The sequence below is a fragment of the Massilia cellulosiltytica genome (assembly GCF_047325105.1).
GTDB classification, from domain to species: Bacteria; Pseudomonadota; Gammaproteobacteria; order Burkholderiales; family Burkholderiaceae_D; genus Telluria; species Telluria orientalis.
In genome coordinates this window covers 854633-1081883 of the sequence record NZ_CP168562.1, presented here as the reverse complement: position 1 = coordinate 1081883, position 227251 = coordinate 854633, and the positions used below count along the sequence as shown (strand labels likewise).

The 227251-nt window shown below is 64.1% G+C and carries 217 protein-coding genes and 4 tRNA genes (2 of these 221 cut by a window edge); 118 read left to right on the top strand and 103 right to left on the bottom strand.

Annotation, left to right across the window (positions count from 1 at the left end; genetic code table 11):
- Together ACEN9H_RS04820 and ACEN9H_RS04815 are read left to right on the top strand one after the other, a co-directional pair.
- Window positions 1–489 carry the 3' portion of a TauD/TfdA family dioxygenase gene (locus ACEN9H_RS04820; protein ID WP_400189794.1) on the top strand. The gene continues 378 nt to the left of window position 1, outside the view, so 489 of the gene's 867 nt are visible here — the last part of the coding sequence; its start codon lies off the left edge, out of view; its stop codon occupies window positions 487–489.
- A gap of 1 nt (window position 490) precedes the next feature.
- Window positions 491–1897 (top strand): MFS transporter, encoded by a 1407-nt coding sequence (locus tag ACEN9H_RS04815; protein WP_413673941.1) that lies wholly within the window; start codon window positions 491–493, stop codon window positions 1895–1897.
- A 13-nt stretch (window positions 1898–1910) separates the two neighbouring features.
- Here ACEN9H_RS04815 and tssK read toward each other — a convergent pair whose 3' ends face one another.
- Window positions 1911–3245, bottom strand: coding sequence for a type VI secretion system baseplate subunit TssK (gene tssK / locus ACEN9H_RS04810; RefSeq protein ID WP_413673940.1), 1335 nt, complete (start codon window positions 3243–3245; stop codon window positions 1911–1913).
- A 123-nt stretch (window positions 3246–3368) separates the two neighbouring features.
- On the opposite strand from tssK, the gene tssE reads away from it, so the two are divergent.
- The 7 genes from tssE (at window position 3369) to ACEN9H_RS04775 (ending at window position 11133) form a co-directional block, all read left to right on the top strand.
- The gene (gene tssE, locus ACEN9H_RS04805) at window positions 3369–3815 is read left to right on the top strand and encodes a type VI secretion system baseplate subunit TssE (protein WP_371767729.1); all 447 of its coding nucleotides are present in this window, start codon (window positions 3369–3371) and stop codon (window positions 3813–3815) included.
- Between the two features lie 11 nt (window positions 3816–3826).
- Complete coding sequence (gene tssF, locus ACEN9H_RS04800) at window positions 3827–5644, top strand: type VI secretion system baseplate subunit TssF (protein ID WP_413673939.1); 1818 nt, start codon at window positions 3827–3829, stop codon at window positions 5642–5644.
- A complete protein-coding gene (gene tssG, locus ACEN9H_RS04795; protein ID WP_413673938.1) occupies window positions 5608–6654 on the top strand; it encodes a type VI secretion system baseplate subunit TssG in 1047 nt (348 codons plus the stop codon). Before tssF ends, tssG begins: the two co-directional genes overlap by 37 nt.
- 66 nt (window positions 6655–6720) lie before the next feature.
- Window positions 6721–9420: a type VI secretion system Vgr family protein gene (locus ACEN9H_RS04790; RefSeq protein ID WP_413673937.1), complete on the top strand. Its 2700-nt coding sequence runs from the start codon at window positions 6721–6723 to the stop codon at window positions 9418–9420.
- A 54-nt stretch (window positions 9421–9474) separates the two neighbouring features.
- Complete coding sequence (locus ACEN9H_RS04785) at window positions 9475–10158, top strand: hypothetical protein (protein ID WP_413673936.1); 684 nt, start codon at window positions 9475–9477, stop codon at window positions 10156–10158.
- Complete coding sequence (locus ACEN9H_RS04780; RefSeq protein WP_413673935.1) at window positions 10155–10589, top strand: hypothetical protein; 435 nt, start codon at window positions 10155–10157, stop codon at window positions 10587–10589. Before ACEN9H_RS04785 ends, ACEN9H_RS04780 begins: the two co-directional genes overlap by 4 nt.
- 265 nt (window positions 10590–10854) lie before the next feature.
- Complete coding sequence (locus tag ACEN9H_RS04775) at window positions 10855–11133, top strand: PAAR domain-containing protein (RefSeq protein WP_413673934.1); 279 nt, start codon at window positions 10855–10857, stop codon at window positions 11131–11133.
- An 11-nt stretch (window positions 11134–11144) separates the two neighbouring features.
- On the opposite strand, the gene ACEN9H_RS04770 is transcribed toward ACEN9H_RS04775, so the two are convergent.
- A complete protein-coding gene (locus tag ACEN9H_RS04770) occupies window positions 11145–11768 on the bottom strand; it encodes a TetR family transcriptional regulator (RefSeq protein ID WP_371759958.1) in 624 nt (207 codons plus the stop codon).
- A 157-nt stretch (window positions 11769–11925) separates the two neighbouring features.
- Here ACEN9H_RS04770 and ACEN9H_RS04765 point away from each other — a divergent pair, with 157 nt between their 5' ends.
- The 4 genes from ACEN9H_RS04765 (at window position 11926) to ACEN9H_RS04750 (ending at window position 18941) form a co-directional block, all read left to right on the top strand.
- On the top strand, window positions 11926–13155 hold the full coding sequence (locus tag ACEN9H_RS04765; protein WP_413673933.1) for an efflux RND transporter periplasmic adaptor subunit: 1230 nt from the start codon (window positions 11926–11928) through the stop codon (window positions 13153–13155).
- 30 nt (window positions 13156–13185) lie between these two features.
- Window positions 13186–16341: an efflux RND transporter permease subunit gene (locus tag ACEN9H_RS04760; RefSeq protein WP_413673932.1), complete on the top strand. Its 3156-nt coding sequence runs from the start codon at window positions 13186–13188 to the stop codon at window positions 16339–16341.
- Window positions 16342–16349: 8 nt separating this feature from the next.
- On the top strand, window positions 16350–17765 hold the full coding sequence (locus tag ACEN9H_RS04755) for an efflux transporter outer membrane subunit (RefSeq protein WP_413673931.1): 1416 nt from the start codon (window positions 16350–16352) through the stop codon (window positions 17763–17765).
- A 348-nt stretch (window positions 17766–18113) separates the two neighbouring features.
- Entirely contained in the window at window positions 18114–18941 is an 828-nt protein-coding gene (locus ACEN9H_RS04750) for a M28 family peptidase (RefSeq protein WP_413673930.1), read from the top strand.
- On the opposite strand, the gene ACEN9H_RS04745 is transcribed toward ACEN9H_RS04750, so the two are convergent.
- The 9 genes from ACEN9H_RS04745 to ACEN9H_RS04705 all read right to left on the bottom strand — a co-directional run bounded on the left by ACEN9H_RS04745 (window position 18910) and on the right by ACEN9H_RS04705 (window position 25392).
- Window positions 18910–19653 carry an aquaporin gene (locus ACEN9H_RS04745; protein ID WP_413673929.1) on the bottom strand — a complete coding sequence of 248 codons (744 nt, stop codon included), beginning with the start codon at window positions 19651–19653 and terminating at the stop codon, window positions 18910–18912. The genes ACEN9H_RS04750 and ACEN9H_RS04745 overlap by 32 nt on opposite strands.
- A gap of 81 nt (window positions 19654–19734) precedes the next feature.
- Complete coding sequence (locus ACEN9H_RS04740) at window positions 19735–20100, bottom strand: response regulator (RefSeq protein ID WP_413673928.1); 366 nt, start codon at window positions 20098–20100, stop codon at window positions 19735–19737.
- A gap of 93 nt (window positions 20101–20193) precedes the next feature.
- Complete coding sequence (locus ACEN9H_RS04735) at window positions 20194–20586, bottom strand: VOC family protein (RefSeq protein ID WP_056136360.1); 393 nt, start codon at window positions 20584–20586, stop codon at window positions 20194–20196.
- 11 nt (window positions 20587–20597) lie between these two features.
- A complete protein-coding gene (locus ACEN9H_RS04730; RefSeq protein ID WP_056136892.1) occupies window positions 20598–21173 on the bottom strand; it encodes a transglutaminase-like domain-containing protein in 576 nt (191 codons plus the stop codon).
- A gap of 14 nt (window positions 21174–21187) precedes the next feature.
- A complete protein-coding gene (locus ACEN9H_RS04725; protein ID WP_156403716.1) occupies window positions 21188–21334 on the bottom strand; it encodes a hypothetical protein in 147 nt (48 codons plus the stop codon).
- Between the two features lie 65 nt (window positions 21335–21399).
- The gene (hemW, locus tag ACEN9H_RS04720) at window positions 21400–22632 is read right to left on the bottom strand and encodes a radical SAM family heme chaperone HemW (RefSeq protein WP_413673927.1); all 1233 of its coding nucleotides are present in this window, start codon (window positions 22630–22632) and stop codon (window positions 21400–21402) included.
- A complete protein-coding gene (gene rdgB / locus ACEN9H_RS04715) occupies window positions 22629–23222 on the bottom strand; it encodes an RdgB/HAM1 family non-canonical purine NTP pyrophosphatase (RefSeq protein ID WP_413673926.1) in 594 nt (197 codons plus the stop codon). Before rdgB ends, hemW begins: the two co-directional genes overlap by 4 nt.
- Window positions 23223–23330: 108 nt before the next feature.
- Entirely contained in the window at window positions 23331–24707 is a 1377-nt protein-coding gene (locus ACEN9H_RS04710) for an ATP-binding protein (RefSeq protein ID WP_413673925.1), read from the bottom strand.
- Entirely contained in the window at window positions 24688–25392 is a 705-nt protein-coding gene (locus tag ACEN9H_RS04705; RefSeq protein WP_056136349.1) for a response regulator transcription factor, read from the bottom strand. The genes ACEN9H_RS04710 and ACEN9H_RS04705 overlap by 20 nt, the downstream gene beginning before the upstream one ends.
- Before the next feature lie 352 nt (window positions 25393–25744).
- Here ACEN9H_RS04705 and ACEN9H_RS04700 point away from each other — a divergent pair, with 352 nt between their 5' ends.
- Genes ACEN9H_RS04700 through ACEN9H_RS04685 form a run of 4 tightly spaced genes read left to right on the top strand, consistent with a single transcriptional unit; the run spans window position 25745 to window position 30626 of the window.
- A complete protein-coding gene (locus ACEN9H_RS04700; protein ID WP_413673924.1) occupies window positions 25745–27025 on the top strand; it encodes a carbohydrate porin in 1281 nt (426 codons plus the stop codon).
- 10 nt (window positions 27026–27035) lie between these two features.
- Complete coding sequence (locus ACEN9H_RS04695) at window positions 27036–28763, top strand: ABC transporter permease (protein ID WP_413673923.1); 1728 nt, start codon at window positions 27036–27038, stop codon at window positions 28761–28763.
- Between the two features lie 14 nt (window positions 28764–28777).
- Window positions 28778–30076, top strand: a complete 1299-nt coding sequence (locus ACEN9H_RS04690) for a nitrate/sulfonate/bicarbonate ABC transporter ATP-binding protein (RefSeq protein WP_413673922.1) — start codon at window positions 28778–28780, stop codon at window positions 30074–30076.
- A gap of 1 nt (window position 30077) precedes the next feature.
- Window positions 30078–30626: a DUF4337 domain-containing protein gene (locus ACEN9H_RS04685; RefSeq protein ID WP_056136343.1), complete on the top strand. Its 549-nt coding sequence runs from the start codon at window positions 30078–30080 to the stop codon at window positions 30624–30626.
- Window positions 30627–30731: 105 nt separating this feature from the next.
- Here the strand turns inward: ACEN9H_RS04685 and rph are convergent, their stop codons facing one another.
- The 3 genes from rph to ACEN9H_RS04670 are packed head-to-tail and all read right to left on the bottom strand — an operon-like array spanning window position 30732 to window position 33421.
- A complete protein-coding gene (gene rph / locus ACEN9H_RS04680; RefSeq protein WP_160410201.1) occupies window positions 30732–31466 on the bottom strand; it encodes a ribonuclease PH in 735 nt (244 codons plus the stop codon).
- 29 nt (window positions 31467–31495) lie between these two features.
- Window positions 31496–32425 carry a PP2C family protein-serine/threonine phosphatase gene (locus tag ACEN9H_RS04675; protein WP_413673921.1) on the bottom strand — a complete coding sequence of 310 codons (930 nt, stop codon included), beginning with the start codon at window positions 32423–32425 and terminating at the stop codon, window positions 31496–31498.
- 9 nt (window positions 32426–32434) lie between these two features.
- A complete protein-coding gene (locus ACEN9H_RS04670; RefSeq protein ID WP_413673920.1) occupies window positions 32435–33421 on the bottom strand; it encodes a serine/threonine protein kinase in 987 nt (328 codons plus the stop codon).
- A gap of 164 nt (window positions 33422–33585) precedes the next feature.
- Here ACEN9H_RS04670 and ACEN9H_RS04665 point away from each other — a divergent pair, with 164 nt between their 5' ends.
- The 4 genes from ACEN9H_RS04665 (at window position 33586) to ACEN9H_RS04650 (ending at window position 37909) form a co-directional block, all read left to right on the top strand.
- A complete protein-coding gene (locus ACEN9H_RS04665; RefSeq protein WP_413383363.1) occupies window positions 33586–34473 on the top strand; it encodes a YicC/YloC family endoribonuclease in 888 nt (295 codons plus the stop codon).
- Between the two features lie 97 nt (window positions 34474–34570).
- Window positions 34571–35206, top strand: a complete 636-nt coding sequence (gene gmk, locus ACEN9H_RS04660) for a guanylate kinase (RefSeq protein WP_413673919.1) — start codon at window positions 34571–34573, stop codon at window positions 35204–35206.
- A 164-nt stretch (window positions 35207–35370) separates the two neighbouring features.
- Complete coding sequence (rpoZ, locus tag ACEN9H_RS04655; protein WP_005665923.1) at window positions 35371–35574, top strand: DNA-directed RNA polymerase subunit omega; 204 nt, start codon at window positions 35371–35373, stop codon at window positions 35572–35574.
- 88 nt (window positions 35575–35662) lie between these two features.
- Window positions 35663–37909 (top strand): RelA/SpoT family protein, encoded by a 2247-nt coding sequence (locus ACEN9H_RS04650; protein ID WP_056136332.1) that lies wholly within the window; start codon window positions 35663–35665, stop codon window positions 37907–37909.
- A gap of 29 nt (window positions 37910–37938) precedes the next feature.
- Here ACEN9H_RS04650 and ACEN9H_RS04645 read toward each other — a convergent pair whose 3' ends face one another.
- The 4 genes from ACEN9H_RS04645 to ACEN9H_RS04630 are packed head-to-tail and all read right to left on the bottom strand — an operon-like array spanning window position 37939 to window position 41936.
- On the bottom strand, window positions 37939–38688 hold the full coding sequence (locus ACEN9H_RS04645) for a hypothetical protein (RefSeq protein ID WP_413673918.1): 750 nt from the start codon (window positions 38686–38688) through the stop codon (window positions 37939–37941).
- Between the two features lie 10 nt (window positions 38689–38698).
- The gene (locus ACEN9H_RS04640; protein ID WP_156403715.1) at window positions 38699–39067 is read right to left on the bottom strand and encodes a hypothetical protein; all 369 of its coding nucleotides are present in this window, start codon (window positions 39065–39067) and stop codon (window positions 38699–38701) included.
- Complete coding sequence (locus ACEN9H_RS04635) at window positions 39054–40910, bottom strand: carbamoyltransferase (protein ID WP_413673917.1); 1857 nt, start codon at window positions 40908–40910, stop codon at window positions 39054–39056. Before ACEN9H_RS04635 ends, ACEN9H_RS04640 begins: the two co-directional genes overlap by 14 nt.
- Window positions 40911–40919: 9 nt before the next feature.
- Window positions 40920–41936, bottom strand: coding sequence for an SGNH/GDSL hydrolase family protein (locus ACEN9H_RS04630; protein WP_413673916.1), 1017 nt, complete (start codon window positions 41934–41936; stop codon window positions 40920–40922).
- 273 nt (window positions 41937–42209) lie between these two features.
- On the opposite strand from ACEN9H_RS04630, the gene ACEN9H_RS04625 reads away from it, so the two are divergent.
- Window positions 42210–42959, top strand: a complete 750-nt coding sequence (locus ACEN9H_RS04625; protein WP_413673915.1) for a hypothetical protein — start codon at window positions 42210–42212, stop codon at window positions 42957–42959.
- Window positions 42960–42972: 13 nt separating this feature from the next.
- On the opposite strand, the gene ACEN9H_RS04620 is transcribed toward ACEN9H_RS04625, so the two are convergent.
- Entirely contained in the window at window positions 42973–43578 is a 606-nt protein-coding gene (locus tag ACEN9H_RS04620; protein WP_413673914.1) for a biliverdin-producing heme oxygenase, read from the bottom strand.
- Window positions 43579–43654: 76 nt separating this feature from the next.
- Window positions 43655–44221: a transcription elongation factor GreB gene (greB, locus tag ACEN9H_RS04615; protein WP_056136321.1), complete on the bottom strand. Its 567-nt coding sequence runs from the start codon at window positions 44219–44221 to the stop codon at window positions 43655–43657.
- Between the two features lie 72 nt (window positions 44222–44293).
- Here greB and ACEN9H_RS04610 point away from each other — a divergent pair, with 72 nt between their 5' ends.
- The 15 genes from ACEN9H_RS04610 (at window position 44294) to ACEN9H_RS04540 (ending at window position 58632) form a co-directional block, all read left to right on the top strand.
- Entirely contained in the window at window positions 44294–44905 is a 612-nt protein-coding gene (locus tag ACEN9H_RS04610; protein WP_413673913.1) for a hypothetical protein, read from the top strand.
- A gap of 7 nt (window positions 44906–44912) precedes the next feature.
- On the top strand, window positions 44913–46391 hold the full coding sequence (locus ACEN9H_RS04605) for a histidine kinase (RefSeq protein ID WP_413673912.1): 1479 nt from the start codon (window positions 44913–44915) through the stop codon (window positions 46389–46391).
- Window positions 46388–47035, top strand: coding sequence for a response regulator (locus ACEN9H_RS04600; RefSeq protein ID WP_371767761.1), 648 nt, complete (start codon window positions 46388–46390; stop codon window positions 47033–47035). The genes ACEN9H_RS04605 and ACEN9H_RS04600 overlap by 4 nt, the downstream gene beginning before the upstream one ends.
- Window positions 47036–47156: 121 nt before the next feature.
- Complete coding sequence (locus tag ACEN9H_RS04595; RefSeq protein ID WP_413673911.1) at window positions 47157–48734, top strand: GGDEF domain-containing protein; 1578 nt, start codon at window positions 47157–47159, stop codon at window positions 48732–48734.
- A 250-nt stretch (window positions 48735–48984) separates the two neighbouring features.
- Entirely contained in the window at window positions 48985–50430 is a 1446-nt protein-coding gene (locus ACEN9H_RS04590; RefSeq protein WP_413673910.1) for a flagellin, read from the top strand.
- Window positions 50431–50517: 87 nt separating this feature from the next.
- Window positions 50518–50871: a flagellar protein FlaG gene (locus ACEN9H_RS04585; protein ID WP_413673909.1), complete on the top strand. Its 354-nt coding sequence runs from the start codon at window positions 50518–50520 to the stop codon at window positions 50869–50871.
- Window positions 50872–51057: 186 nt separating this feature from the next.
- A complete protein-coding gene (fliD, locus tag ACEN9H_RS04580; protein ID WP_056136308.1) occupies window positions 51058–53700 on the top strand; it encodes a flagellar filament capping protein FliD in 2643 nt (880 codons plus the stop codon).
- A gap of 21 nt (window positions 53701–53721) precedes the next feature.
- A complete protein-coding gene (gene fliS, locus ACEN9H_RS04575) occupies window positions 53722–54180 on the top strand; it encodes a flagellar export chaperone FliS (RefSeq protein WP_056136306.1) in 459 nt (152 codons plus the stop codon).
- A 14-nt stretch (window positions 54181–54194) separates the two neighbouring features.
- On the top strand, window positions 54195–54518 hold the full coding sequence (locus ACEN9H_RS04570; protein WP_056136887.1) for a flagellar protein FliT: 324 nt from the start codon (window positions 54195–54197) through the stop codon (window positions 54516–54518).
- An 8-nt stretch (window positions 54519–54526) separates the two neighbouring features.
- The gene (locus tag ACEN9H_RS04565; RefSeq protein ID WP_160410190.1) at window positions 54527–55636 is read left to right on the top strand and encodes a flagellar hook-length control protein FliK; all 1110 of its coding nucleotides are present in this window, start codon (window positions 54527–54529) and stop codon (window positions 55634–55636) included.
- Window positions 55623–55988, top strand: coding sequence for an EscU/YscU/HrcU family type III secretion system export apparatus switch protein (locus ACEN9H_RS04560; protein ID WP_160410326.1), 366 nt, complete (start codon window positions 55623–55625; stop codon window positions 55986–55988). The genes ACEN9H_RS04565 and ACEN9H_RS04560 overlap by 14 nt, the downstream gene beginning before the upstream one ends.
- Window positions 55972–56730, top strand: coding sequence for a flagellar brake protein (locus tag ACEN9H_RS04555; RefSeq protein ID WP_413673908.1), 759 nt, complete (start codon window positions 55972–55974; stop codon window positions 56728–56730). The genes ACEN9H_RS04560 and ACEN9H_RS04555 overlap by 17 nt, the downstream gene beginning before the upstream one ends.
- A gap of 313 nt (window positions 56731–57043) precedes the next feature.
- Complete coding sequence (locus tag ACEN9H_RS04550; RefSeq protein ID WP_413673907.1) at window positions 57044–57736, top strand: RNA polymerase sigma factor; 693 nt, start codon at window positions 57044–57046, stop codon at window positions 57734–57736.
- A 78-nt stretch (window positions 57737–57814) separates the two neighbouring features.
- Window positions 57815–58330, top strand: coding sequence for a DUF4142 domain-containing protein (locus ACEN9H_RS04545; protein WP_056136297.1), 516 nt, complete (start codon window positions 57815–57817; stop codon window positions 58328–58330).
- A complete protein-coding gene (locus ACEN9H_RS04540) occupies window positions 58327–58632 on the top strand; it encodes a plastocyanin/azurin family copper-binding protein (protein ID WP_413673906.1) in 306 nt (101 codons plus the stop codon). Before ACEN9H_RS04545 ends, ACEN9H_RS04540 begins: the two co-directional genes overlap by 4 nt.
- 3 nt (window positions 58633–58635) lie before the next feature.
- Here ACEN9H_RS04540 and fliE read toward each other — a convergent pair whose 3' ends face one another.
- Entirely contained in the window at window positions 58636–59022 is a 387-nt protein-coding gene (gene fliE, locus ACEN9H_RS04535; RefSeq protein WP_413673905.1) for a flagellar hook-basal body complex protein FliE, read from the bottom strand.
- Window positions 59023–59188: 166 nt separating this feature from the next.
- Here fliE and fliF point away from each other — a divergent pair, with 166 nt between their 5' ends.
- The 13 genes from fliF to fliR all read left to right on the top strand — a co-directional run bounded on the left by fliF (window position 59189) and on the right by fliR (window position 70753).
- Window positions 59189–60874, top strand: coding sequence for a flagellar basal-body MS-ring/collar protein FliF (gene fliF / locus ACEN9H_RS04530; protein ID WP_371770169.1), 1686 nt, complete (start codon window positions 59189–59191; stop codon window positions 60872–60874).
- Window positions 60874–61884 (top strand): flagellar motor switch protein FliG, encoded by a 1011-nt coding sequence (gene fliG / locus ACEN9H_RS04525; protein ID WP_056136288.1) that lies wholly within the window; start codon window positions 60874–60876, stop codon window positions 61882–61884. The genes fliF and fliG overlap by 1 nt, the downstream gene beginning before the upstream one ends.
- Window positions 61885–61928: 44 nt before the next feature.
- Entirely contained in the window at window positions 61929–62609 is a 681-nt protein-coding gene (locus ACEN9H_RS04520; protein WP_413673904.1) for a flagellar assembly protein FliH, read from the top strand.
- Window positions 62606–63994, top strand: a complete 1389-nt coding sequence (gene fliI, locus ACEN9H_RS04515) for a flagellar protein export ATPase FliI (protein WP_056136284.1) — start codon at window positions 62606–62608, stop codon at window positions 63992–63994. The genes ACEN9H_RS04520 and fliI overlap by 4 nt, the downstream gene beginning before the upstream one ends.
- A 36-nt stretch (window positions 63995–64030) precedes the next feature.
- Window positions 64031–64471, top strand: coding sequence for a flagellar export protein FliJ (gene fliJ, locus ACEN9H_RS04510; RefSeq protein WP_413673903.1), 441 nt, complete (start codon window positions 64031–64033; stop codon window positions 64469–64471).
- A 30-nt stretch (window positions 64472–64501) separates the two neighbouring features.
- On the top strand, window positions 64502–65794 hold the full coding sequence (locus tag ACEN9H_RS04505) for a flagellar hook-length control protein FliK (protein ID WP_413673902.1): 1293 nt from the start codon (window positions 64502–64504) through the stop codon (window positions 65792–65794).
- 210 nt (window positions 65795–66004) lie between these two features.
- The gene (gene fliL, locus ACEN9H_RS04500) at window positions 66005–66544 is read left to right on the top strand and encodes a flagellar basal body-associated protein FliL (RefSeq protein WP_413673901.1); all 540 of its coding nucleotides are present in this window, start codon (window positions 66005–66007) and stop codon (window positions 66542–66544) included.
- A gap of 150 nt (window positions 66545–66694) precedes the next feature.
- The gene (gene fliM / locus ACEN9H_RS04495; protein WP_056136276.1) at window positions 66695–67678 is read left to right on the top strand and encodes a flagellar motor switch protein FliM; all 984 of its coding nucleotides are present in this window, start codon (window positions 66695–66697) and stop codon (window positions 67676–67678) included.
- An 18-nt stretch (window positions 67679–67696) separates the two neighbouring features.
- A complete protein-coding gene (gene fliN, locus ACEN9H_RS04490; RefSeq protein ID WP_056443540.1) occupies window positions 67697–68122 on the top strand; it encodes a flagellar motor switch protein FliN in 426 nt (141 codons plus the stop codon).
- Window positions 68119–68895 (top strand): flagellar biosynthetic protein FliO, encoded by a 777-nt coding sequence (gene fliO, locus ACEN9H_RS04485; protein ID WP_413673900.1) that lies wholly within the window; start codon window positions 68119–68121, stop codon window positions 68893–68895. The genes fliN and fliO overlap by 4 nt, the downstream gene beginning before the upstream one ends.
- Complete coding sequence (gene fliP / locus ACEN9H_RS04480; RefSeq protein ID WP_056136272.1) at window positions 68895–69638, top strand: flagellar type III secretion system pore protein FliP; 744 nt, start codon at window positions 68895–68897, stop codon at window positions 69636–69638. The genes fliO and fliP overlap by 1 nt, the downstream gene beginning before the upstream one ends.
- A gap of 10 nt (window positions 69639–69648) precedes the next feature.
- On the top strand, window positions 69649–69918 hold the full coding sequence (gene fliQ, locus ACEN9H_RS04475) for a flagellar biosynthesis protein FliQ (RefSeq protein WP_056136270.1): 270 nt from the start codon (window positions 69649–69651) through the stop codon (window positions 69916–69918).
- 13 nt (window positions 69919–69931) lie between these two features.
- Window positions 69932–70753 (top strand): flagellar biosynthetic protein FliR, encoded by an 822-nt coding sequence (gene fliR, locus ACEN9H_RS04470; RefSeq protein WP_160410182.1) that lies wholly within the window; start codon window positions 69932–69934, stop codon window positions 70751–70753.
- A 249-nt stretch (window positions 70754–71002) separates the two neighbouring features.
- On the opposite strand, the gene flgL is transcribed toward fliR, so the two are convergent.
- From flgL to flgB, 11 genes are all read right to left on the bottom strand, one after another.
- Complete coding sequence (flgL, locus tag ACEN9H_RS04465) at window positions 71003–72232, bottom strand: flagellar hook-associated protein FlgL (protein WP_413673899.1); 1230 nt, start codon at window positions 72230–72232, stop codon at window positions 71003–71005.
- Between the two features lie 16 nt (window positions 72233–72248).
- Entirely contained in the window at window positions 72249–74198 is a 1950-nt protein-coding gene (gene flgK, locus ACEN9H_RS04460) for a flagellar hook-associated protein FlgK (protein WP_413673898.1), read from the bottom strand.
- A 76-nt stretch (window positions 74199–74274) separates the two neighbouring features.
- Window positions 74275–75234: a flagellar assembly peptidoglycan hydrolase FlgJ gene (gene flgJ / locus ACEN9H_RS04455; RefSeq protein ID WP_056136262.1), complete on the bottom strand. Its 960-nt coding sequence runs from the start codon at window positions 75232–75234 to the stop codon at window positions 74275–74277.
- A 14-nt stretch (window positions 75235–75248) separates the two neighbouring features.
- Entirely contained in the window at window positions 75249–76355 is a 1107-nt protein-coding gene (locus ACEN9H_RS04450) for a flagellar basal body P-ring protein FlgI (protein WP_413673897.1), read from the bottom strand.
- Window positions 76356–76412: 57 nt separating this feature from the next.
- Window positions 76413–77030: a flagellar basal body L-ring protein FlgH gene (locus ACEN9H_RS04445; protein WP_056136882.1), complete on the bottom strand. Its 618-nt coding sequence runs from the start codon at window positions 77028–77030 to the stop codon at window positions 76413–76415.
- 128 nt (window positions 77031–77158) lie between these two features.
- Window positions 77159–77941 carry a flagellar basal-body rod protein FlgG gene (flgG, locus tag ACEN9H_RS04440; RefSeq protein WP_413673896.1) on the bottom strand — a complete coding sequence of 261 codons (783 nt, stop codon included), beginning with the start codon at window positions 77939–77941 and terminating at the stop codon, window positions 77159–77161.
- Between the two features lie 61 nt (window positions 77942–78002).
- Complete coding sequence (gene flgF, locus ACEN9H_RS04435) at window positions 78003–78743, bottom strand: flagellar basal-body rod protein FlgF (RefSeq protein WP_371770177.1); 741 nt, start codon at window positions 78741–78743, stop codon at window positions 78003–78005.
- 111 nt (window positions 78744–78854) lie between these two features.
- A complete protein-coding gene (locus tag ACEN9H_RS04430; RefSeq protein WP_413673895.1) occupies window positions 78855–80381 on the bottom strand; it encodes a flagellar hook protein FlgE in 1527 nt (508 codons plus the stop codon).
- Between the two features lie 43 nt (window positions 80382–80424).
- On the bottom strand, window positions 80425–81132 hold the full coding sequence (locus ACEN9H_RS04425; RefSeq protein WP_413673894.1) for a flagellar hook assembly protein FlgD: 708 nt from the start codon (window positions 81130–81132) through the stop codon (window positions 80425–80427).
- A gap of 28 nt (window positions 81133–81160) precedes the next feature.
- Window positions 81161–81559 carry a flagellar basal body rod protein FlgC gene (flgC, locus tag ACEN9H_RS04420; protein ID WP_036233823.1) on the bottom strand — a complete coding sequence of 133 codons (399 nt, stop codon included), beginning with the start codon at window positions 81557–81559 and terminating at the stop codon, window positions 81161–81163.
- 2 nt (window positions 81560–81561) lie between these two features.
- Window positions 81562–81990: a flagellar basal body rod protein FlgB gene (gene flgB, locus ACEN9H_RS04415; protein WP_413673893.1), complete on the bottom strand. Its 429-nt coding sequence runs from the start codon at window positions 81988–81990 to the stop codon at window positions 81562–81564.
- A gap of 164 nt (window positions 81991–82154) precedes the next feature.
- Here flgB and flgA point away from each other — a divergent pair, with 164 nt between their 5' ends.
- The 3 genes from flgA (at window position 82155) to ACEN9H_RS04400 (ending at window position 83778) form a co-directional block, all read left to right on the top strand.
- Window positions 82155–82856, top strand: a complete 702-nt coding sequence (gene flgA / locus ACEN9H_RS04410) for a flagellar basal body P-ring formation chaperone FlgA (RefSeq protein WP_413673892.1) — start codon at window positions 82155–82157, stop codon at window positions 82854–82856.
- A gap of 138 nt (window positions 82857–82994) precedes the next feature.
- Window positions 82995–83300 (top strand): flagellar biosynthesis anti-sigma factor FlgM, encoded by a 306-nt coding sequence (gene flgM, locus ACEN9H_RS04405; protein ID WP_413673891.1) that lies wholly within the window; start codon window positions 82995–82997, stop codon window positions 83298–83300.
- Between the two features lie 7 nt (window positions 83301–83307).
- Window positions 83308–83778, top strand: coding sequence for a flagella synthesis protein FlgN (locus tag ACEN9H_RS04400; RefSeq protein ID WP_056136242.1), 471 nt, complete (start codon window positions 83308–83310; stop codon window positions 83776–83778).
- Here ACEN9H_RS04400 and ACEN9H_RS04395 read toward each other — a convergent pair.
- The 7 genes from ACEN9H_RS04395 to flhF form a co-directional block, all read right to left on the bottom strand.
- Window positions 83775–86234 carry a putative bifunctional diguanylate cyclase/phosphodiesterase gene (locus tag ACEN9H_RS04395; RefSeq protein WP_413673890.1) on the bottom strand — a complete coding sequence of 820 codons (2460 nt, stop codon included), beginning with the start codon at window positions 86232–86234 and terminating at the stop codon, window positions 83775–83777. The genes ACEN9H_RS04400 and ACEN9H_RS04395 overlap by 4 nt on opposite strands.
- Window positions 86235–86555: 321 nt before the next feature.
- On the bottom strand, window positions 86556–86957 hold the full coding sequence (locus ACEN9H_RS04390) for a hypothetical protein (protein WP_371767791.1): 402 nt from the start codon (window positions 86955–86957) through the stop codon (window positions 86556–86558).
- 59 nt (window positions 86958–87016) lie between these two features.
- Window positions 87017–87751, bottom strand: coding sequence for a flagellar motor protein MotD (gene motD / locus ACEN9H_RS04385; RefSeq protein WP_413673889.1), 735 nt, complete (start codon window positions 87749–87751; stop codon window positions 87017–87019).
- A 9-nt stretch (window positions 87752–87760) separates the two neighbouring features.
- Complete coding sequence (locus tag ACEN9H_RS04380; RefSeq protein ID WP_413673888.1) at window positions 87761–88504, bottom strand: flagellar motor protein; 744 nt, start codon at window positions 88502–88504, stop codon at window positions 87761–87763.
- Window positions 88495–89214 carry an RNA polymerase sigma factor FliA gene (locus ACEN9H_RS04375; RefSeq protein WP_160410172.1) on the bottom strand — a complete coding sequence of 240 codons (720 nt, stop codon included), beginning with the start codon at window positions 89212–89214 and terminating at the stop codon, window positions 88495–88497. The genes ACEN9H_RS04380 and ACEN9H_RS04375 overlap by 10 nt, the downstream gene beginning before the upstream one ends.
- Before the next feature lie 30 nt (window positions 89215–89244).
- On the bottom strand, window positions 89245–90060 hold the full coding sequence (locus tag ACEN9H_RS04370) for a MinD/ParA family protein (protein WP_056328492.1): 816 nt from the start codon (window positions 90058–90060) through the stop codon (window positions 89245–89247).
- Window positions 90053–91504, bottom strand: coding sequence for a flagellar biosynthesis protein FlhF (gene flhF / locus ACEN9H_RS04365; RefSeq protein ID WP_413673887.1), 1452 nt, complete (start codon window positions 91502–91504; stop codon window positions 90053–90055). The genes ACEN9H_RS04370 and flhF overlap by 8 nt, the downstream gene beginning before the upstream one ends.
- Before the next feature lie 446 nt (window positions 91505–91950).
- Here flhF and ACEN9H_RS04360 point away from each other — a divergent pair, with 446 nt between their 5' ends.
- On the top strand, window positions 91951–92190 hold the full coding sequence (locus ACEN9H_RS04360; protein ID WP_056136227.1) for a hypothetical protein: 240 nt from the start codon (window positions 91951–91953) through the stop codon (window positions 92188–92190).
- A 74-nt stretch (window positions 92191–92264) separates the two neighbouring features.
- Here the strand turns inward: ACEN9H_RS04360 and ACEN9H_RS04355 are convergent, their stop codons facing one another.
- From ACEN9H_RS04355 to flhB, 3 genes are all read right to left on the bottom strand, one after another.
- Window positions 92265–93419: an MraY family glycosyltransferase gene (locus ACEN9H_RS04355; RefSeq protein ID WP_413673886.1), complete on the bottom strand. Its 1155-nt coding sequence runs from the start codon at window positions 93417–93419 to the stop codon at window positions 92265–92267.
- Between the two features lie 243 nt (window positions 93420–93662).
- Complete coding sequence (flhA, locus tag ACEN9H_RS04350) at window positions 93663–95795, bottom strand: flagellar biosynthesis protein FlhA (RefSeq protein ID WP_056328481.1); 2133 nt, start codon at window positions 95793–95795, stop codon at window positions 93663–93665.
- 140 nt (window positions 95796–95935) lie between these two features.
- Window positions 95936–97120, bottom strand: coding sequence for a flagellar biosynthesis protein FlhB (gene flhB / locus ACEN9H_RS04345; protein ID WP_413673885.1), 1185 nt, complete (start codon window positions 97118–97120; stop codon window positions 95936–95938).
- Window positions 97121–97462: 342 nt separating this feature from the next.
- Here flhB and ACEN9H_RS04340 point away from each other — a divergent pair, with 342 nt between their 5' ends.
- Window positions 97463–97783 (top strand): hypothetical protein, encoded by a 321-nt coding sequence (locus tag ACEN9H_RS04340; protein ID WP_056328475.1) that lies wholly within the window; start codon window positions 97463–97465, stop codon window positions 97781–97783.
- Between the two features lie 93 nt (window positions 97784–97876).
- Here ACEN9H_RS04340 and rfbC read toward each other — a convergent pair whose 3' ends face one another.
- The 18 genes from rfbC to ACEN9H_RS04250 form a co-directional block, all read right to left on the bottom strand.
- Entirely contained in the window at window positions 97877–98428 is a 552-nt protein-coding gene (gene rfbC / locus ACEN9H_RS04335) for a dTDP-4-dehydrorhamnose 3,5-epimerase (RefSeq protein WP_413673884.1), read from the bottom strand.
- A gap of 7 nt (window positions 98429–98435) precedes the next feature.
- Window positions 98436–99305 carry a glucose-1-phosphate thymidylyltransferase RfbA gene (rfbA, locus tag ACEN9H_RS04330; protein WP_413675551.1) on the bottom strand — a complete coding sequence of 290 codons (870 nt, stop codon included), beginning with the start codon at window positions 99303–99305 and terminating at the stop codon, window positions 98436–98438.
- 18 nt (window positions 99306–99323) lie between these two features.
- Entirely contained in the window at window positions 99324–100211 is an 888-nt protein-coding gene (rfbD, locus tag ACEN9H_RS04325; RefSeq protein ID WP_413673883.1) for a dTDP-4-dehydrorhamnose reductase, read from the bottom strand.
- A complete protein-coding gene (gene rfbB, locus ACEN9H_RS04320) occupies window positions 100208–101269 on the bottom strand; it encodes a dTDP-glucose 4,6-dehydratase (RefSeq protein ID WP_413673882.1) in 1062 nt (353 codons plus the stop codon). Before rfbB ends, rfbD begins: the two co-directional genes overlap by 4 nt.
- Before the next feature lie 100 nt (window positions 101270–101369).
- Window positions 101370–104144 (bottom strand): YjbH domain-containing protein, encoded by a 2775-nt coding sequence (locus tag ACEN9H_RS04315; protein WP_413673881.1) that lies wholly within the window; start codon window positions 104142–104144, stop codon window positions 101370–101372.
- A gap of 343 nt (window positions 104145–104487) precedes the next feature.
- The gene (locus ACEN9H_RS04310; RefSeq protein ID WP_156403713.1) at window positions 104488–106269 is read right to left on the bottom strand and encodes a hypothetical protein; all 1782 of its coding nucleotides are present in this window, start codon (window positions 106267–106269) and stop codon (window positions 104488–104490) included.
- 281 nt (window positions 106270–106550) lie between these two features.
- The gene (locus ACEN9H_RS04305; RefSeq protein ID WP_162254541.1) at window positions 106551–107357 is read right to left on the bottom strand and encodes a WecB/TagA/CpsF family glycosyltransferase; all 807 of its coding nucleotides are present in this window, start codon (window positions 107355–107357) and stop codon (window positions 106551–106553) included.
- On the bottom strand, window positions 107341–108558 hold the full coding sequence (locus ACEN9H_RS04300) for a glycosyltransferase family 4 protein (RefSeq protein ID WP_082577158.1): 1218 nt from the start codon (window positions 108556–108558) through the stop codon (window positions 107341–107343). The genes ACEN9H_RS04305 and ACEN9H_RS04300 overlap by 17 nt, the downstream gene beginning before the upstream one ends.
- The gene (locus tag ACEN9H_RS04295) at window positions 108555–109670 is read right to left on the bottom strand and encodes a hypothetical protein (RefSeq protein WP_156403712.1); all 1116 of its coding nucleotides are present in this window, start codon (window positions 109668–109670) and stop codon (window positions 108555–108557) included. Before ACEN9H_RS04295 ends, ACEN9H_RS04300 begins: the two co-directional genes overlap by 4 nt.
- Entirely contained in the window at window positions 109670–110851 is a 1182-nt protein-coding gene (locus ACEN9H_RS04290; protein WP_082577157.1) for a glycosyltransferase, read from the bottom strand. Before ACEN9H_RS04290 ends, ACEN9H_RS04295 begins: the two co-directional genes overlap by 1 nt.
- Window positions 110852–110894: 43 nt before the next feature.
- Window positions 110895–111980, bottom strand: a complete 1086-nt coding sequence (locus ACEN9H_RS04285; RefSeq protein WP_082577156.1) for a glycosyltransferase family 4 protein — start codon at window positions 111978–111980, stop codon at window positions 110895–110897.
- A complete protein-coding gene (locus tag ACEN9H_RS04280; protein WP_082577155.1) occupies window positions 111973–113058 on the bottom strand; it encodes a polysaccharide pyruvyl transferase family protein in 1086 nt (361 codons plus the stop codon). The genes ACEN9H_RS04285 and ACEN9H_RS04280 overlap by 8 nt, the downstream gene beginning before the upstream one ends.
- A gap of 42 nt (window positions 113059–113100) precedes the next feature.
- On the bottom strand, window positions 113101–113688 hold the full coding sequence (locus ACEN9H_RS04275; protein WP_162254540.1) for an acyltransferase: 588 nt from the start codon (window positions 113686–113688) through the stop codon (window positions 113101–113103).
- Window positions 113685–114965, bottom strand: a complete 1281-nt coding sequence (locus tag ACEN9H_RS04270) for a lipopolysaccharide biosynthesis protein (protein WP_082577153.1) — start codon at window positions 114963–114965, stop codon at window positions 113685–113687. The genes ACEN9H_RS04275 and ACEN9H_RS04270 overlap by 4 nt, the downstream gene beginning before the upstream one ends.
- Before the next feature lie 219 nt (window positions 114966–115184).
- On the bottom strand, window positions 115185–116363 hold the full coding sequence (locus ACEN9H_RS04265) for a GumC family protein (RefSeq protein ID WP_082577152.1): 1179 nt from the start codon (window positions 116361–116363) through the stop codon (window positions 115185–115187).
- Between the two features lie 65 nt (window positions 116364–116428).
- Entirely contained in the window at window positions 116429–118858 is a 2430-nt protein-coding gene (locus ACEN9H_RS04260) for an SLBB domain-containing protein (protein ID WP_229412045.1), read from the bottom strand.
- Between the two features lie 846 nt (window positions 118859–119704).
- Window positions 119705–120703: a phospholipase A gene (locus ACEN9H_RS04255; protein WP_413673880.1), complete on the bottom strand. Its 999-nt coding sequence runs from the start codon at window positions 120701–120703 to the stop codon at window positions 119705–119707.
- A 169-nt stretch (window positions 120704–120872) separates the two neighbouring features.
- Complete coding sequence (locus ACEN9H_RS04250; protein ID WP_413673879.1) at window positions 120873–121589, bottom strand: pseudouridine synthase; 717 nt, start codon at window positions 121587–121589, stop codon at window positions 120873–120875.
- 167 nt (window positions 121590–121756) lie between these two features.
- On the opposite strand from ACEN9H_RS04250, the gene ACEN9H_RS04245 reads away from it, so the two are divergent.
- Entirely contained in the window at window positions 121757–122236 is a 480-nt protein-coding gene (locus ACEN9H_RS04245) for a hypothetical protein (RefSeq protein ID WP_413673878.1), read from the top strand.
- A gap of 225 nt (window positions 122237–122461) precedes the next feature.
- On the opposite strand, the gene ACEN9H_RS04240 is transcribed toward ACEN9H_RS04245, so the two are convergent.
- Genes ACEN9H_RS04240 through ACEN9H_RS04225 form a run of 4 tightly spaced genes read right to left on the bottom strand, consistent with a single transcriptional unit; the run spans window position 122462 to window position 125594 of the window.
- Entirely contained in the window at window positions 122462–123463 is a 1002-nt protein-coding gene (locus tag ACEN9H_RS04240; RefSeq protein ID WP_056136192.1) for a S49 family peptidase, read from the bottom strand.
- A 15-nt stretch (window positions 123464–123478) separates the two neighbouring features.
- Window positions 123479–123877 (bottom strand): Rieske (2Fe-2S) protein, encoded by a 399-nt coding sequence (locus tag ACEN9H_RS04235; protein ID WP_056136190.1) that lies wholly within the window; start codon window positions 123875–123877, stop codon window positions 123479–123481.
- A complete protein-coding gene (locus ACEN9H_RS04230; RefSeq protein WP_056136188.1) occupies window positions 123874–124533 on the bottom strand; it encodes an HAD-IIIA family hydrolase in 660 nt (219 codons plus the stop codon). Before ACEN9H_RS04230 ends, ACEN9H_RS04235 begins: the two co-directional genes overlap by 4 nt.
- A gap of 38 nt (window positions 124534–124571) precedes the next feature.
- On the bottom strand, window positions 124572–125594 hold the full coding sequence (locus ACEN9H_RS04225; RefSeq protein WP_413673877.1) for an RluA family pseudouridine synthase: 1023 nt from the start codon (window positions 125592–125594) through the stop codon (window positions 124572–124574).
- Window positions 125595–126418: 824 nt separating this feature from the next.
- Between ACEN9H_RS04225 and ACEN9H_RS04220 the strand changes: the two genes are divergently transcribed.
- The 5 genes from ACEN9H_RS04220 (at window position 126419) to glp (ending at window position 134608) form a co-directional block, all read left to right on the top strand.
- Complete coding sequence (locus tag ACEN9H_RS04220) at window positions 126419–129622, top strand: Rne/Rng family ribonuclease (protein ID WP_413673876.1); 3204 nt, start codon at window positions 126419–126421, stop codon at window positions 129620–129622.
- 254 nt (window positions 129623–129876) lie between these two features.
- Window positions 129877–130245 carry a VOC family protein gene (locus ACEN9H_RS04215; RefSeq protein WP_413673875.1) on the top strand — a complete coding sequence of 123 codons (369 nt, stop codon included), beginning with the start codon at window positions 129877–129879 and terminating at the stop codon, window positions 130243–130245.
- A 42-nt stretch (window positions 130246–130287) separates the two neighbouring features.
- Window positions 130288–131616, top strand: coding sequence for a chromate efflux transporter (gene chrA, locus ACEN9H_RS04210; RefSeq protein ID WP_413673874.1), 1329 nt, complete (start codon window positions 130288–130290; stop codon window positions 131614–131616).
- Window positions 131609–132727 carry a GTP 3',8-cyclase MoaA gene (gene moaA, locus ACEN9H_RS04205; RefSeq protein WP_056136177.1) on the top strand — a complete coding sequence of 373 codons (1119 nt, stop codon included), beginning with the start codon at window positions 131609–131611 and terminating at the stop codon, window positions 132725–132727. The genes chrA and moaA overlap by 8 nt, the downstream gene beginning before the upstream one ends.
- A gap of 6 nt (window positions 132728–132733) precedes the next feature.
- Window positions 132734–134608 (top strand): gephyrin-like molybdotransferase Glp, encoded by a 1875-nt coding sequence (gene glp, locus ACEN9H_RS04200; protein WP_413673873.1) that lies wholly within the window; start codon window positions 132734–132736, stop codon window positions 134606–134608.
- A 3-nt stretch (window positions 134609–134611) separates the two neighbouring features.
- On the opposite strand, the gene ACEN9H_RS04195 is transcribed toward glp, so the two are convergent.
- From ACEN9H_RS04195 to ACEN9H_RS04165, 7 genes are all read right to left on the bottom strand, one after another.
- Window positions 134612–135505 carry a LysR family transcriptional regulator gene (locus tag ACEN9H_RS04195; protein ID WP_056136173.1) on the bottom strand — a complete coding sequence of 298 codons (894 nt, stop codon included), beginning with the start codon at window positions 135503–135505 and terminating at the stop codon, window positions 134612–134614.
- An 8-nt stretch (window positions 135506–135513) separates the two neighbouring features.
- Window positions 135514–136671 (bottom strand): HPP family protein, encoded by a 1158-nt coding sequence (locus tag ACEN9H_RS04190; RefSeq protein ID WP_160410144.1) that lies wholly within the window; start codon window positions 136669–136671, stop codon window positions 135514–135516.
- Window positions 136672–136710: 39 nt separating this feature from the next.
- On the bottom strand, window positions 136711–137874 hold the full coding sequence (gene cfa / locus ACEN9H_RS04185) for a cyclopropane fatty acyl phospholipid synthase (protein WP_160410143.1): 1164 nt from the start codon (window positions 137872–137874) through the stop codon (window positions 136711–136713).
- A 277-nt stretch (window positions 137875–138151) separates the two neighbouring features.
- Window positions 138152–139477, bottom strand: a complete 1326-nt coding sequence (locus ACEN9H_RS04180) for a DNA recombination protein RmuC (protein ID WP_413673872.1) — start codon at window positions 139475–139477, stop codon at window positions 138152–138154.
- Between the two features lies 1 nt (window position 139478).
- Window positions 139479–139907: a group II truncated hemoglobin gene (locus tag ACEN9H_RS04175; RefSeq protein WP_056136165.1), complete on the bottom strand. Its 429-nt coding sequence runs from the start codon at window positions 139905–139907 to the stop codon at window positions 139479–139481.
- A gap of 37 nt (window positions 139908–139944) precedes the next feature.
- Window positions 139945–142476 carry an ABC transporter permease gene (locus ACEN9H_RS04170; RefSeq protein ID WP_413673871.1) on the bottom strand — a complete coding sequence of 844 codons (2532 nt, stop codon included), beginning with the start codon at window positions 142474–142476 and terminating at the stop codon, window positions 139945–139947.
- Between the two features lie 5 nt (window positions 142477–142481).
- Window positions 142482–143498, bottom strand: a complete 1017-nt coding sequence (locus tag ACEN9H_RS04165) for an adenosine deaminase (RefSeq protein ID WP_413673870.1) — start codon at window positions 143496–143498, stop codon at window positions 142482–142484.
- A 619-nt stretch (window positions 143499–144117) separates the two neighbouring features.
- On the opposite strand from ACEN9H_RS04165, the gene ACEN9H_RS04160 reads away from it, so the two are divergent.
- From ACEN9H_RS04160 to ACEN9H_RS04080, 17 genes are all read left to right on the top strand, one after another.
- Entirely contained in the window at window positions 144118–146040 is a 1923-nt protein-coding gene (locus ACEN9H_RS04160) for a PrkA family serine protein kinase (protein WP_056136158.1), read from the top strand.
- A 183-nt stretch (window positions 146041–146223) separates the two neighbouring features.
- Window positions 146224–147495 (top strand): YeaH/YhbH family protein, encoded by a 1272-nt coding sequence (locus tag ACEN9H_RS04155; protein WP_056136156.1) that lies wholly within the window; start codon window positions 146224–146226, stop codon window positions 147493–147495.
- 11 nt (window positions 147496–147506) lie between these two features.
- Entirely contained in the window at window positions 147507–149033 is a 1527-nt protein-coding gene (locus ACEN9H_RS04150; RefSeq protein ID WP_025511494.1) for a SpoVR family protein, read from the top strand.
- Window positions 149034–149602: 569 nt separating this feature from the next.
- Complete coding sequence (locus ACEN9H_RS04145) at window positions 149603–150265, top strand: energy transducer TonB (protein ID WP_056136155.1); 663 nt, start codon at window positions 149603–149605, stop codon at window positions 150263–150265.
- Window positions 150266–150349: 84 nt separating this feature from the next.
- Window positions 150350–151282 (top strand): MotA/TolQ/ExbB proton channel family protein, encoded by a 933-nt coding sequence (locus tag ACEN9H_RS04140; protein WP_200948780.1) that lies wholly within the window; start codon window positions 150350–150352, stop codon window positions 151280–151282.
- A gap of 3 nt (window positions 151283–151285) precedes the next feature.
- The gene (locus tag ACEN9H_RS04135; RefSeq protein WP_056136151.1) at window positions 151286–151714 is read left to right on the top strand and encodes an ExbD/TolR family protein; all 429 of its coding nucleotides are present in this window, start codon (window positions 151286–151288) and stop codon (window positions 151712–151714) included.
- A gap of 81 nt (window positions 151715–151795) precedes the next feature.
- Window positions 151796–152227, top strand: coding sequence for an ExbD/TolR family protein (locus ACEN9H_RS04130; RefSeq protein WP_200948779.1), 432 nt, complete (start codon window positions 151796–151798; stop codon window positions 152225–152227).
- 69 nt (window positions 152228–152296) lie between these two features.
- On the top strand, window positions 152297–153529 hold the full coding sequence (locus ACEN9H_RS04125) for a tetratricopeptide repeat protein (RefSeq protein WP_413673869.1): 1233 nt from the start codon (window positions 152297–152299) through the stop codon (window positions 153527–153529).
- A 165-nt stretch (window positions 153530–153694) separates the two neighbouring features.
- Window positions 153695–154666, top strand: a complete 972-nt coding sequence (locus ACEN9H_RS04120) for a bifunctional riboflavin kinase/FAD synthetase (protein WP_056136147.1) — start codon at window positions 153695–153697, stop codon at window positions 154664–154666.
- Window positions 154667–154758: 92 nt separating this feature from the next.
- Window positions 154759–157647, top strand: coding sequence for an isoleucine--tRNA ligase (ileS, locus tag ACEN9H_RS04115; protein ID WP_413673868.1), 2889 nt, complete (start codon window positions 154759–154761; stop codon window positions 157645–157647).
- Window positions 157648–157700: 53 nt separating this feature from the next.
- The gene (gene lspA, locus ACEN9H_RS04110; protein WP_056136144.1) at window positions 157701–158222 is read left to right on the top strand and encodes a signal peptidase II; all 522 of its coding nucleotides are present in this window, start codon (window positions 157701–157703) and stop codon (window positions 158220–158222) included.
- Window positions 158223–158241: 19 nt separating this feature from the next.
- Complete coding sequence (gene coaBC / locus ACEN9H_RS04105) at window positions 158242–159462, top strand: bifunctional phosphopantothenoylcysteine decarboxylase/phosphopantothenate--cysteine ligase CoaBC (RefSeq protein ID WP_413675550.1); 1221 nt, start codon at window positions 158242–158244, stop codon at window positions 159460–159462.
- 25 nt (window positions 159463–159487) lie between these two features.
- Complete coding sequence (gene dut, locus ACEN9H_RS04100) at window positions 159488–159937, top strand: dUTP diphosphatase (RefSeq protein ID WP_056136142.1); 450 nt, start codon at window positions 159488–159490, stop codon at window positions 159935–159937.
- A gap of 14 nt (window positions 159938–159951) precedes the next feature.
- The gene (locus ACEN9H_RS04095) at window positions 159952–161049 is read left to right on the top strand and encodes a M48 family metalloprotease (protein WP_371770222.1); all 1098 of its coding nucleotides are present in this window, start codon (window positions 159952–159954) and stop codon (window positions 161047–161049) included.
- Window positions 161050–161223: 174 nt separating this feature from the next.
- Window positions 161224–162132 (top strand): DMT family transporter, encoded by a 909-nt coding sequence (locus ACEN9H_RS04090; RefSeq protein WP_056136139.1) that lies wholly within the window; start codon window positions 161224–161226, stop codon window positions 162130–162132.
- Entirely contained in the window at window positions 162129–163007 is an 879-nt protein-coding gene (locus ACEN9H_RS04085) for a DNA-3-methyladenine glycosylase family protein (RefSeq protein WP_056136137.1), read from the top strand. The genes ACEN9H_RS04090 and ACEN9H_RS04085 overlap by 4 nt, the downstream gene beginning before the upstream one ends.
- 78 nt (window positions 163008–163085) lie before the next feature.
- Complete coding sequence (locus tag ACEN9H_RS04080) at window positions 163086–164063, top strand: hypothetical protein (RefSeq protein WP_371770225.1); 978 nt, start codon at window positions 163086–163088, stop codon at window positions 164061–164063.
- Window positions 164064–164066: 3 nt separating this feature from the next.
- On the opposite strand, the gene ACEN9H_RS04075 is transcribed toward ACEN9H_RS04080, so the two are convergent.
- Together ACEN9H_RS04075 and ACEN9H_RS04070 are read right to left on the bottom strand one after the other, a co-directional pair.
- On the bottom strand, window positions 164067–164489 hold the full coding sequence (locus tag ACEN9H_RS04075) for a T6SS immunity protein Tdi1 domain-containing protein (RefSeq protein WP_371770226.1): 423 nt from the start codon (window positions 164487–164489) through the stop codon (window positions 164067–164069).
- Window positions 164490–164639: 150 nt separating this feature from the next.
- Window positions 164640–164716 (bottom strand) — tRNA-Met (locus tag ACEN9H_RS04070).
- 172 nt (window positions 164717–164888) lie between these two features.
- On the opposite strand from ACEN9H_RS04070, the gene ACEN9H_RS04065 reads away from it, so the two are divergent.
- The 4 genes from ACEN9H_RS04065 (at window position 164889) to ACEN9H_RS04050 (ending at window position 168111) form a co-directional block, all read left to right on the top strand.
- Window positions 164889–165473 carry an NUDIX hydrolase gene (locus ACEN9H_RS04065; RefSeq protein ID WP_056136131.1) on the top strand — a complete coding sequence of 195 codons (585 nt, stop codon included), beginning with the start codon at window positions 164889–164891 and terminating at the stop codon, window positions 165471–165473.
- Between the two features lie 14 nt (window positions 165474–165487).
- Window positions 165488–166210, top strand: a complete 723-nt coding sequence (gene aat / locus ACEN9H_RS04060; RefSeq protein WP_056136129.1) for a leucyl/phenylalanyl-tRNA--protein transferase — start codon at window positions 165488–165490, stop codon at window positions 166208–166210.
- A 61-nt stretch (window positions 166211–166271) separates the two neighbouring features.
- On the top strand, window positions 166272–167000 hold the full coding sequence (locus ACEN9H_RS04055; RefSeq protein WP_056136127.1) for an arginyltransferase: 729 nt from the start codon (window positions 166272–166274) through the stop codon (window positions 166998–167000).
- A gap of 67 nt (window positions 167001–167067) precedes the next feature.
- Window positions 167068–168111, top strand: a complete 1044-nt coding sequence (locus tag ACEN9H_RS04050; protein WP_413673867.1) for a quinone-dependent dihydroorotate dehydrogenase — start codon at window positions 167068–167070, stop codon at window positions 168109–168111.
- Window positions 168112–168488: 377 nt separating this feature from the next.
- On the opposite strand, the gene ACEN9H_RS04045 is transcribed toward ACEN9H_RS04050, so the two are convergent.
- The 7 genes from ACEN9H_RS04045 to ACEN9H_RS04015 all read right to left on the bottom strand — a co-directional run bounded on the left by ACEN9H_RS04045 (window position 168489) and on the right by ACEN9H_RS04015 (window position 174324).
- Window positions 168489–169421, bottom strand: coding sequence for a CysB family HTH-type transcriptional regulator (locus ACEN9H_RS04045; protein WP_056136123.1), 933 nt, complete (start codon window positions 169419–169421; stop codon window positions 168489–168491).
- Complete coding sequence (locus ACEN9H_RS04040; RefSeq protein WP_056136122.1) at window positions 169418–170491, bottom strand: sulfate/molybdate ABC transporter ATP-binding protein; 1074 nt, start codon at window positions 170489–170491, stop codon at window positions 169418–169420. The genes ACEN9H_RS04045 and ACEN9H_RS04040 overlap by 4 nt, the downstream gene beginning before the upstream one ends.
- Window positions 170492–170495: 4 nt before the next feature.
- Window positions 170496–171410, bottom strand: coding sequence for a sulfate ABC transporter permease subunit CysW (cysW, locus tag ACEN9H_RS04035; protein WP_056328433.1), 915 nt, complete (start codon window positions 171408–171410; stop codon window positions 170496–170498).
- Between the two features lies 1 nt (window position 171411).
- Entirely contained in the window at window positions 171412–172254 is an 843-nt protein-coding gene (gene cysT / locus ACEN9H_RS04030) for a sulfate ABC transporter permease subunit CysT (protein WP_056328430.1), read from the bottom strand.
- A 147-nt stretch (window positions 172255–172401) separates the two neighbouring features.
- Complete coding sequence (locus ACEN9H_RS04025; RefSeq protein WP_056136116.1) at window positions 172402–173175, bottom strand: sulfite exporter TauE/SafE family protein; 774 nt, start codon at window positions 173173–173175, stop codon at window positions 172402–172404.
- A gap of 95 nt (window positions 173176–173270) precedes the next feature.
- Window positions 173271–173909: a peroxiredoxin gene (locus tag ACEN9H_RS04020; RefSeq protein WP_056136114.1), complete on the bottom strand. Its 639-nt coding sequence runs from the start codon at window positions 173907–173909 to the stop codon at window positions 173271–173273.
- Window positions 173910–173937: 28 nt separating this feature from the next.
- A complete protein-coding gene (locus tag ACEN9H_RS04015; protein WP_056328425.1) occupies window positions 173938–174324 on the bottom strand; it encodes a diacylglycerol kinase in 387 nt (128 codons plus the stop codon).
- Between the two features lie 129 nt (window positions 174325–174453).
- Between ACEN9H_RS04015 and ACEN9H_RS04010 the strand changes: the two genes are divergently transcribed.
- Window positions 174454–175239, top strand: a complete 786-nt coding sequence (locus ACEN9H_RS04010) for an IclR family transcriptional regulator (RefSeq protein WP_056328423.1) — start codon at window positions 174454–174456, stop codon at window positions 175237–175239.
- 3 nt (window positions 175240–175242) lie between these two features.
- On the opposite strand, the gene pbpG is transcribed toward ACEN9H_RS04010, so the two are convergent.
- The 3 genes from pbpG to ACEN9H_RS03995 all read right to left on the bottom strand — a co-directional run bounded on the left by pbpG (window position 175243) and on the right by ACEN9H_RS03995 (window position 178112).
- The gene (pbpG, locus tag ACEN9H_RS04005; protein ID WP_413673866.1) at window positions 175243–176379 is read right to left on the bottom strand and encodes a D-alanyl-D-alanine endopeptidase; all 1137 of its coding nucleotides are present in this window, start codon (window positions 176377–176379) and stop codon (window positions 175243–175245) included.
- A gap of 180 nt (window positions 176380–176559) precedes the next feature.
- Window positions 176560–177255, bottom strand: a complete 696-nt coding sequence (locus ACEN9H_RS04000; protein WP_371767865.1) for a nitroreductase — start codon at window positions 177253–177255, stop codon at window positions 176560–176562.
- A gap of 11 nt (window positions 177256–177266) precedes the next feature.
- Complete coding sequence (locus ACEN9H_RS03995; RefSeq protein WP_413673865.1) at window positions 177267–178112, bottom strand: DMT family transporter; 846 nt, start codon at window positions 178110–178112, stop codon at window positions 177267–177269.
- 338 nt (window positions 178113–178450) lie between these two features.
- Between ACEN9H_RS03995 and phaP the strand changes: the two genes are divergently transcribed.
- Window positions 178451–179026 carry a TIGR01841 family phasin gene (phaP, locus tag ACEN9H_RS03990; RefSeq protein WP_025511745.1) on the top strand — a complete coding sequence of 192 codons (576 nt, stop codon included), beginning with the start codon at window positions 178451–178453 and terminating at the stop codon, window positions 179024–179026.
- Window positions 179027–179204: 178 nt separating this feature from the next.
- Here the strand turns inward: phaP and ACEN9H_RS03985 are convergent, their stop codons facing one another.
- The 7 genes from ACEN9H_RS03985 to ACEN9H_RS03955 all read right to left on the bottom strand — a co-directional run bounded on the left by ACEN9H_RS03985 (window position 179205) and on the right by ACEN9H_RS03955 (window position 185022).
- Window positions 179205–179942 (bottom strand): ABC transporter ATP-binding protein, encoded by a 738-nt coding sequence (locus ACEN9H_RS03985; protein WP_413673864.1) that lies wholly within the window; start codon window positions 179940–179942, stop codon window positions 179205–179207.
- Window positions 179939–180706, bottom strand: a complete 768-nt coding sequence (locus tag ACEN9H_RS03980) for an ABC transporter ATP-binding protein (protein ID WP_056136101.1) — start codon at window positions 180704–180706, stop codon at window positions 179939–179941. Before ACEN9H_RS03980 ends, ACEN9H_RS03985 begins: the two co-directional genes overlap by 4 nt.
- Window positions 180703–181908 carry an ABC transporter permease subunit gene (locus ACEN9H_RS03975; RefSeq protein ID WP_160409123.1) on the bottom strand — a complete coding sequence of 402 codons (1206 nt, stop codon included), beginning with the start codon at window positions 181906–181908 and terminating at the stop codon, window positions 180703–180705. The genes ACEN9H_RS03980 and ACEN9H_RS03975 overlap by 4 nt, the downstream gene beginning before the upstream one ends.
- Before the next feature lie 11 nt (window positions 181909–181919).
- The gene (locus tag ACEN9H_RS03970; RefSeq protein ID WP_056136098.1) at window positions 181920–182849 is read right to left on the bottom strand and encodes a branched-chain amino acid ABC transporter permease; all 930 of its coding nucleotides are present in this window, start codon (window positions 182847–182849) and stop codon (window positions 181920–181922) included.
- 191 nt (window positions 182850–183040) lie between these two features.
- Window positions 183041–183583, bottom strand: a complete 543-nt coding sequence (locus ACEN9H_RS03965; RefSeq protein WP_413673863.1) for an adenine phosphoribosyltransferase — start codon at window positions 183581–183583, stop codon at window positions 183041–183043.
- A gap of 19 nt (window positions 183584–183602) precedes the next feature.
- On the bottom strand, window positions 183603–184547 hold the full coding sequence (gene ispH / locus ACEN9H_RS03960; RefSeq protein ID WP_056136093.1) for a 4-hydroxy-3-methylbut-2-enyl diphosphate reductase: 945 nt from the start codon (window positions 184545–184547) through the stop codon (window positions 183603–183605).
- Between the two features lie 19 nt (window positions 184548–184566).
- The gene (locus ACEN9H_RS03955; RefSeq protein WP_056136090.1) at window positions 184567–185022 is read right to left on the bottom strand and encodes an FKBP-type peptidyl-prolyl cis-trans isomerase; all 456 of its coding nucleotides are present in this window, start codon (window positions 185020–185022) and stop codon (window positions 184567–184569) included.
- Window positions 185023–185207: 185 nt separating this feature from the next.
- Here ACEN9H_RS03955 and radC point away from each other — a divergent pair, with 185 nt between their 5' ends.
- The 6 genes from radC (at window position 185208) to ACEN9H_RS03925 (ending at window position 188679) form a co-directional block, all read left to right on the top strand.
- Window positions 185208–185882, top strand: coding sequence for a RadC family protein (radC, locus tag ACEN9H_RS03950; protein ID WP_413673862.1), 675 nt, complete (start codon window positions 185208–185210; stop codon window positions 185880–185882).
- A gap of 14 nt (window positions 185883–185896) precedes the next feature.
- On the top strand, window positions 185897–186436 hold the full coding sequence (locus ACEN9H_RS03945; RefSeq protein ID WP_413673861.1) for an NADPH-dependent FMN reductase: 540 nt from the start codon (window positions 185897–185899) through the stop codon (window positions 186434–186436).
- A gap of 158 nt (window positions 186437–186594) precedes the next feature.
- Window positions 186595–186831, top strand: coding sequence for a 50S ribosomal protein L28 (gene rpmB / locus ACEN9H_RS03940; RefSeq protein WP_025511730.1), 237 nt, complete (start codon window positions 186595–186597; stop codon window positions 186829–186831).
- Between the two features lie 13 nt (window positions 186832–186844).
- Window positions 186845–187012 carry a 50S ribosomal protein L33 gene (gene rpmG, locus ACEN9H_RS03935; protein WP_029755886.1) on the top strand — a complete coding sequence of 56 codons (168 nt, stop codon included), beginning with the start codon at window positions 186845–186847 and terminating at the stop codon, window positions 187010–187012.
- A gap of 136 nt (window positions 187013–187148) precedes the next feature.
- Window positions 187149–188258, top strand: a complete 1110-nt coding sequence (locus tag ACEN9H_RS03930; protein WP_413673860.1) for a hypothetical protein — start codon at window positions 187149–187151, stop codon at window positions 188256–188258.
- A 142-nt stretch (window positions 188259–188400) separates the two neighbouring features.
- The gene (locus ACEN9H_RS03925) at window positions 188401–188679 is read left to right on the top strand and encodes a hypothetical protein (RefSeq protein ID WP_056136080.1); all 279 of its coding nucleotides are present in this window, start codon (window positions 188401–188403) and stop codon (window positions 188677–188679) included.
- Window positions 188680–188691: 12 nt separating this feature from the next.
- Here ACEN9H_RS03925 and ACEN9H_RS03920 read toward each other — a convergent pair whose 3' ends face one another.
- From ACEN9H_RS03920 to ACEN9H_RS03895, 6 genes are all read right to left on the bottom strand, one after another.
- Window positions 188692–188928 carry a hypothetical protein gene (locus ACEN9H_RS03920; protein ID WP_082577219.1) on the bottom strand — a complete coding sequence of 79 codons (237 nt, stop codon included), beginning with the start codon at window positions 188926–188928 and terminating at the stop codon, window positions 188692–188694.
- A gap of 191 nt (window positions 188929–189119) precedes the next feature.
- A complete protein-coding gene (locus ACEN9H_RS03915; protein WP_413673859.1) occupies window positions 189120–190331 on the bottom strand; it encodes a fatty acid desaturase in 1212 nt (403 codons plus the stop codon).
- A 151-nt stretch (window positions 190332–190482) separates the two neighbouring features.
- Window positions 190483–191820 (bottom strand): mechanosensitive ion channel family protein, encoded by a 1338-nt coding sequence (locus tag ACEN9H_RS03910; RefSeq protein ID WP_056136071.1) that lies wholly within the window; start codon window positions 191818–191820, stop codon window positions 190483–190485.
- Between the two features lie 9 nt (window positions 191821–191829).
- Window positions 191830–193131, bottom strand: a complete 1302-nt coding sequence (locus ACEN9H_RS03905; RefSeq protein WP_371769165.1) for an RsmB/NOP family class I SAM-dependent RNA methyltransferase — start codon at window positions 193129–193131, stop codon at window positions 191830–191832.
- An 18-nt stretch (window positions 193132–193149) separates the two neighbouring features.
- Window positions 193150–193761: a phosphoribosylglycinamide formyltransferase gene (purN, locus tag ACEN9H_RS03900; RefSeq protein WP_413673858.1), complete on the bottom strand. Its 612-nt coding sequence runs from the start codon at window positions 193759–193761 to the stop codon at window positions 193150–193152.
- A 64-nt stretch (window positions 193762–193825) separates the two neighbouring features.
- Complete coding sequence (locus ACEN9H_RS03895) at window positions 193826–194275, bottom strand: barstar family protein (protein WP_371767878.1); 450 nt, start codon at window positions 194273–194275, stop codon at window positions 193826–193828.
- A gap of 387 nt (window positions 194276–194662) precedes the next feature.
- Between ACEN9H_RS03895 and ACEN9H_RS03890 the strand changes: the two genes are divergently transcribed.
- From ACEN9H_RS03890 to ACEN9H_RS03835, 12 genes are all read left to right on the top strand, one after another.
- On the top strand, window positions 194663–195184 hold the full coding sequence (locus ACEN9H_RS03890) for a glycine zipper 2TM domain-containing protein (protein WP_056136062.1): 522 nt from the start codon (window positions 194663–194665) through the stop codon (window positions 195182–195184).
- A 132-nt stretch (window positions 195185–195316) separates the two neighbouring features.
- Complete coding sequence (locus ACEN9H_RS03885; RefSeq protein WP_413673857.1) at window positions 195317–196117, top strand: spermidine synthase; 801 nt, start codon at window positions 195317–195319, stop codon at window positions 196115–196117.
- A 1-nt stretch (window position 196118) separates the two neighbouring features.
- The gene (locus ACEN9H_RS03880; protein ID WP_413673856.1) at window positions 196119–197891 is read left to right on the top strand and encodes a GspE/PulE family protein; all 1773 of its coding nucleotides are present in this window, start codon (window positions 196119–196121) and stop codon (window positions 197889–197891) included.
- Window positions 197892–197946: 55 nt separating this feature from the next.
- Window positions 197947–198022 (top strand) — tRNA-Lys (locus ACEN9H_RS03875).
- 348 nt (window positions 198023–198370) lie between these two features.
- Window positions 198371–198898, top strand: coding sequence for a contractile injection system protein, VgrG/Pvc8 family (locus ACEN9H_RS03870; protein WP_413673855.1), 528 nt, complete (start codon window positions 198371–198373; stop codon window positions 198896–198898).
- Window positions 198899–199028: 130 nt separating this feature from the next.
- Complete coding sequence (locus tag ACEN9H_RS03865) at window positions 199029–199889, top strand: glycoside hydrolase family 19 protein (protein ID WP_413673854.1); 861 nt, start codon at window positions 199029–199031, stop codon at window positions 199887–199889.
- A complete protein-coding gene (locus ACEN9H_RS03860; protein ID WP_413673853.1) occupies window positions 199886–200563 on the top strand; it encodes a hypothetical protein in 678 nt (225 codons plus the stop codon). The genes ACEN9H_RS03865 and ACEN9H_RS03860 overlap by 4 nt, the downstream gene beginning before the upstream one ends.
- Before the next feature lie 5 nt (window positions 200564–200568).
- A complete protein-coding gene (locus ACEN9H_RS03855) occupies window positions 200569–200847 on the top strand; it encodes a PAAR domain-containing protein (protein WP_413673852.1) in 279 nt (92 codons plus the stop codon).
- 420 nt (window positions 200848–201267) lie between these two features.
- A tRNA-Lys gene (locus tag ACEN9H_RS03850) sits at window positions 201268–201343 on the top strand.
- 162 nt (window positions 201344–201505) lie between these two features.
- The gene (locus ACEN9H_RS03845; RefSeq protein ID WP_413673851.1) at window positions 201506–202198 is read left to right on the top strand and encodes an energy transducer TonB; all 693 of its coding nucleotides are present in this window, start codon (window positions 201506–201508) and stop codon (window positions 202196–202198) included.
- A 46-nt stretch (window positions 202199–202244) separates the two neighbouring features.
- Entirely contained in the window at window positions 202245–202817 is a 573-nt protein-coding gene (locus tag ACEN9H_RS03840) for a TetR/AcrR family transcriptional regulator (RefSeq protein WP_371764017.1), read from the top strand.
- A complete protein-coding gene (locus ACEN9H_RS03835) occupies window positions 202814–204199 on the top strand; it encodes a hypothetical protein (protein ID WP_413673850.1) in 1386 nt (461 codons plus the stop codon). The genes ACEN9H_RS03840 and ACEN9H_RS03835 overlap by 4 nt, the downstream gene beginning before the upstream one ends.
- Here ACEN9H_RS03835 and ACEN9H_RS03830 read toward each other — a convergent pair.
- On the bottom strand, window positions 204172–205668 hold the full coding sequence (locus ACEN9H_RS03830) for an FAD-dependent oxidoreductase (protein ID WP_413673849.1): 1497 nt from the start codon (window positions 205666–205668) through the stop codon (window positions 204172–204174). The genes ACEN9H_RS03835 and ACEN9H_RS03830 overlap by 28 nt on opposite strands.
- Before the next feature lie 70 nt (window positions 205669–205738).
- Here ACEN9H_RS03830 and ACEN9H_RS03825 point away from each other — a divergent pair, with 70 nt between their 5' ends.
- Window positions 205739–206218: a MarR family winged helix-turn-helix transcriptional regulator gene (locus ACEN9H_RS03825; RefSeq protein WP_413673848.1), complete on the top strand. Its 480-nt coding sequence runs from the start codon at window positions 205739–205741 to the stop codon at window positions 206216–206218.
- Window positions 206219–206230: 12 nt separating this feature from the next.
- Here ACEN9H_RS03825 and ACEN9H_RS03820 read toward each other — a convergent pair whose 3' ends face one another.
- Window positions 206231–206668 (bottom strand): hypothetical protein, encoded by a 438-nt coding sequence (locus ACEN9H_RS03820; protein WP_371769153.1) that lies wholly within the window; start codon window positions 206666–206668, stop codon window positions 206231–206233.
- A gap of 248 nt (window positions 206669–206916) precedes the next feature.
- Entirely contained in the window at window positions 206917–207891 is a 975-nt protein-coding gene (locus ACEN9H_RS03815; protein ID WP_413673847.1) for a diguanylate cyclase, read from the bottom strand.
- Between the two features lie 160 nt (window positions 207892–208051).
- Between ACEN9H_RS03815 and ACEN9H_RS03810 the strand changes: the two genes are divergently transcribed.
- The 7 genes from ACEN9H_RS03810 to ACEN9H_RS03780 all read left to right on the top strand — a co-directional run bounded on the left by ACEN9H_RS03810 (window position 208052) and on the right by ACEN9H_RS03780 (window position 215128).
- Window positions 208052–208127 (top strand) — tRNA-Lys (locus ACEN9H_RS03810).
- Between the two features lie 195 nt (window positions 208128–208322).
- Window positions 208323–210347 carry a TonB-dependent receptor plug domain-containing protein gene (locus ACEN9H_RS03805; RefSeq protein ID WP_413673846.1) on the top strand — a complete coding sequence of 675 codons (2025 nt, stop codon included), beginning with the start codon at window positions 208323–208325 and terminating at the stop codon, window positions 210345–210347.
- 2 nt (window positions 210348–210349) lie between these two features.
- Window positions 210350–210865: a YfiR family protein gene (locus ACEN9H_RS03800; protein WP_371769150.1), complete on the top strand. Its 516-nt coding sequence runs from the start codon at window positions 210350–210352 to the stop codon at window positions 210863–210865.
- A 15-nt stretch (window positions 210866–210880) separates the two neighbouring features.
- Entirely contained in the window at window positions 210881–212962 is a 2082-nt protein-coding gene (locus ACEN9H_RS03795; protein ID WP_413673845.1) for a putative bifunctional diguanylate cyclase/phosphodiesterase, read from the top strand.
- A 33-nt stretch (window positions 212963–212995) separates the two neighbouring features.
- Entirely contained in the window at window positions 212996–213907 is a 912-nt protein-coding gene (locus ACEN9H_RS03790) for a LysR family transcriptional regulator (protein WP_413673844.1), read from the top strand.
- A gap of 115 nt (window positions 213908–214022) precedes the next feature.
- Complete coding sequence (locus ACEN9H_RS03785) at window positions 214023–214349, top strand: nuclear transport factor 2 family protein (RefSeq protein WP_056130815.1); 327 nt, start codon at window positions 214023–214025, stop codon at window positions 214347–214349.
- Window positions 214346–215128, top strand: a complete 783-nt coding sequence (locus ACEN9H_RS03780; protein ID WP_413673843.1) for an SDR family oxidoreductase — start codon at window positions 214346–214348, stop codon at window positions 215126–215128. The genes ACEN9H_RS03785 and ACEN9H_RS03780 overlap by 4 nt, the downstream gene beginning before the upstream one ends.
- A gap of 11 nt (window positions 215129–215139) precedes the next feature.
- Here the strand turns inward: ACEN9H_RS03780 and ACEN9H_RS03775 are convergent, their stop codons facing one another.
- Window positions 215140–216981: a glycoside hydrolase family 13 protein gene (locus tag ACEN9H_RS03775; protein ID WP_413673842.1), complete on the bottom strand. Its 1842-nt coding sequence runs from the start codon at window positions 216979–216981 to the stop codon at window positions 215140–215142.
- Between the two features lie 127 nt (window positions 216982–217108).
- Here ACEN9H_RS03775 and ACEN9H_RS03770 point away from each other — a divergent pair, with 127 nt between their 5' ends.
- Window positions 217109–217723, top strand: coding sequence for an IMPACT family protein (locus tag ACEN9H_RS03770; protein ID WP_413673841.1), 615 nt, complete (start codon window positions 217109–217111; stop codon window positions 217721–217723).
- Between the two features lie 103 nt (window positions 217724–217826).
- Window positions 217827–218996, top strand: coding sequence for an MFS transporter (locus ACEN9H_RS03765; RefSeq protein WP_056328378.1), 1170 nt, complete (start codon window positions 217827–217829; stop codon window positions 218994–218996).
- A 91-nt stretch (window positions 218997–219087) separates the two neighbouring features.
- Here ACEN9H_RS03765 and ACEN9H_RS03760 read toward each other — a convergent pair whose 3' ends face one another.
- Together ACEN9H_RS03760 and ACEN9H_RS03755 are read right to left on the bottom strand one after the other, a co-directional pair.
- Window positions 219088–220035 carry a choice-of-anchor A family protein gene (locus ACEN9H_RS03760; protein WP_413673840.1) on the bottom strand — a complete coding sequence of 316 codons (948 nt, stop codon included), beginning with the start codon at window positions 220033–220035 and terminating at the stop codon, window positions 219088–219090.
- Between the two features lie 73 nt (window positions 220036–220108).
- Entirely contained in the window at window positions 220109–220663 is a 555-nt protein-coding gene (locus ACEN9H_RS03755) for a cysteine hydrolase family protein (protein ID WP_413673839.1), read from the bottom strand.
- 103 nt (window positions 220664–220766) lie between these two features.
- Between ACEN9H_RS03755 and ACEN9H_RS03750 the strand changes: the two genes are divergently transcribed.
- A complete protein-coding gene (locus tag ACEN9H_RS03750; RefSeq protein ID WP_413673838.1) occupies window positions 220767–221675 on the top strand; it encodes a LysR family transcriptional regulator in 909 nt (302 codons plus the stop codon).
- A 21-nt stretch (window positions 221676–221696) separates the two neighbouring features.
- On the opposite strand, the gene ACEN9H_RS03745 is transcribed toward ACEN9H_RS03750, so the two are convergent.
- Complete coding sequence (locus ACEN9H_RS03745; RefSeq protein WP_413673837.1) at window positions 221697–222536, bottom strand: DUF2306 domain-containing protein; 840 nt, start codon at window positions 222534–222536, stop codon at window positions 221697–221699.
- A gap of 133 nt (window positions 222537–222669) precedes the next feature.
- On the opposite strand from ACEN9H_RS03745, the gene ACEN9H_RS03740 reads away from it, so the two are divergent.
- From ACEN9H_RS03740 to ACEN9H_RS03720, 5 genes are all read left to right on the top strand, one after another.
- Window positions 222670–223740: a sensor histidine kinase gene (locus ACEN9H_RS03740; RefSeq protein ID WP_413673836.1), complete on the top strand. Its 1071-nt coding sequence runs from the start codon at window positions 222670–222672 to the stop codon at window positions 223738–223740.
- A complete protein-coding gene (locus ACEN9H_RS03735) occupies window positions 223737–224510 on the top strand; it encodes a LytR/AlgR family response regulator transcription factor (protein ID WP_413673835.1) in 774 nt (257 codons plus the stop codon). The genes ACEN9H_RS03740 and ACEN9H_RS03735 overlap by 4 nt, the downstream gene beginning before the upstream one ends.
- Before the next feature lie 111 nt (window positions 224511–224621).
- The gene (locus ACEN9H_RS03730; RefSeq protein ID WP_413673834.1) at window positions 224622–225392 is read left to right on the top strand and encodes an isocitrate lyase/PEP mutase family protein; all 771 of its coding nucleotides are present in this window, start codon (window positions 224622–224624) and stop codon (window positions 225390–225392) included.
- Window positions 225389–226534: a hypothetical protein gene (locus ACEN9H_RS03725; RefSeq protein WP_413673833.1), complete on the top strand. Its 1146-nt coding sequence runs from the start codon at window positions 225389–225391 to the stop codon at window positions 226532–226534. Before ACEN9H_RS03730 ends, ACEN9H_RS03725 begins: the two co-directional genes overlap by 4 nt.
- Window positions 226531–227251, top strand: the 5' portion of a protein-coding gene (locus ACEN9H_RS03720) for a DUF4198 domain-containing protein (RefSeq protein ID WP_413673832.1). 47 nt of this gene lie beyond the right edge of the window; the window shows 721 of its 768 coding nt (coding positions 1–721); the start codon lies at window positions 226531–226533; the stop codon falls past the right edge of the window. Before ACEN9H_RS03725 ends, ACEN9H_RS03720 begins: the two co-directional genes overlap by 4 nt.

The window sequence follows — 227251 nt, the reverse complement described above, 5'->3', positions numbered from 1 at the left end:
GGCGACGACATTTACGACGCGCTGCAGCGCACGGACGAAGGCCGCGCCGCGTTCGACCTGCTGTGCACCACGCCGGTGCCGTTCCGCGTCCCGGCCGTGTACGCGGCCGGCGAGGAGACCGTCGAAGTCCACGTGGCCCCGGTGTTCGGACCGGTCACGCGTGCCGCGTCCCGCTACAGCGTGAAGCCGGCGCCGCGCTTCGCGATGCGCTGGCGCTACGACTCGATCCTGAAGGGGCTCGACGCCCGCCCCGACCTGGCCACGCCCGCGCTGTGCGACGCGCTGGCGCTGATGAACGAGGTGGTCGAAAAAGGCGCCGTGCGCTTCGAGGAACAGCTGCCGGACGACACGCTGATGCTGGTCGATAACCACCACATGCTGCACGGCCGCACGACGTACACGGACGAGCGCCGCCACCTGATCCGCATCCGCATCTCGGATGTGCCGAACGCCGAACGCATCGGTCCATCGGGAGTGGCAAGGGACTGATATGACAGAAACTGTTCTGACCCGCGGCGGCATCGCCAATGCCGCGGCCCAGGCGCCCGCCGACGGCCTGCCCGCGGCGCGCCGCCGCTGGGCGATGCTGGCCCTGATGACGGGCGTCTCGATGGCGTCGCTCGACACGGCGATCGCCAACACGGCCCTGCCCGAGCTGGCCCGGCAACTGCACGCCGGCGCCGCCGCCTCCGTCTGGATCGTCAACATCTACCAGTTGGCGATGGTCGCCACGCTGCTGCCATTCGCGGCGCTGGGCGAGCGCGTCGGCTACCGGAGAGTCGCCACGGCCGGCCTGGCGCTGTTCACGGTGGCATCCTTATTATGTGCGCTGGCGTGGAACCTGCCCCTGCTCGTGGGCGCGCGCCTGCTGCAGGGCCTCGGCGCCGCCGCCCTGATGGGCGTGACGACGGCGATGATGCGCGCCATCTATCCGGCGCACCTGCAGGGCCAGGGCTTCGGCCTGAATGCCCTCGTCGTGGCGGTGGCGTTCGCCGTCGGTCCCACGCTCGCATCGCCGATCCTGGCGCTGGCCTCGTGGCCGTGGCTGTTCGCCATCAACGTGCCGATCGGCGCCGCGGCGTTCGTGCTCGCCCGCCGCGTCCTGCCCGACAACGCGCGCGGCAAGCACGGCTTCGATGCCGGCGCGGCGCTGTGCAACGTGGGGGCGTTCGGCTTCCTGATCCTGTTGCTGGGCGATGCGGCGCATGGCGTGCCGCCCGCGCGCCTGGGTCTGGAGGCCGTGGCGACGGCCGCGTTCTTCGCGCTGCTGCTGCGGCGCCAGCGCGGCCATGCGGCGCCGATCCTGCCGACGGATCTGCTGGCGCGGCCGCTGTTCGCGCTGTCGGCGCTGACGGCCGTGTGCACGTTCGCCGTCCAGAGCCTTGCGTTCGTCGCCCTGCCCTTCCACTTCGAGCAGGTGCTCGGCCGTTCGCCCGTCGAGACGGGCTTCCTGCTGACGCCCTGGCCCGTGCTGGTCGGGATCATGGGCCCGATCTCCGGCCGTTTGTCCGACCGCCATGAATCCGGGCTGCTGGCGGGGATCGGCCTGCTGGTGCTGTGCGCCGGCATGGCGGCGCTGCTGTGGATGCCGGAGGCGCCGTCCACGTTCGCCATCGCATGGCGCATGGCGGTGTGCGGCATCGGGTTCGGCCTGTTCCAGGCGCCGAACATGAAGGCGATCATGGGCAGCGCGCCGCGCGAACGGGCCGGCGGCGCGAGCGGCATCGTCGCGACGGCGCGCCTGACGGGCCAGGCCTGCGGCGCCGCGCTGGTGGCGGGCTGCCTCGTGCTGTCGGAGCGCCATGGCACCACGTATGCCCTCGCCGCCGCGGCGGGCATCGCGTTGCTGGGCGCCTGCATCAGCTTTGCGCGGCTGCACCCGCGCACGAAAGGCTGAAGAGTAGCCGGGATCACTGCGTGAACGCGATCAGTTCGATGTTCAGTTCACGCATCCCGGCTGGCGCATAGATCGCGATCGCTTCCGCTTTCAGCGCATTTTCGTAGAGCCCGTTCCTGGTCGACACCGAGAAATAATAGGTGTCGGGCCGGACCGGGACCGCGGCCGGCACCTGCGGCATGTGGGTCAACGCGATGCCGGGAAGGGCCGACGCCACGATGCGTTCGATGTCGTCGGGCGATCCGATCTTGAACCGGATCGGCACGGCGGACACCAGTTCGAGCGCCGGCATGTCCGCACTCACGGCCAGGCAAAGCTGCGTGTCCTGGGCCAGCTTCGCCGGATCGAGCGCGCCTCTGAAATGCGTGCGGCGATTATCCTCGGCCACGAGCGGAATCGTGAAATACCTGGCCGAGATGACGGTATCGACGAGGTCGCGGATCAACGCATCGAGCTGTGCGAACGTGACGCCGGGATCCGCGTGGTCGTAGGCCGGCAAGTCCGGCGTCGCGTACCGGTCCGAAAATGTCATCAGGCCGCCCGCAAGCGCGAGCAGCTTCTCGTACAGCGCTTCCGGGTGCTGTACGCGGGAACGCGCGCAGTGCTGCAGGGATGCGTTCGCGGTGCTGATGACGTTCAGCATCCACCAGGACGTGATGTCGCTGGCGTGGACCTCGTAGGTGGACGCGTTCGTCTTCCGGTGCGCGGCATGAAGGGACACGATCTTCGCGGTCAATGCGCTCATCAGGCCGTCGAGCAGTTGCTGGAGCGGACGGGCAGCACTGATCGCCACGCACGGCGGGACAAACGTCGGATCGACCTCGAAACCGCCACGCGGATCGCGATGGAGGCGCAACACGGGGAAACTGACGTGGCCATCGCGCGGCTCGGCATGCGAAACGAGCCGGGCCCGCTTCTTCAGGAACGGCACGTCGATCGGCACCGCGTCGCTGAACAGGTCGGATGTCTCCGACTCGGCCAACGCGTAACGACCGCCCTCCTCCGCATTCGCGCCATGCGGCCGAATGGTCGGAAGCGCGGCATACATCGTGAACGTATTGATCTCCGGGGGCAGTCGGGCCAGGTCGACCGGGACCGGCAACAAGTCCGTCGCGGGGGCCTCGTAGACCGCCCCGTCCGGGAAGATCAGCGACATGGCCTGCGCTTCGAGCAGATTATGGCCCAACGCATCCATATTCCACTCCAGTAGACGTGCGCCCCAGAAATTCGGATTGAGCGCCGACACCATCCTGAGCAGCCGCGTCTCGTGGTACAGGTCCTGCCGCTGGAAATGCTGGGGTCCAAGCGTCAACCCCTCGGACCACAAGATCTTCGCGCCCAAGCTCATCGTTGCCTCCTCGTTCAAAATTCGCTCAGGAAAGCATGGCGGGCATTGCGCATCGGTCCGTTGAGAGGGCGCAACTTTATTCTCGGCAAGAGGGGAATAATGGCGGCTTTAAAGGAAACCAGCATGCAGAGTTTCACGCCAGGTCTGTTCGACCGTCTGGATGCCGATGACGATACCTCGCACGCGTGGAAGGAGAGTATTACACGCGACCTGGAAGCGCTCCTCAACACCCGTTCTGCCTTGCTGCCCGATACGCTGGCCGGCTATCCCGAAGTCAGCGGATCCATCGTGAACTACGGCCTGATCGACTTCGCCGGCATGTGCATGACGAGCGACACGGACCAGAAACGCATCTGCACCGCGGTCCGGCTGGCGATCGAACGGCACGAACCGAGGCTGCACAAGGTGACGGCGACGCTGCAGCCGAGGAAAGGCGCCATCAACCGGGTCGACTTCGTGATCACCGCCCAACTGAAAAACGCGCCGGCGGCCGATCCGATGCACTTCAACGCCGTGTTCCAGCCATCGCTCCAACGCTATTCGATCCAGAGCGTGCGTAACGCTCCATAGGCACACACATCATGGACGAACTGTTTGCGCAATACGAACGCGAGCTCGTCACCATGCGGCAGCTGTGCCGCGAATACGCCGAGCGCTATCCGAAAGTCGCGGCCAAGCTGCAACTCGGTGGCGAGGCGTGCGACGATCCGCATGTCGAACGCCTGATCCAGTCCGTCGCCCTGCTGTGCGCCAGGGTGTCGAAACGTCTGGATGACGCCTATTCGCAATTTACGGAAGCGCTGCTCAATCTCCTGTTTCCGCATTATCTGAGGCCGTTTCCGTCGTGCGCGATCGTGCGCTTCCTCCCGGCCGCCGGCGGCGGCACCGGAGCCGTGCCGCGCGGGACACTGCTCGAATCGGCACCGGTCCGCGGCGTGCATTGCAAGTTCCAGACCGCATACGATGTCGCGCCATCCGCGGCCGCCATCACGTCCGCCCGCTTCGATGCGGTGATCCGCGCGCCGTCGTCGACCCGGGTCGCGCCGGGCGCGACGGCGGCGATCGGCATCGAGTTCGCGGCCCCGGTTCAAGCCGGCGCGCCTGGGCCCATGCGGATTTATCTCGACGGTGACGCTTCATTCTGCGCAGCGCTGCGCGATGCGCTGTTCATGCGCACGGCGTCGGCTTACGTCCAGGCGGGCGCGGACGGCGCCTGGATGCCGCTCGCCGCGATACCGGTTTCGGCGGTCGGGTTTGACGACGACGACGCCCTGATCCCGTTCGACGCGCGCTCGCACCGTGCCTACCGGCTCTTCGCGGAGTATTTCGCCTTCCCGGAAAAATTCAACTTCTTCGACATCGACCTCGCCGCGCTCCGCGCGCGGCTGCCGTCGGACTGCACCGGCTTCACGCTGCACCTGGCGCTGGCGGGCATCACGCCGGGGTCGGACCAGGCCAGGATGCTCGCGGGCCTGTCGGCACATAGCCTGCTCACCGGCTGCACCCCGGTCGTCAATCTGTTCAGGCAGCCGGGGGTCCCTGTCGGATACACGCAGCGCACCGCGGAATACTCGGTCCTTGCCCATCCTGCGCATGCATCCGGGTACGAAGTGTATTCGGTCGACAGGGTCCACATGGTGCGGCAGCGCGGCAAGGACATCGCGCCCATCGAATTCCGCCCCTTCTATGCGCTGCGCCATGGCGAGAGCGATGCGCACAAGGGCCGCTACTGGATACTGCGCCATGACGACACGCTGGCGGTCACCAGTCCGGGCCATGAAAAAGTCATCGCGCTCGTCGATACCTGCGGCGAGCCGCTCGAGGTCGAGCAGACGACGCTGTCGATCGACCTCACCTGCACCAACCGCGACCTGCCCTGCCTGTTGAAATGCGGGTCGACCGACGGCGACCTGACGATACCCGGCGCGGCGCAGGGTGGGAGGATACGTTTCCTGCGCAGGCCCACGCGTCCCCATCGCCTGGCAAACGGCCAGGGCGCACATTGGCGCCTCATCTCGCACCTGACGCTGAACCACCGCGCCCTGGCGCTGGAAGGAGCCGACGGCCTGCGCGAGATGCTCGCGCTGTACGACTTCACGGGATCCGCTGTATCGCGGCGCCAGATCGCCGGCGTCGTCGCCCTGGAACATGTCGAGACGACAGCGTGGCTCAGGCACAAGCGCGGAGCCTCACTGGCACACGGGACCGAAGTGCGCCTGACGATCGACGAGGAGGCCTTCGTCGGCGCCGGCCTCCACCTGTTCGTGCAGGTCATCGACCAGTTCTTCGCGCTGTACGTCCAGATGAACGGTTTTATCGAGCTGGTGATCCTGTCACACCAAACCGGAGAGGAGCTGTTCCGATGCAAACCACGAAGTGGGAGCACGCCGCTGTCATGATCGAACGCCTGCTCGCGGCACCGTACCGGTACAGCTTCGCACAACTGCTGAACATCCTCGTACGCATGCTGCGCCGACAGGGTATTCCGTACTCCCAGGCGTTCAACCAGGTGCTGCGCTTTCAAAACAGCGTGTCGCTGGCTTTTCCGGCAAGCGAGATCGAAAGCATGCAGGTCGAATCAAGCGCCACTGCCGCGCTCCCTCGTATTCACATCACCGCCGCATTCATCGGATTACTGGGCGCGAACGGCACGTTGCCGCTGCATGACACCGAACGGGCAGCCGCCAGGACGGGCGCGGCCGCCGACGAAAGCTGGAAGCCGTTCATCGACCTGTTTTCGAACCGGGCCATCGGCCTGTTCTACGAGGCGTGGGGAAAATACCGCGTCGAGCACGGCCTGGACACGCGCGCCCGGGACGATCTGCTTCCGCTCCTGGCCGCATTGGGTGGTCTTCGGCCCACGAGTTTCGGACCGGCCCGCCCCTTCGAATCGATCCCGGCGGAAGTCGCCGCCTTCTACGCCGGCTTGCTCAGGACACGCCCGATTGCCGCTTCGACCGTGGAACGTGTTCTCGGCGAGTACTTCGGCATTCCCGTGCGTATCGAAGAATTCGTCGGCGCCTGGGATCCGATACCGGCCAGGATCCGCAGCACGCTCGGCGTCACCGATCCGACCCTCGGCCATGGCGCCGCGCTGGGTGGGCGCATGTGGCGGAACGACTTGCGTGTCCGCCTGCATATCGGCCCTCTGGATGAGGAACAGGCGAACGCGTTCCTGCCACATGGGCGGGCTCACGCGGCATTGAAAGAGATGGTCAGCCTGTTTGCCGTGCCCGCCGTCCAATATGAAGTCAGGCTTTTGCTGAGCAAGCCGTGTCTCAAGCCGCTGACCTTGAGGACCCAAGGGCAAGATCGGCGACGTCTTGGATGGAACTCATTCCTGACCGGTACGGAAGGCAAGGCGAGCCGGCCGGAGATTCGAGCGGTCCTTGCTGCCAATCAAAGTTAGCCGCCATCCGGCTGAGTACCTTAACCGGCGGAAATCAAAAACCTGACAAACCATTGGAGGCGTTCCATGGATGGGAGTCAAGCGATCGCGGCAGGCGCCGCGCTGTCGGTGTTCAGTCTCGATGCGCAGCACGACCGCTTGATGCGCCTGGAATTCCCCCGGGGCGACGGGCCTGATCCCATCCTCCTGCCGAATCGATTGAGCGCGCACGAAGAAATCTGCCGCTGCTTCCGCTATGAGGTCGAACTCTTGTCGGACGACGCACGGATTCCCCTGAAGGCGATGATGGGCAGGATGGTGACGATTTCCATCGTGCGCGAAGACGGCTCGTTGCGCTACTTCAACGGCTACGTCACGGAATTCCGTTTCCTGCGCGCCGACGGCGGTTTCGCGTTTTATCGCATGGTGCTCGAGCCCTGGCTGGCCTTTGCCAGGCTGCGCAAGGACAACGTGTCGTTCCACGGCAAGAGCGTCATCGAACTGACGGAACTCACCTTTGCCCATTACCGCCAGGCCGACTGGCATGCGGCCATCGTCGGCGACTATCCGCGCATGACCTGCGCCAACCAGTACGACGAGACCGACTACAACCACCTGCACCGCCGCTGGGAAGATCTCGGGCTGCACTACTGGTACGAACATCGGGCAGATGGCCACACGCTCTGGCTCAGCGACAAGAGCACGCTCGCGCAGCCCATCGATCCGTCCGGGATCGACGATTCGGGAGAGATCCCGTTCCGCGACAAGGCCGGTTCGGTCGAAGACGACGGCATTCGGGAATGGAGTCCAGTGCGGCGGATCGGTTCCGGCCAGACGACCCTGGCCAGCTTCGATTACAAGAATCCGGTGGCGCAGCGGTCGACCGCCGAATCACTGAATGACCAGGGCGACGTCTTTCCATACGAGATCTACGAAAACACGGGTTCCTACGGTTTCCGCACCAACGACGACGGCGAGAAACTTGCGCAGCAGCGCATGGGCGAGCGCGATGCGAACACCCAGTATTTCGAAGCCCGCGGCAACGACCGTACTGCCCAGCCGGGGCGGTGCTTCAAGCTCGGCGGCCATTTCAGCGCCGAGCTGCGCGTTCCCAAGCGCGGCGAGCCGGCCCAGCCCAGCATACGCGACCGCGACTACCTGATCCTGAGCGTCGACCACGAAGCCAGCAACAACTACCAGGCCGGTCCGGGCGCGCCATCGCATTACGAGAACACGTTCCGGTGTGCGCGCAAGGATATCCAGTGGCGTCCGGGCCGGTACTACAACAGCAAGCCTTGCACCTATCCCGGCGTCCAGACCGCCATCGTCGTCGGGCCTGATGGCTCGGAGATCCACACCGATGGCTACGGGCGGGTCAAGGTCCAGTTTCATTGGGACAGGCTAGGTAACTATGACGAGAACAGTTCGCCCTGGCTTCGAGTCATGTCGCCGGGGGCCGGCAGCGAGTTTGGGAATATTCGCTTGCCGCGGGTTGGTGAGGAAGTGGCGGTGGTTTATCTCGATGGGAATATCGACCATCCGGTGATTCTTGGGGCGTTGTACAACTTCACGCACATGCCGCCGTGGCAGTTGCCGGAGCAGCAGGCTTTAAGCGGGTTGCGGAGCCGGGAGCTGCAATCAGGCGAAGGCAGTGGGCGAGGTAATCACCTGATACTCGACGATACCGCCGGCAAGATCCAGGCGCAGCTGAAAAGCGATTATCAGTGTAGTCAGTTGTCGCTCGGCCATATCGCCCGTATTGAGGACGCTAAAGGCCGCAAGGATTTGCGGGGCGAAGGGTGGGAACTGCGGACCGACGGGCACGGAGTTGCTCGTGCCGCGAAAGGCATGCTGATTACCACCGAAGCGCGACAGGCCGCGAAAGGGCCGATAAAAGACTTAAATGAAACGGCAGCGCGACTTGCTGCTGCTGCGAAACAGCATCAAAGCATGGCGGAGACGGCGAAGGAAAACGGCGCCCAGGACCCCACCGAGAGCCAAGTCGACGTGGCTCACCAGTTACAGATCCAGTACGGAGCGATACACGGTAGCGCTGATGACGACCGCTTTCCTGAGTTGTCCAAGCCCCACCTAGTGCTAGCTAGCCCTACGGGTATCGCTACGGCAACGGGCGGCGACACTCACATAACCAGCGACCAGCATACGAGTCTCACAACCGGGAAAAATCTTGCGTTCGCCGCCGGGACAAATTTCTTTGCCAGCGTTCGCCAAGCGTTCCGACTGTTCGTTCAGAAGGCCGGCATCAAGTTGATTGCCGCTTCGGGGAATATCGACGTCAAAGCTCTTTCAAACTCAATTAACGTGCTGGCAAAACTCGAAATAACACAATGTGCTAATCGCATCATGGTTACTGCCAGAGAGGAGATTGTGATCAACGGAGGGGGAAGCTATGCCAGGTTCTCCAGCGGCTCTCTTGAGCTCGGCACGACTGGAGCTTTTACCGTACATGCAGCGTCACACAGCCTGCCCGGTCCACAAAACATGAGTGTCGACGCTGTACTGGCTGCCGCGCGGTTCGGATCATCCATCGCAAGCGAACATATCTGCAACGAACTTTTGGCAACCACAGCATGGGCCGAATTCAAGCTGATTGATCAAGAAGGTCCAATACCCAATGAACGCTTTGTGCTCACTGACCCGAACGGCAAAAAACATACCGGCAAGGTTGACGACGAAGGCAACGCCCGTGTTGAACAGATTCCAATGGGGCGCTGCAAAGTCGAGTTTCCAGACTTGGGCTATTCAGTTGAGGTCGCGACGACCTGATCTATAACCCTATCGCGACCACGTGCCCAAATAATTTCCCAAAGACGATACATTGTGCCGACCGTCAACGCTACCGCTAAAATCGCAAAGGATGGCGTCAACATTATAACCAACCAGGCCACCAAAATTCTGGTTCAAGCACCGGCAATCGAGATCCTGATCGGAGGTCCCTATATTAGCGAAGGTGAAGAGCACACATACGGTCACGTTGCATTACGTGTAGTTACCGCAAGCGATGAGCACGTGTACGACTTCGGGCGTTACGCAGGGGAAAGAGGGCCTTTCGGTCAAGGCAGATTGCGCGTCTGGACGGATTTTTCAAAATATATCGCCTCAGAGAATGCAACAGGAAGAACCACTACCGGCTTCCTTTACCGAGTAACATCTGAAGCGGCCAAGCAGGTTAACGCTCATTTCGACGGTCTTATCGGGGATCGCCCAGTACTGAGAGCATACGCCAACTATCGAAAGGAATACCGCCTCGCTGTGGACTATCATGCCCTAACAAACAACTGCACAACAACATCCATGGGCGGCGCACGTATCGCAATAAAGGATCTTGATTATAACGGTATCAAATACAATCAAGGAAGGGGCATGAGCACGGCTGAGCAATATGCAGCGAAAATCGCAGGCTGGCCGACAGCGATCTTTATGCCTGCCGACCTAAAACAAATGCTCGAAGAAAACCCGGCTCATCGTCCCGACAAGGTTGAGAAATTTGGCGGTAGCAAATGAAGAAAAAAACAACATTTTTAACGACGGCAGCCATTCTGATTGCCATTGGCAGTTCCATTCCTTTTATCTTGAATAAAATCATGACCAGCAAATCCATCTACCGTCTGACTGAACCGATGCTGATAGCAACCCCAAAAGGGGCCCCATACTATATGATCCCGGCAGGCACGGCGCTCCATTTTCAACGAGGCTTTGACGAAGGTCATCAACTCTACACGATTGAAGTCCTCGCAAAGGGAAAGCTCCCGGCTGATCGAATCACCGAAAAGGATGTTGAAGCAACTTGGCTGGACCCTATTGCTGCGGACGATGTGTCCAGAATTCTCCAGCAATATCCTTTGTCGAAAGAGGAACTTATTCGGATTCTGAAAGCCAAAAAGTTGACGCGCGATGACTTGGCCCAGATCGTTCGTGAGTGGACGGACGACTGAAGGTTACAGCCGCTTCAGGCAGATCCAATCGATATTTCGAAGTCAATCTTGAGGCTACCGCCAGTGCGATCATGATTTACCCTCTTTAGCTGCTCCGAATTGTCGAACCGAATGAACTGCCGAAGTTACTGGAAGAATACCGTTACAAAGAGCGCGATAATGGAAATTCCCAAGACTCGAAAGACCACGAAGACAGAGCCGGTTCAAATTGCGCAAGAGAGCCGGACGAGTAAGCTCTATTGTCACGATATCGACGCGAGCAAATATGCCATTAAAGATAATCACAGTCGGCGACAAAACCGACCATGGCGGCACAGTGATCAGTGGTTCTCCAACCCACGACATCCGGGGACGCGCTATCGCCAGGCTTGGCGATCAGGTCGACTGCCCACAGTCGTATCCCGGCGGTAAACCGCATGGCGTGAACAAGATCATCACCGCACACAGCACATTCACCGTCAACGGCACGCCAGTGGCGGTCGAGGGCTGTGCAACGGAATGCGGGTGCAAACTGCTCGGGAGCTTGCCGGCAACGGTCGGCTAAAGCTCCTGTCGCTAGCTGCGTCCGCTCCGCAACCCCTCCAGATACGGATCAATCACACACTTCCCCAACGCCAGCAAATCGAAATCCTGCGGATCGAACATCCAGTTGCGAATCAACCCATCGATCATGGTCCACAACCCCAGCGCGACCTGAGTCGGATTCACGTCGCGCGAGATCAGGCCCTTGTCGATGGCCAGCCCGATCCGCCGTTCGGCCCGCGCCATCCAGTTCGCCATATTGTCCTTGCGCCGCTGCCGCACCGCATCCATCTCCCCGACGAATTCCACCTTCAACGTGGCGATCTCGAACACGCGGCGCGCGCCCGGATCGTTGACCGTCCGGTCCAGCACCGCCAGCATGTGGTTGCGCAGGTCGACGAGGGGGTCGTCCGACTCCACCTGGTCCAGCACCTGCATCTCCGCCTCCAGCGGCAGGATCGCCCGCTCCATCATCGCGTTGAACAACGCACCCTTGTCGTCAAAGTGCCAATAAATGGCGCCGCGCGTCACACCGGCCGCGGTTGCGATATGCTGCAACGTTGTACGAGAAACACCCTGTTCGACGAACAATTTTTCAGCAGCATCCAAAATGCTGTCGCGGGTCGCTGCCGCTTCTTCCTTGGTTCTGCGGGCCATCCGCCTGACTCTCCGTTTTTATAGGTAGGAAACATTAAACATACACTCGTGATAGTATATCGGGGTTTTTCCAAAAGTCAGTAGTAAAACCGCCTGTTGTGCCGAAGAAGTGTCGCAGGACGGTTTTATTCTTTTTTCCACAAGAAGGAAGCATTGAATGCGCTCTGCCAACTCCTCCTCCCTCACCCTGTCCAGGATCGCCGCGTGCACCCTGGTCGCCGTGGCCATGCTGTCGGCCTGCGGCTCCAAGGATAACGCCCAGGCCGGTCCCGGCGCCGCTGGCGCCAAGATGCCACCTCCCCAGGTCGGCGTCATCACCACGAAGATCCAGCCGGTCGCACTCGAGACCGAACTGCCGGCCCGCGTCGAGGCAATCCGCACGGCCGAAGTCCGCGCCCGCGTCAACGGCGTCGTGCTGAAGCGCCTGTTCACCGAGGGCAGCTTGGTCAAGCAGGGCCAGTCGCTGTTCCAGATCGATCCGGAGCCCTACCAGGCCCAGTTGAACGCCGCCCAGGCCGCGCTCGGCCGTGCCCAGGCGAACCTGACGTCGACCTCCGCCACGGTCGAGCGCTACAAGCCGCTCGTCGAGGCGCAGGCCGTCAGCAAGCAGGAATTCACGAACGCCGTCGCCGCCCAGAAGCAGGCCGAGGCGGACGTCAATTCGGCCAGGGCCCAGGTGCGCATCGCCAAGATCAACGCCGACTACGCGAACGTGTACGCCCCGATCTCGGGCCGCATCGGCCGCGCGCTCGTGACGGAAGGCGCGCTCGTCTCCGCCACCGAAGCGACGCAGATGGCGCTGATCCAGCAGACCGACAACGTCTACCTGAACATCACCCAGTCCGCCACCGAACTGCAGCGCCTGCGCAAGAACGCCGGCGACAAGGGCTTCGGCGGCAGTGTACCGGTCACCGTCGTCGCGGACGACGGCACCGTGCTGCCGACGAAGGGCAAGCTGCTGTTCTCGGACATCACCGTCGACCCGACGAGCGGCCAGATCACCTTGCGCGCTCAGACGCCGAACCCGGACAATGCCCTGCTGCCCGGCCAGTACGTGCGCGTGCGCCTGGCGCAGGCCGAGCTGCCGAACGGCATCCTCGTGCCGCAGCAGGCCGTCACCCGCGGCGGCCCGAACGGCGATACGCTCACCGTGATCGGCGCCGACAACAAGCCGACCCCGCGCACCGTGAAAATCGGCTCGCAGAACGGCGAGAACTGGGTCGTCACGGATGGCCTGAAGGAAGGCGAACGCGTGATGGTGGACGGCTTCCAGAAGCTGCAGATGCTGCCTCCGGGTACGCCGGTGCAACCGGTGCCGTGGACGCCGGCAGGCGCCCCGGCAGCCCCTGCAGTCCCGGCCGCGGCCGGTGCGCAGGCACGCCAGTAAGAAGGCAAGGCTAGATAAACAGGAACCACAATGGCACGTTTTTTTATTGACCGCCCCATTTTTGCCTGGGTGATCGCGCTGTTCATCATGGTGCTTGGCGGCGTCGCCATCAAGCAGCTGCCGATCGCGCAATATCCGACCGTGGCGCCGCCGTCGATCGTCGTCAGCGTCGCCTACCCGGGCGCTTCCGCGCAAACGCTGGAAGATTCCGTCATCTCCGTCATCGAACGCGAGATGAACGGTGCCGAAGGCATGATCTACATGGAGTCGACCAGCCAGGCCAACGGCACCGGCTCCATCACGATCAGCTTCGAGACCGGCACCAATCCCGACCTGGCCCAGGTCGACGTCCAGAACCGCCTCGCGCGCGCGACCCCGCGCCTGCCGGCCGCGGTGACCCAGCAGGGCGTGCGCGTCGACAAGGCCCGCTCCAACTTCCTGCTGTTCACGATCCTCTCGTCCGACGACCCGACCTGGGACACCGTCGCGCTGGGCGACTACGCGTCGCGCAACGTGCTGCCGGAGATCCAGCGGATCAAGGGCGTCGGCCAGGCGCAGCTGTTCGGTACCGAGAAGGCGATGCGCATCTGGATCGACCCGGCCAAGCTGGTCGGCTTCAACCTGTCGCCGGATGACGTCAACACCGCGATCCGCCAGCAGAACGCCCAGGTGGCATCCGGCACGATCGGCGACCTGCCCGTGGCCAAGGGCCAGCAGATCACCGCGACCGTCGTCGTCACGGGCCAGCTGGCCACCGTCGAGCAGTTCGGCAACATCGTGCTGCGCGCGAATCCGGACGGCTCCACCGTGCGCCTGAAGGACGTCGCCCGCATCGAGATCGGCGGCCAGGCCTACGCCACGTCGACCCGCCTGAACGGCAAGCCGTCGACGGGTATCGGCGTGCAGCTGTCGCCGACCGGTAACGCGCTGGAAACCGCGAAGCTGATCAAGGCACGCATGAATCAGCTGCAGAAGTACTTCCCGAAAGGCATGAAGTACTCGATCCCCTACGACAGCACGAAATTCATCCAGATCTCGATCAGCCAGGTGGTGGAAACCCTGATCGAGGCCGTGATCCTCGTGTTCATCGTGATGTACGTGTTCCTGCAGAACTTCCGCTACACGATCATCCCGACCATCGTCGTCCCGGTCGCCCTGCTGGGCTCCTTCGCGACACTGCTCGCGATGGGCTTCTCGATCAACGTGCTGACGATGTTCGGCATGGTCCTTGTGATCGGTATCGTCGTCGACGATGCGATCGTGGTGGTGGAAAACGTCGAACGCATCATGTCCGAGGAAGGCCTGCCCCCGCTGCAGGCGACGCGCAAGGCGATGGGCCAGATCTCCGGCGCCATCATCGGCGTGACCGTCGTGCTGATGTCCGTGTTCGTGCCGCTGGCGTTCTTCCAGGGCGCGGTCGGCAACATCTACCGCCAGTTCTCGATCGTGATGGTGTCGTCGATCGGCTTCTCGGCGTTCATGGCGCTGTCCCTCACGCCGGCGCTGTGCGCGCACCTGTTGAAACCTGTGGAAGCGGGCCACCACATGGAGAAGAAAGGCTTCTTCGGCTGGTTCAACCGCGCGTTCACGACGGGCGCCAAGCGTTATGAAGGCATCGTCGGCAAGCTCCTCAAGCGTTCCGGCCGCGCGCTGGTCGTGTTCGTCCTGCTGGTCGGCATCGTCGGCCTGATGTTCGCGCGCCTGCCGAACTCGTTCCTGCCGAACGAAGACCAGGGCTACATCATCGCCAACATCCAGCTGCCGCCGGGTGCCACCGCCAACCGCACGAACGTCGTCCTGCATGCGATGGAAGACTATGTGCTGAAGCAGCCGGAAGTGGCCGACATGGTCGCCGTGACGGGCTTCTCGTTCACGGGCCAGGGCCAGAACATGGGCCTCGCGTTCATCCCGCTGAAATCATGGGACGAGCGCAAGGGCAAGGGCCAGAGCGCGCAGGATCTCGCGGGCCGCATCACGGGACACATGATGGGGCTGCGCGACTCGTTCATCTTCGTCGTGAGCCCGCCGCCGATCCCGGAACTGGGCCGCGGCACGGGCTTCTCGTTCCGCCTGCAGGACCGCGGCGGCCTCGGCCACGCCGCCCTGCTCCAGGCGCGTAACCAGCTTCTCGGCATGGCGATGCAGAGCAAGGTGCTGACGGGCATCCGTCCGGAAGGCCTCGAAGATGCGCCGCAGCTGAAGCTGAACATCGACCGCGACAAGGCGCAGGCCCTGGGCGTGACGTTCGGCGCCATCAACACGGCGCTGTCGACCTCGCTCGGTTCCGCGTACGTGAACGACTTCCCGAACGCCGGCCGCCTGCAGCGCGTGATCGTGCAGGCCGACGCGCCGGAGCGCATGCAGCCGGAAGACCTCCTGCGCATCAACGCCCTGAACACGAAGGGCCAGCCGGTGCCGCTGTCCGCGTTCGCGACGACCCAATGGATCACGGGTCCGATGCAGACGTCGCGCTACAACGGCTATTCGTCGATGAGCATCACGGGCGACGCCGCCCAGGGCTATTCGACCGGCCAGGCGCTCGACGAGATGCAGGCGCTGGCCGCCAAGCTGCCGGCCGGCTTCGCGTATGAATGGACCGGCCAGTCGCGCGAGGAAATCCTCGCCGGTTCGACCGTGTTCGTGCTGATCGGCTTCGCGCTGCTGGCCGTGTTCCTGGCGCTGGCCGCGCTGTACGAGAGCTGGTCGATCCCGGTGGCCGTGCTGCTCGTCGTGCCGCTGGGCGTGCTCGGTTCGCTGCTCGCGGCATCGATGCGCGGGCTGTCCAACGACGTGTACTTCAAGGTGGGCCTGATCACCATCATCGGCCTGGCCGCGAAGAACGCGATCCTGATCGTGGAATTCGCGAAGGACCTGCAGGCGCAGGGCAAGTCGCCGTTCGAGGCGGCGCTGCAGGCGGCGCACCTGCGCTTCCGTCCGATCATCATGACGTCGCTCGCGTTCATCCTCGGCGTGCTGCCGCTGGTGGTCGCCAGCGGTGCCGGCGCCGCGTCGCAGCGCGCGATCGGTACGGGCGTGATGGGCGGCATGTTGACCGCGACGGCACTGGGCGTGTTCTTCGTGCCCGTGTTCTTCGTCGTCATCCGCGGATTCTTCAAGGGCAGCGAACGCCAGCGCAAGAAGTACGCGCACGAAGAAGAAAACACTGTCATCGACTCGAAAATCTGATGAACAACATGAAACGACTCACTCCCCTGGCCCTGGCCCTCGTACTGGCCGGCTGCGTGAACCTGGCGCCCAAGTACGAACGGCCGCAAGCGCCGGTGGCAGCTGCCTTCCCGACCGTGGAAGGCACCGTCAACAGCGGCAACGCCGTCGCGAACGAAGCGCCCGCCGCCATCGCATGGCAGCGCTTCTTCACCGATCCGCGCCTGCAGCAGCTGATCACGCTGGCCCTGGAAAACAACCGCGACCTGCGCGTTGCCATCCTCAACATCGAGGCGGCACGGGCGCAGTACCAGATCCAGCGCTCGAACCAGTTCCCGGCCATTAACGCCGGCATCACGGGCCAGCGCCAGACGACGGGCAAGGACCAGCCGATCAGCAGCCTGTACCAGGCCGGCCTTTCGGTGTCGGCGTTCGAGCTGGACTTCTTCAGCCGCGTGCGCAACCTGTCCGACGCCGCGCTGGCGCAATTCCTCGCCACCGAGGAAGCGCGCAAGACGGCGCAGATCAGCCTGATCGCGCAGGTCGCCAACACGTACCTGACGTTCCTCGCGGACGAGGAATTGCTGTCCCTGACGCAGCAGACCCTGAAGACGCGCGAGGAATCGCTGCGCCTGACGAACCTGCGCTTCGAGAACGGCGTCTCGTCCAAGCTCGACCTGCAGCAGGCCGTGTCGCTCGTCGAACAGGCGCGCACCACGCTGGCCCAGGCCCAGCGCCAGCGCGCGCAGGACCTGAACCTGCTCACCCTGCTGATCGGCCAGACTATCCCCGACAACCTGCCGGCCGGCGCCACGCTCGCGACGACGAACCTGCCGGACCTGCCGGCCGGGATGCCGTCCGACCTGCTGACGACCCGTCCGGACATCCGTTCGGCCGAGCAGCAGCTGATCGCGGCCAACGCCAACATCGGCGCGGCGCGCGCGAACTACTTCCCGCGCATCACGCTGACGGGCAGCGCGGGCACGGCCAGCTCCGAGCTCTCCGGCCTGTTCAAGAGCGGCACGTTCGGCTGGACCTTCGCGCCGCAGGCGATCCTGCCGCTGTTCGACTTCGGCCGCACCCGCGCCGGCGTCGAGAGCGCCCGTGCCCAGCGCGACATCAACGTCGCGCAGTACGAAAAGTCGATCCAGACCGCGTTCCGCGAAGTGGCGGATGCCCTGGCCGGCCAGGCCACGTACAGCGAACAGCTGCGCGCCCAGCAGGCCGTGGCGGCCGCCGAGACGGACCGCTTCAACCTGTCCGACCTGCGCTACCGCAACGGCACCGCGAGCTACCTGGACCTGCTGGATGCCCAGCGCTCGCTGTTCACCGCGCAGCAGCAGGCCATCCAGGCCAACCTGCTGCGCCTGCAGAACCAGGTCACGCTGTACCGCGTGCTGGGGGGCGGCTGGAGCGAGCCGGGGCCGGCGACCGCCGCGCGCTGATGAGCCGTCGCCCCCGCGCAGGCGGGGGCCCAATTTTGCATGCGCTGTCGAAATGCATGCAGAACTTGGATCCCCGCCTGCGCGGGAAGTCGTTTCCGGCAGTGCTGGAAAGTCGTTTCCGGCAGTGCCGGAAACGACGGGTGCCGGTTTGTTTCCGCGCGCCATTGGCACGACCCCGACCGGGGCCGGCCGCGATTTCGGTATCATGAAATCGCAGGCCGGCCCCGGTTCACCATTGCATGCACGGGCGGCCCCGGCAGCCGTCGCCGGACGGCGTCCGCCAGGACCGCAACGCGCGCCGAGCCCGGCCTGTCCGGCACGGTCGCCCCTTGCGCCGCGCCCCACGCCATGCGACATTTTTTTCGTGCACACTGGAAAGCCATCGTTGCCATCGTCCTGCTCGTGCTGCTGGCGACGATGACCGTGAACCCCGGCGCCGCCATGCCGGAACCGCCTTTGGCCATGCGCCTGCGCGCGCACGTGACGGCGCTCGCGGGTGGGCCGCGGGACGCCACCTACATCGGCAACGTGCTGCAGGCGGCCGGCTATGCCGTGCAGGACCGCGGCGGGACCGGCCACGCACGCCGCATCGAAGCCGTGCTGGCCAGCGTGTCCCCGGGTGAACAAGCGGCGCGCACCTTCATCGTCGGCGCCCGCGACGACGGCGCCGAGGACGGTGCGCCCGGGACGGCGGCCGTGCTGGAACTGGCGCGCCTGCTGGCGAGCGTGCGTCCCAGCAGCGGCACCGAGATCCGCTTCGTGTTCTTCCTCGCGCCGAAAGCCGCCACGCTGCCAAACCTCGACGACGCTCCGTCCGCCGAGCGTCCGGGCAGCTTCATCGCCTACGTGGGCAGCCTTGCTTCGTCGCGCGAGGTGCAGGACGCGCTGTCCGCATTCCAGAGCATCGCGGCCGGCCCGGCGCACGGCCTGGCGACGCCCGCCTACATGCAGGGCGTGACCTTGTCCGACCGCGCCGCGTGGCACCATCCCGGCGCCGGCCTGCCCGCCCTCGTCCTCACCGACACGTCGTTCACGCGCTTCCCGTTCCGCCAGGCGGAACATGCCGCGCCGGATACGGACGAGCCGCCCGAGCAGGTCGTCTTTGACGGTATGGCGCGCGTGGTGAGCGGCCTCGCGCGCACGCTCACGGCGCTGGCCGCCGGACAGCGCGGGTAAGACCCGGCCCGCCCGCCACCGTGGCGCCCGCTGTGGTCTCCTGCTGCGCGCGCGGATACAGCCACCCGAAGACGACGGTCGCCGCCGCGGCGCCGGCCAGCTGGGCCAGCACATAGCCCGGCACGTCCGCGAGCCGGATGCCGGCGCACGTGCCCGTCGCCGCGCGCGCCAGCGTGAGGGCGGGATTGGCGAACGACGACGACGCCGTGAACCAGTACCCCGCGACGATGAACAGGGCCGCCGCATACGGCGTGACGCCGGGCCGCGTGCGCGCGCAGCCGATGATCGTGGCCAGCAGGCCGAACGTCGCGACGCCTTCGCTCCACCACAGCCCGGCGCCCGTGCGCGCCTGCGCCGCGGCCGCGAACACGGGCTCGCCGAACATCACATGCGCGAGCGCCACGCCGGCGAACGCGCCGGCCACCTGCGCGGCCAGGTACGGCAGCACGAGCGCGCCCGGCAGGTTGCGCTGCCATGCTTCGGACAGGGTGACGACGGGATTCAGGTGCGCGCCCGAGACGGCGCCGAACGCGAGGATCAGCACGACGAGGCCGCAGCCGGACGCGATCGAATTGACGAGCAGCGCGATGGCCGCATTGCCGCCCGCCAGCCGGTCGCCCATGACGGCGGAGCCGACGACGATGGCCAGCAGCAGGGCGGTGCCGAGCCCCTCGGCGACGAGGCGGCGCAAAAGATGGTCGACGTGCTTCATGGCACCATTGTCCGCGATCGGCCCTGTCCTGGAGTACCGCCATTCCAGTCTGTTCAGCCGATACGAAGACGCAGGGCCGGGCTAGACTGGCTGTCGGATCAGGGAGGGAATGATGTCGAGCAGGTCCGACATCGACACAGGCTTGGACAGGAAGCGTACGCCCGGCGGCATCGTGCCGGCCTCGATGGGATTGCCCGAGATGACGAGGGCCGGCAGTTCGGGCTGCAGGCCGCGCAGGGCGTGGATCACTTCGATGCCGTTCATGCCCGGCATGCGGAAATCGGTGATCAGCAGGTCGATCGGGCCGGCATCGCCGATGCGGACGGCGTCGCGCCCGTTACCGGCGACGGACACGCGATAACCGGCGATGCTCAGGTAGCGCTCGAATACGTACAGGATGGCTTCTTCGTCATCCACGACCAGGATGCGCGGTGGTGCGGGTGGCATCGGCCAGCTTGCCTTTCATTGAAACTAATGCAAGCGAGACTGTAACACACGGCCTCCGGGATACCCGGCACGTTTCCCTTCGTCATCCAACGCCTATTTGGGGCGGAACAGCGCGCACAGCTTGTGGCCATCCGGATCGCGCACGTACGCGAGGTACAGCGGTCCCAGGCTGCTCTCGCGCAGGCCCGGCGGCGCCTCGATCGACGTGCCGCCCTGGGCGACCGCCGTGTCGTGGAACGCGTGGACCTGTTCGGGCGACGCGCATTTGAAGCCGATCGTGGCCCCGTTCGCGCAAGTGGCATCGGCGCCGTCGATCGGTTCGGTGATGCAGAACGAGCCGCCGTCGTGGCGATAGAACAGCCGGCGCTGGCCCGTCAGGTTCGTGTTGGGGAACGGCTCGCCCACGCCGAGGACGCCCAGCACGGCGTCGTAGAAACGCTTGGAACGATCGAGGTCGTTGGAACCGACCATGATGTGACTGAACATACGTACCCTTTCTAAAGAAGTTCAACGTCCGGCAGGTTGGCAAGCACCTGGTCCCACGTATCGTAGCATTCCAGCGTCTCGACGACGACGGGCAGCGGCTCGGCCCAGATCTCCGGCAGCATCCGTTCCTCGCGCGTGCGCGTCGCGAACGCCAGCTTTTCCACGGGCGGTTCGAAGCGGGCATCGACGCCGGGCTTGTTGCCGCGCGCATCGATGCGGTACCAGCCGACGTCCTTCAGATACACGGCATTCAGGCCGTGCAGGCAGTACGGCGCCCCGCTGTCGCCGACCGACAGGCGCTGGTAGCACAGCCCCGCCGGGATGCCGTTCGCGCGCAGCAGCGCGGCGAGCAGATGGCTCTTCGCGTAGCAATAGCCCGTCCCGTGGCGCAGCACGTCGGAGGCCTTGCACGTCACGGGGTTCGCTTTGAAATCCACGCTGTGGCGGATGGCGTCGCGCACGAATTCGAAGCAGGCGCGCACGACGTCCGCTTCGGAAGTCGCGCCTTCGGCCAGCCGGCGGGCGGTGGCGAGGACGTCCGGTGTGTCGAAGTCAATGTAGGTGCTGGCGGTGAGATAGCGTTGCATGGCCGGGCCGGACGTCATCCGAACTCGCCCGCCAGCGCTGCGGCGAGCACGAGGGCAATGGTGCAGAACAGGCCGAATTGCAGGCGCCTGTTCGTGGCGGTGGCGAGGGTGGCGCACAGCCCCACGATCAGGGGCACGAACGCCAGGGTCGGATGCGTCATGATGGGAGCGGGTTGTCGAAGCCGCTACCTTAGCAGACGGGCCCCGTTCCAAAATGCGCTCTTTGTCACTCGGAGAGGAACATCTCCTGCAAGTCGTTGAGGAAGCGCTGCCCCAGTTCCGTCGGCCGGATCACGCGGAAATCGCGGTAGATCAGGCCCTTCGCTTCGGCCGCGTTCAGGTCCTTCTCGATCGCGTTGATCGGCATGCCCGTGCGTTCGCCGAACAGGTTCGGGTCGAACCCTTCCGTCAGCCGCAGCGCGTTGAGCATGAACTCGAAGCCCAGGTCGGCGCGCGCGAGCTCGTGTTCCTCGGCGACCGCATTGCCCTTCCCTGCCGCCTCCATGAACGACGCCGGCTGCTTGTAGCGCGCCTGGCGCAGCACGCGGTGCGGGAACGACAGCTTCGAATGCGCGCCCGCGCCGATGCCGAGATAATCGCCGAACTTCCAGTAGTTCAGGTTGTGGCGCGCGCGGTGGCCCGGCTTCGCATACGCCGAGACCTCGTAGTGCTCATAGCCCGCGGCGGCCGTGCGCTCGGCGATCATGTCCTGGATGTCGGCGCTCTCGTCGTCGCCCGGCAGCTCCGGCGGATACTTCGCGAACACCGTGTTCGGTTCCATCGTCAGGTGGTACAGCGACAAATGCGGCGGCGCAAACGACAGCGCCATGTCGATGTCGGCCTGCGCCTCCACCAGCGTCTGCCCCGGCAGCGCGTACATCAGGTCGAGGTTGAAATTGTCGAAATCGGCCTGGGCGATCCCCACGGCCCGGATGGCTTCCTCGGCGTCGTGGATGCGGCCCAGCGCCTGCAAATGCCGGCTGTTGAAGCTCTGGATGCCGATCGACAGGCGGTTGATCCCGCTGGCGCGGAAGGCCTTGAATTTCTCCGCCTCGAACGTGCCGGGATTCGCTTCCATCGTGATCTCGGCGTCGAGATCGAGCGGCAGCAAGGTGCGGAGGTCCGACATCAGCCGGTCCAGCCCCGCCGCCGAGATCAGGCTCGGCGTGCCGCCGCCGATGAACACTGTGTGGATCTTGCGGCCCCAGATCAGCGGCAGCGATTGTTCCAGGTCGGCGCGCAGCGCGTCCAGGTAAGCCTGTTCGGGAACCGGTTCCTTCGACTCGTGCGAATTGAAGTCGCAATACGGGCATTTGCGCACGCACCACGGCCAGTGGATGTACAGCGCCAGCGGCGGCAGCGCCGTCAGGTTCAGCGCGCCCGGTTGCAGGTATTGCAAGGCTGCCGTCGCCGGGGAGCGCGGTTCGGTGACCGGGCCGACGGGCTTGATCGGAATCATTTCAGTTTCCCGAGCTTGTCGACGAGCGCGCGCAACGCCTGGCCGCGGTGCGAGACGGCGTTCTTTTCTTCCGGCGCCAGCTCGGCGGCCGTGCGGCCGAATTCGGGCAGCAGGAAGTGCGGATCGTAGCCGAAGCCGCCCGCGCCGCGCGGCGTGTCGACGATCTGGCCGCGCCAGACGCCGTCCGCGATCACCGGTTGCGGATCGTCGGGGTGGCGCACGTACACGAGCACGCAGTAGTAATACGCCGATTTGTCGGCGTGCGCGGCCAGGTCGGCGACCAGCTTCTCGTTGTTGCGCGCGTCCGACTTCGGCTCGCCCGCGAAGCGCGCGGAATGGACGCCGGGCGCGCCACCGAAGGCGTTCACGCACACGCCGGAATCGTCGGCGAGGGCCGGCAGGCCGGTGAGGCGCGCCGCGTGGCGGGCCTTCTGCAGCGCGTTCTCGACGAAGGTGCCGAACGGTTCTTCCGCTTCGGGGACGTCGAACTCGCCCTGCGGATGCAGTTCGAAGCCGATCGGGCCCAGTAACTGGGCGAATTCCTTGAGCTTGCCCGCATTGTTGGAGGCAAGGATGAGGCGTTGGGTCATTGCTGTCTCGGTCTGGACGAAGAACTGCGTATTTTACCGCTCATCCCGCGATACGCGCAGCCGGCCGCACGCCGCCGGCACCGCCTGCGCGGGGACGACGGCGTGAAATCAAGCCCGCGGGAACACCATGCTCGCCTCGAACCCCGGCTCGAGGCGGCGCAGCGCGAGCGTACCGTCGTGCAGCTGGGTGATGGCGGTGACGATGGACAGGCCCAGGCCGTTGCCCGGCAGGTGGCGGCTCTGGTCCACGCGGTAGAAGCGGCGCGTGAGCTTGTCCATGTCCTCGAGCGGCACGCCCTGGCCATAATCGCGCACGGTCAATGCCGGCGCACCGTCGACGGTGGCCACTTCGACGTCCACCCGGCCGCCGGTGCGGCCGTACTTGATGGCGTTGTCGATCAGGCTGGCCAGCGCGCTGGCCAGCAGGTCGCGGTCGCCGCGGATGGTCGTCGGCGTGCCCGCGAAGCGCAGCGCGACGCCCTGCTCTTCCGCGGCCGCTTCGTACAATTCCGTCATGTCGTGCGCGATGGCGGCCAGGTCGAGTTTTTCGAAGGTGCCCGCGCGCACGCCGGATTCCAGCGCGGCGATCTGCAGCAGCTTGTCGAACAGCGAAATGACGCTGTCGATGTCTTCGATGGCCAGGCGCGCGTCGGCGACGAGCGCGTGCGGATCGGCCGAGGCCTGCAGCGCGCGGTCGAGGCGCGAGCGCACGCGCGACAGCGGCGTGCGCAGATCGTGCGCGATCGAATTCGAGACGTGGCGCACGCCTTCCATCAGCGCTTCGATGCGGTCGAGCATGCGGTTGATGTCGTCGGCCAGGCGCGCGAATTCGTCGTTGCCCATCACGACGATGCGGCTGGACAGCTCGCCCGCCGCGATGCGCGCCGTCGTGCGGCGGATGCGGCCGATGCGCGCTTCCAGGCGCGAGCGGAAGATCTGGGCGCCGAAGAACGCGAGCAGGATCGACACGGCGCCGCTGACGAGCAGCGCGCGCTCGACGACGCTGCGGATGGCGTCGAGTTCGATCAGGTCGCGGCCGACGATGAGCCGGCTGCCGTCGTCCAGCCGCGTCGCGATCAGGCGCACGGAGACGGGCGTGCCGCTCCGTTCCATCTGCCCGAACGCCAGATCGCCGGCAGCCGGCAGCTCGCCGTACCAGCGCCCCAGGTTGCCGGCCAGGAGGCGGCCCTTCACATCGACGAGGCCGACCACCTCGGTATCGGTGTCGATCAGGTCGTGCAGCTGGGCGTCGATTTCGCGTACGAGACCGGCGCGGCCGTCGCGGACCCACGCATCGGCGAGGTGCGTTTCCACGGCCATGATCTTGTTGTCGATCGAGTGCTCGAACACGCCCACCGTGCCGAAATAGACGATGGCGGACAGGGTCGCCATCGATGCGGCCAGCAGCAGGCCGTAGCCGACCGCCAGCCGGAACGCGATCGAGCCGCGCAGGCCGAACCGGCTGCTAGCGGGCGGACGGGCCATAGGTCGGCGCGGCGCTCAGCACGTAGCCGGCACCGCGCACCGTGTGGATCAGGGCGGGGTTGAAATCCTTGTCGATCTTGCTGCGCAGGCGGCTGATCTGCACGTCGATGACGTTCGTCTGCGGATCGAAATGATATTCCCACACGCCTTCCAGCAGCATCGTGCGGGTGACGATCTGGCCTTCGTGGCGCATGAGGTATTCGAGCAGGCGGAATTCGCGCGGCTGCAGCGTGATCGTCGTGCCCTGGCGCGTGACGCGCATCGTACGCACGTCGAGCTGCAGGTCGGCGACCTGCAGCACGGTGGCTTCGCGCGACCAGCTGTTGCGGCGGCTGAGGTTTTCCACGCGCGCCAGCAGTTCCGACATGACGAACGGCTTGGTCAGATAGTCATCGCTGCCCGCGCGCAGGCCGCGCACGCGCTCGTCGACGCTGTTCAGCGCGGACAGGATCAGCACCGGTGTGCCGTCGCCGCGCGCGCGCATCTGCTCGAGGATGCCCAGGCCGTCGACCTGGCCGGGCAGCATGCGGTCGAGGACGACGACGTCCCAGCGCGTCTCCTGCAGGCGGCGGTTGCCCGCTTCGCCATTCGTTTCCGCCTGCACGGCATAGCCGGCCGCGCGCAATCCGCTACAGAGGTAGTCGCGGGTTTCGGTATCGTCTTCGATCACGAGGCAGTTCGGCATGATTCGGCTCTTGGTGTTAAGTGGACTATAGCGCTGCGGTGCAGTATAGGCGAGTGATGGGGCCTAAAAATTACGATCAGGTAATGTCGCCATGTAGTGGTACATTACCAGATCGTAATGCCGTATTGATGCGCTGCAACGTAAAATCCGACCGTTTTCATTTCATGGAGTCCCTTTCATGGGCACTTGTTCGAGTGGCAGTTGTTGCCGGCTGAATGCCGGTCCCGCCCCGGCAAGATAACGCAGGTCCTTCCTCCTGCCGTCATCTCGCCCCAGGGCGGATGATGGTATCCACGACACACGAATCACCAAGCGCGAATGAAAGGTATGCCGTTCACCGACGGAGATACCGATGTTTCGTTGTTCCCTGTTTTACTTTGCTGCGGGCTTGACGCTCGCGGCGCCAATCGCCCGTGCCGACGAGGCCTGGAATGCGCACGTCCAGGCCACGTACGTGTGGCAGGCTAAGCCCGCCTTCGACGCCGCCTACACCGGCCCCGCCAGCCTTGCCCCGTGGCGCGAGACGGGCTATTCGTTCAGCGCCTCCGCTGCCTTCGGCGTCCGTCCGTGGGCGGGTGCCGAGCTCTACTTCGATCCGGAAGTCGTGCAGGGCAAGGCGATGTCCAGCCTGCACGGCCTGGGCGGCATGACCAATGGCGAAGAGCAGAAGACGAGCGGCACGAGCCCGACCTTCTATCGCGCCCGGCTGTTCCTGCGCCAGACGTGGAACCTGGGCGGAGATTCCCAACCCGTCGACTCCGACATGAACCAGCTGGCAGGCAGCGTGGCGAGCCGCCGCGTCGTGCTCACGGCCGGCAACCTGGCCGTGTCCGACATTTTCGACGCCAACAGCCAGGCGCACGACGCCCGCAGCCAGTTCCTGAACTGGGCCCTCGTCGCGCACGGCGCCTGGGATTTCGCGGCCGACGCGCGCGGCTACACATGGGGCGCGGCACTGGAATACTACGATGGCGACTGGGCCGTCCGCGCGGGCCGCTTCCTGCTGCCCGCCGAATCGAACGGCCTGCCGCTCGACACGCGCATCTTCGAGCACTACGGCGACCAGGTCGAGGTGGAACACCATCATGCGTGGTTCGGCCAGCCGGGCACCGTGCGGGTGCTGGCCTTCCGCGACCGCGCCCGCATGGGATCGTTCCGCGACGCGCTGGCGGCAGCCGCGCCGCCGGATGTCGGCGCCGTACGCCGCGAGCGCAGCAAGACGGGCTTCGGCCTGAGCCTGGACCAGGCAGTGGCCGGGCGTGCCGCCATGTTCGCGCGCGCCAGCCGCAACGACGGGCAATCGGAAACGTATGCGTTCGCCGAGATCGAACGGTCACTGTCCGTGGGCGCCACCCTGCAGGTCCGCGGCGCCGATACGCTGGGCATCGCCGCCGTGCGCAACGGCCTCTCGCAGGCGCACCGCGACTACCTGGCGGCCGGCGGCATCGGCGCCTTCATCGGCGACGGCCGGCTGGACTACCACGCCGAGCAGATCACGGAAACGTATTACAAGATCGGCCTGGGCCGGTACGCCGCCCTGTCGCTGGACTGGCAGCGCATCGCCAACCCGGCCTACAACGGCGCGCGCGGTCCGGTGAACGTGGCCGGCGTACGGCTGCACGGGCAATACTGAGGAGACGATCATGTTCGAACTGTTCACCCCGGGCCGGACCGGCCGCTCGTTCCTCACGACCACGCCGAACCGCTGGGACTGGGCGCTGCTGCCGCTCGTCCTCGTCGTGCTGGCACTGGCCGCGTACGGCGCGATGCAGATGGCGCGCCCGTTCGTACTGGGCCAGCCGACGCCGATCTCGCTCGATCCGGCGGTCCTCCCATACTACCTGCTGCGCACGATCCTGCGCATGTTCAGCGCGTTGGGTGCCGCGCTGCTGTTCACGTTCGCGTTCGCCGTCGTCGCCACGCGCTGGAAGAGCGCGGAAAAGATCATGGTGCCGCTGCTGGACGTGCTGCAGTCGGTGCCGATCCTGGGCTTCCAGGCCATCGCCATCGCGCCGTTCATCGCCCTCTTCCCCGGCAACCTGCTGGGTGTCGAGTGCGCCGCCGTGTTCGCGATTTTCACGTCGCAGGCGTGGAATATGGCGTTCAGCCTGTACCAGTCGATGAAGACGATCCCGCCCGAACTGGCGGAAGCGGCGCGCGTGTTCCGGCTGTCGCCGTGGCAGCGCTTCTGGCGCCTGGAACTGCCGTACGCGCTGCCGGCGCTGCTGTGGAACATGATGATGTCGATGTCCGGCGGCTGGTTCTTCCTCGTCGCCGCGGAGGCGATCTCGGTGGCGGGCCAGGACATCAAGCTGCCCGGCATCGGCGCCTACATCGCCGTCGCCATCGAACAGAAGAACGGCGGCGCCATCGCGTGGGCCATCGCCGCCATGTTCGCCGGCATCCTGCTGTACGACCAGCTGTTCTTCCGTCCCCTGCTCGCGTGGGCGGACAAATTCCGCTTCGAGGAATCGCAGGGAGAATATGCGCAGCAATCGTGGGTGCTGGACTGGGGCCGCCGCAGCGTGTGGATCCGCGCCCTCACCGACCGCATGTGGGCGGCGCTCGCGCGCACGCTCGGCTGGTTCGGCACGCCGGAACCCGTCGACGCGGCACCGCGCGTTTCCCGCTTCACGCTGTCCGCGCGCACGATCGACCGCATCGTCCTCGCGCTCGCGCTGCTGGGCGCATGGCGCTTCATCCTGTTCATCCACGCGGAGGTCGGCTGGGGCGAAGCGCTGCGCGTCGTGGGCCTCGGCTGCATCACGCTCGTGCGGGTGATGCTGCTGATCGGCCTCGCATCCCTCGTGTGGGTGCCGGTCGCCGTGTGGATCGGCCTGCGTCCCCGCTACGCGCAGGCCGTGCAGGCGCTCGCGCAATTCCTCGCCGCGTTCCCCGTGAACCTGATGTTCCCGCTCGTCGTGTACGCGCTCGTGCACCTGCGCCTGAATCCGAACGTCTGGCTCAGCCCATTGATGGTGTTCGGCACCCAGTGGTACATCCTGTTCAACGTGGTCGCGGGCGCCTCCACGCTGCCGAACGAGCTGCGGCTCGCGGCCGACAATCTCGGTCTGACGGGCTGGCTGAAATGGAAGCGCGTGTATCTGCCGGCCGTGTTCCCGAGCTTCGTGACGGGCGCAATCACCGCGAGCGGCGGCTCGTGGAACGCGAGCATCGTGGCGGAATACGTCACGTGGGGCAAGACGTCGCTCGTGGCCGATGGCCTGGGCAGCTACATCAAGCAGATGACGGACGCCGGCGACTTCCACCGCATCGCCCTCGGCATCGGGGTGATGTGCGTATTCGTCATGCTATTGAACCGCTTCTTCTGGCGCCGGCTGTACCTGCTGGCCGAAGACCGCAGCCGCTGATAGGGAGTATGAAAATGACCGACAAACTGATCGAACTGCAGGCCGTGAAAAAGGCCTTCCGCAGCGCCGACGGCGCCCCGCGCACCGTGCTGGAAGGCGTCGACTTCACGCTGGCGGACGGCGAGATCGTCGCGCTGCTGGGCAAATCCGGCTCCGGCAAATCCACGCTGCTGCGCATCGTGGCGGGCCTCGTGCCGGCCGACGCGGGCAAGGTCGAATACCGCGGACGTCCCATCCGCGGGCCGCTGTCCGGCGTCGCGATGGTATTTCAATCGTTCGCGCTGTTCCCCTGGCTGACGGTGCAGCAGAACGTGGAGCTCGGGCTCGAAGCGCAGGGCGTCCTTCCCGCCGCGCGGCGCGAGCGGGCGGACGCGATGCTCGACCTGATCGGCCTCTCCGGCTTCGGCAGCGCGCTGCCGCGCGAGCTGTCGGGCGGCATGCGCCAGCGCGTGGGCATCGCGCGCGCGCTCGTCACGCACCCGGACGTGCTGCTGATGGACGAAGCCTTCTCCGCGCTCGACGTGCTGACGGGGGAGACGCTGCGGGGCGACATCCTCGACCTGTGGGATGGCAAACGGATCCCCACGCGCGGCATCCTGATCGTGTCGCACAACATCGAGGAAGCCGTCATGATGGCGGACCGCATCATCATCCTGTCGAGCGATCCGGGCCGCGTGCGCCACGAGATCCGCATCGACCTGTCGCGCCCGCGCAATGCCGACGCGCCGGAAGTGCGCGCCCTCGTCGACGAGGTCTATGGCCTGATGACGATGCGTCCCGCCGCCGCGCCCGCGACGGCGCGCCCGGCCACCATCGACTACCGCCTGCCGGACACGGACGTGGGCCGCATGGAGAGCGTGCTGGACCTGCTCGCGGGCGCCCCGTACGACGGCCGCGCCGACCTGCCGCAGCTGTCGGAAGACACCGAGCTGCCGGACGAGGAACTGTTCCCGACCTACGAGGCATTGAACCTGCTGGGCCTCGCGCACGTCGAGCGCGGCGACATCGCGCTGACCGGACTGGGCCTGCGCTATGCCCAGGCCGACCAGGCGCTGCGCCAGACGCTGTTCGGCCAGCAGCTGTTGAAAAACGTGCCGCTGGCCGCGCGCATCCGCCGCCAGCTGGAGGACGAGACGGGCGGCGCGCTGCCGGAAGATCCGTTCATCGACCTGCTGGAAGACACGCTCGAAGCGGACCAGGCCAAGCGCATGCTGGAAGTGGCGATCGAGTGGGGCCGCTACGGCGAGCTGTATGAGTATGACTATCACACGGGCCGGCTGAAGCTGCCGGGCACGGGGAACGCGAAGGAGTGACATGGAAACCGACACCCTCGACCGCAAGGTCGCACTGACCGTGGCCTTGCTGGCGTCCTTCATGGGCGTCTGCAAGGTCAAGGACGACAACATCGTGCAGGCGATGCAGCAGGCGCAGGCCGACAAGATCGACCACTGGGCCTTCTACCAGGCCCGCAACCTGCGCCAGGAACAGGCGCATACGACCCTGCTCCAGGTGCGCCTGGCCGCCGCCGGCCGCCCGGCCGGCGAGCAGGCTGGCTACACGGCCGCGATCGCGGATCTGGAAAAGCTGGAACACGACCAGGCGCAGAAGAAGAACGACGTGCTGGCGCAGGCGAAGCAAGACCAGGACACGTACGACGCGCTGAACTACCGCGACGACCAGTTCGACCTGTCCGACGCGGCGCTGGCGCTGGCCCTGTCGCTGCTGGCCGTGACGACGCTGACGCGCCAGCGCTGGCTGTATCTCGCGGCGCTGGTGCCGACGGCGATCGGCGTGTTCTATGGCGTGGCCGGGTTGGCGGGCTTGCCGTTTCACCCGAGCTGGCTGACCGGGCTACTGTCGTAAGCCTCGTACGGTAATACGTCATCCCCGCGAAGGCGGGGATCCAAGTTTGCCCGCGTCGCGGTAACGCATGCAAAATTGGCCCCCCGCCTCCGCGGGGGCGACGGTTCACGCAGTCAGTCCGAGCGCCCGCTTCTGCAGGGTGACCAGCTCGCGGATCCCCTGCTCCGCCAGGTCGAGCAGACGGTTCATCCCCGCCCGGTCGAACGCCTCGCCCTCGGCCGTGCCCTGCACTTCGACGAAATGCCCGGCCTCCGTCATCACGACGTTCATGTCGGTGTCGCAGCCCGAATCCTCGATGTAGTCCAGGTCCAGCACGGGCACGCCGCCCACGACGCCCACCGAGATCGCGGCGACGAAATGCTTGACCGGCACGGCCGGCACCAGGCCCGCCGTCACGAGCTTCGAGAACGCGTCATAGGCCGCCACCATCGCGCCCGTGATCGACGCCGTGCGCGTGCCGCCGTCGGCCTGGATCACGTCGCAATCCAGGTGCAGCGTGCGTTCGCCGAACGCTTCCAGGTCGAACGCGGCGCGCAGCGAGCGGCCGATCAGGCGCTGGATTTCCTGCGTGCGGCCGGACTGCTTGCCGCGCGCCGCCTCGCGGTCCATGCGCGTGTGCGTGGAGCGCGGCAGCATGCCGTATTCCGCGGTCAGCCAGCCCTGCCCTTTGCCCTTCAGGAAGCCCGGCACTTTTTCCTCGATGCTGGCGGTGCAGATCACCTTCGTGTCGCCGCATTCGATCAGCACGGAACCTTCGGCGTGCTTCGTGTACTGGCGGGTGATGCGGATGGCGCGCAGCTGGTCGACGGCACGGCCGCTGGGGCGGAGGGTTTGGGTCATGGATGTCCTTCGTGGTTGATTGTTTCAATTTACTTCAATATTTGCGACGACTTCTCGATGGCATCGCGGATCTCGGCGATGGCCTTCTCGATGTCGTCCTCGTCGAACGGGTCGTCCGGTGCGGGAGCCGCGGCAGGCGCATCGATGCGGCTCGTGACTTCGCCGTCGGGCACCATCTGCGTCGAGACGACGCTCGGGTCGCCCGCGGCGGCCGGCGTCCCTGCGCCCTGCCACTGGATGGCGAGCGCCGTCGTGTTGTCGCCGCGGCTGCCGGCGATGGCGGTGGCCATCGCGATCATCTCCGGCACGGCCTGCGTGATCGGCTGCGCGGACAGGCGGTGCGCGATCTCGGTGTCGGGCAGCATCGACCACAGGCCGTCGGAGCACAGCAGCAGGATATCGCCCGGCTCCAGGCTGGCCGCGCGCGACAGCTCGACCTTCGGCGGCGTCGACGCGCCCAGGCAGTTGTACAGCTTGTTGCGGTCCGGGTGCGTGGTGCGCTCGCTCGCGTCGGCCTGCCCTTTCGCGATCAGGTACTCGATGTGCGAATGGTCGCGCGTGCGCCCGAGGACCTGGCCGCGGCGCAGCCAGTACAGGCGCGAATCGCCGCAATGGGCCCAGACGGCGCTGTTGTGCTGCACGAGGCAGGCGACGATCGTCGTGCGCGGGCTGTCCGGCATCGCCTTCTCGCGCGTGTAGCGCAGGATGTCCTCGTGCGCCTGCTGCAAGGCCTCCTGCAGGAAGCGCTCGGGCTTGCGCACGTACGGCGTCGCCTGCGCCTTGAAGCGCGTGGCGATGCTTTGCAGGGCGATCGTGGCCGCGACCTCGCCGCGCAAATGGCCGCCCATGCCGTCCGCCAGCACGAGCAGCAGCGCGTCGCGCGTGTACAGATAGCCCATGCGGTCCTGGTTGAGTTTGCGGCCGCCGATGTGGCTTTGCTGGTAGACGGAAAATTGCATGGTTTATCCTCAGGCGCGTCCGCGGCCGAAGCCGATGCGTTCGACGAGGCCGCGCCAGCCGGAGGCCGGCGCCGCATCGTCGGTCTCGGGCGGCAGCCCCGCCGGCGTCGCAGGAAGGCCCGCCTGCAGCACCTTCTGCACGGCGAACACGCTCTGCGGCCGCGCCAGCGGATCGAGCGCGAGGCACGCCTTCACCATCGCCACGAGGCCCGGCGTGTACGCGCCTTCGAGCATCGCGATCTGCCCGCCCATCGTGTCGGCCGCGCGGCGCTGGTCGGCCGGCTGCGGCGGCGCGCCCGCCATGCACGCGAACATGGCGGCGCCGATGCTGTAGATGTCCGTCCACGGCCCCAGCGCGCTGCCTTTCGCGTACAGCTCGGGCGCCGCGAAGCCGGGCGTGTACATGGGCGCCAGCGTGGGCGCATCGGTGTGGATGGTCTGGCGCGCGGCGCCGAAGTCGAGCAGCATGGGCGAGCCGTCCGTGCGCAGGTAGATATTGGCCGGCTTGAGGTCCAGGTGCAGCAGCTTGTTCGCGTGGACGTCGCGCAGGCCCGCGCAGACGCCGTTGAAGACCTGGCGGATGAACGGTTCGCCGGCGCGGCTGCCTTTCGCATGGATGCGCGCGGCGACTTCCTGCAGCGAGTGGCCCGATTCGTAGGCCATCACCATATAGACCGTGTCGTTGGCGCGGAAAAAATTTAACACCCGCACGACGTTCGGATGGACGATGCGCGCCAGCGCCCTTCCCTCTTCGAAAAAGCATTTCAGGCCGATGCGGAAAACGGGCAGGTTCGCCTTCGGGATCGTGGGCGCCAGCTCACCGGGAGCCCGCAGCGCCAGGGCGCTGGGCAGGTATTCCTTGATCGCCACGGCGTTGCCGTCGGCATCATATGCAAGATAAACAATACTGAACCCGCCGGACGCAATTTTCTTTACAATGCGATATCCGCCAATTTCCAGCCCATCGGGCAGGGGAGCATTATTCTGGGCAGCCATTTGGGAAAGTATTCCTTGCTAAACACGGCGATTGTGTGGATAAATCACCGCTTTGTAAAGAATAAGGGAATCTCGCAAAACCACAGCGCGCGGCGCCACCCGCACCGCGCTGCGGCCGGCGAAGCAGATTCCGGAAATCGGGGACTCCATTGAGCATTTCTAGCATGACAGGTTATGCGGTCGCCACAAGCGAAGGCGCTGCCGGCACCCTGACGATCGAGATCAAGAGCGTCAACTCGCGCTTTCTCGACCTCCAGTTCCGCATCAACGACGAGCTGCGCGCGCTGGAGCCGGACCTGCGCTCCGCCATCATGGCGGCCATCACGCGCGGCAAGGTCGAGGTGCGGCTGTCGTTCGGCCGCAAGGCCACGACCGGCTCCCAGGCCCTGAACCAGACGCTGCTGGCCGACCTCGCGCGGCTGCAGACCGAGGTCACGCGCCACTTCGTGTCCGCCCCGCTGATGACGGTCGCGGAACTGCTGCGCTGGCCGGGCGTGATCGAGGAAGCGCAGATCGGCCAGGAATCGCTGCAGGCCGACGTCGCCGCACTCGCGGCGAAGACGATCGCCGCCTTCGTCGACAGCCGCAAGCGCGAAGGCGCGGCGCTGGAAGCGATGCTGGTCTCGCGCATCGAGGCGATGGAAGCCATCGTCAAACGCATTACCCCGCTGATCCCGCAGGTCATCGCCCAGTTCCAGCAAAAAGCCATCGAGCGCATGCAGGACGCGCTGGGCCTGGCCGGCCACGGCAACCCGCAAGTGCTCACGCGCCAGGAAGTCTTCGAACGGATTCGCCAGGAAGTCACTTTGTACGGCATCCGCATCGACGTCTCGGAAGAACTGTCGCGCCTGACGGCCCACCTGAACGAAACCCGCCACATCCTCAAGAAGGGCGGCCAGGTCGGCAAGCGCCTCGACTTCATGATGCAGGAACTGAACCGCGAAGCGAATACGCTGGGCGCCAAGGCTTCCGTCAAGGAGCTGGCCGATGCATCGATGGAGCTCAAGCTGCTCATTGAGCAGATGCGGGAACAGGTTCAAAATCTGGAATAAGCGCGACCGATCGGGTCGTGGTGAACGCGTGGCCGGGGTGACCCGTCACGCGTTCTATGCATTACCATCGAATTAACACGTAACAAAGGAACCCACCATGCTCACCAACGCTTTCTCCGGCAGCCTGTTCGTCGTCGCCGCCCCGTCCGGCGCCGGCAAGTCGACCCTGGTCAATGCGCTGCTGGCTCAGGAACCGGGCATCAAGCTGTCGATCTCGACGACGACGCGCCCGCCGCGTCCGGGCGAACAGGACGGCCGCGAATACCACTTCACCACCGCCGAGGATTTCGTCGCCCGCGCCGACCGCGGCGAATTCCTGGAATGGGCCGAGGTGCATGGCAATTACTACGGCACGAGCCGCCTGACGGTGGAACAGGAAATGAAGACGGGCATCGACATCCTGCTGGAAATCGACTGGCAGGGCGCGCGCCAGGTGAAGAAGCAGTTTCCGGACGCGGCCGGCATCTTCATCCTGCCGCCATCGATCGCGGCGCTGGAAGAGCGCCTGCACAAGCGCGGCACGGACGAGCCGCACATCATCACGCGCCGCCTGCTGGCTGCGGGGGGCGAGATCGCTCACGCTCCCGAGTTCGAGTATGCTATCATCAACGAAGAGTTCAACGTCGCCCTGTCCGAGCTGCAGGCGATTGTCAAAGCGACACGTTCGCGCTTCGCCCAACAGGCAGCCCGCAACGCCTCGCTCTTTGCCCAGTTGGGAATCCATTCTTCTTGATTTTCGGGGTCAGAGCCCGGTTTTCGTGATTTTCGGGGTCAGAGCCCGGTTTTCGCGCTTGGGCTCTGACCCCGACTGACTAGACAGAACATTCGCATATTGCCTGCCGCATCGAAGTCGCTTTGAACCTGCCCGAATCGTTACCTGATCATTAGGAGCACCACATGGCCCGCATCACCATCGAAGATTGCCTGAAAAACGTCCCGAACCGTTTCCAGCTGACCCTGGCCGCGACTTATCGCGCCCGCCAGCTGCTGCAAGGCCACACCCCGAAAGTCGAAGCCAAGGACAAGCCGACCGTCGTCGCGCTGCGTGAAATCGCCGCCGGCAAGGTTGGTCTGGAAATGCTGAAAAAAGTCCCGATGTAAGTCGGGCGGTGCCTGAGCCTATGTGGTCCATGAGTCAGTCCGTGATTCTGTTATGCTGTTTCCATACTGCGGCTGATTGTCATAACGTATGAGCTTATCGTCACCGGACTCCCTCCACTCGGGCACCAACAACAAGGCGAGCCGGCCCGGCCGGCCCGCCAACAAACCGCAGGAAGCCGAACCGGCGCCCGCTCCTGGCGTCGCGTCGATCACGCACCTCGCCGGCAAGCTCGCCGAATACCTCACCCCCGTCGAACTCAAGCGCGTCAAGGAAGCCTACCGCTTCTCGGACGAGATGCACCTCGGCCAGGTCCGCAAGTCGGGCGAGCCGTACATCTCGCACCCGATCGCCGTGGCCGAGATCTGCGCCGACTGGAAGCTGGACGCCCAGGCGATCATGGCCGCGCTGCTGCACGACGTGATCGAGGACCAGGACGTCAAGAAAGAGGAACTGCTGGAGCGCTTCGGTCCGCAGGTCGCCGACCTCGTCGACGGCCTGTCGAAGCTGGAAAAGATCGAGTTCCAGAGCGTCGTCGAAGCGCAGGCCGAAAACTTCCGCAAGATGCTGCTGGCGATGGCGTCGGATGTGCGCGTCATCCTGATCAAGCTCGCCGACCGCCTGCACAACATGCGGACGCTGGGCGTGATGGCGCCGGCCAAGAAACGCCGCATCGCGGGCGAGACGATGGAAGTCTACGTCCCGATCGCGCACCGTCTCGGCCTGAACGACATCTACCGCGAACTGCAGGATCTTTCGTTCTCGCACCTGTACCCGCTGCGCTACCGCACGCTGTCGAAGGCGATCAAGGCCGCGCGCGGCAACCGCCGCGAAGTGGTCAAGAAGATCCTCGACGCCGTCAAGAACCAGCTGTCCGCCGCCGGCCTGCCGGCCGAAGTCTACGGCCGCGAAAAGACCCTGTTCGGCATCTATAAAAAGATGCGCAACAAGCACCTGTCGTTCTCGCAGGTGCTGGACGTGTACGGCTTCCGCGTCGTCGTCGACACGGTCCCGAACTGTTACGTAGCGCTCGGCTCCCTGCATGCGCTGTACAAGCCCATGCCCGGCAAGTTCAAGGACTACATCGCGATCCGCAAGATCAATGGCTACCAGTCGCTGCACACCACCCTGATCGGCCCGTACGGCACCCCGGTCGAATTCCAGATCCGCACCCAGGAAATGCACCGCACGGCGGAATCCGGCGTGGCCGCGCACTGGCTGTACAAGACGGGCGACCAGAACATGACGGACCTGCAGCAGCGCACGCACGCGTGGCTGCAGTCGCTGCTCGACATCCAGCAGCAGACCGGCGACTCCGCCGAATTCCTCGAGCACGTGAAGGTCGACCTGTTCCCGGACTCGGTCTACGTGTTCACGCCGAAGTCGAAGATCATCGCCTTGCCGCGCGGCGCGACGCCGCTGGACTTCGCCTACAGCATCCACACCGGCATCGGCGACCACACCGTGGGCGTGAAGATCAACCACGAACCGGCATCGCTGCGCACGGAACTGCACAACGGCGACATCGTCGAGATCGAGACCGATCCCGACTCGCGCCCCAGCCCGACGTGGCTGAGCTTTGTCCGCACGGGCAAGGCGCGTTCGGCGATCCGCCATCACCTGCGCACCATCAACCTGAACGAATCCGTCGAACTGGGCCAGGAACTGCTGGGCCAGGCGCTGGGCCAGTTGGGCATCAAGACCGAACTTCTGCCTTCGATGATCGAACGCCTGCTGGCGGAGTCGTCGGCCAAGTCGATGGACGAGGTCTACGCCGACATCGGCATCGGCAAGCGCATGCCCGCACTCGTGGCGCGCCACATCGTGAGCCTGCTGGGCGGCGACGTCGCGTCCGTCCCCGCGCAACCGAGCCATGGCGCCGAGCTGGATCCGGTGACGATCTACGGCAGCGAAGGCGTGGCCGTGCAGCTGGCGCCGTGCTGCCAGCCGATCCCGGGCGACCACATCATCGGCCAGCTGCGCCGCGACCAGGGCCTGGTCGTGCACACGGCCGACTGCTCGCAGGCGAACCGCCTGCGCCTGAAGGAACCGGACCGCTGGATCCCGGTCCAGTGGGGCAGCGAACTGAACCGCCGCTTCGACTGCCGCATCCGCCTGCTGATCAACAACGAAAAGGGCATTCTCGCCCGCGTCGCCGCCGAGATCGGCGAGTCCGACGCCAACATCACGTATGTCGGCATGGACGAGGACGACGAACACATGCTGACCCAGCTGCGCTTCACGATCCAGGTCAAGGATCGCGTGCACCTGGCGCACCTGATCCGCAACCTGCGCCGCGTGGCCGGCGTCAACCGCGTGGAGCGCGAGCGGGCATAATTCCGCGCTCGTATGCGAGGCCACCGGCCTCACATACCCCGCCCCAAAGGCAGCGTACACCGGAACCCGACGTACGCCCGCTCCGCCTGCGGCCGCTCGTCGACGACGGTAAAGATCCCCGCGCCCTCCTGCGACGACCAGCTGCCGCCGCGCGCCAGCGCCCTGCCCCACCAGCTGCGGCCCGCCCGCGGCCACCAGCCCATCCCCTGCTGCATCGGCGCGCCGGGCGCCGTCGCCAGGGTGGGCGAGCCTGTCAGGAACGTGCGCGCGACGATGCCTTCCGCGTTGCCCTGCACGTCGTCGAACACCCAGCTGAACGCGTTGCCCGCCGCATCAACGATGCGCTCCCCGTTCGACAGCACGAACCAGCGCCGCTCGAGCGGATCGGGCGATGCCAGGCAAGCCGCCTGGGGGCCGTGGCGGCGGCCCAGGTGCAATCCCTGGAACAGCCGGCCGTCGCCGACGGCGCCGCCCGTCCAGTTGACGGCCTGGCCGGCGATATCGTGGGCGATGGCGAGCGCCTGCCGTTCCGTCAGCAATTCGAAGCCGGCGAGCGCACAGGCCAGGCGCGCCGCGTGGTAGCCGATCCGCACCCAAGGCGGCAGCGTCGCGCTCAGCACCACCTGTCCATCCGGTCCGCACGCCGCCAGCCAGCGCGCCACGGCGAAAGCCGGGACCTCGACGCCGCCGGGCAGCGTGGTGGCCGGCACGGCGATAAAGCCTGGCGGCAGCGCTTGTGCCAGCGCCACGGCCGCCATGTCCACATCGAGGTTGCCCATGCGCCGCTACTCAGAACATCTGGTAGACATAGGGCGACAGCTCCGCCTGCGGCCGCGCCGCCACGTACAGCGCGTGCAGGGCCCGCGCGGCCTCGGCCACCTGCGGCGCGTGCGCGGCGAGCTCGGGGTGCCCGTGCGCGCGCCAGTGCGCCGCGAGGCGCGCGCCGAATCCATCGGCGTCCAGGCATGACGGCGCGAGGAAATCGTCGAAGTCCATCGTCGTGTGCGTGCGCTGCGTGTAATAGCTGGCGAGGCGCGGATTCGGGCCCAGCGGGAACGGTGCCTGGCCGGGCGCGCAGTGGGCGGTCAAGGCATCGAACAGCGGGGCCGCAAGGGTACGCAACCCCGCTCGCAGTGCCTTGTCATCAATCGAGCTCATAGGTTTTCCTCCAGTCTTCGTCGTCCGGCAACGGCGGCTGCTCGCGGCGCCACAACACGACGTCTTCCAGCACCAGCACGTCCATCTCCGTGCGCATGAAGCAACGGTAGGCATCCTGCGGACTGCAGACGATCGGCTCGCCGCGCACGTTGAACGACGTGTTCACGAGCAGCGGACAGCCCGTCAGCCGTTCGAACGCTTCGATCAGCGCACGGAATTCAGGATGACTGTCCTCGTCGACGGTCTGGATGCGGGCCGAGTAATCGACGTGCGTGACGGCCGGGACGTCGCTGCGCGGCTGGTTGATGACCGCCATCATGTCGTCGTCGCCCGCCTCGAATGCCTGCATCTCCATCGGCCGGCGGCGCGTCGCGTTCACCGGCGCCACCATCAGCATGTACGGACTGTCGCCGTCGAAGTCGAAGTACTCGGCGCAGCGCTCGCGCAGCACGGCCGGGGCGAACGGGCGGAACGATTCGCGGAACTTGATTTTCAGGTTCATCGTCGCCTGCGTGCGTGGGTTGCGCGGGTCGCCGAGGATCGAGCGGGCGCCCAGCGCGCGCGGCCCGAATTCCATCCGCCCCGACAGCCAGCCGACGATCCTGCCCGCCGCCAGCGCCTCCGCGACGAGGGCCAGGCGCTCCGCGCGGTTCTCGATGCGCCGGTACGGATAGCCCTTGCGGTCGAGGAAGGCGAGGATTTCCTCGCTCGAATAGCGGGGCCCGAGGTAGCTGCCGCGCTGGGCGTCGCCGGCTCCGTCCGTGCGCCGGCGCGGGGCCTCGAACGCCATGTGGTGCGCCAGCAGGGCCGCGCCGAGCGCGCCGCCCGCATCGCCGGCGGCCGGCTGGATCCAGATGTCGTCGAAGATGCCGGCCGCGGCCAGCTTGCCGTTGGCGACGCAGTTCAGCGCCACGCCGCCCGCCAGCACGAGGTTGCGTTCCCCGCTCAGGCGGCGCAGATGGCGCGCCGTCCTGAGCACGATCTCCTCGGTCACCTGCTGGATGCTGGCCGCGAGGTCCATCTCGCGCCGCGTGATCGGCGTCTCGGGCTGGCGCGCCGGGCCGTCGAACAGGTCGGCGAAGCGCGGACCGGGCATCGCCATGCCGTCCAGCCAGCCGAAGCAAGCCATATCGAGCCGGTACGAGCCGTCGGTCCGGACGTCGATCAGGTGTTCGCGGATCCGGCCGGCGTAGCGCGGCCGGCCGTAAGGTGCCAGCCCCATCAGCTTGTACTCGCCGGAATTGACCTTGAAGCCGCAGAAGCTCGTGAACGCGCTGTACAGCAGTCCCAGCGAATGCGGGTAGTCGATCTCGGCGAACAGTTCCAGTTTGCGGCCGTGGCCCATGCCGAGGGTGGTCGTGGCCCATTCGCCGACGCCGTCGATCGTGAGCACGGCGGCGCTGTCGAACGGCGACGGATAGAAGGCACTGGCGGCGTGTGCCATGTGGTGCTCGGCGAACAGCACGCGGCCGGCGCGCCCGAGCGTGCCGAGCGTCTGGCGCACGTGCTCGTTCACCCAGATCTTGTCGCCCAATACCGCGCCCGCGGCCTGGACGAACAGGTCGCGCGCGGCATCGCCGTGCCGGGCGCCGGCGCAGGCGTTCTGCACGACGCGGTCGAACGTCAGCAGCGGATTGTCGTAGAAGACGATCGCATCGAGGTCGGCCGCATCGACGAAGCCTTCTTCGAGACAGTAATTGATGGCGTTGACGGGAAAAGACGGGTCGTGCTTGCGGCGCGTGAAACGCTCTTCCTGCGCGGCCGCGACGATCTCGCCGTCGTGCACCAGCGCCGCCGCCGCGTCATGGTAATAGCCGGCGATGCCCAGGATGGTGTTGCCCATGTCGCCTCCTCAGCTGGCGCGGGCCAGGCCTGCGCCCAGCATGTCCGCGATGACGGGCTGGAGCGAACGCGCGAGCGCGTCGTGGCCGGCCGGCGTGAAATGGATGTCCTTGTCCCAGCGCAGCCGGCGCCGCGTGGCGGGCGCGATGCGCAGCAGGTCGGGCAGCGGGTCGTGCAGGCGGCAGCCGAGGTCGGCGGCCAGTTCCGCGAAGCGGGCCTGGTAAGGCGCGGCATCGCACGTCTCGTCGAGGTGCTGCGGCAACGGCAGCGGCATCAGGAGCACGGGCCGGTCGAGCGCCCGGATCCACTGCGTCAGGATCGCGCGCATCAGGCGCCAGGCCGGGCTGGCGGGCGAGTCGTAGTGCGGCAGCGGCTGGTATTGCGTGAGGTGCTGGACCATGTCGCGCATGCCCAGCTTCGTGACCATCTTGCGCAGCACGAGGAAGCGTCCTCCGTGGTCCACGGCGGCGGCCTGCGCGGCGTCCAGCTCGTGTTCCTCGTACGGTTCGCGCCGCGGCGGCACCTGGCACAACTGCAACGTGCCGTTCTCGATCCGGAAATACGGCTTGGCATACAGGCGCTCGACGCCGTGCTCGTCGTGGTGCGGGCGGAATTGTGCGGCGATGCGCCGGATGTTTTCGACGAAGACGGCGATCACGACGAGGTCGTGCTCGATGTCGCGGGCGAATTCGCGCCAGATGAGGTATTGCTGGTCGGTCCCCGTCGACGACAGGCCGAAGTTGTAGACCTCGACGGGCGGCGTGCCGGCGTCGGGCAGCCGCGCTTCCAGCAGCTCGGTATAGCGCTGGCGGTTGGGCACGGCATCGCCCGCCGTGAACGAATCGCCGAACACGAGGACCCGCCGGTGCCCGGGCGTACGTGCCCGCGCGAAGGGCCGGTCGGCACGGAATCCCTGTTCGTTGACCTGGATGAGATATCCGCCGCCTTCATGCGGGATCCGCACCCGCAGACGGGGAATGTAGCGATAGCCGACGACAGGGTGATATTCGTAAAGTTGCCTCATCATTTCCTCATTTTCTTTTCCGGTCGAAATAATGATGCGTTATTTAAATACGAGGATTTTTATGCAACCTCAACTTTCCGGATTCTATGTATTTACTTTCTATCGACATATTAATTTCTAGGAATTATTTAACCCCGGAAACCAAACACACACTATTGGCGTGGCACAAACCGGAACAGGACGCGATCCCGCATATTCACTCGACCGAACCATCGTACAGAGGCGCGGAAAAAGACGTTTCGATTTGAAAAATTATTATTGGAAACGGAAATGAGCATGCGGCCACCGATCGCTGAACACAGTGCGTTATTGATCCGATACCTGATGGTTTTTCTGATCGGCTATTTTTTATTGACCGTTCACGCCGGCGCGGATATTCATAAAAAAGCGGACGCGGCCGATCCCGTACCGCAAATTGAACCCGGAAAAGCCAAGTTGGTCGATCTGGCATCGCTGCCGCCGCCATTACGGCGCACGGTCGACGATGAAATGAGGCGTCTGAGCGCGGGCGACGGCGTACTTTACGGCGACATGACGTCCGAGGAAGCGCATGACCTGGAAAGCGCCGATGGGCGGGCGTTGCCGCTGGAGGGCGCGCTGGCTCGCTTCATTGCGCATGCGACAGTGCCGCCTGCGGATGTCACGGCCAGCGATCTCGCCGGCTACACACTGGCGGGCGTGGTGCCCAAGGGGCCGGGCCAGGACGGCCCGTGGAGCAGCGTGAAGCGCGTGTACCGGCGTCCCGACGGTGTGCTCGTCATGCTGCACGAGTGGGCCTACGTGGCCGAAGGCGGCGGCGTCCTCGGCGTGCGCGAGCTGATGAATGCCTCCGTGCGGCACGGCACTGCCCGCTGTCCGGCCCAGTTCGCGATCCGGCGCGCGCCGACGGGCCAGGTCGTCTCCGAGCTGCGCTGGTTCACGGATGCCAAGGTCTTCACGCTGAGCGTGGCACAGGACGTGCTCGCCGACGGCGGCAAGGACCACGGTAAGGCGTGGATGCTGCGGCTGGCCGAAGCCATCGAATGAGCGGCCGCCCCGCTCAGGGGGCGCCGGTACGCGGATCGACCCGGAGTTCGAGTATCCGGTCGAAGGCCGCGCACGCGCCGGCACAGGCGTCCGCGATCTCGCCCGGCGTACGCACGCCGGCGCGCAGTGCCTGCATGAAGACGCGCCAGCGGGGGCCGGGGCCGGCGTCGTCGCCCTTCAGGTAGCGCAGCCCGTGCGGCGCCAGGCGTTCGCGCAGGCGCTCGTACAACACGGCACCGCCCAGTTGCGAGCCTTCGATGACGTAGTGCACACCCCAGCGGTAGGCGAGGCTGGCCGTTGCCGGCCAGGCGGCGGCATCCGTGCCGGTGCCGGCCGGCGTGGTCGACAACGCATGCCCCGCCTCGGCGAGATCGGCGTCGATCCGGGCCAGCCGTGTTGCGTGTTCGAATGGCGGGCCATCCGCGAATCCGGCCAGCCAGGCGTGCAGGGGCGCGAGCCAGGTCCGCAGCAGGGCCAGGTGGGCGGTGTAGTCGTGCAGGGAGGCGTCGGGCGCCCCAATCGGCAGGCCGGCGTCGAGCGCCGCGTGGCGGGTGGCGGTGGCCGCGCGCAGGGCGCTCAGCGGATCGGCTTCGGACGCAACGTCGGTGGAACGGTTCATGGGATGCGGGAAGCAGAAACCGCCATCTTATCAGCCACGGCACCGTCGCGCCGCGCGCCCCGCGCCGCCAGCCGGATCAGTCCGCGACCGGCTCCGGATACTCGACGCTCAGGATTTCCAGTTCGTCATTGCCTTGCGGCGTATGCAATGTGACGACGTCGCCTTCACGCGCCTTCGTCAGCGCGCGCGCCACAGGCGAGACCCAGCTGATCTTGCCTTTCAGCGGGTCCAGTTCGTCGATGCCGACGATGGTGACCGCATGCTCCTCGCCCGCCTTGTTGACGTAGGTGACGGTGGCGCCGAAGAACACCTGGTCGTTGCCGTAGTGGACGGACGGATCCACGACGAAGGCGGAATCCAGGCGCTTGGTGAGGAAGCGGATGCGCCGGTCGATTTCGCGCAGGCGGCGCTTGCCGTAGATGTAGTCGCCGTTTTCCGAGCGGTCGCCATTGGACGCGGCCCAGTGCACGACGCGCACGACTTCCGGACGGTCGACGTCGATCAGCTGCAGCAGCTCGTCCTTGATGGCCTTGTGGCCGGCCGGGGTGATGTAATTCTTGGACCCGGCGGGTATCGCCTGGGCGAGCGCCAGGGCTTCGTCATCGTCGTCGTTATCGGACTCTTTTACAAATGCCTTGTTCATGCGTCTATTGTAGCGCCTTCGACAACACGCGCGCGCCCCTGTGCCGTTCGCGTTTTCCCGTATCATGAGACCATGACACGAGCCCTTCCACGCAGCCGGATGTTCGCGCCGCTGGTGTACCTGGCGGCCGTGGTGTTGCTCGTCGAGGAATGGTGCTGGGATCTCGGCATGCGCCTCGCGCGGGCGCTCGCGCGCTGGCCCGCGCTGGCGGCGCTGGAAGCGCGCGTGCGCACCCTGCCGCCGTATGCCGCGCTGTGCGCCTTCGTGCTGCCCGGCCTGCTGCTGTTTCCGGTCAAGCTGCTGGCCCTGCTCGCCATCGCGCATGGCCACGCGTTGTCCGGCATCACGACCATCGTGGTGGCGAAGGTGGGCGGCGCGGCCGTCGTGGCGCGGATCTATGTGCTGACCTTGCCGACCTTGCTGGCGGTCGGCTGGTTCGCGCGCTGCCACGGCTGGTTCATGGGCGCCAAGACCCGCTGCCTCGACTACTGGCGCACGAGCCACGCCTGCCATCTGGCCAGCCGGGCGGCGCGCGGCCTGCGGGTGGGCTACCGGCGCCTGCTGCGCCGGCTGCGCGCAAGGCCGGCCGACGCGAGCGGCCGCCATGCCAGCCGCCTCGTGCGGGTGCTGCGCCGGTTCGTGGTCCAATGGCGTGCGCGCCGGCGCCAACCGACAGACCGATGACATGACCATGAGCCCGGACACCTTCACCCATGCCCCCGCCCTCGCGCCCGCAATGCAGGCGTCCACCACGGAAATCTATCTGTTCGACGCCGACACGCTGCGCCTCGTCGACGTCAACCAGGCCGCGCGCCGCAACCTCGGCCATGAGCTCAAGACCTTGTGCGGCATGACGCCGCTCGACCTGGCGCCCCAGCTCGACCGCGACGAACTCGTTGCCCTCATCGGCTCGCTGGGCCAGGAGATCGGCGACCAGGTCAGCCTGCGCACACGCCATCGCCGCGCCGACGGGACCACGTATCCGATCAGGCTGTGCTTCCTGCGCATCGTGCGCGACGGCCGGTCGCTGATCCTCGCGATCGGCGACGACCTGTCGCTGGAACTGGCGGCCGGCATGGCGCTCGAGCAATACCAGGCGCGCTTCAATGCCGTCGTCAACCACACGCCCGGGCTCGTCTACCAGTTCGTGCTGCATGCGGACGGCACGATGGCCTACCCGTATTTGAGCGAGGGGTGCACGGCGCTGCTGGGCCTGTCGGTGTCGGAACTGCAACAGGATCCCGGGCGCTTCTTGCGCCTGATCCTGCCGGAGGACCGCAAGGGTTACCAGGACGCGATGGAGGCGTCGAGGACGGCGCTGGCCGCGTGGAACTGGGAAGGCCGCATCTGCGTGGAGGCGTGGAACGACGTCAAATGGATCAGCCTGCGCGCGACGCCCTTGCCGCTGATTGGAGGCGGTGTCCAGTGGGACGGCATCATGACGAACGTCACCGCGAGCAAGCTGGAGCAGGAAGAAACCCGGCGGTCGCGCGCGCGGCTGGCCGAGCTGACGGACCACATCCAGCAGGTCAAGGAACAGGAACGGGCCCGCATCGCGCGCGAGATCCACGACGACCTGGGCGGCAATCTCACGGCGATCAAGATGGCGCTGTCGATGCTCGCGGCGCGCCTGCCGGACGATCCTGCCCTGCGCGACAAGGCGGATTACCTGGACGACCTCGTCGACCGCACGATCGAGGCCGTGCACCGCATCTCGCTGGACCTGCGTCCCAGCACGCTCGACCTGGGCCTCGTCGCCGCGCTCGAATGGCAGGCACGCGAATTCGAAAAGCAGATGGGCATCGCCTGCGTGTTCCGCAGCGCCGACAAGGAAATCGACCTCGATCCGGACCAGGCGGCCGCGCTGTTCCGCATCTTCCAGGAAGCGCTGACGAATATCGCGAAACACGCGGGCGCCACGCGCGTGACGGTCAGCCTGCGCCGCCAGCGCCAGCACCTGACGCTCGGCATCTGCGATAATGGCCGCGGCATCACGCCCGCCGACCGTCTCAAGCCCCAGTCGTTCGGCCTGCGCGGCATGAGCGAGCGCGCCCGGGCGCTGGGCGGCACGCTCACCCTGTCGCAGGCCCCTGGAGGCGGCACGATGGTCGTCGTCAAGATCAGGCTGGCCGCCCCCGCGGCCGGACGCAGCGAAACCACCCGAGCATGACAGAAAAAGCCAGCATCCGCGTTTTTATTGCAGACGACCACGCCATCGTGCGCGAAGGCCTGAAACAAATCCTCGCCGAACAGCGCGACATCGTTGTCGCGGGCGAAGCCGAGACCGGCCTCGACGCCGTCAAGCTGTTCCGCAAATCGCGCTGCAACGTGGTGCTGCTCGACATCTCCCTGCCCGACCGCAACGGCATCGAAGTGCTCAAGCAGATCAAGAGCGAACAGCCGGACCTGGCCGTGCTGATGCTGTCCATGCACCGCGAAGACCAGTACGCGATACGCTCGCTGAAGGCGGGCGCGGCCGGGTATCTGACCAAGCAGAGCGCGCCGAAGGAACTCGTCAACGCGATCCGCCAGGTGGCGGGCGGCCAGCGCTACGTCAGCGCCCAGCTGGCCCAGGTGCTGGCGGCCCAGCTGGGCGAGAACCACGAAGCGCCCGTGCACGAAGCGCTGTCCGACCGCGAATACCAGACCCTCACCATGATCGCCTCCGGCAAGACCGTCAGCGAGATCGCGCGCGAACTCTCGCTGTCGGTGAAGACGGTCAGCGAGTACCGCTCGCGCCTGCTGGCCAAGATGAAACTCAAGACCAGTGCCGAACTGACCCACTACGCCATCCGCAACCAGCTCATTGACTGAATTGTGCTTTGTCAATACAGTCGGTGAGAAAGAGTGGTAATTCCGCGTCTGATCTGCGATTTGATTTTTTGGCAGCGGCTTACCATGGCGACAATAAGAATTCCATATTGCAACGTCCAAAATGTCCAGTCCACCACGCCCGCCGGGGGTTCCCGGTCTGAACCCTGCGGAAATCGCACGCGAAGCGTTCCGCCGGCTCGCCACGCGGCGCATCGCGCCGACGCCGGACGCCTATCGCGAGATCTATAACGAGATCGCCGGCGTCGACGTCCTGCCGCCTCCAGCCCCTCCCGCGGACCCGGGCGCGGAACACGTGCTGTCCGGCTTCGCGCACAAGCTGGCCGACACGCCCGGCGAACTGGCCGAGTTCGGCGCCCGCTTCAACCGCGCCGTCAAGCAGCGCGACTGGGACGGCTATGCACGCACGCTGTCTCAGCTGGCCGAGAAACACCTGCGCCGCCACACGCACCCCGCGATGTCGCTGGGCGTGGAGAACGGCGAAGCGAAGCTGCTGCGCGACCTGCTCAGCCGCACGCTGACGTTCGCCGTCGCGTCGCTGCTGGCGGGCACCCCGAACCTGTCGGGCGAAGCGGAATCGCTGGGCGCCGCCGTCAAGGTCGCGCACAGCGAGGAAGCGCTGCAGGAAATCGCGGGGCGCCTGAAGGACTTGTGCTACCAGATCGAGCTGAAGAGCGGCGACACGGCCGAACAGCAGGAACTGCTGCTGCGCCTCTTTAAACTGCTGCTGGAAAACGTATCCGAACTGCTGGACGACGACAGCTGGATGCGCGGCCAGATCGCCGCCGTGCAGGACCTGATCGCCGGTCCGCTCGACCATCGCGCGCTGGAAGACGCCACGCGCAGCCTGAAGGACGTCATCTACAAGCAGGGGCAGCTGAAGCACGGCATCGCGGACGTCAAGGCGACCGTCAAGAACATGATGATGACGTTCATCGACCGTCTCGGTTCCGTGGCGGCGTCGACGGGAGATTTCCACGAAAAGATCGGCGGCTTTTCCGAGCGCATCCGCGGTGCCGGGAATATCGAGGAACTCAACGTGGTGCTGGAAGAAGTGCTGCGCGAAACGAAGATCGTGCAGGCCGAGGCGATGGCCTCGCGCGACCGCATGCTGGCCGCGCACCAGGAGGTGCAGGAAGCGGAGGCGCGCATCAAGGATCTGGAAGCGAAGCTGCAGCACATGAGCGAACTGGTGCGCGAGGACCAGTTGACGGGCAGCCTCAACCGGCGCGGCCTGGACGACGTGTTCGAGCGCGAAAGCGCCCGCGCCGACCGCCGCGGCACGCCGCTGTGCGTGGCCCTGCTCGACCTGGACAATTTCAAGAAGCTCAACGACACCTATGGCCACCTCGCGGGCGACAACGCCCTGCGCCACCTCGTGAAGGTCGTGCGGGACACCTTGCGCTCGATGGACGTGATCGCCCGCTTCGGCGGCGAGGAATTCCTCATCCTGTTGCCAGAAACGAATGTCGAAGCGGCATCGGCAGCGATGGTGCGCGTGCAGCGCGAGCTGACGAGGCATTTCTTCCTGCACGAAAACGAGAAGATGCTGATCACGTTCTCGTGCGGCGTGGCCTTGCGCCATCCGAACGAGGAGCAGGCCAGCCTGATGGCGCGCGCGGACAAGGCCATGTACCAGGCCAAGCAGAGCGGCAAGAACCGCGTCGTGGTGGCTGACTGACAAGCCCGGCCACGGAAAAATAATTTTTTTTCGCCCTAAAGTTCCCGAATTCGTCGCCGCCAAGGCAGGCCCGCTTCCGGCGGCGACACAAAAATTTCGATTTTTTTCGCTCTCGCCCTCTAAACTTTTTCCGTAGAGCACCGTTACCTGCATCAACAGCGGTTTGAATGTCACAGAACAGCGTGACAGACCAAAGTGATTCTGAGTGGCACGTCGCCACGCCCTGCAAGACCAAGTCTGGAGAGACACCATGTCGTCCGTTATCAATACCAACGTTGCATCCCTGAACGCTCAGCGTAACCTGTCCACCTCGCAATCTTCGCTCAACACCTCGATCCAGCGCCTGTCGTCGGGCCTGCGCATCAACAGCGCAAAAGACGACGCCGCCGGTCTGGCAATTTCGGACCGTATGAATTCGCAGATCCGTGGCATGAACCAGGCAACCCGCAACGCGAACGACGGCGTGTCGATGGCCCAGACGGCCGAAGGCGCCCTGTCGAGCTCGGGCGACATGCTGCAGCGTATCCGCGAACTGGCCGTGCAATCCTCGAACTCCTCGAACTCGGCCAGCGACCGTAAAGCCCTGCAGACCGAAGTGTCGCAGCTCACCTCGGAACTGAACCGCATCGCCAGCACCACCGAATTCAACGGCACCAAGCTGCTGGACGGCTCGATGGGCACCGCCAACTTCCAGGTCGGCGCCAACGCCAACCAGCTGATCTCGATGACCGGTTCGAATTTCAGCACGTCCGTCTATGGCAATAACACGACGACCACCGACGGCCAGATCGATACCGGCGCGATCGTCGGCGGTACGGCCGCAATGGTCATCAACGGCAGCCAGGGCACGGCAAAGGTCGACATCTCCGCGAACAGCACCGCCAAGGATGCGGCTGCCGCCATCAACAACAAGTCCGCCGATTCCGGCGTGACCGCGACTGCAACCACCAGCGTGGGGTTCCAGGGCACGGCTGGCGTCGCCTACACGCTGGCGCTGGGGTCCGACAATTCGACCGACATCAGCGTGGCATTCAAGATCGGCTCCGGCACCGGCACGGCGGACGACTACGCGGCGGCAATCAGCGCGTTCAACGCGCAGAGTGCAAAGACGGGTGTGACGGCATCGTACGATGCGGACGCCAAAGGTCTGAAGCTGACCAACGCCAGCGGCAACGATATCAAGCTGACCGAACTGGACACGGCTGCGGACGGCAAGATCGCCGCCTACGACGGCGCGGGCGCCGCGGGTACGTTCGCCGCAGTGTCGGCGACCGTCGGCACGCCGAGCATCGCCAAGGGCACGATCACGCTCGACTCGAGCGAAAGCTTCTCGGCCACCGACACCAGCGGCTTTGGTCTGGCAACCTCGTCGAATCTGAAAAAAGTGTCGGATATCGACGTCGGCAGCTTCGCCAACGCCCAGCAGGCAATCAAGATCGCCGATGCCGCCCTGGCCAAGGTCAACGACCAGCGCGCCCAGCTCGGCGCACTGCAGTCGCGCTTCAGCTCGGCGATTTCGAACCTGCAGTCGTCGACCGAGAACCTGTCGGCATCGCGCAGCCGTATCGTCGACACCGACTTCGCTTCGGAAACCGCGAACATGACCCGCGGCCAGATCCTGCAGCAGGCCGGCACCTCGATGCTGGCCCAGGCAAACTCGCTGCCGAACGGTGTCCTGTCGCTGCTGCGTGGCTAATCAGTCGCAATAAGCCACCAATAGCGGTGTAAAGTGATTCCTCGGCTGGAGTAATTCAGCCGAGGAATTTTTGCTAGGAAACTCATCATGAACATACTACCAGTGGGTTCACCTGTTTCTCCCCGTGTGGAGGACCGTCCGGCCCAGCCGGCGACGCCGACGGGTGAGACGGAGTCGGCCGGCAAGAGCAAGCTTGCCGACGGCGCCAAGCCGTCGCGCGAGGATGTGTCGGCCGCTGTCAGGAAGATGAACGACGCCATGCTGGGTTCGTCGCAAAGCCTGCAATTCTCGATCGACGAGGACAGCAAGGACATCGTGGTCAAGGTTATCGACCAGAGCACGAAGGAGGTCGTCCGTCAGATCCCTTCGAAGGAAGCGCTGCAGATCGCCAAGTCGATCGACAAGATGCAGCAGGGCCTCCTCATCAACCAGACGGCCTGAGCGCTCAATGTCCGCTTCACCGTGAAGCGTGGGCCCGCGGCCCGCGCTTCCTGCCCTATTCCCTTTCTCTATTGCATTTTTCCTACCAAATTGTTCTGGCACGGAAATAACGCACATTTCCCACTCTCAAGTACCGTTTGCTTCTGTCGATAATGACTTACATTATCGCTTTCACAGGAGAAACAAGTGGGAATCAGCTCACCTGGTATCGGCTCCGGCCTCGACGTCAACGGTCTCGTCAGCAAGCTGATGTCGGCCGAATCGGCGCCGCTCGACAATTACGACAAGAAAACGACTGACTACCAGACCAAGCTGCAGGCGTACGGCAAGGTCAGTGCGGCAGTCGGCGTTTTCCAGGGTGCGCTGACGACGCTGAACTCGGCCAATACCTTCAGCGCGCTGACCAGCTCGTCCAGCAACAAGGATCTCCTGACGGCGACCCCTGGCGCGGGCGCCGTGCCCGGCAAGTACAAGATCAACGTCAGCCAGCTCGCGCAGGCGCAAAGCCTCATGACGGGCGGCCAGGCCAGCAATACGGCGCAGATCGGCGACGGCGCCAAGACGACGCTCACGTTCCAGTTCGGCAGCATCGGTGGCGGCACGTTCGGCATGGCTGGCGCCGCACTGAGCCTGGCCAGCGCAGCGTCCGGCATCGCGACCGGCTCGCTGACCATCAACGGCACCGCGATCAGCACGAACGGCACGACGCGCAGCGCGCGCGACCTCGCCTCGGCCATCAACGACGAAACGGATACGACGGGCGTCACGGCCAAGGCCGGCATCACGTCCACCTCGGCCACGATGTTCGGCACCTTCGGCGACGTGGCGGTCACTTCCGGCAACTATGCGTTGACCGTGGGCGGTGTCCAGCTGGCCAGCTCGGACGGCAGTACCACCGTCACGGCCGCGTCGCTCGACACCGCGCTCGGCACGAACAACGTCAAGAACCAGTTGGCCGCCGCCAACATCACGTTCACCGGCTCGGCCGCCACCCACGACCTGCAGTTCTTCGCGGCCGACGGTTCCAACATCAACGTCACGGAAGCCGTCAGCGGCACCGTCACGGGCGGCATCGGCCTCGCTCCCGGCGCGGCCAACACGGGCTCGGACGCCACCAGTACGGCCGGCATCACGCTGAGTTCGAAAGACGGCAGCCAGATCCTCGTCGGCGGCAACAACCCGGCCGCGGCGGGCCTCACGGCCGGCAGCGCCGGCAGCTACCTCGGCGCCGGATTCACCCAGGATGGCAGCCAGGCCAGCGGCACCGTGACGCTGGACACGAAGGACCAGACCCTGCAGGGCATCCGCGACGCCATCAACAAGGCCAACGTGGGCGTCACCGCCACCATCGTCTCGGACGGCAGCGACAACCCGTACCACCTCGTGATCACGTCGAACAAGACGGGCGAGAAGTCGGCCATGAAGATCACCGTGGATGGCGCCGACGGCGGCCCCGTCAACGCCGGCCTCGCCAGCCTGCTGGCCTATGATCCGAGCGGCACGCAGGCCCTCACGCAGACGAGCGGCGCGCAGGACAGCAAGCTGACCATGAATGGCATCGCGGTCAGCAGTGCCGACACGACGGTGGAAGACATCATCCAGGGCGTAAGCCTGGACCTGTCCACGACCGGCAGCACGACGCTGACCGTGTCGCAGAACAAGAGCGCGGTGACGGATGCCATCAACGGCTTCGTCAAGGCCTACAACGACCTGAACAAGACGATTTCCGGTCTCTCGAGCTACAACGCCGACACCAAGACGGGCGGCGTGCTGCAGGGCGATTCGGCCGTCCGTTCGATCCAGACCCAGTTGCGGCGCGCGCTGGGCACCAAGGTCGAAGGCCTGGACAGCAGCCTGTCGAACCTCAGCCAGATCGGCGTCTCGTTCCAGAAGGACGGCAGCCTGGCGCTCGACTCGACCAAGCTGAACAAGGCCATGTCCAGCAACTTCAGCGACATCAGCGGCCTGTTCGCGGCCGTCGGCGCGGCCAGCGACGGCAACATCACGTTCGATAAATCGACGGCGGCCACCAAGCCGGGCGAGTATGCCGTGAACGTCACGCACATGGCCACGCAGGGCACGCTGACCGGTGCCAATCCCCTGTCCGGCCCGACGACGATCGCCTCGAACACCACCTGGACCGTCACGCTGAACCAGACGGATCCGGCCACGGATTCGAAAGTCCAGAACATCACGATCCCGGCCGGCACATATGCGAACGATCAGCTCGCGTCGATGCTGCGCGCCGCCATCAACGGCAACGCCACGTTCGCGAACGCCGGCGACGCGGTCGAGACCTCGGTGGACGGCACCGGCCACCTGTCGATCTCGTCCAGCAAATACGGCTCGACGTCGAACATCTCGATTTCCAGCGTCACGGGCACGGCCGTCAGCGACCTCTTCGGTAGCGCCACGCCGGCCGTCGGCACCGACATCGAAGGCACCATCGGCAACGTCGCCGCGACGGGTAACGGCCAGTCGCTGACGGCGGCCGACGGTTCGCCGGCGGCGGGCATCCAGATCACGGTCAAGACCGGCACCACCGGCGACCGCGGCACGGTGACCTTTTCGCAAGGCTATGCCTACCAGCTGACGAACCTCGCCGCGAGCTTCACCGGCTCGGGCAGCGTACTCAACAGCAAGACCGACGGCCTGAACGCCAGCATCAAGGCAGTGGCCAAACAGCGTGACGCCTTCAGCGATCACCTGACCCAGTTGGAAGCCATGTATCGAAAACAATTTACCTCGCTCGACACCATGCTGCAGTCGATGCAAAGCACCCAAAGCTATCTGACGCAGCAGTTGGCAGCCCTCGCGGCCAACCGATAACTGGATTTTTGGAGAACCACCATGTTTGGAAACATGAAACGCGGCGTCAACGCCTATCACAACGTGAGCCTCGAGACCGGCATCACGTCGGCCTCGCCCCACAAGCTGATCGTCATGCTGTACGACGGTGCCCTCGTCGCGCTGCTCGGCGCCAAGACGAACATCGCCGCCGGCAACATCGCCGCCAAGGGTTCGGCCATCTCGAAAGCCATCTCGATCATCGACAACGGCCTGCGCGCGTCGCTCGACAAGAACGCCGGCGGCGAGATCGCCGCCAACCTCGACGCCCTGTACGACTACATGAGCCGCCGCCTCCTGCACGCGAACCTGAAGAACGACGTGACCATCATCGACGAAGTGCACGGCCTGCTGGCCGACCTGCGCGGCGCGTGGTTGGAAATCGGCGACAAGGTCCAGCAGCCGCAGCAGGTCGCCGCGCCCACGGCCATGCCGAAAGCCCCGACCCTGGCGAGCGCATGATGGGAGCCACGACGATGATGACGAATACCGAAATCGCCTCGCTGTACGAAGCCATGGTCGGCATCACCGACCAGATGCTGGCCGCCGCCGCCGCGGCCGACTGGGACCGCCTGCTCCAGCTCGAACACCAGTGCGCCGCCTGCGTGCGCCAGCTGAAGGACAATGGCGACACGCCGCTGGCCGGCCAGGAACGCGTGCGCAAGGTCAACGCCATCCGCAAGATGCTCGATTCCGACCGCAAGATCCGCGACCTGACCCAGCCGTGGATGGCGAAGCTGCAGGCCATGATCTCGAACAAGACCGTCGAACGCCGCGTCGCGCGCGCCTACGGCGTCTGACCTGAACGATGCTGCCGCGCGATAGCGTCTCGCTGACCCCGGTCGCGGCAGCCCGTCCCGCCTTACCCGTCGGCGACCCGCGCCAGCAAGCCTTTGCGCGCGCGCTCGCCAACCTCGTGGGCCAGGCTATGCCGGCCGACGTGTTGGCGAAACTGCCCGACGGCAGCTTCGTCGTGCGCATCAACGACATGGCGGCGCGCATGCCGCTGCCCCAGGGCGTCCAGGTCGGCACGCAGGTGCCGCTGACCCTCGTGACGGTCGCGCCGCGGCCCATGTTCCAGGTCCAGACGGGCCAGGGGGCCCCCGCCTTCGCCGAAGCCGGCCCGCCGCTGCCGGAAGGCGCCAGCCCGCAGGCGTTTACGCTCGCTTATCTCGAAGGCAAGGATGCCGCCGCGCTGACGCGCACGGCCGCCTTGCTCGCGGGCACGCGCGGTCTCGCGCAACTGCCGGGCGGCGCGGCCGACGGCGCCAACACGTCGCTCAGCACGGCCGGCAAGATGCTGGGCGACGTCATCGCGGCCGCGCAGAAAGCGGACACACAAGCCACCGCCGCGGTCGGCCGCACGCCGCTGCTGGGCGGGCCGTCGACGGACGCCGGCGCCATCGCGCAGGCGCTGAAGGACGGCCTCGGCAAGAGCGGCCTGTTCTACGAATCGCACGTGGCCGAATGGGCCGAAGGCGCCCGCCCCCGCGCCGACCTCGCGGCCGAACCGCAGGCGCGCGGCATGCCGCCGCCCACCGATCCGAACACGGCCCAGTTCATCAACCTGCAGCTGAATGCACACGAACAGGGCCGCGCCGCCTGGCAGGGCCAGTTGTGGCCGGGCCGCGACATGCAGTGGGACGTCGAACGGGACGCTTCCGGCGGCCAGGATGGCAGCGACGATGACGAACACGGCGGCACGTGGCAGAGCAGCCTGCGCCTGCGCTTCGGCGCATTGGGCGAGGTGGCGGCGCGCGTCGTGCTGTCCGGCGGCCAGTTGCACATCCGCCTCGATGCCGAGGACGAATCGGTCAAAGGCTTGCTGGATGCGCAGCGCGCGCGCCTGGCCGATGCGCTCGACGCGGCCGGCACGCCGCTCTCCACGCTCACCATCCATGACGATGGACAACGATAAGCCGACGCGCCGCCAGAGCGCCGTGGCACTGGCCTACGGTGCCGGCGATGCCGCGCCGAAGGTCGTCGCCAAGGGCAAGGGTCTCGTCGCCGAACAGATCATCGGCCGCGCGCAAGAGGCCGGTGTGTTCGTGCACGAATCGAAGGAACTGGTGGCGTTGCTGATGAAAGTCGATCTCGATCGCCAGATCCCGCCGGCCCTCTACCGCGCCATTGCCGAACTATTGGCCTGGCTCTATTATATTGAATCCGCGCAAGTTTCCGGGCAGACACCACCGCCCGCACCGGACACGGCACGCCTCCTCCCACCCCAAGAAAGCACTCCGGTTGACACAGATGCAAGCAATCACTGACGCCGAATTAGAAGCCTGGCACGACTACGAAGTCGAGTCGCCCAGGGAGATCGTGGCCCTGCTGCGCCAGATCGCCGAAAAGAACCAGCTGATCCGCATGCTGATCAAGGGCGAGGCGGACGTCTGCGTCACGTCGCTGCTGGCCGTCGATCCGGATGCGGGCACCGTCGTCATCGACTGCTCCGTCAGCCCCGAGCAGAACACGCGCATCGTGGCGGCCGGCACGGTCCGGTGCGACACGTCGCTGGACAAGATCCGCATCGTATTCGGCCTGGACAACCTGCGCGAAGTGCAATTCGAAGGCGGGACCGCGCTGTCCGCCGCGATTCCCGCGAGCCTGATCCGCCTGCAGCGGCGCGAGTTCTACCGCATGCCGACGCCGGTGACGAATCCCGTGCGGGCGACGATCCCCCTGCCGGCCGAGCTGGGCGGCGGCACCGCCGTGTTCCCGCTGGCCGACATCAGCTGCGGCGGGGTCGCGATCCACGACAGCAAGCTGCAGCTCGGCACGACCATCGGCGACACCTTCCCGAACTGCCGCATCGACCTGCCGGAAATCGGCCCGGTGACCTGCTCGCTGCAAGTCCGCAACTCGATCGACATGACGCTGCTCAACAACAAGACGAGCCGCCGCCTCGGTTGCCAGTTCGTCGACATCTCGCGCGGCAACCTGGCCGCCGTGCAACGCTACATCACCAAGCTCGAACGCGAACGCAACGCCCGCCTGGCCGGCCTGGCCTGACAATTCGGGGTCAATTCGGGGTCAGAGCACATTTTTCGTTAAATTCGGGGTCAGAGCACTTTTCTGAACAATTGATCACCAGCGCTGTTCGCTAGCTGGCCAGCGTAGACAAGAGCGCGGGCGCTGACGACAGACGTCGGTCTCCACGGATTAATACCCGTTGGCTCTTGATCGAAAAAGTGCTCTGACCCCGAATTTCTGTCAAAAAGGGCTCTGACCCCGAATTTGTGTAATGGCCTGCGAGTATCTTGAAGGCGGGAACGCGGGGCTTCTGTCCTGCATCCAATCGTCAGGCATACGACCAGGAGATTCCATGCAGGCCGCCGCACCGAACCCCTCTTCCCTCGACGACGACGCGCTGCTGCGCCGCATCCGCGCCGGTGACCGCGACGCGTTCTCCGATCTGATGCGGCGCTTCAACCGCCGCCTTTACCGCGTCGCGCGCAGCGTCCTGCGCGACGATGCGGAAGCCGAGGATGCGCTCCAGGATGCCTATCTGCAGGCCTATCGCGCCCTGCCCGCGTTCCGCGGCGAATCGGCGCTCGGCACCTGGCTCACCCGCATCGTCGTCAATGCCGCGCTGATGCGCCAGCGCAAGACCGGGCGGCTCGCCGACGTTATCGAACTGGGCGCGGATTTCGGTTCGGACGATGCGATCCTGCCCCGCGACCGGCTGGACGAGCCGGCGCAGCCCGAACTGGCCGCGCTGCGCGCCCAGACGCGGCGCCTGATCGAGACAGGCATCGACAAGCTCCCGGCCGCCTTCCGCACGGTGTTCGTGCTGCGCGCGGTGGAAGAGCTGACCGTGGAAGAGACCGCGGCCACGCTCGACATCCCCGCGGCGACCGTGCGCACCCGCTATTTCCGCGCGCGGGCCATGCTGCGCGAGGCGCTCGCGCGCGAGATCGACTTCGCGATCGAGGATGCGTTCGGGTTCGACGGCGCGCGCTGCGACCGGATCGTCGATGCGGTCCGGCGCCGGCTGGACGCGGAACCGTCCCCCTGACACGAAGCGGGAACGCGCGCGCCAAAGCGTGCATCGAATGGATTGTTTCACCTAAACCACCCATTCAAGGAGTCCGCCATGAACAAATCCGCCCCGCTGCTGCTGTCCGCCCTGCTCGCCCTGAGCGCCACCGCCCACGCGGCCGGCCCGAACGACGCGCAGATCGCCGCCATCGTCGTCGCCGCCAATGCGGTCGACATCGACGCCGGCAAGCAGGCCGAGACGAAAACGCAGAACAAGGACGTGCGCGCCTTCGCCCAGCGCATGGTGGCCGACCACGCCGGCGTCAACCAGCAGGCCGTCGCGCTGGTGCAGAAACTGCACGTGACGCCCGAGGACAACGACACCAGCAAGAGCCTGACGAAGGACGGCGCGGCGACGCGCACCCGGCTGGCCGCCCTGTCCGGCAAGGCGTTCGACAAGGCCTATGTCGACAACGAAGTGACGTACCACGAGACCGTGCTCGGCGCACTCGACAAGACGCTGATCCCGAACGCGTCGAATGCCGAACTGAAAGCCCTGCTCGTCAAGGTCCGCCCGGCGTTCGTGGCGCACCTGGAGCATGCCAAGCACATCCAGGCCGAACTCAAGTGAAGACCGCATTCGCCACGCTGATTGCCGCGTTGTGCACGCTGCCCCTCATGGCCGGCGCGGCGGAACACCACGTCGTCATCGACGGCATGAAGTTCACGCCGCAGGTCGTGCAGGTCAAGAAGGGAGATACGATCGTGTGGGAGAACCGCGACATGTTCGTCCACAACGTGACGGCGGCCGGCGTCAAGTCGGGTGACCTTCAACCCGGAAAGACCTGGCGCTGGGCGGTGCCGGCGACGATGTCGTTCGACTATCTCTGCACGCTGCATCCGGTGATGAAGGGACGCGTCGAGGTCAAGTGATCGTCACACCTGCATGTTCATGATGTCGTGATAAGCCGACACCAGCTTGTTGCGCACCTGCACCGTCGCCTGGAAGTTGATGCTCGCTTTCTGCATCGCGATCATCGTATCGGACAGGCTGACGGAATCGTCACCCGCCGCGAATTTCTTGCCCATCTCGTCAGCTTGTATCTGGGAATTGCTGACGTTCTGCAGCGATGCCTTCAGCGCATCCGAGAAGCTGACCTTGGTCGATGATTCGGCCGCATCGGGAGCGCCCAGCTTGCCGATGCCGCCCAGCCCGCCCAGCGCCTCCGTCGGTGACGCCGGGCCGGCCGGCTTTTGTGCCGCCGACTTCAGCTGCGCCATCATCGCTTCGATCCGGCTGCTGTCGATGCCGCCGATGTTCATGTCCGTTCTCCCGTGCCTGTCAAACAAATCGATTCAGGCTGTCAGAATATCAGCGCCCGGGCAATGATTGCCTTCGAGCAGCACGGTAAACAGGGCCTTATTCCGGGGTTTGAATGTTGCCGTACGGCTCCATAATGGCGTTCATACACCCATTCCCTCCCCCAACATGGCAACGACAGCGGAAGAACTCCTCGACAGCGACATCGCAACCCCGGCCGACGAGAAGCCGAAGTTCTGGCAGACGACGAACGGCAAACGCATCGTCATCGGCGGCGCCATCGCCGGCGTGGTGGCCATCGTCGCGGCACTGTGGCTGTGGACGTCGGCGCCGGAATACAAGGTGCTGTTCTCCAACTACACCGACAAGGACGGCGGCGCCATCACCGCCTCGCTCGACCAGATGGGGGTCAAGTACAAATTCTCGGACAGCGGCAGCGCGATCCTCGTGCCGGCCGACCGCATCCACGACCTGCGCCTGAAGCTGGCCCAGCAAGGCCTGCCGCGTGCCGGCAACGTCGGCTTCGAGCTGCTGGAGAACCAGAAGCTGGGCACGTCGCAATTCGTCGAGCAGGTCAACTACCAGCGCTCGCTGGAGGGTGAGCTGGCCAATTCGATCCAGTCGCTGTCCGCCGTCAGCTCGGCCCGCGTGCACCTTGCGCTGCCGAAGCCGTCCGTGTTCGTGCGCGACCAGCAAAAGCCGACCGCATCGGTCCTCCTGAACCTGCAGCCGGGCCGCGCCCTCGACCAGGCGCAAGTCAGCGCCATCGTGCACCTGGTGGCGTCGTCGATCCCGGAACTGACGCCGGCCAACGTGACCGTCGTCGACCAGAACGGCACCTTGCTGTCGGACAGCGCGAACAAGAACGGCAAGCAGCTCGACCCGAACCAGCTGAAATACGTCGAAGCGCTGCAGCAGAACATCGTCAAGCAGGTCCAGTCGATCATCGCCCCGCTCGTCGGCCAGAACAACGTGCGCGCCGAAGCGACCGCCGAAGTCGACTTCGCCCAGACCGACACCGCGGCCGAGATGTACAAGCCGAATTCGCCGCCGGAACCGCAGGCGATCCGCAGCCAGCAGACGTCCGAGCAGAACGGTCCGGGCAGCACGAACCCGTCCGGCATCCCGGGCGCGCTGTCGAACCAGCCGCCGGGCGTGGCGACCGCACCGCTCGACGGCGGCGCCCAGCCCGCCCAGGCCCAGGCGTCCACCGGACCGAGCCGCAAGGATTCCACGACCAATTACGAAGTCGACAAGACCATCCGCTACGAGCAGAAACCGATGGGCGGCATCAAGCGCCTGACGGTCGGCGTGGTGGTGAACTACCGCCGCACCATCGATCCGAAGACGGGCAAGGTCGTCGTCAAGCCGCTCAGCGCCGCCGAAGTCGCGCAGATCAACGAACTGGTCAAGCAGGCGATGGGCTACAGCCAGGCGCGCGGCGACACGCTGAACGTGACGAACGCCCCGTTCGACGGCGTCGACAAGCCGGAAGAGCAGGCGCCGGACTGGTGGAAGGATCCCGCCAACCTGCCGCTGGCGAAGGACATCGCACGCTACGTCTTCATCGCCCTCGTGCTGGCTTTCCTGTGGTTCCGCTTCGTGCGGCCGCTGCTCAAGCCGGCGATCAAAAAGTTCGACGAAGCCGTGGCGATCCCGCCCGAACCGGAACCGGAAGAGCCGGAAGCGGAACCGGAGCCGGACCCGGACGAAGAAGCCCGCATCCAGCGTGAAGAGGAAGAACAGCAGAAGGTCCAGGTCTACAAGAGCAACCTGGAAATGGCAAAAGACATGGCCAAGAACGATCCGCGCATCGTGGCCAACGTGATCAAGGAATGGCTGGGGACCGAGTAATGAGCGACAAGGACAAGGACAAGGAAAGCACGACCAAGGCAGCCATCCTGATGCTGGCCCTGGGCGAATCGGAAGCGGCCGAAGTGATGAAATTCCTCGGCCCGCGCGAAGTGCTCAAGCTGGGCGCCGCCATGGCGCAGATGAAGGCCGTGCAGCACGAGGAAGTCCTGACGGTGCTGGGCGAATTCCGCGAGCGCGTCGACCTGCAGTCGACCGTCGGCCTCGATTCCGACGAATACATCCGCCAGGTGCTGACCAAGGCCCTCGGTGACGACAAGGCCGCCGTGCTGCTGAACCGCATCCTGGGCGGCAAGGACGCCTCCGGCATCGAGAGCCTGAAGTGGATGGACTCGCCGTCCGTCGCGGAACTGATCCGCAACGAGCACCCGCAGATCATCGCGACGATCCTCGTCCACCTCGAGCGCGACCAGGCCTGCGAAGTGCTGGCCCACTTCACGGACCGCCTGCGCAACGACGTCGTGCTCCGTATCGCCACGCTGGACGGCGTGCAGCCGGCCGCCCTGCGCGAGCTGAACGACGTGCTGACCAAGCTCCTGTCCGGCAACGAAAACATCAAGAAGTCGTCGCTGGGCGGCGTGCGTACCGCGGCCGAGATCCTGAACTTCATGAGCGGCGAGCAGGAAAGCTCGGTCATGGAGAACATCAAGAACTACGACAACGACATGGCGCAGAAGATCATGGACGAGATGTTCGTGTTCGACAACATCATCGACATCGACGACCGCGGCATCCAGCTGCTGTTGCGCGAAGTGCAGTCGGAAATGCTGATCATCGCGCTGAAAGGCGCGTCGCAGGACTTGCGCGATAAAATCTTCAAAAACATGTCGCAACGTGCGGCGGAAATGATGCGCGAAGACCTGGAATCGAAAGGTCCCGTGCGCCTGTCCGAAGTGGAAACCCAGCAGAAGCAGATCCTGCAAATCGTCCGGCGCCTCGCCGACGAAGGGCAGATCGTGCTGGGCGGCAAAGGTGAGGATTCGTTCGTCTGATGGCCATCTCAAAAGAGTTTCAGTCCGCATATCAACGCTGGGAAATGACGTCGTTCGGCGACGAGCGTCCCAGCGTCCGTGCCCAGCGCGAAGCGGAAGCCGCCGCCGCCGCGGCCGCCGCGCGCGCGTACGAGGCGCCGCCCCAGCCGGAGCCCATGATCCAGCTGCCGACCGCGGAAGAGCTCGAAGCGATCCGCGCCGCCGCGCGCGACGACGGCTATGCGGAAGGTCTCGAAGCGGGCCAGGCCGAAGGCCACGCCGCCGGCTACGAGGAGGGCCTTGCGCTGGGCCGTGCCGAAGCGGCCGAGGAACTGGAACACCTGCGCCAGCTCGCCACGACGTTCGGCGATGCCGTCACGCAGGCCGACGAGGCCATCGCCAACGACGTGCTGGAACTCGCGCTGCACCTTGCGCGCGGCATGGTGCGCACGGCGTTCGACGTCAAGCCGGACCTGATCATCCCCGTCGTGCGCGAAGCCATCGACTACCTGCCGAACCTGCAGCAACCGGCCCTGCTGATGCTGCATCCGGAAGACGCGCTGATCGTGCGCAGCGGCATCGGCCACGAGTTGGACAAGAACGGCTGGCGCATCGTCGAGGACGATAGCATCGCGCGTGGCGGTTGCCGCGTGGACACGGCCAGCAACCAGATCGACGCCCAGATCGGCGCGCGCTGGCAGCGCCTGACGCATGCGCTCGGCAAGGACCTGGACTGGCTGGAATGAATACGCACACGGGCCGCTGGAAGGCTTACCTGAACGACTGCGCCAACGTGGTCGATCTCGTCGAGCCGATGCAGGTGTCGGGCCGCGTCACGCGCGTGGCCGGCCTCGTGATGGAATGCGTCGGCCTGAAACTCGCGGTCGGCGCCGCCTGCATGATTCCGGTCGCGTCCGGTGCCCGCATCGAGGCGGAAGTCGTCGGCTTCGAAGGCGAACGGTTGTTTTTGATGCCGCAGTCGGACGTCGAAGGCGTCGTGCCCGGCTCGCGCGTATTCCCGATCGAAGCGAGCATGCCGAAGCCCGGCACCGTGACGCATCCGCGCCGCCGCCCGATGGACCGCGCGCGCCACCTGCCCGTCGGCTGGGGCCTGCTGGGCCGCGTCGTCGACGGCGCCGGCCGTCCGCTGGACGGCAAGGGGCCCGTCTCCACGGAACACATGGGCCCGCTCAACGCGCGCCCCATCAACCCGCTCGACCGCGTACCGATCTCGGAAACGCTGGACGTGGGCGTACGCGCCATCAATTCGATGCTGACGGTGGGCCGGGGCCAGCGTCTCGGCCTGTTCGCCGGTACCGGCGTCGGTAAATCCGTGCTGCTGGGCATGATCGCGCGCTACACGACGGCGGACGTGATCGTCGTCGGCCTGATCGGCGAACGGGGCCGCGAGGTGAAGGAATTCATCGAGCAGATCCTGGGCGAGGAAGGCCTGGCCCGCTCGGCCGTCGTGGCCGCGCCGGCCGACTCGCCGCCGCTGATGCGCCTGCAGGGCGCCGCCTACGCGACCGCCATCGCCGAGCACTTCCGCGACGAGGGCCGCAACGTCCTCCTGATCATGGATTCGCTCACGCGCTACGCGATGGCGCAGCGCGAGATCGCCCTCGCCATCGGCGAACCGCCGGCCACGAAAGGCTATCCGCCGTCGGTGTTCGCGAAACTGCCCGTGCTGGTGGAGCGCGCGGGCAACGGCCAGGCGGGCGGCGGCTCGATCACGGCGTTCTATACCGTGCTGTCGGAAGGCGACGACCAGCAGGACCCGATCGCCGACGCGGCGCGCGGTATTCTCGACGGCCACATCGTGCTGAACCGCAAACTGGCTGAGGCGGGTCACTACCCCGCCATCGACATCGAACAATCGATCTCGCGCGCGATGCACGGCATCACGTCGCGCGAGCACCAGCAGGCCGCGCGCACCTTGAAGCAACTGTATTCGCGCTACGAGCGCTCGCGCGACCTGATCAGCGTGGGCGCCTACGCGCCAGGCACGGACCCGGTGCTGGACAAGGCCATCGCCTTGCACGAACGCATCGAGGCCTTCCTGTGCCAGGAAATCCACGACAACGTGGGCATGCTGCAGAGCTTGGGGGAATTGACCTCGCTGTTCGGCTGATTGGCCGGTAAAGCTCATCGGTATACTTGATCTACCATGGCCAATGCATCCGCACTCGAAACCCTGATCGACCTCGCCCAGCGCGAGTCCGACGCCTGCGCGAAGCGCCTGGGCGCGGCGCTGAAGGCCGTCGACGAGGGAGAGCAGAAGCTGCAGATGCTGCTCGGCTACCGCGACGACTATGCGAACCGGCTCGACGCGGCGCAAATGGCAGGCATCACGCCGTTCGCGTACCAGAATTTCGTCGCCTTCCTCGGCAAGCTGGAACAGGCGATCGACGGCCAGCGCGAAGTGCTGAAGCATGCGCATGTCAAGGCCGACATGGAAAAGAAGGGGTGGCAGGAGAGTGAGCGCAAGCGCCTGTCGTACCGGACCCTGAACGAGCGCGCGGCCGCCGAGGCTCTTGCGATCGAAAACAAGCGCGACCAGAAAATGATGGACGACCACGCGGCCCGGACAGTCCGCGCCAGGCGCTGACCGGCGCCTTTAACCTGAGCGACTAGCGACATGACCACGACTTCCTTTAACCCGCAGCTCAACACGGCCGGCGGCATCAACCAGCGCCCGAGCAGCACGGGCAATGGCAATGGCGGCAGCGACGGCAGCCAGTTCAGCGCCATGCTCGCATTCGCGTCCACGCCGCCTCCGGCTCCGGCACCAGCACCTGCGCCGGCCGCGAAGCAGGACGCCGCCAAGCCGGCGGAAGCCGAGAAACCCGAGCAACCCGACGACGCCGCGCCGCAGCAGGCCGCCAAGCCGGCGGACAGCAAGACGGACGCTGCCGATTCGAAGGACGACGCCGCCGCCAAGGCCGATGACGACAAGGCCGACGACGACAGCACGGCCAAGGCGGGCGACCCGGCCAGCGCCATGCTGGCGCTGATGGCCAGCCTGCACAAGCCGGGCGCGGACGCGGGCAAGACGACGACCGCGGCCCAGGCCTTCGATGCACTGTCCGGCAAGGGCAAGCGCACGGACGCCGGCCAGCTGGCCGCACTGCAGGCCGCGATGAAGTCGGTGGCCAAGGAAGCCGGCGTCGATGCGGCCGGCGCGAAGATCTTCTCGGCCACGTCGATCAAGAACCCGGCCCTCGCGGCCGCCGGTGCCGACCTCGGCGCGGACAAGGCAGCGGCCGCGGCCGACCTGCGCACCACGCTGGGCAACGTCAAGGCGGAGGTCAAGCCGCAGCTGGACGCCGCCGAATTCAGCCTGCAGCAGGCGCGCGACGCCGCGCTGCTCGCCCAGAAGGAACAGGCACCGGTGGCGACCGTCGCTGCCGCCCAGCTGCAGCCGGCCATGCTGGAAGCGGCCCAGGCCGCCGCGGCCGCCGGCGAAGAGCTGTCGGCCCACGTCGGCACGGATGCGTGGAACGACCAGGTCGGCCAGAAGGTCATCTACATGGTCGGCGCCGAGGACCAGACCGCGTCGCTGACCCTGAACCCGCCGGACCTGGGTCCGCTGCAGGTGGTGCTGTCGGTCTCCAACGGCCAGGCCGACGTGACGTTCTCGGCGAACCAGCTGGAAGTCCGCCAGGCGCTGGAAAACGCCCTGCCCCGCCTGCAGGAAATGATGAAGGAGAGCGGCATTGCGCTGGGCAATGCGACCGTCAACGCGGGCATGTCGAACGGCGGCCAGGCGCAGCAGGACCAGGCGATGGCATCGAGCGGTTTCGGCCGTGGCAACAATGGCCGCGGCAACGGCGGCAATGGCGAGAACGGCACGGCGGGCGAAGCGACCGTCCGGCCCGCCACGCGCACGGCACGGATCGGTGATCGCGGGATGGTCGATACCTTTGCGTAAATAGTTCTGGCGTCATTGACAACGCGGTGGGGCGAGCGGTGCGAGCGCATCGGTCGCCCCACGGTGCATTTGGATACAGCCTCGACAACAAATCCGTCAAGAAACAACGAGATACCCCAGGTTCCTCCCTCTTTTCGACCGTTGCCGCTGCTCACTTTTTCCCGATAATGACATAATGACGGGACGATCCAACAGTGGGACCGAAGACTCTTGAAAGCGAATCCAAAAATCAAAGCCGATCCGAAAGCGGATGCGGCACCGGCAGCCAGCGGCGGCAAAGGCAAGCTGTTCATCATGATCGGCGCGGCCGTGGTCGTGCTCGGCCTGGGCGGAGGTGCCGGCTGGTACTTCATGCACGGCAGCAGCGCGGAAGCGGCGGCTGAGCCGGCCAAGAAGGACCACTCCAGCAGCAAGAAAAAGAAGAAGGACGAGGCGCCGCCCGAATACGTGGCCGTCGAACCCTTCACGGTCAACCTGCAGCCGGAACACGGCGACCAGTATCTGCAGGTCGCGTTCACCCTGCAGGTCGAGGGACCGGAGCAGGTCGAGCTCATCAAGGCCAACATGGCCAAGGTGCGCAGCCGCGTGTTGCTGCTGTTGTCGGGCAAGAAGGCATCCGAGATCAGCACGGTGGAAGGCAAGCAGCAACTGGCCGGCGAGATCCTCGCGGCGGTCAACGAACCGTTCGTGCCGCACGGTGACGAACAGGAAGTGTCGGACGTTCTCTTCACTTCCTTTATCATCCAATAAACCATGGGCCCCGCAAAACCATCGCGAGCGGCAGCAATTTTGGCAGAGAAGCGCAGCTGTACGAAGGTACAGCGAGCATCGCAGGCCAAAAGTGCAACGCGCAGCAGATTTGGTGGAGCCCATAAGAAGTCATTACGGTAAAGCAGCATCATGGCCGATAATTTTCTCTCACAGGAAGAAGTCGATGCCCTCCTCAAAGGGGTCAACGGCGATCAGGACGACGTAGCGGCGCCTGAAGACACCTCGGGAGTCCGCACGTATAACCTGGCAACGCAGGAGCGGATCGTCCGCGGCCGCATGCCGACGCTCGAGATCATCAACGAGCGTTTCGCCAGGTATCTGCGCGTCGGCCTGTTCAACTTTTTGCGCCGCTCCGCCGAAGTGTCGGTGGGGTCCGTGCGCGTGTCGAAGTACAGCGAGTTCATCCGTAACCTCGTCGTGCCGACCAACCTGAACCTCGTCCACATGAAGCCGCTGCGCGGCACGGCGCTGATGGTGTTCGATCCGGGCCTCGTGTTCCTGCTTGTGGACAACCTGTTCGGCGGCGACGGCCGCTTCCACACGCGCGTGGAAGGCCGCGATTTCACGCAGACCGAGCAGCGCATCATCATGCGCATCCTCGACATCGTGTTCGAGGCGTATGCCAAGTCGTGGGAACCGGTGTACCCGATCGAATTCGAGTACATCCGCTCGGAGATGAACACCCAGTTCGCGAACATCGCCACCCCGAATGAAGTCGTGGTATCGTGCACTTTCACCATCGAGCTCGGTTCGGTGTCGGGCCAGATCCACTTCTGCATGCCCTATTCGATGGTCGAACCGATCCGCGACGCGCTGACGTCGAGCATCCAGGGCGAGGCGCTGGAAGTCGACAAGCGCTGGATCCGCCTGCTGACGCAGCAGATCCAGGTGGCGGAAGTGGAACTGGTGGCCGTGCTGGGCCACGGCAAGGCCAATTTCGACGAAATCCTGAACATGAAGGTCGGCGACGTGATCCCGATCTCCGTTCCGGAAACGCTCCAGGCCACCGTGGACGGCGTGCCCGTCATGGACTGCAGCTACGGCGTGTTCAACGGACAATATGCGCTGAAGGTCGAGAAATTGCTGGCAAACAGCGAAACCTTCAACAAGTAAGCAACACAGGAGAAAAACATGTCCGACACTCAAGACGACCAAGACAGCCTCGACGACGACTGGGGCGCCGCGATCGCCGAACAGGCCGCCGCGGAAGCCGCTGCACTGGCGAACCAGCAGCAGGCGGCCTCCGCCGCCGTGTTTAAGGATTTCTCGAACAAGGGCCCCCGTCCGGAGACGCCCAACGACATCGACTTCATCCTCGACATCCCCGTCCAGCTGACGGTGGAACTGGGCCGCACCAAGATCGCCATCAAGAACCTGCTGCAACTCGCGCAGGGTTCCGTGGTCGAACTGGATGGCCTGGCGGGTGAGCCGATGGACGTGCTCGTCAACGGCTGCCTGATCGCCCAGGGCGAGGTGGTGGTCGTGAACGACAAGTTCGGTATCCGCCTCACCGACATCATCACCCCGTCGGAGCGCATCCGCAAACTCAACAAATGACGGCACGCCTGCTGACCACCCTCGCCCTCGCCCTCGCCCTGCCGCTGGCCGCCTGCGCGGCGCCGCCGGGGCCTGGGCAGGCAGCGGGACGGTCGACCGATGCCGCGCCGGCGGCAGCTGCGCAGGCGCCTGCGCCCGTCGCGGCCGAACCTGCGGCGGTGGCGGCACCGGCACAACAGACGACCCAGCAAACGCCACCGACGACTGCGCCCACGGCCCGCGCGCAGGCACAACCGCGGGCAATGGCCGGTACCGGCGCGCCCTCCGCCGCGGCGCCTGCTTCCGTTCCTGCGCAGACGCCTGCCGTCCAGCCCGACACCACCGCCCCGGCAGTGACCGCTACCCCCGACGTCGTCGCGCCACGCCCTGCCGCACCCGGCGCCACCGTCCCGCCGGTCACGATGCCCGCCGGTTCATCGACGAATAGCCTGCTGCAGACGCTGTTCGCACTGATCCTCGTGCTGGCCGTGCTGGGCGCCCTCGCCTGGTTCCTCAAGCGCTACGGCCCGAAGGTCGGCGGCGGCAACGCGAACCTGCGCGTCGTCGGCTCGCTGAACCTCGGCGGCCGCGAGCGCATCATGGTCGTCGAAGTGGGCAATGAATGGATCGTGGTCGGTGCATCACCCGGCCGCATCAATGCGCTGGCGACAATGCCGCGCCAGGACGGGCAGAATGGCGACAACGGCGGTACGAACGCCGCGCTTGCTCCCCATGGGCCGGCCGCGCACAGCTTCGCCGACTGGCTCAAACAAACGATCGACAAACGCAAGTGATGCTCAATAAACGACTTCTGCTGGCGACTGGGCTCGTGGCCCTGCCGCTGGCGGCGGCGGTGGCGGCGCCCGCCATCCCCGCTTTCACGACGAGCCCGGCCCCGGGCGGCGGCACCGCCTATTCCCTGCCGGTGCAGACGCTGCTCTTGATGACGGCACTGACCTTCATCCCCGCGGCGCTGCTGATGATGACGAGCTTTACGCGCATCATCATCGTGCTCTCCCTCCTGCGCCAGGCGCTGGGCACGCAGACGGCGCCGCCGAACCAGGTGATGGTGGGCCTCGCCCTGTTCCTCACGCTGTTCGTGATGGGGCCCACGTTCGACCGCGTCTACACCGAAGCGTACGTGCCGCTGCAGGAAAACCGCATCCAGATGGGCGAGGCGATGGACAAGGCGGCGGCGCCGCTGAAGGGCTTCATGCTGAAGCAGACGCGCCAGTCCGACCTCGCCCTGTTCGTCAAGATCTCGCGCACGCCGGCGCTGCAGGGGCCGGAAGACGTGCCGCTGCGCGTACTGATCCCCGCCTTCATCACGAGCGAACTGAAGACCGCGTTCCAGATCGGCTTCGCCATCTTCATCCCGTTCCTCATCATCGACATGGTCGTCGCGTCCGTGCTGATGTCGATGGGCATGATGATGATGTCGCCGGCCGTGATCTCGCTGCCGTTCAAGCTGATGCTGTTCGTGCTCGTCGACGGCTGGCAGTTGCTGCTGGGCTCGTTGTCCCAGAGTTTTTACTAGAGAGGACGCCATGACTCCGGAAAGCGTCATCGCGATGGGCCGCACGGCCATGGAAGTCACGCTGATGGTGTCGGCGCCGTTGCTGCTCGTCGCGCTCGTCATCGGCCTCGTCGTCAGCATCTTCCAGGCCGCCACGCAGATCAACGAACAGACCCTGTCCTTCATCCCCAAGCTGATCGGCGTCTTCATCGCGCTCGTGCTCGCGGGGCCGTGGATGATCACGGTCATGACCGACTACATGCGCACCCTGTTCAGCGGCATCCCGCAGATGATCGGCTGACGTTGCGCCCGCGATGATTTCGTTCACCACGACGGAGCTGTATGCGTGGATCGGCGGCCTGCTGTGGCCGCTGACGCGCATCCTCGGGCTCGTCGCGGTCGCGCCCGTGTTCGGCAACACGGCCGTCCCCATCCTCATCAAGACGACGCTCGGCGTACTGCTGGCCGCGATCATCGGCCCCACGCTCCCGCCCGTTCCAGCCGTCGATCCGACGTCGTGGGCGGGCATCCTGATCGTCGCGCAGGAACTGCTCATCGGCGTGGCGATGGGTTTTGCGATGCGCCTCGTGTTCGCCGCCGTCGAATTCGCGGGCGAGGTCGCCAGCTCGACGATGGGCTTTTCGTTCGCCACGTTCTTCGATCCCAGCTCGGCTGGCCGCTCGTCGGCCATCAGCCAGTTCCTCGCCCTCGTCGCGACGATGGCGTTCCTCGCCATGAATGCCCACCTCGTGCTGATCGAGGCGCTGGCAGAGAGCTTTTTCACGCTGCCGATCTCGGCCACGCCGATGTCGCTGTCCGCGCCGCTGGAAATGGTGCGCTGGGGCAGCCGCGTGTTCTCGGCCGGCCTGCAGATCGCGATGCCGATCGTCGCCGCCATGCTCATCACCAACATCGCGCTGGCAATCCTGACGCGCGCGGCGCCGCAGCTGAACCTGTTCGGTATCGGCTTCCCGATCACGCTGGGCGCCGGCTTCCTCATCATCAGCCTCACGCTGCCGTACCTCGGCACGCCGCTGCAGAACCTGTTCAACCAGGGGATCGAGGCGGGCCGCAAAATCCCGCGCGTGGGCGGCCAACGGCCGGGGCAGCCGCCCCCACCCGCCGCCCCGCGATAACAATTCGGGTGCAGAACAATTCGGGGTCAGAGCACATTTTTCGCGCAATTCGGGGTCAGAGCACTTTTCTGTGCAATGGTTCCGAAGCCATATGCATTCGTGGCTTCGCGTTCAATCCGTCATCGGCTTACAACATTCCAAAGAAAGCGGTCCCGCACGACGTCTGTGGTGACGACGAGCACTTACCCAAAAATGTGCTCTGACCCCGAAGTTTCCAAAAAATGGGGTCTGACCCCGAATGGGGGAAATTTACGAGATGTAGTTGAAGAGAGACAGGCCTGACATCGTCTTGAACGACACCTGGGCCGCCTGCAGCGTCTGCTGCTGCTGGGTGTACAGCGACACCGCCTTGACCATGTCCAGGTCCTGCAGGTCGCTCAGCGTGGTCTGGTACTGGATGTTGAGGTCGTCACCCGTGCTGTCCAGCGAGTCGACTTCCTTCAGGCGCGCGCCCACCGAGGCTTGCACCGTCAGCACGTTGTCCAGTGCGTTCTTCATGTTCAGGCTGGCCGCGTTCAGGTTGTTCGCCAGCGCGGCCTTGCCGTCCGAGCCGTTGGACGGGCTGCGCAGCGTCTGGATCAAATTCGTGATCGACGTGAACACCGACTGCTTCTGGCTCGGTTCCACGCTGAACTGGTCGCCGTTGGCCGGCGCGCCCTTGATGTCGAACGACATGCCGTCGAAGGCGATCGCCGCGCCCGCCGTGTAGGGCTGGTTGCTCAGCACGGCACTGGCCGGCGACGTCGAGTTGTCCGTCACCGTGTACGTCGTCACGGCCGGCGTGCCCGCGACCTGGAAGGCGATCGCGTAATCGTGGCCCGTCAGCTTGGTCGCGTCCGTCACGGCGCCCGGGGAAATGATGCCCGCGCCGGTGTTCGTGCCGGCGGCCTGCGTGACGAAAGTGCCGTTGCCGGTGACGTTCGCTTCGAAAATGGCGCTGCCGCTTTCGCTGATCGCCATCTTGCGCGCCGACCCGACCTGCAGCATGCGCTGGCCCTGGTCGCCCTGGTAAGTCGCGCCGGCGGGGGTCTGCGTGAACGGTTGCGTGGTCGTCTTGTAGCCGGAGAACAGATAGGTGCCCGTGCCGTCCGTCGTGTTGGCCGAGCCGAGCAGGTCGGCCATGCGCCCTTCCAGTTCGATGGCCAGCGCCTCGCGGTCGCTCTGCGTGTAGCCCCCGTTGCCGGCGGTGACGATCAGCGTCTGGATGTCCTGGATCTGGTTCGAGACGTCGGTGAGCGTCTTGTCGACCAGCGACAGCGACGACTTCGCGTTCGTGCGGTTGGTGCCGAACTGCGTGTTCATCGATTGCGACTGCGTCAGTTCGAGCGCCTTGGCCGAGCCGATCGGATCGTCGGCGGCCGTCAGCATGCGCTTGTTGGTCGACAGCTGCATCTGCGTCTTGGCCATCTGGCTCTGCAGCGTGTTGATCTGCGTGGTGCCGGCCTGGTAGATCGCGTTGGTGCTGATGCGTAGGGTCATGGCGTGGCTCCGTTAATCATTGGCCGATCTGCAACAGCGCGTTGAAGATCGTGTCGGCGATCTGCATCACCTTGCCCGACGCCTGGTAAGCCTGCTGGTACTTGAGCAGGTTGGCGGCCTCTTCGTCGAGATTGACGCCGGAAACGTTGTTGGCGGCAGCCTCCGCCTGCGTCAGCTGGGCCGCCGCGGCTTCCGCATTGGCCTGCACTTCGCGCGTCTTGTTGCCGATCGTGGACACCAGCGTGGCATAGGCCGACTGGTACGTGGCCTTGCCGCCGTCGAGGATGTTCTTCCCTTGCAGGTCGCCCATCAGGCCGGCATTGCGCGTGTCGCCCAGGCCCGTGTTCGGCGCGATGGTGAAGGTGTCGCCATTGCCCGGCGCACCGTTCATGGTGAAACTCATGCCGGCCACCGTGTAGCTGGCGCCGTCCTTGAAGGGCGGATTGGTACCGGCGGGATAGGTCGTCGTCGTGCCGTTCAGCGTCATGCTGACGCCTTGCCCCGCCGGGAAGCCGGACAGCGTGCCCGTCGCCTTGTCGAAGGCGAGCGTGACGCTGCTGGTCAGCGGCGAACCCAGGTAGTTCTTGTCGACCGAACCCGCGCTGATCTTGCCCGTGCCGCTGTTGGTCAGCGGGACGCTCGTGGCGATCGGCGCGGCGGCCGCGATCTGCGCGCCGTCCGTCAGCGCCAGCTTGAAGTTGGCGGCGCCGTTCTGCGTCGGGCGCACGAGGAAGTTGTCGCCCGAATCGGCAGCGCCCTGGATGTCGAACGCGAGGCCGTCGATGACCTGCGGCTGGGTCTGCGGGTACGGCGAGATCACCGTCTTCTTGTTGTCCGACAGGCGATACACGTTGTAGTTCGTGCCGTCGTAATCGACCTTGTAGTTGCTCGTCGTGAGTTGCGTGGCGTCGACGACCGTCGCCTTGATGGCCGTCGTGCTTGTATTGTTGTTGTTGATGTTCTTGGTCACGTCGGCCGGCGCGATGGTGAAGATGTCGCCGCCCGGCTTGCCGTTGCCGTCCAGGCCCAGCTTGTTCTGGTCGTTCATCGTCGTGGCCACCGCGATCGCGACGCGGCCCAGCGAGTTCTGCGCCAGGTCCAGCGACTGGCTGCGGAACTGCAGCACGGAGCCCAGTTCGCCGCCCGTGAGCGCGCTCTCGGCCATCGGCATGGTCTTGCCGTGGGTGACGTAACCGATCGTCACGCGCGTCTGGTCGGTCGGCGAGTTCATGGCCGCCAGCTCAAAGGCGTTCACGCCGACGACGAGCGGCTGGCCGTTGCCGATCGACACGGTCAGGCTATAGTTATCGCCCGGCACGACGGTGGCCTTGACCTGCTTGTTCAGGTCCATGATCAGCTGGTCGCGCTTGTCCAGCAGGTCGTTCGGCGGGTTCAGGCCGCCGGCCTCCGTCAACTGGCCGATCTTGTCGTTCAGCTGGGCGATCTGCTTGGCGTACGTGTTGATCGTCGTGACGCTCGCGGTCAGCTGGGTGTTGACGCCCTTGCGGATCTCGTCGAGGCGGCCGGTCATGCTCTGGAAGCGGGCGGCCAGCGTGTCGGCCGACGTCATGAACGAGCCGCGCGACGACACGCCCGCGCCGTCGCCCGTGAGGTTCTGCACCGCCGAAAAGAAGTCCTGCAGCGCCGGCGACAGGCCGGACGTCGTGTCGGCCAGCAGGTTGTCGATCTGCTGCACCTGCGCCTGGTAGGCGTCCAGCCCGCTGCTCGCCGCCTGGGCCGTGCGCACCTGGGCGTTGAGGAAATCGTCCGAATAGCGCTTGACCTGGGCGACCTGCGTGCCGGTGCCGATGTAACCGTTGGAGCCCCCCATCGAGATCGCAGTCGCCTGCACCACCACCTGGCGGCTGTAGCCGGCCACGTTGGCGTTGGTGATGTTGTTGCCGGTCGTCGCCAGGCCTGCCTGGGCGGCGTACAAACCGGTTTTGCCGATGCTGAGGAGGGACATGGTGGTTTTCTTTCTGCTATGTCATTGACGGCAAGTTCCGCCAAAACTTTATTCTTGTTCTTTTCTCATCGCCCCATCACGCCAGCGAGTGCTTGATGATGCGCGACAGCTTGGCCGCGTATTGCGGATCGGTCGCATAGCCGGCGCGTTGCAGGCCGTGCGCGAACGTGGCCGCGTCGCCGCCGTGCGCCAGCACTTTTTCGTAGCGCGGGTTATTGCTCAGCAAGCGGGCGTAATCCTTGAACGCGTCCGCATGCGAATCGTAGGCGCGGAATTTTTCCACGCGCGTGTGCGGCTTGCCGTTGATGTATTCGGTCGTGACGGCCGTCGCCACCTTGCCCTTCCAGCCCGGGCCGGCCTTGATGCCGAACAGGTTGTTGCTCGAGGTGCCGTCCGCATTGCGGATCACGCGGCGGCCCCAGCCCGTTTCGAGCGCGGCCTGGCCCATCATGAATTTCGCGGGCACGCCCGTCGCCTGTTCCGCTTCCTCGGCGGCGTCGGCCAGTTTTTCTTGGAATGCGCGCACGTGCGCCGGCTTGTTGGCGTTGTCCGTGCCGCGCGCGGCGCCCGTCACGCCGGCCGCGCCTGCCTTGGCCACGCCGTCGGTCGGCATCGTATCCGGATCGGCCTGCATGCGCAGGGCGGCGGCGCCATTGGCGGCACCGGCCTGCTGTCCGCCGCCGATGCCCAACGCCTGCTTGTTCATGTCCTGCATCAGCTGCTGGCCCTTCTGCTGCACGGTCAGCTGGCGCACGAGCACGTCGGCCAGGCCGATGCCGCGCTTGGCCATCTTCTGGCTCATCTGCTGGTCCAGCATGCCGGTGAACGTCTTCGTTTCCTGGCTGTCCGTCATGCCGTCCTGCGGTGTCGCGTCGCGCATGCTCTTCATCATCATGTTGACGAACATGGATTCGAACTGCGTGGCGGCCCCCTTCAGCGCTTCCGGCGAGCCGGCTTTCGCCGACTGCTTGAGGTCGCCGAGGCTGTTGGCGTCGAGCGCAAATTTACTGGACAGGTCGGAAGTGGAGCCGAGCATGATGGCCTCGCTGGTCAGATGATTTCGAGTTCGGCGCGCAGCGAACCGGCCGCCTTGAGCGCCTGCAGGATCGCGAGCAGGTCTTGCGGCGTGGCGCCGATGGCGTTCATCGCCTTGACGACTTCGGCCAGCGACGCGCCGCCGTTCAGCATGATGACCTTGCCGGCGTCCTTCTTGACGGACACCTGCGGCGTCTGCGTGACGACGGTGCGGCCCAGCGAACCCGGGTTCGGCTGGCTCACCTGCGTGTCGGCGCCGATGCTGACGGACAGGTTACCGTGCGAAATCGCGCACGGATCCAGCGTGACGGAGCGGTTCATGACGACGGAACCCGTGCGCGCGTTGACGATGATCTTGGCGGCCGCTTCGGCCGGCTTGACGTCCATGCCTTCCAGTATGCCGAGGAAGGTCACGCGCTGGTCGCTCGACGACGGCACGCGCACGCGGATCACGCGGCCGTCCAGCGCCGTGGCGATGCCCGGGCCGAACTTGTCGTTGATCGCTTCCACGACGCGGCTCGCGGTGGCGAAGTCCGTCGTGTTCAGTTCCAGCTTGACCTGGTTGTCGGCACCGAGGTTCGACGCGACGGCGCGCTCGACGGTGGCACCGCCCGAGATACGGCCGACGGCCAGTTGATTGACCTGCACCTGCGCGCCGCCGCCCGACGCACCCGCGCCACCGACGAGCACGTTGCCCTGCGCCATGCCGTACACCTGGCCGTCCGCGCCCTGCAGCGGGGTCATGAGGAGCGTGCCGCCGCGCAGGCTCTTCGCGTTACCCATCGACGAGACGGTCACGTCGATCGTCTGGCCCGGCTGCGCGAACGCGGGCAGCGAGGCGGTGACCATCACGGCCGCCACGTTCTTCAGCTGCAGCTGGGTGCCGGGCGGCAGGCTGATGCCCTTCTGCTGCAGCATCGCCGTGATCGACTGCACGGTGAACGGGGTCTGCGTCGTCTGGTCGCCGGTGCCGTCGAGACCGACGACCAGGCCGTAGCCGGACAACTGGTTCTGGCGCACGCCGCCGATGCTGGCGAGATCCTTGAGGCGCTCGGCGTGGACGGTGGTGGCCATCAGTGGACCAAGCAGTGCGGCGCAGAGGGCGATGATTTTGAAGTTCATATTTAGTCAGTCGGGGTCAGAGCCCACCCGTGTAAACCGGGCTCTGACCCCGAGTAGTTAAAATGGCAGCAACGACTGGAAGAAGCGCGACATCATCGACGTCATCTCGGCGCGGTCGATCTGGCTGTTGGTGCGGTATTCGACGCGGGCGTCGGCGACCAGGGTCGACTGCACGATATTGCCGGCCTGGATCGAATCCGGATTCACCATGCCCGAGAAACGGATGAATTCGACGCCCTTGTTCATGGCGATCTGCTTCTCGCCCACGACGATCAGGTTACCGTTCGGCAGGACTTCGGACACCGTCACGCCGATCGTGCCCGTGAAGGCGTTCGACGCGGTCTGGGTGTCGCCGTCGGCATACTTGATGCCGCTGCTCGTGGCGAGGTTGCCGCCCAGGCGGCCCTGCAGCGGACCCGGCACGTTGAGCTCGGCGCTGCCCGACTTGTTGCCGGTGCTCGCGCCGCTCTTGTTGGCGGCCGTCTTCTCGACGATAGCGACCGTGAGCACGTCGCCGATGTGGCGCGCGCGGCGGTCTTCGAACATCGGACGGAAGGTATTGGCGTTGTAGATCGCGCCTTCCGTCGGCGTGCCGCCATCGGCCAGCATCGGGCGCACCGACGTCGGGCCCTTGACGATCGACGTCGGGGTGGCTGCGCAACCGACGAGCGCCATGGCGATCGTCGCCCCTGCGAAGGCGGGGGCCCAACTGACGAACAGCGCCTTGGCGGTGGTCGCCATCGCCGCTCGTGTGCGGCGATGGCTCCCCGCGAAGGCGGGGATCCAGGTTTTATAAACCTTTTTCATAACTGGGAAATCTTTGCCAGCATCTGGTCGGACGTGGTGATGGCCTTGCTGTTGATCTCGTACGCGCGCTGCGTCTGGATCATGTTGACCATCTCTTCGACGACGTTCACGTTGGACGTTTCGACATAGCCCTGCATCAGCACGCCGGCGCCGTTCGTGCCCGGGGTGCTGGCCTGCGCGGTGCCGGACGAGCCGGTCTCGGCATACAGGTTCTCGCCCAGCGATTCCAGGCCGGCCGGGTTGACGAAGTTCGCCACCTGGATCGAGCCGATCTGCGTGGGCGCCACGGTGCCCGGCGTCGTGACGGACACGGTGCCGTCGCGGCCGACGGTCATCGTCAGCGCGTTGCTGGGCACGGTGATGGGCGGCTGCAACACGTAGCCGCTGGAGGTGACGAGCTGGCCGTTGTTATCGGTCTGGAATGAGCCGTCGCGGGTGTAGGCCGTGGTACCGTCCGGCATCAGGACCTGGAAGAAGCCCGAGCCGTTGATCATCACGTCCTTCGAGTTGCCGGTCTGCTGGGGATTGCCCTGCGTGTGGATGCGCTCGGTGGCGACGGCGCGCACACCGGTACCGATCTGCAGGCCGGACGGCAGCTGCGTCTGCTGCGAGGATTGCGCGCCGGGCTGGCGCACGTTTTGATACAACAAATCCTCGAACACGGCACGCGACTTCTTGAAGCCGTTCGTGCTGACGTTGGCGAGGTTGTTGGTGACGACGTCGAGGTTGGTCTGCTGCGCTTCCAGGCCAGTTTTCGCGATGTAGAGCGAACGGATCATGGTGTTCTCCTTTGGCGACGGCAAACCCGTCACCCACCATGAAATTATGTCCCAGAAGAAATCAAGTCAAAGCGAGGATCTGCGTCGCTTTCGCCGCGTTATTCTCCGCGTTCTTCAACAGGCTCATTTGTGTCTCGAGAGAACGTGCCAAAGAGATCATGTTCACCATCGAGTCGACGGCGGAGACGTTACTGCCCTCCAGCGCGCCGCTCGTCACCGTCACGGCCGCGTCGGCCTGGGCCGGGGTGCCGTCCTGCTGGCGGAACAAGCCGTCGTCGCCGCGCACGAGCTGTTTCTGGTCCGGATTGACGAGTTTCAGACGGCCGACGATGGTGGACGTGGCCGGCACGGTGTCCGTCGTCAGCGACGCGATCGAGCCGTCCTTGCCGATGGAGACTGTCGTGTTCGGTGGAATCGCGATCGGACCGCCCTCGCCCATCACCGTCTGGCCGTTCGCCGTCTGCAGGATGCCGTTGGGGCTGACCTGCAGCGAGCCGTTGCGCGTATAGGCCTCGGTGCCGTCCTGCATCTGCACGGCGATCCAGCCCTGGCCCTTGATGGCCACGTCGAGATCGCGTCCCGTCACCTGCAGCGGACCCGCCGTGAAATCCGCGCCGACCGTGTTGTCGACGACGAACGCGCGCGTGGGCAAGCCTTCGCTGACGACGGGCACGGCGCGGAACGTATCGAGCTGGGCGCGGAAGCCCGTCGTGGACAGGTTGGCCAGGTTGTTCGACGTCGTGGCCTGCTGTTCCAGGATGTGCTTGGCGCCGGAGGCGGCAGTGTAGATCAGGCGGTCCATGAATTCTCCAAATTGCCACGTCGTTCCCGCGAAAGCGGGAACCCATGCTGAGCAACAGAATTCGGAAGCTCAGTATGGATTCCCGCGTGCGCGGGAATGACGAGTCACGCGTTAGCGCAGGTTCACCAGCGTCTGCAGCACCGAGTCCTGCGTCTTGATCGTCTGGGCATTGGCCTGGTAAACGCGCTGGGCCGTGATCATGTTGACCAGTTCGGCCGTCAGGTCCACGTTCGAGGCTTCCGTCGCCGACGATTGCAGCACGCCGAAGCCGCCCGTGCCCGCGGTGCCCAGCAGCGGCGTCCCCGAAGCCGACGTTTCGGCCCACGAATTGTTGCCGATCGGCTCCAGGCCGCCCGCGTTCGTGAAATTCGCGAGGACGACCTGGCCCAGCGCCTTGGTCTGGCCGTTGCTGTACTGGCCCAGCAAGGTGCCGTCTGCGGCGGCCGAGAAGCGCTGCAGGTGGCCCGGCTTGTAGCCGTCCTGCGTGGTCAGTTTTTCGCTGGTGTCGGAGCCGTACTGGGTGCTGCCGTTGAAGCCGAGCTTGATCGACAGGGTTTCCTTGGCGCCCGTCGCCGGATAGACCGGGAAGGTCACGGCCAGCGGCAGCGTCTGCGGCGACATCAGGGCGGCCGACAGCGCGCCGTTCGAGTCGAACTTCAGCGTGCCGATCGGGACCGACGGCACGGACACGGCGGCGGCGATGTCCTTGTCGACCTGGTCAGGCGTGTACCCGGCCGTGTTGCCCGCGTCGGTGGCGGCGGTCTGGATGGCGGTGACGGTGGCCGCGGTGGCACCAGCCGTGCCCGCGGCGCCGCTGACGGCCGCGGACGCGGCGGCGGCATAGCTGGCCAGCGCGGCGGCGATGGCGGCCGGATCCTGCGGCGATGCCTTCGTGGCCGCGGTCCACGCGTCGCGCGCCGTCTGCGCCGCCGCGTTGCCCGTGGCGGCCTTGGCCACGTTGACGTTGGTGAGCTCGGTGCCGTCGGCGCCGGCATACACGTCCCAGGTGCCGGAACCCGTCTTCACGTAGAACATCGACATCGTGTGCTCGTTGCCCAGGGTGTCGTACACGCTGACCGGCACCTGCTTGTTGTACGTGGTCGCGTCGTTGGCGTTGAACGGGAAGTTGGTCGGGGCGGTCTCGCGCGAGTCCAGGTTGATCGACGTATCGACCTTGGTGGTCGCGACCGGCTTCATGTCGGCCGTGCTGATCTTCAGCGGGGCCGGCGTGCTGGCCAGGATCTGGCCATTCGGGCTGACGCCGTAGCCCGTCACGTTGGCGCCCTGCGGCGTGACGATGTAGCCGTTCTTGTCCAGCGAGAACTGGCCGTTGCGGGTGTACTGGACGGTGCCGGAAATCTCGGTGCGGAAGAAACCGGCGCCGTTGATGGCGATGTCGAGCGGGTTGGCCGTCGTCTCGATATTACCCTGGGTGAACTGCTGGGCGATGGCTGCCACGCTCACGCCGATACCGGCCTGGGTCGCGCCCGCGCCGTTCAGCGAGCGGGCGTAGACGTCCGCGAATTGCGTGTTCGAACCCTTGAAGCCGACGGTGCTCGAGTTGGCGATGTTGTTGCCGATGACGTCCAGCGATTTCGCTGCGCCGTTCAAGCCGCTCAGGCCTTGTTGGAAGGACATGTTGTGCTCCTGTTATTCGTTCGTTTCGCGGTACCGACCGCGCTTAGAGGACTTGTTTGATGTCGGCCAGCGTGAGCGCGCCCTTGCCGGACAGGTTCAGCTTGACGCCATCGGCGCTGTTGGTGGTGACGCTGGCGACGCTGTCGAACGACAGGCCTTTCGCGTCGGTCAGGTCGGCGCCGGCGCGCGTCGCCACGACCTTGAACGTGTAATTGCCATCGGCCAGCGTGACCGGCTTGCCGTTGCTGTCCAGCTTTTTCGGATCGGGCACGCCGTCCCACGCGAGCGGCATGACGCCGGCCTTCTGCGCGCCCATGTCGATCGTGTCCACTTCGTTGCCCTTGGCATCGCTGATGACGATCTTGACATTGTCGGCATCGGTGGCCAGTTCGGCACCCAGGATCGCCTTGCCGCTCGACAGCGTGACACCGCTGCCTTCGACGAGCACGCCGCGGCCGATCAGCCCCGTCGCCTGCATCGCTTCCGAGCTCTTGTAGCTGGACTGCAGCGATTCCAGCGTCGTGTTCAGCTTGTTCACGCCCGTCACGGTCTGCAGCTGCGCGAGCTGGCTCGTCATCTGGGCGTTGTCCATCGGGTTCAGCGGATCCTGGTTCTGCAGCTGGGTCACCAGCAGGGTCATGAACTTGTCGGTGTCGGCGGAGACGCTGTCCGTGCTGGTCGGCTTCTTCGCGTTCATCGTCGACATCAGGTCGGTGATGGGGGTGCTGGTGGTATCGGTTACGGTCGCCATGGGAGCGTGTCAGAAAGAGTGGATCGGATTACTGGCCGAGGGTCAGTGTCTTGAGCAGCATGGTCTTGGCCGCGTTCATGGTCTCGACGTTCGTCTGGTACGAGCGCGACGCCGACAGCATGTTGACCATCTCGTCGACCACGTTCACGTTGGGCATAGACACATAGCCCTTGTCGTCGGCGAGGGGATTCTTGGGGTCGTACACCTGCTTCAGGGGCGAGGCATCCTCGACCACTTCGCGCACCTTGACGCCCGTGCCGCTGTCCATCGGGACGGCCTCGAACACGACCTGCTTGGCGCGGTAGGCTTCGCCCGTGGCGCTCGTCGCGCTGTCGGCGTTGGCGAGGTTGCTGGCCGTCGTGTTCAGGCGCTGCGCCTGGGCGCTCATCGCCGAGCCGGCCACGTTGAAGACATTAAACAAGGACATGATTACTGGCCTCCCTGGATGGCCGCGAGCATATTGCGGATCTGCTGGTTGAGCATCGTGATGCCGGCTTCGTAGCGCAGCGCGTTGTCGGCGAACTGGGTGCGCTCCGTGTCCATGTCGACCGTGTTGCCGTCGACCGCGCCCTGCGTCACCGTGCGGTACAGCACGGGCGTGGCGCCGTCGCCCAGCGTCTTGCCGTCGACGGCCGCCTGGCCGTTCGGATAATGGGCGGCAGCCGTCGTGTTCAGCGGTCCCGTGTTCGTCGCGCGGGCCAGCGCACCCTGCAGCGCGCTGGAGAAATCGATGTCGCGCGCCTTGAAGTTCGGCGTGTCCGCGTTGGCGATGTTCGAGGCGAGCAATTCCTGGCGCTGCGAGCGCAGGCTCAGCGCGGTTTCATTGAAGCGCAGGTACTCGTCGAGTTTGCCGATCATGATTACTCCAGGCATGGGGTGGTGGACAGGATGGATCATACGGACCGGCGGACTCTTCCAATCGGGCAATAAAGCGACCCAAAACCCGGCTATTCGGCGATTCGATGGCGGCGTGCCGGACCTAAGATGGCACCGTCGCAAAAAACCGTATCGCTCACTTATTCATGAAACGCACGCTCATTACCGCCCTGCTCATCGGCTCCGCCGCGCTGGCGCACGCGCAGACGACGCCCGCTGGCGGCCGTCAGAACGTCAACACCCTGCGCACCGTCGTCGAGCAATTCCTGCAGACGCAGACGGCCGGCCTGCCCGGCACCGTGACGGTGAAAGTGGGCGCGATCGACGCCCGCACGGCGCTGGCCGCCTGCCCCGCGCCGGAAGCGTTCCTGCAGCCGGGCGCGCGCGCCTGGGGCAAGACGACCGTGGGCGTGCGCTGCACGGCGCCGTCGAACTGGACGCTCTTCGTGCAGGCGCAGGTGAACGTGCAGGCCGACTACGTGGCCGCCGCGCTGCCGCTGGCCCAGGGCCAGCCGATCGAGCAGAGCCAGCTCGTGTTGATGAAAGGCGACATTGCCGCCATGCCGAACGGCATCATCACCGACATGGCCCAGGCAATCGGCCGCACCCCGACCGTGTCGCTGGTGGCCGGCACGCCGTTGCGCCTGGACACGCTGCGCAGCCGGCCCGTCGTGCAGCAAGGCCAGGCGGTACGTCTGGTTACTAGTGGAAATGGATTTTCAGTATCAGCCGAAGGCAAGGCGATCGGCAACGCCAGCGACGGCCAGATCGTGCAGGTGCGCACGCCATCCGGCTCGGTCGTGAGCGGCACGGCGCGGAGCGGCGGGATGGTCGAAGTGGCGTTTTGATGGCAGCAAAGGAGCAGGATCGTTGAAAGTGCGGCTTGCGTCCGCACTTTCTTTGATGTCCCCTAAAGTTTAGGGCAAGGGCGCCGTTATTGAAGGCAGATCCCGGGCTTTCTGCTCCGACCTGAGAAGGATGATGCTGTGAAAATCAACGATACACTCAAGAACAACGCGAGCGTCCAGGCCAACAACACGTCGGCCACGACTGCGAAGAGCAGCGACGCGGCCGCCGCGAAATCGGTCATGCCCGCAGCGACCGACACCGTGCGCCTGTCCTCGCAAGGCCAGGCCCTCGCGGCAGGCAGCACCAGTCAAGTGTTCGACAGCAGGAAGGTCGAACGCATCAAGGCGGCCATCGCGGATGGCCAGTTTCATGTGAATTCCGAGAAAGTGGCGGACGGCCTGTTGGATACGGTGCGCGATCTGCTGCATTCCCGCAAACAATAGATAACCAATGGCCATTGCATCCCCTGGCGCAACCCTGCGCGACGAACAGCAAGTGATCGGTTCCATCGTGGAGCTGATGAAAACCGAGCAACAGTTCCTGATCAGTGCGGATGCGGATGGCCTCTCGACCATCACCCCCAACAAGCTGCAGTTGGCGCAGCGTGCCGCGACCCTGTCGCGCGTGCGCCACAAGGCCCTCGGCGCCGCCGGCTTTCCCGCGGACGAATCCGGCATGGAACCCTGGCTGGCCGTGGGCGGCAACGCCGAGTATCGCGACGCGTGGAACCGCCTGCTGGAACTCACCCGCGAAGCGAAGGAACTCAACCGCGTCAACGGCATGATCGTCAACCGCCAGCTGGGCCAGACCCAGGCGGCCTTGAGCGAATTGCGCGGTCCCGGCGGCGGCGCGGCCGGCGTCTACGGCCCGGCCGGCCAGACGATGTCGACGGGTCCGTCGCGGCGGTTCGTCGTCGGTTAATTCACCAACGCGCCGGTCGCCGTCTTCTCGGCGAACATCCGCTCGATCTGCTCCGGCCACACCGGCGGGCTGAAGTAATAGCCCTGGATTTCATCGCAGCCATTCTCGCGCAGGAACGCCGCCTGCTCGGCCGTCTCGACACCCTCCGCCACCGCTTCCAGGTTCAGCGTATGCGCCAGCGCGATGATGGCGCACGCGATGGCCGCGTCGTTCGGGTCGGCCGTCACGTCGCTGACGAACGAGCGGTCGATCTTCAGCACGTCGATGGGGAAGCGCTTCAGGTAGCTGAGCGACGAATAGCCGGTGCCGAAGTCGTCGATCGACAACGCGACGCCGAGCGCCTTCAGCGAACGGAGCACGCTCGTCGCCTCGCCCGTGTCGCGCATGACCGTGGATTCCGTGATCTCGATTTCCAGGCAGGCCGGCGGCAAACTGCTGCGCTCCAGCGCGGCCTGCACGCGCTGGGCGAGACCGGCCTGCTGGAACTGACGTGCCGACAGGTTGACGGACACGCGCAGCGGCGGCAATCCCTGCGCGCGCCACGTGGCCGCGCGCGCGCAGGCTTCGTCCAGCACCCACATGTCGAGATCGTCGATCAGGCCCGTCTCCTCGGCGAGCGGAATGAAGCGCGCCGGCGGCACGAGGCCCAGCACCGGATGGCGCCAGCGCACGAGGGCTTCCACGCCGATCACGGTGCCGCTGGCCAGGTCGACGCGCGGCTGGTATTGCAGCGCGAACTGGTTCCGTTCGATGCCATGGCGCAGCAGCGCTTCCAGGTCGACCCGCTCGCGGATCGCCTGCGCCATCGCGTCCGTGTGGAAGCGGTAGCGCGCGGGCCCTTCCGCGCGCGCGGCGGCCATCGCCACCTGCGCCATCTGCAGCAATTCGTGTGCGCCGCAGCCGTTTGCGGGCGGCAGTGCGATGCCGACGCTGGCGGCCAGGAACACGCGCTGGCCGTCGAGCAGGAACGGCTCGCGCATCGACTCCAGCAGCCGGGCGGCCAGCGCCGCGGCGGCGGTCTCGCCCGACTGTTTTTGCACGACGATGAATTCGTTGCCGCCCTGGCGCGCCAGCATGTCGCCGCCGGCCAGCAGGCCGGACAGGCGCACGACGCATTCGCGCAACACGTCGTCGCCGCCGCCATAGCCGTAGCCGCTGTTGATCTTGCGGAATTCGTGCAGGTCGAACACGAGCACGGCGAGCGTGCGTCCGTCCTGGCGCGCGGCGGCAATGGCCTCGTCCAGCGTCTCGAGGATGCGGTTGCGGTTCGGCAGGCCCGTCAGCGCGTCGTGCGTGAGCTGCTCGACGAGCGCGCGCTCGAGCCGGCGCCGCTCCGACAAATCGCGCACGATCGCCACCTGCTGGCCGCTCGGCATGCCGGCGCGGCGCACCTCGGCCGGGAAGGCGGCGCCGTACAGGCGGCGGCAGTCCAGCTCGGCGTCGCCGGCTGCGGCGGGCACCAGCACGTCCAGCGGCAGGCCGGCGGCCGTCTCGCGCGACACGCCGAACAGGTTTTCCGCGCGCGCATTCATCATCGTGATGCGCTCTTCCGCCCCGACGAGCAGGATCGCGTCCGGCGCGCATTCCATCAGGCTGCGGAAGCTGGCCTCGCTCTCGGCCAGCGACCGCTCCGACCGCTGCAGCCGCAGGTACGGCGCCTGCACGGCTGCCACCCAGATCGCGCGGTGCAGGCACAGGTAGGCGATCACCTTGTACACATGGCCGACAAAGTTCACGACGTCGTCCGGCCGGACATACAGCGCGAAACTGACGCCACCCAGGGCCATCACGGCCGCCGTGGCGGCCAGGTAGCGGTCGGTGCGCAGGCGGGTGACGAGTGCGCGGCGCAGCAGGAACAGCGCGGCGACGGCATTCAGCACGATCAGCACAAGCTCGCAACCGATCTTGAACGACGTCAGCCCCCGCCCTTCCACATACGTCGCCGGCAGCGCCAGCGGATCGACCACGGCCAGCCAGAAGCCGAGCGCGACAATGCCCAGCGCCGCCAGCAACGCCCAGCCGCGCACGCGCCGGCCGACCGTGCGCTCGCGCGGCGCGAACGCGGCGACGAGCAGCGCCGCGGCACTGACGAGACGGGCCAGCAGCCAGAATTCGATGCCGCATCCGACCGATCCCGGCCCCGCCACGCCGGGCATGCCGTCGACCGACATCAGGTGGCCGATGTCGAGCAGGCCGACAGCCAGCGCACTCGGCGACAGCAGGGCCACGCGGATCGGCATGTCGCGGCCGATGCCGTGCCAGCCCGTGGCAAACACGAGCATCGCCACGACGACGGAAAACACTTCCATCGCCGTGTGCGCCGTCAGGTACCAGCGCGGATCCCACGGCAGCCGCGCCGCGTTGCCGAGCGCGAGCCAGGCCATGAACAGCGCCAGCAAGGTGGTGAGGATGGACAGCCTTACCGTGGACGGAATCTTGCGCGCGTGCCGCCTCATGCGGCCCTGCCCGCGGTTGGCCGGCTGTACGTGCGAAGTCCGCTCACGCGGGATACCTGGCTGTCGTGCTCGATATTCATGTGCTGAAGCGATTGACGCCGTGGGCAAGGCCGCGCCGGCTTGGAAGGAAGATTCTCCAATGAAACTTTAGTATCCAGGGAATCAATAGATGATAGCAGTTTATTAAATGTAGATCGAGCAATACTTACATCAACGTTCAATATGTTGCATCAATGTACCAAATTGAACGCTAACGGGGCGATCTCGCGGCGATAAATACGGTGAATTGCCAGCCAGGCCGCGCCGTAACGTACAGGGACGTCAAGGCGCGATGTGGCGAAACAGCACGGGTTCGGTGACGAGCGGCGTGGTCGCTTCGGGGTGGTGGATGTCGGCCAGAGCCAGGCCGGCGTAGCGCAGTTCATACGTGTGATCGCCGGGCCGGAACGCGTAGTCGGACGTGATGTCGACCGTGTGCGTGTGGGCCGAGTGCGGTGGGAGCTCGAACCAGTCGGCGCCGCCGCGCGCGGCATTGGCGCCGACGTAGGCGATGGGCGCGCCGCCGGGATGCACGCGCACGTCGAACACGCGGCCGCCGGGCCGGGGGTCATCGGTCAGCGCGCGCGGCAGCCAGACCCGGCGCTCGCCGCGGTTTTCCGCCTTGAAGGTGATCCATACCTTGTCGTGCCGCGCGTCGACGCTCAGGCTTGCGTGCAGGTTCATCCGCCCTCCTCCTTCGATCGACATTGCTGTCGCGTTGGAACGATTGTAACGCGCCCCCGTCAGGAATTGGCGCCGGACAGGATCGTGACGGCTACCCGCCGGTTGCGCGCGCGCCCGGCGGGGTCGTCGTTCGAGGCGATCGGCCGGTTCGCACCGCGTCCGACGGCGGCCAGGCGTTCCTCAGCGACGCCGTTCGCCGCGAACAGTCGCACGACGGTCGTGGCGCGCACGGCCGACAATTCCCAGTTCGATGCGAACGCCGGGTTGCCGATCGGCGTGTTGTCCGTAAAACCTTCCACTTCGATGCCGTGCGGATCGGCCTTCAGCAGGTCGGCGACGGTGCGCAGCGTCTCCTGCGCGGTGGGCGTCAGGGTGGCATCGCCCTCGTCGAACAGGGCACTCGCATTGATCTCGAGCGTGACGCCGCGCGCCGTCTGCGTGACGCGCATCTTGCCGGTGTCGACGAGGGGCTTGAGGATGCTGTCGAGCTTTTGCGCCAGCAGCTCGAGGCGCTCGCGGTCGCGCTTGGCTGCTTCCGCGCGCTTGTGGGCGAGGATCGCCGACAGCGGCAGTGCCTCGACCTCGACCATCGTGTTCGACTTGTTCGCCGCGCCGCGGCCGCCGAACGCGTCGCCCAGCGCTTCCGACAGCACCGTGTACTTGCCGATATTAACCACGGACACCGCGTACATGACGACGAAAAACGCGAACAGCAAGGTGATGAAGTCGGCGTAGGAAATCAGCCAGCGTTCGTGGTTCTCGTTGTCCTGCTCGTACTTCTTGCGGCGCGCCATGGTGCCGGATCAGTGTTCGGCCAGCAGGCACGCCACGCGCTCGTCGAGCACGCGCGTGTAGTCGCCGGTGGCGATGTCGTGGAAGACGTCGGCCAGGATTTCGTACTGGGCCACGCGCTCGGAGACGATGCCCTTGATCTTGTTGCCGACCGGGTAAAAGAACAGGTTCGCGAGGCCGACGCCGTAGATGGTCGACACGAACGCGACGGCGATGCCGGCGCCCAGCCTGGACGGGTCGGACAGGTTTTCCATCACGTGGATCAGGCCCAGCACGGCGCCGAGGATGCCGACGGTGGGTGCATATCCGGCCGCCGATTCCCAGATGCGCGCGGCCTGGCGTTCGCGGAATTCGTAGTTGTTGATTTCCGTGTGCATCAGGCTGCGCAGCTTGTCGGGCTGGATGCCGTCGACGACGAGGCGCAGGCCTTTCTGGATGAACGGATCAGCCTTGGCCATGTATTGCTCGAGCGACAGCAGGCCGTCGCGCCGCGCGGACAGGCTCCACAAATGGATTTCGCGGGCCAGCGCCTGGCGGCGGTCCGGCGGGGTGACGAACACCCAGCGCAACATGCGCACGCCGCGCACGAAGGCTTGCGACTTCGTCTGCAGCAGCACGGCGCCGAACGTGCCGACGACGACGATGGCGAAGGCGGCGGGCTGGAACAGCGAGGAAAACTTGCCGCCGTCGAGCGTGTGCCCGACGAAGATGCCGGCCAGTGCCAGCAGGAGACCGAGCAGGCTGGTCAGGTCCACGAGCGCTCCCGCAGATACGTGCGCAGGCGCGCCACGGCCTGGGTGTGCAGCTGCGAAACACGCGATTCCGACACGCCCATCACGGCGCCGATTTCCTTGAGGTTGAGTTCTTCTTCGTAGTACAGGCCCATCAGCATCTTCTCGCGCGGCGGCAACGCGTCGATGGCGTCGATGACGGTCTGGCGGAAGTCCGTGTCGAGCAGGCTCTTCAGTGGGTCGTCGTCGTCCACGGCATATCGGTCGAGGAAGCCTTCGCTGCCGTCCTCGTCATGGAAGTCTTCGTAGTACACGAGCTGGTGGCCGCCGGAATCGCCCAGCAGATCCTGGTAATCGGGCAGCGACAGCTTGAGCGACTTCGCGACCTCCGATTCGCTGGGCGGACGGCCCAGTTGCTGTTGCAGCGTGGCCATGGCCTGCTCGACCTTGCGCATGTTGGCGCGCGTGGAACGCGGCATCCAGTCGCTGCTGCGCAGCTCGTCCAGCATCGCGCCGCGGATGCGCAGCACCGCATAGGTCTCGAACTGCGCGCCGTGGTTCTCCTCGTAGCGGTTGATCGCATCGAGCAGGCCCATCATGCCGGCCTGTACCAGGTCATCGACTTCGACGGACGGCGGGAGCTTGGCCTTCATCTGGTGGGCGAGACGCTTCACCAACGGCATGTGCTCCGTCAGCAGAGAGTTTTTGTCCGCTTTCCCTTTGACCGTGTACATGGTTCCAGTAATTAATTATTCTTCGCCGCTTCAGGCGGCCCGTCCCTGCTGCATGCCGGTGCGCGCAAAGCGCCCGGCCAGGCGGCGGAACGCCACCGAAGCGCCGGCCAGCGGGAATGCGTCGACCACGGCGCGCCCGAGGCGCGCGGCGCGGTGCAGGTACTCGTCGGCCGGTACGGAGCCCATCGAGGTCAGGGTTACCGCCAAGTAACGAGTTGCCGCAGATGACATATTATCGTATACCACCTTCGCCTCGGCTTCGGTAGCGCCCGTGACAAGGATACCGAACGGACGGCGGCCGAGATGCTGCGACAAACGCTTGATCAGCGCATAGGCGTTCGTGATCGACGCGGCGCTCGTCGACACCTGCACGACGATCTCGGACGAGGCCATGATCGGCACGGGGAACGTGCCGCCATCCGAAAATTCCGAAAATTCGCCGTCGACCATGATGATGCTGCCGGCCTGCTTGACGAGCACGTCGAACGTCTTGGCCAGGCGTCGCGCCTCGTCCGCGCTGGCGGGTGCCATACGCGCCATCGTGGCGACCGAAAAGCCCTGCGGCACCGGGTGGATGACCTGGTTCAGCGCGCATTCCTGGCGCGCGACCTGCAGCAGGCTCGGGCCACGGTCGACGCCGAGACGCTGGGCCACGCCGTAGTCGCGCGTGCAGGCGTCGACGATCATCACGTCATTGCCGGACTGGGCCAGCGAGGCGCCCAGGTTGACGAGCATGGCGCCCTTGTCGTCCTGGGGCGTCGCGGAAAGGAAGGTCACGATGCGCGGCTTGGGGCCGGCCAGCATCCGGCGCAGGCCCTCCGCTTGGTCGAAGTCGAAACTAGCCAACGTACACCTCGCGCAGCGAACGGTCGTTATTCAGGTTGCCGAGGCCGGCCATCATCAGCGGCAGGTCGGCGTCGGCGATCTGCGCGGCGGCATCGCGCCTGGTGCGGAAGGCGCGGTCGACCAGCATCGCGCGGTCGGCCAGGTGCAGGTCTTCCGGCACGCGCTGGCCGTTGGAGATGTAGTGCAGGTTCAGCTTCTGGCGCACGAGCACGTCCAGCACGTTGCCGATCGACGCGGCTTCGTCCATCTTGGTCATGATGGCGCCCGCGAGGCCCGTGCCCTGGTAGGCACGCACGACTTCGTTCAGCGTCTCGTTCGTCGACGTCGCGTTCAGGCACAGCAGGCGCTTCACGTCGGCGCCCGACTCCGTCAGCATGGCGACCTGCTCCGTCACCATCTGGTCGCGCTGCGACATGCCGATCGTGTCGATCAGCACGGTGTGCTTGTTGCGCAGTTCCTTCAAGGCGATGCGCAGGTCGGCCTCGTCCTTCACCGAATGCACCATCACGCCCAGGATCTTGCCGTAGATGCGCAGTTGCTCGTGGCCGCCGATACGGTAGGCGTCCGTCGTGATCAGCGCCAGCTTTTCCGGACCGTGGCGCATCACGCAGCGTGCCGCCAGCTTGGCGGTCGTCGTCGTCTTGCCGACGCCGGTCGGGCCGACCAGCGCGAACACGCCGCCGCGGTCGAGGATCGCATCCTCGTCGGCCATCGTCGTGATGTTGCGCGCCAGTACCGTCTTGACCCAACGCAGCGACTCGGCGGCATCCTTGCCGGCCGGCAGCTTGTCGACCAGGTAGCGCGACAGGCTCGCCGAGAAGCCGGCGGCCAGCATCTCGCGCAGCACGGCGGCCTTCTGCGGCTCGCGCTGCTGGGTGGTGCCCCACGACAGCTCGGCCAGTTGCGATTCCATCATGCCGCGCATGGCGCGGATCTCGTTCATCATGCCGTGCATTTCGGCGGCGGCGGATTCTTTCGCCTGGGCGATCGCGGCCGACATCATCGCGGTCATCGCGGCCATGTCGAAGGCTGGAATGTCCGCCGCTTGCGGGGCGCGGCGGTTGGCGTAGGTCGGTGCCACGGCCGGTGCGGCGGGCTCGTCCATGTCGTACAGCGAATTCATCGGCTGGCGCGCGGCCGGGGCTTCCTGGAAAGCGCGCGGTGCCGGGCGGGCTGCCGGACGCGGTGCCGGGGCCGGCGCGGGAGCCGGCTCGAAGTCGTCGAACGTCGGCTCCTGGATGCGCAGGTTCGGGCGCGGCGCGGCCATTTCCGATTCCGGTGCCGGGGACGCCAGCGACGCGACGTCGTCGTTGTCCAGTGCCAGGATTTCGACCACGCCATCGACCGGGCGGTTCGACAGGATGACCGCGTCCGGTCCCAGGGCCTCGCGCACTTTGCGCAGGGCTTCCCGGGAAGTCGCCGCTGTAAATTTCTTCACGTTCATCGTTGTTCTCCGCTCTTGCTGGCTTGGTTCGCTATCCGGTCACGCGGGCACAGTCGCCCATTCACAGTGAGGATTATTGACGATGCCGGTAGGAAACCATCGCGGGAAAAGGATGGGGAAAGGCGCTTATTTCATCCATGCGGCGCGGATGGCACACCTGCACAGATCGCTATAAAAGTTAATTGCCACGTAAATACGATGGTGAGAAAATTGGAACACAGCAACAAGATCATCGGAACGATCACAATCTGTCATCTATGAGACAATTCTCAAACAGTCAATTGTTCAATCTTTAATATTTGTGACTAATTTGACATCATCGGCGTAACAAAACGGAACGAATCAGTGTCTTGATCGCAAATTGTGTTCAAATGTAACAACAAATTTTATGGTCGTGCTAGACTGCGTAAACACCGTGTACTTGGCTTACATCGAAAGGCCAACAGATGAAACTGAGAATACCGAAGCGCCAACCCGGTACCCCCGGTGCTGAAGCTGCCCTCGTTCATTTCTGCGAGATGCTGGACCGCTGTATTCCCATCTTGCGTACCGTATTTCTCATTGCAGGGGTGCTCGCCGCAGCACTGAAGGTCGGGCGAACCGCCGACTTCCTCTTTGCCACGGGTCTCCTCTTCCAGTTTGCGATGTGGTTCAACGACTGGTGGATCAGGACACGGGCTCGCTGACACTGTTCAAGACATAAAAAAACCGCGGTCTCGATGTGAAACCGCGGTTCTTGTAATTTGGCAGCACCAATTCCTCAGCGCACTTCAATGCCAACGTCGAGGGCCTGCTCCGCCCTGTTGGCGCGCCGCACCGTCCAGCGTCCACGCACGAGACGGCCATATACCGCGATATACAACACGACCTGGGCAACCACGATCGCCACGGCCGCCGGGGTCGACTGGCCGAACCAGACGCTGACTGCCACACAGGCCGCCACCGCCGGCGCCATGAAGCACGGCACCATCGCGTTGCGCTTCCAGGGACGAGCGGCGTCACGGCGCACATATTTGAAAACGAGACGGCGGAACACGAGCCCGTGCAGGTGCAATGCATCCGGCGCGCCCGGGCTGACCTTGCGGACGAACTTGCGGCGATAGATGCTGAACAGCACTTCGATGATCGGATAACCGCAGATAGCGAGAATTTGCCAGGCGCTCAGTTCCGGATGACGCACCAGCAGCAGGACCGCCATTTCCGACACCCAGAAACCGAGGAAATACGCCCCGCCATCGCCGAGGAACATTTTCCCGGACGGATAGTTCAGCATCAGGAAGCCCAGCGTGGCGCCAGCGCACAGCGCACCGAGTATCGCGACGAAGCTGTCGCCGACCTGCAGGCCGACGGCAGCCAGGCCGATCGCCATGATGATGATCGTACTGCCCGACAGGCCGTTGAAACCGTCGATGATGTTGATGGCGTTGGAACCGCCTGCCACGAACACTGCAGTGGCAACGATCGCCAGCGGCGCGATCGTCAGCAGCGCATCCAGGCCCCAGATGTCCAGTTCGCCGACAGTGGCCCCCAGTGCGAGGCTAGCCACCAATGCGCTCAGCGCGGTGGCGACAAGACGCACGCGGACCGACACGCGCTTGGTGAAGTCCTCGATCAGGCCTGCCAGGAAGGCCGGCAGGCTGGCGCCGAGCAGCAGATAAATGCGCGATGCGCGGCTGGCGCTCACCTGGCCTGGAAAGATCTGCTGGAAAAGCACGAAGCCGAGCAGGATGCCGCCTATCACGGCCAGGCCGCCGATACGCGGCACGGCAGTGGTATGGACCTTTTGCACGCCGCCCAGGTCGTGGTCGTGCGTCAGGCGTCCATGCCACTTTTGAGAACGGACGATGAGTTGGCTGATGACGAAACTCGCCACCCATGCGGTCAACCCAAGCAATACAAACTGGTATTCCGGCATCTTTTACTTCCTGTACATTCGCAGACTGTCTTTGCAGCGCGTTGGGCAAATGACGATTGAGGGGTACATGACCGATTCGGCTGGGAGAACCGGTCTACTCAGACTGATTTCTTGAGCGTGCTAAGCGTTAGAGCGCAAGGATGTTAGCATAAATCAACTCTACCAATCGACTTTTGGCACGATTGACGAAGTGATTGTTGCGCTGCGGCCTCGAAAGATTCCCAACAAATTTCTTTATACCAATCAATTGGCGCCAACGAGGCTCGTGACACGAATTGTCTTGGATTCGGGAATTTCCGAGTGTGACAAGACCTTGAGCTGCGGCAACGCCCGACGCAGGAACCGCGACAACAGCGTCCGCAGCGGCCCCGGCACGAGGAGAACCGGCGTCAGTCCCATTGCCTCTTGTTGCTGCGCAGCATTGGCAGCCTGCTGGACGATCGTGTCGGCCAGGCCAGGCTCGATGCCCGTGCCGTCGCCGCCGGCGTTCAGGGCCTGCACGAGCAGGCGTTCGAGGCGGTTGTCCAGGGTCATCACGGACAGTTCGTTCGTGCCCGGGAACAATTGCTGCACGATGGCGCGGCCCAGCGACACACGCACCAGCGCGGTCAAATCGTTCGGATCGTTCGTGCTGCCCGCATGCTCGGACAGCGTCTCGATGATCGTGCGCATGTCGCGGATGTGCACGCCTTCCTGCAACAGGTTCTGCAGCACTTTCTGCAACGTCGACAGCGACACGACCTTCGGCACCAGGTCTTCGACCAGTTTCGGCGCATCCTTGGCCAAGTGGTCGAGCAGCGCCTGCACTTCCATGCGGCCCAGCAGTTCCGACGCGTGCGTCGTGATCAGGTGGTTCAGGTGCGTCGCGACGACCGTGCCGGCGTCGACGACGGTATAGCCCATGCTCTGCGCGTCGTCCTTCAGCGCGGCGTCGATCCAGATGGCCGGCAGGCCGAATGCGGGGTCCGTCGTCACGAGGCCCGGCAGGGTGCCGCTCGCCATGCCCGGGTTGATCGCCAGGTACTGGCCGTTCATCGCCTCGCCGCTGCCCACTTCGACGCCCTTCAGCGTGATGCGGTAGGCCGACGGTTTCAGCTCCAGGTTGTCGCGGATGTGCACCGGCGGCGCCAGGAAGCCGACTTCCTGCGCGAACTTCTTGCGGATGCCCTTGATGCGCTTCAGCAGTTCGCCGTTCTGCGTCTTGTCGACGAGCGGGATCAGGCGGTAGCCCACTTCCAGGCCGAGGGTGTCGACCGGCATGACGTCCTGCCAGGTCGCTTCTTCCTGCTCCGCGGGCGTGGTGGCTGCCGCGGCGGCGCCACCGCCGGGCGACCCTGCCGGGCCCGCACCGCCGCCCGCGCGCTGCAATTCTTCCGGCGGCATGTTCTTGCGGCGCTTTTCCAGCAGATAGGCACCACCGAACAGCGTGCTGCCCAGCAGCAGGAACACGAGGTTCGGCATGCCCGGGATCAGGCCCATGCCGCCGATGATGCCGCCCGTGATGTACAGCACTTCCGGTTTCGCGAACAGCTGGCCGACGACTTGCGAACCCACGTCCTTGTCGCTGGCCACGCGCGAAACGACCATACCGGCCGCGATCGAGATGATCAGCGACGGGATCTGCGCGACGAGGCCGTCACCGATGGCCAGCAGCGTGTAGTTCTTGACGGCGTCGCCAAAGGCCATGTCGTGCTGGACCATGCCGACGATCAGGCCGCCGACGACGTTGATCACGGTAACCAGGATGCCGGCCACGGCGTCGCCGCGCACGTATTTCGACGCACCGTCCATGGCGCCGTAGAACTCGGCTTCCATCGACACTTCGGAGCGGCGGCGCTTGGCGTCCTCTTCGCCGATCAAGCCGGCATTCAGGTCGGCATCGATCGCCATCTGCTTGCCGGGCATCGCGTCCAGGGCGAAGCGTGCGCCCACCTCGGCGATACGGCCCGCACCCTTGGTCACGACCGTGAAGTTGATGATGGTGAGAATGATGAAGACGACGAGACCGACCGTGTAGTTGCCGCCGATCAGGAAGTGGCCGAATGCCTCGATCACCTTGCCGGCCGCGGCGCCGCCCGTGTGGCCCTCGGTCAGCACGACGCGCGTGGACGCCACGTTCAGCGACAGGCGCAGCATAGTCGTCACGAGCAGCACGGCCGGGAATGCCATGAAATCGAGCGGCTTGACCGTGTACAACGCGGTCAGCAGCACGATCACGGACATCGCGATGTTGAAGCTGAAGAACAGGTCGAGCGCGAATGCCGGCAACGGCAGGATCATCATTGCCAGCAGCAGGATGATCAGGATCGGCGCCGCCAGCGCGTTGCCGCGGGCACCGATCTTTTGCAGCCAGGCTGGCACTCTGAAACCGTTCATGCGTACTCCATCATTCAGGGATACGCCATTATTGCTGATGCCCCACGGAAACTATGCGGGAAGGAGACGGGGAATAACGTCGCAATTCGTGGGTGGGAGGCCCTCCGCCCACGCGTGACGCACGCGATGTGCTGGCGTAATCAGTGCGGCGTACCGGGTCCGGCATCGGTACCCGGCTTCTGCGACGCGGGGTTGAACGGGTCCATTTCCGGCGGAACCGGCAGTTTCTTCGGACGGTCCGGATACTGGTCGAGCGTGCCCTTGCTGTAGGCGCGCAGCTGGAAGACGTAGGCCAGCACTTCGGCCACGGCCGAGTACAGGGCTTCCGGGATCTCGTCGTCGATTTCCGTGTGCTTGTACAGCGCACGCGCCAGGGCCGGCGCCTCCAGCAGCGCGACCTTGTTTTCCTTCGCGATCTCGCGGATCTTCGCCGCGACTTCGTCGGTACCCTTGGCCACGACGCGCGGCGCGCCCCGCTGCCCGTCCGCGTACTTGAGCGCAACGGCGAAGTGGGTCGGGTTGGTCACGACCACGTCGGCGGTCGGGACGTTGGACATCATGCGCTTCTGCGCCATCTCGCGCTGCATCTGGCGGATCTTGCCCTTGATCTGCGGGTTGCCGTCCGATTCCTTCGATTCCTGGATGACTTCCTGGCGGGTCATCTTGAGCTTGTCGGCGTAATGCCACATCTGGTACGGTCCGTCGAGGATGGCGATGGCGCCCAGCGCGCCGACCATGGTCAGGAATGCCTTGGCGAGGATGCTGCCCAAGTGCGGCGCGGCCGTACCGAACGGTTCGACGACGAGGCCGATCACGGCATCCTTCTGGCTCATCACGACGAACCACGCGACCGCGCCGACGAGCAGCGTCTTGGCGACGGCCTTCAGCAGCTCGACGAGCGCATTGGTCGACACCATGTTGCCCAGGCCGCGCATCGGATTGAGCTTGCCGAAATTGGGCGTGAACGCCTTGGCGCTGAAATTCCAGCCGCCGATCAGCAGGGGCGCCGCCACCATCATGAGCATGACGGCGCCCGCCAGCGGCAGGCAGGCCAGCAGCACGCGGACCACGTCGGCGAGAACGCGTTCGACCAGCACGTTCGGGTTGTAGATCTGCTCGCGGTCGAGCGACAGCCCGCGCTCCAGCACGGACGACAGCGTGTTGACGAGCCCGCCGCCCAGCATCCACATGCCGGCGCCGGCCGTCATCAAAACGGTAAAAGTGGCAACTTCGCGCGAGCGGGGAATGTCGCCGTCTTCGCGCGCCTGCCTCAGTCGTTTCTCTGATGCTGGTTCGGTCCGTTCCGCGTCGCTGTCTTCCGCCATCCTGCACTCCGTTACCTTGGTTCAGGCTGGCATTATTCCAGATGTTGCCGCAGACCTAGAGAAAAAGAAGGACGGCAAACAGCCTGCATATCGTGTTTACGATGTGCATTTTTCTACGGGCATACCAATGTGAACACACAACACACTCGGTAAAAGTGATAGGAATGTGTTCCACTATCTGTCAAAATTGCAAATTGCTTATGTCGAAAAAAGATGACATTTTCGGCTGAGCTAGCCATAAAACCGGCATTTGATGAATCAAAGCAATGTTGGCTTGCTATATAATGAGTCAAGCAACATTGCCATGCGCAGGTGCCCCGTTAATCGAACAAAGGATACGAAATGAAGAAATTTCTCGTCACGACCGCCATTCTGAGCCTGCTGTCGGCCCAGGTCCTGGCTCAAGAAGCCGCTACCGCCAACGCGGGTAACACTGCCGCTGCCGGCCAGACTGGCACCGCCTCGGGCTCCGCCGCAGGCACCGGCACCGCTGCCGGCACTGCGGGCACCGCCGCAACGGGTACGGGCTTCATGGGCACGACCGCGATCGCTGGTTTGTCGGTTGGCACCGTGGCCGCGATCGGCGCCGCTGTCGCCGCCGTGGCCGTCGCTTCGTCGGACAACGGTTCGACCACGAACCACTCGACCACGACGCACCACTGATCCACACCGGAACGCGTGCGCGTTCCGGTTTGGGCACTGCAAGGAAATCGGCCGCAACAGCGGCCGTTTTCTCTGGCAGGTACTGCCCCGCGCTCAGTCGAACACTTCGGCTTGCGCGAGCAGTTTCCCGGCCTGGTCCTTGGCCGCCAGCTGCGGCACGAAATCGATGGGCCAGCCGATGCCGATGGCCGGATCGTTCCACGACAGGCTGCGCTCATGCTCCGGATACCAGTAATCCGTCGTCTTGTACAGGAATTCGGCGGATTCGCTCAGGACGACGAAGCCGTGCGCGAAGCCCGGCGGCACCCACAGCTGGCGATGATTGTCCCCGCTCAGCTCCACGCCCACCCAGCGGCCGAAAGTCGGTGACGACTTGCGCAGATCGACCGCGACATCGAACACGCTGCCCCGCACCACCCGCACCAGCTTGCCCTGGGCATGCTGGATCTGGTAATGCAGTCCGCGTAATACCCCCTTGGCCGACTTGCTATGGTTGTCCTGCACGAACTGGGCGTCGACGCCGGTGGCCTGGGCAAAGTCGCGCGCATTGAAGCTTTCGTAAAAGAAGCCGCGCGCGTCGCCGAAGACTTTCGGCTCCAGTATCAGGACGTCTGGAATGGCGGTCGGGGTAACGGTATAAGGCATGGGCGGACTATTTCAACAGGTTCAAAAGATAATTGCCGTAGCCATTCTTGGCCAGTGGCGCCGCAAGCTGCTGCAGGGCGGCAGCGTCGATCCAGCCCTGGCGATAGGCGATCTCTTCCGGGCACGCCACCTGCAGGCCCTGCCGTTTCTGCAAGGTCGCAATGAAGCTGGCCGCCTCCAGCAGGCTGTCGTGCGTGCCGGTGTCGAGCCAGGCAAAGCCGCGGCCCATGATCTCGACATTCAGCTTGTCGCGCTCGAGGTAGCAGCGGTTGACGTCGGTGATCTCCAGCTCGCCGCGCGCCGACGGCTTGATGTCGGCCGCCACGTTGCACACGTCGTTGTCGTAGAAGTACAGGCCGGTCACGGCATACGACGATTTCGGCGCCTTCGGCTTTTCCTCGATGCTCAGGGCACGGTGGTCCGCATCGAACTCGACCACGCCGTAGCGCTCGGGATCCTGCACGTGGTAGGCGAACACCGTCGCGCTGTCGGTGCGCTCGTTGGCGCTGTGCAGTTGTTTTACAAGATCGTGGCCGTAAAAGATGTTGTCGCCGAGGACGAGCGCGCTCGGGTCGTTGCCCACGAAATCCTTGCCGATGATGAAGGCCTGGGCCAGGCCGTCCGGCGACGGCTGGACGGCATACTGGATGTTCATGCCCCAGCGGCTGCCGTCGCCGAGCAGTTCGGCAAAACGGGGCGTGTCCTGCGGCGTGCTGATGACGAGCACGTCGCGGATGCCGGTCAGCATCAGCGTGCTGAGCGGGTAGTAGATCATCGGCTTGTCGTAGACCGGCATCAGCTGCTTGCTGACGGCCTGGGTCACCGGATACAGCCGCGTGCCGGAACCGCCGGCCAGGATGATGCCTTTACGCTGGATTTGGGACATGGCTGCCTCTCACAGGATTTGCCGGAGCACGTGGCGCACGCCTTCCTGCCACGGCGGCAGGCGCAGGTCGAACGTCGTGCGGAAGCGGGTCGTATCGAGCCGCGAATTGAGGGGACGTCTGGCCGGCGTCGGATACTGCTCGGTCGCCAGCGGCGCGACGGCATCCACACTTGCCTTGAAATGTTTACCGGCCGCCAGCGCCTCGCCGATCACGAATTGCGCATAGCCGTGCCAGCTCGTCTCGCCACCCGCCGCGACGTGATACGTGCCGTAGGGGAAGCCGGTGCCACGCGCGCGCGCATGCTCGCGCACGAGGTGGGCGCTGAGGTCGGCCAGCAGCGCGGCCGGCGTCGGGGCGCCGAACTGGTCGGCGACGACGGTGAGGGTCTCGCGCTCGCCCGCCAGGCGCAGCATCGTCTTGGCAAAATTGCCGCCGTGCGCGCCCACGACCCAGCTCGTGCGCAGGATCAGGTGGCGCGGATTGGCGGCCGCCAGGCCCTGCTCGCCTTCCAGCTTCGTGCGGCCGTAGACGCTCTGCGGCGCCGGCACGTCGTTTTCCGTGTAGGCGCCCTGCTTCGTGCCATCGAACACGTAGTCCGTCGAATAATGCAGCACGAGCGCACCCAGCTTCGCGCCTTCCTCGCCCAGGATGGCCGGGGCGACGGCGTTGACGGCACGGGCCGTCGCTTCGTCGGACTCGGCCTTGTCGACGGCCGTGTACGCCGCCGGATTGACGATCACGTCCGGTGCGACGCGGCGCACGAGCGCGCGCAGCGCGTCGGCGTCGGCCAGGTTGCAATCCTGCGTGCCGACGGCGACGACTTCGCCGAGCGGCGCCAGCGCGCGCTGCAGTTCGAAGCCGAGCTGGCCGTTCTTGCCGGTCAGGAGAATCTTCATGCAGCACCGTACTGTTGGCCGACCCAGGCACGGTAGCTGCCGCTCGTCACGTGCTGCACCCATTCCTGGTTGTCGAGGTACCACTGCACCGTCTTGCGGATGCCCGTCTCGAACGTCTCGGCCGGCTTCCAGCCCAGCTCGCGCTCGAGCCTGGTGGCATCGATCGCGTAGCGGCGGTCATGGCCGGGGCGGTCCGTGACGAACGTGATCTGGGTCGCGTACGACTGGCCGTCCGCGCGCGGGCTCAGTTCGTCGAGGATCGCGCACAGCGTCTTGACGACGTCGAGGTTGGCCTTCTCATTCCAGCCGCCGACGTTGTAGACCTCGCCCAACTGGCCCCCTTCGAGCACGCGGCGGATAGCCGAGCAGTGATCCTTCACGTATAGCCAGTCGCGGATCTGCTGGCCGTCGCCGTAGATCGGCAGCGGCTTGCCGGCCAGTGCATTGTGGATGCACAGCGGGATCAGCTTTTCCGGGAAGTGGTAAGGACCATAGTTGTTCGAGCAATTGGTGGTCAGCACCGGCAGGCCATACGTGTGATGGTAGGCGCGCACGAGGTGGTCGCTGGCCGCCTTGCTGGCGGAATACGGGCTGTTCGGTTCGTAGCGGTTCGTCTCGCGGAACGCGGGGTCGTCCTTGCCGAGCGAGCCGTACACTTCGTCGGTCGACACGTGCAGGAAGCGGAAGGCGGCCTTGCGGTCGCCCGGCAGCGCGCCCCAGTATTCGCGCACGGCTTCGAGCAGGTGGAACGTGCCGACGATGTTCGTCTGAATGAATTCGCCCGGGCCGTGGATGCTGCGGTCCACATGGCTCTCGGCCGCGAAATTCACGACGGCGCGCGGCTGGTGTTCCTGCAGCAGGCGCCGCACGAGGTCCACGTCGCCGATGTCGCCCTGCACGAAGATGTGCCTGGGGTTGTCGCGCAGGCTCGCCAGGTTCTCGAGGTTGCCGGCATACGTCAGCTTGTCGAGGTTGATGACCGGCTCGTCGGTCAAGGCGCACCAGTCCAGTACGAAATTACTGCCGATGAAGCCGGCGCCGCCTGTCGTCAAAATCATATAGTCACTCCCCGGTTGACAGATCCGCACGGGCCGGTCGAGCGCCAGGTTGGCCGGCCCGGATATCCGGTGCCACCGCGCGATCAAAGATTACATTTTATCAATAAGTCCCGAACCATGCCACGCTAACGGAGTTCGTGCCCGGCGTCACGGCGAAGCTCGAACGCACATTGTCGCGCTGCGCCTGCCACAGCCAGCCGCCCACGGCCATGCCGAGCACGCTGCCGGCCACGACGTCGGATACCCAGTGCTGGCGTCCGGCCGTGCGGCCCAGCGAGCCGGCGGCGGCCAGGCCGTACAGCCACGGAGCATCGTATTCCTGGGCGAACGGCGTCACCGCCGCGAACGCCACGCTGGCGTGATTGGACGGGAACGACGCATTCGACTTGTCCGCGGCCTTGCCCCACTGCCCCTTCCCGTCGATCGGCCGGGCACGTCCGGCGATATGCTTCGCCCCGATCGACAGGGCCGCGGCCCCGACGACCGATTCGAGCGAGATGATACCAATGTTCTGCATGCGCGCATCGCCAAACGCGACGGCCCCGGCCGCGGCGCCTGCCAGGACGACCGGCGTCGCCTTGCCGATATTGTTCCAGGCCCGCGCCACGCTGGAGCCCTGGTGCTTCTTCATGAACCGATCGACCGGCTTGTCGAGCAGTGCGCTGGCCAGGATCGCGCCGCCGCCGATGATGGCGCCGTTGCCCCATTGCGGCAGGGTCGGCGTCGACTTGACGGACTGTTCCACGCGCATGCGGAACAGCGGCCACGGATTCGGCAGTGCGTCGACCGGCGGATTCACGGCCGGCAGGTTCTGCTCGTCGCGCCGCTCGGCGAAGTTGCCGAGGCCGTCGAACGTGTTCAAGTCGCGGCGCGGCTGCTCGACGAGATCGTACAGGTCGCCCGGGCTCGCCACCATCTGGCCGACGTCGCGGGTCCATGGCGACAGGGCCACGCCTGCGGTGGTCTGCGTGTCGGACAACAGCATGATGTTCAGCGGCACCGACAGGAAGATACCCTTGTCGTTGTACGGGTTCGACGGCGAGCCCGGGTTCGTGATGTCCTTGCCGCTCGTCTTCGTGTACCAGGCGCCGATTTCCACACCGGACGGGAAGCGCCGCTTGAACTCCATGCGCACGCCGTTGTCCTTGGCGAGGAAGCGGCCGGCGCGGGCCGTCGCGGTGACGTCGTACGGCAGCTTGTAATGCAGGGACGCGAAGCCGCTGACGGTCTGGTAGTCGCGCTTGTCGAACCACCCTTTCACGCCGCGCTGCTGCAGGGCGTCGACGTTCACGTCGGCGGCCCAGCGGCTGTCCTTCGGCAGGTACAACACCTGGCCGCCGATGCCGCGGAACATCTCTTCGTACAGACCGCCGGAGACGCGCGCGTACACCCGTTCGGACGGCATCATGTACTTGTTGAGCATCAACCGGTTCAGCTTGAAACGGCCGCCGCGCTTGTAGTCGGCGATGTCCGAGCGCACGTGGGGCAACAGGCTGTTGGACGCCTGCGTGACGCCCGACACGGTCTCGTACACGGTGAGCTTGAAATCGCTGTTCAGGAACAGGCCGGGGGCCAGGCGGCGGTCATAGGTACCTGCAGCCCACAGTTCGTAGCGCAAGGCGCCGCTCGGGTCGTTGAAGAACATCGACACCTTGGGATACACCTTGAAGCGGTTCGCCTCGCGGTCTTCCGATGCCAGCTGGACTGTGTTGCCGTCCTTGCCGACCTCCACTTGCAGAGAGCCCTCGTTCGCGACGGCAACCAGCATGCCGTGCTGGTCCTCTCCGATCTGATCGCTCGGCTGGGCATAACGCACGATGACCGTCTGCAGGAAGGCCTCGCGATTCGACAGCCCGGTCAAATAGTCAGTCAGACTCTGCAGATCGGTAAATTCATACGTCGCGATGGGCTGTTCCAGTTTCGTGTACGCGATTTGCATCCGGCGCGTGCCCTGCGGCGCGAAGGCGAGCGCGGTACGCGCCGCACGGCCGACCGCGCGGCCGAGATTGGAGATGCGACTGTTCGTCAACGACAGCTTCAGCGTGCCGTCTTCGAACGTGACGCGGACGTTCTTGAAATCCTGCTTGATCAGCGCCTGCACGAGCGCGGCGCCATGGCTGGGCTGCTGCTGCCATTCCTCGCCCGTGACGCGCGGCGGCGCCTGCTTCGGGTCGAACGGGGCAGGTTCGTACAGTTTGGGGACGAATTCGCGTTCGCCGAACGGGATGCTGAGATAAGCGTTGGCACTGAAATGGTCGCGATGCCGGGCGACCTGGGCGCCGAGCCAGCCCCAGCGGTATTCGAGGCCGACGGCGGGGCCTTTCCGCCGCTGGCCAGCGGCGGTTTCGCGGGCACGGAAGTCCTTGCTGTAATCGTTGGCGTCATATTCCGCGACGACAGCCCAGCGCGGCGCTGCCAGCGGCACCCAGCGCACGCCGGCGAACACGCCATCCGGCCTGCCGTGGCCGACACCAAGGCTGGCCTCCATGTTACGTGCGGCCCCGAACGTCTTGGTAGCCACAACGTAATTACCCTTAAATAGTTCTGTTCCCAGCGCATCGGTAGTGCCGATGGAAACGCCGGGCATCCAGCCAGATTCTTCAAAAAGCTGTAGTTTGACGTCCACGACCTTGTCTTTGTAGCGGCCGTAACCACTACCATATGTTCCCGCCCGGTCATTGAAACCGGAAATACCATTGATTGCGACATATCGGCCGGTCACCTGCAGAAACGGCAGCACCGTTGCCGTTGCCCAAAACGTGGCATAAGGCTGATCGTAACTGTAGCCAGTATTGAATGTGCCGTCCGGCTCAACCCATGCCGCCGGCATATTAATGTAGCCAGACTGTCCCTGAACCGTCGGTGTCGCGCCCATGGCATTTGCTGTGCCGAACAAAATCCAGCCACACCACGAGCGTTTTAAAGAAATTCGTAATACGGATAACACATCAAATCCTATTGACATTGCCGGCAGAACTCTCTGTAGAAATGCGTGCCGAAGCCGGCAAACTTAACATTGTACCAAGTCCCAAATTTGACAGCAATTACTTTGCCACATCATTGCCCGTCATATACTTGGGTCAGCCAATGTGAAGCTATCAGATGGAAGGATTCTTGAGGACCTTGCGAAGTTACTCACAAGTCTTACTTACGTGCATCCTGATTGAAACTCGCCTTGCAACTGACTGCCGTGGCGATCGACAGCAGGCCAGCTTTCGTCAGAATTCGTAGTAATTACCATCATTCGCCTTGATAAATGAGAGCATACGGTTTGGTCCAAGACCAGTTCTCGAGATGGGTCGTCCCGACTTGCTTCGAATATTACCGGACGTCAAGAGCGATATTTCAGCGCCACCTTCAGGAAACAACAGAAATATTGGCGAACCATTCAATCCGTCCTTAAAGTTCTTGATTACGACATCATGTCGTGCCGCTGCCAAAGTAGTAAGTTGATAATTTGCAAAACTTAACCCATCAACCGGATCGACGGCATCGATGGACTCACCCATTAATGCCCCGACGTTTCCGCTTTGCTGCCAGAACTTGAAAGCGTTCTCTCTTGCGCATCCGACTATTCCACTCTTCGGCTTGTAAGCCGCCAGCGGTTCCGATTTCCTTTGAGGAAGTGCAATAATTCCCTCTCCACCGTGATCCGAATACTCCAGCCCATCCCCGTGCGCATCAGCCGTCGAGAAATTAGTGCAGGTAATACCATAATCGCGCACAATCGATTTTCGGTTATCCTTGCCGCCAGCCACTGTCAACCGCATCGAGTTGCCGACGCCGGCCGCCGGAATGTTGCCCAACATGACCTTTCCAACAGTTTGATAGACACGCACATCGATGACAGCAGCGTCGATACCGTTACCAAAATCGATGCTGCCGCCGTTACAGCCCCGGATAACGGTATCGATTTTGTAGCCGATACAAGTCTTGGTACCTCCCACAAATTCAATTCCCTTGGCGTTCGCTCCTCCCGGCGCGAACAATTCGCCACCAAGGATTTCACACTCTCCCGCAGCGATACGCATTTGTGAAATTGCGCCCCCCTCTAAGGCAGAATTCGTGAGTTTGACGGCGCCTTCAGCCATTAATACGACGCCTGACGTGCTTCCCCATGCATGAAGCTGATCAATATATTGCGGATTCGCTTTAGTGGTAAGCCATACATTCGGCTTGAGCGCACTTTTATCCCTAAGATTGTTGTTGAAGCAGATCACCCGGCTCCACTGAGCATCATGCGGTCCATCGATTTTCATCGCAGACAGCCCACAGTTGTAAACCTTCAGGCAATCGTACCGGGCCTCCACGAACCCGTCTCGATATCCGCTGTCCGGTGCGGTACCTGGAGTTTTCCACTCAGTGATAATTCCGCACCCCCCGAAGGCACGCACATGCAGATCGTCGGCCAGGGTAAATCCATAGCCGTACAACTGGATTCCGTTCTGGCTGGTGCTGCCGGATGGGACACCATTTGCATTAAGAACGCCCTCGAGCGTCATGCGGCGAATTGCGCAACGGCTGACGCCCCCGGGGCTCCCTGTCCCGGCGAGCGACGCATAATCTTTGGACTGGACGAGAGGCAGCGCGGGATTTACCTGTCTGAGCGTAGTACCGGCCGACGATGCACCTTGCCACTCAACCTTACTGTATATGATGAGCGTGCCGTCGACGTAAATGATCCCGCCTCCGGGAAACTCCAGCATACCGCCCCCGGCTTCGCTCAGAAAGCGCGAAGCGGCATTGATTGCAGCGGCGTTCTGCCGGGCCTTCGCCGGATCTCCCACGATGACACCACCAGCGAAGCGTGGCTCTCCCACATGCACTCCACCCTTGCCACCAAGTACGTTTTGGCCGGCACCGTCAGAGGCTTCTCTTCCTTTTGACTCGGATGCATCCGTTTGCAGTGCCCTTGCAGCGGTCTCTCGGCTAAGTAATGCGGCCGTGACGCCAAATCCCAAGAATATCGAGCGCCTCGCTTTGCTGAAAATATCCGTCATGGCAACCCACTATAAGTTCACTTACCGAGCTCCTGTGCCGCAAGATTACCCGGCGTCACAGTATCAGGACCGGTAAATCGTTGATAAATTGATTAGAAAATCCCCGCATTAACGCAACAAACTCAAAAATAAGTTTGCTCGTAAAACGGACTCCGTGTCGCTTGATCGAATATTAATGCGTGCTGCGACGTCATCTCGATGACAGCGGGGTGCTGTTGATTCGGATAGAAGAGGTCTCGAATACCACTTGCCCAGCATCTTGTTGACTGCCGAAACAACAATCAACTGCCGCTCCGCTGCCCCGACAGTTGTCTTTTTACGAACTGCTGAAAAACCCACCAAACATAGGAGGACAATCTGGCCTGCCGCCGGATACGCTTTACTGAAAAATCCGTCCTGAGTCGGTAGAGCCATTCGAGAGCAAGGCGTTGCATCCACCGGGGGGCACGTTTGACACGTCCGGAACAAAAATCAAGAGCACCGCCATTCCCGAAAACAACTTTTGCTTCCAGAAGGTCACGATGCGCGCTGATCCATTGCTCCTGAATTGGATTTCCGAGACAGACCATAAGGAAAGTCGGCTTGACTCGGTTTACCTCTTCCACCACCTTGTCGAGGTCATTTATGTATCCATCAACCGTGCCGACAATTTTAATGCCGGGGTACGCCTTCTCCAATTCTCCTTTTGCGGCCGCCGCAACGCCAGGACGTCCACCGAACAAGAACAAAGAGTGAGAATGGTGAGCACAGAATTCCGCCATGCGATAAACGAAGTCCGTACCGGTCACCCGCTCAGGCAATCCTTTGCCCAGGAGCCTCGACGCGGCGACTACACCAATACCATCCGCCAAGTTATAGTTCACGCGGTTCAGATAATCTCTCAAAAATCCGTTTCGCTGCGCCTCAATGATAAATTCTGGATTGCTAAAGGCCAGCGTGATGGACCGATTTTTCGACAGATCGGAATCAATGCTTTCCATCAACCCGTCCATGGTCAAGGCATTAAACTTGACCCCAAAAAGAGTTTCCTCTTCGACTACGTTCAACATTTTCCCTCGCACTTCACTTAACTTAACCGATGGTTGCATGATAGACATCCGCAAGATTTCGAGAGTACGCTGCAGCATTGTAAAGAGCGTCATAGCTCGCTCTCGCGTTCATTCCAAGCTCCGCGCGGAGATCGTCATCCTCGAGAATTCTCGCAATTCCCATCGCCATGGCCTCAGCGTCGCCAGGCGGACATAAAAGACCTTGTTTCCCATGACCGACGAGCTCCGGAATGCCGCCTATGTCTGAAGCAATTACCGGCTTCCCATGCATGAAAGATTCCAGGATCGACAGCGGCGCGTTCTCAAAGCATACTGACGGAAAAACAACGGCATTCGCATACGCTATCTCATCGGCAAGCTCTTCACCGAAGCGCGACCCCACAATCTCCAAATTACTTGCATGAGAGGCGGTCAATTCTTCGAGTGTCTGGCGCAACGGGCCGTTTCCAACGACACGAAAGCGGACATGCGGCAATGCAGCAGCGATCTTTGGTAAAAGGAGAACACCTTTTTCTTCGGACAGTCGCCCAAAATACAACACGTAATTAGACTCCGCCGGCGCACGTGCGCGTTTGGGCGCGTCGGCGAAATTTGGAACAATACGGGCATTAATTTGATAACGGGCCTTCTGCGTCCAATCCATCAAGAATTTGCTCGGAAAAATGTAGGTTCGTACCGTGGAGGTATCTTTTACGACTTGCCTGCGAATCACGAACTCAACAACGCTGTACGCAGTCATCGATGTTGAATTACCCACGCACTTCTTGTTCAACGCGGTTTTAAACGAGCATCGATTCAGCTTGCAAAAACTTCCATCGCCTTGGATTCTCGTCGAATTGAGACACGTCAAATAATGATCGTGAATCGTGGCAACAGTCGGCAAACGAAGCAACTTAACAGCCAGGTAGAGCAGCGGAGACAACTGCTTCACTTTATGAAAATGTACGACTTCAGGCCTTGTTTTTGCGAGAAACAAAAGCGTGCGTATAAACAAAGGAAAATCGAACAAACCGCGAACCGCAGTCATCAGTTTTTTCAATATTCCCTGCTTTCCCAGTTCAGCGTAACTCGTGACACGCTGCCGTTTGAGCCTCAGCCCTTTCGCTCCGGGCACAGCGGAAAAGTCGCCGATCAGCGACACGTCATGGCCTTCCCGGCTCAGCAAATTGTACTGCTCTGCAGCGGCTTTTTCAGCACCTCCATTGCTGGAAAACTCCTGCGCAACGATTACAATCTTCACGACCGACCTTCCCCGACAAGATCAGGCTGCCAAATATTGCGGGACATCATTTTTGCTGTGAGTATAAACATTAAATTTGCAAACCAGAAATACTGAAGGTCGACCACAAAATTCAAGAAGAGGAACAATGGGATCAAAAATAGGGTGCGGCGTAAGAGAACGAAGAAACCCAGGAGATACACAACGAGAAAAACGAGACCGTGATCATACAGCAACGTCAAAAATGCATTATCAGAAAGCACAACCCAATCGTGTCCTGCTCGGTCGATTCCACCCCACAATATTAACGACAATGGTTGGTACCTGAGATTCAAGAAGTAAAACGTGTACTTAATGATTCGAACGCTTTCAAGAATCCCCCAACCTTTTACATATCCGTAAGTTGGAAGAATTGTGATTGCCGCGATAACACATAACAGCCTCCCGAATCCCTTGCTAAGCTTTGCACCGATCAGATATAAAAGACCGATCATGCCCGAATACGAAGCCGACAGTACGAGCGAAAGATAACCGAGCATCATCTCTTTTCGCCGGACACCGAGATATGTCAAGCAGAACATGAGAACCGAGGTACCAATCCCATAAGCGTTGGCGTTCAATACCGCCCCCTCGAAACGCAACAGAGTCACACCGCCAACTTGAATATATTTCCCCCCAGCTTCCGCTTGATATACCAGAGAAGGAAAAACCACATACAGGACGTAAAATCCGGAGCCTACCAGAAATGGAAACCAGAATACATAACGAAATAAAAACCCGGGACGATGGGCCCATTTCGACACAGCGATGTATGACGAAACCACGATGATGATGGATGAAAACAATAACGAGTCCCCACCGATGAGGGCCCAAATTGCGCATATCAACATCAAAGTGGTCGCCAATAATTCCTTCGGCGAAAGAGGAATCCTAAAAAACAGCAGAGATCCGAAAACACCAGCGGCGACCACGATGCAAAGAAAAATCACCGCAAAAGTGCCAAAACCGACTTCGCCAACGCGAAATCCATTCAGGCCCACGCAAAACATCAACAACGAGAAATACAATTTTGCGAATAAAGGCGGCGGCTTAAGGTCGTGCTTTTGTATCAAAGGATGGGCAAAAGTTTCCACTACGGCTTTTCTTCATAAAGGTCAATTACCGCTTGCCCTGCGCCCAGCCAAGAATAGCCAGAACGTATTTGGTTTTTACCATTATCGGCGAGCTCGGACGCCTGCTTCGGATTCGACAATAGCTGATCGATCGCCGCTGCCCACTGTTCAGGGGTATCAGCCAACAGGTAGTCTTTCCCGGCAGTTAAATCAATACCTTCCACAGCAATCGCGCTCGCGACGACGGGTCGCGATGCGGCCAAGGCCTCAAGTACTTTATTTTTCATACCGGCGCCGCTTAGGAGGGGCGCGACGACAATATCAATATCATTCAGATAATTCGCAACCGAAGGGACCTCACCAGTCACGACTACTGAGTCATTTGCCAATTTACGCAGTTCATTGCTTGGCTTTTTACCGACAATAAAAAACCTGACGGCTGGGTGTTTCTGTCGAAGCAGGGGCATCACACGCTGAGCAAAGAAAAACGCTGCCTGCTCGTTGGGCGCATAATCCATTGCTCCGGTGAATGCCACGGCTGGACTGTCTCCCGACGAAGCCCTAGGCAGAATGTTAAGGAATTCTTCAGATACACCGTTAGGGATGACGCGAATGCGGTCGCTACTGCCGGGGTAGCGGTTCTCTATGTACTGTGCATCAATATTAGAGATCAGGACCAGTTTTTCGCAGCGGCGAACGATCTGAGCCTCGATCGTACCAACCAAACGGCCCTTAATCAATTGCACCAGCTTACGCCCGTTGGTTTCGTACAACCTACAATAAAGTAATGACCACGAATCGCGAAGGTCCATTACAACGTTGGGAGTGATAGCCAATGCGGCGTTGTAATAATTGAAGGCAGGAAGGCCGTCCAGATGAACTACGTCAAAAGTTCCCTTTTTCTGACTTGTCATCCAGTCGATGAGACCTGCGGAACCGGCCATTTTATAAAACACTGGCGTAAGTGACAACAGCGCGCTGAGCTTGGTGCCCAGGTCGTTTTGGCGTTTTACGTATGGCAACCATCTTGTCGATGACGGAAAAAGTGTTGCCAGCTGGTCGGGGAGCTCTGTAGGGCCAGGGTGCGCTATTGTCAGTTCAGTATTCTTCGCAAGCTCACGGACAAAATTAAATGTACGCAATCGTTCTCCATCGGTCGGTGGCCATGGGAAGCTAGAACAGATAAAAAGTACTTTTTTCATATAATGAAGCCAAACTGGACGTGCTGGCGCACCTCCCCTTGAACTAAACGTCTCCAGCACTTACTTGTCCGTATATTTTCCAGATTGCCGCGCTCTGCGATTCGATAGTGAAATCACGAGCGCGCTCAACTATACGGGACGGGTTATACCGAAGGTCGCTAATTGAATATTGAAGTGACTGCATCAAGGAATTTGCGGATCCCGCTTCGAACTTCTGTCCTACGGAAAGAGTCGATATAATTTCCGCGGGCCCGCCAATTTCTGGTGCAATAGCCAGTTTCCCCCGAGACAAAGCCTCGACCAGCACCATACTAAAAGACTCGTAACGTGACGGAACGAGGATCAGATCCATCGAATCGATAAATGCGGTAGGTTCCTTGATGAATCCATGCCAGACTATGGATATATTGGGAACGGCAACGCATATGGAAGCACGTTTTTCCAACTCGCGCTGATATTCCTTGTCTTGCTGACTAGACAGATCTACCGAGCCGCCAAAATGTAATCGGAAGCTTCGCGTTGGATTTTGTTTTGCCAAGCCAAGCACGGCGTCGATCGCGATATCCTGTCCCTTTACACGCTGTATCCGTCCGAGGACGCCAATGTTTAACGTTTCAACATCATGTAGTGTTTTCGTTTCGTCAGGAAACGTCAGACAGTCTGCATTTCGAACGGCTCCAAGTGGAACGACAGCCAGTTTTTCGGAAGGAAAACTGCATGATCGAGCTACGTCTCTAGACACGGCGATCGCTTTTTTTACATAACGCGCGATAACTTTCGCACGCAGTCCCCACGGTTTCTCCCAAGGCCCGTGCACGGTCCAGAACAGCCTCGGATGTCCAAGGAGAAATGGCAAGACGTGTAATGAATAAGCATGAACGATGTCGAAATTGTCCAGTATTCTCTTATCTCCCCCCCAAGCAATTGGAAGCCCCTTCAGCCATCTGCTGCGAACACCCTGCATCGTTAATGTATCGATGCCGTTTGCTGCTGCCGCGTCCAATAACGCTCCCGGTGGCGCGACAATGGTAACGGCACAAAGGGAAGAGAGAGATTTGGCGAGCCTGACTAAATTTGACTCCCCACCGCCATAAATGACCTGGTCACTGAAAAATCCGACCTTAATCATGGCGTTCTAAATTAAACAAGAAATCATCGGTGACGCGACGCCATTCCGCTTTGTCCAATGGCTGTTTGGGCAAGTTGATACCATCCCCCACGACGATACGAGAATACTTTTCTGAAAAACCAACCATCTCCAGGAAACCCAGACCTTTATGATGGTAAACGATCGGGAGAAACGGCACCCCCATCGCATAGGCCAATATGTTGCCGTGGAGGCGAAAACTGATGATGCCTTTACACGAAGACATTTCACGGAGAGCTTCCTTATAGTCGCTCGGATATACCGCCTCGACGTTACAAGCGGTTTTAAGCGCGTCGGCCAAATCTTGTTCTATTTCAGGTTGAAAAAAGATCAACTTGACGGGAATCTTCTTCTCTTGAACGGCCCGTATTTGTTCAACAAAGCAATCGAACAAGAGCGGCCATTGGCTTTGCGCTTCACCAAAAATTGGTCGATCAAAATATTTTGTGTAAATTATTCCTATCTGTGTCTGCGCGATACCTTTTTCGAAATAAGGCGCAACGTTCATTTGCGCAACAGGATCGACCTTGATGTCAACGAGATTGGCATTGACTCGACAATCACTTACCAAACAGTCGTACGAAGCATGGTCGCGTACCGTGATTTTCTCGACGTAATTGTTGAGATAATACGCGACAGTATTCCGTGCTGCTGGAGTTTTAAAAGGTCCGGCACCAATGCCATAAAGCAGGGTTCTCTTCCCCAGAAGGCGGGCTAATCGAAACTGTTTTAGCCATCCTTTTGGTACGGCCGGATCCCAGTCAGATAAGAATCCTCCCCCGCCCATAACGAAAATATCGCATTGGAGGAAGAACCAAATTGTTTTCAGCCACCTGCATTTGATGATCCAGGATAGCCATGATATGGTCGTGAACGGCACTTGATGGGCGGCGTCCACACCTTGCACTCGACGAGTATAGGCTGGGCGGTACGATAGCGCCGTAATGATCGGGTTATCGTAATCCTTTTGAAACTCATCGATCAATGCCTGTAGAATCGCCTCATCGCCGACATTTCCAAAACCGTACCATCCGGAAATCAAAACACGCTGTTTTTTCATACGAAAATTTCTTAATTAATACACAGAAATGACCGAGCCTGGTCAACTACGGCCGCGCGCGCTGCCGTCCGATGCGCGGGGCATGTCAAAGTATTTTATCTTCGACTGCTTCTTCAGTTTGAGATAAAACTCGCCCTTGACTATCAATTCCTCGGTTCGCTCTGGATTATTTCTGCGTTTAATGACCTTAGCCGGATTGCCGCCTACCACTGAATGACCTGGGACATCCCGAGTCACTACACTTCCCATTGCGATTACCGCGCCTCGACCAACACGTACGCCTGGACAAATCATGGCGCTATCGCCCACCCAAACACCTTCTTCTATGACGACCGGACGTAGGGAAACTCCGCCATCATAGGGAGCGCTCTGTTCGGATTCATAATTATGATTGGATGAGTGGATTGTCACACGCGGACCAAAAATGACGCCGTCCGCAATCGAAATGCCTCCGCGACCATGAATGCTTGCACCCGGCCCGAAATAAATATGGCTTCCAATTGAAATATTTTGTGGGTCACTGATAGTGCCGTTGTGCCATTCGACATTATGTCCTTTTGACAAAAATTTACATTTTTTGAATTTTATCTTTTGCAAAATTATGCCAGGCAACCGAAAGAAATTTATCATTTCATCCTTGGTGTTATTTTCACAAAATAGACCCATAAAATAAAAGCAGCTCCTGCAATCCTGGTTAAAAGGTTCGATATACCCGGACCTAAAGCGCCTTGACTTGGCACCAGGGCGAAGTTGACGCATACGGCCAATATGAATTGGGCGACATTCATATACGTCAGGTACTTTGCGTAACCCAAATTATAAAATACATAACTTAAAGGATTCACAATCAGCCCGATTGCAAAGGAGAAAGTCAACCACTGCGCGATAATTACCGACTGCTGATACTGTTGCCCAAAGAAATTTACAAGGAGGTAATTTGCTGCGAGCGCCAACACAAGCACAGGAGCCGCAAATAACAGAGAAACCTGAAGCGATGACCGCACATATTGCCGTAATGCCTGAGAATTTTCGATATGCGCGGCGCGCGGCATCAATACTACCGAAAGAGCCGACGAAATTATTGTTCCGACAGCCGCGTATTTTTGCGCGGTCGAAAAGATGCCAAGCTGCGTTTTTGTCGATAACGAGAGAAGAAAAAAAATGTCCATCTTCATCAGTAACACGACGACAAGCGAGGATACCGAAGTCCATCGCGTTACTGATTTAACGTCAGAAATTACCTGCTCGTAATAAAATGCGTTCTGAAACGAAGTCCATACGCTTTTCCAGTTTGTGGTGCTGAAAACCATGCCGACCAAGGTTACGATCACAGCCACACTGTACAAAAAAATGGCACTGTACAGACCGAGCACGCCTGAGACCGTCAAGACTGCAATTGCGCTCAAGCGTACAGCCGGCAATACCACCCTGTAGAACGCAAGTTGGACATGTGCTTCGCGGCACTGATACAGTGCGAGAAAATTCTGATAAAGCACTTCCAGGCATGCACAACCAAATCCCACCACCAATAACCAGTTTTCAACGACGATTTTTTTCGTATATACCAGATATCCAGCTATCAATACGGACGAGATCAACCCGATGACAAGCTTTATTAATGCGATGGCCTTCACAAGAAATGCAATACGTTCCTCGTTGCCAGCTTTCCTGTATTTTACGTAGAGATTAATTAAAGCAACGGTCGTCCCCATGTCGCCCAACATGATAACTGTCGAGAGACTTTCCAATAAAACATTTATTACGCCATAACTCTCGACAGTTAAATTGCGCGCCAAAAAGACGTGAGTTAAAAAAGTCAGGGCGCTGGCTACAATGGACGACACAAATACCAGACCAGTGCTACGGAAAAGACGATTACTGCCCGATATTACCCTCTTTACTTCCATTATATTAGATAAAAAATTAATTTTACTGCAACACCTTGGCAAAACGACACGCTCGTACAGATCCTCATTACATGGCTTTGTTGAAGTTGCCTGAGTATGTGATCGATGCCGCCATTAGATTGATCGCACTAGCGGCGGGCTGCGTCGCGTCATCAAGACGAAAAACCGGAACAATCGTTCCGGTTGTTGCCGATGGCGAATACACTAGAAAAAATGTAATCAGACCAGTTCATCCTGCCGGGACTTTATGATTTTTTTTGCCCGGGTTTTAGCGTCAAGAACAAACGCCATCACGATAGCGATCACCCCGCCAATGAAGCCGGACAATATAACGATCAATGTCCGTTTCGGTTTGAATTTCTTTTCTGGCTCGACTGCCGGATCAAGAACTTGAATGGTGGCTGGATCTTTTGCTTCATCAAGCCGTGCTATCTCGTACTGCTTTGCCAACAGTCCGTACAGCATTTCAAAATATTTAACGTCTCGCAAAAGTTTTACGCTTTCAAGGCCTGACTGTCCGGATTCCTTTGATGAGGACGATTGGCCAGTCTGACCGTTGCCGTTTTCCAGTTTGGACAGCTCAGCTTTCAAGCTGGACAATTCTTGCTCGACCTGTCGAAAGTCCGGATTGTTTGGCGTAACGAAAGCACGCATCGAGTTCAGTTGGATTTCTTTAGCGGACACTTGAGCACGCAGACGTCCGACTGTTTCCACTGCTGCCCTGCTTTCACCCTCGACGCTAATAACCCCATGCGTGTCAAATCTGTTCTTCAGTTTCGCCTCTGCCTCGGCTAAGTTATTCTTTGCGCGCTCAAGTTCGCGTTCGTAAAATAACCGTCTTTGCGATGCCTCTGTAACCGCGAGCACCTTTGTCAACTGCAAAAGTTCATCAGCGTATGCATTCGCCAAAGGAGCGACGAGCGCCTTATTCCGGTCCTCGACGTCAATCGTAATAAAACCGTCCTTGCCGGATGCAATGTCGGTATTGTCGTTCAGCTTTTTCCGAGCAACTTCCTGTGAATCGGTGTCATACGCTTTTTTTAAATTGAATTTCGCAATCAATTTGTCGGCGATAGTACGGCTTTCCAGCATGCCCACGTATAAATCGCCTGGGCTCTTGAGTCCCGGGACACCTGCCGCCCCACCGGCCATGCCAGTAAGTTGAGACAAGAGCGCGGTTGCGCTCGACTGCGCCTGCTGAGGTGGTAGCAGCTTTGTGCTTGCCTTGTAGACGTCAGGGACGAGCAGGCTGATCAATGCGGTTAACACCGCGATCGCGACAGGTAACCCGACAACCAACTTTCTATATTTTGACAACACGACGATTACATCGATAACGCTTATTTCCTCGTTAAGCTCGTCTAATTGTTCACGCGTTGCCCTGGACAGTTTCGTCATACTGTTAAGTCTTTCGTTCTGGTTTCGCTGATTCAAGAATGGTAGTCATTGACCCGTACGTTGGATCAGTCACGCAATGTCTTGACCGCAGCTGCACCCAACCCGAAGTTCGCGAGAATTTGCGTCCATTCTCGTGCGCCTTGGGTAAATTTGCTCCACGCCGTCTGGCGATCGAATTTTTCTGGCACGACAATCGTGTCACCCGGCATCACTTCAACGCCGCCGATCTTGCCAAAGAACCAGCCCTGCGATTCTGCTGAAACAACGGTACCGTCGACACGCATTACGAACACATTATCGACGTCGGCATCCACCGTGGTTCCGGCCATCTTCAGATAGTCGCTCACCCGCGTATTCGGCTTCCACAACGGAGACGCCTCAACGTTGACCGCGCCGAACACGTGGACAAATGCCGGCTTCGACGGCACGACAAGCCGATCGCCGTTTTTCAACGTGACCGTTGGCAGGTGTGCAAACGAGCGATCATTTGGATCCAGTCCAAACGCGATGCGACCGGTCGACTGCAGATTACGGAAGCGAGCTATGCGATCCTGTGCGATCTTGCGCTCGGCCTCGAGCTGTGCAGTAGCCGCGGCTGCGTCCGCCCCGCTCATTGCTCGCAAATTCGCCGCTTGCGTGGACTCTTCACTACGCATCTGTGCTTCCAGACGATCTGCTGCTCGCTTCAGGTTCGCCTGCTGTTCCTTACGGACCTCTTCGCGATAGAAGGCAGTACCGAACATATATGCGTTGGAGGTCGGGCCACCGGCTTTCGCTATCAGGGTTTGCAAGGTATCGCCTGCGTTCATCTGATACACGCCCGGCACTCTCACTTCACCTTCGACACGAACGAACACCTGGCGCTTGTCCATCGGAACAGCCACGTCCTGCTGCGAGAAGATCGTCACGGTATCGCCGGGTTGCAAGTGGAGGTTGTCAGGTCCGTTAGGGTTGGCGAACACATTGCCCAGATTAAAAGGTATCAGCTGAACGCTCAGGTCCGAGCGGTTCACCCGTTCGACGACTGCGTAATCCCAGTTGACAGCATCGATGAGACCACCAATACGGTCCGCGATGCTGCTGGCGTTTTCGGACGTATCTTTCTGGTCATTGCCAGCCGCGACTGCGCTGTTCTGCCGTTTGATCGATTCACGGGAGATCAGATATTCCCGGCTCGGAATCAAGTCGGTGACACGCATACCTTGCTTGAACGGCGCGCGAACCGGCTGGTCGACGTTGCCGCGCAAGACCACGGCATTCGAAAAGTCCGGGGTGATCGAAGTCACGTTGAGCACATCACCATTCTTCAGCGTGCGCTTTAGCCCATCACCGCTCAATGCAAACTCTTCGACGCTACGCGGACGATTCTTTTTTGGGTCAATACGTTCCAGGAAAGCACGGCGCGGATCCGCGACGACCGGCAAGCCGCCAGCATAGTCAAGCAGGGACTCGACGGTCTCGTTAGTATTCTTCAGCTCGTAAATCGCGGGGCTGTTCACTTTGCCAACCAATGCGATGAAACCGCCCGCCGGCGGGATATAGATGGTATCGCCGTCCAGTAATTTGATGTCCGCCGATTTGTCGCCTTTGGCAATGAACGAATAGAGATCGAGTTCGGCAGCAACCTTGTTGCCACGCTTGACCTGCACGCGTCGCATGCTGCCGTTCGCGTTGGGACCGCCGCTGGCAAACAAGGCCGTCACCAGGGTCGACAGACTCGACACCGTGTAAGTACCCGGACGGTTCGCCTGGCCGACCACATACACCGTAATGGCGCGTAGTTGACCGAAATTGACGCTCACCGTCACGCCCTTGTACAACCTAGAAATGGCTGTGCGGATAACTTTTTCAGCGTCGCCGGCCTTCACCCCGGCCAGTACGACCGAGCCAACGGTAGGGATGTTGATCATACCATTGCGGTCCACGGTGGCACGGTAATCGATGTCGATCGTACCCCAGCCACGGATCATCAATTCATCGCCTGGGCCAAGCGGATAATCGCTGGGAACCGGCGAATTCGCGATCGGTGCAAACGTGGACGGTCCATTGGCAAAAAATTGAGAGCCAAAAATCGGCAAGATCTGGCCTGTGTTGTCCGCAATAAATTTCTGAAACTCGCTAAGTTCAGGAATTTTTTCGCCTGTTTGGTTCCCCAAGGCAGGTTGCAGTACCGTACCATTGCCGTTGACGTTGACGTTGCCAGGAACGTTGATGTTACCGGCGCCGGGAAGCAGGCCTCGGACAGCTGCGGCCGCTTGACCAGGCGGTGTGTTAGCGATGATCACCTTACGAGAAGACATCGCTCCAAGATTGGTCCCGGAAGTCATCGAACCAGTCCCCATTGCTCCGGAGGGCGTCGTGGCATTGTCGGCGCCAGTCTGATTGTACTGGTCTTGACCAAACAGGTCGGACTTGTTGGTGGAATCTTGGGCGGACGCGCCAATAGAAGCCATGGCCAGCGCCGCGGCCAGAAAATTCTTCGTGAACTTGAACATTGGGTCTCGGGAGGAATGAGCTAGATACATCGCAAACAGTCTGCCATTTTACCTTAGGGTAATGTATGAGTGAAAGACTTTGTTATATAGTTGAGTGTTGGTATCTTTCTTGATCAGTATGAATTCCGCATATTTGCCACATCGTCGTTGCGATGCGGAAAGAGACTATCAGTCGTTGCAAGATGTCATTATTTTTCCATATTTTTTTTAATTATTAACAACCTCGTGAATTTCACGTACTTCAGATGGGATGGTTAATTCGCAAGCAAATCTTCCCAATCGTGCAAAGGCAACAATAAAGGTTGACATTGCGCTCAATCTAAGGGTTATTTTTATTATTGTTCCTTTCCAATTCGTAATTACATAAAGCTCCGTCTGGTCGATGCGGAACGCTTGTGCGCCTAGCACCAAGCATCAAATCGCGCCTGGAGTCTCGCAGCGCCTGTGGCCAGATTGGTGGATGACAGAACTTTTCTCCTGCTCAGCATCTCTGCACAGCATCCCGGCTCCACGAGGTGCCCGATCCAAAGATCACTCTGGCCCGAACCCTGCGGATCTTGGCCAGATGCTCGCTCAACCGGGCGACATTGGATGCCTGTCCGTGCCTGCACCGGGTCGGCAGACATGGAGCTCGTTCCAGTTCGCCAGACGGGATTGCAACTTGCCGCAATCTTTGGCCAGTTCGGACAGAGCATAGTGTGACGTCGTCGACCAGCATCGGCAGGCGAATCTGCTGTGCAGGCAGCATCCAGCGTCGCTCCATGGCCACGCCCGTCATTAACGCGATGCCTGCCCCAAAATCGATGCCCACTCTTCAGCGCAGAGAACTGCGGGGCGACACCCCGCTCAGAACGTCCCGAGCAACCCCAGCCCCACCGTGTTCTGGTAATAGTTATAGTCGATCAGGCTCTGCCCATAACCCGAGAACAGGTGAGCATACCCCTTGATGTGCCCGGCCAGCGGAAACGCCCAGCTGAGCTGGACAGCACCACGCTCGGTGGAAAAATTGCGCCGCAATAAGGCCGAGTAATCGTTGCCGTTGCTGCGGTAGGTCACGACGACATCGCCGCGCCCCATGTAGTCGACGATGTCGCGGTTGTCGTCGTTGGCAGCCGCCTCGTTGACGCGTTTCCAGACACGGCCCAGCACGGTCCACCCTGCCCGCTCCAGGCCAACCTGCGCATAGACCCGGTTCCAGCTGCGCGACAATGTCGAGGTCTGGCCGTTCGACTGGTGCACCAGACCGAGATTAAGAAACCGTGCATTCATTCCGAATACACTGAAATGCAGTGGAGTGACGGCCATCAGCTCGGGTTGATAGTTCGTCTCGCGGAAGGGGCTGGACGCCTCGTGATTGCCGGCTTGCCAGAAGCTGTTCTGCGTATAGCCGAACCACAGATCGACGGGCTTGTCTAAAGCGCTTTCGACCAGCTTCATCTTGAATCCCAGCTGAAACACGAGTTCCGAGTGCGCCAGGTCGCTCGTCAGGTCGGCGATGCGGCGAAACGGCCGGTAGGGTTCGTTGTTGGGATGCGCGGTGCGGGTGAACATCAGGTAGTTCACCTGATGCGGACGGAAGTTGAAGACGCCACGCTTGTGTTCCTGGTCCAGTTCCCAATGATCGGCCAGACTGAATTGCCGCACCATGTCGGGCGAGGCGTCGACCGCCGCTGGAACGGGCGGCGCGTCAACGACCCGGGCATTGACCGCGTCCGCATTCTGGGTCGGCGGTGCCGGCGTCGGCGCTAGCGTGACGCCGGCCAGCCGGTCATAGCACGCCAGGCGCTGGGCAGCATCGGTCACGCGCGCGCAATCGGCCAGACCCGGATCGGTCTGCTGAGCCATGGCCGGATGTATTGCGAGGAAGGCAAGCAGGAGGAAGAGGCGGTGATTTCTTGCGGGCATCGGCATCGTCGGGGTTAAACAGCGACAAGAGTCGATGACGAGTGTCCCGGAAATCCGCATGGAATGTCGCACGGCAGCACGATCATGCGCGCCGCCGCGCATTACCGCATCAGCCCGGCACCAGCAAATCCAGCTGCGCCTGCTCCAGATAACACCACTCCCCTTCCTGCAAACCCAGCGACTCGAGCGTCAGCCCGCCGATCTGCGAGCGATGCAACGCGGCGCAATGGTTACCCGCCGCGGCCAGCATGCGCTTGACCTGATGGTATTTACCCTGCTCCAGCACGATCTCCAGCTGATGATCGCCCCGCTGTACGCAGGATTGGGCCGCCAGCGGCGCGGGCTCATCGTGCAATTGCACGCCCGACAGGAGCTGGTCGACGAGCGCCTGGGTGACCGGCTCCTGGGTGGTCGCCTGGTACACCTTCGGGATGTGCCGCTTGGGCGACGACTGGGCGTGGATGAACGGGCCGTCGTCCGACATCAGCAGCAGGCCCGTCGTGTCATGATCGAGTCGGCCGACAGGCTGGACGTCGCGCCAGGTAAATTGTTCCGGCAACAAGGTCAGCACGCCCGGATGGTGGCTCGGCTTGCGCGAGCACTCGAAGTTGGCGGGTTTATACAAGGCGATGTAGACATGTTCGCGATAGACCCATTCTTCGTCGAATACGGTCAGCACCAGGCCGTCCGTCTCCACGAGGGTCTTGTACTTGTCGTGGACTTCGCCATTGATGGACACGTCGCCGTCTTCGATCAGGGCCCGGCAATATTTGCGTGTACCAAAGCCTTGCGACTGGAGCACGCGGTCGAGGGATAGTTTACTCATGGGGCGAGACTGTAGCAGAAGGATTGCAAGCGTCCAAGTTCAGCAATCGAGGGGTTTCAACTCGAAGCAAGGACTCGTTTGACACATCTCAAGAATTGACTACGTCCCGTTGATACACTGAAACCTAATTAGGAATCGACCTACAGTTACTGAGTGTAGGACTAAAGGTGGGCCGCACCATCCGGCACATCGGGATAACCCCAAACCACGAGGCAAACGTGCAGATCGAAAAAAAGCAGAACCATAGCACCCCGTCTTCATCGGCGGCCACAAGCAGCGGGACGAAGGTGGCCCAGGAATACGCCGCGATTTTTCCGACCCGGCTTGCGCTGGCGCGCTGGACGCGCGGTGGCGACATCCCGCATGTACATTGTTTTGAACACCAGCTGCCGATGCGCGCCGCATGGTATGAGCAGGCTCAGCGCCGTTTTCAGGCCTGGCTGGAGACAGGCGGCTTTCACCAGCCTGAGCCGGGCAGTCTTGATAGCGTTATCGCCGAGACATCGCAGCAAGCGGACGAGGGCGCAGTACTCAGCAGGAAGGTCGTCGTGCATGGCGGCCCGCGCTCGACGTCCCGGCCGGCAGGCACATCGTTAGCAAATGTGAAATCGATTCCAGGTGCCCTCGACGACGAACGCCCAAAATGAAAACGACGGCGTACGCCGTCGTTTCCTTCCCAATTGGGACTTCCAGCTTGAGGAATTGAATTCTCTCGAAACCGCACGGATGCGGGTCTGAAGCGGTTCCAGCAACGCCAAGAACAGGCTGGTTTCTTGTCGCTTGCGCCGAAACAGCTACACACCAACTATAGCCCACCGTTTGTAAGTTTCAAGCCCAATATTGAGACATATCAGTCGTCCGATGCCCTGTGCTCAGCGCAAGCTGGGTACGGCACCCCGGTACATCGAATGCACCGCACCGGCGCCGACCGATGCGCCAAATTTCTTCAACACGCGCTCCGGCAAGCCCTCGTGCGCCGTGTAATCGATGATGTCTTCCGCCTTTACGACATCGCGCGCGACCGTGTCCACGGTGCCGAAGCCATCCGCGAGGCCCATCTCGACCGCCTTGGCGCCCGTCCAGTAAAGGCCGGAAAAGATTTCCGGATTTTCCTTCAGGCGCTTGCCGCGTCCGGCACGCACGACGGCAATGAATTGCTCATGGATTTCGTTGAGCATCTCGAGCGCATGCTGCTTCTGCTTGTCGGACTGCGGGCTGAACGGATCGAGGAAGCCCTTGTTCTCGCCCGCCGTCAGCAGGCGGCGCTCGATGCCGAGCTTGTCCATCAGGCCGGTGAAGCCGAAGCCGTCCATCAGGACGCCGACCGACCCGACGATACTGGCCTTGTTGACGTAGATCTTGTCGGCCGCCGCTGCGATGTAATAGCCGCCCGATGCGCAGATCTCGTCCACGACCACATACAGGGGCTTGTTCGGATACCCCTTCTTAAGACGCTGGATTTCGTCGACGATGATGCCCGCTTGCACGGGACTGCCGCCCGGGCTGTTGATGCGCAAGACGATGGCTGCCGAGCCCGGATCGGAAAATGCTTTGTTCAGCGACGGGATGACGGTATCGGCGGCACCGCTGCCTTCGTCCTCGATGGCGCCGTCGATCTCGATCAGCGCGGTGTGGCGGCCCAGTGCCTCGATATCCGAACTGCCGAAGTTGAAGTCGAAATAAGCCCAGATCGCGAAAAATGCCACCAGAAGAAAGGACATCTTGAAGAAGATGCCCCAGCGGCGCGCAGCCCGCTGCTCGCGCACGGTGGCAAAGACGAGACGTTCCAGGGTCTCGCGTTCCCAGTTGCTGAAGGTCGTCGGTGCGGCCGTTCGGTTGTCGTTCGGATTGTCGTTCCTGGTGTTGTCGCTCATAGATACCTGGTGTGGTTACCTCATCTGGCTGTCGCGCAGGCCTGCTGTCGGCGGACGGATATGCTGGTCCGGTTGCCAATAAATCCGGTTATCGGCTTCCCGCACGGTAATCGGCCGCAGTTTGCCGCCACGGCAAGGACCGCCTGCGCAGGCGCCGCTCTCGGGCAAGTAGATGGCGCCATGCGTCGAACACATGAGATAAAGCTTGCTCGATTCGAAGAATTCGCCCTTGAACCAGTCCAGTTCGACCGGCACGTGGGCGCAGCGGTTCAGGTAGGCGTAGATCCTGCCGCCGAAGCGCACGACGAAACCGGTCGCATCGTCACCGAACGCCAGTACGGGGAAACGGACGCCCTTGCCGCCGTCCTCGACGGCCGCGGAATCGCAGATGTAGACGTCTTCGGTATCGCTCATGCGTTCTCGACCAGCCACTGATGCAATTCGGGCACGTTCTTTGCCGTGAAAACCGGATGGCATGCCTGCAACTGCTGGACTGGATGGGCGCCATACTCGACGGCGATGCCGGCGGCGCCGGCATTATTTGCCATAAGCAAGTCATGCGTCGTGTCGCCGATCATAACGGTACGCCGCATGTCCTGGCCGAGTTCCCTTGTCAATTCTTGCAACATTGCCGGGTGCGGTTTGGAAAATGTCTCGTCGGCGCAACGGGTCGCATCGAACACGGAAAGCAGGCCCGCCGCGTTCAGGGCGCGGTTCAGGCCGACCCGGCTCTTGCCGGTCGCCACCGCGAGGAAATAGCCCTCGTGGGAAAGCTCGTCCAGCATCGCCCGCACGCCCTGGAACAGGACCAGTTCATGGTCTTTCGTCAGGAAGTGGTAGCGATAGCGCTCGACCATGCGCGGATACAGGGCCGGGTCGATGTTCGGCATGGCGGCCTGCATGGCTTCGCCCAGGCCGAGGCCGATCACGTGCGACGCCGCGGCGTCGCTCGGAACAGCCAGGCCCAGGTCCTTGGCTGCAGACTGTATACACTTGACGATGGTGGCGGTGCTGTCCATCAGCGTGCCGTCCCAATCGAAGACAATCAGATCGAATTGCTTTCTTGCCATGTCTCCCGGCGCTCGTGGCGCCGGCTCCTCATTCCGCGTTATCGATGGGTGCTGCGTGTTTTGAGTTCCTGCGCTGGCCCCAAGCTTACCAAGAAACGCTCGCATTCCGCCGGCAACGGCGCCTTCAGAGTAAGCGGCTTGCCCGTGTCGGGGTGCTGGAACGTAATCTGGTACGCGTGCAGGAACATGCGGCGCAAGGCGCCGCGCGCATCGGTTGCCTTCTGAAGCTGCTTGTTGAGCGCAAAATCGCCGTATTTCTCGTCACCGAGGATCGGGAAGCCGCTCGAGGCCAGGTGCACGCGGATCTGGTGCGTGCGCCCCGTCTTGAGTTCCGCTTCCAGCAGCGCGAACTCCGGCCACTTGCGCAGCAGGTTGAATACCGTATGCGCTTCCTGGCCGCCCGCCTGCACGACGACGCGGCGCTCGCCGTCCGGCGTCGTGTATTTGTGCAGCGGCAGCTTCACGTGCTGGCGCGGATTGCGCCAGTCGCCGGCCACCATCGACAGGTAGCGCTTGTCGGTCGTGCCGTCGCGCATTTGCTCGTGCAGGCTAGTCAACGCGGAACGTTTCTTAGCAAGCAACAGCAAGCCGGACGTTTCACGGTCCAGGCGGTGCACCAGCTCCAGGAATTTGGTGTCCGGCCGGGCTGCGCGCAATTGCTCGATGACGCCATACGACACGCCCGAACCGCCGTGCACGGCCACGCCGGCCGGCTTGTCGATCACGAGCAGGTGGCTGTCTTCGTGCACGATGGCAAATTCCGCGCCCGGCACAGGGGCGCTGCCCGCGGCCTTTTCGGCGATGCGGACAGGGGGAATACGGACGATGTCGCCCGTTGCCAGGCGGTACAACTGATCGATGCGGCCTTTGTTCACGCGCACTTCGCCGGAGCGGAGAATGCGGTAAATATGGCTTTTTGGGACACCCTTGCAGACGCGCAGCAGGTAATTATCGATGCGCTGGCCTGCTTCTTCCTCGGTGATTGTGACAAACTGAGCAGTGGCAGGGGGGCGGTTATCTGTCCGTGATGAAGGGGGAACACCATCGTTTTGCAAGGTCATTCGCTCTGTCTTCCCAGAAATTCTCTCTAAGTCCTTCATTTTGAATATATAATCGACAGGCGGCGGTCAAACCTCTGCAGGTGTAAGAATTAAAACGATATTTTACACAGGGGCGTCTCCATCGGCCCCGCCAAAATGCAAATTCGATGGAAAAAAACGGAATCCCCAAACCGTCGCAAGCGGCAGTAGTGTCGCGGCATCGCAGCGACAATGCGAAAGCGCAGCGGCGGATTTCAAGGATTTCTAGACGTGTACGCACATTCCTGTGCGAACCTGGGTTGCACCGCAGTTGCAATCGGGTAGCCGCACAGGATGCAGGATTGGATTGTTTGGAATTTTAAGGATAAGTACCGGCAAGCCGGCCGCAGGGTCGGCTCGCCGGGTGATGGCGTCGATAACGCTTGCCGTTTCGCCCGACCCGAAGTAAGGAGCCGCTAGACCGTCGTGAGCTGTAGCAGTGTTGTTGGAGACAGTCATCCGGGAAGATCAAGCAGGTGCGCAGCACGCGCCGCGGTCTTCACGCCCCGGAGCGCCCGTTTCGGCAGCACCCTTCCGCTCCCCGGCATGCGCGCCCACTGAAGATCTGGCTGTGTCGCACCGCTTGCCTGCCCCTGTGCCGCCCCGATCGGGCCGCCCGGGCCGGCAAGGACGTTCGTGCGCGGGGCAATGTCGTTCGACGCCACTGCGCCCTGTGGCCGGCCATGCCGTGCCACACCCCGGGCATACCACCGCCAACACTCCCTTCCCCGCGTACATCCCTGTACTTTCGCCGCTCTTGCATAAAGACGGCATGAAACGGCCCACGGGTCGCGGAGTTTATAAAAATGAAACGTATGTTGTTTAACGCTACCCAGCAGGAGGAGCTGCGCGTAGCGATCGTCGATGGCCAGAAACTGATCGACATCGATATCGAGACCGCTGGTCGCGAACAGCGAAAGTCGAACATCTACAAAGGCGTCATCACCCGCATCGAACCCTCTCTCGAAGCCTGTTTCGTCAGCTACGGCGAAGAGCGCCACGGTTTCCTCCCCTTCAAAGAAGTTGCCCGCTCCTATTTCCGCGACGGCGTCGACGTCCGCAACTGCACGATCAAGGAAGCCCTGCGCGAAGGCCAGGAAATCATGGTGCAGGTCGAAAAGGAAGAACGCGGCAACAAGGGCGCGGCCCTGACCTCGTTCATTTCGCTGGCCGGCCGCTACCTGGTCCTGATGCCGAACAATCCGCGTGGCGGCGGCGTATCGCGCCGCGTCGAAGGCGAAGAGCGCCAGGAACTGCGCGAGACGATGGACAAGCTGGACCTGCCGCAGGGCATGTCGGTCATCGCCCGCACTGCCGGCATCGGCCGCAACGTCGAAGAGCTCCAGTGGGACCTGAATTACCTGATGCAGCTGTGGCGCGCGATCGAAGGCGCCGGCAAGTCGGCCCCGGGCCCGTTCCTGATCTATCAGGAATCGTCGCTGGTCATCCGCGCGATCCGCGACTACTTCCAGCCTGACATCGGCGAAGTCCTGATCGATACCGACGAGATCTTCGACCAGGCCCAGCAGTTCATGAGCCACGTGATGCCCGACATGGCGCACCGCGTGAAGCGCTACACGGACGACGTGCCGCTGTTCTCCCGTTTCCAGATCGAACACCAGATCGAGACCGCGTACTCGCGTACCGTCCCGCTGCCGTCCGGCGGCGCGATCGTGATCGACCACACCGAAGCCCTCGTCTCCATCGACGTCAACTCGGCGCGCGCGACGCGCGGTTCGGACATCGAGACGACCGCCTTCAATACCAACTGCGAAGCGGCCGACGAAGTGGCCCGCCAGCTGCGCCTGCGCGACCTGGGCGGCCTGATCGTCATCGACTTCATCGACATGGAAGTCGCCAAGAACCAGCGCGAAGTGGAACAGCGCCTGAAGGATGCCCTGCACCATGACCGTGCACGCGTCCAGATGGGCAAGATCTCGCGCTTCGGCCTGATGGAACTGTCGCGCCAGCGCCTGCGTCCGTCGCTGTCGGAAGGTTCGCACGTGACCTGCCCGCGCTGCTCGGGCACCGGCCACATCCGCGATACCGAATCGTCCGCCCTGCAGGTGCTGCGCATCATCCAGGAAGAGGCGATGAAGGAGAACTCGGCCGCGATCCACGTCCAGGTCCCGGTCGACGTCGCCGCTTTCCTGCTGAACGAAAAGCGCGGCGAAGTCCTCAAGATCGAGACGCGTCACCGCATCACGGTCATCCTGGTCCCGAACAAGCACCTGGAAACGCCGCACTACAAGCTCGAGCGTATCAAGCACGACGATCCGCGCCTGGACGACGACGCCGCCAGCTACACGATGGCCGAGTCGGCCGACACCGACATGGCCTTCGCCAAGCGCCAGAAGGAAGAAGCCAAGCCGCGCCAGGAAGCCGTCGTCAAGACGATCACCCCGGCCCAGCCGGCACCGATGGTCGACCGCCAGCCGGCCAAGCCGGTCGAGGCACCCGCCCCGGCACCGGCCGCCGCGCCCGCCGCTGCCGCCTGGACGCCGCCGGCCCAGGAAGGTTTCTTCACCAAGCTGCGCAACTTCTTCTTCGGCCGTCCGGTCCCCGTCGCGCCGCCGCCCGCACCGGTCGCCCCGCCCAAGCCCGCCGAAGCCGCACCGGCCGCCGGCGAACGCGGCGAGCGTGGCAACCGTGGCCAGCGCAATGCCCGCGGCGGCCGCAACGCCACCGCCGGCGGCAATGGCCGCAACCGCGCCGAGCGCGAGGAACGCGATGTGAACGCCGCCGTAGAAGGCGCCAAGCCGGTCGAGCTTGACGCCAAGCCGGCGCGTCCGCCGCGCCAGCCGCGTCAACCGCGCGAAGCCCGCGAGCCGCGCGAACAGGCCGCCGTCACGGCGGATGCACAACCGCAGGCCCCGCGTGGCGAACGCGGCGAGCGTCCGGAGCGTGGCGAACGTCCGGAACGCGCACCGCGCCAGCCGCGCCAGCCGCGTGAAGGTGCCGAGCGTACGGAACGCACCGAACGCGCCGAGCGTGCCCCGGTGGAAGCCAAGACCGAGGAGCTGAACGCGGCCCAGGCCGTGGCGGCCCAGGCGGCCATCACGCTGGCCGGCGAGCCGGAGATCCCGGAAGCACTGAAGCCGGTGACGGCGAACGTGGCGGAAGCGACCGCAGGCCCGGATGGCGAGGAACTGGACACCGACGCGCACGGCGACGAGCCGCGCCGCCGCCGCCGTCGTGGCGGCCGTAACCGCAACCGTCGCGACCGCGACCAGGTCGAGGGCGCCGAGCAGGACGTCGTCGAAGGCGAAGCCCCGGCTTTCACGCCGGTCGCCGACGAAGAAGCTGCCAAGGTCCAGGCCGAAGCGAAGGCTGCGAAAGCCAAGCCTGAAGCAAAACCCGCCAAGGCCGTTGCCCTGGGTCCGTGGCCGTTCCCGACCTCGGAATCGGTCAAGGCTGCAGCCGTGAAAGCCGCGGCCGAGAAGGCCGCTGCCGAGCAGGCGGAAGCTGCCCGCGTCCAGGCCGAGCAGGCCGCCGCGGCTGCGGCAGCGGCTGCGGCAGCACAGGCTGCTGCGCCGGCGGAGCCCGTCGTCGAAGCAGCGCCGGCCGCCCAGACGCCGTGGCCGTTCCCGACGACCGAGTCGGTTGCCGCTGCCGTGGCCGACAAGGCCGAGGCCGATGTTGCCGCCCAGCCGGTCGAAACGCCTGTCGAAGCCCCGGCCGCTCTGGCCGCCGCGCCCGCTCCGGCTCCCGCTCCGACTCCGGCTCCTACTCCGGCACTGGCACCGGCCGAGGTCGAACAGCCTGTCGTCGCGCAAGCGGCACCGGCTGCCCCGGCCGTCGCACCGGCCCCGGTGGTCGCCGCGCCGGCCGACTTGAACGAGCTGCTGGAACAAGCCGGCCTGACGCTGGCGTCGACGGATCCGGAAAAGCTGCGCGCCGCCCAGGAAGCAGCCGCGCAGGCGGAAGCGCCGGCACGTCCGCGCCGCACGCGCAAGCCGGCGCCGCCGCCGGTCAACGAGCCGCTGATCCAGGTGGATACGCGTCAATAAACGCGTTGCCCTGACAAGAAGGAAGCCTGCGGGCTTCCTTTTTTTATACCTGTGCTACGATGACCGCGTCGAAAAAGGCAGGACCGTTTTTGGTAAGCCCGGTCCCTTCGCGCGCCATGCGCAGAAGCTCTGTTCCATGCGTCCGCGCATGAGTACCCGCGACGAACCGTCCGGCGCCATTGCGCTTAACGGGTTCGTGCGCGCATGCCCTCAGTGGCGGATCGTTCCGTGCGAGCCCATCATCGGAGCACGTCATGCAACTGAATCACCTCGACCTTCCCGTCCCCGACGTCGCGGCCACCGCCGCCTTCTTCACCACCCATTTCGGCTTCCGCCTGGTCGAGACGCGCGGCAATAACGGCTTCGCCCTGCTACTGGGCGAAGGTGGATTCGCGCTCGTCCTCACGCGGCGCCGCACGGCAGGCGCGCAGGACTATCCGGACAACTTCCATATCGGCTTCCTCGTCGACTCCGACGCAGCCGTGCACGCCGCCCACGCGCGCCTGCAGGCGGCGGGCGTGACGGACCTGCCACCCGTGTCGTTCCAGCGCGGGGCAACGCTGTTCTACGTTCACGCGCCGGGCGGCATCCTGGTGGAAGTGAGTCACCGCTCACCTGGATGATGCGTGTAAGATGGGCAACTCATCAACCGTTGCCCCACCGCCTTGTCCGCCCCGCCCGCTCCCGTTTCCTTCCGCACCGCCCTGCGCTACTGGCTCAAGCTGGGCTTCATCAGCTTCGGCGGCCCGGCCGGGCAGATCGCCATGATGCACGCCGAGCTCGTCGAACGGCGCCGCTGGATTTCCGAGCGGCGGTTCCTGCACGCGCTGAATTACTGCATGCTGCTTCCGGGACCGGAAGCGACGCAGTTGGCGATCTACATCGGCTGGCTGCTGCACCGCGTGCCGGGCGGGATCGCGGCCGGGGTGCTGTTCGTGCTGCCGTCGCTGGTCGTCCTGATCGCGCTGTCGTGGATCTACATGACGTGGGGCCAGGTGCCCGCCATCGCCGGGATCATGGCGGGCATCAAGCCGGCCGTCGTCGCGATCGTGCTGGCGGCCGCGTGGCGCATCGGCAGCCGGACACTCCGCAATGGCTTGCTGGTCGGCGTCGCGCTCGCCGCATTCATCGGCATCGACCTGCTGGGCGTGCCGTTCCCCCTGATCGTGCTGGGCGCGGCGGCGGCCGGGTTCGTCGGCGGCCGGTTGCGGCCCGCGCTGTTCGAACCCGGCGGCGCCCACGGCACGGCAGCCGACGGCGCCCCGCATCCGGCGGCACTGATCGACGACACGACGCCGACGCCGGCCCATGCCCGCTTCAGCTGGGGGCGCCTGATGACGGTCGCCGTGGCCGGCTGCGCGCTCGGACTGGCATGCTGGGCGGGACTGGCCCTCGTGTACGGACCGGACGGCGAACTGCCGCGCATGGGCGCGTTCTTCGGCAAGATGGCGCTGCTGACGTTCGGCGGCGCGTATGCCGTGCTGCCCTACGTCGTGCAGCACGCCGTCGAACAGTATCACTGGCTCGACGCCGGCCAGATGATCGACGGCCTCGCGCTGGGCGAGACGACGCCCGGGCCCCTGATCATGATCGTCGCGTTCGTCGGCTTCGTCGGCGGCTGGACCCATGCGCTGTTCGGATCGGACGCCCGCTTCCTGGCCGGCATGGTCGCGGCTTGTGTGGTGACGTTCTTCACGTTTTTACCGTCGTTCGTGTTCATCCTCGCGGGCGGGCCGCTGGTCGAGTCCACGCGCGGCGACGTGCGGCTGACGGCGCCGCTGACGGCGATCTCGGCGGCCGTCGTCGGCGTCATCGCGAGCCTGGCCGTGTTCTTCGGCGCCCACGTGTTCCTCGATCGCGGCGCGCCGCGCTGGGACGCGATCGCCATCGGCACGGCCGCCGCGGTGGCGTTATTGCGCTACAGAACCGGGACGATCAAGACCATCGTTGCCTGCGCCCTGGCCGGCCTTCTGCTATCGTATTGGCATGGCTGAAAAAATCATCATGGTGGCCGACGCGCGCGCGCCCGCGCTGGCCGTCCCCGACACGCTGGAGACACCGACCGGCCTGCTCGCCGACGCCCTCGGGCGGCCCCTGCACGACCTGCGCATCTCCGTCACGGACCGTTGCAACTTCCGCTGCGTGTACTGCATGCCGAAGGAAGTCTTCGACAAGGATTACGCCTACCTGCCCCACGCGGCGCTGCTCAATTTCGAAGAGATCGCGCGCGTGGCGCGGCTGTTCGTCGCCCACGGCGTCGAAAAGATCCGCCTGACGGGCGGCGAGCCGCTGCTGCGCAAGAACCTGGAGCGCCTGGTCGAACAGCTGCGCGCCATCGAGACGCCGTCCGGCCGTCCGCTCGACCTCACGCTCACCACCAACGGCTCGCTACTGGCGCGCAAGGCGCAGACCTTGAAGGACGCGGGCCTGGACCGCGTGACGGTCTCGCTCGACGCCATCGACGACGCGGTGTTCAAGCGCATGAACGACGTCGACTTCGCCGTGGCCGATGTCCTGGCCGGCATCGACGCCGCCCACACCGCCGGCCTGGGGCCCATCAAGGTCAACATGGTCGTCAAGGGCGGCATGAACGACGACCAGATCCTGCCGATGGCGCGCCACTTCAAGGGCACGCCGGCGATCCTGCGCTTCATCGAATACATGGACGTGGGCGCGTCGAACGGCTGGAACATGACGGAAGTGGTGCCGTCGAGCGAAGTCGTGCGCCGCATCTCGGCCGAGATGCCGCTGGAACCGATAGTCGCCAACTACGCGGGCGAGACGGCGCAGCGCTGGCGCTATGTCGACGGCGGCGGTGAAGTCGGCATGATCTCCAGTGTCACGCAGGCGTTCTGTCACGACTGTTCGCGCATCCGCCTGTCGACCGAGGGCAAGCTGTACACGTGTTTGTTCGCGACCCGCGGCCACGACCTGCGTGAGCTGCTGCGCGGCGGGCGCACGGACCAGGAGATGCAGACGGCCATCGCCCGGCTCTGGCGCGCGCGCGCCGACCGCTATTCCGAAACGCGCACCGTCAACACGGCGGGCCTTTCCCCGCGGGCGGCCAGCGCACAGAAAATCGAAATGTCCTACATCGGCGGATAAAAAAACATGAACAAGGAATCCATCAGCGGCCTGATCCTGGCCGGCGGCCGCGGCACGCGCATGGGCCACGTCGACAAGGGCCTGCAGCCATTCGGCGGCACGACCATGGCCGCGCACGTGCTGGCGCGCCTCGAACCGCAGGTCGCGACGGTCGCCATCAACGCCAACCGCAACCTGGACACGTATGCCGCGTACGGCGTGCCCGTCTGGCCGGACGACACGCCCGACTACGCGGGTCCACTGGCCGGCCTGCAGGCGGGCCTGCGCCGCTGCGCGACCACGTACCTGCTCACGGCGCCGTGCGATTCGCCGTTCCTGCCGGCCGACCTCGCGGAACGCCTGCACGAGGGCCTGCGCGCGGCGGGTGCCGATCTCGCCGTCGCGGTCACCGAAGAAAACGGGCGGCGCCAGGTGCACCCCGTGTTCTGCTTGCTGAAGGCCAGCCTGGAGCCCGTGCTGTCGGCCTACCTCGATGGCGGCGGGCGGCGCATGGACGGCTGGTACCCGCAGATCAAGGTCACCGAGGTGCTGTTCGACGCCGCCGACGCCTTCCGCAACATCAACACGCTCGATGAGCTGCACGAGCTCGATACCACGCCGTCCACACCGCCGCGCCTGGCGGACGTGGTCAGCTGCCTGTCCGCATACGACCCGGACGCCCTGCCCGTGCGCGACGCCCAGCGCATCATCCGCGAATTCGTCACGCCGGTGCGCGCGACGGAGATGGTGGCGCTGCGCGCTGCGCTGGGCCGCGTGCTCGCGGCCGACATCGTCTCGCCGATCAACGTGCCGGCCCACGACAACTCGGCGATGGACGGCTACGCGCTGCGCGGATCGGACCTCCCGGCCGACGCGCCCGCGCGCCTGCGCGTGATCGGCACCGCGTACGCCGGCCGCGCGTTCGACGGCAGCCCCCAACCTGGCGAATGCGTGCGCATCATGACGGGTGGCGTCATGCCGGCCGGCTGCGACAGCGTCGTGCCGCAGGAATTCGTCAGCATCGAGGGCGACACGATGGTCATCGCACCCGGCACCATCCGCACCGGCGACAACCGCCGCCTGGCCGGCGAAGACCTGAAGGCCGGCAGCGCCGCGCTGCGCGCCGGCAAGATCGTGCGTCCGGCCGACCTCGGGCTGCTCGCGTCGCTGGGCGTGGCGGAAGTCCCCGTGCAGCGCCGGCTGCGCGTGGCGTTCTTCTCGACCGGCGACGAACTGCGCTCGATCGGCCAGCCGCTGGACGAAGGCTGCGTCTACGACAGCAACCGCTACACGATCTACGGCATGCTGCTGCGCCTGGGCTGCGACCTGATCGACATGGGCGTCGTGCGCGACGATCCGCAGGCGCTCGAACAGGCGTTGCGCGACGCGTGCGAGAACGCGGACGCCATCATCACATCGGGCGGCGTCTCCGTCGGCGCGGCCGACTACACGAAGCAGATCATGGCGCGCCTGGGCGACGTGACGTTCTGGAAGATCGGCATGCGCCCGGGCCGCCCGCTGGCCTTCGGCCGCATCGCCTCGAACGGCCGCAGCGCCTTCCTGTTCGGGCTGCCGGGCAATCCGGTGGCGGTGATGGTGTCGTTCTACTTCTTCGCCCGCGAGGCGCTGCTGCGCATGATGGGCGCCGAAGCGCCTTTGGCCCTGGTGCGCGCCCGCTCGGCCGCGACGATCCGCAAGAAACCGGGCCGCACGGAATACCAGCGCGGCATCCTGGCCCGCGGCGCGGATGGCCAGCCGACCGTCACGATCACGGGGTCGCAGGGGTCGGGCATCCTGCGGTCGATGTCGGAGGCGAATTGCATGGTGGTGCTGCATGATGAGCAGGGCACGGTGCAGGCCGGCGACATGGTCGACGTACTGTTGTTCGAGGGCCTGATTTGACTGTCACGTGCCCACGCGCGGACGCGCCGCGATCGCATGCCCCTGGCCGGAGCGATCCGGTACCGCCGCAGCGATGCGCAGCCCGGCGACGGCACGTTCCATCGTCCTGTTGTCGCGCTGCGCAGCGTACACGGCATAGGCAGAGTGGGAGAATTCCGGTGCATCGCTGACGCGGTGCACCAGTCCAGCGTCCAGCAAGGGCTTTGCCGCGCCGATGCGGAAATAACCGGCGCCGCCGACCGTCAACAGGTAGGTCAGGGCCAGGGGTCCCAGCGACATGTAGATGGGCGGGCTATTCAATTCGGGAAAGGCAGCCTGGTGGTTCGCCGCGAAGTTGGGTCCCCAATCGACATAGATGTACTGGTCGGGATACATCCCCTGCCCGGGATCCGAGGTAATCATGATCAGCTTTTCCTCAACCAGCAATTCCGTAACCAGTCCGGGACGCTGCGGCGGATTGTAAAGGAGGGCGATATCCAGTGCGCCGTCTTTCACCTGGTCGAGCAGATGCGTGGGCTGGCCCACTTCCGCGCGCAGCGCGATCTTCGGGCAGTGCCGGCGCATCCAGATCAGCCAGTCGGCAAGCAGCGGGTTCCACAGGCTCAGTTCGCCGCCAACGCTGATGCCGTCTTCTCGTCCTGGTGGCAAGGCCGCCTGTTGGCGGGCGCGCTCCCAGATTTGCACCATGTTCGTGGCATGGCGTATGAAATGCTCGCCGGCCAGCGTCAGCCGGGTACCGGCCTTGCTGCGTGCGAACAGGCGTCGTCCCAGTTGCTGCTCCAGCGTACGGATGCGCGCGCTGATCGCGGTCTGTGACACGTGCATGCGTTCGGCTGCAGCGATGAAACTTCCACTTTCCGCAGCTGCGAGAAACGTGCGGGCAAGATTGATGTCCATGTTGACGTCTACGCTAGATGTTCGACCGGCGTCGCAATCGGCGCGGCAGGGCGAGGCGGATCGACATCGCTTATTGGTTGCTTGTGCAGGCCCCTGACCAGGTTGGCCTGCGTGATCATGCCGGCGAACTTGCCGGCGGCATCGATGACGGGAAGGTGATGGTGCCCGAAACTGGCGAACATTGGAACGAGGTCGGCCACCAGCTGGGACGCGCGCACCGTCTTGACGGGGACGCTCATGATGTCGCCGACCTGCCGGGCGTCGGTGTTGTTCATGAAAGGCGGAAGCGCTCCGTGGCGTATGAAGTCCATTTGCGTGACGATGCCCACCACCGAGCGCTCGTCGTCGAGCACCGGCAGCGCCTTGATCTTGTGGTGCACGAGTATCGCCCATGCGCTGCAGACGCTGACGGTCGGCGCCACGGCCAGGACGCCGGTCGTCATGACACGCGCGCAGTCGAGTTTGTCCATCCGGCGGCGATAAGCCCGCACTTCGACGTCGCCGAGGACCGCCTCGAGGTCGCCGACATCGATGTCCAGCATTTCGTTGCGCGCCATGAGCACCGCTTCGAGGTCTGCGCGTGTAAACGGCGCCTTCTCGTCGTTCGTCGGCGCGCGCCTGGCCCGTGCCCGGTGCGGATAACGATGCCCGGTCATGCGGTGGTAGACGATCGCGCTTGCAAGCAGGACCAGGGAGTTCAGGCCGATCGGCAGCACCGCGAACCGGTAACCGAGGGCGTGGATCGCCGGGCCGCCCAACACGGCCGTCAGCGCGACCGCACCGGATGGCGGGTGAAAGCAGCGCAGGGGAAACATCAGGGCGATCGAGAGTCCCACGGCCAGCGCGGACGCCGCCAGAGGCATGTCGATCCAGCGCGCGCATGTCACGCCCAACAGCGCCGCGATCAGGTTCCCGCCGACCAGCGACCAGGGCTGGGCCAGTGGACTGGCAGGCATGCCGAAGAGCAGGACCGCGGAGGCGCCCATGGGCGCCACGAGCAGTGGCAAATCGGACGATGAATGCCCCAACGCCAGGCTGGTGACGGCGCCGGTGATCAGGATGCCGATCAGGGCGCCGAGACAGCTGCGCAGGCGTTCGCGCGCACTGATCTGGTTGGAGGAAGGCAGAAAGTTGTAAAAAAAATGAGTCAATCTTGGCAAAATCATGATCTATCGCGGGCGGGTTGGCAAGTGCGGCGCGAGGCGTCAGCTGACACGCGAATAGCCGCCGGGCACGCCTTCCTTCGACAACACCCATTGCCAGAGCTGCAGGTCGCGCGCGCGGAATGCGCCAGCGCACGATAGCAGGTAATAACGCCACATCCGATAGAACCGCTGGCCCAGCCGGTCGGCGAAACGCGGCCATGCCGTTTCGAAGTTCTCATGCCAGGCCATCAGCGTCCTGTCGTAGTCGGCGCCGAAGTTATGCACGTCCTCGGCGATGAAGAGGCCTTCGATGGCATCGCTGATGTGTCCCAGCGACGGCAGTTCGCCGTTCGGGAAGATATACTTGTCGACCCACGGATCCGAGATACCGTGACGGTGGTTGCGGCCTATCGTGTGAAGCAGGAACAGGCCCCCGTCGTTCAGGCACCGGTGTGCCACCTCCATGTAGGTACGGTAGTTCTTGTGTCCCACGTGCTCGAACATCCCGATACTGACGATGCGGTCGAAGCGCTCGTTCACCGTGCGGTAATCCTGCAGTCTGAAGTCGAGTTTGGCGTCGGGGTAGCGCTCCCGTGCATAGTTCGCCTGTTCCGCCGAGATCGTCACGCCGACGCATTCCACCTTGTAACGTTCGGTCGCGTAGCGCATGAAGCTGCCCCAGCCGCAGCCAATATCGAGGACCCGCATGCCCGGTTCCAGTTGCAGCTTCCTGCAGACGAGTTCCAGTTTCGCTTCCTGGGCGTCGGCCAGACTGAGCGCGTCCTTCCAGTAGCCGCAGGTGTACGTCATGCGCGGGTCCAGCATGGCAGCGTAGAAGTCGTTGCCCAGGTCATAATGAACTTCGCCTACCTGCCAGGCGCGGCGCAATGTCTGCCGATTGAACAGGCCGGCGACAACACGGTTGAGCGTCAGGCCGACCGGATTAACGTCGTCTTCCACGCGCGCCGCCAGCAGGCGGCAAAAAAATTCGTCGAGCTGTTCGGCATCCCAATCGCCGTCCATGTATGCTTCGCCCAACCCCAGGTTACCGCGCAAAAAAGCGCGCTTGAAGACGTCGGAACGATGAATCCGCATGTCCCATGGCGCGCTGCCGTCGAGGCGCACATTGGCCTTCGCAAGAAGAGACTTCGCACGGGGGTAAAAGAAGGAATGACGGTTTGCCGCGATGGAAGAAGAAAGATAGGCGTCTGCAGTTCTATTCATTGTGCAAGTAACCAGGTCAAGAAGCCAACAGTATGGCGCCCGATTGAGCATATGAATAACGAATAATAATTTGATTAACAGCAAAAATTTTGCAGTCAGGTTGACTGCGAGGCGGCCGACGTTGGCTTTGTCAATGGGCTCGATGAATCGATCGGGCCTTGAAGAAGCCCGATCCTGCGGCGCGGACCTTCGCCGGCGCGGGAGGCCGATCGAAGACGCACGTTGGCACGTGATCGATGCCCCCGGCATCGATCACTCACCCGACGGCACCGTTCAATCAATCGTCGGCGTCGACGTTCGACGGCCCCAGCATCAGCTGCGCCGCCTCGCTCGGCAACGCCTCCACGGACTTGAGCTTGCGCGCCATCTGGCGGCTGCGCACTTCGGCGCTTTCGATGTTCTTCGCGGCGCGTTCCAGGGTCAGCTTGGTCTGCGCCAGCACGTCGCCGAACTTGCCGAATTCCGTCTTCACGGCGCCCAGCACCTGCCACACTTCCGACGAGCGTTTTTCCAGCGCCAGCGTGCGGAAGCCCATTTGGAGGCTGTTGAGCAGCGCCGCCAACGTCGACGGCCCCGCGATCGTCACGCGCAAGGTGCGCTGCAGGTCGTCGGCCAGGCCCGGGCGGCGCATCACTTCGGCGTACAGGCCCTCGGTCGGCAGGAACAGGATGGCGAAATCCGTCGTCGCCGGCGGGGCCACGTATTTTTCGCAGATGGTCTTCGCTTCGCCGCGCACGGCGCGTTCCAGTTCCGCGCCCGCGCGCGCGACGCCGTCGGCATCGCCCTGCTCGGCCGCTTCCAGCAGGCGTTCGTACTGCTCTTTCGGGAACTTGGCGTCGATCGGCAGCCACAACGGAGGACCGCCGTCGATTGAGCCCGGCAGCTTGATCGCGAATTCCACGCGCGCGTTCGAACCGCGCACGGTCTCGACGTTCTTGGCGTACTGGTCGACGGTGAGGACCTGCTCGAGCAGCATCTCCAGCTGCACCTCGCCCCACGTGCCGCGCGTCTTCACGTTGACGAGCACGCGTTTCAGGTCGCCCACGCCGATGGCCAGCTGCTGCATCTCGCCCAGGCCCTGGTGCACTTTTTCCAGCCGGTCGGACACCTGGCGGAACGATTCCGTCAGGCGCGTCTCCAGCGTCGCGTGCAGCTTTTCGTCGACGGTCTGGCGCATCTCCTCCAGGCGCTTGGCGTTATCGTCCTGCAGGTCGCGGATCTTGGCCTCGAGCGTCGCGCGGATCTCCAGCATGCGCTGCGCGTTCGATTCGGTCAGGTTCGCGAGCGCGCCGTTGATGGTGTCGGAAAAGCGCTTGAGCGCGCGCGCCTGTTCCTCGCGGCCGCCCTGCGAATTCAACTGGATCTGCTGGCGCATGCTGTCCAGCTGCTGCACGGTGGCGGCCTGGTTCTGCGCGAGATGCGCGGCCAGTTCCTGGCGCGTGGACTGGGCGCTGGTCTGCAATTCCTGGCGCAGCTCGCGCTCCAGGCGTTCGAAGGCGTGGCGCTCGTCGCCGCCGCGGCGCGCCCGGGTCAGCAGGACGAGCTGCAGGCCGAGCACGGCCAGCAGCGCCAGCGCGAGCACGATGAATTCAAGCGTAGGCATATTAATGCGGACGGTTCCGCATCCAGTCGGCCGTCTGATAAAACGATTGCATCAGCGCGAGGCGCAACTCGTAGTCGTAGCCGAGATCTTCCAGCGCCATCGCCATGCAGCGCAGCCACTGGTCGCGCTCGGACGTGCCGATGGCGAACGGCAGGTGGCGCGCGCGCAGCATCGGATGGCCGTGGCGTTCGATGAAGAGGTTCGGCCCGCCCATCCAGCCGGACAGGAACATGAACAGCTTCTCGCGCGAGCTGTCGTTGGGGACGGGGTGCATCGCGTGGATGCCGGCGAAATCCGGCTCCAGTTGCATCAGGTCGTAGAAACGGTCGACCAGTTCGCGCAGGCGGCTTTCGCCGCCGATGATTTCGTAGAGGCTGCGCGTCTCTTCCTGCGCGTCCTGGGACTCTTGGGGTGCGTTGGTATCGGACATCCGTCCATGATAGCGCAACGCACGCACCACTGGAACGTCAAGCCTCCCTGAGTGTCTGCAACGGTGGCTGCCGCAACACATTGCGCAGGCCGAGCCAGCCGCCGACGAGCGCGCACACGGCGCCCACGACCAGTCCCGCGGCCCACACGGTCGGATCGAACGTCCACGGGAACTTGAACTGGTACCTGGCCAACGCCCAGCCCAGCGCCGCCGCGCCCGATGCCGCCAGCAACCCGGACAGGCCGCCGACCAGCATGAACTCGATGCGCTGCGCCTGCGCCAGCTGGCCGCGCGTGGCGCCCAGCGCGCGCAGCAGGCCCGCTTCGCGCGTGCGCTCCGCCTGGGATCCCATCAGCGCCGCGTACAGCACCAGCACGCCCGACGCGAGCGTGAACATGAACAGGAATTCCACCGCCACGACGACCTGGTCCAGCACTTCCTGCACCTGCCGGATGATGCCGCTGACGTCGATGACGGTGAGATTCGGCCACGCGCGCGTCAGCGTGTTGGCCAGGCCGATGCCGCGCGCGGCCAGGTGGAACGCGGTCATGTACGTCGTCGGCGCATCCTTCATCGCGGCCGGGTTGATGATGACGAAGAAGTTCGCCCGCATCGATCCCCATTCCAGCTTGCGCAGGCTCGTGATCTGCGCGTCGACGATCTGGCCGCCCATGTCGAAGCGCATCGTGTCGCCCAGTTTCAGGCGCAGCGTGTTCGCGAGGCCCTGCTCGACCGAGGCCTCGGCCACGCCCGGCGCGTCGCGGTACCAGCGGCCCGCCACGATCTCGTTCGTGGCCGGCAGGTCCGCCGTCGAGGACAGGTTGAATTCGCGCTCCGCGAGGCCTTTCGCCCGCTCGTCCGTGTACGTCGTCGCGGTCACCGCGTTGCCGTTCACCGCGACGAGCCGGCCGCGGATCATCGGATACAAGGTCGGCTCGGGCACGCCGGCCGCGCGGATCGTGCGGGCGACGCCGTCGCGCTGGTCGGGCTGGATGTTGATGATGAAGCGGTTCGGTGCATCGGGCGGCGTCGCCGTGCGCCACGCGGCCATCAGGTCGCCGCGCACGACGGTCAGCACGAGCAGCGCCATCAGGCCCAGCGACAGCGACACGATCTGCACGACCGTCGCGCCGGGCCGCCGCTGCAGCGACGTGATGGCGAAGCGCCACGCCTGGTGGCGGAACGCGCCGCGCAGGCGGCGCAGGGACAGCAGCGCGAGCCAGCCGACGAGCGCGAACAGGGCGAACGCGCCGACGAAGCCGCCGGCCGTGAGCAGCGCGAGCTGCAGGTCGCCGGCCTGCCACAGCAGCAGCCCGACGAAGACGGCCGCGCCGAAGCCGTACGTGACCAGCGCGAGCGGCTTCGGTGCCGCCTGCTCGCGCCGGATCACGCGGTTGTGCGGCACGTTGCGCAGCTGGAGCACGGGCGGCAGCGCGAAGCCCACGAGCAGCAGCATGCCGGTGGCGATGCCCTGCAGCGCGGGCAGCAGCGACACGGGCGGCAGATCGGTGGAAATCAACCCTTTCACCATCTCGAGCAGCACGAAGTGGGCGCCGAAGCCGACCAGCACCCCGAGCACGCTGCCCGCGAGGCCGACGATGACGAACTCGATGAGGAACAGCGCGCCGACCTCGTTCTGCGTCATGCCGAGGCAGCGCAGCATCGCGCAGGCGTCGAGGTGGCGCTGCATGAAGCGGCGCGCGGCCATGGCGACGGCCACCGCGGCCAGCATCGCGGACAGCAAACCGACGAGCGACAGGAAGCGCTCGGCGCGGTCGATCGTCGAGCGCATCTCGGGGCGGCCGTTTTCCAGCGTCTCGATGCGCACGCCGCGCACGTTGTCGGCCGCGATCCGGCCGCGCAGCCAGCGCTCGTAGCCGGCGATCGCGGCCTGGTCGTTGGGCGACTTCGCCGCCACCTGCATGCGGTACGTGACGCGCGCATAGTTGTCGACGAGGCCAGTCGCTTTCAGGTCGGACAGCGCCAGCATCACGCGCGGCGCGAAGTTGGCGAACGAGGCGCCGCGGTCCGGCTCCGACGCGATCAGGCGCGCGACCCTGAAAGGCTTGTCGCCGAGCTGGATCGTCGAGCCGACCTTGATCCGCAGCGGCGGCAGCAGGTTGACGTCGACCCACACCGTGCCCGGCGCGGGCGTGTCGTGCGTGATGTCGCCGAGGGCTTCGCTCGCATCGAGCGTGCTCGTCGTCACGCGCATGGCGCCGCGCAGCGGATAGGTCGTCGACACGGCCTTCACGGACGCCAGCAGTGCCTGCGACGCGTCGCCCTGCCCGGCCTGCGCCATGCTGGGGAACGTCACCGTGTCGGCCAGCAGCAGGCCGCGCCGCGCCGCCTCGTCCCGCCAGTCCTGGCGCAGCGGCTGGTCGGCATTGACGAGCAGGTCGGCGCCCAGCAGCTGGCGCGCGTCGCGGTTCAGGCCGGAGCGCATGCGGTCGACGAAGAAGCCGACGGCCGCCAGCGCCGACACGGCGACCACCAGCGCCACCAGCAGGAACCGCAGTTCGCCGGCACGCCAGTCGCGCGCGGTCATGCGCAGGGATTGGATCAGCATGGCGGTTACGCGGCCCGTGCGGCGTCGAAGAAGGCGTCGACTTCTGCCAGCCAGGCGCGCTTGCGCTCGGGCTCGAGGAAGGCGGCGGCGAAGCTGTTCCTCGCCAGTTGGCGCGCGTGATTCACGTCGAGCGGCAGCGCGTCGAACGCGGCCAGGTAGTTGTCGTTGACGTAGCCGCCGAAATAGGCCGGATCGTCGGAATTCACGGTGGCGGCGAGGCCTTCGTCGAGCAGGCGGCGCAGGTTGCTGTCGCCCATCACATCAAAGACGCGCAGCTTGATGTTCGACAGCGGACACACGGTCAGCGCCATCTGTTCGCGCACGAGGCGCGCCGTCAGGTCGGCATCTTCGAGGCAGCGCACGCCGTGGTCGATGCGCTCCACGTTGAGCACGTCGAGCGCGCTCTCGATGTAGGCCGGCGGCCCTTCCTCGCCCGCGTGCGCAACGAGGTGCAGGCCGAGGTTGCGGGCGCGCTCGAACACGCGCGCGAATTTTTCCGGTGGGTGCCCGACCTCGGACGAGTCGAGGCCCACGCCGATGATCTTGTCGCGGAACGGCAGCGCTTCTTCCAGCGTGGCAATGGCTTCTTCCTCGGACAGGTGGCGCAGGAAACACATGATCAGGGTGGCGCTGATCGGCCCGTCCTGGCAGGCGCGCCAGATGCCGTCGACCACGGTCCGGAACGGCACGCCGCGCGCCGTGTGGGTCTGCGGGTCGAAGAAGATCTCCGCATGGCGGACGTTGTCTGCTGCAGCCCGCTGCAGGTACGCCATCGTCATGTCATAAAAGTCCTGCTCAGTCAGCAGAACACTTGCGCCTGCGTAATATATATCCAGGAACGACTGTAGATCGGTGAAAGCGTACGCTTGACGCAACGCTTCAACCGATGCATACGGGAGAGACACACCATTTCTTTGCGCGAGCTCAAAAATCAGCTCGGGCTCGAGCGAGCCTTCGATGTGGATGTGCAATTCTGCTTTCGGCATCGCCTGCAACATATGGCGCAGCTGTTCGTTCAGCATGGGATCTCCGCGTTGAATCGGTGGAATGGAATCAGGCAGCCAGTGTAGCGCATCGATGCAAGCCTCTCATTTCACTGAAGAATTCCTGATATGTCCGTACACGATACGCGTGCGCCACTGCTTAGCAAGATGGTGCACTATTTACTTAACGATTAATAAACATGATCGTGGCTGACGGGATCAAAAGTCTTGGTTGGAAACCATGTCCGAAATACCAAAAAAGGCGTAAAGGCGTGGTTCGCAATGATCTTAAAAAAGGTTATTTCCTTATTCGTTACAAGGACTTGGAAAGGCCGGATACACGTGCACGACACTGTTTTGACTTCGAGAACTAATAGGCAGATAATAAATTTCATAAGCGTAAGAAGACGCTCTCAGCGGGCGCTAACAAACCGGCGAGGGACCTCGCCACCCGCCTGGATCCACAAAGGCGGGTTCCACGAGGCCCCGGTTAAACCGGATGAGAACAAGAACATCGCCCTTCGTTTTGTGTCAGATCTTCTGACCTCCAAATCCAGACGGCGACCCCAACAAGAACACCTGCCAAGGCCGGGGCTTGGGCGGCAATCTCAGTCAGCCGCCAGACGTGATCAGTGTTAGCACATTAGAGGACATTCACATGACCATTTTTGATAACTACGCAGCCCGCTATGAGCGTACCCGGGAAGAGGAATACTCCCTGTCTGAGTACCTTCAGCTTTGCAAAAAAGATCCCCTGACTTACGCCAGCGCTCCCGAGCGCATGCTGGCCGCAATCGGCGAACCCACCCTGGTCGACACCCGCCTCGACCCGCGCCTGTCGCGCATCTTCGCCAACAAGGTCATCAAGGTATATCCCGCATTCCGCGAGTTCTACGGCATGGAGGAAGTGATCGAACAGGTCGTTTCCTATTTCCGCCATGCGGCCCAGGGCCTGGAAGAGCGCAAGCAGATTCTTTATCTGCTGGGACCGGTCGGTGGCGGTAAATCGTCGATCGCGGAAAAACTCAAGCACCTGATGGAACAGGTGCCGTTCTTCGCGCTGAAAGGCTCGCCGGTGAACGAATCGCCGCTCGGCCTGTTCAACGAGGACGAGGACGGCGCCATCCTCGAAGAGGACTACGGCATCCCGCGCCGCTTCCTGCGTGCCGTGCCGAGCCCGTGGGCAGTCAAGCGGCTGCATGAATACGGCGGCGACATCAGCAAGTTCCGCGTTGTCAAACGCTATCCGTCCATCCTGAAGCAGATCGCGATCTCGAAGACGGAACCGGGCGACGAAAACAACCAGGATATTTCCTCGCTGGTCGGCAAGGTCGACATCCGCAAGCTGGAAGACTATGCCCAGGACGATCCGGACGCCTACAGCTACTCCGGCGGCCTGTGCCTGGCGAACCAGGGCCTGATGGAATTCGTCGAGATGTTCAAGGCGCCCATCAAGGTCCTGCACCCGCTGCTGACGGCCACGCAGGAAGGCAACTACAAGGGCACCGAGGGCTTCGGCGCGATCCCGTTCGAAGGCATCATCCTGGCGCACTCGAACGAATCCGAGTGGAAGACCTTCCGCAACAACCGCAACAACGAGGCATTCCTCGACCGTATCTATATCGTCAAGGTGCCGTACTGCCTGCGCGTGTCGGACGAGGTCAAGATCTACGACAAGCTGCTGCGCAATTCCTCGCTCGACAAGGCCCCCTGCGCCCCGGGCACCTTGCGCATGATGGCCCAGTTCGCGATCCTGTCGCGCCTGAAGGATCCCGAAAACTCGAGCGTCTATTCGAAGATGCTGGTGTACGACGGCGAGAACCTGAAGGACACCGATCCGAAGGCGAAGTCGCTGCACGAATACGTCGACTATGCCGGCGTGGACGAAGGCATGAACGGCCTGTCGACCCGCTTCGCGTTCAAGATCCTGTCCAAGGTCTTCAACTTCGACAACACCGAAGTGGCGGCGAATCCCGTGCACCTGCTGTACGTGCTGGAACAGCAGATCGAGCGCGAGCAGTTCCCGGGCGAGACCGAGCAGCGCTATATGTCGTACATCAAGGAACACCTGGCGAACCGCTACGTCGACTTCATCGGCAAGGAGATCCAGACGGCCTACCTGGAAAGCTATTCCGAGTATGGCCAGAACATCTTCGACCGCTACGTCACGTTCGCGGACTTCTGGATCCAGGACCAGGAATTCCGCGATCCGGACACGGGCGAAAGCTTCGACCGCGAAACGTTGAACGCCGAGCTCGAGAAGATCGAGAAACCGGCCGGCATTTCGAACCCGAAGGATTTCCGCAACGAGATCGTCAACTTCGCGCTGCGCGCGCGGGCGACGAACGGCGGCAAGAATCCTGCGTGGACCAGCTATGAGAAGTTCCGCACCGTGATCGAGAAGAAAATGTTCTCGAATACCGAGGAACTGCTCCCGGTGATTTCGTTCAACGCGAAAGCCAGCGCGGAAGATGCCACCAAGCATGCCGACTTCGTGGCCCGTATGGTCGAAAAAGGCTATACGCCGAAGCAGGTCCGCCTGCTGTGCGAGTGGTACCTTCGTGTAAGGAAGTCCTCGTAAAGGCCATCGCAAAACCAGGAGCGTGGGGCGGGCGGTGGAGCGCCCGCCGGGCAGGACCGGTCGACCGGCACGCAGCCGGTCACCGGAATCCGCGACGCCAACCACGTGACGACGCGGCGCGTTATATTATGTAAGGACCGGGAAGGAATCCGGCCCGCCGCGACTTTCAGCAGGAGGCCTGTTTTGACTTACCTCATCGACCGACGCTTGCAGGGCAAGAACAAGTCTGCGGTCAACCGCGAACGCTTCTTGCGCCGCTATAAGGCGCAAATCAAGGATGCGGTGGGCCGGGCGATCAAGGGTCGCTCGATCACCGACGTAGAGAATGGCGAGAAGGTCTCGATTCCCGTCAAGGACGTGAGCGAGCCGCATTTCGGACACGCCCATGGCGGCGTGTGGGAGACCGTCAACCCCGGCAACACGGAATACCAGAAAGGCGACACGATCAACCGTCCCCGCGGCGGTGGCGGCGGCGCCGGACGCGGCCGTGCGGGCAACAGCGAACAGACGACCGAAGACGATTTCATCTTCGAGCTGTCCCGCGAAGAATTCATGAATTACTTCTTCGAAGACCTCGAGCTGCCGAACATGGTCAAGACGCAGCTGACCCAGGTCGTCGAATACAAGAACCAGCGCGCCGGCTACAATATTTCCGGCACACCGTCGAACATCCACGTGCTGCGCTCCCTGCGCGGCGCGCTCGGCCGGCGCATCGCCGTGGGCGGCCCCTCCCGCAAGCAGCTGACCGCCCTCGAGCACCAGTTGCGCGACCTGCGCGAACAGGGTGTGGAAGAAGACGACCCGCAGGTGATCGAACTGAAGCACAAGATCCACCACCTGCACACGCGCCTGCTGGCGATCCCGTTCATCGACCCGATCGACCTGCGCTACAGCAACCGCATCAAGATCCCGAAGCCGTCCACGGCAGCCGTCATGTTCTGCATCATGGACGTGTCCGGATCGATGGATGAAAGCCGCAAGGACACCGCCAAGCGCTTCTTCATCCTGCTGTACCTGTTCCTCAAGCGGGTCTACGAACACATCGACGTCGTCTTCATCCGCCACCACACGGCGGCGGCCGAGGTCGACGAAAACGAGTTCTTCCACTCGCGCGAATCGGGCGGCACGGTCGTGTCGTCGGCGCTGCACCTGCTGAACAAGGTCATCACCGAACGCTACAGCAACGGCGACTGGAACAGCTACGTGGCCCAGGCCTCGGACGGCGACAACTGGGACAACGACTCCGTGCTGTGCAAGCAGATCCTGACCAACGCGATCATGCCCATGGTCCAGTACTACACGTATGTCGAGATCACCGACGGCCCGCCCCAGAACCTGTGGGAGCAGTACGCCGAGGTGGCGGCCGATCACCAGAACTTCGCCATGCAGAAGATCGTGACGCCGGCGGACATCTATCCGGTGTTCCGCGAATTGTTCAAGAAGCAGCCCAAGTAGCGAGGCCCGCTATGCCAAGAGATCCCAACAACCCGCGCGCCCTGCCCGAACAGTCGGAATGGACGTTCGACCTGATCGAACAGGCGCACGAGGAAATCCGCCGGGTGGCCAGGAAGTTCGGCCTGGACACCTATCCCAACCAGCTCGAGATCATCACGGCCGAACAGATGATGGACGCGTACACGTCCGTCGGCATGCCCGTCTCGTACAACCACTGGTCGTTCGGCAAGCATTTCCTGACGACGGAAAAGAGTTACAAACGGGGTCAGATGGGCCTCGCATACGAAATCGTCATCAACTCGAATCCCTGCATCGCCTATCTGATGGAGGAAAACAGCCTGACGATGCAGGCGCTCGTGATCGCGCACGCGGCCTACGGCCACAATTCGTTCTTTAAAGGCAATTACCTGTTCCGGACCTGGACCGATGCCGACGCCATCGTCGATTACATGGTCTTTGCGAAGAACTATATTGCCGAGTGCGAACAGCGGCATGGCATCGACGCCGTCGAGGAATTGCTCGATTCCTGCCACGCGATCCAGAACTATGGCGTGGACCGGTACAAACGGCCGGCCAAGCTGTCGGTCGCACAGGAAGCGGCGCGCCAGAAAGAGCGCGAGGAATACATGCAGTCGCAGGTCAACGAGCTGTGGCGCACCTTGCCGCGGCGCGAGGAACAGATCAAGGACCAGCCGCCGCCGCGCTTCCCGCCCGAGCCGGAGGAAAACCTGCTCTACTTTATCGAGAAGTACGCCCCGCTGCTCGAACCCTGGCAGCGCGAACTCGTACGGATCACGCGCAAGATCTCGCAGTATTTCTATCCGCAGCGCCAGACCCAGGTCATGAACGAAGGCTGGGCGACCTTCTGGCACTACACGATCCTGCAGGAGCTCTATAAAGAAGGGATCGTCGGCGACGGGTTCATGCTGGAATTCCTGCAGAGCCATACGAACGTCGTCTACCAGCCGCCGGCCACGAGCCCCTATTACAATGGCATTAATCCGTATGCCCTCGGGTTTGCGATGATGACGGACATCAAGCGCATCTGCGAAGAGCCGACGGACGAGGACAAGGCCTGGTTCCCGGACATCGCGGGCAGCGACTGGCTCAAGACGCTCGACTTTGCGATGCGCAATTTCAAGGACGAGAGCTTCATCGCCCAGTACCTGTCGCCCAAGCTGATCCGGGAATTCCACTTCTTCGCCGTGCTGGACGACGACCGCAGCGACAAGCTGACGATTTCGGCCATCCACGACGAGGCCGGATACCGCTACGTCCGCCAGCAGCTTGCCGATCAATATAATATCGGTAACCGCGAGCCGAACATCCAGGTCTGGCAAGTCAACACCCGGGACGACCGCGCGCTCACGCTGCGTCATACCCAGTTCCAGCGCCGCCCCCTGAACCAGCAGGCGCATGAGGTCCTGAAGCACGTCGCACGGCTGTGGGGCTTCGATGTGCGCCTCGAGACCGTTGACCCATCCGGGCGTGTCGTGAGCAGCCTGGAGTGCCGTCGCGAGAAGCGCGCGCGTTACTGACCTTCCGGCCCGCGCTACTCGGCGCGGGCATTTTTTCTTCCATCCTGTTGACACCATCTTCCCCTTGTGATGTAGTTCAACTAACATCTGACGTGGTAAATGAGCCATATCAAGTGCCTGTATCGACATAAGGACTTGTTATGACTGGCCCCTTTTATTCAGGGTCAAAACCGCTTCAACAGTACGCCCTCTCACTTGGAACTTCGATATAGTTGGCAGAAACGCCATGATTCTTTCTTATGATATTTGCTGAGCTGCAAAATAGACATGGAAAATTCGGTGTTTTGGGGGCAGCAGCCTTATCTTCCACACATTATGAAAGGGGTCCGCTCGACATTGCAAAACAACTAACTTCCACCTCCATCGGCATACCCACGACCGTTCTTTATTGATCACTTTCTTTGCCTGTTTTTACAGACAAATAGGCGCTCTTTGAGGGTGTAAAAATGTATGTGCAAAAAAGAATTCGTAGGTATAATTCGCCGATGTCCCGGATGCGGCTCTTAGCTTTTTGTCGTGTTTTGTGGGTTTAGTAGCAACAAAAAAAGGTTGGTATTGGAGAAAGCAGGATGAATTTTTCGCATGAGAAGAACCCCGGGAAGAATTTGACTGGTATCGCCGTTGTCATCGTCTTGCACCTGGTCGTTGCTTACGGGATCGTCACCGGTCTCGGCAAACGGATGGTCAGCAAGATGGCCGAGGCAGTGGAGACCAAGATCATTGAAGACGTAAAACCGCCGCCACCTCCGGAGACGCCGCCCCCGCCGCCGCCGCCGGAAATGAAGGCGCCGCCTCCGCCGTTCATCCCGCCGGTGGAAGTGCAAGTGCAAACCCCGCCGCCGCAGCAGAATGTGATCGCTAACACGACGCAGGCAAAACCGGCGACGAATGAGATCGTGAAGGCACCGCCGGCGCCTCCGACGCCGGCACCGGTAGCCAAGCCGGCCGGCCCGGCCCGCACCCCGGCAGTCGCAGACTTCAATACGTGCTCGAAGCCGGAATATCCGAAGTCGTCGCTGCGTAACGAAGAAACGGGTGTATCGACCATCTCGTTCCTGATTGGTTCGGACGGTGGTGTGAAGGATTCCAAGGTCACGAAGTCCAGCGGCTTCCGCGACCTGGATAAGGCTGCTCAGGTGGCACTGGGCAAGTGCCGGTTCAAGCCGGCAACTGAGAACGGCCAGGCCATCGAGTCCTGGCAGCCGGTTCAGTACGTCTGGACGCTGGAATAACCAGAGACAGCGTATCGTCTCAAAAGCATGATTTTCGTTGTTATTAGTTCAGCGAACTGTTCATTTTAAATTTTTGGAGGAAGCATGTTTAAGAATACCCGTTTGTCCGCTACCGTAGCGGCTCTCCTGTTCTCGGTCACTGCGGCATCGGCACTGGTGTCCGCTCCGGCCTTCGCCGACGCTCCGGCCTCGGCAGCAGCGAGCGCACCGGCAGCGGCACCGGCGGCTGACGCAGCAGCACCGGCAGCCGACGCTGCCGCTTCGGCACCGGCAGCGGCTCCGGCAGCTGGCGGCGAAGCCAAGAAAGAAGAAGTCGAGAACCCGTTCGGTATCCAGGCTGTGTGGGAAGGCGGCGTCGTCTCGCGTATGACCCTGATCATCCTGGCCATCATGTCGATGGGTTCCTGGTACATCATCGTCACCAAGCTGCTGGACCAGATGAAGATCTTCAAGCAGTCGAAGGAAACCAACCAGAAGTTCTGGAAAGCACCGTCGATCGCTGCCGGCTCGGCTCAACTGACCGAAGGCTCGCCGTTCCGCTTCATCGCTGAAACCGGCACCAAGGCAACCCAGCACCACGACGGCGCCCTGCTCGAGCAGATCGACCTGTCGACCTGGGTGACCATGCAGATCCAGCGCGCCGTGGACAAAGTCCAGTCGCGCCTGCAGGATGGCCTGTCGTTCCTGGCAACCGTCGGCTCGACCTCGCCGTTCATCGGTCTGTTCGGTACCGTCTGGGGTATCTACAACGCACTGACCAACATCGGTATGACCGGTAACGCGTCGATCGACAAAGTGGCAGGTCCGGTGGGTGAAGCACTGATCATGACCGCATTCGGTCTGTTCGTTGCAGTTCCGGCCGTTCTGGGCTACAACTGGCTGGTCCGTCGCAACAAGACCGCAATGGAAGATGTCCGTTCGTTCAGCGCAGACGTGCACTCGGTCCTGATCTCGGGCGCAATGCACACCTCGGAAGCCGCACGTGCACAGGGCGCCGCTGCTAAAAAGGTTGGCTAAACCATGAGCATGAGTGTTGGCTCCGATAGCGGAGATGAAGATGCAGTGATGTCAGAGATCAACACCACGCCCCTCGTGGACGTGATGCTGGTTCTCCTGATCATCTTCCTGATCACCAGCCCGGTTGTCCTCCACCTGCAGAAGATTAACCTGCCGATCGAGACCAACCAGGTTGTCAAAACCACGCCGGAAGACGTGAACATCGTCGTCAACAAAGATGGCGAGATGTACTGGAACCAGAAGCACCTGGCCAACACCGACGAACTGTTCGATTTCCTGGCCAAGGAATCGGTGAAAGTGCCCCAGCCGGAAGTGAAGATTCGTGGCGACCAGCAAACGCGCTACGAATTCATCGGCAAGGTGCTGTACACGGCCCAGCGTGCCGGGATTCAGAAGGTCGGTTTCATCACCGAACCGCCTGATAAGGGCTGATCCACCAGGACGCAACCCGCCAGCGTGATAGCGGCTTCGACCGCTGTCACGCTGGTTTCCCAAGATTTGAAAGGAAACACCATGGGTATGAACGTTGGTTCGTCCGGAGCTAAAGGAGCAGATCCGGAACCGATGATGGAAATGAACATGACGCCGCTGATCGACGTCATGCTGGTGCTGATCATCATGATGATCATCACCATTCCAAAGCAAAACCATTCGGTTAACTTGAACATGCCGGTTGGCAACCCGCCGCCGCCGACCAAGGAACCGGTAGTGATCACGATCGACGTGGACTTCGACGGTACCGTCCTCTGGGACAACCAGCCCGTCCCGGATCGTGCCACCCTGGAAGCGAAGCTGGCCAATGTGGCAGCCCAAGCTGATCAGCCGGAAGTGCACCTGCGTCCGAACAAGCTGGTCGAGTACAAGGTTGTCGCCGGTGTGATGGCATCGGCCCAGCGTCTTGGTGTCACCAAGATCGGTATGGTCGGTAACGAACAGTTCCAGTAATCGCTTTGGCTATAATGAACACGGCAGGGTTTCCCTGCCGTGTCTATTTTGAATGAGAGAATTTCGATAATGGCTAAATTCCGCCTCGCACACCTCGGCCTCGTAGTGGCCGCCCTCGGATTCACCGCCGCCGCTCCGGTGGTCGGCCTGGCCCCGGTCTACGCCGCGGAGGTCCTCCGTCCCGAAATCGGCAAACCGCTGCAGGAAGCCGCGCAGCTGATGAAGTCGGGCAAAAACAAGGAAGCCCTGGCCAAGCTGCGCGACCTCGACAAGGTCGGCGGCAAGTCGGCCAACGAAACCTACCTGATCGAACGCACCCGTGCCGGTGCAGCTTCGGCCGCCGGCGATTACGACACGGCCGCCAAGTCCTTCGAATACCTGATCGGTTCCGGCAAGCTGAACGCGACCGAAAAAGCCCAGTTCTCGGAAGGCCTGATCGGCATCTACATGCGCGCGGGCGACCTGGGCAAGGCCAACGCCGCCATCGAACGCCAGCTGAAGGAGCGCGACGATCCGAAGCTGCGCGCCTACCTGATGCAGAACTATTACAAGCAGGGCAACATCCAGGCACTGGAGAATGAACTGCGCACGGCCGAGAAGAGCGGCCGCCTGAGCGAAGACCAGCTGGGCATGCTGGCCAACATCCAGCTCAAGAAGAACGACAAGGCCGGCTACGTCAACACCATCGAGAAACTGGCTGCCAACTATCCGAAGGCCCAGTACTGGACCGACCTGCTGAACCGCGTGCAGACCAAGCCGGGTTTCTCGGGCCGCCTCTCGGTGGACATCTACCGCCTGAAGCTGGCCAACGGCCTGCTGAAGAAGCCGAGCGAGTACATGGAAATGGCCCAGCTCGTGCTGCAGGCCGGCGCACCGGCTGAAGCCCTGAAGGTCATCGACAAAGGCTACAAGGCAGGCGCACTGGGCACCGGCCCGGACGCCGCACGTCACCAGCGCCTGAAGGACCTGGCCGAGAAGACCCTGGCCGACCAGAACAAGACCCTGGCCGCCACCGAAGCGCAGCTGATCAAGGACGGCGACAACGACGGCCTGGCATCGCTGGGTTACGCCCTGGTCCAGTCCGGCCAGGCCGACAAGGGCCTGAAGATGCTGGAAGAAGCGTCGAAAGCCAAGGACCTGAAGCATCCGGAAGACGTCAAGCTGCACCTGGGCGAAGCCTATGCCGTCGCCGGCAAGAAGTCGCAAGCCATCAGCACGCTCAAAGCCGTCCGCGGTACCGATGGCACGGCGGAAGTGGCCCGTTACTTCATCATGGCGATCAACAAGCCGATCTCCGGCTGATCTCCCTGCCCCGGGCTGGACAAAAAGCGCAGTCTGCGTCATGCAGGCTGCGCTTTTTTTATTGGGGGGCAACGCTAGCTCATCCGTCGCGGCAAAGGCGTTGCGCTGTGCAACATGCCCTTTGCCGTATAATCTGGTATTTCGCCTAGAAGCACGAACCATCCAATGAAGGTATTTCGCGGACTTCCCAACGACAGGGCACGCGCGCCCTGCGCGCTCACGATCGGCAACTTCGACGGTGTCCACCGCGGGCACCAGGCGCTGTTGGCTCACGTGACCGCGAGCGCCCGCAAGCTCGGCCTGGAAGCCGCCGTGATGACGTTCGAGCCCCATCCCCGCGAATATTTTGCGCAGCGCAGCGGCGATCTGTCGAAGGCGCCGGCCCGCATCGCCAACTTGCGCGACAAGCTGGAATCGCTGGAACACGCCGGCGTCGACCGCGTCATCGTCGAACACTTCAACGAGCACTTCGCCTCGATGTCGCCGGACGAATTCACGCAGCGCGTGCTGGTCGACGGCCTGCACGTGAAATGGCTGATGGTCGGCGACGACTTTTGCTACGGCGCCCGCCGCGCCGGCAACGTCGCCTTGCTGGCCGAAGCCGGCAAACGCTACGGCTTCGAAGTGCACAGCCTGCCGGCCGTGCTGCACGACTCGACCCGGATCTCCTCCTCCGCCGTGCGCGCCGCGCTCGCGGCCGCCGATTTCGGCGCCACGCGCGCCCTGCTGGGCCACCCGTATTCGATGTCCGGCCACGTGATCCACGGCCAGAAACTGGGCCGCACCTTGGGCTTCCCCACCTTGAACCTGCGCGTCGCCCACCGCCCTGCCCTGGCCGGCATCTTCGTCGTGCAGGTGCACGGCCTGGCCGACCAGCCGCTGCCGGCCGTCGCCAGCCTCGGCGTGCGTCCGACCGTCGAGGACGCGGGCCGCATGCTGCTGGAAGTCCATGTCTTCGACTGGAACCAGCCCTGCTACGGCAAGCTCGTGCGTGTGGAATTCCTCACCAAGCTGCGCGACGAAGAAAAATACGTCGACCTCCCCACACTGACGGTCGCCATCGAGCGCGACGCCCAGCAGGCACGCGCCTGGTTCGCCCAGCGCGCCGGCGCCCTCACGGCCACCGACCGAATTTGACCGGGACTTTTGCAGTCCCGACGACCCCAAGGACGGCGTAACAGCGGCCGTCCCGTCATCACGAATAACAGCAGTCCACTTTAGAAATCACCATGTCCGATACCAAGCAAGGCCAGAAAGGCCAACAAGGCAACAAGAAGCCGGAGAGCAAATACCCGGTCAACATGACCGACACCCCCTTCCCGATGCGCGGCGACCTCGCCAAGCGCGAGCCGGGCTGGGTCAAGCAATGGCAGGACAAGAAGATCTACGAACGCGTCCGCAAGGCGGCCGCCGGCCGTCCTCGATTCGTCCTGCACGACGGTCCGCCGTACGCGAATGGCGACATCCACCTGGGCCACTCCGTCAACAAGATCCTCAAGGACATGGTCGTCAAATCGCGCACCATCGCCGGCTTCGACGCGCCGTACGTGCCGGGCTGGGACTGCCATGGCATGCCGATCGAGATCCAGATCGAAAAACAGTTCGGCAAGAACCTGCCGACGGCCGAGGTGCTGCAAAAGGCACGCGCCTATGCGCTCGAGCAGGTCGACCGCCAGCGCGCCGGCTTCATCCGCCTGGGCGTGCTGGGCGAGTGGGACAACCCGTACCTGACGATGAACTTCAGTAACGAGGCCGACGAACTGCGCGCCCTCGGCACGATGCTCGACAAGGGTTATGTGTACCGCGGCCTGAAGCCCGTGAACTGGTGCTTCGACTGCGGCTCGGCGCTGGCCGAGGCGGAAGTGGAATACCAGGACAAGCGCGACCCCGCGATCGACGTCGGCTTCCCGTTCGCGGAACCGGACAAGGTCGCGCAGGCGTTCGGCCTGGACGCGCTGCCCGCGGGCGACGGCTTCATCGTGATCTGGACCACGACCCCGTGGACGATCCCGTCGAACCAGGCGCTGAACGTGCATCCGGAAGTGACGTACGCACTCGTCAAGGCTGACCGCAACGGCGCACCGGTCCTGCTGATCGTCGCGAAAGACCTGGCCGAAAGCGTCCTGCAGCGCTATAAACTGGAAGGCGAGATCGTCGCCACGACGACCGGCGACAAGCTGGGTGGCCTCCGCTTCAAGCACCCGCTGCACGCGGCCGATCCGTTCTACGACCGCACGTCGCCCGTCTACCTGGCCGACTACGTGACGACCGACAGCGGCACCGGTGTCGTCCACTCGGCACCGGCCTACGGCCTGGAAGACTTCCAGTCATGCAAGGCGCACGGCATGAAGGACGACGAGATCCTGAAGCCCGTGATGGGCGACGGCCGCTTCGCGAGCACGCTGCCGCTGTTCGGCGGCATGACGATCTGGGAAGCATCGAAGCCGATCTGCAATGCGCTCTCCGAAGCCGGCGCGCTGTTCGAACTGAAGATGTTCGACCACAGCTACATGCACTGCTGGCGCCACAAGACCCCGATCGTCTACCGCGCGACGAGCCAGTGGTTCGCCGGCATGGACGTCAAGCCGAAGGACGGCGGCCCGACCTTGCGCGAATCCGCGCTGGCCGGCATCGCCGAGACGCAGTTCTTCCCCGACTGGGGCCAGGCGCGCCTGCAGGGCATGATCGCCAACCGTCCGGACTGGACCCTGTCGCGCCAGCGCCAGTGGGGCGTCCCGATGGCCTTCTTCCTGCACAAGGAGACGGGCGACCTGCATCCGCGCACGCCGGAACTGCTGGAGCAGGTGGCCAAGCTGATCGAGCAGGGCGGCATCGATGCCTGGCACAAGCTCGACCCGCGCGACCTGCTGGGCGAGGAAGCCGCGCTGTACGAAAAGAACCGCGACACGCTGGACGTGTGGTTCGACTCGGGCACGACGCACCAGACCGTGCTGCGCGGCTCGCACGCGGTGCAGTCGCACTTCCCGGCCGACCTGTACCTCGAAGGCTCGGACCAGCACCGCGGCTGGTTCCACTCGTCGCTGCTGACGTCGTCGATGCTGAATGGCCGTCCCCCGTACAAGGCGCTGCTCACGCACGGCTTCACCGTGGATGAGCATGGCCGCAAGATGTCGAAATCGCTCGGCAACGTGCTGTCGCCGCAAAAGATCAGCGACACGCTGGGCGCCGACATCCTGCGCCTGTGGGTCGCGTCGACCGACTATACGGGCGAACTGGCGCTGTCCGAAGAGATCCTGAAGCGCGTGACGGAGGCATATCGCCGCATCCGCAACACGCTGCGCTTCCTGCTCGCGAACACGTCGGACTTCGATCCGGTCAAGAACGCCGTGCCAGTGGCCGAGCTGCTCGAGATCGACCGCTACGCGCTGGCCGAGACGGCGCGCCTGCAGGATGACGTGGCGAAGCATTTCGAACGCTACGAATTCCACCCGGTCGTCGCGCGCCTGCAGAACTTCTGCTCGGAGGACCTGGGCGGCTTCTACCTCGACATCCTGAAGGACCGCCTGTACACGACGGGCGTGAACTCGCACGCGCGCCGCTCCGCGCAGACGGCGCTGTGGCACATCGCGCACGCGCTGCTGCGCATCATGGCGCCGATCCTGTCGTTCACCGCGGAGGAAGCGTGGGCCGTGTTCGCCGGCGAGCAGGCCTACAAGGACAGCGACGAAACCATCTTCACCCAGACCTTGTGGACCTTCCCGGCGATCGCGGACGGCACCGCGCTGCTGGACAAGTACGCGCTGCTGCGCGCCGTCCGTGCCGACGTGACCAAGCAGCTGGAAGAAGTGCGTGCATCCGGCGCGATCGGCTCGTCGCTGCAGGCGGAACTGGCGCTCAAGGCGGCAGGCGACAAGTACGCGACGCTGGCCAGCCTGGACGACGACCTGAAGTTCGTGTTCATCACGTCGCAGGCGACCGTCGAACAGGTCGCCGACGCTGCGAAGGAAGCCGTCAGCGTGACGCCGTCCGACGCCGCCAAGTGCGAGCGCTGCTGGCACTACCGCCGCGACGTGGGCCATGACCACGCGCATCCGGGCCTGTGCGGCCGCTGCACGAGCAACCTGTTCGGCAGCGGGGAACAGCGCCGCTTCGCCTGACGTACCTGCGCCCCGGGCCGCGTGCCCGGGGTTTTACCTTTACGACCATCGACATGGCCAGCAAAAAAAAACCAACATTCTCCGCCGTCTCGTCGCGCTCGGGCGGCAGCCTGACCCCGTGGCTCGGCATCGCCTTCATCGTCATCCTGCTCGACCAGATCAGCAAGATCACCATCACGCGCACCTTCATGCACGGCGAAGAGAAGCCCATCACCGGCTTCTTCAACCTGGTCCTCGCGTATAACAAGGGTGCCGCGTTCAGCTTCCTGTCCGACCAGGGCGGCTGGCAGCGCTACCTGTTCGCCGGCATCGCCATCGCGGCCGTCGGCTTCATCATCTACCTGCTGCGCAAGCACGCGGGCCAGCGCATGTTCTGCTGGGCCCTCGCGCTGATCATGGGCGGCGCCCTCGGCAACCTCGTCGACCGCGTCGCCTACGGCCACGTGATCGACTTCCTCGACTTCTACTGGCGCGGCGTCGGCCACTTCCCGGCCTTTAACATCGCGGACACCGCGATCACGATCGGCGCCTTCCTGTTCATCATCGATGAGCTGCGCCGCGTGAACAAACACTGAGCACGGAGGAACCATGAGCATGGACCTGAAGGGCAAGAAGATCGTCCTCGGCCTGTCCGGCGGCGTGGCCTGCTACAAGGCCGCGGAACTGTGCCGCGCCCTCACCAGGCAGGGCGCGCACGTGCAGGTCGTGATGACCGAAGCGGCCACCCATTTCATCGGCACCGTGACGATGCAGGCGCTGTCCGGCCGCGGCGTTTTCACGGACCAGTGGGATGGCCGCATCCCCAACAACATGGCGCACATCGACCTCACGCGCGATGCCGACGCCATCCTCGTCGCGCCCTGCTCGGCCGACTTCCTGTTCAAGCTCGCGCACGGCGCCACCGACGACCTGCTGTCGACCCTGTGCCTCGCGCGCCCGCACCATGTGCCGCTGCTCGTCGCGCCGGCGATGAACGTCGAGATGTGGGAAAAGGCGCCCACGCAGCGCAACGTCGCGCAGCTGCGCGACGACGGCGTCTGCATCCTCGGCCCGGCCGCCGGCTCGCAGGCCTGCGGCGAGACGGGCATGGGCCGCATGCTCGAACCGGACGAACTGCTCGAAGAACTCGTCGCGTCGTTCCAGCCGAAGCTCCTGGCGGGCAAGCGCGTGCTGATCACGGCCGGTCCGACGTATGAAGCGATCGACCCCGTACGCGGCATCACGAACCTGTCGTCCGGGAAGATGGGCTATGCGATCGCGCGCGCCGCGCGCGAGGCCGGCGCGGACGTCACGCTCGTCTCCGGACCGACGTCGCTGCCCACGCCGCATGGCGTGCGCCGCATCGACGTGCAGAGCGCGCGCCAGATGCTCGACGCCGTCATGGCCACCGTCTCCGGCCAGCACATCTTCGTGGGCGTGGCGGCCGTCGCCGACTGGCGCGTGGACAACGCCAGCGACCAGAAGATCAAGAAGGACGGCAGCGGCGACGCCCCGCAGCTGCACTTCGCGCAGAACCCGGACATCCTCGCGACCGTCGCCGCGACCACGTCGCTGAACGGCTGGCCGTATTGCGTCGGCTTCGCGGCCGAATCGGAAAACCTGATCGAATACGGCGCCGTCAAACGCGAGAAAAAAGGCATTCCTCTGCTCGTGGGCAATATCGGCCCGCAGACATTCGGGCAGGATGAGAATGCGATCGTGCTGTTCGACGAAACCGGCCACACGGTGCTCCCGCGCGCGACCAAGCTGGAACTGGCGCGCCAGCTCGTTTCCGAAATTGCCAAGCGCCTGGAACAGCGTTCGCTGCTGGCCTGATTTACCCGTACTCACCAAGCACTCCATGAAGAATATCGACCTGAAAATCATCGACCCGCGCATGAAGGACTTCCTGCCGGCCTACGCCACCGCCGGCAGCGCCGGCCTCGACCTGCGCGCCTGCATCGAGGCGCCCATGACCGTCGAGCCCGGCCAGACCGTGCTGGTGCCGACCGGCCTCGCCATCCACATCGGCGATCCGGGCTATGCGGCGATGATCCTGCCCCGTAGTGGACTCGGCCATAAGAACGGCATTGTTCTGGGTAATCTGGTAGGCTTGATCGACTCCGATTACCAGGGCCAGCTGATGGTCTCGACCTGGAATCGCGGCCAGGCCACCTTCACCCTGCAGCCGATGGACCGCCTGGCGCAGCTGATCGTGGTGCCTGTCATGCAGGTGGGCTTCAACGTCGTGGAGGATTTCGCAACGAGCGACCGGGGCGCCGGAGGATTCGGCTCCACCGGCAAACAATAAACTATGAGGAGCACATGACCGGACATCTTCGTCAGCGCCCTGCGGGTTTCAGGACGACCGCGCTGGGCATCACCGCAGCCCTGCTGCTGTCGGCCTGCGCCACGCAGGCACCGCGTCAACCGTCGGCCACGCCGCGCGTCACCGAACGCCCCGTCGAAGCCCCGGCCCTGAGCCCGCAGATGTCTGCCGCCGCCGACACCCTGACGAAGATGGCGGCCCTGCAGGAGCGCCTGTACAAGGTCGCGGCGCCCCTGCTGATCCATAACGCCGAATTGTGCAAGGGCCAGGCGCGCAACCTCCTCGGCTTCACGGCGAAGAACCGCTGGTCCTATCCGGGCGAATACAACGAAGCCGCGCACGTCGCCTTCGGCATGGACGAACGCCTGCAGGTGACCGACGTGCTGGCCGGCAGCGGCGCCGCGCGCGCCGGCTTGCAGGAGGGCGACGTGCTGCTCGCCGCCGCCGGCAAGCCGCTGCCGGCCGGCGAGCATGCGCTGTCCCAGGCGGGCGCGATGTTCGGCAAGATCCTGGCATCGCAGGCGAGCCTGCCGATGACGATCGAGCGCCGCCGCAGCGAGCGCCAGCTGACCATTCCCGTCACCCGCGCCTGCGCCTTCGCGATCGAACTGGGCAACGCGGACAACGTCAACGCGTACGGCGACGGCAGCCGCGTACTCGTCACGCGCGGCATGATCAACTTCACGCGCGACGACGACGAACTGGCCTTCGTGCTGGCCAAGACGATGGCCCACAACATGCTGGGCCACCCGTCCTCGCAACGCAACAGCGCGACGATCGGCAGCATCATCGACAACCTGAAAAGCATCACGCCCGACACGTCGATGCTGATCGGCAGCGGCGGCATCAAGGCCATGCCGGCCGACGCGGACGCCGCCGCCGACCGCCTCGGCATCTACCTGGCTGCGCGCGCCGGCTACGACGTCAAGGACGCGCCCGCGTTCTGGAACCGCCTGGCCGAGAGCTATCCGCCCAGCGTGTTGAACGGCTATACGGCGAATCATCCGGCGCTGCCGCAGCGCTTGTCCGCGGTGGAGAAAGCGATCGCGGACGTCAAGGCGAAACGGGCCGCGAAGAAGCCGCTCGTGCCGTGAGCGCACGCGGAGACGCATGATCGACAAGGGCCGCGGTTGCGGCCCTTTTTCATGGCGCTCCGGCAGGGTTCCCGGCCTTTTTGTATCATTACCGATTCCCTGCCCCCGTCGCGCAATTCAAGCGCAAGAAACGGGGCGGCAGGGAAAGCCCCTGCGCCTACCATCCCGGGAACCATGAACACTGCCAACCTGCTGCGCCTCATCGTGCTTGCCGCCATCTGGGGCGGGTCCTTCCTCTTCATGCGCATCAGCGCGCCGACGCTCGGCCCCGCGGTGCTCATCGAATGCCGCGTGCTGTTCGCGGCGCTGTTCCTCGCCATCGTCGGCGTCGTCCTCAAGAAGCGCCTCGACATGCGCGCGCACTGGAAGCATTACTTCATCCTCGGCTTCTTCAACTCCGCCTTCCCGTTCCTGCTGTTCGCGTTCGCGGCGCGCACCTTGCCGGCGTCCGTGCTGGCCGTGCTGAACGCCACCGCGCCGATGTGGGGCGCGCTGCTCGGCGCCGTGTGGGGACGCCAGCCGATCCGCGCACGCACGGCGCTGGGCCTCGTGCTGGGCACCGTCGGCGTCGCACTGCTCGTCGGCTTCGACCACGCGACGAGCCGCCCCGGCGCCGGTATCGCCGTCGCCGCCGCGCTGGTGGCCGCATTGAGCTACAGCGTCGCGAGCCTGTATGCGCGCACGGCGAAAAGCGTGGAGCCGTTCGCCAACGCGCACGGCACGATGTGGACGTCCGCGCTGATGGTGCTGCCCGCCCTGCCCCTGTTCCCGCCCGCCGGCGCACCGACGGTGGGCATCGTCGGCGCCGTGATCGCACTGGGCGTGCTGTGCAGCGGCATCGCGTACATCCTGTACTTCAAATTGATCGAGGATGTCGGCACGACGTCCGCCCTGACCGTCACGTTCCTGAGCCCCGTCTTCGGCATCCTGTGGGGCGCGCTGTTCCTCGGCGAGGCGATCGGCTGGTACACGATCGTGGGCTCGGCCATCACGCTGGTCGGCACCGCGTTCGTCACGGGTTTCGTCCCACGCTTCGGCCGCGCCGCGCCCGTGCCGGTGTCCACCAAAATGAGCAGCAAATGAGCCGCCACGCGATCCCGCTGCCGGCCGGCTATCGCCACGCGGACGCGTACACGTTCCACGGCCGCGATGCCGATGCGCTGGCCGAAGTCGTCGATGCGCAGGCGGGACGCATCCGCAAGGGCGTGCTGCTGGACGGCGTGCCGACGCTGCTCGACATCACGCTGCACGCGGACCGCGCCGAGTGCAGCGTCGACAGCGACGGCACCGCCTCGGAGGCCGCGGTCCAGGACGCCCTCGTGAACATGCTGGGCCTGCGCATCGAGCCCGCGCCGTTCGAGGATGCGGTGCGCGACGATCCGCTGCTCGGCCCCGTCGTCGCGCGCCAGCCGGGCCTGCGCGTGATCCAGTCGGCCACCGTGTTCGAGGCGCTGACGTGGGCCATCATCGGCCAGCAGATCAACCTGCCGTTCGCCATTTCCCTGCGCCGCACGTTCATCGGCCTCGCCGGACGCGCGCATTCGAGCGGCCTCTGGTGTTATCCGGAAGCGGCCGACGTGGCCGGTCTCGACATCGAGCAACTGACCAGTCGAAAATTTTCCGGCGCAAAGGCGGAGACGCTGCTGCGCTTCGCCCGTCTCGTGGCCGACGGCACGCTGCCGCTGGACCGCACCGACGACCCGGCCGGCGTGAGCGAGCGCCTGCTCGCGGTCAAGGGCATCGGCCCGTGGACCGTCAACTATGCGCTGCTGCGCGGCTGGGGCTACGCGGATTGCTCGCTGCACGGCGACGTGGCCGTGCGCAACGCGATCGGCCGGCTGACGGGCGGCGCGCGGCCCGGCATGCGCGAGGCCGAAGCGTTTCTTGAAGCCTACCGCCCGCACCGCACGATGGCCGCGGCCTACCTCTGGGCCAGCCTGAACCAGCCCGCCGGCTGACACCGCTTTGTGCCGCCACAAGGCGCGGCCGCTCCGCTTGTCCAGACTGCTCGTAGCCTGACACAAGCGGAGCGCATCATGAAACCACGGACATGCATGGCGGCGGTGCTGCTGGTCCACGCCGCCCTGGCCCACGCCGGCACCCTGGATCCCGACGACCGCGGCGCCTATCTGTCGCTGGCATTCGGCAACGGCCGCATCTACGGCGGCAACGCGACCGACTACCAGTGGATGCGCGGACGCACGTTCGAAGTCCGCGCCGGACGCGAGCAGGGTGCCATGCGGATCGACTTCGTCCATTACAACGAAGGCCATCCGGACAACAACCACCGCGACGGGTTCGCGCTGCAATGGCTGGCCGCCCACCGCTTTTCCCACGCGTGGACGGGAGAGCTGGGCGCGGGTCCTTACCTGAGCATGAACACGACGGAGATCGCCGGCCGGCAGATCGACGACGCCCGCCTCGGCGTGCTCCTCAGCGCCGGCCTGCGCCTCGCCGTGCCCGGGCCGCCCGGCACCCATCTGCGCCTTGGCTACAACCATGTGGCCATGCGCCATGTGCACCGGTCGGACGCGCTCGTGCTCGGCGTGGGACGCCAGTTCGGCCCGGCCGAGCCGGCGCCCGACGTGGTGCCGGACGGGCATCTGTGGATCGGCGGCACGTTCGGCACGTCGATCACGAACATGTCCGGTACGCATGGCGCGCACGCGGGTGTGATCGAGGCCAGGCGGTATGCGGACCGCTGGGGCATCGGCACCAAATTCCTGTTCGAAGGCGACGATGGCGCGCGGGTCGACCGGCGCGGGGCCGCGGCGCAGCTGTGGTACGAGCAGCCCGTGACGCCGCGCTTCTCGATGAGCGCCGGCCTCGGCCCCTATTTCGCCGCGAACCGGCGCGACGGCAATCGCACGGCCACGAATCTGCTGATCAGTTTCCAGGCCGAGCGCGCGCTGTCCGCGCGCACGCGCGCCATCGTCAACTTCAACCGCATCAAGACGTTCCGCAAGACGAATGACCGCGACCTGTTCCAGGTCGGCCTGCTGCGGCGGTTCTAGGTGCTAGTGACAGTCCTGCCAGCGCGGCAGCCCGTCGAACTGCTGCGCGCCCTCGCCCGCGAACCGGATCAGTTCGGGCAGGGGCACCATGGCCAGGTTGTCACGCCCGTAGTGTCCGCCCAGCGCACGGGGTATCTTCAGACAATACTTGCGCCCGGCCGTCAGCGGGCCCAGGGTCGTCTCGGCCAGGCGCACCTGTTCGGGCATGTACCAGCCGTCGAGGAATTCCTGGTTGTACGAGAGGGCGTCGAGGGCGGCGCGGTCCTCGGCCACCGGTACGCAGCGCAGGTCTTGCGGCGACAGGCGCCAGTACATGCCGTCCTCGTCGCTGACGATCAGATTGCCGAAGGCGTTCTCGCCCAGCACCTCGACGGCGTTCAGGCCGGTCCAGCCCCACGCCTCGTTGATGTCTTCCACAGTAATCATTCGTTGGCTCCGCTTTCAACGCACACGGAGGTTTCGACCGGGCCGGGCGGCGGGCGTTGCGGGAATGACGGGAATGGTTGAGACGGGTCGAGCAGGCAATCCAAAACGAAAAAGCCGCTGATCCGGAACAGGATCAGCGGCTTTGGAATCTGGTTGCGGGGACAGGATTTGAACCTGTGACCTTCGGGTTATGAGCCCGACGAGCTGCCAGACTGCTCCACCCCGCGTCTGATGATTCGTATTATACGCACCTTCCACACTTTAGGCAATCGAAGTTCTCCGGCTCGCCCGGATCGGGGCATAAGCCGCCTCCGCCGAGGGGCGCATCGCGGGCGGATTGCGGCCCAGTCGCTCCCAATACAGTGGTAAAGTAAGGGCAACTTAATTTATCTGCTTCCTATGAAATTCTGCTCCGAGTGCGCCCACCCGGTCACGGTGGCCATCCCCGAAGGCGACAACCGTCCGCGTTACGTGTGCACCCATTGCGGCACGATCCACTACCAGAACCCGAAGATGGTGATCGGCTCGATCCCCGTGTGGGAACAGGACGGCGAACTCAAGGTCCTGCTGTGCAAGCGCGCCATCGAGCCGCGCTACGGCTACTGGACGCTGCCGGCCGGTTTCATGGAGAACGGCGAGACCACGAGCGCGGCCGCCGCGCGCGAGACGGAAGAGGAAGCGGGCGCCAACATCGAACTGGGCAACCTGTTCACGCTGCTGAATGTCGTGCACGTGCACCAGGTTCATATGTTCTACCTGGCGCGCCTCGTCGACCTCGATTTTGCACCGGGCATCGAAAGCCTGGACGTGCAATTGTTCAGCGAAGCCGAGATCCCGTGGAGCGACCTGGCCTTCCCCACGATCCGCACGACGCTCGAACTGTTCTTCGCCGACCGCGCGCAGATGCGCGAGGCCGGCGGCACCTATGGATTCCACACCCGCGACATCGCGGGTCCGATGCGGGCGCCCGTCCAACCCGACTGACAGGGCGTACGACGATGATTCCCTGGCTCGAGGCCCATACGCCGTTCCCCGACGTGTCCGAAGCGTTGACGACCGACGCGCCGGGCCTGCTCGCGGCCGGCGCGGACCTCTCGCCGCAACGCCTGCTGCAGGCGTACCGGAACGGCATCTTCCCCTGGTTTTCGGAGGGCCAGCCGATCCTCTGGTGGAGCACCGACCCGCGCATGGTGCTGTACACCGAGCGTTTCAAGGTCAGCGACAGCCTGAAAAAAACACTGCGCAGGATAGAGCGCAGCCGCCAGGCCGGCGGGCCATGGGTCGTGCGCTTCGACGGCGCGTTCGAAGCGGTGATGCGTGCGTGCGCCGCGCCCCGCAAGGACGGGCCGGGCACGTGGATCTCGGAAGACATCATCGCCGGCTACACGGGCCTGCACCGCATGGGGTATGCGCACTCGTCCGAGGTCTGGCTGGACGGCGAACTGGTCGGCGGCGCCTATGGCGTGTGCATCGGCCGCATGTTCTATGGCGAATCGATGTTCGCGCGCGTGTCGGATGCGTCGAAGGTCGCGCTCGCGTACCTCGTCGCCTTCCTGCGCAGCCACGGCGTGAACATGGTCGACTGCCAGCAGGAGACGGGCCACCTGGCCTCGCTGGGCGCGGTGCCGATCCCGCGCCGGGATTTCCTGCAGCACCTGCGCCAGGCGATCCAGGAACCGCCGATCGAACGTTGGGAAGTCGCGCCACCGTTGACGACCTAACGGTGCGCGGCGCCGTCTTTGGCTACAATGGGTTCAACACACGTCGTTCCGAGAGCTTTGCATGACGCACCTGAATGATCTGCCATTTTCCACGCTGCAGTTCTATACGACGGCACCGTATCCTTGCAGCTACCTCGACGCACGCCAGGCCCGCTCGCAGGTCGCCACGCCGTCGCACCTGATCAATGCGGACGTGTATTCGGAACTCGTGCGCAACGGTTTCCGCCGCAGCGGCATCTTCACCTACCGTCCCTATTGCGACGGCTGCCGGGCCTGCATCCCGGTGCGCGTCGCCGCCGAGCGCTTCACACCCAACCGCAGCCAGCGGCGCGCATGGAAGCGCCACGAGGACCTGACGGCGATGGTGGCCAACCTGTCGTTCTCCGACGAGCACTATGCGCTGTACCTGCGCTACCAGACCACGCGCCACGTGGGCGGCGGCATGGACCAGGACAGCCGCGACCAGTACGCGCAATTCCTGCTGCAGAGCCGCGTCAACACGCGCCTCGTGGAGTTCCGCGAGCCCGACGGGACCTTGCGCATGGTGTCGATCATCGACGTGCTGTCGGACGGCCTGTCGTCCGTCTACACGTTCTTCGACCCGGACGTGGCCGGCGCGTCGTTCGGCACGTACAACGTGATGTGGCAGATCGGCCAGGCACGCGAACTGGGCCTGCCCTACGTCTACCTCGGTTACTGGATCGAGCAGAGCCCGAAGATGGCTTACAAGATCAATTTCAGGCCGCTGGAAGCCCGTATTGACGGTGTATGGGGTGTTCTGGATCGTTGAAGCCCCGAAGGACATGCGGTATTGCTGCCACACAAGGTAAAATGTCGCGAATTCTCGATAGCCGACCATGTCCGATAAACTCCTGTACGCCCTCGCCCGCCCGCTGCTGTTCTCCCTCGACCCCGAAACGGCCCACAACGTCACGCTCCCGGCCCTGCGCCGCGCCGCGTCGCTGGGGTTGACGGGCATTGTCCGCAAACCGAAGCCCGATCCGCGCACGGTCATGGGCATCACGTTCCCGAACCCGGTCGGCCTGGCCGCCGGCCTGGACAAGGACGGCGCCTACATCGACGGTCTGGCCGCGCTCGGCTTCGGCTCCATCGAGATCGGCACCGTGACGCCGCGCGCCCAGCCCGGCAACCCGCGCCCGCGCATGTTCCGCCTGCCGGCCGCGCGCGGCATCATCAACCGCATGGGCTTCAACAATGGCGGCGTCGACGCCTTCGTCGCCAACGTCCAGGCGTCGCGCTTCTACCAGGAACGCCAGGGCGTGCTGGGCCTGAACATCGGCAAGAACGCCGACACGCCCATCGAGCGCGCGGCCGACGATTACGTCGCATGCCTGCAGAAGGTGTATCCGTACGCCAGCTATGTCACCGTCAACATCTCGTCGCCGAACACGAAGAACCTGCGCCAGTTGCAGGGCGCGTCCGAACTGGATGCCCTGCTGTCGCAGCTGAAGGAAGAACAGTCGCGCCTGGCCGACAAGTACGGCCACTACGTGCCGCTGGCGCTGAAGATCGCACCGGACGTCGATGGCGACCAGATCCGCAACATCGGCGGCGCCCTCGTCCGCCACGGCATCGACGGCGTGATCGCGACCAACACCACGCTGGCCCGCCGCGACGTGGAAGGCATGCGCCATTCGGCCGAACAGGGCGGCCTGTCGGGCGCGCCCGTGTTCGAACAGTCGACCATCGTGATCCGTGCACTGAAAGCGGAAGTCGGCAACGCCGTGCCGATCATCGGCGTGGGCGGCATCCTGAGCGGACGCGATGCGAAGGCCAAGATCGATGCGGGCGCCCAGCTCGTGCAGCTGTACAGCGGCCTGATCTACCGCGGACCCGCGCTCGTGCGCGAGTGCGCGGACGCGTTGCGCGCGCAACGCTGACAAGAGCGTTTGCCCTGGCACGTTGTCCCCGCGGAGGCGGGAACCCAAGTTTGCCCCGGCACGTCATCCCCGCGGAGGCGGGAACCCAAGTTTGCCCCGGCACGTCGTCCCCGCGGAGGCGGGGACCCAAGTTTGCCCTGGCACGTTGTCCCCGCGAAGGCGGGGACCCAAGTTTGCCCCGGCACGTCGTCCCCGCGGAGGCGGGGACCCAAGTTTGCCCCGGCACGTCGTCCCCGCGGAGGCGGGGACCCAAGTATGAGGATTAGCCCATAAACCGTCATTCCCGCGGAAGCGGGAATCCATACTGAGTCGATATGCTGGCGCTGCCTGGATTCCCGCCGGCGCGGGAATGACGTTGTTTTATGTAGCGGCTGTTTTTAATCCGCTACAGCCGGATGCAACGCCTTCTCGATATCCGACTTGGTAAAGCCCTGGGCGAAGCGCTCGATGAAGTCATACGCATACGCACGCAGGTAGGCACCCCGGCGCACCGCCAGCCGCGTCACGTTCGGCGCGAACAGGTGTGACGACTCGATCGCACGCAGCCCGCGGTCGCGGCCGTGGTCGAATGCCATCGAAGCGACGATACCGACACCCATCCCCAGCGACACATACTGCTTGATGACGTCCGAATCCATCGCCGTCAGCATAATGTCCGGACTCACGCCGGCGGCGGCGAACGCCGCGTCGATGTGGCTGCGGCCGGTAAAACCCACGTCGTACGTGATCAGCGGGAACTCGGCCAGGTCGGACAGCTTGATGGGCGACTGCTGCAGCAGCGGGTGCCCTTCCGGCACGACGACCAGGTGGCTCCAGCGGTAGCACGGGAACGACACGAGGTCGGGGAACGTCGACAGGCCTTCCGTCGCGATGCCGATGTCGGCACGGCCCGACAGCACCCATTCCGCGATGTGTTCCGGCGCGCTCTGCTGCAGGGCGATGCGCACGCCCGGGAACGCCGTGCGGAACGCCTGCACCACCTGCGGCAGCGCATAGCGCGCCTGCGTGTGGGTGACGGCGACCGTGAGCGTGCCGCTGTCCTGCGCCGCGTATTCGCTGCTGGCCTGCTGCAGGTTCTCCGCCTCGACGAGCAGGCGCTCGATGATCTTCAGGATGCCCTTGCCCGGATCCGTAAGCCCGGTCAATCGCTTGCCGTTGCGCTCGAAGATGACGACGCCCAGCTCGTCCTCCAGTTCGCGGATCTGGCGCGACACGCCCGGCTGCGACGTGAATAAAGCGTTGGCCACATCGGTCAAATTGAAATTACGGCGCGCGGCTTCGCGCACCGAACGCAGCTGTTGGAAATTCAAATGCCTTCTCCTTGATCGACGAATACGTGCATGCGCCTGGGTTTCACCAGCAGCGTCTCGCCGTCGCGCAGTCCCAGTTCGCGATAACGCTCGTTCGGGATGACGGCTTCGATGATCTGGGCGTTGTCGGCGCGCTCCAGGTCCAGCTGGGCCAGCGGGCCGATCGCATGCGCACGGCGCAGTTTCACCGCGACACCCTCGCCGCCCGCCACATAGCGCTCGACGTCGAGGTCATGCGGGCGGACATAGGCGATGCCTTCGCCGTTCTTGACGTCCGCGAATTGCGGCGCGTGGAACGTGGCGTCGCCGCTGGCCAGCACGCCGTCGTTCACGCGGCCGTGGAACAGGTTGACGTTGCCCAGGAAGCCGTAGACGAACGGCGACGCCGGATGGTTGTACACGTCGCCCGGCGTACCCAGCTGCTCGATATGGCCCTTGTTCATCAGGACGACCTGGTCCGCCACTTCGAGTGCCTCTTCCTGGTCGTGGGTGACGAAGATCGACGTCACGTGCAGCTCGTCGTGCAGCTGGCGCAGCCAGCGGCGCAGTTCCTTGCGCACTTTCGCATCGAGCGCGCCGAACGGTTCGTCCAGCAGCAGCACGCGGGGTTCCACCGCGAGGGCACGCGCCAGGGCGATGCGCTGGCGCTGGCCGCCCGACAACTGCGGCGGATAGCGGTCGGCGATCCAGTCCAGCTGCACGAGCTCCAGCAGCTTCTTCACTTTCTCGCGGATCACCGCTTCCGACGGGCGTTCCTTGCGCGGTTTCACGCGCAGGCCGAAGGCGACGTTCTCGAACACGGTCATGTGCTTGAACAGAGCGTAATGCTGGAACACGAAGCCGACCTGGCGCTCGCGCACGTGGCGGTTCGAGGCGTCGTCGCCGTCGAGCAGCACGCGGCCCGCATCGGGGTATTCGAGGCCGGCGATGATGCGCAGCAGCGTGGTCTTGCCGCAGCCGGACGGGCCCAGCAGCGCCGTCAGCTCGCCGTCGGCAAACTTCAGCGACACGTCGTCCAGGGCCGTGAACTGGCCGAACTGCTTGCGGATGTGTTGGACTTCGATCGTCATGGTATTACTCCGTGGTGTGGCCCTGCACGCTGGCCTTCCGGGCCTGGTGCATGCGCCATTCGATAAAGGTTTTCACCGCCAGGGTCACGAGGGCCAGCAGTGCAAGCAGCGACGCGATCGCGAACGCGGCCGTGAAGTTGTATTCGTTGTAGAGGATTTCGACCTGCAGCGGCATCGTGTTCGTCTCGCCGCGGATGTGGCCGGAGACGACCGACACGGCGCCGAACTCGCCCATCGCCCGGGCGTTACACAGGATCACGCCGTACAGCAGGCCCCACTTGATGTTCGGGAGCGTGACCTTGAAGAACGTCTTCCAGCCGGACGCGCCCAGCACGAGCGCAGCCTCTTCCTCTTCGCTGCCCTGCGCCTGCATCAGCGGGATCAGTTCGCGGGCGACGAACGGGAACGTGACGAAGATGGTCGCCAGCACGATGCCGGGCACCGCGAACAGGATCTTGATGTCGTGGTCCATCAGCCACGGGCCGAACCAGCCCTGCGAGCCGAACAGCAGCACGTAGATCAGGCCCGCGATCACGGGCGACACCGAGAACGGCAGGTCGATCAGCGACAGCAGGATGCTTTTGCCGGGGAAGTCGAACTTCGCGATCGTCCACGCGGCCGCCACGCCGAACACGAGGTTCAGCGGCACGGCGATGCCGGCGGCGATGAACGTCAGCTTGATGGCGGCCAGCGCGTCCGGGTCGAGTACGGATTCCTTGTACACGTCCCAGCCCTTCTTCAGGGCTTCGGTGAACACGGCCACGAGCGGGACGAACAGGAACAGCGTGAGGAAGACCAGCGCGACGGCGATCAGCGCATAGCGCACCCAGCCTGGCTCCAGCGTATTGGTGGCCTTGCGCGGCGCATTCGCCACCGCGGCAGTCTTGTCTTTCAGGTGATCGTCGAGAACGGCACTCATATTATTTGCCCGCACGCTTGCGCGCCCAGGCCTGCAGCAGGTTGATGGCCAGCAGGAGGAGGAACGACACGAGCAGCATCACGACGGCAATGGCCGTGGCGCCCGTGTAGTCGTACTGCTCCAGCTTGGTGATGATGAACAGCGGCGTGATCTCGGAGACCATCGGCATGTTGCCGGCGATGAAGATGACGGAACCGTATTCGCCGGTGGCGCGGGCGAACGCGAGGGCGAAGCCCGTCAGCAACGCCGGCACGACGCTCGGCAGGATCACGCGGGCAAAGGTCTGCCACGGGCTGGCGCCCAGGCTGGCGGCCGCTTCTTCCAGTTCGCGCTCCGCGTCTTCCAGCACCGGCTGCACCGTGCGCACGACGAACGGCAGGCCGATGAAGGTCAGCGCGATGACGACGCCCAGCGGCGTGAACGCCACCTTGATGCCGAGCGGTTCCAGGTGCTTGCCGATCCAGCCGTTGGACGAATACAGCGCCGTCAGGGTGATGCCGGCGACCGCGGTCGGCAGCGCGAACGGCAGGTCGACCAGCGCATCGACGAAGCGCTTGCCGGGGAACTGGTAACGCACGAGCACCCACGCGACGATGCCGCCGAACACGACGTTGATGGCGGCGCCGATCAGCGCGGCGCCGAAGCTGAGGCGGTACGACGCCATCACGCGCGGCGACGTCACGGCGCTCACGAACGCGTCCCAGCTCATCGTGAACGTCTTCAGGAAGATGGCCGACAGCGGGATCAGCACCAGCAGCGCCAGATAGAAAATCGTGAACCCGAGCGAGAGCCCGAAGCCGGGAATCACCCGGTTGGCGCTGTTTCGCGATAGTAAAGTGGTCATCTTACGCCTTATTACAATTTCTTCTAACGGAACGAAATAATCTCACTGGAAAGACATATTACAAACGAAGCATTCCTCATTTGCATAGACGTTTCCCGCATGAGCAAATCCAAAAAGCAGGAAAGGCGCCTCGCGGCGCCTTTCTCGTCAGTGGAGCAGCTTGACCGCCACTCCCGCCAGCGTCATCGCCAGCAATCCTCTCAGCACTTTCTCAGGCACGGCCCGGGCCGCCCATGAGCCGATCGTGATGCCGGGCAGCGAGCCGATCAGCAGCGCCGACAACAGTGTCCAGTTGATCGAGCCCAGCCACCAGTGGCCGAACGCGGCGATCGCGGTCAGCGGCACGGCGTAGGCGATGTCGGTGCCGGCCACCTCGGCCGGCGTCAGGCGCGGGTACAGCATGACGAGCAAGGTGGCGCCGATCGCACCGGCCCCGATCGACGAGATCGTCACGAGCGTGCCCAGCACCGCGCCGGACACGACCGTGGCGGCGACGAGGCCGCGGCCCTGCAGTTGGCGCGACGGCTTGGCGTTGACCCAGGCGAGCATCTTGCCGCGAAACAGGATCGCGACGACGGTCAGCAGCACGGACACGGCGATCGAATAGCGGATCACCTTGCCGATGGAGGCATTGAGCGGACCGAGATATTGCAGGGCCAGGGTGGCGACGAGCGCGGCCGGCAGCGCGCCGAGGCACAGGCGGCCGACGATGTCCCAGTGCACGGTCCCACGCGAACGGTGGGTGACGGTGCCGGCGGTCTTGGTGATCGAGGCGAAGGCGAGGTCGGTGCCGACGGCGACGGACGGCGTGACGCCGAACAGCAGCGTCAACAGCGGCGTCATCAGCGAACCGCCGCCGACCCCGGTCATGCCGACCAGCAGGCCAACGGCGAATCCCGACAAAATGTATTGAATGGACATGCTTTACCCCCAGAATGGCTCCAAGGGTAATGGTCCTCAGCCGCAAAACAAACAACACGTTCCTTATTTGCTTATGCGGCCTGCGATGTGCCGGCTTACTTGTTCGGCTGCGGGGTCAGGCGCAGATACGGCTTCGGCGCGTTGAAACCCTTCGGATATTTCTGCTTGAGCTGCTCCGGATCCTGAATGGTCAGCGGGATGATCACGTCATCGCCATCCTTCCAGTTGCCCGGCGTCGCGACGGTGTAGCCGTCGGTCAGCTGCAGGGCGTCGATCACGCGCAGCACTTCGTCGAAGTTGCGGCCGGTGCTCATCGGGTAGGTGATGGTCAGGCGGATTTTCTTGGCCGGATCGATCACGAACAGCGAGCGCACGGTCGCGGTGGCCGACTGGTTCGGGTGGATCATGTCGTACAGCTGCGAGACGGATTTATCGGCATCGGCGATGATCGGGAAGCCGACGACGGTCTGCTGGGTTTCCTCGATATCCTTGATCCATGCCTTGTGCTGCTCGGCCGGGTCGACGGACAGCGCGATCGCCTTGACGTTGCGCTTGTCGAATTCCGGCTTCAGTTTCGCGGTCAGGCCCAGCTCGGTGGTGCACACCGGCGTGAAGTCGGCCGGGTGCGAGAACAGCACCACCCACGAATCGCCCGCCCACTCGTGGAAGCGGATGCGGCCGATGGTGGAATCCTGTTCGAAATCCGGAGCCGTGTCGCCCAGGCGTAAAGTCATGTTGTTCTCCTTAGTGTGAGAGGGTACGTCAGAAAAAGCGGTTGTACAGGACGACGGCCCAGGTCGCGCCCGCCATCGTGATCGCCAGCGCCACCGCCGCGCTGCCCAGGTCCTTGGCGGCCTTGGACAGCGGATGGCGCTCCAGCGACACGCGGTCGACCACGGCCTCGATGGCCGCATTGATCAGCTCCACGAGCAGCACGAGCCCGAGCACGGCGATCAGCGCCAGCTTCTGGAACGCCGACACCTTCAGCAGCAGCGCGACGACGGTGAGCGGTACCGCGACCATCACCTCCTGCCGGAACGCGTGCTCGTTCTTCCAGGCAGTCTGGAAGCCCTGCATCGAATAGCGGAACGCGCCCGCAATACGGCCCAGGCCGCCCTTACTCTTGAACTCGCTGCTCGGTTGATCCATGTATGTTCGACAATCTGTACAGAAACGCCATTATGCCCACACAGCTCGGCCCCTACGCAACATCATTACCTAATATTTTCACATTATGGTATAAAGTAGAGAAATATACCGCACTGCACCAACCACATCATGAAAATGGAAACCCCTGAACCGGCGAAGACGTCCATCCAGGTGATCGAGCGCATGGTGGCGCTGCTCGACGTACTGGCCAGTTATCCCGACCCCGTGAGCCTGAAAGAGTTGTCGAAGGTGTCGGGCCTGCACCCGTCGACGGCGCACCGCATCCTGAACGACATGGTCGTGACGCGTTTCGTCGACCGCGTGGAACCGGGCACCTACCGCCTCGGCATGCGGCTGCTCGAACTGGGCAACGTGGTCAAGAGCCGGCTGTCCGTGCGCGAAGCGGCCGTCGACCTGATGCGGGCGCTGCACAACAAGACCAAGCAGACGGTCAACCTGTCGGTGCGCCAGGGCGACGAGATCGTCTACATCGACCGCGCCTTCTCCGAGCGTTCCGGCATGCAGGTCGTGCGCGCGATCGGCGGCCGCGGTCCGCTGCACCTGACGTCGACCGGCAAGCTGTTCCTGTCGATCGACGAGCCGAAGGCAATCCGCGCGTATGCCACGCGCACGGGCCTCGCGGGCCACAACAAGAATTCGATCACGGACCTGACGCGCCTGGAGCGCGAACTGTCGCTCGTGCGCGCCCGCGGCTATGCGCGCGACAACGAGGAACTGGAACTGGGCGTGCGCTGCATGGCCGCCGGCATCCACGACGACAGCGGCAAGCTGGTCGCGGGCCTGTCGATTTCGGCGCCGGCGGACCGCCTGCAGGACGACTGGCTGGAAGATCTGGTGAACACGGCGGCGCAGATTTCCGCGACCCTGGGCCACCGTGTCGGTGGGACGAGCTGACCCTTACTGAACGACCGGCGCGGTCGCTGCGGACGACACCGACGCCGGCACCGCCGCCGACACGGTGACGGGCACACCCGCAGCCGCTGTGCCCGACATACTGGCCGGCACGCTGGCCGGCTTGAGCGCTTCGAGCCAGCGGCGCATGCGGCCCGCATCCGCCGTGCGCGACTGCTTGCCCTTCGAATCGAGGAACACCATGATCACGTTGCGGCCCTGGATCATGGCCTGCATCACGAGGCAGCGCCCTGCTTCGTTGATGAATCCCGTCTTCTGCAGGCCGATGTTCCAGTCGGGCGACGCGACGAGGTAGTTGGTGTTGTGGTACTGCAGCGCCCGGCCGCTCGCCTGGACGACGTAGTTCGGATCCGTCGTGTACTGGCGCAGCAGCGGCTCCTGGTGCGCCACTTTGACAAGCTTGGCCAGGTCGCGCGCGCTGGAAATGTTCTGGCTCGACAGGCCGCTCGAATCCACGTAATGCGTGTCGTTCATGCCGAGTTCGCGCGCCTTCGCATTCATCGCATCGACGAAGGCATTGATCCCGCCCGGATAATTGCGGCCCAGCGCGGCGGCGGCGCGGTTCTCCGAGCTCATCAGTGCGATATGCAGCAGGTTACCGCGCGTCATGCGCGCGCCGACGGGCAGGCGCGAGCTGGTGAATTTGTGACGGTCGACGTCGGCCTCGGTAATCGTCAGCACTTCGTCCAGGTCTTGCCGGGCCTCGACGACGAGCAGGCCCGTCATCAGCTTGGTGATGGAAGCGATCGGCAGCGCGACGGCGGCATTCTTTTCGAACAGCACTTCCGAGCTCTGCTGGTCCAGCACGTACGCGACGTTCGAGCGCAGGTCGAGCGGATCATGCGTGCGGCTCAGGCCGGCGATATCGCCCGCGCTGAGCATGGCGACGGCCGGCGCGGCGCGGCGGACGCGCTGATAGACGACGCGGCGCTTGCCATGGACCATCTCGATACGGCGCACCATGCGCTTGCGGTTGTCGTCGGCGATGACCTTGGCCAGGTTGGTGCGCTTGGCCTTGACGCGCTTCGTCGCGGCCGCATGCCCCTTGTGCTTGGTCGCGGCTGCGGCGGGTTCGAGCACGAACATCATGGAAATGGCGGCTGCCAACGCGAGCTTAAGCATCTGAAAATCCTTGAACGCGAACTGAAGAGCACTAAATGCAGTGTAGCGGATGACGTAGGGAGCGCAAGTGCGCACCCGACGACTGTACCATCTACGCCCATTTTTTTCTACAACGCAAAACGAGATGCGTTGTAGAAATCTCTTGGTTTTTCAATAGCTTGCGAAGACAAGTATAGCGTGCTAGTCCAGGAAACGGGCGAACGACGACACCGGCTCGCGCTCCGTGACCAACGTATTTTCCACCTTGTCGAGGTCGGCAAATCCGAGCGCCATGCCGCACACGATCATCTCGTTTTCGGGCAGACCAAGCTCGTCGGAAATGATGCGGTGGAATTGCGTGAACGCGGCCTGCGGGCACGTGTCGAGGCCGCGGCCGCGCGCGGCGACCATGATGTTCTGCAGGAACATGCCGTAGTCGAGCCAGGAGCCCTGCTCCATGACGCGGTCGATGGTGAAGATCATGCCGACGGGCGCGTCGAAGAAGCGGTAGTTGCGGCCGTGCTGGGCCGCCATGCCGGTCTTGTTGTCGCGCGTGAGGCCCAGCAGCGCATATAAATCCCAGCCGACCTTGCGGCGCCGGTCGACGAACGGCGACACCCACTCGCGCGGGTAGTACGCGTACTCCTCGACGTGTTCCCGGTTCTGCGCCGGGTCCGCGTAGGCCGCCAGGATGCGGTCGGAGAGACGCGCCTTCGCGGCGCCCGTCAGCACGTGGACTTTCCACGGCTGCGTGTTCGTGCCGGACGGCGCCCGTGCCGCCACTTCCAGGATGGCTTCGATATCCTCGCGCGCGACCGGCGTCTCCAGGTACGCGCGGATCGAACGCCGCGAGGTGATGGCGGCGTCCACCGCGCGTTGTTGTTCGTTGCTGATCATGCTGCCTCCTTCTATTTTTTGACGACGAATGCGACGCCCAGCACCGCGACGACCATCCCGGCCAGGCCGAGCATGCCGAGCTTCTCGCCGAACATCAGCCAGGCCATCAGGGCGGTGGTGGGCGGCGTCAGGTACAGCAGACTCGTCACGCGGGTCGCGTCGTTGCGGCTGATGAGGCGGAACAGCAGGAAGATGGCGCCGATCGACAGCGCCAGGATCGCCCACAGCAGCGCCCCCAGGAATTGCGGCGTCCACTGGATGTTTTCCATGCGCGGTCCGAAGTCTTCCAGCAGCACCGCGAACGGCAGCAGCGCGAGCGCGGACGTCGCGTACTGGATCACCGTGCCGGTGCGCAGGTCGAATGTCGGACAGAAACGCTTCTGGTACATCGTCCCCGCCGTGATCGACAGCAGCGCCAGCACGCACAACGCGATCGCACCAGGGGCCAGTCCGTTCAGGTGGATCTTCGCGGCCACGACGAGGCCGACGCCGCACAGCCCGAGTCCCAGCCCCAGCCATTGGCGCGGCCGGACCTTTTCGCCGATCAATGGCGCGGCGATGGCCGTCAGGATCGGCTGCATGCCCACGATCAGCGCGGACAGCCCGGCCGGCATGCCAAGCTTGATCGCGCCCCACACACCGCCCAGGTAACCTGCCTGCAGCAACAGCCCGGCGAATGCCACGTGGCGAATGCGCCCGCGCGGCCAGGCGGCCCCCGTCAACAGCACGACGGGCAACAGGATCAGGACGGCACCCAGGCAGCGCAGGATGAGGAAGGACATCGGCGGCGCATACGGCAAGCCGTATTTCGCGGCGATGAAACCGGTGCTCCAGAGAACAACGAAAAACAGCGGCATCGGTCTAATGATCATCCGGCAAGTCTAACATGGCTGACCTTACCCGTTTGCGCTTGCTGCAAAGCACTAAAGTGTTGTAACGGCGCAAACAAATACGGCGCAAACGTTTGTATCCATTGATCTTACTCAAGAGAGTGCGGTTGAATTGTGCGACGCATCAAAAGTGCTTGACGCATAATCGAAAACCGGGAAAAATGGCTTCATGTTGCGGCGCACAATCAACGCGCTTTACCAGCAGTCCCGAGTTTTTCCCTGTTTCACCGCTTCACTGGTCCATGCAGGTGTCCCAAGACACCTGAAAAGCAAAAGTTCATAACGATCCATTACTGGAGAACCATATGTTTGCATTCCCTGAGCAGTTTTCGAACGCGACCAAAGCCAACCTCGAATCCCAGTTCGCCCTGTTTTCGGCCCTGACCTCCAAGACTTTCGAAGGCGTGGAAAAGCTGGTGGACCTGAACATCAACACCGTCAAGGCCGCCCTCGAAGACTCGTCGGCAACCACGCGTCAGCTGCTGGCTGTCAAGGATGCCCAGGAATTCTTCGCCGTGTCGGCTTCGCAAGCCCAACCGGCTGCTGAAAAAGCCCTGGCCTACAGCCGCCAGGTGGCATCGATCGCCGCCGACACCGGCGCCGAATTCTCGAAAGCCGCCGAAAGCCAGTTCGCCGAAGTCAACCGCAAGGTGATCTCGCTGGTCGACGAAGTGACCAAGAACGCCCCGGCCGGTTCGGAGACCTATGTCTCGGCCCTGAAAACCGCCATCAGCAACGCCAACGCCGGCTACGAGCAGTTCACCAAGACGACCAAGCAGGCTGTCGAGGCGATCGAATCGAACCTGAACGCCGCCGTGTCGCAGTTCACGCAAGCCACCCGCAAGGCTGGCGCTGCCGCCAACTCGGCTGCTGCTGCCTAAGCTGTAACAATCACACAGCGCTGCTTCCTCCTCCCAGGAAGCCGAACGGCCCGGACCGCGCAAGCGGTTCCGGGCCGTTTGTTTTAGTTCGTCATTCCCGCGGAAGCGGGAATCCATACCGAGCGTCCTGGATCAGCTCAGCATGGGTCCCCGCTTCCGCGGGGACGACGTGTACCGATTATTCGCCCAGGTACGCCGCCTGCACCCGCGGATCATGCAGCATATCCTGCGCATTCCCCGTCATGGTGATCGCACCCGACTCCATCACGTAAGCCCGGTGCGCCGCCTGCAACGCCAGCTTCGCGTTCTGTTCCACGAGCAGGACGGTGATGCCCTGCTTCGACACGTCGCGGATCACCTCGAAGATCTTCTCGACCATGATCGGCGCGAGACCCATCGACGGCTCGTCCAGCAACAGCAGCGTGGGATGGCACATCAGCGCGCGCGCCATCGCCAGCATCTGCTGCTCGCCGCCGGACAGCGTGCCGGCCAGCTGGGCGGACCGCTCCTTCAGGCGCGGGAACACCGTGTACCACTTCTCGATGTCGGTCTCGATCGCCGCCTTGTCGTTGCGCGTGTACGCGCCCATCAGCAGGTTTTCGTGGATGGTCATGCGCGTGAACACGCCGCGGCCTTCCGGCACCATCGCGAGCTTCTGCTCGACGAGCTTGAACGACTTGGTGGCGTGCTGCGTCGCGTTCAGCGCCTGGCCGAGATAGGCGATCGTGCCTTCCACCTTGCACGGTGGGAGCGTGCCCGTGATGGCTTTCAGCGTGGTCGTCTTGCCCGCGCCGTTGGCGCCGATCAGCGTGACGAGTTCGCCACGGTTGACCTCCAGGTCGATGCCCTTGACGGCCTTGATGCCGCCATACGCCACCTTCAGGCCCGAAATTTTCAGAACGTTATCGGGCTTCAAGCGGCACCTCCGAGATAGGCCTCGATGACGGCCTGGTTCTTCTGGATCTCGGCCGGCAGCCCTTCCGCGATCAGCTTGCCGTACTCCAGCACCGAGATGCGATCGCACAGCCCCATCATGAGTTTCACGTCGTGTTCGATCAGCAGGATCGTGATGCCCGCGCCCTGGATCTTGACCAGCAGCTCGCGCAGCGCGACCTTTTCCGTCGCATTCATGCCGGCCGCGGGTTCGTCCAGCGCGAGCAGCTTCGGTTCCGTCGCCAGCGCGCGGGCGATTTCCAGGCGGCGCTGGTCGCCGTACGACAGGAAGCGCGCCGTGCGCTGGGAAAATTGCCCGATGCCGACGAAGTCCAGCAACTCCTGCGCGCGGGCGCGGATCGCGGCCTCTTCCCGGCGCGCGGCGCCGTGGCGGAAGATGGCGCCGAACACGCCCTGGTGCGTGCGCACGTGGCGTCCCACCATCACGTTTTCCAGCGCGGACATTTCACCGAACAGGCGGATGTTCTGGAACGTGCGCGCGATGCCCGCCTTGGCGACGGCATGCGGCGCCGATGGCGAATACGGCTTGCCGTCCAGCTCGAACGTGCCCGTGTCCGGTTGATACAGGCCCGTGATCACGTTGAAGAACGTCGTCTTGCCGGCGCCGTTCGGGCCGATCAGGCCATAGATCTGGCCTTTCATGATCTTGATGCCGACGTCCGTCAGGGCCTGCAGGCCGCCGAAGCGTTTATTGACGCCGGAGATATTCAGCAGGATGTTGCTCATGCCTCGCTCTCTTCCTCTTTGGCGATGGCCGCATTGGGGCGGTCTTCCTTGACCGGCGACGGCCACAGGCCCGCCGGACGGTTCAGCATGATCAAGACCATGGCCAGGCCATACAGCAGCTGGCGCAGCACCTCGGCCTCGATGACGACCTTGCCGAACAGCGCCTGCTGCGCCGGCTCGACGACGTGGCGCAGCACTTCCGGCAACGCGGCCAGCAGCACGCCGCCCAGCACGACGCCGGGGATGTGGCCGATGCCGCCCAACACGACCATCGCCAGCACGGCGATGGATTCCGTCAGCGAGAACGATTCCGGAGAGACAAAACCCTGGAAAGCCGCGAACATGGCGCCCGCCACGCCGCCGAACGACGCGCCCATCGAGAACGCGAGCAATTTGACGTTGCGGGTGTTGATGCCCATCGCCTTCGCGGCGATCTCGTCTTCGCGGATCGCGACCCAGGCGCGGCCCAGGCGCGAATGCTGCAACCGGCTCGTCATGAAGATCGTCACGATGCACAGCAGCAGGAACAGGAAGTAATAGGCGTTGACGGACGGGATGCCGAAGCCGCCGATGTACACCGTCGCGCGCGAGCCCGCCTCGCCGGCCAGCGACACGCCGAAGATCCGGATCGGATCGATCAGGTTGATGCCTTGCGGGCCGTTGGTGAAATTGATCGGATCGTTCAGGTTGTTCATGAAGATCCGGATGATCTCGCCGAAGCCCAGCGTGACGATGGCGAGGTAGTCGCCGCGCAGCTTCAGCGTCGGGGCGCCGAGCAGCGCGCCGAACAGCGCGGCCGTCAACCCGGCCAGCGGCACGACGAACCAGACGGACAAATGGATACCGTTGGTGCGCACGTCCTCGCCGAAGGTGCGCACGATGGCATCCTGCAGTTCGGGGTGGTAGTTCACGATGGATTCCAGCAGCGCGGCGAACTGCGGCGACGCGAGCAGGCCCGTCAGGTACGCGCCGACGGCGAAGAACGCGATATAGCCGAGGTCGAGCAGGCCGGCGAAGCCCACGACGATGTTCAGGCCCAGCGCCAGCATGATGTACAGCAGCGCCATGTCGAGGATGCGCACCCACGAGTTGCCGAACTGCGCGGCGACGAACGGGAAGATGAGCATCACGGCCAGCAGCACGGCCATGCTGGCGTACGATTGCCGCGGCTTGTTGGCGGTGTCGAAAGTCAGGAGAGACATGCGCGATCTCCTTACGCGCGGTCGGCCACGCGCTCGCCCATGATGCCGGACGGACGCACGGTCAGCACGAGGATCAGCACGATGAACGCGAAGATGTCCTGGTAATGGCTGCCGAGGAAGCCGCCGGTCAGGTCGCCGATGTAGCCGGCGCCGAGGCTCTCGATGATGCCGAGGACGATCCCACCGATCATGGCGCCGTAGATATTGCCGATGCCACCCAGCACCGCGGCCGAGAACGCCTTCATGCCCGGCACGGTGCCCATCGCGAACTGGATCGATGCGTAATTCGCGCCCCACATCACGCCGGCGACGGCGGCCAGCGCGGCGCCGATGGCAAACGTGGCAACGATGACGCGGTTGGAGTCCACGCCCATCAACCCGGCGACGCGCGGATTCTCGGCGACGGCGCGCATCGCGCGGCCCATGCGGGTCTTCTCGACGAGGAACACGAGGCCGACCATCGCGGCGGCGGCCAGCACGAGCAACAGGATCTGCGTGTGCGAGATCACGGCGCCGCCGACATTGACCGGGTCGGACGACAGCAGTTGCGGGAACGGCAGCGGGCTGCGGCCCCAGATCATCATGGCGAACGTCTGCAGCAGGATCGACACGCCGATCGCGGTGATCAGCGGGGCCAGGCGCGGCGCGTTGCGCAGGCGGCGGTAGGCGATGCGTTCGATGAGGACGTTCACGAGCATCGTGACGGGGATGGCGCCGACGATGGCGATGGCGAGTTGCACGCCACCGGGCAGGCCGGGGAAGACGCCGTCCAGCAGCTTCAGGATCGACAGGCCGACCATGGCGCCGATCATCAGCACGTCGCCGTGGGCGAAGTTGATCAGGTTGAGCACGCCGTAGACCATCGTGTAGCCGAGTGCGACGAGCGCATACATGCTGCCCAGCACCAGCCCGTTCAGGATCTGTTGGACAAAAGTTTCCATGCTTGTGTGGTTTCCTTTCGAACTAACAAAAACGGCACCCGTGGTACGAGTGCCGCTAGCCAAGCAACATAATTCCGGGTGTCATCATAACATCGGAATCGTCGTTCCCGCGAAGGCGGGAACCCAAGTGCAGCGTGACGGCATGCAAGCTTGGGTCCCTGCCTGCGCAGGGACGACGTTTTGGGGCTGACTCACACGTCGCGCAGGGTCACCATCGGCATGGTCAGGTTGCGCTGGTCCTTGAAAAACGCGACGTCGAACAGGGCCGCGGCGCCGACCACGTCCTTGCCGATGCGGCGCAGCAGCGTGGCCGCCGCCTCGATCGTGCCGCCGGTCGCCAGCACGTCGTCGACGATCAGCACGCGCCGGCCCTTGATGCGCTCCGGCTGGATCTCGATCGTGGCGCTGCCGTACTCGCGGCGGTAATCGATGCCGATCGCGGCGCCCGGCAGCTTGCCCGGTTTGCGCGCCATGGCGAAGCCGATGCCGCGCTGGTACGCGAGCGCGCCCGCGAGCATGAAGCCGCGCGCGTCCATCGCGAGGAGGAAGTCGACGTCGAGGTGGGCCGTGCGTTCGGTCAGCGCGTCGATGGCGAGCTGCCAGTGGGTCGGGTTGTCGAAGACGCAGCCCACGTCGATGAAATTGACGCCCGGTTCAGGGTAATCCTGGAAGAATTCCAGCGGAACGGTGTCGAAACCGGAGGGCGAGCGCGGGCGCAGGTCGAATACGTTCATTGGCTCAAACCAGAGGGATTCAGGCCGCGGCCTTGCCGCCGTCCAGGCCCTTGGGCAGCGGGAACGTGACGTTCTCTTCGACGCCCTCGAGCGCGCGCACGCTGGCGGCACCCAGGTCTTTCAGGCGCTCGATGACGGCTTGCACGAGCACTTCCGGGGCCGACGCGCCGGCCGTGACGCCGATGCGCTTCCTGCCGGCGATCCAGGCCGGATCGATGCCGGCGGCGTTGTCGACCATGTAGGCCGGCGTGCCCTTCTTTTCCGCCACTTCGCGCAGGCGGTTCGAATTGGAGCTGTTCGGGCTGCCGACGACGATCACGACTTCCACCTGCGGCGCCATGAATTTCACGGCTTCCTGGCGGTTCGTCGTCGCGTAGCAGATGTCGCCCTTCTTCGGCTCCACGATGTTCGGGAAACGGGCCTTCAGCGCGGCGATGATCTCCGCGGTGTCGTCGACGGACAAGGTCGTCTGCGACACATAGGCCAGCAGGTCGGGATTGCCGACGTTCAGTTTAGCCACGTCGTCGACCGTCTCGACGAGGTGCATGCCCTCCTCCGCCTGGCCCATCGTGCCCTCGACTTCCGGGTGGCCGGCGTGCCCGATCATGACGATTTCGGCGCCCTGCTTGCGCATCTTGGCCACTTCCACGTGCACCTTGGTGACCAGCGGGCAGGTGGCGTCATAGACCTTCAGGCCGCGCGATTCGGCTTCCTCGCGCACGGCCTTCGACACGCCGTGCGCGGAAAACACGAGCGTGTTGCCGGCCGGGACGTCGTCCAGGTCTTCGATGAAGATGGCGCCCTTGTTGCGCAGGTCGTTGACGACGTAGGCGTTGTGGACGATTTCGTGGCGCACATAGATGGGCGCGCCGAACTGCTGCAGGGCACGCTCGACGATCTCGATCGCACGGTCGACGCCGGCGCAAAAGCCGCGCGGCTGGGCTAACAGGATCTCGTTGTCCATGGTTCGGTGATGGCTGTGGTCAGAGTACGGAAATCAGCTGGACTTCGAACTTCAGCGGCTGGCCGGCCAGCGGGTGGTTGAAGTCGAACACGGCGTCGTCGGCGCGCATCTCGCGCAGCACGCCGGCAAAGCGGCCGCCGCCCGGCGCGCGGAAGTCGACGAGGTCGCCGACCTGGTAATCGGCATCCGGTTCCGAGTTCTCGTCCAGGGTCTTTTTCGTCACGACCTGGATCAGGTCGGGATTGCGCTCGCCGAATCCTTCAGCGGCGGTCAGGTCGAACGTCGTGTGCGTGCCTTCGGCCAGGCCGAGCAGGCGCTGCTCCAGGAACGGGGCGAGCTGGCCCTGGCCCAGCAGCAGGGTGGCCGGGGTGCTGCCGAAGGTCGTGACGATGTCCTTGCCGTCGGCGGTGGCAAGACGGTAATGGAGGGTCAGGTACGACGATTCGGTGACGACGGGAGCGTTAGTGGAGGACATTGTTGCGTGTTCGGTTGACGTGCAAACCGCTATTGTAAGCCACCTGTGCCCGTCCCGCCTCAGCCGTCGTGATTTCTGTCGCCGATCTGTTGCACTTGCAAAAACGTTACGATGCCGGGCTTGCGCAGGCCCAAACCACCCTGTTCCCGTCGCGCGAATAATGCACGATCTTGCATGGAGGTCGGATGGGAATCGAAGACTGGCCGGAGCAGACCCGGCCGCGCGAACGGCTCGTGCGCGAAGGGGCGCAGGCGTTGTCGGATCCGGAACTGCTGGCGCTGCTGCTGCGCGTGGGCGTGCGCGGCAAGAGCGCGGTCGAGTTGGGCCGCGACATCCTGCAACACTTCGGCTCGCTGCACGGCCTGTTCGGCGCGACGCTGGACGATTGTACCGAGGTGCACGGCCTCGGCATGGCGAAATATGCGCAGTTGCAGGCCGTGATGGAACTGGCCCGCCGCGCCATCGCCGAACAATTGCAGGCGGGCGAGGCGTTCGGCTCGCCCGACCTCGTCAAGCGCTACCTGCGCATGAAGCTGGGCGGCCAGCGCCACGAATCGTTCGTCGTCCTGTTCCTGGACGTCAAGAACCGCCTGATCGCCGACCGCGAACTGTTCCGCGGCACGCTCACCCAGACGAGCGTGTATCCGCGCGAAGTCGTCATCGAGGCGCTGGACTACAACGCGGCCAGCGTGATCCTCGCGCACAACCACCCGTCCGGCCTGCCGGAGCCGAGCGAGGCCGACCTGCGCCTGACGGGCGCCCTCGTCAAGGCGCTCAGTCTCGTGGACATCCGCGTGCTCGACCATTTCATCGTGGCCGGGCCGCTCGTGCATTCCTTCGCGGAGCATGGGCAGATCTGAGCTAATATGCGCCGATGTCCCTCCAACTCCTCGCCCTCTGCGGCAGCCAGCGCACCCGTTCGATGAGCGCCGGCCTGCTGCGCGCCTGCCGCGACCTCGCGCCCGACGGTGTCGCCATCCACCTCTTCGAACACCATCTGGATTTTCCGCTGTTCAGTCCCGAGCGCACCGAGATCCCTGCCGGCGTGCTGGCCCTGCAGGAGGCGATCACGGCGGCCGACGCCCTCCTCATCGCCAGTCCCGAATACGCGCACGGCGTCACGGGCACCATCAAGAACACGCTGGACTGGGTCGTGAACCACGCGCCGTTCGCAGGGAAGCCGGTCGCCGTGCTGAATCCGTCGTATCAATCCTTCCACGCGGACGAGGCGCTGAAAGAGACGCTGCGCACGATGTCGGCCGACCTCGTCCTCGACGCCTGCCTGCGCATCCCCGTCATCGGCTCCCGCGTCGATCCGGACCGGATCGCGTCGGAACCACGCTTCGCGGCGCCGATCACCAGTGCCCTGCGGGCGCTCGTTGCGCATGTCGGACGCGCGAATAACAGTGTGTAAACAAGCCCTTACGAAGCAAACATTGCGAGAATTCACGATTGTTAAATCTAGTCGATTTGTTGATTAACAATTTTTTTCCGCAAGTTGTTGATTACTCGACGGTTTTCAAGCTATACTCTCGTTTTTCCGATTGTGGAAGTTTATTCAAGGAGTGCGCTATGGCACGTGTTTGCCAAGTTACTGGCAAGGGTCCGATGGTTGGCAACAACGTCTCCCACGCCAACAACAAAACCAAGCGTCGTTTTCTGCCGAACCTGCAGAACCGCCGCATCTTCGTAGAATCCGAAAACCGCTGGGTCTCCCTGCGTATTTCGAACGCCGGCCTGCGCGTCATCGACAAGCTCGGCATCGACGCTGTGCTGGCCGATATGCGCGCCCGCGGCGAGAAAATCTAATTAGGGAGTCATCATGGCAAAAACTGGCCGCGACAAGATCAAACTGGAATCGACCGCAGGTACCGGTCACTTCTACACCACGACCAAGAACAAGCGCACGATGCCGGCGAAGATGGAAATCACCAAATTCGACCCGAAAGCTCGCAAGCACGTGGTCTACAAAGAAACCAAGATCAAGTAATCTGGTTCTTTCAAAAAAAGCCGCCCACTTCACCGTGTGCGGCTTTTTTGTTTTTCTGTGCCATTGATTGGGGTCATTTGATCCACTCTCCCGCGTCGTTATAGTCGATCGTCCACCTTCGCTGGAGAATCGACTTATGTGGCACAACCTGTGGCCTACCCGACTGTCGCTCCTGCCTGCCCTGGCCGCCCTTGCCGGCCTCGCCGCCTGCTCCACGCCCTACCAGCCTCCCGTCGTCGTGCATGGCAGCGCGACCTTTCCCGGCATTGCCAGCAGCGTCGCGGAAGCCGGCACGCGCCCCGTCGACGTGCTCCTCGTCCACGGCATGTGCACCCACGATACGGCCTGGGCCGAGCGCCAGATCGACCGCATCGCGGGCATCGTCGAAGCGCACGCGCCGACACCTGCCAGCACCGCGGCGGCGCCGCGCGTGGAAGTCGTCGAGCGCACGCGCAGGCTCGCCGGCGGCACGGTCCGCTTCCACGCCCTCGTGTGGTCGCCGCTGACGGCCGGGCTCAAACACCAGCTCGACGTCGACATGACCGGCACGCCGACGGATTGCACCGCGGCCGGCGCATGCAAGCCGAAGCGCGCGTCGCTGAACGGCTACGTCAAGGACAACCTGCTGAACGATTGCCTGTCCGACGCCGTCATCTACCAGGGCGAGAGCCACGTCGCGATCCGCGATGCAATGGTGCGGACGATCGCACAGGTGCTCGAGCAGGATCCCGACAGCGAGGCGCCGCTCGTCGTCGTCGCGGAAAGCCTGGGCAGCAAGATGCTGTTCGACGCCCTGAGCGCCATGCTGGAATCGTGGCAACCGCAGACGCGGGCGCTGGGCCAGCAGGCGGCGCGCCGGCTGGGACTGCTGTTCATGGCCGGCAACCAGTTGCCCATCCTGGGCCTGGCCGAGCAGTCGGCGGCGGCACAGCGGGCGATCGCCACGCAAGATGCCTTGCAGCGCTTCCTGGACCTGCGCAGGCGCCAGCCCAACCGCCGCGCGGACACCCTGCAGCGCCTGGCCGTCGTCGCGTTCACCGATCCAAACGATTTGCTGTCCTACCGCCTGCTGGCCGCCCGCTACACGGCGCCGGACGTGGCCGTGGCGGACGTGCTCGTGTCAAACGACAGCACGTGGCTGGGCTTGATCGAAAACCCGGTGACGGCGCACCTGGATTACCTGGCAAATCCGGACGTCGGCACGATGATCGCTTGCGGCTACCCGTCGGTAGCGTTCTGCCGCTGAGCGTCCGACGAACTGCCGTGCGCCCGCCCGTGACGGATGCGCGTAGAGTCGAATAGCACCCGCACCGCCCCATGCCATCTCGATGACGCGCATAGAGCGCCCTCAGGCCAGGCCCGGAAACGGGATATGAATCGAGAGCATCATGAAAGAATCCAGACCTTCCAATACCTTTCGCGGATTGCCGCTCACATCCGAGCAGGACAGCGAAATCCGGCACTATATCCACATCAAGGAACGCAGCGGCATCCCGTGGGACACGCCTGAACTCGCCGCCATGCTGGCGGACATGCTGGATCCGCCCGAGCTGGCCGCCGAGGAGCGCCAGTCGATCGACGACAGCATGCGCGCCGAACATGCCACCGCGCAGGAAGGCGCCGACGCCGAGCTCCTGTCGCCCGAGTCTGGGCGGGACGCCACCTAGTGCGGGCGCCGCCTATCGCCCGGACTCGTCCGGCGGCGAAGGCGTGATGGCTTCCGAAATCGATTGCTCCGGGCTGAGCCGGCGGCGCAAGTCAGGACGGGTCAGCACCCGGTGGATAACCTGGAGCGGAACGTGTTTGTGTTCCATATAGCGTTGGGCGAGGTCCGCGTTACGGACATAAAGGATATTGAGGCCACGCGCGACGGCGTTTGCGGTCGCTTCGTCTGAACGGCGTTGACGCTCTATCATGACAGGTTCTCCGGACTTGGCAGGACACGCCCGATTGACGCCGATACCCTCCCTCTCGGCGATCATACGCGCGCGTTGTTCGATGCACCAGCCATTTCAGGCACCGCCGCCGATCAGGCCCCGGAAAAGAAAACACCCCTGCATGAGGGGTGTCTGTCATGGGCCGGCCATGCCGGCCATGTCACGCCTGCTTACGCATAGCTGCGCAGGCGCATCGAAAACTCTTGCAGCGCCTTGATGCCCGACGCTTCGGCGCGGGTGCACCAGTCCTGCAGCTGGTGCAGCAGCTGGTCGCGGGTCGAGTGCGAGCGTTCCCAGATCGCGCCCAGTTCCACGCGCATCTGGTGCATCGTTTCCAGGGCTTTGCTGTGCTGGAACAGTTCGACCAGCTGCGCCTGTTGCGGCGCCTGCAGCTTGGCCGGCTCGCGCTGCATCAGCTTGCGCGAGCTCTTCAGGAAGCGGGATTCCAGCTCGGCCTTTTGCTTCAGGTGTTCCACTTCTTCGCGGAACGCGTACTTGACGGACTTGGCATATTTCGCCATCACGTCGTAGCGGTTGGCGATGACGGCCTGCAGCGTGTCGAAGTCGGCTTCCAGCTTGTTCTTTTGCAGTCTCGGCTTCGGAATGGTCTTCTTGACCTTGGCCAGGCCCACCATTTCCATCATGCGGATGTACGCCCAGCCGATGTCGAACTCGTACCACTTGCTCGACAGCTTCGCCGACGTGGCGAACGTATGGTGGTTGTTGTGCAGCTCCTCACCGCCGATGATGATGCCCCACGGCATGATGTTCCGGGCCGCATCGTTGCAGTCGTAGTTGCGGTAGCCCCAGTAGTGGCCGATGCCGTTGATGATGCCGGCCGCCGTGATCGGGATCCACAGCATCTGCACGGCCCAGATCGTGATACCGGCAACGCCGAACAGCGCGACGCTCAGCGGGAGCAGCATCGACACGCCCAGCCAGCTGTACTTCGTGTACAGGTTGTTCTCGATCCAGTCGTTCGGGCAGCCGTGGCCGTACTTGTCCAGCGTTTCCAGGTTCTTCGTTTCGGCACGATACAGCTCCGCGCCACGCAGCAGCACTTCCTTGATGCCGCGCGTCACCGGGCTATGCGGGTCGTCGACCGTCTCGCACTTGGCGTGGTGCTTGCGGTGCACCGCAGCCCATTCCTTGGTCACCTGGCCCGTGGTCAGCCACAGCCAGAAGCGGAAGAAGTGGCTCACGATCGGATGCAGGTCCAGCGCGCGGTGCGCCTGGTGGCGGTGCAGGTAAATCGTCACGCCGGCGATCGTGATGTGCGTGACGACCAGCGTGTACACGACCATCTGCCAGACCGACAGGTCGAACAGACCGCCATCCAGGAAGGACAGCACGGCGTGCAGGATGTTGCTGAGAAAATTCATCGATACTCCACTAAGGATGAGAAGAATGCCGTTCTTTCTATGGAACAGTCATGATGGCAAGAGTGTCACGCTTTAATGCGTGACGCAAAGATGCATTTTACGCGTAACCGGTGCCGCACGGCACGCCGTGACGCAATCGACGCGCTCCCGGCTAGGAATTCTGCGCCGGCTGCGTGATCCGCGCCACAACCGATGCTATATGGGAGTCGAGGAGGCGGGTATCAACAGATGGAAAGCCCAGTTTGACGGTACCAGACTGCACCAGGGCATACACCTTTTTATTGATTTCCGAAACGACACCGCCCTGCCCGTTCTCCGGATCGGCGATCCAGAAACCCAGGTCGAGCTCATAGCCGTCCGGACCGAAGCGCGACAGCGAAATGCCGGGCGCCGGATCTTCCAGCACACGCGGCGTGCCGACGGCCTGCGCCACCAGCAACGGCATCACCTGCTCCAGGTCGGAACCGTAGGCGACGGTGATCTTCGTCGATGCCCGCACCCTGCGCGTCGTCAGCGACTGGTTCTGCACCGGGCCGGAAATGAGCAGCTCGTTCGGCAACACGGTCTCGACGCCGTCCAGGCCCTGCAACACGGTGTAGCGCGTGTTGATCTGGGTGACCTTTCCCGTGAACGTGCTGACCGTGATCATGTCGCCGATGGACAGGCTCCGTTCGAGCAGGATGATGAAGCCGGACACGTAGTTGCTGGCAATCCGCTGCATGCCGAGACCGAGGCCGACGCCCAGGGCGCCGCCGAACACGGACAGCACGGTGAGGTCGATGCCGACAAGGTTCAGGCTCAGCAGCACGGCGCCGACGATCATCAGCGCGCGGCCCAGGCGCGCCAGCGCCACCCGCAGCGAGCTGTGCAGCGCGTGCACGCCCATCAGCCGCTCTTCCAGCGCGGCGCCTGCCCACAGTGCCAGCATCAGCATCACGACGACGGACGCGACCGCCTGCGCGATGTCGGCCAGGGTGACGCTGTTGGATTTCTTCGGACCGAACTGGATCTTGTAGCTGTCGAGGAAATCAAAGATATCCGGCCACAGGCCCGTGATGTACAACGCCACCGCGAGCCATGCGACGAGCGCGAAGATCTTTTCGAACGTGACGAGCGTCTGCCCCAGCTGTCCGCGGCGCGCGAACACGCGGCGCAGCAGGTAGAACACGAGGCGGATGGCGGCCAGCGACCAGAACACGGGGATCGCCACCTTGACGATGTTCGTGTGGAAGTGGGTTTTGGTCAGCACCACCTGCGCCAGGTACAACAACCCGACGACGAGCAGCGGCGCCACGACGCGCGTAAAACTTTCCACGCCCGTGTGCAGCAGGCTGCCGTCCTCGCCGCGGCGGCGGCGCCACCACAGGCGGACCAGTTGCGCGCTGAGCCAGCCGAACAGGATCGAAGCGACGATGGACCCGAGCTGCCACGGCATGCCGGGGCGGCTCAGGTCGTCGAACAGGTCATCGATCAGGTTGGTCAGCGGCATCGGCTCCGATTACTCCGCAACAGCGTCTTCGTCGGACTCGTCGGCAACCGCCTTGACGGGCGCGGCCTTGCGCTCCAGCACGGCGGCAAAGAAGCCGTCCGTGCCGTGCTTGTGCGGCAGCATCTTGAGGTAATCGCCCATCTCCAGCGGGATGCGCTGCTCGGCCAGGACCTTGTGCATCGGCACCAGTTCGAAGTCCGGGTGCGAGGCGAGGAAGCCCTGCACGATGCCCTCGTTTTCTTCGTCCAGCAGGCTGCACGTCGCATAGACGAGACGGCCGCCGAATTTCACGAGGCGCGCGGCGCCGTCCAGGATCGAGGCCTGTTTTTCCGTCAACTCCGCGATACCTTCCGGCTGCTGACGCCATTTCACGTCCGGATTGCGGCGCAGCGTACCCATGCCGGAGCATGGCGCATCGACGAGGACGCGGTCGATCTTGCCGGCCAAACGCTTCACTTTCGCGTCACGTTCGTGCGCGATGACGACAGGATGCACGTTCGACAGCCCGCTGCGCGCCAGGCGCGGCTTCAGCTTGGTCAGGCGCTTTTCCGACACGTCGAAGGCATACAGGCGGCCTGTGCTGCGCATGATCGCGCCGATGGCCAGCGTCTTGCCGCCGGCACCGGCGCAAAAGTCGACGACCATCTCGCCGCGGCGCGCGCCCAGCAGCTGGGCCAGCACCTGGCTGCCCTCGTCCTGGACTTCGATCGCGCCTTCCTTGAACAGAGGCAAGTTCTGCAGCGCCGGCTTCTTCCAGATGCGCAAGCCCAGCGCCGAGTACGGCGTCGGCTCGGCGGCGATCGGGGCGGTCGCCAGTTCGGCGATGACCTTGTCGCGGTCCGCCTTCAGCGAATTCACGCGCAGGTCCAGCGGCGCCGCCGTATTCAGCACGGCGGCCAGGGCCAGGGTTTCTTCCTCGCCATACTGGGCGACGAATTTGTCGTACAGCCAGTCGGGCAGGTTCGCCAGTTTCTTCGGCGGCAGCAGCGAACGGTCGATTTCCTTGATGCGCGTCAGCAGGGCCGTTTCGTCTTCCGACAGGCCGCCCAGCGAGTCGGCGCCGATGGCTTCGGCCATGCCGAGCACCGTGAGGCGGCGCATCGACGCGCCGGTACCGGCGAAATCGGTGAAGAACGATTTCTGACGCAGGACGGCATAGACGCATTCGGCGATGGCGCCGCGTTCGCGTCCGCCGAGACGGGGGTGGTCCTTGAAGTAGCGCGACAGGGTGACGTCGGCAGGGGAAGTAAAGCGCAGGATCTCGCGCAATACCTCTTCAGCATTGCCGAGTATCGCGGGTGGCAATCTCATGGGTGTTCCTTGGTGGATTCAGGGGGTCACGGCGATCCGGACCTCGCCGTTTTCGATGCTGAGCCTGTCTTCGATGAACAGGCGCACCGCTTTCGGATAGATGACGTGTTCCTCGGCCAGCAGGCGTTCGGCCAGGCTGTCTTCCGTATCGCCCGGCAGCACGGGGATGCGCGCCTGGATCACGGCCGGACCGTGGTCCAGCTCGGCGGTGACGAAATGCACGGTCGCGCCGTGTTCCGCCACGCCCGCGTCCAGCGCCTGCCGGTGCGTGTGCAGTCCGGGGAACAGCGGCAGCAGCGACGGGTGGATGTTCAGCATGCGGCCCGCGTAGTGCTCGACGAATGGCGCCGTCAGGATGCGCATGAAGCCGGCCAGCACGACGAGATCCGGAGTGAACCGGTCGATCGTTTCCTGCAGGGCGGCGTCGAACGCTTCGCGGGTCGGGAATTCCTTGTTGGGGACGACGGCGGTCGGAATGCCGTGGGACGCTGCAAATGCAAGGCCCTTGGCGTCCGGCTTATTGCTGATCACGGCGGCGATACGGGCCGGCCAGGCTTCGGCCTGCTGCGCGCGCACGATGGCTTCCATGTTGCTGCCGCGGCCAGAAATAAGGATCACGATATTTTTCATAAGCGCGCATTGTAACCCGAGCCGATGGGCGGACCCAAGGAAGGAAATGACGGCAACGCCGCGCTTACTTGAAGGCGTGGGGGCCCACCCACCCCACGGGTTGGGGCGATTGCGGCTCTTCGAAGGAATAAAATACGCGGAACGGGACTTTTTTCTCGGCCCAGAATTCGGCCGCGTCGCGGAATACGTCGAGCAGGGTTTCGCGCGCTTCCTTGTCGAATTTTTGCGTAGTCGGCAATTGGTCCAGCACGGCGATGAAACCGGGTTGCGGTCCGGCTTCGGCGATGACTTCGGTGAGGCAGTTGCGCAGCGCGTCGAAATTCTTGCTGCAGGGTTTGGGGAAGAAGAATTGCTCGCCGATGCGGGCACAGACCTGCTGCTTCGTCAGCGCATTCGTGCACAGGGCATAGAGAAAATGATGACCAAGGCGCATCGCCTCCTTCTGCAGCTCCGGTGCACGGTAAGCGCGGATGGACTGCACAAGATTCGGCGGTACTCTCATCAACAAACTCATTTTTTCCTCAAGTCACCCAGTCTGGTTCTGCTGCTCCAGCGCGCGGTGTTTGCGGAAGCGGCGGGTTTGTTCGCTTTCTCCTGGTCTGATTTCCACGCGCCAATAAAACCCTAAGTCTCCTAAGGGTAACGTTTTGTGGTAAGCGAATCAACCCGAATATGGACGAGCCGCTCACATTTGTAAAAAAAGACGAGTTTTTTCATCCATTGTTGACGCTTTTTCCACGGTTTTCTCCTCTGAACCAGGCGTTTTGGCGCGTATACCTGCTGTTACATTTTGTTGCCACACGGATCGGATATGAATGCCAACCAGCGCTAAGATTCAGTTGTGGGCGAAACGCCCTTGGATACCAACAGATCAGAAGCACCACCAAAACGAGGTATGAGCATGAACGTCAAAGCCAAACTGATTCTCTCCGCCCTGGGCGTGTGCGCCCTGCCGCTGGCCCAGGCACAGGCCGGCGATTTCGAGGACTTCGGCCGCGTGACGCGCGTCCAGCCGCGCATCGAGCAGGTGCGTACGCCGCGCCAGGAATGCCGTACCGACTACGTGCAGGCCCAGGTGCCGCAACAGCGCAGCCAGGCGGGCACCGTCATCGGCGGCATCGCCGGCGCCCTGCTGGGCAGCCAGGTGGGTGGCGGCAACGGTCGCGTCGCGGCAGCCGCGGCCGGTGCGATCGCGGGCGGCATGGTCGGCGACAACGTCGACAACAACGGCCGCAACTACGGCCCGCAAGTGCAGGAACAGGCGGTGCAGCGCTGCCGCACCGTCGACTCCGTCCAGGAGCGCACGAACGGCTACGACGTGACCTACGATTACCGCGGCCACACCTACACGACGGTCATGAACCGCGACCCGGGCAACCGCGTGCGCCTGCGCGTGTCGGTCGAACCGGATCAATACCAGTAATACTTCCGGTGCGGGGGACGTCCCCCTTCTCCGCACCGTCGGCTTCCTCCGCAGCTTCTGCTGCCATCCGCAGCGCTTCTTGCGCTGCGGATTCCTTCCCGCCGATAATAGGATGCTTCTTTCGCTCATCCTATGCTCATCAAACGCAAATCCATCGAACAGGCCGAATCGTCGCGCCGTCCCGCCCGCAAGCCCAAGTTTGCGCCCGTCACCCTGTCCGAACAGGACGGTGTGCGCTACCTCCATTTCGGTACCGAATGGGTGCAAGGTGCCATGCGCATCCGCAAGCCGGACTGGCCTGAACTCGAGTACGCTCAGCAGATGATGGCCTGGATGCTGTTCATCGACGACCCGCACACCATCGTCCAGCTTGGCCTGGGCGCAGCGGCTTTGACCAAGTTCTCGTATCGCCAGTTCCCGCAGGCGCAGGTAACCGCGGTGGAACTGAATCCCTCCGTGATCGCGATCTGCAATTCGATGTTCAAACTGCCGCCGGAAGACGAACGCCTGCGCGTACGCGAGATGGACGCGATGGACTTCGTGCTCGACGAGGCCAACCACGACACGATCGATGTCCTGCAGTGCGACCTGTACGACGCCACCGCGCGCGGCCCCGTGCTGGACACGCCCGAGTTCTACCAGGCCTGCAACGCCTGCCTGACGGACCGCGGCGTCATGACCGTCAACCTGTTCGGCGACCACCCCAGCTTCGCGAAGAACATCAAGGCGATGCGCTTCGCGTTCGCCCACGTGATCTGCCTGCCGGAGGTCCACGACGGCAACGTCGTCGCGCTGTGCTTCAAGACGCGCCGTTCTATCGACCTGGATCTCGACAAGGACCGCTTGGCCGCACGCGCCGCGCAGATCGTGGCGGCGACGAAGCTGCCGGCCAAGTCCTGGGTCAAGGGCATCGCGGCGGCCGGCGCGAACTGACATGCAAAAACCAAAAGCCCTCGACCTGCAAGCCATATTTTCGTGGCTGCTGGCCGACGGCATCGTCGAGAAATCGACCGTCAAGCCGCACTTCGCCCAGGCACAAAGCCTCCTCAAGAATGCGGTCGGGTCGATGCACCCGCTGACGGCCGTCGCGCAGTGCAAGATCGTGTCGGCAAAGGCTCCCCATAAACTGCTCACGCTGGACGTGCTCAGCGAATGGTGCGCCGGCAAGGTCGGCCTGCCCTTCTTCCGCATCGATCCGCTCAAGATCGATTTCACCAAGGTCGCGGACGTGATGTCGGCCGGCTATGCGGCGCGTTTCAATATCCTGCCGGTGGAACTGGGAGCGGGCACACTGGTCGTGGCGACGGCCGATCCGTTCCGCACCGAATGGCAGGACGAGATCGCGCGCCTCTCGCGCCGCCGCATCGAGCTCGTGATCGCGAATCCGCTCGACATCGCGCAATACATCTCGCAATTCTTCAGCCTCGCGAAATCCATCCGCGACGCGAACAAGTCCAGCGGCCAGGACCTCGCCCTGCGCAACAACTTCGAGCAGCTGGTCGAACTGGGCAAGACGAATAAACAGGTCGACGCGAACGACCAGCACATCGTCAACATCGTCGACTGGCTGTGGAGCTACGCGTTCGAACAGCGCGCGTCCGACATCCACCTGGAGCCGAAGCGCGACGCCGGCGCGATCCGCTTCCGCATCGACGGCGTGCTGCACCAGGTGTACCAGGTGCCGGCCGTCGTGATGATCGCCATGACGGCTCGCATCAAGCTGCTGGGCCGCATGGACGTGATCGAAAAACGCCGCCCGCAGGACGGCCGCATCAAGACGCGCACGAACGACGGCCAGGAAGTCGAGCTGCGCCTGTCGACGATGCCGACCGCGTTCGGCGAAAAACTCGTGATGCGCATCTTCGACCCGGAAGTCGTCGTCAAGACGCTGCCGGAACTGGGCTTCCCACCCGACGACGCGGCACGCTGGGATGCGCTGACGAAGCGTGCGCACGGCATCATCCTCGTCACCGGTCCCACCGGCTCCGGCAAGACGACGACGCTGTACACCACGCTGAAGGCGCTCGCCACGAGCGAAGTCAACGTGTGCACGGTCGAGGACCCGATCGAGATGGTCGAGCCGTCGTTCAACCAGATGCAGGTGCAGCCGGGCATCGACCTGTCGTTCGCCGACGGCGTGCGCGCGCTGATGCGGCAGGATCCGGACATCATCATGGTCGGCGAGATCCGCGACCTGGAGACGGCCGAGATGGCGATCCAGGCCGCGCTCACCGGCCACCTGGTGCTGTCGACCTTGCACACGAACGACGCGCCGTCCGCCGTCATGCGCTTGCTGGAACTGGGCGTGCCCTACTATCTGCTGGAAGCGACCTTGATCGGCATCATGGCCCAGCGCCTCGTGCGCACGCTATGCCCGCACTGCAAGGCTGCGGACGGCGAACTGTCGGACGACGTCTGGCAGGCTCTGGGTGGCACCTGGAACCTGCCGAAGCCGACGACCGTGTACCGGCCGATCGGCTGCCCGGAATGCCGTCAGACGGGATACCGCGGCCGCACCGGCCTGTACGAACTCGTCACCGTGACGGAAAACTTCTCGCAATTGCTGCAGGAAAAGACGGAGCTGGCCGCGCTGCGCCAGCAAAGCGTGGCCGACGGCATGAAACCGCTGCGCATCGCCGGTGCCTACAAGGTGGCCGAGGGCGTGACGACGGCGGAGGAAGTGCTGAAGTCCACCGTGGCGCACTGATTTACGTTACCTCTGGCGTAAATCAAAACGGCCCGCTATAATGCGTGCCTTCTTCGGGTCGTTAGCTCAGTTGGTAGAGCAGCGGACTTTTAATCCGTTGGTCGCTGGTTCGAGCCCAGCACGGCCTACCACGAATTTGCAGTATCAAATCAAGGCGTTACGAGTAATCGTGACGCCTTTTTTTGTATCTGAAGTAGCCCCCTCTGCTACCTACTGTGCCGTGCTCCTGACGCGCAGCAGTCCTTCTCCCCACCGTATAGCGCGCCATCTGCGCCGGCAAATATAGTCCCCGTCAGCTCACCTTGAGCTTATTCAAGCTCAGCATGATAAGCACAGGCAACGCACTTCCGCTTCTTTGACGCCATTCATCATGACAAAAGCAGAGTCCGACTCTTGCTTTTGGTCAAGGTGGCCCAAGACATGTTGGTTACCTTATCCGATGGAATTTCTAATACCTGATAACCATGCGGAGGCGGCACATGGGCGGAGGCCAAGCGATCGCGGCAGGAGCTGCGCTGTCGGCGTTCAGTTTCGATGCGCAGCACGGCCGCCTGATGCGTCTGGACTTTCCCCAAGACGATGGGCCGGAGGCGATCCTTCTGCCGAACCGATTGAGCGCGCACGAGGAAGTCTCTCGTTGCTTCCGCTTCGAGGTCGAACTCCTGTCTGATGACGCACGTGTTTCCCTGAAAGCGATGATGGGAAGGATGGTCACGATCTCCCTCGCGCGCGAAGATGGGTCGCTGCGCTACTTCAACGGCTACGTCACCGAATTCCGCTTCCTGCGCGCCGACGGCGGCTTCGCGTTTTACCATATGGTTCTCGAACCTTGGCTGGCCTTCGCAAAGCTCCGTAAGGACAACGTGTCCTTCCACGGCAAGAGCGTCATCGAATTGACCGAACTGACCTTTGCCCGTTACCGCCAGGCCGACTGGAATCCGGTCATCGTCGGTCAGTATCCGCGCATGACCTGCGCAAACCAGTACGACGAGACCAAGTTTTTATAAGCTTGAAGAGCATGGCCTTTTCAGCAGTGATGGCCTTATCGACGACGACGGCATTAAGAAACTATTCGATAATTTCGAAAAAAATCGCAATGAAAATAATCTTAATGCACTAATAGCTGATCAAGACAAATTGCGGCACCTGATCGCCCGGCACCCTACCGAATGGAGCAAGCGGGAAATTGCGAAACGCTTTGGGCGAGTCACTCAGGATGATTTCGGCGCCTCTAAATTGACACCTGAGCAGTTCACCAAGCTGACTGCACATATAGAGCGGCTCTCGTTCTGGGAACAAGTACCGGGCTTGCCCTCTGCGACTATGTTGTGGCATGCACACCCAGTCAAGTTCATCGAGCACTTGGCGCGATGCATGTGGCTCGCAAAAGATGAACTAGAACTAATTTATCCGGAAAACAGCGGTTCGGGTGAAGCCATCAGCCATGGCACCCCGGATGACGTGCGCGAAAAGTACCGCATCGACATCAACAAGTGCTGCTACCGCTACAGCGTCAATTCACGGCTGCGCCAGGCTCACTTCTTCGGTCAAGGCGCAATCGAAAGCAGGAGCCTTAACCTAATGCTGGAAACAACTGATGGCAGCAAATATGAGAACAATAAGCAACTTGGCAACTACCAACCGGGCGATGGTCCTCGCTTCAAGGGACGTGGTTTCAAACAATTGACTGGTCGCTACAATTATGCCGAATATTGGTGCTTCAAGGGTTGGCTTAAAAAAGGCAAGGACTTCGATTTTGGTTGGGAGCACGATACGACTAAGCGCTACCCCCAAGTAGACAACCCCGATAGATTGATCACAACCACCTTCAATTGTATTGATGCTGGGTGCTGGTACATCAGCATTTTTCGAAGCGGGACCGTTACGGCCATGGATCAAGACGATGTCCTCAAGGTTACCAAAGCAATCAATGGTGGTTATACCGCCCTTGACGAACGGACGGAGTTTACCAACCGGATAAGGAAGATTCTTTTATGAGAGCGCTAGTCTTGGCAACATGCTTTGGAATGCCATTGTGGTTTTCTCAATTACAAGCGGCGACGCCGACCAACTATAAAGTCCGTGACAGCAAGCCAATGAAAGATGCTTTGATTCAAATGGTTTCGTTCGACGGGATAGTTGACTTGGATCAAAGAACCATCACGAAGATCAACACGGCCTTAATAGCTGCATCTGCCTCATTTGCAAAGGAAGCTAAGGAATGTAGCGCTGCAGCTCAAGGCCACCCATGGGGATATGAATTAACCCTCGAAAAGGTTCTTCTCTCCAAAAAGTACCTAAGTGTAGTTTTTGCCAAGTCAACTGTATGCGCAGGATCTCCCGACATAGAAAAAGAAGCGCGTGTTTTTTCCCTCCCAAATGGAAATCTTGTTTCAGCCAGAGCCTTATTCAAACAGATTTTCCCAGCCGCTAAACTCGTTATCGGAGTTTCGCCAAACAAGGAACTAATTCGCCTCGACGATGAAATGGCTGAGACAATGATTGACGACAGCAAAGAGGTATTGAAAGTTTATGATAAAAGGTGTGATTTTTTTCTGAAGAACACCTCCTACCGGATATGGATGGACGGGAAGAATGTAATTCTATTCCCTGAGTTCATACAACCTGAATCTTTCTGCCAGAAAGAATATTTGATCCAACCTGCAGGCTAATTTCCATGACGCTGAAGATTATTGTTGTTGGAGACTCGACTAACCACGGCGGCAAGGTGATCAGCGGCTCGCCACTGCACGATGTAGACGGGAAGCCCATCGCGCGGCTTGGCGACCAAGTGGATTGTCCGCAACACTATCCCGGCGGCAAACCACACGGGGTCAATAAAATCGTCACTGCCCACTCCACGCTGTTTGTGGGGGGCATTGCGGTAGCCGTAGAAGGCTGTGTCACTGAATGTGGATGCGAGTTGATCGGCACGCACCGGGCCAGCGTGGGCTGAGCGGGCTTGATACCTGTCCCGCCAGCGCACCATGTGACGTACTTGTAATGTGACTCCTGGAACGTTACCATTCCTCCGCTTGGGGTTCGAGCCCAGCACGGCCTACCAAGATTCAACGAAAACGCCAGCTTTCATGAGCTGGCGTTTTTGTTTTGCCCTTCAGAATATATTGTTGCCCTTAAGCAACCAATTGGCATCCCCGGCTACTTATACTTGGTAGCGTCAATACGACGACCGAACATCGTATCCGCCATTCGCCGGGAGCCATCATGCGTACCTTGTCGACCCTGCTTGCCGCCACGTTTGCCGCCGCCTTCGTCCTGGGCAGCTTCGCGATCACCGCCGCGACGCCGCCGGTACGCGCGGACCGACGCGGACGCTAGCCGGATGCCGGCCGAGCCGCTATAATGCTGCCTCTTCGGGTCGTTAGCTCAGTTGGTAGAGCAGCGGACTTTTAATCCGTTGGTCGCTGGTTCGAGCCCAGCACGGCCTACCACGAATACTCAGAAAGCCCACGGCCTTGTCCGTGGGCTTTTTGTTTTCCAGGGTCTTCAGGCCGACGCCATGCCCAGCGCATTGGCAACATGACATTGTTGCCATACCATAGATAACCGTTGTCGCATTTTATTCATCCCGTGAATAAACTGAGAGGGTTATCGTGCCAACTGACACCATATTCGATCGCCCGCGGCGCGCGCTGTCCCGGATCGCCTTCGTCGTTGCCCTCCACGCGCTGGTCCTGTTCGCTTTCGTGACCGCCGATCGCATCGTGCTTCCGCGGACGCCGTACACCGTCATGCTGCTGTCCAACGTCGCGCCGCAGGTCGTCGAGCCACCTCCATCTCCCCCGCTGCCGCCGCGGCGCAAGAACAAGCCCCGGCCGCCGGCACGGGAAACCGCCGCGCCGCCGCCGCGCGACATCGAGGTCGTGCCGCGCACGGAAGTGGCGGCCACCATCGTCGCTATTCCCACGCCGGTAGAACTGGCCGGCGGCAAGCCTGACGGCACCGGCACCGCCGGGGCGGGCGACCAAGGCGAGGGGGTGGGCGGCGGCGCTGGCGGCCGCGTCCCCGTCAAGGTGCGGGCCGTCGTCAATCCCGATAACTGCGAACGCCCGCGGCTGCCTCGGTTCGCCGAAGAGCGCCGGGTCGCCGGCAACGTCATCCTGGCGGTGCTGATCAACGTCGATGGCTGGGTGACGGATGCGCGCGTCGCCCGCTCGAGCGGCGAACCCATCCTCGACCGGACCGCGCTGGCCGCTGCGCGCAAATGCCATTTCGTGGCGGCCACGATCGACAAGGTCCCGGTCCCGTCGTGGGAACCTTTCCGGTTTTCGTGGGTAAACCGGTGACGTCCTGTCCCTTGCGTTGCGGTACAGACACGTATACAGTGTATACATGACCACGAAAGAACGCATTCTCGCCATCGCCATCAGCGAACTCGAAGCAAAAGGACTGGACGGCCTGAGCCTGCGCGCCGTCGGCCAGAAAGCCGGCATCACGCCGATGGCCGTGTACCGCCACTTCGCGGACAAGGCCGCCCTGTTGCAGGCCGTGGGCGCCCATGCGCTCGAGATGTGGCAACGCCGTGTCCAGGCGTTCGCCGGCCTGCCGCTGCTGGCCGGATTCGACGCCCTCGCGACGGCCTTCGTCGATTTCGCGCTGGACGAACCGGCCCTGTTCGACGCCGCCTTCGTGCTCAAGACACGCGCCGAACGCATCTACCCGGAAGACTTCGAAGCGGGACGTTCTCCGGTCATCGGCGGCTTCGCGCAGCGCCTCGCGGAGGGCCAGGCGGCGGGACTCGTGCGCGCCGGGCCGCCGCTGGAACTGGCGATGGGCGTGTGGGGCGTGCTGCAGGGACTCGTGGACCTGCACCGCTCCGGACGGTTCAACCTGTCGCGGACCGAATTCACGGCGCTGTGCCTGCGCTCGGCGGCGCGCATCTACCTGAAGGGAGAGCAAGAATGACGCGATGGCACATCCTTACCGCGCTGCTGTGCGGCGCCGTGCTGGCAATCAGCCGCGACACGGGACAGTTCGGCTGGCTGGCGCTCGCGGCGTTCGTGCCGCTGCTGGTGCTGGCCCTGCGCGCGCCGCGCCCGCGGGACGTCGCCCTCCTGCTGTTCGTGCCCGCATGGATGGGCGAGGCGGGCCCCATGTGGTTCTATGGCCGGCTCCTGCCGATGGTCTATGGCCTCGCGGTCGCCCAGGCGCTCGTGTTCATGCTCGCGGCCCTGTTCATGCGCGCCCTGTATCGGCGCTTTCCGGCCGGCGTGGCCCCGCTCGGATTCGCCGCGATGCTCGCCGCCATCGATTACCTGCACAGCCTCGTATCGCCGAACGGCAGCTTCTTCGCCCTCGGCTACACGCTGGTCGACGTCGTGCCGCTGCTGCAGACGGCAGCGCTGGCCGGCGTGGCCGGCCTCTCCTTCCTTGCGGCCGTCATTCCCGCCGGACTCGCCGTCCTGTACGTGAGGCCGCGCGACCTCTCCGGAACCCTCGCATGGTCGGTGCCCGTGCTTGCGGCGCTGGCCTACGGCGTGTGGCAGCTGGCGCAGCCGGCCGGGCCGGCCGTGCGCATCGCGCTGCTGAGCGACGACCGTTACGCCGGGCGCGTGTTCAATCACCCCGAGGCGGCACCGGAAGTCGCGGCCGGGTTCGCGCGCCAGGTCGCCGCGGCGGCCGCGCACGCGCCGGTGGCCATCGTCGTGCCGGAAAAAATCCTGGCGGCCGGCACGGTCCTCGCGCCGCCGGCGGGCAGCGTCGTCGTCGCCGGTCTCGACGGGCCCGCGCCCCAGGGCGGCCGGCTGAACATCGCCGCACTGTACCGGCCCGGCGCGCCTGTCGACACCTACCTGAAGAAGCGCATGGTGCCGGGCTACGAAGCGGACTACGTGCGGGGCACCGGCGAACTGGTGACGCGGCTCGGCGACGTGCATGCCGGCATCGCGATCTGCAAGGACATGGATTTCGCCCAGGACCTGCGCCTGTACGGCCGGCGCGACGTCGGCCTGATGCTGGTGCCCGCGTGGGACTTCGACCGCGACGCCTACCTGCACGGCCGCATGGCCGTCGTGCGCGGCGTCGAAAACGGATTCGCCGTCGCGCGCTCGGCCTCGCAGGGCCTGATGACGCTGAGCGATGCGCACGGCCGCATCGTCGCCGAACGCCGCACGGCGCACGCCCCCGGCATGCTCGTCGGCGACCTGCCGACGGGGCGCGGCGGCACGGTCTACAGCCGCGTCGGCGACGTGTTCGCCCAGGTCGCCGTGGCGGCCTGGCTGGTGTTGCTGGCCCTGCTGGCCTGGCGCTGGCGGCGTGTTCAGGACAGGCCCGCGCGCCGCATGTAGATATCGAGCGCGTCGACGTTGGCGGATCCGGCGATGGCGCCGACGTAGCCGTCCGGACGCACCAGCACGAGTTCGCCGGGCTGCAATCCATAGGCCGCCTCGACCTGGCCATGCACGTCCACCACGTCGCCGCGCGCGCCGAACAGGTGCACGCGCAGGCCCGCGCGCCGCAACGCATCCGCGACGCCGGCCGGCACGTCCCGTCCCAGCAGGGTCCAGTGCGGCCCCGCGAACAGCGTGAAGAGCCGGGTGGATTGCCCGCCCGCACCCAGCACGACGGCATCCGGCGCCCGCGCGCCGGCCTGCACACCGTGTGCACGCGCCGGCTGCGCGAACGCCAGGGGCGAATCGGGGTACGCCAGGTCGAGCTGCCGCGTCTCGCGCCCGCGGCGCATTTCTCCGCCGCGGCGCGCGGCGTCCAGCAGCGCCGTGGACAGCTGCAGCATCGCGGCGGCGACGGGGCGGCGCTCCGCCTCGTATGTGTCCAGCAGATCGTCCGGCGCGCCCGCGAGTACGGCCGCCAGCTTCCAGCCGAGGTTGTACGCATCCTGCACGCTGGTATTCAATCCCTGCCCGCCCGTGGGCGGATGCGTGTGGGCGGCGTCGCCGGCAAGGAAGACGCGCCCCACGCGAAAGCGGTCGGCCAGGCGTGCATTCATCGTGTACGCCGAGGCCCAGGTCACGCTGTCCACGTGCACGTCGTCGCGCCCGGTCCGGTCCCTGACCAACGCGTCGAGAGCCTGCGCCGACAGGTCGACGTCGCCCTCGGGCGGAACCGGCGCCTGGATCTGGAACAGGTCCGTGCCCGCGAGCGGACACACCTCGAGCCGGCGCGCCATGTCGTCCCCGTTGAAGCGATGCCAGGCGTCGCGATCAAGGCCCGTCAAGGCGACGTCCGCCACCAGTGCCCGCACGCCCAGCGTCTTGCCGGGGAAGCCGACGCCGAGCAGATGGCGTACCGTGCTGCGCCCGCCGTCCGTGCCGACGACGTAGCGCGCGCGCAGGCGCGACTCGCCGCCGCGGCCCGCGAGCGTGACCGTGACGCCATCCGCGTCCTGCGCCAGGCCCGTGAGCGCAAGGCCGAATTCGACCCGCTGTCCCAGCGCCAGCAGGCGTTCGCGCATCACCTGCTCGGTCAGGGATTGCGGCAGCATCAGCGGCGTGGCGTAGGGCTCCGCCGGCGTCGCCGCCTGCGCCGCGGCGGTCGGGGCATCGGCATGGCTGCCGTCCGCGGCGTGGATGCGCTGGGGCGGATACGGCCCACCCAGCGCCACCGCCCGGTCGACGATGCCGAGGTCCTCGAAGACTTCCAGCGTGCGGGGCTGGATGCCCTTGCCGCGCGAGCCGTGGAATGGCGTGTCCTGCCGCTCGACCAGGCGGAACTGGACGTTCCGCCGCGCCAGGTCAAGGGCCAGGGTCAGGCCGGCGGCACCCGCGCCGCAAATCAGTACATCGGTATCGAAGTCCATATCGCTCTCCCAGAGTCTTATGTGTAAAATGCACATAACTGGAGAGGAGTATATGGCAACGAAAAATAATGTGCAAGATACACATATATCGGCGCGGCTGCGTGAATTGCACACGTCGCTGATCGGCATCGTCAGCGCGATGAACCGGCCGCAACGCGACGAGGAACTCATCCGCCAGGCCGGCGTCCGGCTGGACCGGGCACTGTTTCCGCTGCTGGTCGGGATCGAGCGGCTGGGGCCGATCGGCGTCGTCGATCTGGCCGAACGGTCGGGACGCGACTACACCACTGTCAGCCGCCAGGTGGCCAAGCTGGACAGCCTGGGCCTCGTGGAACGGCGCGCTTCCGACGCGGATGCGCGGGTCCGCCTGGCCTCGATCACCCCCAAGGGCAAGGCCATGACGGACGCGCTCGACGCCGCGCGCGACAAGATGGCCCGCGCCGTCTTCGCGTCGTGGGACAAGGAGGATTTCGACAACCTGGTGCGGCTGATGCGCAGGCTGGCCGACGCGATCGACCAGCCGCCGGCCCCGCCCGGCGATGCGGGCTGACCGGCCGGCGCCTCAGCGCTGCGCCATCTTCGCCGTCACCACGATGATCTGCGCGAGGCGCGGATCGGTAACGTCGCTCGGCACATAGCTCATCATCATGTCGTCGCGGGTGTCGCCCTTGTTGAATTCCATGATCACGTTGCCGTCGCGCGAAACGAAGCGGTCGGGCGATTGCGCGATGAGGCGCATCGGACGCTGCTTGTCGATCTGGGCGACGATGCCGTCGCGCGCCGGCTTCACCTTCAGGCGCCAGCCGTTCGACAACGCGTACGCGCCGCTGACGTCCTCGGCCTGGTAGTCCCAGATGCGGAATGCCGGACGCGGCTGCGCGGTCACCTCGACGCGCGAGATCGGCGTGTCGTCATTGATCGGATAATTCCCCGACTGCGCGCCGGCACCGGGCGCGAACAACAGCAGGGATGCGGAAAGTGCCAAGGGAAGCGGACGCATGATGTCTCCTTCGGATCGTGGTGGACAATGCCGCGGTCCGGGTCTTTGCCGGCGGCGGCAATTCAGTCTAGGGCGCCGGTTGGCAGCCACAAGGACGGCGAGGGGCGCATCACGAAACAGTCTGTATTTACGCTAAATCAGATCGATGAGAAATGACACGCATGCGCCGGTGACGGGCAGGATCCCGTATCGCTATGCGCGGCTGCGTGATCGGATATGCACGCCATCGCGGCGTGCTGAATGACCCGTCACGCGGATGCGTCGCCGTCTACCACGACACGGTTGCGGCCACCACGCTTTGCCGCATACAAGGCCTTGTCCGCGGTCTCGATCAGTGCGGGAACCTCATGCAGGCGTTCACAATCAAAGCTTGCGACACCGATGCTCAGCGTGACCATCGGCCAGTGGGCCGCGGGCGCGTGCGGCAGCGCCAGTCCGGCCACGTGGTCGCGGATCGCGTTGGCGTGCAGCCTGGCCTGCTCGAGCGACGTGTCCGGCAGGATCGCCGCGAATTCCTCGCCACCATAGCGTGCCGCCACGTCGGCCGGGCGCTTGAGTTTGGCAGCGAGGGCTTGCGCCACGGTGGACAGGCAGGCGTCGCCCTGCTGGTGGCCGAAGTGGTCGTTGTAGGCCTTGAAGGAATCGATGTCGATCAGCAGCAGCGACAGCTCGCCCTTCGCGCGTTGCGCGCGGCGCAGTTCGCGGTCCAGCGCGACGTCGAAGTAGCGGCGGTTGGCGATGCCGGTCAGGCCGTCGACGTAGGACCGGGCGCGCAGCGATTCCGCGTGGTCGAGGAGACGCTTTTCGCGTTCCACGGCGCCGCTGACGTCGCGGATCTCGATCATGCAATAGCGCTGCTCGCCATCGCGGAACGGCGTCACCGTCACGGCCTGGTCGATGCGCGGCCCGTCGAAGCTGCCCGTCTCGCGCAGGGGAAATGGGGCCCGGCTTTCCGATTGCGGGATGGTCGTGCTCGCGCCATCGGCTGATGGCGACAACGCGGCCAGCACGGCCGCTTCGACGCGCGACCCGCGCAATTCGGGGAACACCTCGAACAGCGAGCGCTCGCGCACGCGCGCGGCGGCGCGGGCGGAACGCGGCACCATCCAGCCGTTCCAGAGCACGATCTTGTGGTGGGCGTCCAGCACGATGATCCCGCTGTTGACGAGATTCAGGGCGCGCAGGGAGAAGTCGGTGGCGGTATCGGAGTCGGTCGGGATCACAGCACAAATTAATATCTGAAGATCAACTGATCATACCGGAAATCAATGTCTATGCGGCATTTCGGAAGGCCGACATTTACCTGGCCACCTCAGCAATTGTTGCCAATTTTCACGAAAGCACTTGGCCGTGTGCCGATGAGCCGCTATAATGCTGCCCGTCGGGTCGTTAGCTCAGTTGGTAGAGCAGCGGACTTTTAATCCGTTGGTCGCTGGTTCGAGCCCAGCACGGCCTACCACGAACACCAGAAAGCCCATGAACTCCGGTTCATGGGCTTTTTGCTTTTCCGCTTCTCTGTCAGATTCTTCCTATCCCTCCTCTCGGAATTAGTTGCACCGGCCAATTAATTGGTTCTAGTCAACAAATTCAGTATTGCACGTCCTTACACTGGGCCGCTCGGGCGCTCTGCCAAGCATTCCCTCAAGGACCTGCCATGTTGCCGAACAAGGAAACGTCTCCATCCCGTCACCTGTCGCGTGCGATCGGCCTGCTGGCGGCCGGTTTCCAGGCCGGCGCACTGGCGCAGCAAGGTCCCGATTTGAACGCCCTGCCCCTCGAACAATTGCTCAACCTCGAGGTCGTCACGGCGTCGAAGATTCCGCAGAAGATCAGCGAGGCACCGTCGTCCGTCACCGTGATCACGGCCGAGGACATCCGCCAGCGCGGCTATCGCACGCTCACGGAGGTGCTGCAGAGCGTGCCCGGCATGACGGTGTCCTACGACCGCAACTACAACTACGCGAACATTCGCGGCCTGGGCAATCCGGGCGACCTGAACACGCGGCTGCTGGTCCTGATCGACGGCCGGCGCCTGAACGACGTCGTCTACGACCAGGGCGCCATCGGCACCGAGTTCCCGATCGACCTGGCCCTCATCGACCGCGTCGAGTTCGTGCCGGGTCCCGGCTCCGCCATCTACGGCAGCAGCGCATTCTTCGGCGTGGTGAACGTGCTCACGAAAAGCGGCGGGGCCCTCAACGGGCAGACCGTCAGCGTGGGCCGGTTCACGGGCCGCGGCCGTGAAGTGCGCAACACGTACGGCAGCGGGACGCCGGGCGGCACCGAGCTGCTGCTGGGCGCGTCGGTGTACGACAGTCCGGGGCGCGACGTGTACTTTCCCGAATACGACGACGCGGCCAGCAACCACGGCGTCGCCGCCGGGATCGACTACGACCGCTATCGCCGGCTGTTCGCGAAACTGAGCGCGGGCGGCGTCGTGGCCGAGGCCTATTTCGGCAGCCGCACGAAAGGCATTCCGACGGCGTCGTACGGCCAGCAGTTCAACGATCCGCGCAGCTGGTCGCTGGACGAATACGCGGGCGCCGCCCTGTCCTGGCACCGCGCCGTCTCGGAGACGCTCGACCTGTTCGCCGGCGTGAGCGTCGCGCGCTACCGCTACAAGACCCTCAACGTGACCGGGTCCGCAAGCGAGGGGCCGACGCCCGGCATCGATACGGCCGAGAGCCTCAGCAGCGGCGCGGAGGTGCGCGTGACCAGCAGCGCGCTGCGCGGCCACAAGCTCATCGCCGGCGCGGAATACACGCGCGACAGCAAGCGGCAGATGGCGAACTACGACGTCGATCCGTACCTGCTCAACCTCGACGTCGCCCATCCCAAGCGGCAGGCCGCCGTCTACCTGCAGGACGAGATGCGGCTCGGCGAGAAGCTCATCCTGAACACGGGCGTGCGGCACGACTACGATTCCGAAGGCGGCGCCACGACGAATCCGCGCGTGGCCCTGCTCTACAAGACGGCGAGCCAGGTGACGCTCAAGGCCTTGTACGGCACGGCCTTCCGCTCCGCCAACGCCTACGAGCGCTATTACACGTTCGACTTCCGGGCGAATCCGGCGCTGCGCTCGGAGCACATCAAGACCTATGAACTGATCGCGGAATATTTTCCGACCGACCGCTTCCGCGCCACCGCCTCCGTCTTCCAGTACCGCATGCGCGACATGCTGGCGCTGGCCACCGATCCGGTCAACGGCATGCTGGTCTTCTCGAACATCGAGGCCGCCCGCGCCACGGGCATCGAAGTGGAAGCGGAATGGCTGCGCGAGGACGGCAGCGCCCTCAAGGGCAGCGCGAACGTGCAGTCGGCGCGCAACGACGCCGGCGGCGCATGGCTGCCCAATTCGCCGCGCCGGCTGTTCAAGCTGAATTATGCGCTGCCGCCGCTCGGCGACCACCTGCGCGCGCATGCCGAGTACCGCTACACGAGCCGGCGCCGCACGGTGCGCGGCGGCGAAGTGGGCGGCTTCGGCCTCGTCGACCTGAATCTCGTCGGTACCCTGGGCTCGCACGTGGAGCTGTCCGCGGGCGTGCTCAACGTCTTCGCCAAACGCTTTGCCGATTCCGCCAGCGAGGAACACTACGACAACAGCACGCCGCCGCGCCACCTCGACGCGATCGGACAGGACGGGCGCACGCTGCGTTTCATGGCGACTGTCAGGTTCTGACGATGATGCGGCCCAGCCTCGCACGCCTCCTGCTCCTGTGCTGCCTGCTGCCGGCGGTTGCCCATGCCCAGGCGGCCGACGAATACGCGGCCAAGGCGGCGTTCATCTACAACATCGCGCAGTTCAGCACCCTGCCGAACATGAACGGCGTCGTACGCCTGTGCGTGCTGGGGCGCGATCCGTTCGGCAGCGCGCTCGCCACGCTCGAAGGCAAGCCGCTCGGGAATGCGCGCCTGTCCATCGTGTATCCGCACTCGGGTCCGGAGGCGCTGATGCAATGCCACATCCTGTACATCAGCGCGTCGGAGTCCGACGACATGACGGCGCTCGCCGACAGCGCCCGCGCGGCCGGCGTGCTGACGATCGCCGATACGCGGGGCGCCGCGCGCAAGGGCGTGATGCTCGAACTGGTGCTGGACGACCGGCGCATCGCCTTCGAATTCAACGGCGCCGCGGCGCGCGGTGCCGGCGTCGTGCTCAGCTCCAAGGTGCTGCGGCTGGCGCGCGCCATCTATTAGACCCGGAAGGCCCGCATGGAACAACTCATCGAATGGATCAACCGGCAGGCACTGAGCACCAAGCTCAAATGGACCTACCTCGTCACGAGCGGCGGCGTGATGCTGCTGTCGACGCTGTTCCTGATCGGCATCCAGCTGTACTTCTTCACGGCCGCGCTGGTGCGGCAGACGCAATCGCAAGCGACGATGGCGGGCGAGAACCTGACGGCCGCCATGGCCTTCGCCGATGCCGAGGCGGCCGGCGATATCCTGTCCGCGCTGCGCGTGGCGCCGGACGTGCAATCGGCCGTCGCCTATGACGCGAAAGGCAAGGCGTTCGTCAGCTTCGTGCGCGATCCGCAGTCGCCCCCGGCCGCGCACGACCCGCGTGCGCGCGAGACGGAGGTGGATGTCCGCGGCGTCAGCGTCACGCGCCGCATCCAGGTCGGCAGCCGCCTGCTCGGCACCGTGGTCGTGCGCAGCAGCGTGACGAGCGTGTACCGCCAGCTCGCGCTGTACCTCGCGCTGGCGCTGCCGATGACGCTGATCCTGCTCAGCCTCTCGTACTACGCGCTGTCGCGCCTGCAGCGCTATTTCACGGCCCCGATCCGGGCGCTGTCCGCGGTGAGCGAGCAGATCTCGCGCCAGGGCGATTATTCGCTGCGCGCCGAGGTATCGCAGGCGGCGGACATCGGCCTGCTCGCGCGCACGTTCAACGGCATGCTGGACCGCATCCAGAAGCGCGAACTGGAACTGGAAGCGGAGATCAACGAACGCAAGCGCATCGAGGTCAAGCTGGACCGGCTGGCGCACTACGATCCCGTCACGCAGCTCAACAACCGGCACTTCTTCAACGAGCGGCTGGAATCCGTCCTCGCGCGCGCCCGCAAGTTCGACGAGCGCACGATCCTGATGTTCATCGACCTGGACAACTTCAAGACCGTCAACGACACGCTCGGCCACGACATCGGCGACGAACTGCTGCGCCTCGTGTCGCGCCGGCTGTCGGAGACGCTGCGCTTCGGCGATGTGCTGTCGCGCATCGGCGGCGACGAATTCGGCATCATCCTCGAGAACGTGAGCCAGGTCGGCGTCGCAGCGCTGATCGCGGAAAAATGCCTGCTCAAGCTGGCCGACCCGATCCACATCCACGGCCACGACATCCACATCGGCGCGTCGATCGGCATCAGCGTGTACCCGGACGACGCGACCGACATGCACGCGCTGCTGAAATACGCGGACACCGCGATGTACTACGCGAAGAACGGCGGCAAGAACGCGTGGCGCATGTTCACGCCCAGCATGCGCGACGACGCCCATAAACGCTTCAAGCTGGACAACAACCTGCGGCGCGCGCTGGAACGCGACGAGTTCGTGCTGCACTACCAGCCGCAGGTCGACCTCAAGACGGGCGACATCGTCGGCGTCGAAGCGCTGATCCGCTGGATCCATCCGCAACTGGGCATGGTCAGCCCCAACGACTTCATCCCCGTCGCGGAGGACACGGGCCTCATCGTGCCGATCGGCGAATGGGTACTGCGCGAAGCGTGCCGCGACCTGAAGCGCTGGCACGCGGAGGGCCACCTGCTCCGCGTGGCCGTCAACCTGTCGGGCCGCCAGCTCAAGGAAAGCAACCTCGTCGCGGCCGTGCTGGCGACCTTGCGCGAGGCCGACGTCGACCCGTGCTGGCTCGAACTGGAACTGACGGAGAGCATGCTGATGGACGCGTCCACCGACATCGTCGACCGCCTGCACGCGCTGACGGACGCCGGCATCCAGCTCGCGATCGACGACTTCGGCACGGGCTATTCGTCGATGAGCTACCTGAAGACCTTCCCCGTGCGCGCGCTGAAGGTGGACCGCAGCTTCGTGCGCGGACTGCCGCAGGATCCGGAAGACGCGGCCATCACGCGCGCCATCATCGCGATGGCCAGGAGTCTCAGGATGGAGATCGTGGCCGAAGGCATCGAGACGCAGGAGCAGCACGACTTCCTGCGCGCGCACGGCTGCGACAAGTCGCAGGGCTACCTGTACGGCCGGCCGTGCCCGGCCGCGCAGATCGGGCAGATGCTCGCGCGCTCGGGCGCGGACGCCTGCGCCGTCGATTCAGTCGTCTAGAATGAGGACTTGTCATGTAGAAAACAGCACAGAATGCGTGGATCCGAATTTGTCGAGCTAAAAGCATTTGTCGCGGTCGTCGAGCGTCAGAGTTTCGCACGGGCAGCAGAACACCTTGGCCTGTCGCCGTCCGCTCTCAGCCAGACCATCCGCCAGCTGGAAAGCCGTCTGGGCAGCCGCCTCCTCAATCGCACCACCCGCAGCGTTGCACCGTCGGCCAGCGGCGAGCAGCTGTATCAGCGCCTGGCCCCCTTGTTCCGGGAAATGGACATCGCTGTTGCCGAAGCCAGCGAAGCGGCAGGGCAGATGCGCGGTACGCTGCGCATCAACACGCTCGGGATCGGCGCCCGGACGATCATTGCGCCACGCCTCGCACGCTTTCATCAAGCCCACCCCGATGTCGTGCTCGACATCGTGGTCGACGATGCGCTGGCCGATATCGTCACCGGCCGCTTCGATGCGGGCATCCGCGTGGGTGGGCAGCTCGAGAGGGACATGGTCGCCATCCGCCTGACGCCGGACATGAACATGGTCGCGGTGGCGTCTCCGGACTACCTCGCGCGTCACGGCACGCCCAGGTCACCCGCCGATCTGCACGAGCATGCCTGTATCAACTGGCGGCTGCACATGGAGGGCAGGCATTACCGGTGGGAGTTCAAGAAGCGTGAGCAGAGCATCGAAGTCGCGGTCGCCGGGCCGGTGGTCACCAATCATGCCGACATCGGCATTGCCGCCGCGCTGAACGGGCTTGGGATTGCCTATCACTTCGAGCAGGATGGCGTGGGCGAGCTGTTGGCGCAGGGGCGGCTGGTCCAGGTACTTGCCGACTGGTCGATCACCCGGCCCGGGCTGTTCCTGTATTACCCGAACAGGCAGCATCGACCCGCCCTCCTCGGTGCCTTCATCGACTGTCTGCTGGATCGCGGCCCCTTCGACCGGCCCTGACCGGCCGCCGCATTATGCACGCGATTCTACATAAGCCGTGCAAATTCTAGAATATTCCCTAATTAAACGGGGGCACGCATCATAGGGCTTCAGTCACCACCCTGGAGCCACGAACATGCATACCCTGACACTGCCCGAACCCATCGCCACATACTTCGCGTCCGAACACCATCCTGAAGCGCTGGCTCGGTGCTTCAAGGCGGACGCCATCCTGAAGGACGACGGCCACACCTACGAAGGCGTCGACGCCATCACGGCCTTCCTGGCCGCGGCGTCGGTCAAGTACAACGCGACGACCGTGCCGTTCGACATGGAAGACAACGACGGCTTTCACGTCGTCCGCGCCAAAGTCACCGGCAACTTCCCCGGCAGCCCGGCCAACCTGTCCTACCGCTTCGGCCTCGAACGTGGCCTGATCGACTCGCTGGAGATCAGCGTATGAGCTTCGACCTCGAATTGAAAGGCAAGCGCGCCCTCGTCACCGGCGGCACCAAGGGGCTGGGCGCGGCCCTCGTCAAGAGCCTGCAGGATGCCGGCGTGGAGGTGATGACGTCGGCACGCTCCGCCCCGGAGAAGCCGGTGCAGGGCGTGAGCTATGTGACGACCGACTTGTCGACTGCGGAAGGCGTGGCGAAGCTGGTCAGTGCGGTCGAGGAACGCTGGGGCGGCGTCGACATCCTGATCAACAGCCTCGGCGGTTCGACCGCTCCGGTCGGCGGTTTCGCGGTCCTCGACGACGCCGTCTGGTTCAATGAACTGAACCTCAACTTCATGGCTGCGGTGCGCCTGGATCGTGCACTGGTGCCGGGCATGCTGGCAAAGGGCGCAGGCGTCGTACTGCACGTGAGCTCGATCCAGCGCATCCTGCCGCTCTGGACATCGACGACCGCTTACGCTGCGGCCAAGGGCGCCCTCTCGACCTACAGCAAGTCGCTGTCGAAGGAAGTGACGCCGAAGGGTGTGCGTGTCCTGAGCGTCTCGCCGGGCTGGATCGAGACCGAGGCGTCGGTCGAGTTCGCCGAGCGCATGGCGCGCGAACACGACACGGACTACGAGGGCGGCAAGAAACTGATCATGGACTGGCTCGGCGGCATTGCCGTCGGCCGCCCCGCCAGGCCGCAGGAAGTGGCGGATTTCATTACCTTCCTCGTCTCGCCGCGCGCCGCATCGGTCGCAGGCTCGGAACATGTGATCGATGGCGGAACGGTGCCGACCGTATAGTCGTCAACGTATCACCACTCGACCACGACGGACGTCATGGCCGGCAGCGCCAGCGGCGCGCGCAGATCGACGGCGGCGCCGGTCAGCACGTTGCGGCCCTGGCGCGCCTGCCTGACCATGCCGGCGAAGCGCGCCAGGTCCAGCTGCGTGGCCTGCGGATTCTTGTTCAACACGACCATCACCGTCTGCCTGCCGTCGTGGCGGAAATAGACGTAGTGGCCGTCGCTGGGCATGTAGTGCGTCAGCTTGCCGGTCTTGACGGCGGAGCTGGTCTTGCGCCAGTTGAACAGCGTGCGCACGAGGTGCTGCATGTCGCGCTGGGCGTCCGTCAGGCCCGTGCCCGTGAACGCGTTCACGGTGTCGCCCGCCCAGCCGCCCGGCATGTCCGCGCGCAGCACGCCGTCGGTACGCTGCTTCGGTCCCTGGATCAGCATCTCGGTCCCGTAGAACACCTGCGGGATGCCGCGCGTCGTCGCCATCAGGACCAGGTCCGTTTTCAACAGGTCGACGTTGCCGTCCACCTGCGCCAGCGCCCGCGGGCGGTCGTGGTTGTCCGGGAAGACCATCAGCTTCAGCGGATCCGCGTACAGGTAGTCGGCCGCGATGGTCTCGTAGATCCTGATGAGGCCCTGGCCGCTGTCTTCCGGCGCCGTCAGCGCTTTCGGGGCCGCGTCGACGAGCGGGAAGTCCATCACGGAGGGCAGCTCGGAACTGAAGCCGTCGCGGTTGACGACGCCCTTCTGCCAGTACGCGACCATGTACGGGCGGTCGTCCATCTCCTCGCCGACGACGTTCAGGTGCGGATACTCCGCGCGCACGGCACGGTTCCAGTCGTTCAGGAAGGCCGGGTCGGCGTACGAATACGTGTCTTCGCGGATGCCGGACAGGTTCGCGTACTCGATCCACCACAGCGTATTCTGGATCAGGTAGCGGGCCACCAGCTTGTTCTTCTGGTTCACGTCCGGCATCGTCGTATCGAACCAGCCGTCGACGAAGCCGGCCTTGTCTTCCGGCGCCGCGTGGATGTCCTGGGCCACCGTGTGCTGGTTGTTGGTCTTGACGAACCGCGTGCCATGGTTGATCCAGTCGGACGACGGCATGTCGTGCATCCACCAGTGGCCCGTGCCGATATGGTTCACCACGACGTCGTGGATCACGCCGATGCCGCGCGCATTCGCCGCCGCCACGTAGTTGCGGTAGTCCTCGTTGCTGCCGAAGCGCGGATCGATCCTGTAGTAATCGGTCAGCGCATAGCCGTGGTACGAGTACGCCTGCTGGTTGTTTTCCAGCAGCGGCGTGGGCCAGACCATCGTGAACCCGAGGTTGCGGATGTAATCGAGCTGCGCCTGCATGCCCGCCAGGTCGCCGCCGTGGCGCCCGTCCGGATTGCCGCGGTCGCTCTTTTCGCGCATGCCCGCATCGTCGTTGGCCGGGTTCCCGTTCGCAAAGCGGTCGGGCACGATCAGGTAGACGGCGTCGCCGGAATCGAAGCCGCGCCGTGCCGCCGAATCCTTGCGGCGCGCGTCGAGGCGATACGGGACGGTCGTGACCACGTCCTTGCCGCGCTTGAGCTGCAGTTTCAGTTCACCGGGCTTCGTCGTCGCGCCGATCTTCAGGTTCACGAACAGGAAGTTCGGATTGTCCGTACGCTCCACGCTGGCGATGCGCACGCCGGGGTAAGCCAGCGCCGGCTCCAGTTCGGCGATCTTTTCGCCATGCACCATCACCTGCAGGTCGGACGACTTCATGCCGACCCACCAGTTCATCGGTTCCACGTGCTGGATGGCGTACGGCGCGGCGCCGGCCCACAGCGCGGGCAGCATGGCCGAGATGGCCAGGACGAGCTTCTTCATGTTATCTCCATAGTAATTTGTAGTAAAGTAACATGATTAAAGATATTAATTCAAACCATACCGGGTATTTTTTGTAGTTTTACTTCTTTATGCGATCCAAACGGAAATACAGTAAGCTGTACCCCCCATGCCGCAGACCATCCTCACCCCCGTCCACCACGAACTGATCATCAAGAAAAGCCGCTTCATCTCCTGCGTCCAGCCGATGCCCGACCGGGCCGGCGCGCAGAAGATCGTCGCCGGGCTCAAGGCCGCGCATCCGGGCGCCGCGCACGTGTGCTGGGCGCTGCTGGCGGGCGGGCAATCGGCCGCCGTCGACGATGGGGAGCCCAGCGGCACGGCCGGCCGGCCCATGCTGGACGTGCTGCGCCACCAGGACCTGGAAGGCGTGCTGGCAACCGTCGTGCGCTATTTCGGCGGCGTCAAGCTGGGTGCGGGGGGTCTCGTGCGCGCCTACACGGACAGCGTCGCCCAGGCGCTGCTGGGTGCGCAGAAAATCGCCATCATCCGCCAGCGCCACCTGCGCTGCGACGCGCCCTACCCGCTCGAAGGTCTCATTCGCCGCGAACTGGACACCGCCGGCGCCACGCTCGATGCCGTCCAGCATGCGGACGCCGTCTCGTTCGCCTTCCACCTGCCGGACGACAAGGCCGCGGCGCTGATCGCCCGGCTGAGCGAGGCCGGCAATGGCCGCATCCATTGGCGCGCGGAAAACGACGACCCGCAAGCAGACTCGGCCTGATACCGCTATCATGTGAGGCTATACCGGACATCACGACTCAAAAGCGGACTCGCCCGACGCGAGCCGCCATAATGTCCGGCTTCCTCCAGCAAAGACTACACACATGATCAAGAAAAGCCTGGCGCCCCTGGCCCTGGGCGGTTTCGGTATCGGCATGACGGAATTCGTCATGATGGGCATCCTGCCCGATATCGCGACCGGCCTCGACATTTCCATTCCCCAAGCGGGCTATCTGATTTCGGCGTATGCGGTCGGCGTGGTCGTCGGCGCGCCGACGCTCGTCAGCATGCTGTCGCACCGCCCGCCGCGCAGCGTGCTGATCTGGTTCATGCTGATGTTCACGGCATTCAACGCGCTCTCGGCCTTCGCACCGAACTTCCACACGATGCTGCTGTTCCGCTTCCTGGCCGGCCTGCCGCACGGCGCCTTCTTCGGCGTGGGTGCCGTCGTCGCCACGCGTCTCGCGGACAAGGGCAAGGAGGCAGCCGCGCTCGCCAGCATGTTCTCCGGCCTGACCATCGCGAACGTGCTGGGCGTACCGGCCGGCACCTGGCTCGGCCACAACATGAGCTGGCGCTTCGTGTTCCTGATCGTGGCCGTGATCGGCCTCGCGACGATGATCATGCTGCACAAGCTGATCCCGTATTTCGAGGCGACGCCGGGCGCAGGCCTGCGCCAGGATCTGAAGATCTTCCGCAAGCCGAACCTGTGGCTCGCGCTGGGCATCACGTCGATCGGCACGGGCGGCTTCTTCGCCTGGCTCAGCTACATCGCCCCGCTGCTGACGGACGTGACGCACTTCCACGCGAATACGATCCCGCTGATCATGACGGCGGTCGGCGTCGGCATGACGGTCGGCGTGAACGTGGGCGGCAAGCTGGCGGACCGCGTGCCGCCGCTGACCGCGATCATCATCCTCCTGATCACGATGGTCGCGCTGCTGTGCATGAATGCGCTGCTGGCGTCGTCGCAGCCGGCGATGATGGTGCTGGCGTTCGCCGTCGGCGCGAACGCGCTGGCGCTGGGCCCGCCGATCCAGATGCTGCTGATCGAGCACTCGCGCGAAGCGGAGATGCTGGGCTCGTCGCTGGGCCAGTCCGGCTTCAATATCGGCAATGCGCTGGGTGCGTTCCTCGGCGGGATTCCGCTGACGCTGGGCTATTCGTATGCGTCGCCGCAATGGGTGGCGGCGAGCCTCGCGCTGTCCGGCGTCGTGCTGGCGCTCGCGATGCGAGCGCATGGCCGGCGGGTCGCGGTGGCGGTGCCCGCGTAAGTCGATACGTCGTCCCCGCGAAGGCGGGGACCCAATTTTGCATGCGTTTCGATACGCCTGAGACTTGGCGGGAACGACGGATCAAACGATCTTAGTCCAGCTGGCGCCTTCTTCTCGTCACGCCCACAGCAACCAATCCTGCCACTACCAGTGCGATACTGCCCGGCTCCGGCACATGCGCCGACGCCGCATCGCCGCCCTTCTCGAGCTTCAAGCCGGCGATATCGACCGGATTGAAGTAGTGGTTCGAATTGACCTGCACCGTGGACGACCAGGTATCGACGACCACGTTCCCGTTGATGACGCCCCAGTTCGCCGACTGCGTCGCATACGGCGCCAGCACGCTGCCGATCACGCCGCGCACGTCGATGGTCTTCGCTTCGTAAAAATTAAACAGCACGTTGTAGCCGGCGAGCGGCTCGAAGCTGATGCCGCCATTGTTGAAGGTGCCCGCGTTGCCGCTCACATTGAAGACGAGCGTCTCGCCCGGCACCAGCTTGTCCAGCGTCCAGCTGCTGGAAGTGGCGAACAGGTCGGACGACACGTTGAAGATGTCGACGCCGCCGCGGCCGCTGCCCGTCACCTGCACGCCGCTCCACAAACGTGTGACGGCGCCCGTCGGATCGAGGTCGGACAGTGCGTCGGCGACGCCCTTGTAGTAGCTCGTCGCCCCCTTGAAGTCGACCGGATTGGTGGCGGCCATCTGCGGCGTCGCGGCCCACGTCAGCCCGGTGGTGCCGCCCACATACGCTTTGCCGTTCTCGATCGAACCGCCCGTCAACGACAGGTTGCCGCCCGCGACCAGCGCATAGCCGTCCTTGCCGAATGCGTTCTTGCCGTTATGGTTGATCGAATAGCTGGACACCGTCACATTGCCGCCCGCCACGACCGCGCCTTCGACGTCGCTGGACGGCGCCGTGAAGTCGTGGATCGCGTACAGGTTCGCGCCGCCGACCGGCGCCATCAAGTCCAGTACGGTCGCGTGGGCGGAACCGGAACCGAGGACGGCAATGGCGAGGGCAAGCGGGGCAATGCGCATGATATTTCTCATTAGAAATGTATGATTCTCTACAGTATCATCGTTTCCGGCAATTTCGCTAGAATTTTTCCTCTTATTCCCCCTGCATGGCCGCCGTGCTCGTCACCGTGGCAAATTCGCCATGCAGGCTCGCGACTGCCGTCGCATGCATCTGCTCCGCGCTGAACCACGTGCCATCCGGCCCCGTGCGCTCATGCGTGGCGCAGGCATCCTCGACGAGGAACGTTTGAAAACCGAGATTGCCGGCCATGCGCGCCGTCGTCGACACGCAGTGGTCCGTCGTCAGGCCGCACAGCACGACCGTCTCGATGCCGCCCGCGCGCAACCGCGCCTCCAGGTCCGTGCCGATGAAGGCACTGTTCACATCCTTCGGAATGACGATCTCGCCCGGCAGCGGCTGCGCTTCCGGCTTGAACGCGTGGCCCGGCGTGCCCGGATAAAACGCGCCCTTGGCGCTGCGCGAGCCATGCTGGACGTGGAACAGCGGCCGTCCCGCTTTTCTCCAGGCGGCCAGCAGCGCGGCGATGTTTTGCTCGGCCTGGGGGTGATTGCGTCGGCCCCAGCGCGGGTCGAGGAAGCCCTGCTGGACGTCGATGATGACCAGGGCGGCATTGGCGAAGGTGTGCATGGGTGTCCTTTCATGAAAAACCACATGGTCGCCGCCGCACCGCCATGACGCTACCGAAATGCCGGATAATTGCCGGTTCATCCATGACAGATTTCGATGGTTCATGAAGCTCAGCCAACTTCACATGCTCGTCGCGGTGGCGGACCACGGCAGCTTCAGCGCCGCCGCGGCGGAACTCGGGTGCACGCAGTCGCGCATCAGCCATGCGATCGCGGAACTCGAACGCGAACTGGACACGCGCCTGCTTGCGCGCGCACGTGACGGCTCGCTGCCCACCGAGGCCGGCCGGCGCGTGCTGGACAAGGCGCGCGCGATGCTGCGGCTCGAAGACGCCCTGCGCGCCAGCGTGCGTGACGACGACGCCATCGAAGGCCGGGTGCGCATCGCGTGCTTCCGCAGCATCGGCACGCACCTGCTGCCGTATGTCGCCGAAGCGCTGGCGGCCCGCCATCCGCAGCTCGTGCTCGACATCGACGACGGCTGCAACGACCGCCTGGAAGTCGTCGCCGCGCTGCGCGCCGGCCGCGCGGACGTCGGCATCGCCCAGTTGCCTGTGGAAGACGGCTTCGTCGTCCATCCGTACGTGGCCGACGACTACGTGCTCGTCGTCCCGGCCGCGCGCGCGTTCACGCTGCCCGTGACGTGGGACCAGCTGGACGGCCTGCCGTTCATCCGCCTCGGCTGCTCCGGCGCGGATGCGATCCTCGCCCGCTGCCGCGCGGCCGGCCTCGCCGCCACGGCCGAGCGCACGCTGGGCAACGACACGAGCATCGCGGCGATGGTGGCGCGGGGCATGGGCTGGTCGATCCTGCCGCGCCTCGCGACGTATCCCGAGCCGGACGAGGTGCGCGTGCTGCCCCTGCCGATCCCCGCCCGGCGCCAGTTCGCGCTGGCGGGAGCGCGCGACACGATGCGTAGCAGGCATGTAAAAGCCGTGCTGGACGTGCTGCGCGACCGCCGGCTGCTGGCGGCCACGCGCGCCGGCCAGGCAGGCATCCTGCGCTGGACATGACACGCTGCGCAGCGTGCCCGATTACATGTGCGGCAGCCACATGCCGGCCGTCGCCACGACGACGCCCGCGCCCGTCGCCAGCGCCAGCCCGGACATGACGAACGCCATGCCCCATTGCCGGAACGCGCCGCCGCGCGCACGGCAATACAGGTACAGTTCAAGGACGGCCAGCGGCAGCAGGAACTGCGCGAACGCGAGGAAGCTGAGGAACGGACCACGAAACGTGTCGGCGTCGAACCCGGCGGGTCCGCGGTTCAGCGCCAGCCAGAACATCAGTCCGACCCGGAAGAACCAGACACCGCCGACCGCAAGAAACAGGCGCAACGCCCAGCGGCGGTGCGCCGCGACGTCGCCCGCGATGATCCGCTGCAGCGCCAGCGCCGCGCAGGCCACGACGACGACACCGTTGAGGCTCGTACCCAGGTGCTGGACGACGTCGCCCACGGCGCCACGCCACCAGACCATGTAGATGCCCGTGACGCCCGCGACGACGGCGGCGCCGAGATAGAACCTGCCGTTCCAGCGGTGGAATGCGGGCACGCGGGCACGCAGTCGGGGAACCAGTTGCAGCGCTCCGCTGCACATGACGAGGGCGGCCAACAGCACGTGGGCAATGGTGGCGGCGTTGCCGGCAGGGTCGCCGTCCACGTGCCCGTGCGTCATCACCGTGTTCCATTGCCCGCTGTGCCCGCGCAACAGCGCGCCGCCATACAGCGCCACGATATACGCCGCGAACACGAGCTGTCCGGCCACCGTGACCAGGAACCACAGCGTCGTCGCCCACCGCAACGCGCGGGCAGCCGATGCGTGCGCGGTGCCTGCGCCCCGGACCGCGAGGAATGCACTACTGGGTACCATCATGCTTCTCCATGGAGTGATCGATGCCGCAAGGTAGCCGCGCCCACGCTCCCGGCCAAGGCGGCCGGCGCAACCATGCGACCAATGACGGTTTCGGGGGCTTGAATGGCGGTCGCGTTGCAGGTATCGTGGTTCGATGTCTGCGACGACACCTCTTCCACGCCCGGCCGCGACCCTCCTGCCGACGGCACGCCAGTGCGCCGTCGTCGCCATCTTCACGCTATCGCTGTCCTGGCTGCTGCACGTGCTGAGCGGCACCCCGTATCTCGGCGTCTTCGGCCGGATCGGCTTCATCGGCGCGGCCCTGCTGATGGCATACTCGATTGCCGGTGGCGTCCATCCGCGCTGGATGGGGCCGGGCCCCGCGCGCCTCGCGGCGGTCGTCCTGACGGCGCCCGTGGCGGCCCTGATCACGGCGCTGGCAACGCAACGGGGCCGTTTTCTCGCCTACCTCGGGGATACCCAGACGCTGGTCGGACACGTTTTCATGGTGGTCCTGTCGATCTTTTTCGGCGTGCTGTTTTCCCTGGTCGCGATGCGCAACGAGCGCAAGGCCCGCGAGCGCGCCGACCAGCTCGGGATCGAACTGGAAAAGAACCGGCTCGAGCGCGAACTGCTGGATGCCCGTTTGCGCATGCTGCATGCGCAAATCGAACCGCATTTCCTGTTCAATACACTTTCCAATGTCGAGGCCCTGGTCGCGGCCGGCTCCCCCAACGCGGGCCCGGTCCTCCGGCACCTCATCGCCTACCTGCGGGCGGCCATGCCGCGCCTGAACGATGCGGATGCCACCCTGGAGACGGAACTGCAACTCGTCCGTTCCTACCTGGAGCTGATGCAGCTCCGCATGCCGGACCGTCTTCGATTCACGGTGTCGGCTCCCGCCGGCGCGGGAACGCTGCGCTTTCCCGCCATGGCGCTCCTCACGCTGGTCGAGAACGCGATCCGTCACGGTATCGACCCGAACATCGATGGCGGACGCATCGACGTGGGCGGCCGCCTCGACGACACGGCCGGAAAACTGGTCTTGTGGGTCCACGATACCGGCAAGGGAATGTCCGAAACCGCGCAGCCCGGCACCGGGCTGTCGAACCTGCGCACCCGCCTGCACGCGTTCTACGGCGACGGCGCACGCGTCGACCTGCATGAGGTGGAGCCGCATGGCCTGCGCGTCGAACTGCACTTTTACGCTGGAGGGAAAGCATGAAGCGGTACACCGGGCTCATCGCCGACGACGAGCCGCTGCTGCGGGAACGCCTGCGCACCCATCTCGCCGTGTTGTGGCCCGCACTGGAGCTGCTCGACGACGCACGCAACGGCGCCGAGGCGCTCGACCTGTTCGACCTGCACCGGCCCGACATCGTCTTCCTCGACATCCACATGCCCGGCCAGAACGGCATCGACGTCGCGCGCCAGCTTGCACGCCGCGCCCACCTCGTATTCGTTACGGCCTACGAGCAGTACGCCGTGCAGGCGTTCCAGCAGGGCGCCATCGACTACGTCGTCAAGCCGATCGACCGGACACGCCTGGCCGATACCGTCGAACGCCTGCAACGTCAACTGGCCCTGCCGATCCAGCCGGATGCCGCACTGGAGGCCATGCTCGACCAGCTCGCCGGCAGGCTGGGACAGCGCATGACACCGTCCTTGCCCTGGCTACAATGGATCAAGGCGTCGGTCGGCAACAGCTTGCGGCTGATCCCGGTGGACCAGGTACGCTTCCTGCGCGCCGACGACAAGTACACGCGCGTCGTATGGGAAGAAGGCGAGGCGCTGATCCGCAAGAGCATCCGCGAACTGGCGGAGCAGCTGGACCCCGCGCGTTTCGTGCAGACGCACCGGTCCGTGATCGTCAACCTCGGATGCGTGAGCGAGGTCGTCAGGGGCGTGAACGAGACGGCCGACCTGCACATCCGCGGCAGCAGCGAGGTCTTGCCCGTCAGCCGTCATTACCTGTACCACTTCCGGCAAATGTAGGCGCGAACGGCGGCCATGACCTCCGAGGTCATGCCGGCATGACCTCGGACGTGATTGAGCGCGCTGCGCCCACCCGCCACACTGTGGTCTCCGATTACCAGGGAGACCACCATGTCCGACCAGATCCTCAAGGCCCGCGCGCTGCGCGCACTGCACACGCCGGGCGCGCCGCTCGTTCTCTTCAACTGCTGGGATGCCGGCAGCGCGCAAGCCGTCGCCGTCGCCGCCGCCGGCGCGCGGGCGATCGCCACGGCCAGCTGGGCCGTCGCCGCCGCCAACGGGTATGACGACGGCGAACAGCTGCCCCTTGACCTGGCCATCGCCAACATCGCACGCATCGCCCGCGCCGTCACCCTGCCCGTGACCGTCGACCTGGAGCGCGGCTACGGCGCCACGCCGACCGAGGTCGCCGACACCGTCGCGCAAGCGATCCGCGCCGGCGCCGTCGGCTGCAACCTCGAAGACGGCATCGCCACCGGCGGCTTGCGCGATCCCGGCGAACAGGCCGTGCGCCTGCAAGCGGCACGCGACGCCGCCGACAGGCTCGACGTCCCGCTCTTCATCAACGCCCGCACGGACGGCTTCCTGCTCGCGGCACCGGGCGATCACGACGACGCCCTGCTCGACGCCACCCTGGCGCGCGCCCGCGTGTACGCCGCGCACGGGGCCGATGGCCTGTTCGTGCCGGGCCTCGTCGACGCGGCGCTGATCGAGCGGCTCGTGCAGGCCTCGCCCTTGCCCGTCAACCTGATGGCCGCCGCCGGCACGCCCTCCCTGGCCACGTTGCGCGCCCTCGGCGTGGCGCGCCTGAGCCACGGCCCCGGCCCGTACCTGCAGGCGATGCGCGCACTGGAAGACGCCGCGCGCGGCGGCGCCGCATGATGCCGGCCCGGCTCGCGCTCGCGGCGGCGCTGCTGCTGCCCTCGGCCTTCACCGCGGCGTCCGACCACCTGGATTCGCCGAAGGTGATCGCGGACCCGCGCGTGGACATCGGCGACATCTACGCGTGGACCTCGGCCGACGGCCGCCGGCTGAATCTCGTGATGACCGTCGTCGGCCACGCGCTCGACAAGAACGCCGAATACGCGTTCCACATCGACAGCGGCCCGCGCTTTCCCGACACGACGGCGCGCACCGACATCGTGTGCCGCTTCCCATCGAAGACGCAGGCGGACTGCCTGATCGGCCGCGACGAAACGATCCAGGGCGACCCGGGCCGGCTTGCGGGACTCGCGAGCGCGAGCGGCCGTAGCCGGCTGTTCGCGGGCCTGCGCGACGACCCGTTCTTCAACAACGTGAAGGGCTCGCGCGCCGCGTTCGACCTGGCCGCGGCGACGCTCCGGCAGGGCGTGCCGCGCGATGCGGCGGGCTGTCCCGCCTACACGCCGAAGCAGACGGCCGCGATCCTCGACCGGTGGCGCCACACGGACGGCGGCCCGGCCCGCGACTTCCTCGCGGGCTGGACGCCGATGGCGATCGTGCTCGACGTCGACCTCGGCCTCGTCAACCGCGGCGGCCCGGTGCTGGCCGTGTGGGCCGATACGCGCGTCGACGACGTCCGCATCGACCGCATGGGCCGGCCGCTGACGGGCAACGGCCTGCTCGCGCACCTGGGCAGCGACGAGGAAGCCGATGCGTACAAGCTCCGCTACAACGCGGCGACACCGGGGACGGCGGCCGAATTCGTGCCCGTCATCGCCAGGTCGCTCGCGCTGTACGACGGCTACGACGGCCGCTGCGGTAACCAGCTCATGATCGACGCCGCCGCGCCGCCCGGGCAGCGCTACCTGCCACTGGCGCGGTTGCTGGCCGACGACCGGCTGTGGGTCGACAGCGCGGTCGCCACGTGCACGCAACTGTTCGGCGTGGAGCTCGGGCTGCACGACTGCGGCGGCCGGACACTCCATTACGACGCGGTGAACGTGTACCGCTCGCTGCTCGCCGGCGGGACGAACGATGCGGTCACGGACGGCGTGCGCGCGGACGACCAGCCGCATTCGGACACGGTGTTCCCGTTCCTGTGAGGGCGTGCCTGTTCCTCATCCTGTGCCTGGGCACGAACGCCCGCGCGCACGACTTCTGGGTCAACCCGGACAGCTTCGTCGTGTCGGTGGGCGCCAGCACCGCCCTCAGCATGCAGGTGGGCCACGGCGACACGCGCCGCACGTCGATGATCCCGTCGCGCCGCATCAAGCGCTTCGCCGCATGGACGCCGGGCGGTGACGTCATCGACCTGCGCAACGACGGCAGGCTCGCGCCCGCGGAGCCGGGCCTGCATGTGCTGGTACTGGAAACGGACGCGGACGCGCTGAGCCATCTGCCGGCCGACCGCTTCGACGCCTACGTGCGGGAAGAAGGGTTGTGGCCCGCGGCGGCCGCGCGCGGACGGGATGTCTTCGAGCGTTACCGGCGCGTGGCGAAGGCGCTCGTGCAGGCCGGCGCGCCCGGCGAAGGCAGCCAGGATCTCGCCACGAAGCGCCTCGGCCTGCCGCTGGAAATCGTGCTGGTGACACCGCCGTCGGACGGCGGCATGCTGACCGCGCAGGTCATCCATCAAAGCCGTCCGCTGGCCCGGGCACTGGTGAAACTGACGGACCTCGACCACGACGCGCAGCCCGTCGCCGCGCAGGTCACGGATGGCGAAGGCCTCGTGCGGCTGCGCCGTCCGCCGCCGGGCCACTGGCTGTTGAACGTGGTGTGGACCACGCCGCTGGACGGCGACGAGGGCATCGACTTCGACA

Bases quoted from the DNA above. Each gene is read 5' to 3' on its own strand.
- flhF (WP_413673887.1), bottom strand. From the start codon at position 91,504: ATGAACGTGAAGAAATTTACAGCGGCGACTTCCCGGGAAGCCCTGCGC.
- flhB (WP_413673885.1), bottom strand. From the start codon at position 97,120: ATGGCGGAAGACAGCGACGCGGAACGGACCGAACCAGCATCAGAGAAA.
- ACEN9H_RS04640 (WP_156403715.1), bottom strand. From the start codon at position 39,067: ATGAGCTCGATTGATGACAAGGCACTGCGAGCGGGGTTGCGTACCCTT.
- ACEN9H_RS03880 (WP_413673856.1), top strand. From the start codon at position 196,119: ATGCAAAAACCAAAAGCCCTCGACCTGCAAGCCATATTTTCGTGGCTG.
- ACEN9H_RS04545 (WP_056136297.1), top strand. From the start codon at position 57,815: ATGAACAAATCCGCCCCGCTGCTGCTGTCCGCCCTGCTCGCCCTGAGC.
- flgG (WP_413673896.1), bottom strand. From the start codon at position 77,941: ATGATCCGTTCGCTCTACATCGCGAAAACTGGCCTGGAAGCGCAGCAG.
- ACEN9H_RS04445 (WP_056136882.1), bottom strand. From the start codon at position 77,030: ATGGCGCTCGTCGGTTGCGCAGCCACCCCGACGTCGATCGTCAAGGGC.
- ACEN9H_RS04180 (WP_413673872.1), bottom strand. From the start codon at position 139,477: ATGCCTACGCTTGAATTCATCGTGCTCGCGCTGGCGCTGCTGGCCGTG.
- ACEN9H_RS04230 (WP_056136188.1), bottom strand. From the start codon at position 124,533: ATGGCAAGAAAGCAATTCGATCTGATTGTCTTCGATTGGGACGGCACG.
- ACEN9H_RS03820 (WP_371769153.1), bottom strand. From the start codon at position 206,668: ATGCGTCCGCTTCCCTTGGCACTTTCCGCATCCCTGCTGTTGTTCGCG.
- gmk (WP_413673919.1), top strand. From the start codon at position 34,571: ATGCTCACCAACGCTTTCTCCGGCAGCCTGTTCGTCGTCGCCGCCCCG.
- ACEN9H_RS04170 (WP_413673871.1), bottom strand. From the start codon at position 142,476: ATGCTGATCCAATCCCTGCGCATGACCGCGCGCGACTGGCGTGCCGGC.
- ACEN9H_RS04040 (WP_056136122.1), bottom strand. From the start codon at position 170,491: ATGACGATCGAAGTCCAACACATCCGCAAGCAGTTCGGCCAGTTCACG.
- ACEN9H_RS03870 (WP_413673855.1), top strand. From the start codon at position 198,371: ATGGGCGGAGGCCAAGCGATCGCGGCAGGAGCTGCGCTGTCGGCGTTC.
- ACEN9H_RS04080 (WP_371770225.1), top strand. From the start codon at position 163,086: ATGAAACCACGGACATGCATGGCGGCGGTGCTGCTGGTCCACGCCGCC.
- ACEN9H_RS04140 (WP_200948780.1), top strand. From the start codon at position 150,350: ATGTTTAAGAATACCCGTTTGTCCGCTACCGTAGCGGCTCTCCTGTTC.
- fliQ (WP_056136270.1), top strand. From the start codon at position 69,649: ATGACTCCGGAAAGCGTCATCGCGATGGGCCGCACGGCCATGGAAGTC.
- ACEN9H_RS04120 (WP_056136147.1), top strand. From the start codon at position 153,695: ATGAAGGTATTTCGCGGACTTCCCAACGACAGGGCACGCGCGCCCTGC.
- ACEN9H_RS04190 (WP_160410144.1), bottom strand. From the start codon at position 136,671: ATGATTTTGCCAAGATTGACTCATTTTTTTTACAACTTTCTGCCTTCC.
- fliE (WP_413673905.1), bottom strand. From the start codon at position 59,022: ATGAACATCGGCGGCATCGACAGCAGCCGGATCGAAGCGATGATGGCG.
- ACEN9H_RS04595 (WP_413673911.1), top strand. From the start codon at position 47,157: ATGTCCAGTCCACCACGCCCGCCGGGGGTTCCCGGTCTGAACCCTGCG.
- ACEN9H_RS04425 (WP_413673894.1), bottom strand. From the start codon at position 81,132: ATGGCGACCGTAACCGATACCACCAGCACCCCCATCACCGACCTGATG.
- ACEN9H_RS04265 (WP_082577152.1), bottom strand. From the start codon at position 116,363: ATGACGAAACTGTCCAGGGCAACGCGTGAACAATTAGACGAGCTTAAC.
- ACEN9H_RS04135 (WP_056136151.1), top strand. From the start codon at position 151,286: ATGAGCATGAGTGTTGGCTCCGATAGCGGAGATGAAGATGCAGTGATG.
- tssE (WP_371767729.1), top strand. From the start codon at position 3,369: ATGCAGAGTTTCACGCCAGGTCTGTTCGACCGTCTGGATGCCGATGAC.
- ACEN9H_RS04360 (WP_056136227.1), top strand. From the start codon at position 91,951: ATGAAACTGAGAATACCGAAGCGCCAACCCGGTACCCCCGGTGCTGAA.
- ACEN9H_RS03775 (WP_413673842.1), bottom strand. From the start codon at position 216,981: ATGAAGAAGCTCGTCCTGGCCATCTCGGCCATGCTGCCCGCGCTGTGG.
- ACEN9H_RS03755 (WP_413673839.1), bottom strand. From the start codon at position 220,663: ATGCACACCTTCGCCAATGCCGCCCTGGTCATCATCGACGTCCAGCAG.
- ACEN9H_RS04240 (WP_056136192.1), bottom strand. From the start codon at position 123,463: ATGAGCGACAACACCAGGAACGACAATCCGAACGACAACCGAACGGCC.
- ACEN9H_RS04775 (WP_413673934.1), top strand. From the start codon at position 10,855: ATGCCATTAAAGATAATCACAGTCGGCGACAAAACCGACCATGGCGGC.
- ACEN9H_RS04725 (WP_156403716.1), bottom strand. From the start codon at position 21,334: ATGACGCATCCGACCCTGGCGTTCGTGCCCCTGATCGTGGGGCTGTGC.
- ACEN9H_RS03965 (WP_413673863.1), bottom strand. From the start codon at position 183,583: ATGAACGTATTCGACCTGCGCCCGCGCTCGCCCTCCGGTTTCGACACC.
- ACEN9H_RS04290 (WP_082577157.1), bottom strand. From the start codon at position 110,851: ATGAAAAAAGTACTTTTTATCTGTTCTAGCTTCCCATGGCCACCGACC.
- ACEN9H_RS03915 (WP_413673859.1), bottom strand. From the start codon at position 190,331: ATGAATTTTCTCAGCAACATCCTGCACGCCGTGCTGTCCTTCCTGGAT.
- ACEN9H_RS04090 (WP_056136139.1), top strand. From the start codon at position 161,224: ATGAACACTGCCAACCTGCTGCGCCTCATCGTGCTTGCCGCCATCTGG.
- flgA (WP_413673892.1), top strand. From the start codon at position 82,155: ATGAAACGCACGCTCATTACCGCCCTGCTCATCGGCTCCGCCGCGCTG.
- ACEN9H_RS03840 (WP_371764017.1), top strand. From the start codon at position 202,245: ATGACCACGAAAGAACGCATTCTCGCCATCGCCATCAGCGAACTCGAA.
- aat (WP_056136129.1), top strand. From the start codon at position 165,488: ATGATTCCCTGGCTCGAGGCCCATACGCCGTTCCCCGACGTGTCCGAA.
- ACEN9H_RS04075 (WP_371770226.1), bottom strand. From the start codon at position 164,489: ATGATTACTGTGGAAGACATCAACGAGGCGTGGGGCTGGACCGGCCTG.
- fliI (WP_056136284.1), top strand. From the start codon at position 62,606: ATGAATACGCACACGGGCCGCTGGAAGGCTTACCTGAACGACTGCGCC.
- ACEN9H_RS04280 (WP_082577155.1), bottom strand. From the start codon at position 113,058: ATGAAAAAACAGCGTGTTTTGATTTCCGGATGGTACGGTTTTGGAAAT.
- cfa (WP_160410143.1), bottom strand. From the start codon at position 137,874: ATGAATAGAACTGCAGACGCCTATCTTTCTTCTTCCATCGCGGCAAAC.
- fliP (WP_056136272.1), top strand. From the start codon at position 68,895: ATGCTCAATAAACGACTTCTGCTGGCGACTGGGCTCGTGGCCCTGCCG.
- ACEN9H_RS03760 (WP_413673840.1), bottom strand. From the start codon at position 220,035: ATGCGCATTGCCCCGCTTGCCCTCGCCATTGCCGTCCTCGGTTCCGGT.
- ACEN9H_RS03765 (WP_056328378.1), top strand. From the start codon at position 217,827: ATGATCAAGAAAAGCCTGGCGCCCCTGGCCCTGGGCGGTTTCGGTATC.
- ACEN9H_RS04645 (WP_413673918.1), bottom strand. From the start codon at position 38,688: ATGGGCAACCTCGATGTGGACATGGCGGCCGTGGCGCTGGCACAAGCG.
- ACEN9H_RS03805 (WP_413673846.1), top strand. From the start codon at position 208,323: ATGTTGCCGAACAAGGAAACGTCTCCATCCCGTCACCTGTCGCGTGCG.
- ACEN9H_RS04125 (WP_413673869.1), top strand. From the start codon at position 152,297: ATGGCTAAATTCCGCCTCGCACACCTCGGCCTCGTAGTGGCCGCCCTC.
- ACEN9H_RS04665 (WP_413383363.1), top strand. From the start codon at position 33,586: ATGACAGGTTATGCGGTCGCCACAAGCGAAGGCGCTGCCGGCACCCTG.
- ACEN9H_RS04050 (WP_413673867.1), top strand. From the start codon at position 167,068: ATGTCCGATAAACTCCTGTACGCCCTCGCCCGCCCGCTGCTGTTCTCC.
- ACEN9H_RS04705 (WP_056136349.1), bottom strand. From the start codon at position 25,392: ATGCCGAACTGCCTCGTGATCGAAGACGATACCGAAACCCGCGACTAC.
- flgL (WP_413673899.1), bottom strand. From the start codon at position 72,232: ATGACCCTACGCATCAGCACCAACGCGATCTACCAGGCCGGCACCACG.
- ACEN9H_RS04675 (WP_413673921.1), bottom strand. From the start codon at position 32,425: ATGCAATTTTCCGTCTACCAGCAAAGCCACATCGGCGGCCGCAAACTC.
- ACEN9H_RS04195 (WP_056136173.1), bottom strand. From the start codon at position 135,505: ATGGACATCAATCTTGCCCGCACGTTTCTCGCAGCTGCGGAAAGTGGA.
- purN (WP_413673858.1), bottom strand. From the start codon at position 193,761: ATGAAAAATATCGTGATCCTTATTTCTGGCCGCGGCAGCAACATGGAA.
- rfbB (WP_413673882.1), bottom strand. From the start codon at position 101,269: ATGATTTTGACGACAGGCGGCGCCGGCTTCATCGGCAGTAATTTCGTA.
- ACEN9H_RS03735 (WP_413673835.1), top strand. From the start codon at position 223,737: ATGAAGCGGTACACCGGGCTCATCGCCGACGACGAGCCGCTGCTGCGG.
- ileS (WP_413673868.1), top strand. From the start codon at position 154,759: ATGTCCGATACCAAGCAAGGCCAGAAAGGCCAACAAGGCAACAAGAAG.
- ACEN9H_RS04790 (WP_413673937.1), top strand. From the start codon at position 6,721: ATGGATGGGAGTCAAGCGATCGCGGCAGGCGCCGCGCTGTCGGTGTTC.
- rpmB (WP_025511730.1), top strand. From the start codon at position 186,595: ATGGCACGTGTTTGCCAAGTTACTGGCAAGGGTCCGATGGTTGGCAAC.
- ACEN9H_RS04560 (WP_160410326.1), top strand. From the start codon at position 55,623: ATGGACAACGATAAGCCGACGCGCCGCCAGAGCGCCGTGGCACTGGCC.
- fliN (WP_056443540.1), top strand. From the start codon at position 67,697: ATGTCCGACACTCAAGACGACCAAGACAGCCTCGACGACGACTGGGGC.
- ACEN9H_RS03890 (WP_056136062.1), top strand. From the start codon at position 194,663: ATGAACGTCAAAGCCAAACTGATTCTCTCCGCCCTGGGCGTGTGCGCC.
- ACEN9H_RS03920 (WP_082577219.1), bottom strand. From the start codon at position 188,928: ATGATAGAGCGTCAACGCCGTTCAGACGAAGCGACCGCAAACGCCGTC.
- ACEN9H_RS03910 (WP_056136071.1), bottom strand. From the start codon at position 191,820: ATGCCGCTGACCAACCTGATCGATGACCTGTTCGACGACCTGAGCCGC.
- ACEN9H_RS03795 (WP_413673845.1), top strand. From the start codon at position 210,881: ATGGAACAACTCATCGAATGGATCAACCGGCAGGCACTGAGCACCAAG.
- ACEN9H_RS04590 (WP_413673910.1), top strand. From the start codon at position 48,985: ATGTCGTCCGTTATCAATACCAACGTTGCATCCCTGAACGCTCAGCGT.
- rpmG (WP_029755886.1), top strand. From the start codon at position 186,845: ATGGCAAAAACTGGCCGCGACAAGATCAAACTGGAATCGACCGCAGGT.
- ACEN9H_RS03770 (WP_413673841.1), top strand. From the start codon at position 217,109: ATGCCGCAGACCATCCTCACCCCCGTCCACCACGAACTGATCATCAAG.
- ACEN9H_RS03750 (WP_413673838.1), top strand. From the start codon at position 220,767: ATGAAGCTCAGCCAACTTCACATGCTCGTCGCGGTGGCGGACCACGGC.
- tssG (WP_413673938.1), top strand. From the start codon at position 5,608: ATGCAAACCACGAAGTGGGAGCACGCCGCTGTCATGATCGAACGCCTG.
- flgB (WP_413673893.1), bottom strand. From the start codon at position 81,990: ATGATCGGCAAACTCGACGAGTACCTGCGCTTCAATGAAACCGCGCTG.
- ACEN9H_RS04175 (WP_056136165.1), bottom strand. From the start codon at position 139,907: ATGTCCGATACCAACGCACCCCAAGAGTCCCAGGACGCGCAGGAAGAG.
- ACEN9H_RS04650 (WP_056136332.1), top strand. From the start codon at position 35,663: ATGAGCTTATCGTCACCGGACTCCCTCCACTCGGGCACCAACAACAAG.
- flgF (WP_371770177.1), bottom strand. From the start codon at position 78,743: ATGGACCGCCTGATCTACACTGCCGCCTCCGGCGCCAAGCACATCCTG.
- ACEN9H_RS03970 (WP_056136098.1), bottom strand. From the start codon at position 182,849: ATGGAAACTTTTGTCCAACAGATCCTGAACGGGCTGGTGCTGGGCAGC.
- ACEN9H_RS04780 (WP_413673935.1), top strand. From the start codon at position 10,155: ATGAAGAAAAAAACAACATTTTTAACGACGGCAGCCATTCTGATTGCC.
- ACEN9H_RS04255 (WP_413673880.1), bottom strand. From the start codon at position 120,703: ATGGCTCAGCAGACCGATCCGGGTCTGGCCGATTGCGCGCGCGTGACC.
- ACEN9H_RS04730 (WP_056136892.1), bottom strand. From the start codon at position 21,173: ATGCAACGCTATCTCACCGCCAGCACCTACATTGACTTCGACACACCG.
- ACEN9H_RS03855 (WP_413673852.1), top strand. From the start codon at position 200,569: ATGACGCTGAAGATTATTGTTGTTGGAGACTCGACTAACCACGGCGGC.
- ACEN9H_RS04765 (WP_413673933.1), top strand. From the start codon at position 11,926: ATGCGCTCTGCCAACTCCTCCTCCCTCACCCTGTCCAGGATCGCCGCG.
- ACEN9H_RS03975 (WP_160409123.1), bottom strand. From the start codon at position 181,908: ATGTCTCTCCTGACTTTCGACACCGCCAACAAGCCGCGGCAATCGTAC.
- ACEN9H_RS04390 (WP_371767791.1), bottom strand. From the start codon at position 86,957: ATGAACCTGCACGCAAGCCTGAGCGTCGACGCGCGGCACGACAAGGTA.
- ACEN9H_RS04625 (WP_413673915.1), top strand. From the start codon at position 42,210: ATGCGGCCACCGATCGCTGAACACAGTGCGTTATTGATCCGATACCTG.
- ACEN9H_RS04670 (WP_413673920.1), bottom strand. From the start codon at position 33,421: ATGGCTGCCCAGAATAATGCTCCCCTGCCCGATGGGCTGGAAATTGGC.
- ACEN9H_RS04815 (WP_413673941.1), top strand. From the start codon at position 491: ATGACAGAAACTGTTCTGACCCGCGGCGGCATCGCCAATGCCGCGGCC.
- ACEN9H_RS04065 (WP_056136131.1), top strand. From the start codon at position 164,889: ATGAAATTCTGCTCCGAGTGCGCCCACCCGGTCACGGTGGCCATCCCC.
- ACEN9H_RS04235 (WP_056136190.1), bottom strand. From the start codon at position 123,877: ATGAGCGATACCGAAGACGTCTACATCTGCGATTCCGCGGCCGTCGAG.
- ACEN9H_RS04225 (WP_413673877.1), bottom strand. From the start codon at position 125,594: ATGACCTTGCAAAACGATGGTGTTCCCCCTTCATCACGGACAGATAAC.
- ACEN9H_RS04130 (WP_200948779.1), top strand. From the start codon at position 151,796: ATGGGTATGAACGTTGGTTCGTCCGGAGCTAAAGGAGCAGATCCGGAA.
- ACEN9H_RS04285 (WP_082577156.1), bottom strand. From the start codon at position 111,980: ATGATTAAGGTCGGATTTTTCAGTGACCAGGTCATTTATGGCGGTGGG.
- rpoZ (WP_005665923.1), top strand. From the start codon at position 35,371: ATGGCCCGCATCACCATCGAAGATTGCCTGAAAAACGTCCCGAACCGT.
- ACEN9H_RS04010 (WP_056328423.1), top strand. From the start codon at position 174,454: ATGAAAATGGAAACCCCTGAACCGGCGAAGACGTCCATCCAGGTGATC.
- ACEN9H_RS04055 (WP_056136127.1), top strand. From the start codon at position 166,272: ATGACGCACCTGAATGATCTGCCATTTTCCACGCTGCAGTTCTATACG.
- ACEN9H_RS04270 (WP_082577153.1), bottom strand. From the start codon at position 114,965: ATGGAAGTAAAGAGGGTAATATCGGGCAGTAATCGTCTTTTCCGTAGC.
- ACEN9H_RS04260 (WP_229412045.1), bottom strand. From the start codon at position 118,858: ATGTTCAAGTTCACGAAGAATTTTCTGGCCGCGGCGCTGGCCATGGCT.
- ACEN9H_RS04710 (WP_413673925.1), bottom strand. From the start codon at position 24,707: ATGGCCCGTCCGCCCGCTAGCAGCCGGTTCGGCCTGCGCGGCTCGATC.
- ACEN9H_RS04520 (WP_413673904.1), top strand. From the start codon at position 61,929: ATGACGTCGTTCGGCGACGAGCGTCCCAGCGTCCGTGCCCAGCGCGAA.
- ACEN9H_RS04505 (WP_413673902.1), top strand. From the start codon at position 64,502: ATGACCACGACTTCCTTTAACCCGCAGCTCAACACGGCCGGCGGCATC.
- ACEN9H_RS04000 (WP_371767865.1), bottom strand. From the start codon at position 177,255: ATGATCAGCAACGAACAACAACGCGCGGTGGACGCCGCCATCACCTCG.
- hemW (WP_413673927.1), bottom strand. From the start codon at position 22,632: ATGATTCCGATCAAGCCCGTCGGCCCGGTCACCGAACCGCGCTCCCCG.
- flgK (WP_413673898.1), bottom strand. From the start codon at position 74,198: ATGTCCCTCCTCAGCATCGGCAAAACCGGTTTGTACGCCGCCCAGGCA.
- ACEN9H_RS04145 (WP_056136155.1), top strand. From the start codon at position 149,603: ATGAATTTTTCGCATGAGAAGAACCCCGGGAAGAATTTGACTGGTATC.
- greB (WP_056136321.1), bottom strand. From the start codon at position 44,221: ATGAACAAGGCATTTGTAAAAGAGTCCGATAACGACGACGATGACGAA.
- ACEN9H_RS03885 (WP_413673857.1), top strand. From the start codon at position 195,317: ATGCTCATCAAACGCAAATCCATCGAACAGGCCGAATCGTCGCGCCGT.
- tssK (WP_413673940.1), bottom strand. From the start codon at position 3,245: ATGAGCTTGGGCGCGAAGATCTTGTGGTCCGAGGGGTTGACGCTTGGA.
- ACEN9H_RS04430 (WP_413673895.1), bottom strand. From the start codon at position 80,381: ATGTCCTTCCAACAAGGCCTGAGCGGCTTGAACGGCGCAGCGAAATCG.
- lspA (WP_056136144.1), top strand. From the start codon at position 157,701: ATGGCCAGCAAAAAAAAACCAACATTCTCCGCCGTCTCGTCGCGCTCG.
- flgJ (WP_056136262.1), bottom strand. From the start codon at position 75,234: ATGCTCGGCTCCACTTCCGACCTGTCCAGTAAATTTGCGCTCGACGCC.
- ACEN9H_RS04340 (WP_056328475.1), top strand. From the start codon at position 97,463: ATGAAGAAATTTCTCGTCACGACCGCCATTCTGAGCCTGCTGTCGGCC.
- fliG (WP_056136288.1), top strand. From the start codon at position 60,874: ATGAGCGACAAGGACAAGGACAAGGAAAGCACGACCAAGGCAGCCATC.
- flhA (WP_056328481.1), bottom strand. From the start codon at position 95,795: ATGAACGGTTTCAGAGTGCCAGCCTGGCTGCAAAAGATCGGTGCCCGC.
- ACEN9H_RS04585 (WP_413673909.1), top strand. From the start codon at position 50,518: ATGAACATACTACCAGTGGGTTCACCTGTTTCTCCCCGTGTGGAGGAC.
- ACEN9H_RS04770 (WP_371759958.1), bottom strand. From the start codon at position 11,768: ATGGCCCGCAGAACCAAGGAAGAAGCGGCAGCGACCCGCGACAGCATT.
- ACEN9H_RS04220 (WP_413673876.1), top strand. From the start codon at position 126,419: ATGAAACGTATGTTGTTTAACGCTACCCAGCAGGAGGAGCTGCGCGTA.
- ACEN9H_RS04740 (WP_413673928.1), bottom strand. From the start codon at position 20,100: ATGCCACCCGCACCACCGCGCATCCTGGTCGTGGATGACGAAGAAGCC.
- ACEN9H_RS04555 (WP_413673908.1), top strand. From the start codon at position 55,972: ATGCAAGCAATCACTGACGCCGAATTAGAAGCCTGGCACGACTACGAA.
- ACEN9H_RS04400 (WP_056136242.1), top strand. From the start codon at position 83,308: ATGGCCATTGCATCCCCTGGCGCAACCCTGCGCGACGAACAGCAAGTG.
- motD (WP_413673889.1), bottom strand. From the start codon at position 87,751: ATGGCGCGCCGCAAGAAGTACGAGCAGGACAACGAGAACCACGAACGC.
- ACEN9H_RS04025 (WP_056136116.1), bottom strand. From the start codon at position 173,175: ATGTCCATTCAATACATTTTGTCGGGATTCGCCGTTGGCCTGCTGGTC.
- ACEN9H_RS03785 (WP_056130815.1), top strand. From the start codon at position 214,023: ATGCATACCCTGACACTGCCCGAACCCATCGCCACATACTTCGCGTCC.
- fliM (WP_056136276.1), top strand. From the start codon at position 66,695: ATGGCCGATAATTTTCTCTCACAGGAAGAAGTCGATGCCCTCCTCAAA.
- ACEN9H_RS03725 (WP_413673833.1), top strand. From the start codon at position 225,389: ATGATGCCGGCCCGGCTCGCGCTCGCGGCGGCGCTGCTGCTGCCCTCG.
- rfbD (WP_413673883.1), bottom strand. From the start codon at position 100,211: ATGAAGATTCTCCTGACCGGCAAGAACGGCCAGCTCGGCTTCGAACTG.
- ACEN9H_RS04015 (WP_056328425.1), bottom strand. From the start codon at position 174,324: ATGGATCAACCGAGCAGCGAGTTCAAGAGTAAGGGCGGCCTGGGCCGT.
- ACEN9H_RS03895 (WP_371767878.1), bottom strand. From the start codon at position 194,275: ATGAGTTTGTTGATGAGAGTACCGCCGAATCTTGTGCAGTCCATCCGC.
- ACEN9H_RS03740 (WP_413673836.1), top strand. From the start codon at position 222,670: ATGTCTGCGACGACACCTCTTCCACGCCCGGCCGCGACCCTCCTGCCG.
- ACEN9H_RS04700 (WP_413673924.1), top strand. From the start codon at position 25,745: ATGTTTCGTTGTTCCCTGTTTTACTTTGCTGCGGGCTTGACGCTCGCG.
- ACEN9H_RS04095 (WP_371770222.1), top strand. From the start codon at position 159,952: ATGACCGGACATCTTCGTCAGCGCCCTGCGGGTTTCAGGACGACCGCG.
- fliF (WP_371770169.1), top strand. From the start codon at position 59,189: ATGGCAACGACAGCGGAAGAACTCCTCGACAGCGACATCGCAACCCCG.
- ACEN9H_RS04605 (WP_413673912.1), top strand. From the start codon at position 44,913: ATGAGCCCGGACACCTTCACCCATGCCCCCGCCCTCGCGCCCGCAATG.
- ACEN9H_RS04395 (WP_413673890.1), bottom strand. From the start codon at position 86,234: ATGAGGCGGCACGCGCGCAAGATTCCGTCCACGGTAAGGCTGTCCATC.
- ACEN9H_RS03905 (WP_371769165.1), bottom strand. From the start codon at position 193,131: ATGAGATTGCCACCCGCGATACTCGGCAATGCTGAAGAGGTATTGCGC.
- ACEN9H_RS04450 (WP_413673897.1), bottom strand. From the start codon at position 76,355: ATGAACTTCAAAATCATCGCCCTCTGCGCCGCACTGCTTGGTCCACTG.
- ACEN9H_RS03945 (WP_413673861.1), top strand. From the start codon at position 185,897: ATGTCCCTCCAACTCCTCGCCCTCTGCGGCAGCCAGCGCACCCGTTCG.
- ACEN9H_RS04165 (WP_413673870.1), bottom strand. From the start codon at position 143,498: ATGCTGAACGAACAGCTGCGCCATATGTTGCAGGCGATGCCGAAAGCA.
- rdgB (WP_413673926.1), bottom strand. From the start codon at position 23,222: ATGACCCAACGCCTCATCCTTGCCTCCAACAATGCGGGCAAGCTCAAG.
- ACEN9H_RS04695 (WP_413673923.1), top strand. From the start codon at position 27,036: ATGTTCGAACTGTTCACCCCGGGCCGGACCGGCCGCTCGTTCCTCACG.
- ispH (WP_056136093.1), bottom strand. From the start codon at position 184,547: ATGGACAACGAGATCCTGTTAGCCCAGCCGCGCGGCTTTTGCGCCGGC.
- ACEN9H_RS04160 (WP_056136158.1), top strand. From the start codon at position 144,118: ATGACCATTTTTGATAACTACGCAGCCCGCTATGAGCGTACCCGGGAA.
- fliS (WP_056136306.1), top strand. From the start codon at position 53,722: ATGTTTGGAAACATGAAACGCGGCGTCAACGCCTATCACAACGTGAGC.
- ACEN9H_RS03745 (WP_413673837.1), bottom strand. From the start codon at position 222,536: ATGATGGTACCCAGTAGTGCATTCCTCGCGGTCCGGGGCGCAGGCACC.
- ACEN9H_RS04620 (WP_413673914.1), bottom strand. From the start codon at position 43,578: ATGAACCGTTCCACCGACGTTGCGTCCGAAGCCGATCCGCTGAGCGCC.
- ACEN9H_RS03980 (WP_056136101.1), bottom strand. From the start codon at position 180,706: ATGAGCAACATCCTGCTGAATATCTCCGGCGTCAATAAACGCTTCGGC.
- moaA (WP_056136177.1), top strand. From the start codon at position 131,609: ATGGCTGAAAAAATCATCATGGTGGCCGACGCGCGCGCGCCCGCGCTG.
- ACEN9H_RS03830 (WP_413673849.1), bottom strand. From the start codon at position 205,668: ATGGACTTCGATACCGATGTACTGATTTGCGGCGCGGGTGCCGCCGGC.
- ACEN9H_RS03860 (WP_413673853.1), top strand. From the start codon at position 199,886: ATGAGAGCGCTAGTCTTGGCAACATGCTTTGGAATGCCATTGTGGTTT.
- pbpG (WP_413673866.1), bottom strand. From the start codon at position 176,379: ATGCTTAAGCTCGCGTTGGCAGCCGCCATTTCCATGATGTTCGTGCTC.
- ACEN9H_RS03925 (WP_056136080.1), top strand. From the start codon at position 188,401: ATGAAAGAATCCAGACCTTCCAATACCTTTCGCGGATTGCCGCTCACA.
- ACEN9H_RS04355 (WP_413673886.1), bottom strand. From the start codon at position 93,419: ATGCCGGAATACCAGTTTGTATTGCTTGGGTTGACCGCATGGGTGGCG.
- rfbC (WP_413673884.1), bottom strand. From the start codon at position 98,428: ATGCCTTATACCGTTACCCCGACCGCCATTCCAGACGTCCTGATACTG.
- ACEN9H_RS04755 (WP_413673931.1), top strand. From the start codon at position 16,350: ATGAAACGACTCACTCCCCTGGCCCTGGCCCTCGTACTGGCCGGCTGC.
- ACEN9H_RS04150 (WP_025511494.1), top strand. From the start codon at position 147,507: ATGCCAAGAGATCCCAACAACCCGCGCGCCCTGCCCGAACAGTCGGAA.
- fliJ (WP_413673903.1), top strand. From the start codon at position 64,031: ATGGCCAATGCATCCGCACTCGAAACCCTGATCGACCTCGCCCAGCGC.
- tssF (WP_413673939.1), top strand. From the start codon at position 3,827: ATGGACGAACTGTTTGCGCAATACGAACGCGAGCTCGTCACCATGCGG.
- ACEN9H_RS03835 (WP_413673850.1), top strand. From the start codon at position 202,814: ATGACGCGATGGCACATCCTTACCGCGCTGCTGTGCGGCGCCGTGCTG.
- phaP (WP_025511745.1), top strand. From the start codon at position 178,451: ATGTTTGCATTCCCTGAGCAGTTTTCGAACGCGACCAAAGCCAACCTC.
- ACEN9H_RS04310 (WP_156403713.1), bottom strand. From the start codon at position 106,269: ATGACGGATATTTTCAGCAAAGCGAGGCGCTCGATATTCTTGGGATTT.
- radC (WP_413673862.1), top strand. From the start codon at position 185,208: ATGGGAATCGAAGACTGGCCGGAGCAGACCCGGCCGCGCGAACGGCTC.
- flgC (WP_036233823.1), bottom strand. From the start codon at position 81,559: ATGTCCTTGTTTAATGTCTTCAACGTGGCCGGCTCGGCGATGAGCGCC.
- ACEN9H_RS04375 (WP_160410172.1), bottom strand. From the start codon at position 89,214: ATGTACACGGTCAAAGGGAAAGCGGACAAAAACTCTCTGCTGACGGAG.
- ACEN9H_RS04305 (WP_162254541.1), bottom strand. From the start codon at position 107,357: ATGCAACCATCGGTTAAGTTAAGTGAAGTGCGAGGGAAAATGTTGAAC.
- cysT (WP_056328430.1), bottom strand. From the start codon at position 172,254: ATGACCACTTTACTATCGCGAAACAGCGCCAACCGGGTGATTCCCGGC.
- ACEN9H_RS04250 (WP_413673879.1), bottom strand. From the start codon at position 121,589: ATGAGTAAACTATCCCTCGACCGCGTGCTCCAGTCGCAAGGCTTTGGT.
- ACEN9H_RS04685 (WP_056136343.1), top strand. From the start codon at position 30,078: ATGGAAACCGACACCCTCGACCGCAAGGTCGCACTGACCGTGGCCTTG.
- coaBC (WP_413675550.1), top strand. From the start codon at position 158,242: ATGGACCTGAAGGGCAAGAAGATCGTCCTCGGCCTGTCCGGCGGCGTG.
- ACEN9H_RS04690 (WP_413673922.1), top strand. From the start codon at position 28,778: ATGACCGACAAACTGATCGAACTGCAGGCCGTGAAAAAGGCCTTCCGC.
- ACEN9H_RS04565 (WP_160410190.1), top strand. From the start codon at position 54,527: ATGCTGCCGCGCGATAGCGTCTCGCTGACCCCGGTCGCGGCAGCCCGT.
- ACEN9H_RS03800 (WP_371769150.1), top strand. From the start codon at position 210,350: ATGATGCGGCCCAGCCTCGCACGCCTCCTGCTCCTGTGCTGCCTGCTG.
- ACEN9H_RS03955 (WP_056136090.1), bottom strand. From the start codon at position 185,022: ATGTCCTCCACTAACGCTCCCGTCGTCACCGAATCGTCGTACCTGACC.
- ACEN9H_RS04610 (WP_413673913.1), top strand. From the start codon at position 44,294: ATGACACGAGCCCTTCCACGCAGCCGGATGTTCGCGCCGCTGGTGTAC.
- ACEN9H_RS03995 (WP_413673865.1), bottom strand. From the start codon at position 178,112: ATGCCGCTGTTTTTCGTTGTTCTCTGGAGCACCGGTTTCATCGCCGCG.
- ACEN9H_RS03780 (WP_413673843.1), top strand. From the start codon at position 214,346: ATGAGCTTCGACCTCGAATTGAAAGGCAAGCGCGCCCTCGTCACCGGC.
- ACEN9H_RS04215 (WP_413673875.1), top strand. From the start codon at position 129,877: ATGCAACTGAATCACCTCGACCTTCCCGTCCCCGACGTCGCGGCCACC.
- ACEN9H_RS04760 (WP_413673932.1), top strand. From the start codon at position 13,186: ATGGCACGTTTTTTTATTGACCGCCCCATTTTTGCCTGGGTGATCGCG.
- ACEN9H_RS04745 (WP_413673929.1), bottom strand. From the start codon at position 19,653: ATGAAGCACGTCGACCATCTTTTGCGCCGCCTCGTCGCCGAGGGGCTC.
- ACEN9H_RS04315 (WP_413673881.1), bottom strand. From the start codon at position 104,144: ATGGGCGCGACACCGACGGTTCAGGGACAGTCTGGCTACATTAATATG.
- rph (WP_160410201.1), bottom strand. From the start codon at position 31,466: ATGACCCAAACCCTCCGCCCCAGCGGCCGTGCCGTCGACCAGCTGCGC.
- dut (WP_056136142.1), top strand. From the start codon at position 159,488: ATGAAGAATATCGACCTGAAAATCATCGACCCGCGCATGAAGGACTTC.
- fliR (WP_160410182.1), top strand. From the start codon at position 69,932: ATGATTTCGTTCACCACGACGGAGCTGTATGCGTGGATCGGCGGCCTG.
- ACEN9H_RS03930 (WP_413673860.1), top strand. From the start codon at position 187,149: ATGTGGCACAACCTGTGGCCTACCCGACTGTCGCTCCTGCCTGCCCTG.
- ACEN9H_RS04750 (WP_413673930.1), top strand. From the start codon at position 18,114: ATGCGACATTTTTTTCGTGCACACTGGAAAGCCATCGTTGCCATCGTC.
- ACEN9H_RS04600 (WP_371767761.1), top strand. From the start codon at position 46,388: ATGACAGAAAAAGCCAGCATCCGCGTTTTTATTGCAGACGACCACGCC.
- ACEN9H_RS04630 (WP_413673916.1), bottom strand. From the start codon at position 41,936: ATGATGAGGCAACTTTACGAATATCACCCTGTCGTCGGCTATCGCTAC.
- glp (WP_413673873.1), top strand. From the start codon at position 132,734: ATGAACAAGGAATCCATCAGCGGCCTGATCCTGGCCGGCGGCCGCGGC.
- ACEN9H_RS04635 (WP_413673917.1), bottom strand. From the start codon at position 40,910: ATGGGCAACACCATCCTGGGCATCGCCGGCTATTACCATGACGCGGCG.
- ACEN9H_RS04085 (WP_056136137.1), top strand. From the start codon at position 162,129: ATGAGCCGCCACGCGATCCCGCTGCCGGCCGGCTATCGCCACGCGGAC.
- cysW (WP_056328433.1), bottom strand. From the start codon at position 171,410: ATGAGTGCCGTTCTCGACGATCACCTGAAAGACAAGACTGCCGCGGTG.
- ACEN9H_RS04020 (WP_056136114.1), bottom strand. From the start codon at position 173,909: ATGACTTTACGCCTGGGCGACACGGCTCCGGATTTCGAACAGGATTCC.
- fliO (WP_413673900.1), top strand. From the start codon at position 68,119: ATGACGGCACGCCTGCTGACCACCCTCGCCCTCGCCCTCGCCCTGCCG.
- ACEN9H_RS04550 (WP_413673907.1), top strand. From the start codon at position 57,044: ATGCAGGCCGCCGCACCGAACCCCTCTTCCCTCGACGACGACGCGCTG.
- ACEN9H_RS04735 (WP_056136360.1), bottom strand. From the start codon at position 20,586: ATGTTCAGTCACATCATGGTCGGTTCCAACGACCTCGATCGTTCCAAG.
- ACEN9H_RS03730 (WP_413673834.1), top strand. From the start codon at position 224,622: ATGTCCGACCAGATCCTCAAGGCCCGCGCGCTGCGCGCACTGCACACG.
- ACEN9H_RS03790 (WP_413673844.1), top strand. From the start codon at position 212,996: ATGCGTGGATCCGAATTTGTCGAGCTAAAAGCATTTGTCGCGGTCGTC.
- ACEN9H_RS04275 (WP_162254540.1), bottom strand. From the start codon at position 113,688: ATGATAAATTTCTTTCGGTTGCCTGGCATAATTTTGCAAAAGATAAAA.
- ACEN9H_RS04570 (WP_056136887.1), top strand. From the start codon at position 54,195: ATGATGACGAATACCGAAATCGCCTCGCTGTACGAAGCCATGGTCGGC.